We start from the raw sequence: 226,799 nt of genomic DNA on the forward strand, positions 1-226,799 counted from the left end.
TCGACAACAACGCGGCGGAGCGCGCGATAAAGCCGTTTGTAATCGGGCGCAAGGCATGGCTGTTCAGCGACACGCCCAAGGGTGCCACCGCCAGTGCGCAGATCTACAGTTTGGTCGAGACCGCCAAGGTCAACGGCCAGGAGCCTTATACGTGGCTGCGCCACGTACTGGAAAGACTACCGCAGGCACAATCGGTTGGGGACTACGAAGCCTTGCTGCCATGGAACTGCTCGCCAGAGATGCCACGGTAAACGACTGCCTCATCTTGAGGTAGGTGTAGTTCGTGGATCGGTTACGTTCCGGAGGGCGCGGATGATTACGAAAAAAGTCGGAACAAGGGGTTGTTGCCGACCCTGCGTGATTGGAGTCCCGGCGAGACGTTGGTGCACCGGCTTTTGAAGTTGGCGAATTAGGACAAAAGGGGACGGGTTTATTTAATTGACTTCACCGTTTTGTGGGGCGTTCATCAGTAAACAAATGCGCCTCCTTTTTGCAATTAAGAGGCAGAAACAGTGATTAAGGTCGCGGCTTTGTATTTGTTGCCCTCGTTTTTGCTGGCGTACGCTGGAGAGGATCTAATTGTTGAAAGCAATGGTTGTGTGATGAAGGTAAAAGATTTCGCTGGTTTCTCATCTGGGAAAACTAGTGAAGGCGAGACCCTTGTTAAATACAAATATAAAGACGGTAGGGTGCGGGATATCAAGGTCGGCTGCGAAGATATGACTCTGGCGGATGCAATAGCTGGCGATTATGTGCAAGAGAAAGTTGGATTGAAAGTTGGAACTGGATCGCATCCGCTATCAAAAGCAAGACTGTACTCTGGTAGCAATTGGTCTGGAGTAGAGGGCGTATATTTTTTAGGTGCCGTCTGTTTTACCACATCATTTGAGGCGGGCAAGAATCATGTTTTTTTTATAGAGACATGTGGCGAGGAAAAGGACACGAATGAGGTGAGGAGAAGCTTTCTGTCGTTGCTTAAACACGCTGAGACTTATTACGTTGAACCTGGTAATAAATAACAGTTAGACAGAGGGGTAAATTTGTTTTTGTAGTTGGGGATAAAATAAGTCTGTGGCCTTTGTTTCTGGAAATGCGGCACACCTGAATCAAACTGAAAAAATTGCAGGCGCAAGTCTTTTAAGAATGATCCGTTCGTGGATCAACAGGGAAGTAAATGGAAGTGGCCAGATTTTTTAGTTGTGTGTGCGTAGTTGTATCAATCATCGGTTTTTCGTCACAACCAGCGTTAGCCAAAGACCTGCAAACCATCGAGCAGATGCACCCGCCGGTGGTGGCTTCAGTGGGTGAGCAGAAGATCACGGTATTGTTCTTGAAGAACACACTTAAAGGCCAGACGAAAGGCGCGTACGTGCCCGATGGTGAGGTTTTCTACGCGACGATGAGTGCTACGAAGCCAAAACTCACTTATGTGGCGCCCGTCAATGGCGAACAGATAGCTTCGGTGTTCTTCTTCGAGCGAAAATTCCCTGAACGAGCGGGGAAGTCCTTGTATGTGCTGACGAAAAACAAAGAGTCGAACAGTGGCTTCGAAGGCTATTCCTATTCGACGCTTGAGTTGCCGCTCATCAAGGACGGCGATCAGTTGTCTTTGGGGTTCTTTCGCGGTGACCTGCCAGATCCTGAGATGCAGAACTGCCGCGATGGGCGAAATCTGGAAGCGGGCGTAGATGTTGAATGTGCTTACAAGGATGCGGCGAGTATTAAAAAGCGTCTGGCAGACTTGGATGCAAAGATTATTGCGGATTCAAAACTGGAACATAGCATCAGCCAGGAGACGCGCAAAACCGGTGGTGACGCGGCCAATGTTGCTTGTCCCTCGAACGAGTTTTCAGCGTTCCTCGCAGCCTTTTCCGAGCGCGTAGACGTGCAAAAAACGTTCGTTCAACAGCCACTTCAATTAGTCACGACCGTGGCGGGAGATCCCGAGCCTGAGATGGAAAAGCGCAACGTCAGCGGCGATCAGATCAAGTTTCCAATCATCCCGGATCGCGTGAAACGAGAGGCCGGCGGTCTTACGTTGACCGTCAAGGAAGAGCAGGGCAACAACGCCACGGCGATCTTGCAGAAGCCGGATACCGATTATGTCTTCGAGTATCAGTTTGTTCGTGGGCAATGTTGGCGGCTTGCAGAGGTCTCGGATTTTTCACTTTAGACATGCGGTAAGCGCTACTGAGAGCACGTCAACGTTCTCAAAAAAATGAGATCAGAGGGATTTGTGAAGAGGTTATTTTTAATGCTGTTGTTGGTATTGCCGCTGACGGCCCGCAGTGAGATCACAACACAGGTTTCTTGTTTCCGTTCGCTGGAAGGCAAAAACAATTTCGAATTCAGAACCTATTACGACTCGGCCACCAAATGGAGCGGCGCGGGGGTTAGGTATAGCAAGTCGAAGAAGGCCATTCCTCTTGTCTATCGGAACACTGAGGAAGAGGTCATGACGGAGGGCGGGCCTTATCAGTTCACGACGACTTGGGTGGAGGTTTCTGACGGTGTGGTGACGGGGGATTATGAAAGGGCGACTCAGGGGGCTCGGGTAAACTCGATGTACTACTCGAATTACAAATCCGGTAAGAAGTATTCGTTCGATCAAGATATCAGCATGGAGGCGTCACCAGAGACAGGCTGTCAGTGGTGAGTCGAGATCATCGAGAAAGGGGACTCAACGTCCCCTTTTTCTTTCTGTGGTTCCTTTATGCCTTCGCCCGATGCTCCGCCGGATTCGGCGAATCAATGTGATCCAGCGCTCGTTCCACTAACAGATGTACACCGTCCGCCATCCTGCTGAGTGCTAGGGCGACTGATCGGCGTGAGCCTTCCACACCGTCGGCCAGGTCAGCGGCGATGGCGCTGATAGATAGCAGGTCTTCCGAGGCGTTGGCCAGGAGGGTTTCGGTGTGGAGGTCGGGAGCGACGATGAAGAGGTAGCCTTTGCGACGTTTTTGTTTTTCGTCGGGAGGTGGCGCGAAGTGATGGTCGAGGGCGCGTTCGGCGGCTTCGTGGAGCTTTTTGGAATCGAAGGATTCGTAGGGGGATGTGTCTTCGTGTTCTGGAGGATTGGGTGTTGGCTTGATCATTGGTATGTCCCGATATGTGTTTTGGATGTGGCTGTCTCCTCTTCGCTTGCATTCGAATAAGGGTGGCAGCCGTGCGCAGGTGTGCAAGACCGGGCATATCGGACCCCGGCAGACCCCAAAGGGACCTCCCACGCACAGCCGCCATAAAGCATTTACAGCGAGCATGAAAACGCTCGATGTTCGGTTTGGCGATTGTGCGGCGATATGTACCGGACTTGCACGTCCGTGTCACCGTTTTTGCGGTAACGAACAAAGACTATCGGTGAAGCCTAAGGCTGCCTAGTTCACGAACAGCACCACGGGTTGAAGGAAATATCCGATGGATTCGAGCGTAGAAAGATCAAAATATCTTCGCTTTTAAACAGCTGGTTTCGTCAATGACTTGGTAGTCATCAGCGTCAAAAAGATCTGTATCTTCTTCTAACGCAACCAGATAGTGGCGTTCTTGCTTGAAGCCGCTACACTGCGCCGGCCGTTCATTTTCCTTTTGAGGCTGTGCGCATGAAATTTCGTTTTCTTCTGTGGATGCTGGGTTTGTTGATGGGTAAGGCCAGTCGGACTAATCCTGCATTTCAGCAGCAATTGAGTGACAAGGAATTGGTGTTTCAGCTACAGACCCTGGACGGGAAAGTGGCGCGGCATTTCTTTGTGAAGGATCAGCGCATCACCAGCAAGTCCGGCGTGTATGCCGAGCCGGCGTTTGCGATTGCCTTTAAAGATGCGGCGTATGGCTTTGCCACGATGCAGGCGAAGAACAAGCAGTTGGCGTTTATGACGGGGATTCAGGACAAGTCGATTCAGATCAAGGGCAACCCGGCGCTGGTGATGTGGTTCCAGGGGTTGACCAAGTATTTGAAGCCACGGAAGAAGCCTGCGACCGCTCGTTGATCAAATTGATGTCCGCTGACGTTAAGGCTTAAAGGGTCAGCGCTTTGGCCTGAAAAGACAATAGAACTGTCATTTCTTACAGGTGCTGAGCGTTGGGGTTAACTGCTCCAATGAAGTTCGAATCCGAAACGAATTCATCACTATCGACGGAGCAAGGCCATGACTCAGATTCAATCAGCGGCGCGACCAGGCACTCTTGACCCAAGCTTTGGCGAGAAGGGAGTGCTCAAGCTGTCAATCCCCGGTGCTTCCGGAAAACTTCCAAGTGCTGTCCTGGCGTTACCCGACAATAAGTTACTTGTGGTCATTCAGTCCCAGACGCCCAAGATTTTTGTCTCGGTGGCAAAGCTGAATGCAGATGGGACCCCTGATGATCAGTTTGGCGTTGGAGGGGTTGTTAACGTGATTTTGCCCGATCACGAAATGGAGATCCTGCGTGGCTTCACTCCATTGGCCGACGGCGGATGGCTGATCAGCGGTCAGTATCGGCAAGGCATGGTGGTCTTGCGTCAACGCAAAGATGGCAAACTGGCAGATAACTTCGGTGAGGGCGGCGTACTGCTTTTACCCAACAGACCTGGGAGCGATTCCGAGTGGTCGGATACCAAGGGTATTGAAGCTCATCGGCATGGCGAAAATAGCGCTGAGCAAGCCCCCAAGGCCATGATGAGTGGCGCAGTTGCTTCTTTGGCTGAGGATCCGGATGGAAAAATCATTCTGGCCAAATACCACTGGGATGCTTCGGGTAATTCTGGACAGGCTGTGCTTCGACTAAATGCCGATGGTTCTCCCGACAAGAGTTTTAATGGGACAGGCTTTGCGTACATCGATCTGGGAGGTATCACAACTAACTACATTACCATCGTTGCTGTCGCAGTTCAGGCGAACGGCCGAGTATTGGTGTGCGGCAATTTCCAAAGCGAAACCGATCCGCTGGTTGCCTTTGTGACGCGTTTTGACGCGCAGGGACGAGTCGATCCTGAGTTTAATCGCGGCCGGCCCTTGATTTTGTCTCCTGCCAATATGCTCTGGACTGAGCTTCGTGCAATTAAGGTCAATGAGAGCGATGGCAGAATTGTCGCAGTGGGCCGAGCAATCCGGGAGGATATGCAAAACACAGGACTGATTGTTGTTCTAAACGCTAGCGGCTCTTTCAACCGTGTCTTCAATGAAGGGCAGCCATTGTTCTCCAATATGTTGCCTCAGGGACTCAGTTGGGACAAATGCGCCTTGCAGGCGAATGGAGCATTCATCGTCAGCGGGAGTGGTGGTGACGGCCATGTGAGTAAAGATCTCTGTGCCGTGACTGCGCGATATCTTCCTGATGGTTCGCTGGATGCGGATTTTAACGACGGTGATGGCTATAGCGTTTTCCTGGAAGAGGGCTTGTTTACGGCGACTCAGGACATGACGGTCATGGGCGATGGTCGGATCGTATTGTGTGGCAACTACTGGGTGGATGCTGAACCTTGGCCCGACGTGATTGGCGGTTGGGTTTTGCGCTATCTTGCGTGAGTTATTCAGTTAGACCGAGCTGGATTCATCGCGAGCAGGCTCGCTCCCACAGGGATCACCTAAATCCTGTGGGAGCGAGCCTGCTCCCGAATGCTTTTACGCCTGGGTGAATTGCGAAGCCAGTTCGCGCAGCAGCACTTCAGCCTCAAGCACTTTGCTGACGACGTCGTTGGCTTTGTCGCGAGTCAGGCCAACACGCTCCAACAACGCATCCGGAATGTCTTCATCCGGACCAGAGCCAATCCCGCGACTACGCAGCAATCGCACAGCCAGGCACACGAGGTTTGGGTACTCGGCGTAATCGCCGTCGTAGCCCGGGTCGTGCTGGAAGCGCAGCGCGGTGGCCAGCTCTTCGGGCATGTCCCAGTAGCGCATCAGCCACGAGCCGATCTGTTCACGGCTGATGCCCAGCAAGTGTTGCTCGACGTAGCTGTGGCACAGGTGCGGGTTGACCTCCAGGTGGCGGCAGATCAGCGAGAAGTGCGGCGGGAACACATGGGCCAGCAGTAAGTAACCGAAGTTGTGCAGCAGGCCGGCGAGGTAGGTCAGGCCGGCTTCCGGGCGCTGGGCGCGCGGCATGGCGCGGGTCAGGCCTTCGATGACGGCGGCGGTGTAGATCGATTGCTGCCAGTACGGCGTGGTGTGTTGTGGGTGGTCTTTGGGCAGGCTCAGGGTTTTGCCCAGGGCCAGGCCCAGCGCCAGGTTGATCACCAGGTCGAAACCCAGGACCCGCACGATCGCGTCTTCTACTGAACGAATCTTGCCCGGCGAGGCGTAGTACGGCGACGCCGCCCAGCTCACGACTTGTGCGGCCAGGGCCGGGTCGGTTTCGACGACGCCGGTGATGTCGTCGATGGTGGCGTTGGGGTCGACGCGCAGTTTGATGATTTTCTGCGCGGTCTCGGCCAGCGGCGGAATTTCGATGGTCTCTTCCAGACGCTGCTGGATGCGCCGCGCGGTGAACGCTTGAACGGCCTGGGTGATTTCCTCGCGGTCATCGTGAGGGCGGTCGAGGTTTGGGCGAATGCTGGTCAGCGCTTCGCCGAAGTTGGCGGCGCTGGCCTTGGTCAGCATGGTCTTGAAGTCTTCACTGGTGACTTCCAGCAGCACGCCGGGCTCGCCCGAGTTGATCAGCAACTTCGGCTCGCGCAGCAGGCTCTCTTCATACAGGCACGGTGAACTGGTGAGCGCCGGCATACCGGGCAGCAGGCTCAGGTTGTGTTTACCGAGCATTTTTACCAGCCGTTCAGTCGACACGGCGGTGAGGCGGCGGCCCGTCAATTCGGCGAGGCTATTGAGGTCCAGCAATTGGCTCTGCGGGAACAGCACCATGAGCGTGCCCACGGCGTCATCGAGCAGAACAGCCTGCACTTTGCGTGCGGCGTTCAGGCCGTGATGGTCGAGGACTTCTTCGTACGCAATACCCAGTTTGCCCAGCATCAGCCGAATAACCGACGGAGCGTGCGGGGTGGCAGGTGCGAGGGCAACTTCGGTCATGGTCTGTATCCGTTTTAAAACAATGGCAGGAGTATAACCAGCTTGCTCAGAACGGTGGTTCAGAAACTGCGACGGTGCTCACACTTGGCCGTATTGCTGCCCATGACGTAGCCAGCGGTCGAGCAGCGGGCTGACGTGATCCGGCCAGCGTTCCAGCAGCGCCTGGGCGGCGTCGCGCACGGCGGGCAGCAGATCGGCGTCGCGCATCAGGTCGGCGACCTTGAATTGCAGCAGGCCGGTCTGGCGCGTACCGAGCATTTCGCCGGGGCCGCGCAGCTCAAGGTCTTTTTCGGCGATGACAAACCCGTCGTTGGTTTCGCGCATGATGCCCAAACGCTGACGACCGATCTGTGACAGCGGCGGATGGTAGAGCAGCACGCAATGGCTGGCCGCACTGCCTCGACCGACTCGACCGCGCAACTGGTGCAATTGCGCAAGCCCGAGGCGTTCGGGGTTTTCGATGATCATCAGGCTGGCGTTGGGCACGTCGACGCCGACTTCAATCACCGTGGTGGCGACCAGCAGTTGCAGGTTGCCGGCCTTGAATTCGGCCATGACCGCGGCTTTTTCGACGGGCTTCATGCGACCGTGGATCAGCCCGACCTTCAACTCGCCGAGTGCGGCGGTGAGGTCTTCGTAAGTGGTTTCGGCAGCCTGGCAAGTCAGCTCTTCCGACTCTTCGATCAGCGTGCACACCCAATAGGCCTGGCGCCCTTCAGCGCAGGCGCCGCGCACCCGTTCGATGACTTCGACGCGCCGGGTATCGGTGATCAGCACGGTGTTCACCGGGGTCCGGCCAGGCGGTAGTTCGTCGAGGATCGAGGTGTCGAGGTCGGCGTAGGCGCTCATGGCCAGCGTCCGGGGAATCGGTGTCGCGGTCATGATCAGCTGGTGCGGGCACATCCGCCCGCCGACACCTTTCTGCCGCAACGCCAGCCGCTGTTGCACGCCGAAGCGGTGCTGTTCGTCGATGATCGCCAGTGCGAGGTTTTTGAACTGCACTTCGTCCTGGAACAACGCGTGGGTGCCGACCACCATTGGTGTGCCACTGGCGATCTGCTCCAGTGCGGCCACACGGTTCTTGCCTTTGAGCTTGCCGGCCAGCCACGCCACTTCAATGCCCAGCGGTTCGAGCCAGCGTTTGAAGGTGATGAAGTGCTGCTCGGCGAGGATTTCGGTGGGCGCCATCAGCGCGACTTGATAACCGGCCTCCAAGGCCTGGAGTGCAGCGAGGGCAGCGACCACGGTTTTACCCGCGCCGACGTCGCCCTGAATCAACCGCAACATGGGCTCGTGCTGACTGAGGTCGTAGGCGATTTCGTTGCCGACCCGTTGCTGAGCGCCGGTCGGAGTGAAACCGAGGTTGGCTAGATACTGGGCCGGCAGCCGGGTGGCTTTCGGCATTGCCGGCGCGCGCAGGGAACGCATGCTCTCGCGCAGGCGCTGCTGGGATAGTTGATGGGTCAGCAGTTCTTCGAAGGCCAGGCGGTGCTGCGCCCAGTGATGACCGAGGGCGAGTTCGTCGACGTCGGCATCGGCCGGCGGGTGGTGCAGGTAGCGGATCGCATCGGCCAGCGGCGCCAGTTGATAGTCCCGCGCCAGTTCGGTCGGCAGCCAGTCGGGCAGGCTGGTAGGGCCGAGCATCGTCAGGGTTTGCATGCACAACTGGCGCAAGCGCTGTTGAGTCAGGCCTTCAGTGAGCGGGTAAACCGGGGTCAGGGTTTCGTCCACCGGCGGCGGCTCGTCGCCGGTGATTGCGCGGTATTCCGGGTGATAGATTTCCAGCCCCGACGCACCGGGCCGTGCTTCGCCGTAGCAGCGAATGCGCGTGCCGCGTTTGAGGCCTTCTTTCTGGGCGTTGCTGAAATGGTAGAAGCGCAGGCTGAGCCCGCCGGTGCCGTCCTGCAGGCGCACCACCAGGCTGCGGCGGCGACCCATGACCACATCGGCGCCGCTGACGGTGCCTTCGATAACGGCGTCTTGCCCCGGTCGCAAATGGCCGATCGGGACGACACGCGTGCGGTCCTGATAGCGCAGGGGCAGGTGGAACAGCACATCCTGGAGATTCTCCAGGCCGACCTTGGCCAACTTCTCGGCCATGGCTTCGCCGACACCCTTGAGTGCCGTCACCGACACTTGCGACAACTCGGTCATGGCAGCGACTTAGGCCGCAACCACCGGTGCTTGTGGCTTGGCCACCGAGCACAGGCGAATGGAGTCAGCGAGGATTTCAATCGCTTTCGGCCGCGGGAAGCTCGCGCGCCAGGCAATGGCCACGGTGCGGAACGGCACCGGAGGCGTCAGTGGGCGCACTTCGATCACGCCGGGAGCATAGTGATGACTGTCGACCGCCGACAGCGGCAGGATCGAGATGCCGAGGCCGGACGCAACCATGTGGCGGATGGTTTCCAGGGAACTGGATTCCACCGTGGTGTGCTTGGCGCCGTCGTTGCCTTTGGCCAGGGTCGGGCAGGCTTCCAGCACTTGATCACGGAAACAATGGCCTTCGCCGAGCAGCAGCAGGCTCTTGTCGTTGAGCAGCGCGGCGTCGATGGATTCTTTTTGGGTCCACGGGTGCTGGGCCGGCATCAGGACGTAGAACGGTTCGTCGTAGAGCTGGAGGGTCAGCACGTCGGCTTCGTTGAACGGCAGGGCAATGATGATCGCGTCGAGCTCGCCGTTGCGCAGTTTGTCGCGCAGCACGTGGGTGAAGTTTTCTTCGATGTACAACGGCATCTGCGGGGCGACCCGGTGCAGTTGTGGAATCAGGTGCGGAAACAGGTACGGGCCGACGGTGTAGATCGCGCCGACTTTCAGCGGCGCGGTCAGCTGGTTCTTGCCGGCCTGGGCCAGTTCGCGGATGCCTTGGGCCTGTTCCAGCACTTTCTGCGCCTGGGCGACAATGCCTTCACCGACCGGGGTCAGGCGCACGGCACTCTTGCTGCGCTCGAAAATCAGCACACCGAGTTCGTCTTCAAGCTTTTTCACGCCCACCGACAGGGTCGGCTGGCTGACATGGCAACGCTCGGCCGCGTGGCCGAAGTGCTGCTCTTGGGCGAGGGTAACGATGTAGCGTAATTCTGTAAGAGTCATAGCAAGCGTCCATGAAGTTGCGAGCCAAGCATACCGGCTGCAATCGATAGACGCACGTTATCAGACTGAGTGCGTTGAGTGACACAGGGCAAAGCAGGTTTGCCGCTGGCGGATATGCAAAAGGCACCTTTCGGGTGCCTTATCGCCGCTATTTCTGTCGCTGAGGATCCCCTGTGGGAGCGGGCTTGCTCGCGAAGACGCTGTGTCAGTCAAAGTTGATGTCGACTGTCACACCGCTTTCGCGAGCAAGCCCGCTCCCACATGGGGATCTGCTGTGTTTTAGCGCCGGCGTTTTTCCAGCGAGTAAACAAACGGCGCAACGATTTCGATGGCGCCATTGGTCAACATGTCGGCCGGTGGCTTTGGCAGCGGCTGGGCGCGGCGGATCATTTCCAGGGTGGCCCGGTCCAGATCGGTGTTACCGGAAGCGGTCACCAGTTCGAACGACAACACGTTACCTTCGGCATCTACCACGAAGCGCAGACGGTTCATGCCTTCCTTGTTCCGCGCCTGCGCACTGGCCGGGTACTTCTTGTACTTGGCCAAGTGAGCGAGCAGGGTGCCTTGCCAGCTGGCCTTGGCCGCTTGCTGCGCCGGTGATGGGCCCGGTGCCGGCTGAGCGGATTTCTCTGTTGGCGCCTGAGTCGGTTGCGCGTCGCTCGGTTTTTCCTCGGACGGCTTCTCTTTAGGCGGTTCCGGCTTTTTCTCCACAGGCTTGGGCGGTTGAGGCTTTGGCTTTGGTTTGACCGGTTTCGGCACGGCGATCTCGGCCTTTGGCGCTTCAGCCAGCTTCGGTATCGGCAGTTCTTCCACCGGAGCGGGTGGCTGTGGCGGCGTTATGACCTTCGGCGGTGCCGGCGGTGGCGGGGCCGGAACCGGCGCCAACTCGACCATCATCGCCTGTGGCGGCAGCTCGATCGGGGGGCGCGACGTCCAGTTCAGCACCAGCGCAATGGCCAGCGCATGGACGCCCAGCACCACGGCTAGGCTCCCGCTATAACGCGTCAGCTTTTGGCGCGTCGTGATCATTTCTTGACTGCCGTCTCGAGTCCGACCAGACCCACCTTCAGGTAACCGGCAGAGCGCAGGTTGTCCATCACGCTCATCAGGTCGCCGTAATCCACGCCTTTATCGGCCTGGAAGAAGATCGTCGTGTCTTTCTTGCCTTTGGTCTTGGCGTCGAGGGTGGCACCGAGTGCTTCGGCCTTCACTTCGTCTTCGCCAAGGAACAGGCGTTGATCAGCCTTGACGCTGAGGAACACCGGTTTCTCTGGCCGTGGCGCCGGTTTGGCGCTGGAGGCCGGCAGGTCGACCTTGATGTCCACGGTGGCGAGCGGGGCCGCCACCATGAAGATGATCAACAGCACCAGCATCACGTCGATGAACGGTGTGACGTTGATTTCGTGGTTCTCGGCCAGATCGTCATCTGCGCCTTCTTTCAAATGCAAGCCCATGGCTAATTACCCTACTTTGACCATGTGGGGTTGCGCGGATCGCTCGGTGGTCGGCAGGTGATCGAGGTCGCGGCTGACCAGCAGCAGGACTTCAGCCGAGGCATCGGATACTTGCGCCTTGTAACCGGCAATGGAGCGGGCAAAGACGTTGTAGATCACTACGGCTGGAATCGCTGCAACCAGGCCCAACGCGGTGGCCAGCAGGGCTTCGGCGATGCCGGGAGCCACGACGGCGAGGTTGGTGGTCTGGGTTTTGGCGATACCGATGAAGCTGTTCATGATGCCCCACACGGTACCGAACAGGCCGACGAACGGCGCGGTGGAGCCGATGGTGGCGAGCACGCCGGTGCCGCTGCTCATGTTGCGACCGCAGGCAGCGACCAGGCGCTCAAGACGGAAGGCGACGCGTTCCTTGATGCCTTCTTTCTCGCGGCTGTTGACCGACAAACGCATCTCTTCCAGGGCGTCATGCACCAGCAAATTGGCGAGGGTGCCTTGCTTGGTGGCTGTCGCACTGGCTTCTTTAAGGGTGGTGGCTTTTTTCAGGTGGACGATTTCGGTGCGCAGACGACGCTTGGCGCCCATCAGCTCGAAGCCTTTGGCGATCCAGATGGTCCAGGTGATGATCGAGGCGATGGCCAGACCAATCATCACGATTTTCACGATGATGTCGGCGTTCTGGTACATGCCCCATGGGGACAGGTCGTGGGCCATGCCCAGAGTGTTGTCGGCTTCGAGGACTTCCGGAACGTCTTCGGCGGTGGTGTCTACGGCTTGGGCCGGGTCGGTCGCAGCTGGGGTAACATGATCGGCTGGAGCTGGAGCTGGAGCTGGAGCTGGAGCAGCAGTGGCGGCAGCCGGAGTGGCTGGCACTTGTGCGTCAGCGAAAGCGGCGGTCGGCGCCAGCATCAGGCTGAGCAGCAGGGCGGCCACCGCGCTCCAGGCGCGAGGTCGTTTGGTTGGCGAAGCGGGGAATTGATTGGGTGTCATGCTGGCCGGACCTGAGAAAGAAAAACGGTAGTTGCTCTTCCAGGCCTCGTAAGGCCGAGAACAAAAGTGGCTGGCATTATTGCAATTAATTCTTGTTAACAAAAGTAATAGCGTCTCTTTTTTTCCTCCATTACTAGCCGCTCATCCATTTCGGGCGCTAGTCTGTACCTTTCTTGAGGGAGTTTTCTGATGTCCGCGCCTTCTGTTTTGATTGCCGGCTGCGGTGATATTGGCAGTCGTCTGGCTACGCAATTGGTCGCTTGCGGGTGGGAGGTTCATGGCCTGAGGCGTGACGTTTCACGCTTGCCCGAGGGCGTCATTAGCGTTGCCGGCGACTTGTTCAATGAAGACTGCCCGGCGACCTGGCCGGTCGGAGCGGTGGATTACCTGGTGTATTGCGCGGCTGCCACTGATCACGATGAGGCGGGTTACCGCGCCGCTTATGTTCAGGGTTTGCAGCACGTGCTGGAGTGGCTGGGCGACTACGGGCAAGAGCCCAATCGACTGCTGTTCGTTTCCAGTAGCAGCGTTTACGGCCAGCAGGACGGCGAGTGGGTCGACGAGACTTCGCCTGCTGTGGCCGCTGGCTATTCAGGGCGTGTGATGCTGGAAGCCGAGCAGATTGCCCTCAATAGCGGCATTCCGGCCAGCATTGTGCGTTTAACCGGTATCTATGGTCCGGGCCGTGAGTGGCTGTTGACCCAAGTTCGCCGCGGCTATCGCGTTGCGGTCGATCCACCGTTGTATGGCAACCGTATTCATGCAGACGACGCGGCGGGGCTGATGGCCTGCTTGCTTGAGGCGGACCGGCGCGGCGTGGCGCTGGATGACGTCTATATCGGCGTCGACGATGCGCCAGCACCACTGGCAGAAGTGGTGGGCTGGCTACGAGAGTATTTGGGCGTGACCGAATGGGATGACGATGCGAGCGTGCGGCGCACTGGCAGCAAGCGCTGCCGCAATGTGCGGGCCAAAGCCTTGGGCTGGACACCGAAGTACCCAAGTTACCGCGAAGGTTATGCCGCGATACTTGCCCAAGGGGCTTGAACTGATCGAGCCTCTAAACAACAGGCGCCTGCGGGCGCCTTTGTTTTTGGGTCATTGTTTTACCAGCAGCCACTGGCGTGGGCCGGGGGTGAAGTGGGGGATTTCGTCTGGCCGGGATTGATTGATTGCCTGGAACATCTCCAGTTGCTTGCCTTTGCGAACGAAAATCCATGTGTCACTCAGGTCACCCGTGCCCAGATACAAGGTGTCATTGCCTGCGCCTTGGCTGGCGCAATCACCGTCCAGGCATAACTCGTATCGATCGGTTCCCGGTAACCCTGAAACATGGCCATCTTCCGTAAACTCGACTATTTGGCCTGTTTCGTGACCGCCGATAATTTTCCACTGCCCGCCCAGGTAAGCGGCATTGAGGGCATTCCTGAAGGTGTTTCCCCACCTTGTCCCCGTTTTGGCGGTCTTGCTGGGGCGACTGAACACCTGCTGCGGGACGTGCTCCTTGGCCAGTTGGGTCAGTCGCTTGCCATCCAGGCGCAGCTCGTCAGTGCCGTAGCCGTTGTAGTCGACGGTCCAGGCATTGGGGGACTTTTGCAGCAGTTGGCCTCCACCCCTCTCAAAACCGCTGCTCACTTGCGCCTTGCCGGTGCGAGTGTTGATGTCCCATTCCAGATTCCGGCCATGGGTGTTTAAGGATTCATGTAAAGACTGGCCTTGGGCCGCTGCATCGATGGCCGCCTGATTGATCCAGATACCACTGATATCCGTTTCGGCGGGAATAGAGGTGCAGCCGCCGAGCAGCAAAAGGCTGAGGACAAGCAGTGGGCGCATGTTCAATCCTTGAGAGGGGTGAAGAATTTCACGGCGCAGGCTAAAGAAAAAGGAGCCCGTAGGCTCCTATATTCTGTATCACTGTTTTTCCAGCAACCACTTGCGATCACCCGGGGTGAACTGCGGCATTTCATCCGCCTGGGCGGTGTTCACTGCCTGGAGGATTTCCAGTTCCTTGCCCTTGCGCGCAAAGATCCAGGTGTTGCCCTGACCATTCGCCTGTAGCCACATGTTGTCATTGCCGCCGCTCATCGACGCGCAATCGCCCGCCAGACACAGGGCATAACGATCCGCCCCCGGCAGGCCGGCAACCTGGCCGTCAGCCTGGAATTGCACGGTATTGCCTTCACCGGGACCGCTGACGACTTTCCAGCTGCCGCCCATGTAGGCCGAATACAGTGCGCGTTCAAAACTGGCACCCATCGGTGCGCCATCCGGCACAGTAACCTGCGCGCGGTGGAAGACTTGCTCCGGCTCATTGTCGCTGGCGACTTGGCTCAGTTGCTTGCCGTCACGCTTCAGCTCGCTGGCGGAGCTGCCATAAAAGTCGACTTTCCAGGCGCCAGACTCTTCGCCCAGCAGCTTGCCGTCGACGTTTTCAAAACCATTGGTGTAGCGGGCCTGACCAGCCTTGGTGTTGACGTCCCATTCCAGGTTCGGGCCATAGGCCTGGAGCGCTTCGCGCAGGGGGCCGCCTTTGGCTGCAGCATCGATGGCCGCCTGATTGATCCAGGTGCCGCTGATGTCACGGTCGGCAGGGTTGCTGGCACAACCGCCCAAGAGGAGGGCGACCAGCGAGAGAGCTAGCGCTTGGCGCATGGTGGAATCCTTTCAGAACGAAGTCAGCGCAACCCTTTGAGGGTTGCGCCGTACGCATTTACTCGATGACCAGAATGGCATCCATCTCAACCTGCGAACCCTTTGGAAGGGCCGCTACGCCGATGGCGGCGCGGGCAGGGTAAGGCTGGTCAAAGTACTTGCCCATGATCTCGTTGACCTTGGCGAAGTGGCTCAGGTCGGTGAGGAAGATGTTCAGTTTGACGATGTCCTTGAACGAACCGCCAGCAGCTTCAGCCACGGCTTTGAGGTTCTCGAATACCTGGACGGTCTGGGCTTCGAAGCCTTCAACCAGTTCCATGGTTTTTGGGTCCAGAGGAATTTGACCCGACATGTAAACGGTGTTGCCAGCCTTGATCGCCTGGGAGTAAGTGCCGATGGCGGCCGGGGCCTTGTCGCTGGTGATAACTGTTTTGGTCATGAATGACTCCTTGTAATGAGTGGCTTACGCACGCATGCGAGTGATGCGAATCACCCCGGTCAGGGCGCGCAGTTTCTTGATCACGCGAGCCAGGTGCACGCGGTCGTGCACGCTGACCACCAGTTGGACCACGCTGATGCGACCATCGCGTTCGTCCATGCTGATTTTTTCGATATTGCCGTCGGCCGCGTTGACGCTGCTGGCCAGCAGAGCGATCAGGCCGCGCTGGTGTTCCAGCTCGACGCGCAGCTCGACATTGAATTCGCCGGTGACATCCTTGGCCCACGAGAGCTGGATGCATTTTTCCGGGTTGTGGCGGATTTCGCTGATGTTGCGGCAGTTGTCCAGGTGCACGACCATGCCTTTGCCCGCGGACAGGTGGCCGACAATCGGGTCGCCCGGGATCGGCGTGCAGCACTTGGCGTAACTGAGCACCAGGCCTTCGGTGCCGCGAATCGCCAGCGGGCCTTCCGCGCTCGGCAGCTGTTCGCCTTCACCAAGCAGTCGGCGGGCGACCACGTAAGCCATACGATTGCCTAGGCCGATGTCTTCGAGCAGGTCTTCGATCAGTTCCAGGCGGTACTCGGTGAGCATCGCCTTGACGCGCTCGGCTGCTACTTTCTCCAGCGAGCTGTCGAAACCGTTGAGGACCTTGTTCAGCAGGCGTTCGCCGAGGCTGATGGACTCGGAGCGGCGTTGCAGTTTCAGCGCATGGCGGATGTGAGTCCGTGCCTTGCCGGTGACCACGAAATTGAGCCACGCCGGATTCGGCCGTGCCCCCGGGGCGCTGACGATCTCGACCGTGGAGCCGCTTTGAAGCGGTTCGGACAGCGGTGCGAGACGTCGATTGATCCGACAGGCAATGCAGCTGTTACCCACGTCGGTATGCACCGCGTAAGCGAAGTCGACCGCCGTGGAGCCTTTTGGCAGCTCCATGATCCGACCTTTGGGCGTGAACACGTAGACCTCGTCCGGGAACAGGTCGATCTTCACGCTCTCGATGAATTCCAGCGAGTTGCCGGCCCGTTGCTGCATCTCCAGCACGCCTTTGACCCACTGCCGGGCGCGGGCATGAGTACCTTTTGGCTGCTCATCGCCACTGGATTTATAGAGCCAATGGGCGGCGATGCCGTTGTTGGCCATCTCTTCCATTTCACGGGTGCGGATCTGAATCTCGATCGGTACACCGTGCATGCCGAACAGCGTGGTGTGCAGCGACTGGTAGCCGTTGGCCTTGGGGATCGCGATGTAATCCTTGAAGCGTCCCGGCAACGGTTTGTACAAATTATGCACAGCACCCAACACGCGGTAGCAGGTATCGACCTTGTCGACGATGATCCGGAACGCATAGACGTCCATGATCTCGTTGAAGGCCCGACGCTTGCCGCGCATTTTCTTGTAGATGCCGTAGAGGTGTTTCTGACGACCGCTGACCTCGCCCTGAATGCCGTCGATGGCCAGGCAGTGGCTGAGGGATTCTTCGATCTTGTTGACGATTTCCTTGCGATTGCCCCGGGCGCGTTTGACCGCCTGGTTGATCCGTGCGGAACGCATCGGGTGCATCGCCTTGAAGCCGAGGTCTTCGAATTCTATGCGGATGGCGTGCATGCCCAGCCGGTTGGCGATGGGCGCATAAATTTCCAGGGTTTCCTTGGCGATCCGTCGGCGTTTTTCGCCGGACAGGACTTCCAGGGTCCGCATGTTGTGCAAGCGGTCGGCGAGTTTGACCAGGATCACGCGAATATCGCGGGCCATGGCCATGGCCATTTTCTGGAAGTTTTCAGCCTGGGCTTCGGCCTTGGTCTCGAAGTTCATCTGGGTCAGTTTGCTGACCCCGTCGACCAGTTCGGCCACGGTTTCGCCGAACTGCGCTTGCAGCGCTTCCTTGGCAATACCGGTGTCTTCGATTACGTCATGCAGCATCGCAGCCATCAGGCTCTGATGGTCCATGTGCATGTCGGCAAGAATATTCGCAACCGCGAGTGGGTGCGTGACGTACGCCTCGCCGCTACGGCGGCGCTGGCCATCGTGGGCTTGTTCGGCGTAGAAGTACGCTCGGCGGACCAGGTTGACCTGGTCCTTGCCGAGGTAGGTCGATAAGCGATCGGCGAGGGCGTCTATGCTCGGCATGATGAAACCTGCCGTTCGCTGTGACCCCGCGCCGTGCTACGTCGACCAGGCATGGCTTAGACTGCCTCGTTGGACTCGTCCTCGAACGCTGCGAACAGCGGTTCGTCTTCGACGATTTCAGCGTTGGCGATGAACTCGTAGCTCATCAGGCCTTCAGCGATTTCACGCAAGGCTACAACGGTAGGCTTGTCGTTTTCCCACTGAACCAGTGGCTCTTTGCCGCCGGTGGCCAGTTGACGGGCACGCTTGGTAGACAGCATGACCAGCTCAAAGCGGTTTTCCACGTGGTTTAGGCAATCTTCAACGGTTACGCGGGCCATGGTATTCCTCGGAGCGAATGCAATATGCGCGCTGCCCGGTTGGGCGAGCGGACTCAACAGTTTAAAAAATCACCAGCGATTAGGGAAGCGCTGATTTTTTGACCAAGCCCTTCAACGCGCTGCAAGTGCCAATGTAAAGCCCTTGCAACGGTTTTGGGAAGAGCTGTTTAGCCGAGCAATTCGGCCAAAAGTTTTCCGTTACGCTGCTGCTGACGCTTCTGATGCAGCTGATTGGCACGGAAAATCGCCTGCAAATCGCGCAGTGCGTGGGCGAAATCGTCGTTGATGATCAGGTAATCGTAGTCGACGTAGTGGCTCATTTCGCTGACGGCTTCGCGCATCCGGCCTTCGATGATCTCGTCGCTGTCCTGGCCACGATTGGTCAGGCGCTGGTGCAAGGCCTGCAGGGACGGCGGCAGAATGAAGATCGAACGGGCCTGAGGCATCAACTTGCGTACTTGCTCGGCGCCTTGCCAGTCGATTTCCAGAATCAGGTCGTGGCCTTCATCCAGGGTCTGCTGCAGGTGGCTTTGCGAAGTGCCGTAGAGATTGCCGAACACTTCGGCGCGCTCGAGGAAATCCCCATGCTCGATCATCTTCACGAACTCGCTGCGTTCGACGAAGTGATAGTTCACGCCATTCACTTCACCGGGGCGCATGGCGCGGGTGGTGTGGGAGACGGAGACGCGGATCTCCTGATCAGCGTCGGTCAGGGCCTTGACCAAGCTGCTCTTGCCCGCGCCCGAAGGTGCGGAAATGATGTACAGGGTGCCGGTGCTGTGGGTCATGTCAGGGTTGCCTTACTCAATATTCTGCACTTGTTCGCGCATCTGCTCGATCAACACTTTGAGGTTGACCGCCGCCTGGGTGCTGCGCGGGTCGAAGGCTTTGGAGCCCAGTGTGTTGGCTTCGCGGTTGAGCTCTTGCATCAGGAAATCCAGGCGCCGACCGGCAGCGCCACCGGATTTGAGCACCCGGCGAACTTCTATGATGTGAGTGCTCAGGCGATCCAGTTCTTCGGCGACGTCGCTCTTTTGCGCGAGCATGACCATTTCCTGCTCCAGCCGCTGCGGGTCCATCTCGGCCTTCATGTCGGCAAAGCGGTCGAGCACTTTCTGGCGCTGGGTGGCGAGCATCTGTGGGACCAGTTCACGCAGGGTCACCACGTCTTCTTCAATGGAGGTCAGGCGATCGTTGATCAACCGCGCCAACTCCGCGCCTTCGCGCTCGCGGCCGGCCTTGAGTTCTTTAAGGCCTTCATTGAACAGCGCCAGGGCTTCGGCATTCAAGGCTTGCGGGTCGGTCGCATCGCCCACCAGCACGCCGGGCCAGGCCAGGACTTCCAGTGGGTTCAGCGCGGCTGGATTCTTGATCAGGCCGGCGATGGTCTCGGCGGCAGCGACCAATTGCGCGGCGCGCTCGCGGTCCACTTGCAGTGGTTTGTCGGTATTTTCTTCGGTGAAGCGCAGGGTGCATTCCAGCTTGCCGCGCGAGATTCCCTGGCGCAGCGCTTCGCGGACCGCGCCTTCGAGGTCGCGAAAGGACTCCGGCAGACGCAGGTGCGGCTCCAGGTAGCGGCTGTTGACCGAGCGCAGTTCCCAGCTCAGGGTGCCTTGGGCGCCGGCTTTTTCGACGCGGGCAAAGGCGGTCATGCTGTGCACCATGGAGGTACCTCGCAATGCAGGTTCATGCGTTACCAAAGGTTTCGCAGGCCTGATCTATATGAATTTAAGCCCAGAGGCAGCAAAGGCGCAGGATTGTAGCGCAGTGGGGCGAATGCGCCCAAACACACGGTGTGACAAAGGGCTGCAGGTCGTCGGCAAAGCGCCGTTCAGGGCCTTCAGTCGTCGGGGGATTTTTTAGAAGTGCCCACTCGTGGCCCTGCGGCTCTATAATGCTCCGCAGTTTTCCGTCCCCCGTACAGGTATTCCCTATGAAACGTCCAAGTGGTCGCGCTGCCGATCAGCTCCGCTCGATCCGCATTACCCGCAACTACACCAAACACGCCGAGGGATCTGTACTGGTCGAGTTCGGTGATACCAAAGTCATCTGCACCGTCAGCGTCGAGAACGGCGTGCCGCGTTTCCTCAAAGGTCAGGGCCAAGGCTGGTTGACCGCTGAATACGGCATGCTGCCGCGCGCCACTGGCGAGCGTAACCAGCGTGAAGCGAGCCGCGGCAAGCAAGGCGGCCGTACCCTGGAAATCCAGCGTCTGATCGGCCGTTCCCTGCGCGCTTCGCTGGACATGTCCAAGCTGGGCGACGTCACCCTGTACGTCGACTGCGACGTGATCCAGGCTGACGGCGGCACCCGCACCGCGTCCATCACCGGCGCCATGGTTGCACTGGTCGATGCCTTGAAAGTGATCAAGAAGCGCGGCGGCCTGAAAGGCGGCGACCCGCTGAAGCAAATGATCGCTGCCGTTTCGGTGGGTATGTACCAGGGCGAGCCGGTACTCGACCTCGACTATCTGGAAGACTCCGCCGCCGAGACTGACCTGAACGTGGTGATGACCAGCACGGGTGGCTTCATCGAAGTCCAGGGCACTGCCGAAGGCGCACCGTTCCAGCCGGAAGAGCTGAACGCTATGCTGGAACTGGCGAAGAAAGGCATGACTGAAATCTTCGAGCTGCAAAAGGCTGCACTGGCCGACTGATCGGACTGCTCCGGGCAAGGAGGGCGTTATGAGTGACGAGCAACAGCTGCTTCCCACACCGAGCAAAGAGGTTCGGCAGTGGGCAATGTTTTGTCACCTGTCCGCCTTGCTGGGGATCTGGATTCCGTTCGGCACGCTGATCGGCCCGCTGATTCTCTGGCAGATGAAGCGCGAGATGGACCCGTTCATCGATGCGCAGGGCAAGGAGGCGCTGAACTTTCAGATCACCGTCGCCATTGCCTCCGCCATCTGCTTGCTGCTGATGGTGGTGATCGTCGGGTTCTTCCTGTTCGCTCCGTTGGCGATCGGTGCGCTGGTACTGACGATCATCGGTGGCGTGAAGGCCAATGAAGGGGTGCCGTATCGGTATCCGTTCACTTGGCGGTTGATCAAATAACGATCAGCGCTAGATTCCCTTGTGGGAGCGACAGCTGTGTGAAATGCAGTTCGCCACGCTTTAAAGCAAATGCCCTGACTTGTCGGGGCATTTTTTTTTGATTTGATTAACTTCCCCAACGTTGCCATTAGCAATATCCAGCGGCCGCAGGTATTGCTGCGCACTATCGCTCTTACACTTCTAGTCACAACTGCTTCGCCTCAACACCGCCTATGTGCTTGGCAATGAGACTTCGCGGTTGATAAAGTTGCCCCAAGTAATATTCCTTCAGAAATATTTCGATATATTCAGACCATTGAAGGTCCTTGAATTTAAAGCAAATCAGTGTTGATAAGATCAACCTGTTCAAGAGGCGTGTCCAGGTAAAAAGTTCGCCCCTGAATATATATAAAAGAATAATCCCAATGGTTCAGCTCGATTTCTATGGAACACTTGTGGCCGCCTCTTTAGTACTGTTGTTGGGGCGTGGACTTGTCACACGAATCGGTTTTTTACGCAGTTACAATATCCCTGAGCCTGTAGCAGGCGGCCTGGTGGTGGCTCTGCTTCTCCTGGCTTTGCGGGGATTTGATATTGACGTCCGATTTGACACCTCACTGCAGACGCCCTTGATGTTGGCGTTTTTTGCCACCATTGGCTTGAGTGCTGACTTCGCAAGCCTGAAGAAAGGCGGGCGCGTAGTGGGGGTCTTTCTACTGGCGGTCATCGGGCTTCTGGTGGTCCAGAATGCCATGGGCATCGGGCTCGCAAAGGCCTTGGGGCTCGATCCGTTGATGGGCTTGCTTACGGGCTCGATTACGTTGTCTGGCGGTCACGGTACAGGCGCTGCGTGGGGAGCGACGTTCAGCGAGAAGTTTGGCCTGGCGTCCGCCTCTGAACTCGCGATGGCCTCTGCGACGTTTGGCTTGGTGCTGGGTGGTTTGATTGGTGGTCCGGTCGCTCGCCTGCTCATCAAACGTGTCCAGACACCCGGTTGCGAGAAAGATAAGCCGCGTCCGCCGAAGGGCTTTGAGCAGCCAAACAAAGAGCGCTCGATCACGCCATTTTCGTTTATCGAGACGCTCGCCCTGATCGCCGTCAGTCTGATGGCAGGCTCCCTCTTGAATGGCCTGCTCCACGGAACTGCATTTGAGTTGCCGACGTTCGTATGTGTCTTGTTCGTGGGTGTGGTTTTACGCAACGGACTTTCCGCACTTGGCTTGTATCAGGTGTTTGAGCGTGAAGTTTCCGTGTTGGGGAATGTCAGCCTATCGCTGTTTCTGGCGATCGCTCTGATGTCGCTCAAACTGTGGGATCTGGCAGCGCTGGCGTTGCCGATCTTTATCATTCTGGCTGCGCAAGCGTTGGTCATGGCGCTGTTTGCGATTTTCGTGACATTCAGAATGATGGGCAGCAACTACGATGCGGCAGTTCTGGCGGCAGGGCACTGCGGTTTCGGACTGGGAGCAACGCCAACTGCCATCGCTAACATGCAAGCGGTGACACAACGTTACGGACCTTCGCAGATAGCGTTCCTGGTGGTGCCAATGGTGGGTGCTTTCTTCATCGACATCATTAATGTCATCGTGATCAAGTTGTACCTGGCGCTGCCGTTTTTCGCCGCTGCTTGAAGGGATAACGCATAAGAAAAATGCCCGTATCTTGCGATACGGGCATTTTCGTCAATCGGTCAGCAGGTTTTCGTGTCAGTGACCTAGATAGTCAGCGTCCAGTCGTAGTCCACGATCAGCGGCGCATGCTGCGAGAACCGTGGCTGACGTGGCAGGCGCGCACTGCGTACAAAGCGGCGCAAGCCCGGGGTCAGTATCTGGTAATCGAAACGCCAACCGAGGTTGAGCATTTCAGCCTGTTCGTTATCCGGCCACCAGCTGTACTGGTCACCTTCACGGCTGACTTCACGCAGGGCATCGACATAGCCCATGTTGCCGACAATCTCGTCCATCCAGGCACGTTCAGGTGCCAGGAAGCCCGGGGATTGCTGGCTGTCACGCCAGTTCTTGATATCCAGCTTCTGTTGCGCCACGTACAGCGAGCCACAGTAAATGTACTCGCGACGTTTGCGTCGCTGTTTATCCAGATAACGGGCGAAATCGTCCATTAGCTTGAACTTCTGGTTCAAGTCTTCATCGCCGTTCTGCCCCGAAGGGAGCAGTAAGGTCGCGATGCTGACCTTGTCGAAATCGGCTTGCAGGTAGCGCCCGTAGCGGTCGGCCGTCTCGAAGCCGAGACCGCTGATGACTGCCTTCGGTTGCAGCCGCGAATACAAAGCCACGCCACCTTGGGCGGGAACTTCGGCTTCGCAGGCATAAAGGAAGTAGCCATCCAGTTGGAAGGCTGGATCGTCCAGTTCAAAGGCGGAGGCGCGGGTGTCCTGCAGGCAGATGACGTCGGCATTCTGTGCTTGCAGCCAACTGAGCAACCCTCGCTCCACTGCAGCCTGAATACCATTGACGTTCACACTGATGATCCGCATAAATGGCCCCAAAAATCGCGTGCGTGTATGATACACGGCGTCAACCTAATTAGCTAAATCCGTGGTATTTGGGGTTTTTTTCATGCAAGCGTATCAGCGCGATTTCATTCGTTTTGCCATCGATCGCGGCGTTTTGCGCTTCGGCGAGTTCACCCTGAAGTCCGGGCGCACCAGTCCTTACTTCTTTAATGCCGGCCTGTTCAACTCGGGTTCGGCCCTTGCGCAGCTGGGTCGTTTCTACGCGGCAGCCATCGTCGAGAGCGGTATTTTGTTCGATGTATTGTTTGGCCCCGCGTACAAAGGCATCCCTTTGGCGGCGACCACTGCAGTGGCCTTGGCCGAACATCATGGTCGTGATCTGCCATGGTGCTTCAACCGCAAGGAAGCCAAGGCCCACGGCGAAGGCGGCAGCCTGGTCGGCGCACCGTTGACCGGTGATGTGCTGATCATCGACGACGTCATCACCGCTGGCACTGCTATCCGCGAAGTGATGCAGATCATCGCTTCCCAGGACGGCGCCAAGGCTGCGGGCGTGCTCATCGCCCTGAACCGTCAGGAGCGAGGCAACGGCGAGTTGTCGGCAATCCAGGAAGTGGAGCGTGACTTCGGCATTCCGGTGATCAGCATTGTTTCGCTGAACCAGGTGCTGGAATTCCTGGCGGACGATCCCCAGCTCAAGCAGCATTTGCCAGCGGTTGAAGCCTACCGCGCCCAATTCGGCGTCTGACACCGATCTATGTAGGAGCGAGGCTTGCCCGCGAAGAGGCCATCACGTTCAACATTTTCGTTGACTGATACACCGCCTTCGCGGGCAAGCCTCGCCCCTACAAAGGATCGCAGGCAGAAAAAGACCCCGCTCAGCCAGGCTGAGCGGGGTCTTTTTGTGTGCGCTATCGCTTAAGGACGCTTGCGATTGCTGATCAACGTACCCACACCGGTATCGGTGAAGATTTCCAGCAGAATCGCATTCGGAACCCGGCCATCGATGATCAACGAGCTGCCCACGCCACCTTGCACGGCTTCCAGCGCGCAACGGATCTTCGGCAGCATGCCACCATAGATGGTGCCGTCGGCGATCAGATCGTCGACCTGTTGAGTCGTCAGACCGGTCAGGACCGTGCCCGACTTGTCCATCAAGCCGGCGATGTTGGTCAGCAGCATCAGCTTTTCAGCTTTCAGCGCTTCGGCGACTTTACCGGCCACCAAGTCAGCGTTGATGTTGTACGACTCGCCGTTAGCACCGACGCCGATTGGCGCGATCACCGGAATGAAGTCGCCTTTGACCAGCAGGTTCAGCAAGTCGGTGTTGATCCCGACCACTTCGCCCACCTGGCCGATGTCGATGATTTCCGGTTGGGTCATCTCCGGCGTCTGGCGGGTCACGGTGAGCTTCTTCGCACGAATCAGCTCGGCATCTTTACCGGTCAGGCCGATGGCGCTGCCGCCATGACGGTTGATCAGGTTGACGATGTCCTTGTTGACCTGGCCGCCGAGGACCATTTCCACTACGTCCATGGTTTGCGCGTCAGTGACGCGCATGCCATCGATGAAGTGGCTCTCGATCGACAGACGCTTGAGCAGGTCGCCGATTTGCGGGCCGCCACCGTGAACCACCACCGGGTTAATGCCGACGGCTTTCATCAGCACGATGTCGCGGGCGAAGCCGGTTTTCAGCTCCTCGCTTTCCATCGCGTTGCCGCCGTATTTGATCACCAGCGTCTTGCCGACATAGCGGCGAATGTAAGGCAGCGCTTCGGACAGGACCTTGGCGGTGTTGGCGGCGGCTTCGCGTTCGAGGGTCATTCAGGGCTCCGGGTGCTTCAGAAGATCAAAACGGTAATTGGAGATCAGGTGCAACACGCTTCAACTGGACGTGGAAAACATCCTTGATGCGCTGCAATTCCGCCTCGTCATCGGCCTCGAAGCGCAGCACCAGCACCGGTGTGGTGTTGGACGCGCGCACCAGGCCCCAGCCTTTGGCGTAGTCGACTCGCACGCCGTCAATGGTGGTCAGGTCGGCGCCTTCGCCCCACTTCGCGTCGTGCAGTGCATCAATGATGCTGAATTTGCTCTCTTCGGTCACATGGATATTGATTTCCGGCGTAGAAATATCGTTCGGGAAGGTCGCAAACAGCTCTTCCGCGGTGGATTTTTCTTTGCTGAGGATCTCCAGCAGACGCGCAGCGCTGTAAATGCCGTCGTCGAAACCGAACCAGCGTTCCTTGAAGAAGATGTGCCCGCTCATTTCGCCGGCCAACAGGGCGCCGGTTTGTTTCATTTTCTTTTTGATCAACGAGTGACCGGTCTTCCACATGAGCGGACGGCCGCCGTATTCCTTGATCAGCGGCGTCAGGCGACGGGTGCATTTGACGTCGAAGATGATCTCCGCGTCAGCGTTGCGCGCCAGCACGTCACGGGCGAACAGCATCAGCAAGCGGTCCGGGTAAACGATGCTGCCGGTGTTGGTCACCACGCCGACGCGGTCGCCATCGCCGTCGAAGGCCAGGCCGAGGTCAGCGTTGGTTTCCTTGACCTTGGCAATCAGGTCCACAAGGTTTTCAGGCTTGCCCGGATCCGGATGGTGATTCGGGAAGTTGCCGTCGACGTCGCAGAACAGCGGGATGACTTCGCAGTTCAGGGCTTCAATCAGTTGCGGGGCAATCACGCCGGCCGCGCCGTTGCCGCAGTCGACCACGACTTTGAGGCGACGAGCCAGTTTGATGTCCTCGACGATTTCGGTGTTGTAGCGGTCGAGGATCTCGACCTTGGTGATGCTGCCCTTGCCGCTGCTCAGGTTGTTGGTCTTGAGGCGTTCGTGCAGGGCCTGGATCTGTTCGTTGGCCAAGGTGTCGCCAGCGATGACGATCTTGAAGCCGTTGTAGTTCGACGGGTTGTGGCTGCCGGTGAGCATCACGCCGGATTTGCCGGCCAGCACGTTGGCGGCGTAGTACAGCGCAGGCGTTGGCACCAGGCCGACGTCGCTGACGTGGCAGCCGCTGTCGGCGAGGCCTTTGATCAGTTGTTCGACCAGTTCTGGGCCGGACAGGCGACCGTCACGGCCGACGGAAACGTTCGGTTCGTCCTGGGCCAGGCTCTGGGAGCCGATGGCGCGACCGAGCCAATAAGCGGTTTCAGCGTTCAAGAATTCCGGGACGGTGCCGCGAATGTCGTAGGCGCGGAAGATGCTGTCGGGGAACTTGGGTGCGACTTGGGCTGGGCTGCTCATTACTGGAAATGCTCCATCTCGAAGGGTGGTTGGACCTGCTGCGAAGAACTCGTCGACAGGCTCAAACTGAAGGGTATGACGACGTTTTCCACTGAGAGTTCGTGGTGTGCAAAGGCCATGCCCCCAACATTAGCGAGCGATTGGCTGGCCAATGCCTTGATTTTGGGCGGTAAACCTTCCAGATGAGGCTAGTGCAATTTTCATCCTGAAGTGCAAAACCTTGGTGTCAGGCCGGGCAGGGAGCCCAGCCTGAGTTCCTGTGATCAATGGCTGCCGGAGTGCCCGAAACCGCCGGCACCGCGCTCGGTTTCAACGAACTCTTCGACCATCTCGAAGTGCGCTTGAACCACCGGCACCAAAACCAGCTGGGCCAAACGCTCGCCGACCGCGATGTTGAAGTCGGTCTGACCGCGGTTCCAGCACGACACCATCAGCGGGCCTTGATAATCAGAGTCGATCAGGCCGACAAGGTTGCCCAGCACGATGCCGTGCTTATGGCCCAGGCCCGAGCGCGGCAGAATCAGCGCCGCCAGGCCTGGATCGCCGATGTACACCGACAGGCCGGTAGGAATCAGCAAGGTTTCGCCCGGCTTGATGACGGTGTCTTTTTCCAGCATGGCGCGCAGGTCGAGGCCGGCGGAGCCTGGCGTGGCGTACTGCGGCAGCGGGAAATCGGTACCGATGCGAGGGTCGAGGATCTTGGCTTGCAAAGTGTGCATGTAAATTAAACCTGGTTCAGACGTTCGGCGATAAAAGTGATCAGCTGGCGAGCAATCTTGCTCTTGCTGGTCTGGGCGAAAAGTGTGGCGTGTAGCTGGCGGTCGATCACGCTGCAGGCGTTTTCTTCGCTGTTGAAGCCAATGCTCGGGTTTGCGACGTCGTTGGCGACGATCAAATCGAGGTTCTTGTCTTTCAACTTGCGGGCAGCGTAATCGAGCAGGTGTTCGGTTTCAGCGGCGAAACCGACACTGAACGGACGGTCAGGGCGGGTGGCGATGGTGGCCAGAATGTCCGGGTTACGCACCATCTGTAGCAACAAGCCGTCGCCGTTCGTAGGGTCTTTCTTGAGTTTCTGTGGGGCGACGACTTCCGGACGGTAGTCCGCGACCGCTGCCGAGGCGATGAACAGGTCGCAAGGGATCGCGGCTTCACAAGCGGCGAGCATGTCGCGGGCGCTGACCACGTCGATGCGGGTGACGCGATCCGGGGTCGGCAGGTGCACCGGGCCGGTTATCAGCGTTACGCGGGCGCCGGCTTCCACTGCGGCCTCGGCCAGGGCAAAGCCCATTTTTCCGGAGCTGTGGTTGGTGATGTAGCGCACCGGGTCGATGTTTTCCTGGGTCGGGCCGGCGGTGATCAGCACGTGTTTGCCGGTCAGCGCCTGACGCTGGAAGCAGTCCGCCGCACACTGAGCGAGGTCGGTGGCTTCGAGCATGCGGCCCATGCCGACATCGCCGCAGGCCTGGCTGCCGGAGGCCGGGCCGAAGGTTTTCAGGCCGCGGCTTTCGAGGGTTTGCAGGTTGGCCTGGGTGGCCGGGTCGCGCCACATGGCCTGGTTCATCGCCGGGGCAACGGCGACCACGGCGTCGGTGGCCAGCACCAGCGTGGTCAGCAGGTCGTCGGCAATGCCTTGGGCCAGGCGGGCAATGAGGTCCGCGGTGGCGGGGGCGATCAGCACCAGGTCGGCCCATTTGGCCAGCTCGATGTGGCCCATGGCAGCTTCGGCCGCCGGGTCGAGCAAATCGAGGTGGACTGGATGCCCGGACAAGGCCTGCATGGTCAGCGGTGTGATGAACTCGCTGCCGCCGCGGGTCATGACCACGCGCACTTCGGCGCCCTGGTCGATCAAGCGGCGAACCAGGTCGGCGCTCTTGTAGGCAGCGATACCGCCGCCGACGCCCAGAACGATGCGTTTCCGATACAGCCGCTGCATAGGTCTGCCTTTCATTTCGTTGATGACTGCGTGGCGATACCCCCTCCCCAGGAGTGAAATCGCTCGCAAAAAAGATGGGCTACGATATCACAGCGACCGCTACGGAACAGCGGCGCCCACAGAGCAGGGAGGTGCTATGAGTATTCGCGATTGGCCCGCGGCGGAACGGCCGCGGGAGAGGTTGCTGGAGTTGGGCTCGGGGAGCCTTTCAGACGCCGAATTGCTGGCGATTTTTTTACGAACCGGCGTGTCGGGTAAAAGCGCGGTAGATCTGGCGAGACACCTGTTGAATCAGTTTGGCAGCCTGCGCTCACTGCTCGAGGCCGATCAAGCAGCATTCAGCAGGCAGTTGGGGCTTGGGCCGGCGAAATTCGCTCAGTTGCAAGCGGTCCAGGAAATGGGCCGGCGGCATTTGGCCGAACGTGCGCGCCAAAAATCGGCGCTGGAAAATCCGCAGGCGGTTCGTGATTACCTGAAGTCAATGCTGCGCCATGAGCCTCACGAGGTGTTCGGCTGTCTGTTTTTGGATTCCAGGCATCAAGTGCTGACCTTTGAAGTGCTGTTTCGCGGATCCATCGACAGCACCAGTGTCTATCCGAGACAAGTGGTTAAACGCGCGTTGGCCCACAACGCCGCAGCGTTGATCCTCTGCCATAACCATCCGTCGGGTAATACCAACCCCAGTCAAGCAGACCGAACGCTGACCAAGCGCCTGCAAGAGGCGCTGGACCTGATCGATGTGCGGGTGCTCGACCATTTCATCATCGGTGACGGCGATCCGCTGTCCATGGCTGAGTATGGGTGGATGTAGCGGGAAGCCCGACAAACACAAATCCCCTGTGGGAGCGGGCTTGCTCGCGAAGGGGCCGTGTCAGGCAACATCACTGTTGAATGATCGACGGCTTTCGCGAGCAAGCCCGCTCCCACAGGGTTTGTGGCGACGCTGATTACTTGAGGATGACCTTCGAGTAATCCTGACGGCCGAATGGGCTGACGGCATACCCTTCGACGTCCTTGCGCGTCAGCGCGAAGGCGGTCGGGTGGGCCAGCGGCAGCCACAGCGCCTGTTGCTGGATCTGCGCCTGAGCCTGCTCGTAGAGCTTGGTGCGCACACCTTGCTCGCCGGTGGTCTTGCCGGCGCTGATCAGCTTGTCCAGGTCCTGGTTGCAGTAGCGGGCGAAGTTGGTGCCGGACTTGACCGCCGCGCAGGAAAACTGCGGCGTGAGGAAGTTGTCCGGGTCGCCGTTATCGCCAGCCCAGCCCATGAACAGCAGGTCATGCTCGCCAGCCTTGGCGCGGCGAATCAGTTCGCCCCATTCGATCACCCGAATCTCGGCCTGAATGCCGATTTCCGCGAGGTCCGATTGCAGCATTTGAGCGCTGAGGCTCGGGTTAGGATTGAGCAGGCTGCCTGAAGGTCGGGTCCAGATGGTGGTCTGGAAGCCGTTCTTGAGCCCGGCCTTCGCCATGAGTGCTTTGGCTTTTTCGACGTCATGCGGATAACCCGGCAGGCCTTTGGCATAGCTCCAGGTATTTGGCGGGTATGGACCGTTGGCAGGTTCGGCGGTGTCTTCGAACACGGCTTTGACGTAGTTGGCCTTGTCGAACGCGAGGTTGATCGCCTGGCGCACTTCGGGCTTGTTCAGCGGCGGATGCTGGCTGTTGATGCCAACGAACGCGGTCATGAAGGCGTCAGTCTTTTCCACTTTCAAGGTCGGTTCTTTCAGCGCTGCCTGTACGTCCAGAGGCTTGGGCGACAGGGCGATCTGGCACTCGTTGCGGCGCAATTTCTGCAAACGCACGTTGGCGTCAGGAGTGATGCTGAAAATCAGCGGATCCACCGAAGGCTTGCCGCGGAAGTAGTCCGGGTTGGCCTTGTAGCGGATCGAGGCATCTTTCTGGAAGCGCGTGAAGACGAACGGCCCGCTGCCGATCGGCTGGCTGTTGAGCTTTTCCGGGGTGCCGGCCTTCAACAGTTTGTCGGCATATTCGGCGGAGTAGATCGAGGCGAAGCCCATGCTCAGGGTGGCGAGGAAAGTCGAGTCCGGGTGATCGAGGGTGAAGCGCACAGTCAGTGTATCCAGCGCATCGATCTTCTTGATCAGTGCCGGCAACTGCATCGACTGGGCATGCGGGAAGCCGCTTTGGGCCACTTTGTGCCAAGGGTTTGCCGGGTCGAGCATGCGGTCGAAGCTGAACTTCACGTCTTCGGCGGTCATGTCGCGCGACGGGCTGAAGTACTCGGTACGGTGGAATTTCACCTGCGGGTGCAATTTGAAGACATAGGTCAGGCCGTCGGGCGTGACTTCCCAGCTGTCCGCGAGGCTCGCGACCACTTTGCCGCTAGCGGTATCGAAGTCCACCAGGCGGTTCATCAGCACGTCGGCCGAGGCGTTGGTGGTGGTCAGCGAGTTGTATTGCACCACGTCGAACCCTTCCGGGCTTGCCTCAGTGCAAACGCTCAGAGCGGCGGCATGGGCCAATGGGCTCAGCAGAAGAGGGGCGAGCAACAGCGGTAGGGCAGCGAGGCGCATGGTCGGATTCCTTTACAGATCGAAGGCCCATCTGCAAGTGCAGTCTGGAAAAGGCTTACCCTAGTGGGCTCTTTTGCAAATGACTATCCCCTTTTTCATTTTAAGGGGACTATGTGCGCTTGTTTTCGGTGCGTGCTGGCTGAGAAAAACTCTGAATCGGCGTGTTGGCTGATTCTCTGCGACGAGCGGTCTTTAGCGACGACAGCCTTTATCCAAGGCGCTCGAAGCCCGGAAAGCGGGGTTTTTATCAAGTCTGTTCACACGGAATGTTGTTGCTCTCCAGTCTTTCTGGTATAAAGCAGCGCTCTTTTCTAGGGGCCCGGTTCCTTCACTGTAGGTGTAGCCGGTAAGACCTCTAAAGAAACGCGGCGCCTGGCGCCAAATGACTGAGAGATTAAGCGGCCAACCCATGCCGGGTTGGGCATGTGGTTTTAGAGGGCTGAGGCATGTCGAGAGTATGTCAAGTTACCGGTAAGGGTCCGGTGACTGGGAATAACATTTCCCACGCAAACAACAAAACCCGTCGTCGTTTCCTGCCGAACCTGCAGCATCACCGCTTCTGGGTTGAAGAAGAGAAACGTTTCGTGCGTCTGCGCGTATCTGCCAAAGGCATGCGTATCATCGACAAGCGTGGCATCACTGTCGTGCTGGCCGAAATCCGCAAAGCTGGCAAGATCTAAGGGAGCTAATCATGCGTGAATTGATTCGTTTGATTTCGAGCGCCGGTACTGGTCACTTCTACACTACCGACAAGAACAAGCGCACTACTCCGGACAAAATCGAGATCAAGAAATTTGATCCGGTTGTTCGCAAGCACGTGATCTACAAAGAAGGCAAAATCAAGTAATTGATTTTTCCCTCTTACGAAAAAGGCCCGTATCGCGAGATACGGGCCTTTTTTGTTGCTTGGGGTTTTGTGTTGCTCTTCAGGGCCCCATCGTCGGAACGCCGCCCGGAGCAAGCNCGCTCCCGCAGGTTTTGTGATCGACACAACTCCCCTGTGGGAGCGAGCTTGCTCCGGGCGGCGTTCCGACGATGAGGCCGACTGGGGGACAACCCAAATCCTCAGGCTTTCTGTTCAAACACCACATAGATCTTGCGGCACGGCTCCAGCACTTCCCAGGTGCCTCTGAACCCGGCCGGTATCACGAAGCGATCGCCCACGCGCAGGGTCTTGCCGTTGCCTTCGTTGTCGCGCAGCACTGAAACCCCCTGAACGATCTCGCAGTATTCATGCTCGGTGTAGTTCACATGCCACTGGCCGACTTCGCCTTCCCACACGCCTGCGCTCATCTGGCCGCAAGGGCTGTTGTAGTGGTTGTACACTGCTTGTTCGGGGTCGCCCTTGAGGACTTTCGCCGGGTCTGGCCGATAGCGATCGGGCTGGGTGGTGGCCTGGCTGAAGTCGACGATGTCCTGGATGCTCATTCTTATAATCCCCCGTGATTGCGGTGCGATGGCTGGAAAGTCCAAAGTCTATGTTTATTAAAATGAACACCGCAAGGTCGTTTGCCGACCTTGTGTCAAATATATTGAAACAACCCCGACCACTGGTTTAGGGTGACGGTTGCCTTGGGCCGAAAAAAGCAGGCTGGCCGGGCAGAATTCCTGAGGACGCCCGCGAAGAACGCGGGGCGCTCGTATTCAACAAGAGGAGGACACTCGAATGACCACCCTGACTCGTGCCGATTGGGAACAACGGGCTCGCGATCTGAAGATCGAAGGCCGCGCCTACATCAATGGCGAATACACCGATGCTGTCTCCGCCGAGACCTTCGAGTGCATCAGCCCGGTCGATGGCCGTCTGCTGGGCAAGATTGCCAGCTGTGACGCCGCCGACGCCCAGCGCGCTGTTGAAAACGCCCGCGCCACTTTCAATTCCGGCGTCTGGTCGCGCCTGGCGCCGACCAAACGCAAAGCCACCATGATCCGTTTCGCCGGCCTGCTGAAACAGCACGCCGAAGAGCTGGCCCTGCTTGAAACCCTGGACATGGGCAAGCCAATCAGCGATTCCCTGTACATCGATGTTCCAGGCGCGGCGCAAGCCCTGAGCTGGAGCGGTGAAGCCATCGACAAGATCTACGACGAAGTTGCCGCCACTCCGCACGATCAGTTGGGTCTGGTGACCCGCGAGCCGGTCGGCGTCGTCGGTGCCATCGTGCCGTGGAACTTCCCGTTGATGATGGCCTGCTGGAAACTCGGCCCGGCACTGTCCACCGGTAACTCGGTGATCCTCAAGCCATCCGAAAAATCCCCGTTGACCGCCATCCGCATCGCTGCGCTGGCCGTTGAGGCCGGCATCCCGAAAGGTGTGTTGAACGTCCTGCCAGGTTACGGTCACACCGTCGGCAAGGCCCTGGCCCTGCACAATGATGTGGACACCCTGGTGTTCACCGGTTCGACCAAAATCGCCAAGCAACTGCTGATCTACTCCGGCGAATCGAACATGAAACGCGTCTGGCTCGAAGCCGGCGGCAAGAGCCCGAACATCGTGTTCGCTGATGCACCGGACCTGCAAGCTGCCGCTGAATCGGCTGCCGGCGCCATCGCCTTCAACCAGGGCGAAGTCTGCACCGCCGGCTCGCGCCTGCTGGTGGAGCGTTCGATCAAGGATAAATTCCTGCCGCTGGTGATCGAGGCCCTCAAAACCTGGAAACCGGGCAACCCACTGGACCCGGCAACCAACGTCGGCGCACTGGTGGATACCCAGCAGATGAACACCGTGCTGTCCTACATCGAATCCGGCCACACCGACGGCGCCAAACTGGTGGCGGGCGGCAAACGCATTCTTCAGGAAACCGGTGGCACCTACGTTGAGCCGACGATTTTCGACGGCGTCAGCAACGCGATGAAAATCGCTCAGGAAGAAATCTTCGGCCCAGTGCTGTCGGTGATCACTTTCGACACTGCCGAAGAAGCCATTGCGATTGCCAACGACACACCTTACGGCTTGGCCGCAGCGGTGTGGACCCAGGATATTTCCAAGGCCCATCTGACTGCCAAGGCACTGCGCGCTGGTAGCGTGTGGGTCAACCAGTATGACGGCGGCGACATGACGGCCCCGTTCGGTGGCTTCAAGCAGTCCGGCAACGGTCGCGACAAGTCGCTGCATGCGTTCGACAAGTACACCGAGCTCAAGGCGACCTGGATCAAGTTGTAAGCCAGTGAAGGAGCCCGATTGTCAGTCGGGCTCCTGAACGACGCAGATCCCTTGTGGGAGCGGGCTTGCTCGCGAAGGCGCCGTAACAGCCAACGATGATGTTGGATGTGATGGCCTCTTCGCGAGCAAGCCCGCTCCCACATTTGCTTTGTGCGCCGGTTAAAAAATAACAATCCACAGGAGCGTGGAAAATGCGTTGGGCGACTTATTTCGCCGTGTTGGCGTCTGTCTTGAGTGTCGGCCTGGCGCTGGGCGTCAGCATGCCGCTGGTGTCGTTTCGCCTGGAGGGCTGGGGTTACGGCTCGTTCGCCATCGGTGTGATGGCAGCGATGCCCGCCATTGGCGTACTGCTGGGGGCAAAGATCTCCAGCCATCTGGCCGCGCGTCTGGGCACGGCCAATCTGATGCGTTTGTGCCTGTGGGCCGGGGCGTTGTCCATCGGTTTGCTGGCGCTGTTGCCGAGCTATCCGATCTGGCTGGTATTGCGGCTGATGATCGGCGTGATCCTGACCCTCGTCTTCATCCTCGGCGAAAGCTGGATCAACCAACTGGTGATCGAACAATGGCGCGGGCGATTGGTGGCGCTGTATGGCAGCAGTTATGCGCTGAGTCAGCTGGCCGGGCCGTTGCTGCTTGGCGTACTGGGCACTGAGCACGATTACGGATTCTGGGTCGGCGTCGGTTTGCTGATGGCAGCACCGTTCCTGTTGCTGGGCCGCAGCGGCGCGCCGACCAGTGAAGCCTGCAGCGTGACCTTCAGCGACTTGCTGGGCTTCTGCCGTGGCCTGCCGGCGATTGCCTGGGCGGTGTCGCTGTTCGCAGCATTCGAAGCGATGATCCTGACTTTGTTGCCGGTTTATTGCCTGCGTCAGGGCTTTACGACGGAAATTGCGTTGGCGATGGTCAGCACGGTGGTGGTGGGTGATGCCTTGCTGCAATTGCCGATTGGCGCACTGGCTGATCGCTTGTCGCGACGTACGTTGTTCACCGGGTGTGCGGTGGTCCTGCTGATCTCGAGCCTGGCCATCCCGTTCCTGATCGACACGTTGCTGATCTGGCCGTTGTGGGTGTTGTTCGGTGCCAGTGCCGGCGGCTTATTCACCTTGTCACTGATCCTGATCGGCGAGCGCTATCGCGACGATGCGCTGGTGCGCGCCAATGCGCATATCGCGCAGCTGTGGGGTATCGGTTGCCTGATCGGACCGCTGGCGGCCGGTGCCGGCAGTCAGTGGATCAGCGGGCATGCGTTGCCACTGCTGATGGCGGCCGGTGCGCTGGGGTTGGTGATTCTGCTGTCACGGCAAGGCGCGTTTGGCACGGTGGCGGAGCCGGCTTAAACCTGTGGGAGCGAGCTTGCTCGCGATGCGGTTGATCAGTCACAGGGATGTTGAATGTGATGACGCAATCGCGAGCAAGCTCGCTCCCACAGGGTTACAACATCCGTTCCAGGCCGACGGTGGTGCTCATCCACGCATTGAAGCGACGCCACCAAGTCCCCGGCTCCTTGGTCAGGGTGTGCAGTTTGCCGTCATCTTCGGTGACCCAGACAATCTGGCCGTTTTCCAGCTTGGCCTGATAACTCAGGGCCGGCGCCATGCCTTGAAACGCCAGTTCACGCACGCGCGTGGCGAGTTCCGGGCTGTCCACCAGCACCCCGACTTCGGTGTTCCACAGCACTGAGCGTGGGTCGAAATTGAACGAGCCAATGAAAGACTTCTGCTGGTCGAAAATCATCGCCTTGCTGTGCAGGCTGGAGTCGGAGCCGCGGTAGGACTTGCTGTAGAACAGATGGGGTCCGCTGCCGCCGCCTTCGCCAGGCTGGCGACGCAATTCGAACAGCTGCACGCCATGCTCCAGCAGTGCCTTGCGATACGGCGCGTAGCCGCCATGCACCGCCGGGACGTCAGTGGCTTCCAGTGCGTTGGTCAGCAGGCTCACCGACACCCCGGCATTGGCGCGCCCGGTCAGGTACACCAGCCCCGGCTGGCCGGGTACGAAGTAGGCCGAAACCATGATCAGCTCTTTGCTGACGCCATTGAGCTCGGGCGCCAACTGCGTGGTCAGCAGCAACTGCGGGTCGGGCTCGCCGTCGGCCAGCACCTTGCTCGGCGCGTCCCACAGTGCCTGGTTCCAGGCCCAGATCAACTCCCGACGCCAGATTGCCAGGCGCGGGTGAGTGGTGTAGGTCGTCAACTGCTGGTAGAGCGCGTGATTCTGTTTGCGCGTTTCCTCAAGCGATTCTTCCAGTCGGGTCCGGGTGTTTTCCAGGTCTCTGGCCGTCGGTTTGCTCGAGAGGAACTCGTCGATCGGCTTGCTCAGCGCACTGTTCCAGTATTGGTCAAAACTGTGCCCCAGCTGTTCGGCGACCGGGCCGACGCCGAGCATGTCGATGTCAGTGAAATTCAGGTTGGGTTCGGCATCGAAGTACTCATCCCCCAGATTGCGTCCACCGACAATGGCCATGCTGTTGTCCGCCAACCAGAGCTTGTTGTGCATGCGCCGGTGTTGCTGCGACAGGTTGAACAACCGTCCCGCCGTTCGTGTCACGCCGGTACTGCGGCCAAGGTGCAATGGGTTGAACACACGGATCTGGATCTGCGGATGCGCCGCCAGCGTGGCGATGATCCGGTCCAGGCCATCGCTGGTGGTGTCGTCGAGCAGAATGCGTACGCGCACACCGCGGTCGGCAGCCTTGAGCAGTTCATCCACCAACATCCGTGTGCTGATGCCGTCGTGAACGATGTAGTACTGCAAATCCAGGCTGCTTTGGGCGTTGCGGATCAGCTCGGCGCGGGCCGTGAAGGCTTCGGTGCTGTCGGACAGCAGGCGAAAGCCCGAGCGGCCCTGATGAGGCGCAGCCTGGGCCTGGATCGAACGGCCGAACGCCGAATCGCTGGCGGGCAGCGCCTGGCTGGGAGTCCTGTGCGCATCAAGGGTGGCACAACCGCTCATTAATACACTGAGCAATATCACCAGAGCGATGGTTTGTCTGGAACTCAAGTTGGTTATCTCGAATCGCGGCAAAGCCGGAGTATGGCACGGCCTGCGAGGAGCAGGTGTGAGTGCTGCGCTGACGAGTGTTATATGGCAAACGGCGTGCAAGTTTTTACGCATTGAATAAAGTCGAAATAAGAATGCATTTAAAGGGTTTAAAGTAAGGGTTGTAACTTTAGATCATGAATTTCAGTTTGATGATTCTCATTGTGCTTTTGCTGTTTGATTTGTTTTGAATAAAAGTTTAATGCGTATTCGTGGCGCTGGAGAGGAGTGGTGCACGAAAAACAAACCGGAGCTCCAGTGTTGTCGGGTGTGGTTGGAAAGTCACACGGTTGGTGGTTGGAGTGCTACAAGTTTTTTCATTCAAAACTTTCAAGATAATTCTCGAAAAGCTACGCCAGCCTGAGCCTTATCCTATTAGTAGTAGAGATGCGTCCTACAGATAAATCCCACGTAAACGGCAATCATCGCCGGGCAAGTTAGGGGGAAATCAAACTTGTCTGTTTTTTGGAAGTTGTGGATTTCCAAAAGTTATATATCGATATTTAACAAGGATGGTAAAAATGGAAAATCTTTTTTTGATGGCCGCTATTGCAGTTGCAGCTTCCCCGATGTTGGCGTCGGCAGCAAGTACCAGTTTGACGGTGACCGGCGCTGTTACGCCAACTTCGTGTATCCCGACGTTTGCCGGTGGTACGACTGTGGACCTGGGTAAGTTGTCTGCAAAAGAACTGAATGTTGCTGCTCAAACCAATTTTCCCGAGAAGGACGTCACGCTGAAAATCGCGTGCACCGCGCCCGCCGCCGTGGAGTTCGCCGTGACGGATGGTCGTGGCGATACCAAGGCGCCAGGTTTGGTTTTTAGCCCTACCGGTTTTACCGGTGAAAATCTGTATTACGGTCTAGGTACCGTAAACGGCGTGGCGATTGGCGGTTTCGGCTTGCGAGTTGGCACCCCAAGTGCAGATCAGCAAGCACAGCAATTTCTGGTTCGTACCCCCGATAATCTTAACTGGCGTACCCCGCGCAGCCTGATGGTGTCGAATGCGCCTACCAGCTATTCCTGGGGCGAAGACGAGGTTAAAGGGCCGATTGCCGCCACTTTCCACTCCTTTCCCATGAAAGTGGCAGCGGCAATTCGCCCGGCCAGGGATCTTCCGGTCACCACCGATGAGTACAAGGTCGATGGGTTTGTGACCTTCGACGTTTACTACCTGTAACTCAAGTCCCCCGGGACGGCTACGGCCAAGCTCCCGGGCATATCTGGTATCTATCTGGCGACACGAAGGCGACTGCTCGCGCAGTCGTCCCGGATCACGTGTGCCTACCGTCAGGTCTCTTTGATAAAAGCTGCGCTTCAGCGCACGTGCTGCCTCGCGGTGCTGCGTTGGCACGCCTGGAAATCATTATGTTTTCATTAAAAAAGCAGGTCGCGCTGGGTGCGTTCATCGCTATCGGTATGGCCGTTTCCAGTACGAGCGCGTTCGCCGTTGGCATGGTGCCGGAGGTTCCGGTGCTGCTGGTGGATGAGGCCATCGGCGAAGCAACAATCAACGTTCGGAACACTGACGACCAGCCTGCGTTGTTGTACACCGTGATTGAGGATATTCCCCAGGACAGTGAGCATCTGCTGGTCGTCACCCAGCCGGTGGCGCGTGTCGAGGCGGGTGCAACCCAGCAGCTCAGGTTTATTCTACAAAGTGCCAAACCCCTCGAAACCGAACGCCTGAAGCGCGTCATCTTCGAGGGCATTCTGCCTGCCGAAACCGGAGGGCAGGCTCAAGTGAAACTGGGTGTGCGCCAGAATATTCCAGTGATCCTGCGCCCGGCCCATCTGCCGGTCGAACGTGAACCCTGGAAGCGTCTGAACTGGTCGTTACAGGGCGGTAAGGTTCAGGTCAAAAACGCCAGTCCGTATATAGTCCGGCTGGCAAAGTCGGTCAGCATCATGCCCCTCGGCATACCGCTGGATTTACCGCGTACTTACGTGCTGCCCGGCGAGGAGCTGGTACTTACGGGCGTTGTGGTGGTGGGTGCGACTGTGCGCTTGTCGCCTGCGAGCACTTACGGGTTCGCAGTGGGCAGCTACGATGCGCCCTTGGTCGTCAGGTAATGCGTGGCACCTGCGTATGGATAGCCGCAGGGATAAGAGGTGTGGTTGGCATCACTCTCATGGCGGCTACGCTCGGCAACGTTGTGGCTGATGAGGGCGTTGTCTTTGATGCCCAGGTTCTCAAGGCGCGCGGGATCGATCCACAACTCGCGCAGTACTTCCGCCTGGCGCCCCGGTTCGAGCAAGGCCTGCGGCGGGTGACCCTCGAGGTTAACGGCGTGGCGAAGGGGCGCATCCACGCAACGTTCAATGAACACGGTGAGCTGTGCGTGGACTCCTCGCTGCTGGCCAGTGCAGGCATTCACGCGCCCGAGCGCACACTGGAAGCTCAGGACATTGGCGCATGCCTGCCCTTTACCCAAGCGTTTCCCGAGGCCGTGGTGCGTCTCCTTCCCGGTAGGGAAGAAGTGGCCTTGCGGGTTCCAACCCATGCCTTGCTATCGCCGGTACCGATGCAACGCAGCTTCTCCAATGGCGGAAGCGCCGGACTGTTGAATTACGACGCATTGCTGGTCAGCCGGAAATTCAATGGCCAGTCCAGTCAGTACCGCAACTTCAACACCGAGGTCGGTCTGAATGGCGGGGACTGGCTTGTACGCAGCCGACAATCCTATAGCGCGTACGAGGGTGTCAGGCGCGCCGAACATCTGTATGCGTATGCCGAGCACACGTGGGAAAAACAACAGACCCGGATGCAGTTCGGGCAACTCACCTTGGCAGCGCCGCTCCTGGCGGGTGGCGCGTTTACCGGGGTTCAGTTACTGCCGGAAACCGCACTCAGCACCTTGACCAACGAGGGGATTGGCAGCAACACGGTTGTCGAAGGGGTGGCGTACTCGCCTGCTCGCGTCGAGGTGCGACAAAATGGTGTGGTGATTTACGCGACCCTGGTGCCGAGTGGGCCTTTTACCCTAAGTGGTTTACCGCTGCTGAGTCTCAACCTCGATCTGGACGTGACGGTGCACGAGGACGGTGGTTCACAGCACCAATTTATGGTGCCGTCGGCAACCTTGCGCCGCGGCAGCAACGCAGGACCTACCGGCTACACCTTGGCGGCAGGTCAGGTTCGCCGGTTCGGTAGCGATGATCGTGAAACACCCTTGTTTGCTGCCGCGACCCGCAGCTGGCAGTGGGGTGCAAGCACACATTTGAGTGCTGCTCTGATGGGGGCCGGTGAGTATCAGGCAGTCGGCTGGGGTCTCCAGCAGGCACTGACTGATCGCACCACGATCAGCGCTCAACATGTGTTCTCCAGCACTGCTGCGGTGCAATTGCGTGGCTCACAACTTCAAGCCTCAATTAGCACAGCCATCAACCGCCGCTTGTCCGCCGGCCTTACTGCTTCGCAGCAGACCGAGGGCTTCCGGACGCTGACCGATACGGCCTGGAACGAAAAACGCAAAGCCCCCGAATCACGTGCCAGCCAGCAGTTGAGCGCGTCGGTGAACGGTTCGCTGGATAAGCTGGGGACGTTGGGTGCCGTGGTCTCGCGCAACGCCACGGTCAACGGGCGAGCGCAATCTCGTTTGGGACTTTCCTGGTCGTCCAGCGCCTTCAAGGACACTCACTTTTCGCTGAGACTGGAAAAAAGTTTAGGTGCGTCGGTGCAACACAGTCCCGGAACCGCGGCGTTCGCTTCACTGAGTTTTACCTTGGGCCCGCGACGTAGCCTCAGTCATTACGCCCGCCACGACCGGGTAAATGGGCTGCGCACGGGGGCGCAATTGAGCGAACAGGTCGATGACACGCTGGGCTACACCATCGGTGTCGATCGAGCGGCAGAAGGACAATTCGATATGAATGGACGCCTCAGTCTGTTGCCGCGCTATACCAGCGTCGACCTCGGCTATTCCCATAGCGGTGCCGGAGCGACGGGGTATGACGCGGCCATGCGCGGTGGTTTGGCCATTCACTCCAATGGCATCACACCGTCGCCCTATCCGTTGCGCGACACGTTCGGGCTGGTGAAGATCGGTGAAGATGCCGGCATCAAACTGCGCACGCCGCAGGGGCCGGTGTGGACTGACAGTGCCGGTCGTGCGGTCGCGGCCAGTCTGCCGGCCTATCGCACGGGCCGGATCGAGATCGATACCGCCAGCCTGCCGCGCAGCATCGATGTGCTCAATGGCTATCAGGAAGTCGAGGCCGGGCGCGGCTCGGTTCAGGCGTTCGACTTTTCGGTCATCAGCGCCCGCCGCGTATTGTTAATGGCGCGCCGGGCGGATGGTCGGCCGGTGACTCAAGGCGTGGGCGTTTATGACGACGATCAGCGCTACCTGACGACGGTCGTCGACACAGGGAAAATCTTTCTTATCGACGCCCGTCCCGAGATGCAGCTGCGGTTGACGCTGCCGGACGGGGCATCGTGCAGGCTCAATGTCAGCCTCGCTCAAAAGTCTGAGTCTTCGGTGTTGTTCGAGACCGCCGAAAGCGTCTGCGAGGAGGCTTGAAGTATTCATTTTGATCAAGGGCTACCGATGAAAAATCCACCTGATATTTCGTTTGCTCCTCGCACGCTGCGAGCAATATTCGTCCGCTTGCTTTTCAGTGTTTTTCTGCCTGTTTGCGCTACTCCTGCGATGGCTGCGCAGCGCTGCACGTTAACCCTTGCGCCGTCCTCGATCGATTTTGGCTCGGCCACTCGCGGGGAGTTACTCGGGCGTTCGCCAGCCGGGGAGCCGTTGAACCTGGGCAAGCGACACACCCGGCTGCAGGTGCAATGTGATGCGCCAACGCCGATGAGTATCTGGCTGGACGGCGCAATGGTGGATACGCAGCACTACCCGTTTGGCGATGGAGTGTTGCAGGTCCGCGTACTGTCTGCCCGGCTGGATGGTGCTGCAATTGCGTGGCGGCGAGAAGGCGAGGAGAGCCCCGTTGATTCGGGTCTATTGCGTCCGGGTGAGCGGATCATGCCGTGGCATAACGGGGCCGCTGCGCTGGGCACACGTTGGGATCTGGAGTTGGAACTCGACGCCCGGATCAATGAGGAGGCGACCCGGGTGCGTGATATTAAAACCCTCGAAAGTCGAATCCGCATTGAGCTGGAGTAATCGCGCCAAGGCATAGCCTGTCAGTGATCAACCTCTGCCAGGAGTCTGATCGCTGCGGCACCGACCTTGCGCACCGCGTCTTCGATCTGCGGTGTTGGCTTGGCAGCGTAGTTCATCCGCAGGCAATTGCGGTATTTGCCGGAGGCGGAAAAGATACTGCCGACGGCAATTTGTACGCCTTGATCATGCAGCGCACGATTCAGTTTCAGAGTGTCGAAGCCTTCCGGTAGCTCAACCCACAACATGAAGCTGCCTTGTGGACGACTGGCGCGGGTGCCGACCGGGAAATAGCGGGTGACCCAATCGATCATCAAGTCGCGATTGCGCTGGTATTGCGTACGCATCCGTCGCAAATGCGGCTCGAAGTGCCCCGCCTTGAGGAATTCGGCGATGGCAATCTGCGGCTGCGGCGCCGTGGAGCCGGTGCTGATGTATTTCATGTGCAGCACACGTTCGAGATACCGTCCCGGCGCCACCCAACCGATACGCAGCCCCGGCGCCAGGGTCTTGGAAAAGGAACTGCACAGTAGGACCCGACCGTCTTCGTCGAAGGATTTGATCGTGCGCGGGCGCGGGTAGGTGTAGGCCAGTTCGCCATACACATCATCCTCGATGATCGCCACGTCGAAGCGCTGTGCGAGTGTCAACAACGCGCGTTTTCGCGACTCCGGCATGATGTAGCCCAGCGGATTGTTGCAGTTGGGCGTCAACTGTATGGCTTTGATCGGCCATTGTTCCAAGGCCAGTTCCAGCGCATCGAGACTGATCCCGGTGAGCGGGTCGGTGGGGATTTCCAGGGCTTTCATGCCCAGGCCCTTGAGTGTCTGCATGGCGCCGTGAAAGCTTGGCGAATCCACAGCGACAATGTCGCCCGGTTCGCAGATGGAGCGGATGCTGGTGGACAGCGCTTCGTGGCAACCGGTAGTGATCACCAGGTCGTGGGCCGTCAATTGGCAACCGGAATCCAGCATCAGACGGGCGATCTGTTCGCGCAGTTCGAGGGTGCCGTAGATGTTGTCGTAATACAGGCCGGGCATGTCCTGCCGACGGCTGATCCGCGCCAGGTTGCGCAGCAGCGGTTTCATGGTCGGCGTGGTGATGTCCGGCATGCCGCGACCCAGTTGCACGACGTCCTTGCGTGGCACGGCGCGAATCAACTCCAGTACCTGATCCCACTGGGAAATATCCACCGGACGCTGGGCCGGGCGACCAATGGCCGGCAGCTCCGGCAGCTCGCGACCCACCGGAACGAAGTAGCCGGATTTGGGTTTCGGTGTCGCCAATCCGCTGTCTTCCAGCACGCGATAGGCCTGCTGCACTGTGCTCAGGCTGACGCCGTGTTCAACACTTAACGCCCGCACCGACGGCAGCCGGTCGCCGGGGCGATAGAAGCCCTGTTCGATCCGCGTGCCGAGTAGTTCGGCGAGGTTGACGTAAAGGGTCATGGCGCAGTCTCGGTGTGGGTGGTTCGGTTAACCAGTACAGATGGGTCGAAAATATTGGATTCAGACGCTGAAATGCAAAATCTGTATGGAGTTAATACAGTCTCGTTGAATCTGTAATGCTTTTTGCCGTCGACGCATCATGAAAGCTCTGGCTACCCAAGTAAACAGGAGCAATCAAAATGAACGGCTTGAGCGATGTGCGGCTGACGTTACACAGTCAGGAACTGGCGGCAGGGCAAAACAACGGCGCACGCGAGGCGGTCATGCGCAACGCACCGTCCGGCCTGAGTCGCTGGGGCCTGTTCTGGCATCGTCTGCACACGCGCAAGGCGTTGCTGGAGCTCACGACTGAGCAGCTTAAGGACGTTGGGTTGAGTCGGGCGCAGGCGCGGGAGGAGGGGCTCAAGCCTTTCTGGCGTCTGTGAGATGAAATGCGATCCCTTGTAGCAGCTGACGAGCACCGCGAGGCAGCGTTCGGCGGCGAAGCAGTCGTAAATCAGACACCGCGGTTTGCCTGAAAGAGCGCGGTTGCAGGATTTGCGACGGCTTCGCCGCCGAACGCTGCCTCGCAGTGCTCGTCAGCTGCTACAAAGGCGGATATGTCGCTTAATCAGGTTCAGACCAACTCTTTAAGCCGATGCCACAACATCCCCAACGCCAACAACGGCGAGCGCAAATGCTTACCGCCAGGGAACGTGATATGCGGCACCTTGGCAAACAGATCAAACCCACCACCCTGCTGGCCACTGATAGCTTCAGCCAACAACTTCCCCGCGAGGTGCGTGGCATTCACGCCATGACCGGAATAAGCCTGGGCGTAATACACATTCGGCTGATCCTTGAGCCGGCCGATCTGCGGCAGACGGTTGGCGCCGATGCCGATCATCCCGCCCCATTGATAGTCGATCTTGACCCCGGCCAGTTGCGGGAAAACCTCCAGCATCTTCGGCCGCATGTAGGCGGCGATGTCCTTCGGGTCGCGACCTGAATAATGGCAGGCGCCGCCAAACAGCAAGCGGCGGTCCGCCGAGAGCCGGTAGTAATCCAGCGCCACCCGTTGATCGCAGACCGCCATGTTCTGCGGCAGTAGCGAGTGTGCCAGCGCTTCACTCAAGGGTTCGGTGGCGATGATGTAGCTGCCGGCGGGCAGCACCTTGCCGCCGAGTTCGGGATTGAGTTCATTGAGGTAGGCGTTGCAGCCCAGCACCAGCGTCTTGGCGCGAACCGAGCCCTGGGCGGTATGGACTTTGACCTCGGGGCCATAGTCGATGCGGGTGGCCGCCGATTGTTCGAACAGCTTCACCCCCAACTGCTGCGCGGCGGCCGCTTCGCCCAATGCCAGGTTCAGCGGATGCAGGTGCCCCGAGCCCATGTCGATCAAACCGCCGACGTAACGGTCGGAACCCACAACGGAATGCATTTCGCTGGCTTGCAGCAGCCGGGTTTCGTAACGGTAACCGAGGCTGCGCAGCTCTTCGGCGTCTTCGGCAAAACCTTCAAGGTCGCGAGGCTTGTTAGCGAGGTCGCAATAACCCCAGGTCAAGTCGCAAGGGATCTGAAAACGCTCGACGCGCTGTCGGACGATTTCCACCGCTTCCAGTCCCATAAGTTTCATCTGACGCACGCCGTCCGCACCGATCACGTTGGCGAACTGATCGAGGCCGTGGCCGACGCCCCGAATCAATTGCCCGCCATTGCGCCCGCTCGCGCCCCAGCCGATCTTGTGCGCTTCGAGCAGGACCACGCTGAAACCGCGTTCGGCCAGTTCGAGCGCCGTGTTCAACCCGGAGAACCCGCCACCGACCACGCACACGTCAGCCACCAGGTCGTCTGTGAGCACTGGATGATCGGGCTGCGGAAGGCTGCTGGCGGCGTAGTAAGAAGCAGGGTGCTGGTGGTTCGGGGCAGGTTGCTGAGCACCGGCATTCATGTGCGTGGTCCTGATTCGTGTGTTTAGAAAATTTGACGGAGCATAAGCCGGACCTTCGGACACCGGCAACACTGGTCGGTTGGTGCTGTCTGGATCAGGGCTTTTACGTCAGAATCGCGCTCTATTCCGCTTTTGGTTACCGCTTCGATGAGCTGCAACAGTCAGAAAATTCGCACGTTACGGCAGCAGATTCCCTCGTTCGAGTGCGTGCCCGGCTGCCATGACTGCTGTGGGCCGGTAACCACCTCACCGGAAGAAATGTCCCGCCTGCCGCGCAAGACCCGCGCCGAGCAGGATGCTGCGATGGACGAACTCAATTGCGTTCACCTCGGACCCGACGGCTGCACCGTGTATGACGAACGGCCGCTGATCTGTCGGCTGTTCGGCACCACAAAGACCTTACCGTGCCCGAATGGGCGGGGGCCGGTGGAGCTGATTCATCCGCGGGTTGAAAAGCAGATTCATGAGTACATGGCTTCGACGCGGCAGGTTCTGGTCTAAGGAAAGACCGAGTCGCCTGCATTCGCGAGCAAGTCGGATCGCCGCACCGCCGCTCCCACATGGATCTGTGCAAGACACAGAATTTGTGGCCAGTGAAGATCACTGTGGGAGCGGGCTTGCTCGCGAAGGCGGCCGACCAGTCACCACAAAGACTCAATCCGGAATCGGCAGGCACAAACTCTCTTTCACCTCTTCCATCACGATGTAGCTCTTGGATTCGCGCACATGCGGCAGCTTGAGCAGGATGTCGCCCAGCAACTTGCGGTACGAGGCCATCTCGGAAATCCGCGCCTTCACCAGATAGTCGAAATCCCCTGACACCAAATGGCACTCCAGCACGTGGGGAAGCTTCAGGACCGCGCGTCGGAACTCTTCGAAAGTATCGCCGGATTTGTAGTCGAGGCTGATCTCGACGAACACCAGAAGACTACCCTTGAGGTGCTGCGGATTGAGCCGGGCGTTGTAGCCCATGATGATCCCTTCGCGCTCCAGCCGCCGGACCCGCTCGGTACACGGCGTGGTCGAGAGCCCGACCTTTTCCCCCAGCTCGGTGAAGGAGATGCGTCCGTCCGCTTGCAGGATCCGCAGGATGTTGCGGTCGATCTTGTCCAGCTCACGTTTGGTCTGAGTGTTGGTACGCATAGGGGATGCGCCTCCGTGAAAAGCGTTTTTGCCGAGAATTCTCGCCAAATATAGGCACTTATATAGTGAAAAGCACTGCCTAATCTTTTTTACACTGCGCACATCAATGCTCGACAACTACGAACGTCAGCGGCAAGCCGCGATGAGGGATATGAAAATGCGCGTTATGGTCTTGGGTAGCGGCGTCATCGGTACCACCAGTGCTTACTATCTGGCGCGTGCCGGGTTTGAAGTGGTGGTCGTGGACCGTCAGCCGGCCGCTGCCATGGAGACCAGTTTCGCCAACGCCGGGCAGGTGTCGCCGGGTTATGCCTCGCCGTGGGCTGCGCCGGGTGTTCCGCTTAAAGCCATCAAGTGGCTGTTGCAGCGGCACGCACCGCTGGCGATCAAGGCCACCGCCGACATCGACCAATACCTGTGGATGGCGCAGATGCTGCGCAACTGCACCGCCAGCCGTTATGCGGTGAACAAGGAGCGCATGGTCCGTCTGTCCGAGTACAGCCGTGACTGCCTCGATGAATTGCGCGCCGAAACTGGCATTGCCTACGAAGGCCGCAGCCTCGGTACTACCCAATTGTTCCGCACCCAGGCTCAACTCGACGGCGCCTGGAAAGACATCGCCGTGCTGAAAGAGTCCGGCGTGCCGTTCGAATTGCTCGACCGCGCCGGCATTGCCCGCGTTGAGCCGGCGCTGGCCAGCGTCACCGACATCCTCGCCGGTGCCCTGCGCCTGCCGAACGACCAGACCGGCGACTGCCAGATGTTCACCACTCGCCTGGTCGAAATGGCTACCAAACTCGGTGTGGAATTCCGCTTCGACCAGGACATTCAACGTCTCGACTACGCCGGCGACCGCATCAATGGTGTCTGGATCGACGGCAAGCTGGAAACCGCGGATCGCTACGTGCTGGCCCTGGGCAGCTACTCGCCGCAACTGCTCAAGCCGCTGGGTATCAAGGCGCCGGTGTATCCGCTCAAGGGTTACTCCCTGACCGTGCCGATTACTAACCCGGCGATGGCCCCGACATCGACTATCCTCGATGAGACCTACAAGGTCGCGATCACTCGTTTCGACAACCGCATCCGCGTCGGCGGCATGGCTGAAATAGCCGGTTTTGACCTGTCGCTGAACCCGCGTCGGCGTGAAACCCTGGAGATGATCGTCAACGACCTCTATCCTCAGGGCGGCGATCTGGCCCAGGCGAGTTTCTGGACCGGTCTGCGTCCGACTACCCCGGACGGCACGCCGATCGTGGGTGCTACGCCGTTCAGCAATCTGTTTTTGAACACGGGTCACGGCACGCTTGGTTGGACCATGGCGTGCGGTTCCGGTCGCTTGCTGGCCGATCTGATGGCGAAGAAAACGCCGCAAATCAGCGCCGAAGGCCTCGATATTTCCCGTTACGGTAAAAAACTCCAGGAGTCTGCAAAACATGTCAATCCAGCGCCAGCTCACCAATGAGCGCATGAGCCAGATCGTAGTCCACAGCGGTACCGTGTATCTGGCAGGGCAGGTCGGCGACGATATGAACGCCGGGATTGAACAGCAGACCCGTGAAACTCTTGCCAACATCGAGCGTTTGCTGGATCTGGCCGGGACCGACAAGAGCCGTCTGCTGTCGGTGACGATTTACTTGAAAGACATTGATGCACACTTTGAAGGCATGAACGCGGTCTGGGACAAGTGGCTGCCAAAAGGCGTCGCACCGGCCCGTGCCACCGTTGAATCGAAGTTGTGCGAACCGCAAATCCTGGTTGAGCTGTCGGTTGTCGCCGCTCTGCCATAAGCCCGTCAGAAAGATCCCTCTCCCGGTGCTACTGGCGGTTCACGCCGTCAGCCAGCGCCGGTTTTTCTTCCCCAATGACCCGACCAGAAGTCTGCCGCCATGCGTCCTGCCCGTGCCCTGATCGACCTTCAAGCCCTGCGTCACAACTACCAAATCGCCCGTGAAGTCACGGGGGCCAAGGCCCTCGCGGTGATCAAGGCCGATGCCTACGGTCATGGCGCGGTGCGTTGCGCCCAGGCGCTGGAAGCCGAGGCAGACGGTTTTGCCGTGGCCTGTATCGAAGAAGCGTTGGAGCTGCGGGCCGCGGGCATTCGTGCGCCGGTGTTGTTGCTGGAAGGTTTTTTCGAAGCCGATGAGTTGTCACTGATCGTCGAGCATGACTTCTGGTGCGTGGTGCATTCGCTGTGGCAGCTCGAAGCCATCGAGAACGCTGCACTGAGTAAGCCGATCACGGTCTGGCTCAAACTCGATTCGGGCATGCATCGGGTGGGCTTGCATCCAAAGGATTATCAGGCGGCCTATCAACGGCTGCTGGCCAGCGGCAAGGTGGCGAAGATTGTACTGATGAGTCACTTCGCCCGGGCTGATGAGCTGCACAGTCAGGCCAGTGCCGAGCAGGTCGCGGTGTTCGAAGCTGCGCGCCAGGGCTTGTCGGCTGAGGTCAGCCTGCGTAACTCGCCGGCAGTGCTCGGTTGGCCGCAAATTCCGAGTGATTGGGTTCGCCCGGGCATCATGCTCTACGGCGCTACTCCGTTTGAAGAAGCCAATGCCGTGGCGTCCCGCCTGCAACCGGTGATGACCCTCGAATCGAAAGTGATTTGCGTGCGTGAACTGCCGGCCGGCGAGCCGATCGGTTACGGCGCTACATTCATCACCCAGAAACCGATGCGCGTGGGCGTGGTGGCCATGGGTTACGCCGACGGCTACCCACGTCAGGCACCGACCGGTACGCCCGTGATGGTCGCCGGGCAGCGCAGCCAGTTGATTGGCCGGGTGTCGATGGACATGCTCTGCATCGACCTGACCGATGTGCCGCAAGCCGGCCTCGGTTCGACCGTCGAGTTGTGGGGCAAAAACATTCTCGCCAGTGACGTGGCGGCGGCTGCGGGCACGATTCCTTACCAGATCTTCTGCAACCTGCGCCGGGTGCCAATGCTCTATTCCGGGGCTTAGGTCAAAGCGCCCCGACCGAAAGTCGCTTCACCGAACAGGATTCAGGTCCAAGTGTTGTAAATACTGAACGCTGTCGCCATGATAACGCTCAATATTCCAACAACCTGAATCCCTGGAGGCTCCAGCATTGGACGTCGGTGAACGACTGCAATCCATCCGTAAGCTCAAAGGACTTTCCCAGCGTGAACTCGCCAAACGCGCGGGCGTCACCAACAGCACCATTTCGATGATCGAGAAGAACAGCGTCAGCCCCTCGATCAGTTCGCTGAGGAAGGTACTGGGCGGGATTCCCATGTCCATGGTCGAGTTCTTTTCCGAAGAGATCCTGCAGGAAAAACCGACTCAGATCGTCTACAAAGCCAACGAGCTGATCGATATTTCCGATGGCGCAGTGACCATGAAACTGGTCGGCAGGGCTCATCCGAGCCGGGCCATCGCGTTCCTCAACGAAATCTACCCGCCAGGCGCCGACACCGGTGACGAGATGCTCACCCATGAGGGCGAGGAAACCGGGATTTTGCTCGAAGGTCGACTTGAACTGGTGGTGGGGCTTGAAACTTTTGTGCTCGAAGCCGGCGACAGCTACTACTTTGAAAGCACTAAACCGCACCGTTTCCGTAATCCGTTCGATGCGCCGGCGCGACTAATCAGCGCAGCTACTCCAGCGAATTTCTAAGAAAAGAGGCGTCCCGCCAGTATTGCGGAGGTGCCCGAGTTGTTTTTCCGCCACGCATAAGACCCCTTCGACTTTAGGGTTGTTTCAGTGTGGCGGGCTTACCGTTATACTTGCGCCCGCCTGCGAACCGTGGCCGTGGGCGTGACTAGCCACCATTGAGGGTGAACGCGTGAATCTAATTATGAAAATGCTGGCCGTACCAGCAACCGTATTGGCCCTTTGGGCAGTCAGCGCACAAGCTGCGACCAACGACGATATTGCTAAACGCCTTGAGCCAGTCGGCCAGGTTTGCGTTCAGGGTAAAGAGTGCAAGGGGATGGAAGTCGCTGCTGCTGCAGGCGGCGGTGGTGCCAAAACTCCTGACGAAGTGATTGCCAAACACTGCAACGCTTGCCACGGCACCGGCCTGTTGGGAGCGCCGAAAATCGGTGATGCCGCCGCTTGGGGCGAGCGCGCCAAGAAGGAAGGCGGTGTTGACGGTTTGCTCGCCAAGGCGATCTCCGGCCTCAACTCGATGCCGCCAAAAGGTACCTGCGCCGATTGCGCAGACGCCGAGCTTAAAGGCGCCATCCAGAAGATGTCCGGCCTGAAATAAGCCTTCATCTTCAGCAAAAAGCCGCTTTCGAGCGGCTTTTTTGTGCCTGCGATTTACGCCCGAGGCTATTCATTGCAGCAAAGACCCGGCAAGCTCGGTCCAACCCCAGTTCACGGAATGTAAGGGAGGATCAGATGGTGCAGCTGTGTTCTATCGAGCAAGCGGTCGATGATGTCTTGGCACGGTTGCCGGCGCATATCCACATGGGCCTGCCCCTCGGTCTGGGAAAACCCAACCACTTCGTCAACGCGCTGTTTCAACGCATCGCGCAGTTGCCCGAACGGCAGCTGACGATCTACACCGCGCTGTGCCTCGGTCGTCCTGCGTTGGGCGACGGCTTGCAAAAGCGCTTCCTCGAACCCTTCATTGAGCGGGTGTTTGGCGATTATCCGGAACTGGATTTCCTGGCCGACCTGCATCGCGACAGCCTGCCATCCAACATCCATGTTCAGCAATTCTTCATGCAGCCCGGCAGCCTGCTCCACAGCGCACAGGCCCAGCAGGATTACGTCAGCAGCAATTACAGCCACGCCGCTCGTGACATCAACGCCGCCGGATTGAACCTGGTGGCGCAATTGGTGGCCAGCCACAGCGAGCACCCCGACCGCCTGAGCCTGAGCTGCAACCCGGACATCACCCTCGACCTGTTCCCCATGATCGCCAAGCGTCGGGCGGCGGGGGAGACGATCCTGCTGGTGGGCCAGGTGCACAATGATTTGCCGTACATGCCCGGCGATGCCGAAATCGGTATCGACACGTTCGACTTGTTGATTGACGAGAAGGACAGCACCACGCTGTTCTCCACGCCGAACATGCCGGTGGGTTTCCAGGATCACTTCATCGGGCTGCACGCCAGCACGCTGGTGCGCGACGGCGGCACCCTGCAGATCGGCATCGGTGCCATGGGTGATGCGCTGACCGCTGCGTTGCTGGCGCGGCAGGCCGACAATGACGGATACAAGGCGTTGCTGGCGGACGTCAATCTCAGCCAGTGGGCGCAACTCATCGACCGCGAAGGCGGCGTCGAACCCTTCGCCAAGGGCCTTTACGGTTGCAGCGAAATGTTCGTCAACGGTTTGCTGGTGCTGGCCGACGCCGGGATTGTGCGGCGCAAGGTCTACCCCGATGTGCCGACCCAGCAACAGGCCAATGCCGGCACGCTGGACGAAGCCGCGCAGACTGACGGCATCTCGGTGCATGGCGGTTTCTTCCTTGGGCCGCGCAGTTTCTATGAGCGGTTGCGCGAGCTGCCGCACAGCAAGCGTCTCGAGTTCAACATGACCCGCATCAGCTACATCAACGAGCTCTACGGTCAGGAAGAACTCAAACGCTTGCAGCGCCTCGATGCGCGCTTCATCAACACCGTGTTCACCATGACGCTGCTCGGTGCCGGCGTTGCCGATCAGCTCGAAGACGGGCGGGTGCTCAGCGGTGTCGGTGGGCAATACAACTTCGTTGCGCAAGGACATGCGCTGGAAGGGGCGCGTTCGGTGTTGCTCCTGCGCAGCTGGCGCGAGTCGGGCGGTGAGGTCAGTTCGAACATCGTCTGGGAGTATGGCCACTGCACAATCCCGCGGCACCTGCGAGACATCGTGGTCACCGAGTACGGCATCGCCGATCTGCGAGGCAAGACCGATGCGGCAGTGATCGAGGCGTTGCTGAACATCAGCGATTCACGTTTCCAGTTGGGGCTGATCGAGCAGGCTCAGGCAGTCGGCAAGTTGCCGAAGCATTTCCGTATTGATCCACGGTTCGCCGACAACAGTCCGCAGCGCTTGCAGGCCATCCAGGCGCGGCATCCGCAGTTGTTTCCGGAGTATCCGTTGGGTTGTGATTTCACCGCTGAGGAGAAGGATCTGTTGCGGGCGCTGAACTGGTTGAAGAGCAAGTTCAAGCTCTCGGAGATTCTGGAACTGGGCAAGGCAGCGCTGGATGCGCCGGAGCCTTCATCGTTTCCCGAGCATCTGGAACGGATGCAGCTGACCAACCCGGAAGGGCTGAAAGAGGATTTGTTTCAGCGGCTATTGCTCACCGGCCTCAAAGCCACCGCTTTGTAACGACCAGCGGAGACCAAATGTGGGAGCGGGCTTGCTCGCGAATGCGGTGTGTCAGTCAAAGTTGATGTCGTCTGACACACCGCATTCGCGAGCAAGCCCGCTCCCACACTGGTTTTGCGGTGTGGCGGTTTATTCGATGAAGGTTACGACGCCATCCTTCAGCGACTGCACGCGCGCCAACGATTCAACGCGATAACCCTGCGCATCCAGTTCCGCACGGCCGCCCTGGAACGATTTCTCGATCACGATACCCAAACCAGCAACCGTAGCGCCGGCTTGTTTGATGATCGAGATCAGCGCTTGCGACGCCTTACCGTTGGCCAGAAAGTCATCGATGATCAACACGCGGTCGCTGCTGGTCAGGTGGCGCGGGGAGATCGCCACGGTGCTTTCGGTCTGCTTGGTGAACGAGTAAACGGTCGCCGACAGCAGGTTTTCGGTCAGGGTCAGGGACTGATGCTTGCGCGCAAAAATCACCGGTACGCCGAGGTTCAGGCCGGTCATGATCGCCGGCGCAATGCCCGAGGCTTCGATGGTGACGATCTTGGTGATGCCCGAATCCTTGAACAGCGTGGCGAATTCGTCGCCGATCAGCTTCATCAGGGCCGGGTCGATCTGGTGGTTCAGAAAGGCGTCGACTTTCAGGACCTGGTCGGAAAGCACGATGCCTTCTTCGCGAATTTTCTTGTGCAGTGCTTCCATGAAGCTTTCCTCTTCGGGCGGCTTGTGCGCCTAAGGCTGGTTAAAAAGTAGTCGATTCTAGCGCTTTAACATCGCGCGTATATCCGCCAATGCGGTATTGCCGCGAACGGCTTTGACTTCAACGGGTGTGTCGTCGGTGCCTTCCCAGGCCAGGTCATCCGGCGGCAGCTCATCAAGAAAGCGGCTCGGCGCGCAGTCGATGATCTCGCCGTATTGCTTACGCTTGGCGGCGAAGGTGAAGGCCAGCGTCTGACGCGCTCGGGTAATCCCGACGTAAGCCAAGCGACGTTCTTCTTCAATGGTGTCGGCTTCGATGCTGGAACGGTGCGGGAGGATTTCCTCTTCCATGCCCATGATGAACACGTAAGGGAATTCCAGACCTTTGGAGGCGTGCAAGGTCATCATCTGCACGCCTTCTGCGCCGTCTTCCTCTTCCTGCTGACGCTCCAGCATGTCGCGCAGGACGAGTTTGCCGATGGCGTCTTCGACGGTCATCTCGCCTTCTTCGTCTTTTTCGAGGGTGTTCTTCAACGCCTCGATCAAGAACCAGACGTTACCCATGCGGTAATCGGCGGCCTTGTCGCTGGAACTGTTGGTGCGCAGCCAGTTCTCGTAGTCGATGTCCATGACCATGCTGCGCAGCGCCGAGATCGGGTCTTCGCCGGCGCACTGCTCGCGGACCTTGTCCATGAAGCGCTTGAAGCGCGACAGTCGATCGGTGAAGCGCGTGTCCAGATGCTCGCCCAGACCGATTTCATCGGTGGCGGCGTACATCGAGATTTTGCGTTCGGTGGCGTAGTTGCCAAGCTTTTCCAGCGTGGTCGAACCGATCTCCCGGCGTGGGACGTTGATCACCCGCAGAAAGGCGTTGTCGTCGTCCGGGTTCACGATCAGGCGGAAGTAGGCCATCAGGTCTTTCACTTCCTGACGTCCGAAAAAGCTGTTGCCGCCGGACAGGCGATACGGAATCTGGTGGTGTTGCAGCTTCAGCTCGATCAGCTTGGCCTGGTAGTTACCGCGATACAGGATCGCGAAATCACTGTACGGTCGGTCGGTGCGCAAGTGCAGGGTCAGCAACTCGACGGCCACGCGTTCGGCTTCGGCGTCTTCGTTGCGGCAACGGATCACGCGGATCTCGTCGCCGTGGCCCATCTCACTCCACAGCTGCTTTTCGAATTCGTGCGGGTTGTTCGAGATCAGTACGTTGGCGCAGCGCAGGATGCGGCTGGTGGAGCGATAGTTTTGCTCCAGCATCACCACTTTCAGGGACGGGTAATCGTCCTTGAGCAACATCAGGTTTTCCGGCCGGGCGCCGCGCCAGGCGTAGATCGACTGGTCGTCGTCACCGACCACGGTGAACTGGTTGCGTATGCCGATGAGCAACTTCACCAGCAAATACTGGCTGGCGTTGGTGTCCTGGTATTCGTCTACCAGCAGGTAGCGGACTTTGTTCTGCCATTTTTCGAGGATGTCGGCGTGTTCCTGGAACAGCTTCACCGGCAGCAGGATCAGGTCGTCGAAGTCCACCGCGTTGAACGCCTTGAGCGTGCGCTGATAGTGGGTGTAGACGATGGCGGCGGTCTGTTCCTTGGGGTTGCGCGCGTTTTCCAGGGCTTCGGGCGGCAGGATCAGGTCGTTTTTCCATGAGCCGATCATGTTCTTGATCTCGTCGACGCCGTCGTCGCCCGAGTATTCCTTCTGCATGATGTCGGTCATCAGGGCTTTGACGTCGGTCTCGTCGAAGATCGAGAAACCCGGCTTGTAGCCCAGCCGCACGTGTTCCTTGCGGATGATGTTCAGGCCCAGATTGTGGAAGGTGCAGACCGTCAGGCCGCGGCCTTCGCCGCCCTTGAGCAAGGTGCCGACCCGTTCCTTCATCTCGCGCGCGGCCTTGTTGGTAAAGGTCATGGCGACGATGTACTGGGCGCGGATGCCACAGTTCTGGATCAGGTGGGCGATCTTGCGCGTGATCACGCTGGTCTTGCCGGAGCCTGCGCCGGCGAGCACCAAAAGAGGGCCGCCGACGTAGCTCACGGCTTCTTGCTGCCGGGGATTGAGTCGGGACATACGAAGTCAGGGAGTCGTTTGCGAAATGGGCCGGCATTTTAACAGGCTCAGCGAATTGTGCTGCTCTCTCCGACTTGTGACGCAGCACGCTATCTATATTTGCCGGTTTTGATACTTTCACGCAGGATGCGCGATAAATGTGCGTCTATTGTTCGTTATTCAAGATACAAAGCCGCGTTTGATAACCGAGGTCATTTGGTCATTGGTTACCGGCGCTGCATAATGCCCGCCGCCTACATCTTTGCAGAGTCTAGGGAGCTAGCTTGTCTACGCCTGTCGAACCCTTGCGTTTGCTGCTACTGGCCGAAGAGCCAGCGTGGGCAGCGTTGTTGCGTGAGTGTCTGGCTCCGATGGGGAGCTCGACCGTGCTGATCAGCGCGCCGAGCTGGGAGTCAGTCAGCAGTCTGTTCGATGACAACCGCGGTGCGGTGTTGTTGACGATTCCAGCGCTTCAACCTCTACCTGGCCGTTGCAGCCTGCCGACGGTATTGCTGCTCGAACATGAGCCGCTGTCGCCGCCCGATGGTGTGAGTGACTGGCTGGTGCGCGATTTGCTCGATCCCGGCATGTTGCGCCGTTGCCTGCGGCATGTGCGCGAGCGTGGCGTGCTGGAAAACACCCTGCAGCGCCTGGCCGAGCAAGACCCGCTGACCGGCATCGCCAATCGCCAGGGTTTCCAGACCTTACTGGCGGCACGCCTGGCGGAAAACGACGGCCGCGGCCTGGCCCTCGGTCACCTCGACCTCGACAACTTCCGCCATGCCAACGATGCCCTCGGCCACCAGGCCGGTGACCGGTTGATCCTGCAAGTGGTCGCGCGGCTGAAAAGCCAGCTTGAGGCCAGCGATCAATTGGCGCGGCTGGGCAGTGATGAGTTCGCCCTGCTGATCGACACCCGCCGCGCGCCTCAGCGCGCCGAATGGATGGCCGAGCGCATTACGGAAGCGCTGGCCGAACCTTACTGGGTCGATGGCGAAAGCCTGTTGATCGGTTCCAGCCTCGGTATTGCCCACGCCCGGGCTCAGGCCGGCGCCGACCCGCTGATGTGGCACGCACACATCGCCATGCAACAAGCCAAAAGTACGCAGGGCTGTACCTTTCACATCTTCAACGAACGCATCAACCGCAATGCCCGCAGCATGGCCGACCTCGAAAGCGAGCTGCGCCGGGCGTTGCGTCGTGACGAGCTGGAATTGCATTACCAGCCACGGCTGAACCTTGAGGACGGGCAGATCGTCGGCCTCGAAGCCTTGGTACGCTGGCGTCATGGCGAGCGCGGCTTGCTGCCTCCCAGCGAATTCGTGCCGCTGGCCGAGCAAAGCGGCTTGATCGTGCCGCTGGGTTACTGGGTGATTTCGCGGGCCCTGCGGGACATGCAGGCGTTGCGCGAGCGGGGTTTGCCGGCGTTGCACATGGCGATCAACCTGTCGTTCCGGCAGTTTCAGGACAGCCAGTTACTCTCGACACTGAGTCGGTTGATTGCCGAACGCGGCGTCGAGGCGCAATGGCTGGAGTTCGAACTGACTGAAACCGCGGTGATGCGCCGCAGCGATCTGGTCAAACAGACCATGGATGCCCTGGGGCGTCTGGGTGTGCGCTTCTCCCTCGACGACTTCGGCACCGGTTTCTCTTCGTTCGTGCACCTCAACAGCCTGCCGATTGCCTTATTGAAGATCGACAAGAGCTTTGTCGGCGGCATGGAACAGCGCGAAGAGAATCGAAAACTGGTCCACGCGATGATTAACCTGGCGCACAACCTCAATCTGGAAGTGGTGGCCGAAGGCGTAGAAACGCCGGAGCAACTGGATCTGTTGCGCGGGTTTGGCTGCGATCAGGTGCAAGGATATTTGATCAGCAAGCCGTTGCCGTTGGCTGAACTGGTGGAATACCTGACCTTCGGCAGCAGCCAACAGCCTGCACAGGAAGTCGTGAACTAACCACGGACAAATGTGGGAGCGGGCGTGCTCGCGAAAGCGGTATGTCAGTCAAAATGATGTCGACTGACACGCCCCCTTCGCGAGCAAGCCCGCTCCCACATTGATCTCATTCTGTCTGGACGGTCCCGAAGTTCTGTTCTGGCGCCGGTTCGCGCCTGATCATCCGTTTCATCTTCCACTCAAACGCCCACGTCAGGCTCACCGCCGCACACGCCAGCCCCAGCGCCAATCCCCACCAGACACCCGTCGGCCCCCAATTCAAATGGAAGGCCATCCACCAGGCGGCTGGCGCGCCAATCAGCCAATAGCACCCCAAGCCCACCAGGAACGTGGTCTTGGCATCCTTGAGCCCACGAATGCAACCCATGGCGATGGTTTGCGTACCGTCGAACAGCTCGAACCACGCGGCGACCGCCAACAGGCTCACGGCCAGGTTGATGACGTCGCGGAACGCCGGGTCATTGTGGTCCAGAAACAAACCGATCAACTGATTCGGCAGCAACCAGAAGACCATGGCGAAGGCAAGCATCGCCGCCGCGCCAAACGCGATCCCGACCCGTCCGGCCAGCCGTGCATTCAGCAGCTGCCCGGCGCCGTAGTGCTGCCCGATGCGCATGGTGATCGCATAGGAAATCCCCGCCGGAACCATGAACGCCACCGAGACGATTTGCAGGGCGATCTGGTGTGCGCCCATTTGCGTACTGCCCATGGTGCCCATGCACAGCGCGGCGAACGCAAACAGTCCGACTTCCACCGCGTAGGTGCCACCAATCGGCAGGCCCAGGCGCCACAGTTCCTTGAGGTATTGACGGTTAGGTCGCGACAAGCCCTGACGCAAGGGATAAGCGTCGTAGGCCGGATGCCGACGTATGTGCCAGGCCAGCGCCAGCGCCATGCAGTTGGCGACAATAGCGGTAACCAGCCCGATGCCCATCAACCCCAGTTTCGGCAGACCGAACATGCCGGTAATCAATGCGTAATTGAGCAGGAAGTTGGCCACGGTGCCGCCGAGGCTGATGACCATCACCGGTGTTGCCCGGCCGATGGCACTGGTGAAGCCTCGCAGGGCCATGAAGCTCAGGTAGCCGGGCAGGGCGAACGGCAGGATCAGCAGGAATTGCCCGGCCGCGTGGACGTTGGTTTCGGTCTGGCCGAACAGCAGCAACACCGGCTTGAGGTTCCACAGCAGCAGCCCGGCCACCAACGCCATCAACCACGCCAGCCATAACCCGGCCTGGGTCAGCCTGGCGGCGCCGACGATGTCGCCGGCACCCTGACGGATTGCCACGAGGGTGCCGACCGCGGCGATCACGCCAATGCAGAAGATCGACACGAACGAATAAGTTGCTGCGCCTAGACCGCCACCGGCCAGCGCCTCTGGACTCAGGCGCGCCATCATCAAGGTGTCGGTGAGGATCATCAGCATGTGCGCCAACTGCGAGGCAATCAACGGCCCCGCCAGCCGCAGGATGGCCCAGAGTTCGGTACGTGCTGGATGCTGCATGGTCATCACGCTCGATTATCAGAGAGGACAGGAAAGCGTCGATTCTCGGCGCTCTACGGGGTTTGCACAAAGGGATAAAAAGGATGGGTTGCATGATTCAAACTCATGCTGAAGAGTTTCTGCTAGGGTGACCGAATCCCGCTATAGGAGCTTTCCGAATGTCCCGTCGTCTTCCTCCCTTGTATGCCCTGCGCGCATTCGAAGCGGCGGCGCGGCACAGCTCGTTTACCCGTGCGGCCGAAGAGTTATCGATTACTCAAAGTGCGGTCAGTCGGCATATTCGTACGCTCGAAGAGCATTTTGCCTGTCGGCTGTTTCACCGCAGTGGGCGCAATCTGCAACTGACCGAGTCGGCGCGATTGATCCTGCCCGGTATTCGCGAAGGCTTCACCGCCCTGGAGCGGGCCTGCAATACCTTGCGCGCCGAAGATGACATCCTGCGCATGAAAGCGCCGTCGACCCTGACCATGCGTTGGCTGCTGGCACGGCTCAGCCGCTTTCGGCACCTGCAACCGGGCAACGAGGTGCAATTGACCAGCGCCTGGATGGACGTCGACTCGGTGGACTTCAACCATGAACCGTTCGACTGCGCCGTCATCCTCAGCAACGGGCATTTTCCGCCGGACTGGGAGGCGAGTTTCCTGTTCCCGGAAGAGCTGATTCCAGTCGGCGCGCCGAATCTTTTGCAGGATCAACCGTGGGATGTCGCACGGCTGGCCAATGCCGAACTGCTGCACCCGACACCGGATCGTCGCGACTGGCGCAGTTGGCTGGAACGCATGGGGCTGGCGGATCAGGTGTCGCTCAAGGGCGGGCAGGTGTTCGACACGCTGGAACTGGGCATGATCGCTGCCGCCCGAGGTTATGGCGTGTCCATGGGTGATCTGCTGATGGTAGCGGAAGATGTGGCTCAGGGACGTCTGAGTCTGCCGTGGCCGACGGCCGTCGCCAGCGGTGAGAAATATTACCTGGTCTGGCCGAAAACCCGCCCCGGAGGTGAACGTTTGCGCAGGCTCAGCGATTTCCTGCAAGGAGAAGCCCGAGCAATGGAATTGCCCGACGTTCAACACTTGGGCTGAATCGATAGAGCCGCCGCAATGGCGGCCTTGAGCCATATCCCGGCTAATTACTCAAGTATTCAGATTTTCCGCCGAAAATGCAGGTGGAACCTTCGTGCAGGTTCGACGCAATTCCCATTATTAGAATTTTGCTGAGTGTGCAGCCAGATCAAGGAGGATCCGGTCGCTCGGCCAGGAGCTGTCATGTCTCAACCTCGTGCCCGGATCGCCTCACAGCTTGGTCTTGCGCTTGCCGTGATACTGGCGATTGTCATCAGCGGCAGTACCGTGTTCGCCCTGCGTTCGCTGGACACCGCCAACCTTGCCACCCGCGAAGAACACCTGGCCAGTGAAGCCCGGTTGCTGGCCGATCAGTTGAGTACCTTTCACGGCACGTTGCGTGAAAGCACCCAGCGCCTGAGCGGTCTGTTCGAGAAGCGCTTCAGCGCCGGTTTGAGCGTGCACCCGGATGAACCGGTGGCGGTAGCGGGCGCGCAGACGCCGGGCCTGCACCTGGGCAGCGAAGTGCTGAACAACAATTTCAAGGAAGTGGATGAGTTCAAGCAAATGACCGCCGGCGTGGCGACGGTGTTTGTGCGCAGCGGCGAAGACTTCATCCGGGTCAGCACGTCCCTGAGCAAACAGGATGGCACCCGAGCCATCGGCACGCTGCTCGATCACGCGAACCCGGCCTATGCCCGCTTGATGGCGGGGCAGGCCTACGTCGGTCGCGCCTTGTTGTTCGAACGCTCCTACATGACTCAGTACACCCCCGTACGTGACAGCGGCGGTAAGGTGATTGCCGTTCTGTTCGTAGGATTCGACTACACCGACGCGCAGAACGCGCAGTTTGCCAACCTCAAGCGCTTCCGTATCGGCCAGACCGGTTCCCTGGCGCTGCTGGATGAACAGAGCAAATGGCTGGTGCCGATCGCGGGCGTACAAGCGCTGGATCAAGCGACTCCGACCATCGTTGGCTTGGCGAAAACGCCGGGCAAGGGCGAGTTCTGGAGCGACAAGTCCGAAGATTTCTACAGCATTGCCGTACCGTTTGAAGGCGGCCCATGGTCGGTGGTGGCGAGCATGCCGAAAACCGAAATTCGTGCCGTGACCTGGAGTGTCGGCATTCAATTGGCGATTGGCAGTCTGCTGGCGATGTTGATCGCTGTGGGGGCGGCGGTCTGGTTGCTGCGCAGCAAACTCGCGCCGCTGGGTGATCTGGTGCGTCAGGCCGAAGCCTTGGGCGCCGGTGATTTGAGCGTGCGGCTGAACGTATCGAGCAATGACGAAATCGGTCAGCTGGCCCGTGCGTTCAACCAGATGAGCCAGGCGCTGTCGACCATGGTCGAGCACATCCGCAAGGCCTCGCAAGAGGTCAACAGCCGCGCCCAGGCCTTGTCCGGTCTGTCCGGTGGCGCCTATGAAGGGATGGAGCAGCAGTCGGGCGAAATCACCAGCATGGCCGGCGCCGTGGAAGAGTTCAGCGCCACCTCCCTGAACATTGCCGACAACATGGGCAGCACTCAGCGTCTGGCTCAAGAAAACGCACAGCAAACCCAGATCGGTCGTACGTCGATGGACGAAGCGTCCTCGTCCCTGGAACAAATCGCCGGCGCGCTGAACAGCACGGCGACGGTGATCAATACCTTGGGCCAGCGCTCCCAGGAAATTGGTGGCATCGTCGGCGTGATTACTTCGATCGCCGATCAAACCAACCTGCTGGCCCTCAACGCCGCCATCGAAGCCGCTCGTGCCGGTGAGCAGGGGCGTGGTTTCGCCGTGGTAGCCGATGAGGTTCGTAACCTGGCTTCCCGTACCCGCCAGGCGACAGATGAAATTTCCGGCATGATCCAAAGCATCCAGCAGGAAACCGGCAACGCCATCAGCACCATGGAACAGGGCAATGTGTTGATGCAGGAAGGCCTGTCACGCAACGCCAACGTCGCCAGTGCCCTGGCACGGATCGATGAGCAAAGCCGCTCGGCCGGTCAGCAATTCGCGGCGATCACCACCGCCACTCAAGAACAGAGCAGTACCGCCACCTTGCTCAGCAGCAACCTGCAAAGCATTGCTCTGGCGAACAGTGAGCAGCGTGAAGTGGTGTCCAATCTGGCGATCACCGCCAAAGAGCTGGAGAAGCTGGCGGCGGATTTGCGGCATGAGGTTGATCGGTTTCGTTGAGGCTCCGCTGAAATAGCCATCGCGAGCAGGCTCGCTCCCACAGGGTTTTGTGTCGATCACAAATCCAGTGTGGGAGCTTGCTCGCGATGGGGTCACCTCAATTCAGGATCTGTTCCCAAGTCAGTTGCACTTGGCATTGCTGGACACTTCCTTGGTTGCCTGTTTCAGCTGGCTACCCAGCTCAGCCGCATTGGTGCTGCTGTAAACCCGGCCACCGGTGTTTTCAGCGATGCAACGTGACGGGCCACCGGCACCGATTTTCACCACGTTGACTCGCAGGCGCGGCTGTTCCCTGGCGATTCGGCGGGATACCGCGCAAGCGTCTTTCTGGCAACCGTCCTCACCGTCGACAAACATCACGATCACCGCATCGTTATTGCGCCCGTCGACCGTGCTCGCCGCATAGGCCAGGCTGTCGGCCAGCGGTGTGCCGTCATCGGGAACCAGACCGCGAATCCCGTTGATCAACCGCTGGCGGTCACCAAACTTGAACACGCCCTGGTCCGGTGTTCTTTCGCAGCCCGCGAAGGTGATCAGGCGCGTGTTGATCTTCGGGTCCAGCCCATTGATCATGCCGGCCAGCGAGTCCTTGGCGACGTCCATGCGGCTGGGTTTGGCGAAGATCCGCATGGTGCGGTTCGGGTCCAGGTACTTGTTCATCTCATTGCTGTAAAACCAGTCTTCGTCGGCTTTCACCGACTTGATGTTCAAGTCCATCGAGCCCGAGGTGTCGAGTACCACCACAAATTGCGGGGGCACGGCATCAGGCGCTTTTTTGCGGCATGCGTAGTTGTCCAGCGTCGGGGCTGGAGGTGGCGGCGGTGGTGGTGGTGGCGGCGCGGCCACGACCGGTTTTGGTGGTGGGACCGGCTTGGGTGGCGGCACGGGTGCTGGTTCGGGCACGGGCTCTGGTTCCGGAGCAGGTTCCGGTTCCACGACAGGCTCAACCGGTTTCTCGACGGGCGTCACCACGGGCGCAACCGGCGCAACCGGTGGAACCACGACAACCGGCTCACGGTGCAGTAACCACCAGAGCCACAGCGCCAGAAGCAGCAACAGCAATGCCAGCAAGGCCGCCGCGATCCACCAGCCACGGCGCGACGGCGGTACAACCGGCACCACCGGAACCACCGGCGGTACGATCGGTTTGGGCGGGCGCTGGTTCCAGCGCACCACCAATGGCTCACCGTTGAGGCTGTAGAGTTTGTCCAGCTCCGGTGTGCCGAGCAGGCTGCGCAGGTCTTCGGCTTCCGTCGGTTGACCGCGTCTTTGCAGTTCGTCCGCCAGCTGTCCAAGGGACGTCTGACGCACTTCATAGGTTTCCAGCAAACGTCGTTGCGCGTCCTCGTTGAGGTCGGCGTAGGGCGTGGGTTGGCCACCCAGTTCGGTCCACCACTCCAGCACGTCGCCGCTGCCCATCCGCGGGATGGCAAAAAGGCTGGCGACGGTCGGCGGAAAGTGTTTCTGGATGAGGGCGACTTTAGCTTGCAGCGCACTCATCCCCTCCGGTGTGGCTTGCGCATCCCTGATGACCCGCTGCATGACGACGATTCCTGAAAAGGGTGCAGGCCTCCATCGGGAGGCCTGCGGGGTGAAAAGTTATTCTTCGTAGCCGAGGCTGAATTGCAGCTGATTGACCTTCTTCTGCAACGCCTTCAGCTCTTCCTGCTTGGCCTTCAGCGTCGCTGGAGTGGCTTTGGTCGTTGGCGCAGCCTGCGAAGCCTTGAGTTGCTGCTCAAGCCCGGCAATCTGCTTCTGCACCTGGCTTTCATTGCCATGCCGTGCTTTGAGCGAGGTCAGCAATTGCCCCAGCGATTGATTCAGCGCCGCCTGGGATTTCTGCTGGCTGGCCAGGTCGGTTTTGGTGCTCAGCTGCTGGGCCTGAATGTTCTCGTACACCTGACGGAACATTGCGTTTTGCTGACGGGACTCGCTCAGGGCCAGTTCCTTCTGCTTGACCTGGTCGCTGTAGCCACCGGAGTAGTCGCAGTTCATCTTGGTCAGCATGCTGCTGTCGCGATTGGTCGCATCGCATTCGCCCGGCTTGGTCGCGCAACCGCTCAAGGCCAGGACGGCGGTGAGGACCGCCAGTTGTCGTAGCGTCATGTGCTTAGCCCAGGGTGATGGCGGAGCGTTGGCTGTACAGACCGTCGACTTCCTTCTGCAGGGCAGCGACTTTCTGGTTCATTTTCATAATGTTCATGTCCACCTGCTTGATCTCGGCGCCGGCGGCGCCTTGTGCACGCTCGGCGTCTGCCACTTTGGTGTACTCGGTGACTTTGATGCGCATGTTGCCGAGGTCTTTACGCAGGCGCGCGATGTTCGAATCGATATCGGCGATTTGCACCTGGGCCTTGGCCTTGTCGACTTTCTTGTTGGCGATGTCCTTTTTGATCTGGGCGATTTGCGCCTGGTCATCCTTGATCACTTGCTGAGCGGTCGCGGTACGGGCGATCACGTTCTGGGTGTCTTGTTCGACGTCGCTGTTCATTTTAGCCAAGCGGGTGGAGGTGTCGGCGTATTCGCTGCGACGCTGATCCAGATAGTAGTTCGCACCCATGGCCACGCCGCACGCGGTAATACCGGCGGCGACGGCGCACACGGCTTTGTTGTTGCTGTTGGACAGCGCGCAAGCGAGGATGCCGACACCGGCGCCCATGGCGCAGGCCTGATAGCCGGACTTGCTGAAGAACTCTGCGTCCTGACCCTGGGTCAGGCGCGGGTCTGTGCCGTCGCTTTCGCCGAGCATGGAGCTACCGGTGTTGGCGCAACCGGTCAGCAGCAGACTGCCGGCGACAACAAAAGCGATCTGTAGCTTGAAGCGAGTCCAAAGGCTGCGCGACATGGTGAAACTCCTAGGTGACGGTGTTGACGTGTTTTTATTGAGGTGAGTTATTGAGTAACGGTTTTGCAGCTGTTCAGCCAGGCTTCAGTGTCGATCTTCTGCTTTTGCAGGAACGCCTTCTGATTGGCCCAGTGGGTGCGCAAGTAGGGTTTGAGGTCTTGCAGCTGTTTGTTGCGGGTGATGATTTCTTCCATCACCGGGACCTGCGTTTCAAGCAATGGCTGGCCGTACAAGGTCGCCGATTCCACCAGGCTGCTGGCATAGTAGCGGCTGAGCTTGTGCAGGCGATCCTTCTGCTCGTCGAGCTTACCTTTGCGCATGTCGCAACTGGCGTCTTTGTCCGCGCTTTCGCAATTGAGCTTGTAGTTCTTTTGCAGGAAGTCCACGTACTGGCCGTCGTCGAGCATCTTGGTGCACAAGAATGCGCCCAGATTGAGGCTGGCGCGAATCGCCTGGTCGCGGGTTTCTTCCTGCTGCTGGTTACTGGCGCGCAGCTGGTTTTCCAGGGCCTGGAGTTTTTCCTTGAGCGCTTTGTCTTCGACGCCCGAGGCCAGGCTGTTCAGGGATTGCACGGTGCCTTTGTCGGCGGATTCGGTTTCCTTGCTGCCGGTGCCGAGTTTCTTCCAGCTGCTTTCGATGCTGGCGACACGCTCGCGAGAGGTGAGGGTCGGTGAGACCATGACCAGGCGCAGGCCGGTGGTTTTGTTTTTCACCTGGCCGTCGGCGTTGTAGTACGGCTGTTCCTTGCGCAACGCCGTGCGCAGGTCGGCCTGGGCGGTCAGGTAGTTGCCGCCACGGACCACATAGCCGCCGGCCTGACCGTGCTGGCGATCAAGTTTGTTCAGGCGAAACGGCTCGAACATCATTTCGTCGACGTTGCCAAGCATGTCGTGCAGGCCCAGAGGATTGGGCTTTTGCAGGCCGGACAACTGCACTTTGCCGTTGGACGATTGCGCCCCGGCGAACCACTCGTAGGCGTTTATGCCTTCCGGCATCGGGTAGTGTGTGTCGCGGAATTCAGCGGCACCGACTTCCAGCCCGCCGCGCGCGGCGAACTCCCACTCGACTTCGGTCGGCAGGCGCAGGAAACCTTGCGCGCCGTCTTCCTTGGGCAGCTTGCCGGCGGCGTTTTTGCGCAGCCACAGGTTGTACTTGTCGGCGGCTTCGATGGCTTGCACCCAGCTCACCGCCGTTTGCGGCAAGCGCATCTTGGTGGCTGCGGTGGGGCAGGTTGCTTCGGTCAGCGCGGCGTATTGCAGTTGACTCATCTCGTATTTGGCCATCAGGTAGTAGCGGGATTTGTCGTTCTTGGCCCCGGTAAAACTGCCGGCGATAAAGGTCGGGCGGGTCTGTTCGACGTAGCCATACTCCGCGCCGTCCTGACCAATACTGATCGGGTAATCGTCGAGCGGCCCGGCCACCGGAATAAACACCTTGCGAAATACCATGGAGCCTTCGCAAGGCATCGGCAGCACCACGTCGGCGGCGTCCGGCATCGGGTTATAAAATTTCTCTTCCCAGCCCGCCGCCGAGGCGTCGAGCATATAGCCGAGGCTCAGGGGCAACAGCAAGCCAAAACGTTTATAGCTCACGCAGACTCTCCGCAGGTTGGATGTTGATGGCTCGCAGGGCGCCGATCACGGCCACCAATGCAGCGACCAAAAAAGTCAGGAGCAGGGCGGCAACGCCATGCCAGACAGTGATGTGGCAAACGAAGGTACCGGTGGCCTGGCTGCTGCCGAGCAGGTAGTCGAACAGATGACTGCCGACGGCATAAAACCCCAGCCCGCCGACGTAGCCGGCCAGGCTCAGCACCAGCGCCTGCAGGACCACGAAACCGCCGACGGCCCGGCGCTTGAAACCCAGCAACCGCAGGACCGCCAGGCTTTTGCGTTTGCGGTCGATGTTGGCCAGGAATGCGCCGACCATCGACGCCACGCAGCCAATCAGCGCCGCCACGGCGATCACGCCGAAGATCAGCCCCAGTACATGATTGATGGCTTTGACGTTGTCGATGTCGGCCAGCCGGCTTGAGGTTTCGATGTGTTGTTCGTTGAGCCAGTGCTCCAGCGGTGCGACTTGATCGATGTCGCGCGCATACACGCGGGCGCGGGCGTACAGCGGTTGCAGATCACCCAGAGGCTTGCCAGTGACAACGCCGAACGCACTGACCTGATAACCGTCGCGAAAGCGCTCCAGATCCAGCAGCAGCGGCGGGGCGACAAACCCGGCCGCGCGGCCGAAGCGCGCACCGTCGAGCACCGCCAACACCGTCAGCGTCATCTCGCCGCGTTCATTGACACCTTCCAGACGACGCAACGCCCGCAGCTGCACGCTGTCGCCGACCTTGGCCTGCAAACGTTGCGCTGCACTGGCGCTGAGGATCACTTGATTGCCGACGGGGGTGAGCGACGCCAGGTTCAGTTGTGGGTCGCCCGGCTCGGTGGCGATGATTTCCGCACCTTCGACAAACCGTTGCATGCCGATCAGCAGGTCAGCCTGGGTATTGAGCGAGCGCGTCTGGCCGAGGGCAAAACCGGTTTCGGGGCGCAGGCGCAAACGCTCGATCCAGGCCGTGTCGTAGTTGCCGTTGCTGAGCATCTTCACTTCAAGGTTGCGCGGGTCGCGCAGCAGTTCGTCCTGCAACTGGCTGACCACTCCGTGCTTGAGCCCGAACAGCAGCAACAACGGCGCAATCACCGCCACCAGGGACGCGGCGATGCACAGCGAGACCTTGCGGTCGTGCCAGAGGTCTTGCAGCGCCAGGGAGCCCAGCAGGCGCAAGCGATCAGTCCATCGGTTCAAACAGTGTCTCTCCCTGACGGCTGATAGCGCCGAGTCGCGGCAAGCCGAAATCTTTCAGCAAGGCCCAGTCATGGGACACAACGAGCGCGCTCAAACCCATGTTCGACACCAGGCTCAGCAGCAACTCGAACAAGCGCCGGGCGCTATGGGGGTCGAGCGCGGCGGTCGGCTCGTCGGCCAACAGCAACAGCGGTTCATGGGCAATGGCGCGCACGCAGGCAACGCGCTGACGCTCGCCGATCGACAAGGCCTGGGGTTGTTTATCCAGCAACCCTTGCAGGCGCAACACGTCAACCGCATGGTCGATGTGCTCGCTCTTTGCCGGCATCCCGAGCAACCGGCGCGGCAGGCTGATGTTATCCCGCACGCTCAGGAACGGCAGCAAGCCGCCGCTCTGCAAAATGAATCCCAAGTGCCGTGAACGCACGGTTGCAAGCGCCGGCTGGTCGTCAGTGGCCAGCAGTTGGGCGATATCCTGAGCGTGCGCCGCGCCCAGGCGAAAGCGCTCGAGTTCAATCGGCGCGAGCAACAGGCCGATGGCTTCGAGCAACGTGCTTTTGCCGCTGCCGCTCTCGCCGGTGATGGCGAGGATTTCTCCGGCGCCGACCTGCAAGTGCGGCAGTCGCACGTGATGAGCCTGTGCGCCTTCACCACGGCGCACCAGCAGGTTCTTGATATCGAGCATCGGCGTCTCGTTAAGGCATCATTTCCAGTGGCACGGGGTACACGTTGTCCCGTGCATCACTGTCCTTGGCTAAAGCGACCCAACGGTCGACATCCGCGTTGTAACGCTGGTAATGCCGCAGTTTGGTGTTCAGCGTACGGATGAATTTCTCTTGCGCCAGACCGTCCCAGCTCTTCCAGGTCTCTTCATCCAGGTTCAGCACTTCACTCTGATAGGGCAGGTCTTCGAGGTACTCGCCGAGCACGCCCATGTCCGCCAGTTTGGCGTTGCTGTTCTGTTTGAGCTGATTGGGATCGGCGCCCATGGTCGCCGCCACCGAACGCAAGCGATCGAACATTTCCGTCGGTGAAATCAGGCCTTCGTTGGCCGCATCGAGAATCTGCTTCATCACGTCGCTCAAGTCGCTGAGCTGGGATTTGGTCAGCAGCACCCGCACATCGGTGGTCGGGATGTTCTGCTTGATCAGGTCGCGGTCGGTGATCCACGCCTTGAACACCGGCGGGGCCTTGCTGTTGGTCTTCTCGCCGAGGTAGGCGAGTTGCATGGCGTGGCCGATCAGCGCCGCGTCTTCGAGCATTTTCTTCTCGGCCGGGTCCTGCTTGGCGTTCGCTGCACTGCCGATGGCGTCCTCGCCCATGTAGGCGGCTTTCACTTGTGTAGTGATCGCGGCGGCCAGTGCGTCGACCTTGCGCCCGAATTCATGAATATCGCCAGCGTTGACCGGGTAATACAGCGAGGTGTTGGTGCCCGGGTAGGTCGACAGGTTCTGGTACTGCGCCTCGGCCTTGGCGTGGTCCTTGGCCCCGGCCGGGGTTTTCAAGTGCAGGGTGTAAATCGCCACGCCCGGATTGGCGGCTTCGATGCGCACCTGCGCGGCGCTCAAACCGGTCTTCGACAGTTTGTCGTCACCTTCGATGGCGCCCGCGTCGGTGATCAACACCACGTAGCGCGCGCCGAACTGGCTCCAGTCGACCTTGTCGATGCTCTCCATGACGCCGGCAAAGGCGTCCTCATCGAAGCTGCTGCTCGACACAGAGGCCTGTTTGAGGTCGGCGATCTTGGCGAAAAAGTCGGCGCTGTCTTTCACTTTGGTAGGGTCGGCGTACATCTTGGTGGTGTATTCCAGCCCCGGCACCGCCTGGGTGTTGGAGCGGAAAGCGACCATGCCGAACTTGACCTGCTTGCCGAGGTTCTGTGCTTCGATCCGCTGATAAACCTTGCGGATCGCCTCGCGGGTGCGGTCGATGTACGGGTCCATCGAGATCGTCGAGTCGATGACAAACACCACCGCCGCACTGAATTCCTTCAGTTGGTTGGCGTTTTTGTCCTCGGGCTCCTTGCCGCCGGCAGCGTTGTTGGCAGATCCGCCCTTGGCGTTCTTGTCATCTGGTTTGCTGACCGACGCGACATTGAGCAGGCGCGTGCGGAAACCGCCTTCGGTCATGACTTCTTCGCCGCTGAGCACCGGCAGCAGATAGAACTGCTTTTGCAGGTCGACGAAATATTCAGGCTCCTCAGCCAGCACCCCCGGTGCTTGCTGGCCCTTTTTCAACTTGGCCCGCAGCGGCGCAACTTTGCTCACCGGGTCCGGTGCATCAAGGATGGCTTCGACAGTGGTGCGGTCCTTGAAGAACAGCAAGCGGTCGCGGTTGGCCGGGTTGGTGAAGGCCAGCGTCAGCTGCATTTTCCAGTCGGTGGTGCAACCGGCGGGCAACCAGCCAATGGTTTTACCGTAACTGTCGGGGCCGACTTTCAGCCATTCGGCGTTGTTCGCTTGGGCACGTTCGTACACGTAAAAGCGGCTGAACACAGGCTGTTCGTCACCTGCGGCACCGCCCGCTGTCGGGCTGATCTTGCACCCTGGTGTGGTCAGCACGCGTTGGAACAGGGTCTTTTTACCGGCTTGGATCAGCGGTTTGTCATCGGCCTGGGACAGCGGGCTGATATACAGCGCCAACAACGCGGCGCCGCTCAACAGGAATCGACTCACGGGCGAACGCATCACTTCTGCAACTCCTCAAAACGCTGCTTGGCTTCGGCGTTGTTCGGGTCCTGGGTGAGGATGGTTTCGTACCAATAGGCCGCCGTGGCGTTGTCCGCGACCGGGAAGCACTCGCTGGCCTTCAGGTATTTAGGGTCGTATTCGCGGGCATAGGCGTTGGCGATCAGCGCGTCACCGGCCTGGGCACGGTTGGCGTACAGGCGCTGGGCGACACCGCAGTGTTTGCCGGCCTTGGCCTGGTTGATGATCTCCAGCAACTTGGCACTGTCGGGTGCGGCCTTGATGCAGGTCTGGACGAAGGTCAATTCGGGCAGGCTGTTCATGCTATCGAGGGTGCAGGCTTGAGCGTCGGCGCCGGCCGGTACGGCGGCAACGGCTGTGGCCACCGGGGCAGTCGCCGGGGTGCGTTTGTAGAACCAGAATCCGCCGCCCGCGGCCAGCAGCAACAACACGACAATCAACAGGCCGATCAGGCCTTTGTTGCTTTTCTTCACCGGTGCGGGAGGCGGTGTGTAGGCGCGCTCGGTGAGCACTGACTCTAATTCCACTTCCGGTTCGGCGGTAGACAGGATCAGTTCAGGCAGCTCCGGGATTTCCGGGATTTCCGGTGCCGGTGCACTCGGCGCCGTCAGTTCGGCGCCACCATACGTCGAGCGCGTCTGGCCGCCGGCCGTGGACGGCAACACGCCAACGCCTGGCCGAACTACGCCTTTGTCCGCGTGGCCTTGGCTCTGTTCACGCAGTTCGATCTGGAATTGCGAGTTGGCGCCGCCTTCCAGCAGCGGGTCGACCACGTCTGGGCCGACCTGTGCCTCCAGGCCTTCGCCGCTGGCCGTGACGTTGAAACGCGAGACCTTGAACCAGAATGGATTGTTGCTCCAGGCCTTGTGGTCCTGGAGGTAAAAACCGTCCTGGTTACGCTGAATGGAAAACTCCAGCTGTTCCTCGCCACCCTGCCATTTCTTCACAGTGAGGCGGGCCTGGCCAGGCACATTGGGCTCTAACGCGAGCAGGTCGACACGAATTGGCATTGCTTATCTCGCTGTGAAGGCTGTGAGCACTTGGCCCAGCCGTTCATTCTGTTCAGGGGTGATTTCACGTCCGGCGCCATGGCCGGCATTGTCCTGCGTGAGGTAGGCCAGGCCCGATAGCCAGTCGCCGAGATACCGCTGCGCCTGATTCGCCGGTTGCGCCGGTAGCACGGGCACTTGTCCCGGACTGATGTCGGTGTAGAACGAGAACAGCGGCGCCTTGGCACCGGCGCGGCTGTTCGGACGCTCGCTTACCGGCTTCTGCAGGTAGCCGAACCAGGACACGAAATCGCGCAGTACCCGTTGCACTTCCAGGACTTGGCGCTCGACCAGTTGATCGCGCCGTGCGCCGCTTTGTGCACGCTTGAGGACCGCACGGCTCAGTTGCCCCGGCAAGTCCTGGCGATAGCCGGCGGTGATCAGTTCGTCGACCACCGCTTCCAGCAATGCTTTTTCCAGACCGAGCAGGTTGAGCAGGCTTTGCCGGGTGGTCAGTTCACGCAGGTGCGCAATCCAGGCCTTGAATGCCGCTTTGGCGAATCGGTGTTCGTTGCTTTGCAGCTCGGGCGCCAGGGTGTCGGCGTTGCTGCTGACCGGAGCTTCAGGGCTTGTGTCGTCACCGAAATCGAAATCGAAACCGGCGTCGTTGCCATACAGGCTCTGGCTCGGTGTCGGTGCGACCGGCTCGTCGTCCACGGCCGGCTCGTCATCGGTTTCGTACACGCCGCTGAGGTACAGGTCGCGCACCTCTTCGCTCGGCATGTCGAGTTGATCGATCAACTCACCGAGCACCGCCGGGCGACGGCCCAGGCCCGTCAAAATCATTTGCGCTTTGGCTTTCTTGGCGGCTGCGGCACCATCGCCGTCGGCGTGGTACCAGGGGCTCAGGCCGTGAGTGGTCAGGCCTTCGAGGCACTCGCTCAATTGCTCGCGGATGCGCTGCAATTTGAATTCGATATTGGCCACGCCTTTGAAACTGCCGCTGAAGTGGTTGATGCCACCGTCATCGTTGCGCAGCATTTCTGCCCAGGCGTTGGCCGGGTTCCTGATGTGTTTGCACACCAGAGCGTTGCTGGCGAAGCTGGTGCCCAGCGCGCTGACACGTTCCTGATAGATGGCATTGAGGCCGGTTTCCGCACCGTTCGCGTCTTGCCCGATGAACGCCGCGTCCATACGAGGTTTGCGCACCAGGTAGGTGTTCTGGAACGGTGTGCCGGCCCAGTCGTTCATCCAGCTCAGGCTGCCGAAGCGCTCCAGCATGGTCAGCTTGACCATGCCGTTCCAGCTCTCGTCGTACTGATCCGGTGTCAGGCTGAGGGAGTTGGTAATGCGCAGGTCGAGCATGGTCAGCGCCCAGATCAGACCGGTGTCGCGCTTGCTGCGAGCGGCCGAATCGGCGCCCTGGGTCTTTTCGATCCAGCGGGTCAGCACCGGGCCCACGTCGTTGACGTCGCTCTGCTTGGTCGAGCCTGTGCAGACCACCAGCGCGTTCATTTCCTGGTTGTCGGTGTAGCGTTCGAACAGGTAGGCGACCTTGCCGCGCAGGATCAGCTGGGAAACGGAGTTGTCCTTGGCGGTGGATTGCGGGTCGTTGGAATCGGCGATCTCGTGCAGTTTCTGGCGCCCGCGATAACCGGGGAAATCCAGCAGGTCGACCTGATTGACGATGTCATCCACCGGCGCTTCGATCAGGCGGAAGGTCATTTCGGCGGTCAGTGCCGCCAGTTGCGCGACCGCAATCGCCTGACTGTTTTGCAGGCGATCGCCAACCAGCGGTCGAACTTCAATTGGCAAGTCCAGCGGGCTGCCGAAGCGTTCGAGGATGTCGACGTTCATGATGCTGTCGCGCTGGCTGTAGGTGTCGTTTTCGAAACTCACCAAGGCCTTCAACGGTGCGAACACGGTCTCGGGCAGGCCCAGCTTGTGCAGCGCTCCGGCCAGTTGCTGGTACGCGCGCGTCAACTCGCTTTGCTCACCCCAGAGAATTGAAAACAGCTCGGCCCGTTCCTGGAAATTCAGGCGTGGCGCCAGTTGCAACGCTTTGGGCCAGTACAGGTGCTCAAGCTTCTTCACCGAGTTACGGAAGTTGTCGCGCAGGTAATCCCACAGCGACACCAGATCGTCGGCATTGACCCCCGTTTGCAGAGGGCCGGTTTCGCGGCCCTCGAACGGTTTGAGCACGCGCTGGATACGCTCTTCGTCGATCTCGTAGGAAATCCGCTCAAGGTCGAAATCCTTGAACCAGGCGTTGGCGAGAATCTTCGCCAGCTCGATTTCCTTGAACAGCGTGAGTTCTACCGGGAAGTCATTGTCCTGACTTTCCGTCGCCCGACGGCTGAAGCGCGTTACCAGGCCGGTGGCTTCCTTGCCACCACCCACCGGGTTGATGTGCTTGATGAAATCCAGGCGATGGTCGCCGAACTCGGTTTCCAGCTTGCCGTTCTGACCGGCGGCGAGGGCCGAAATCAGGTAGGACTTGCCGGCCTGGGACAAGCCGAAAAAACCGATGGTCATCGGCGTGCAGGCCACGCGACCGAGGCTTTGAGCCAGATTGCGGGCGCGATGCAGGCGGATGTTCAGGTTGTCGGCTTCGCTGTCCAGGCGCGGCGCGTTGCCCCGCGTCTGGCCAATCCAGTCCAGCGCCTGACCGGCGCCTTCATAAACAGCGGCCCAACTGGCAGAGAGCTGAGTTTGATCGGGGGTCAGATCATTCATTTGCGTTTCACACTTCCACTGTCGAGCCAGTACTTGGTCTCGCTCAGGCCGGCGTCGAGCATGGTGTTGAGTTCCAGCTCGAGGTCGCTGCGCGGGTTGAAGTTGACGTTGTTACAGTTGGATTCGATGTCGCGAACCGAGAGGCGGTCGCTGACCAGATCCTGCTTGCGTGTGTACTTGTCCGCCGGCTTGACCTCGAACCGTACCTTGAGCAGCGGCGCGCTGCCGTTTTCACCGATCGCGCGGGAAAACTTCTCCCGACCGGCCTTGGTGAACCGCAAGGTATACAGCGGCGAGGCGGCCCAGCGGTCGGCGGCCAACTGACGAAAACCGAGGCGCAGATCGCCGCGCATTTCCAGTTGTTGCGTGTCGGCGGCATCGCCAACGCCGATTTCCGGCAGCTTGATTTTGTAGTCCTCGGACTGGATGTCGCGGTACAGCACGTCGGCATCCTTGATCACGTTGTTCAGGTCGATCACGCCGATGTGCTTGACGGTCGAATACGGCTTGAGCGCCGAAGCACGGAAGTAGAAGTTCGGCACGCTGTGGTTGGCGCACAACAGGCAGAGCATGGCGCCCACCGACGCGGTGCTTTTCGGGTCGTCGATCCGGCCGTTCTTGTGGAACGGATACCAGCCGCCAGTGCGGTAGTTTTGCAGCGCCAGAATGCGCCCCGGTGGCAGCGGCAGCACCTTGCGAATGAACGCCTGGATGCCAGGCAGGCGCGAAGGACGGCCGGTCAGCAGCAAGACATCGCACGGGTAATGCGCGACCACTTCACATAGCGCACCGAGAATCTTGGTGATGTTGATCTGGTCGTTGAGGAAAGCGGCGTGAAGCTTCTGCAGGTCGAAACTGATCGGCGCGTCATACAGGTCGAAACCGCTCTGGCCACCGACATCGCGGCGCACGGCGGCGTTGACGTAGTCGAGCACGGTCTTGCTGATCGCGTTGTCACCGAGCAATTGGCGGTAGCTTTGCGGGGTGACTTCTTGCGGAACCTGCGGATCGTAATGCTCGTACGCCTTGAGCAGCGCCAGGCCCAGCGGGGCGAATACCTGCAGGTTCAGTTGCTGGCGCAGGATCATGTCCTGGGCGCTGACCGATTCATCGCCACACAGCCGTGACATCAGCGAATCCGGGGCTTTCACGCCGGCGTTCTGCAAGGCTTTTTCGAAACTCGGCAGGATGAAGTCCTGAATCACGTCCAGCAGGATGTCGTCGCCGGCTACTTTGAAGCCATCGCGAAAACGCTGCTCGGGCACGATATGCACGTTGCTGCCGCTGCCGGTATTACCCGCGCGGTCGAGGCGATAGTCGGTGATCACCAGGTCGGTGGTGCCACCGCCGATGTCGATGGTCGCGAGGGTGATGCGTTGGCGGTCGGTCTTGTCCGGCCGGGCAATGGTGTCAAAAAACTCTTCCGGATGACCGGCGAAGTTCTCGTTGACCTCGGTGTACAAGTACACCAACTGGCCGCAGGACGCTTCGTCCCATTCCACGCGGATACTAGGGATCGGCGTGCGCGGGCTGACGGCCTGATCCTGATGTGGATCTTCCTCGCCGACATGCCAGCCGAGGCTTTTCCACACCAGGCCGATGGCTTGTAGCATGCGTTCGTTGAGGATGCTGCGCTCGGCCTGCGGCATGCCCGGCGGCACGGTCAGGGTGATGCTGTTGAGTTGGCGCGGTACGCGGGTGTGACCCTGGCGCGAACGCTGGGCCGGGCTGTTGATTTGCGACAGCGCCTGGGCCAGTACTTCGGCGAGCATGAAGGTCATCAGCGAGCTGCGTGAATAACGCGGCATGAACACTGGTAGACGATCGTCTTCTTCGAGGCTGTATAGCGCCTCGCCGGTTTCGTTGATCAGATGCGAGAACGGCGCGGCGGTGGCGTACGGTTCGTTGTCGGTCTTGATGTACGAGCAGTTGAAGCGCCAGCCGTGGCCGTAGGCGTTTTCGTCCCACAGATAACGTTTCGGGCTGGACAGGCCAGTGGAACCTTCGGTGCCGCGACGACGGCTGGCCAGACGGCTGGCCTCATTGCCGACGCGGGCAATCGTCGCCCATTGGAACGCATCGTGACGGCCGCTCTTGACCGAACAGTGGTCCTTGCCGAAGTACGCCTGGGCGAATTCCACACGGCTTTCGAACGGCAGATTGTAGGTGTGTTCCGGGGTGATCAGGTCGCGCAGTTCCAGCACGTAGTTCTGTTTCAACCCGGAACCGGCCTGACCGTGGTTTTCGATCAGGATGCCGCAGGTGCGCGAGTTGCCGACGTCCAGCACCAGGTCCACCGGAATCGGTTTGACCAGGCCATTGCTGTCGTTGGCGACTACTTTCAGCTCAGGGATTTCAACTTTCGCACGGGCCGTCGACTGCTGGGCGGCGGACGGCTTGCTCAATAGACTGAGCAAGTTGAGGTAGTGCGCCAAGTGATAGTTGGCGCGGATGTCGGTGTCCAGCTCTGCGCGCGAGCGGTGGGCATTGCCCTCGTTGAACACTTCCAACAGCCACTCGTTGACCCACGGTTGGGCCAGGAACCAGCGGGTTTCGCTGGCCTTCGTCGCCAGTTTGAAGGACACGCCGGAGCTGATGTCTTCTTCGTTTGGCGCCAGGTAAGCGGTGCCGTCACGCTTGGGCATCACGCGGCTGTCGAAGGCCATCGTCAGGCGGTGGGTGTTGCCGTCGATGTCGGGCGTCGCCAGCTTCACCAGACGCATGCGCGACCAGTTGGTCGGGCCTTCGTCGAAGCGATGCGGCGGCATGAAGCGGAAAAACGGGGTCGGCAGCCAGATACCGTCCAGCAACTCGAGGCTGCTTTTCATGTCGACGCTGAACGCAGGTTTGGCTTTCTCGACCTTTTCCGGTTCAGGTTCGTAGAAAAAGAAGTCTTTCTCTTCGTTGTACGACAGGCGGCAGATCAGCCCGCTGATCATCGGCGCGAATTCGCCGGTCGGTTCCTTGCGAGGATCCAGACGCAGTGCGAAATCCATGAACTGGATGCCGGTGTCGCTGACCAGCGTGACGGTGTCTTCGAATTGGGTGACTTCAGGCAACATGTCGGGTTATTCCGTTTTTATTCGGCCACGTGCCGCATGGACATGGGGAATTGTTCTTTGCCGTAACCGCCGGTGCAGTCTGCGACTGTGGTCGCCCCTTTGCGGCAGTTGACCTTGGGCATGTCGTAAGTGCTGCCATCGCCACACACGGCCTGGCCCTGACTGTCGATGGCCAGGCTGCCACCCTTCATAGTAGCGCTCACCGGCCCGCTGCATTTCGTGCCGTCGGCCTGGTGTACGGTGACTTCGCCTTTACCGTCCTTGAGCTGGTATTCCAGACGCAGGGGTTTGCCGGTTCGGCGATCCTGAATACCGGCACCGGCGCGGAACTGACCGTCGAGGAACTTGGCGGCACCATCGGCGGCGTCTGGCGGAATGCTCAGGGGAGGGCCGGGTTTTGCGGCGGCGGATTTTTCGGCCTCGGGCGATGTGATATCCGGCGGCGCAGTTTTGTTTTCGGGTGGCGCGGCTGGGGCTTCGGCTGCCGGGTCTTTGGCTGGGTCTTGGGTCACGCCGGCGGGTGCTGCGTCAGCCTCGTTGCCCTCGACCGCCGGCGCTTCCACGCCATGGGTTCCGGTCACAGCGGTGCCGGTTCCCGTGGTTGAGCCTACAACGGTGCCCGTCACAGGAACGCCATTGAGCGTCGTGGTATGGCCGGTCAGTTGTGGTTCTTCCAGTTGCCTTTCAACAGGCACGATGCCCTCGGGGAGCAGATTGACCGCCACCAGTGGAATCGGCACGCAACCGCGCAAGCCCAGTAATAGCCACAAAAGCAGCAGCAACAAAGGCAGCAGCAACAGCCACCACCAGCGCCGCCACCACGGACGAGCAATCACCGGCACGACGGGAGGCGCAACCACGGGCGCGGCTTCGACCACCGGTGGCAGCGTAAACGCGGGCGGAACCTGATAGAGGCAGTGCAGGGGATCGCGATTGCCGGTACCGGCATGCTCGAAGCCCCAAAAGGTCAGCACCGGTTTGCCTTGCACCAGGTAGACGAAGTTTTCGTCGGGGAAATGAATCACACGCTTGAGCAGCTTGCCGAACACGGCTTTGTCGCCTTGCTGCTGTTCGGCTGGATCAGTGCCCAGGAAACGCTGGCTCAATTCCTCGAGTGCGGTTTTCAGCGCTTCAAGTTGGCGGCGTGCAGGGGCGCGTTCTTCTTCGGTCGCGCTGCTCCACGGGATCACATCGCCGTCGAGGCCGCTGTACCAGTCGATCTGGTTACCGAGCTCATCGCTTTGAGGGATGGCCAGGTGATCGACCATTTCAGGGTTCTTGCGGCGAATGGCTTCGCGCAATTGCAGGGCCGCCCGGTAGACCGGTTGACCTGTCTCGCCCAGGGCAGTGAATGACCCGCTCTTACCGCTGCGTAATAGTGCCCCGCGCATTCAAACTCCATATGTTCCGCTGCGCAAAAATGACAGACAAAGGTGTCTGCTCTTGCTCCTGCAATTAGCTGGCGACCTTAATGTCATAATGATGTCGCCGTCAATCTGCCGGAGGTTCAAAACCGTATGAGACTAGCGTAAGCGTGCGGAGGTTGCATGAGGTCAATTTAAATTGGCTTGGGAAGGCTCGGGTGTACGCTTTTTAGGCTTGCTGAATCGTTTCATCAGCGCTATAAAAAACGCACAACTCCAAGAAAGGCTTCCCCATGACTCCGCTCAAATTCGTCGTTGCCTTTGGCGCGCTGTCCGCCTCCCACGCCATGGCCTGGGATTACGTCCTGCTCGACAGCGACAAGGCTGCCCAAAACTGGCAGGTCACCAGCCAGCAACTCGGTGTAAAAACCGACAAACCCTTCTCCGTGACCCTTCGTAACTTGCACGGCGGCCGGCAGGAGGGCGTCAGCATCGTCGACATCGATAACGGCACGATGAAACTCTCGGTGGTGCCGACCCGCGGGATGAACGTCCTGCAGGCGTCGGTCGGTAATGTGCGCATGGGTTGGGATTCGCCGGTCAAGGGCGTGGTCAATCCGTCCTTCATCGAACTCAACGGTCGCGGCGGGCTGGGCTGGCTCGAGGGCTTTAACGAACTGGTCGCCCGCTGCGGCTACGAGTGGGTTGGTCACCCCGGCATGGATAACGGGGAATTGCTGACCCTCCACGGCCGTGCCGCCAACATCCCGGCCAGCAAAGTCACTTTGCACATCGATGAAAAACCACCTTACGCGATCAGCCTGCGCGGTGAGCTCAAAGAGCAGGCGTTCAAGAAAGTCGACTTCTCGGTGATGACTGAACTGGTCACCGAACCTGGCAGCGCGGCGTTCTCCCTCAACGACACCCTCACCAACAACGGCGATTATCCAAAGGAATATCAGGCGCTGTATCACAGTAACTTCAGTACGCCGTTTCTGGAGCAGGGCGCTCGTTTTGCCGCACCGGTGAAGCAGGTGTCGCCGTTCAATGACAAGGCCAAAGGGGATTTGCCGGATTGGCAGACTTACCGCGCGCCGACCAAGGATTACGACGAGACGGTTTACAACGTAGTGCCTTATGGCGATGCCAAGGGTGACACGTTGACCGTGCTGCATAACAAGGCGGGGAGCCTTGGGGTATCGGTGGGTTTCAATACTCAGCAGTTGCCGGTGTTCTCCCTGTGGAAAAACACGGACACTCAAGGGCAGGGCTATGTCACGGGTCTTGAACCGGGGACGAGCTTTTCCTACAACCGTCGGTATCAGCGGCCACTGAATCTGGTGCCGACGATTGGGGTTAAAGAACAGAGACAGTTTCAGATCCGGTATAGCTTGCTGGTGGATAAAGGGGCTGTGGATAAGGCTTTGAAAACTGTGAGCGACATTCAGGGTGGTCGGGAGACTGAGGTGCGGCAGGCGCCGTTGGTGGATTTGAGCAAGGAGTAAACTCGCGTTAACTCCCTGTCCGTCGAGAGAACGAGATGAGCAGTAATGCCTGCGATAGGTGTTCACTGCTCGTTGAGGTGTCAAAAGGGAAGCTTCATTTTTGAAGCTTGTGCGGCATCAAACAAACGCCGTATGAAGTCGAAGTCGCTCCAGGTTTGATTGGTATAAAACCGGTATTCTTTGTCTTCGATATCATCGAAGTAATAGATGACGTACTCCGCATATTTTTCATCGGAGTTGAAGCTGTAACGTAATGAAAGAGAAAAGGCTTTTTCATTTAGCTTGACTAGCGAGTTGTTGTCGTCATAGCTCCAGGAGAATTCACCTTGCTCCGTTTTCGCTGTAAGCGTTTTGACAAAATCGAGAAATCTAGGCGGTAACATATTGTCGCCCTCTGGCCGGGTTAACCTTTTCAAGGTTCTCTTTGATGTTTTCAAGGTTGTGATGGATAAGAATTCTTGCTTTTTTCTCAAGCGGAGCGCTTGCCGATGTGAAAATCCCTTTCCTGACGGCGGTTTCAGTTTCTCCAAGGATATTGTCGATCCTCTCAAACTCCTCGCCTGTGCCGGGTATCTTGGCAAATAGAATCCTGAAATGCTGATAGCACTTCAGCGCCAATTGATAGTTTTCGGTATCCATATAACCTGCTGTTTCATTAAGCGTCGCGAGGCATTCGCTCACGGCTGAGGCACCCTCTACCGCTTTTGCTTCCTTGAGCACTTTTTTGGCTTCTGCACTGATGCTTCGTGAGTAACGAACGCTGTGCAGGACTTCGGATATTGAAATGATGAGCGCGACGATGGTTATCACCGTGCCAACGTAGGAGAAGTTATTCAGGGTTGTCGGAGAGCCGATAACGATTTCCTGCTTCAACAGCGCCGCCCACACGGTAACAGTGCTTATGAAGCAATAGACGAATCTAATCCAATGACTCTTTAGTAACTCCATGTCTTACTGGCGCTCTCTCTGGTATGTGATCTGCTGAAGGGCTTTGCGGTAATAACCATCAATTACGCTGAGGCTGGTCGATATTGCAATGCTTCCGCCAAGTGCTCGCGTGTAATTGCATTCACCTGTTCAAGGTCTGCCAATGTACGGGCTACCTTGAGCAGACGGTGGGCCGACCTGAGTGACAAGGTCAAACGCTCGCAAGCAGTTTCCAGCCACGCCTCGTCGGTTGTGGATAACTTGCAGTGTCGACGCAGCCCTGGCAAATCAAGGAATGCGTTGGCACAGCCCTGGCGTTTGTTTTGACGCTCCCGGGCGTCGGCGACCAGCACCGCAGCAGTGGCTGTGTCATCACCGGGTTTGAGCGCAGGGTTCAACGCCGTGGCTTCCCGAGCGACGGTCAGGTGCAGGTCGATCCGATCCAGTAGAGGCCCCGACAATTTGTTGCGATAACGCTGGACCATGTCCGGTGTACAACTGCATTTGCCGCTGGGCTCGCCAAGATATCCACAGGGGCACGGGTTCATTGCGGCCACCAATTGAAAGCGCGCCGGAAACCTCACACGATCCTTGGCGCGGGAAATCACGATGTGGCCGGACTCCAGCGGCTCCCTTAAAACCTCCACCTTGCGGTCGAACTCCGGGAGTTCATCGAGGAATAGAACGCCATGATGGGCTAGGGTGATTTCGCCGGGTTGTGGCTTCGAACCGCCGCCCACCAACGCCGGGCCGGAGGCCGAGTGATGGGGCTGGCGGAACGGTCGTTGCGGCCAGTGGCTCAAGGGCACGCAACTGGTGACGGATTGAATGGCAGCGACTTCCAGCGCTTCGTTTTCGGCTAACGGGGGAAGCAGCCCCGGCAACCGACTCGCTAACAACGTTTTTCCGGTCCCCGGCGGTCCGCTGAACAGCAGGTTATGAGCCCCAGCCGCCGCAATCAGCAATGCGCGCTTGGCCGAGATTTGCCCCTGCACTTCATTCAAGTCCGGATAGGGTTTACTTGCGTAGAGCAACCCGTTGGAAACGTAGGGTTCGACCGGCGTATGTCCATTGAAGTGCGCAACGGCTTCCAGCAGGTGATCCACGGCAAACACCTTCAGCCCCGACGCCAGGCACGCCTCCTCGGCGTTCGCCCGCGGCACCATCAGTGAGCGTCCGGCCTTGCGTGCGGCCAGCGCAGCCGGCAACACTCCTCTCACGGCACGTACCGCGCCTGACAGCGCCAATTCTCCCAAGCATTCAATGTCATCCAGCGTCAACGTCGGCACCTGTACGCTGGCGGACAGAATTCCCAGGGCAATCGCCAGATCGAACCGTCCGCCATCCTTTGGTAAGTCCGCAGGCGCGAGATTCAGCGTGATACGCCGCGCCGGAAATTGCAGACCCGAGTTGATGATTGCGCTGCGTACTCGATCCTTGCTCTCCTTCACGGCCGCCTCGGGTAAGCCGACCATCGTCAATGACGGCAGACCGTTGGCCAGATGGACTTCTACGGTAACGGCAGGCGCATCAACGCCGATCTGGGCGCGACTATGGACGATGGAGAGTGACATGGTCGTTCCTTGAGTTTTACGGGAACCGCTTCCTGCGGTTTTTTGAAGGGTAGTCGGGGGCGCGTAATGGCGCAGGCGCCAAATTTTCGCAGGATGTTGCGAGTGTCTTTCTGATGGGTGAAGCGTAAGGGAGTGGGGATTTGCGACGTAATCAGACGCGGGAGCCGCGTTCTGTAGGACCGTACTGAGATCATTGAAGGGCGTTAGATTAAAAGCTTTCAGATGTAGGAAATGGCAGCGTTAGCTGTGGGCTAATGCTGCCAGAAGACATACATATGCAGTTTGTGTAGTGCTATTGGTTGTTAAAGCGATTGCAACATCCGCGAAGCACGCTTCCACCACGGTGCATTGATCGAGCGCTGCGGCCGTTCACTATCCGCCAGCATGTGCGGAACATCCTGCAAGCGAATCCACGGTTGGTTATTCCAGTGCAGCAAACTCAACGACATCTCGGGCCAATTGAGCAGGCTCAGAATCGGGCGTTCGGTTGAGGTGGGGTGCAGGGCGTCTCTGAGGGTGGGGACCACGTCGTGGGTCAGCCATTCGCGCAGGCCTCGGTATTCGGGGCAGTAGTGGTAGACGAGCAGGGCGTAGACGCCGGATTCGCTGATTAGCAGGGTGTTTTCGATGGTGCCGTGGATGAGCATTCGTAAAGTTTGGTGTTGGTCGGGATCGAGTTTTCGGACGGCGCGTTCGTCGAGGTAGAGGCGTAGCAGGCGGCCCAGGTCGCGGGCGCTGAACCAGGGTTGGTTTTCCAGGAGGAGGGCGTGGAGGTGGAGTTTGTGGCGGGTGAAGGTGTGAGGAGTCAGATAGTTTTCGTCCATGGTGCAGTACCCAAATTCGCTTGATAGACGACTGCCACTTATCGTCGCCAAACAATAAGGGTGGCAGCTGCGTGCGGGTTGGCGAACCGGCCAAGCGAATACCGGCAGACCCGAAGGTCTCCCACACGCAGCCGCCATAATTCGAATTGGGAGAGATATCCATAATCGAATGAGGTTGCGTGCATAGCTTGGTTCCAGGTCGCCAAACCCAGTGCTGAATATTCAGCAGAAGGTGAGCTTAGGAACCGGGGCTTTGCGGCGCAATCGGACGGCGGTGGTTTTCTTGTAGGACGCTGCCGGGGTTCTTGAGGGCTTAAAGATCAAAAGATCGCAGCCTTCGGCTGCTCCTACAGGGGTGGTCTGTCTCGTGTGGGATGGCTGGTAGACCGAGGCGACTCCATTCGCGGGCAAGCCCGCTCCCACAGGGAATGTGGTGTTATTCGGAAGGTGGATTGAGCTTCGCTTCCAGCTCTGCCACCTTCGCCTCAAGACTTTCCAACCGCGCCCGGGTCCGTGCCAGCACGACCATCTGGCTATCAAACTCTTCCCGGCTCACCAGGTCCAGCTTGCTGAAGCCGCTCTGCAACAAAGCCTTGAACTGGCTTTCGATTTCGCTTTTCGGCAGTGGAGTGTCGCCGCTGAAGAGGCGGGAGGCGGTGCCGCTCAGGGCATCGAGGAAGTCTTTGGGCGCGAGCATGGGAAATGTCCTGTCAACAATGGCGGGCAGTGTATCACGCAGTGTCTATAGTCAATCTCGCAGTCAGGGGTGCACGCTTTTCGCGCATGGGGACGGACGGTTGTGCACTGTTGTTGTGCGTATCCGTCGGGCCATTTGCGCGAAGCCGCTTGCAGCAGCGGCCAAAGGCTTGAAATCAGTGGGTTTTGGCGAGATGGCAAGCTTTCTGCTTAGTCGGTAGTGACCCATGCACTGATGCAGTCGCTGTGACGAATGCAGTGCGCCAAGCGGAACGGGGGAAGTGTTTCGTGCGGAGTGGTTAGCAGGCGTCGGACGGGCAGGTAAGGCCGACGATGCGTTACAAAGCCAGGCACTGCGCTTAGACTTGAGTCGGGTTTGTTTTCCTGGGGCAAGTCCACCAATTCGGGAGAGAGTTTTCATGAAGCTAGTCACTGCCATCATCAAGCCGTTCAAACTGGACGACGTACGCGAGTCGCTGTCCGAGATCGGCGTGCAGGGCATTACCGTTACTGAAGTCAAAGGCTTCGGTCGGCAGAAGGGTCACACCGAGCTGTATCGCGGCGCGGAATACGTGGTCGATTTCCTGCCAAAGGTGAAGATCGACGTCGCCATTGACGACAAGGATCTTGACCGGGTTATCGAGGCGATAACCAAGGCTGCCAACACCGGCAAGATCGGTGACGGCAAGATCTTCGTGGTCAATCTGGAGCAGGCGATTCGCATCCGTACCGGCGAAACCGATACCGACGCAATCTAAGCCGCCACAAACCCAACGCCCCAGGAGAAAACAATATGACTCTGCGTAAATTCGCAGGGCTAGGAGCCCTGTTGTCCCTCGTAATGCCCGGCCTGGCCATGGCGGCAGACGAAGTGGCAGCCCCAGTCCTCAACTCCGGCGACACTGCCTGGATGATGACCTCGACAGCCCTCGTGCTGTTCATGACCATTCCCGGCCTCGCGCTGTTCTACGGCGGCATGGTTCGCTCCAAAAACATTCTTTCCGTGATGATGCAGTGCTTCGCCATTACCGGTCTGATCAGCATCCTGTGGGTCATTTATGGCTACAGCATCGCGTTCGACACCACCGGCATGGAACAGGGCGTCATCAACTTCAACTCGTTCTTCGGTGGCATGGGCAAGGCATTCCTCGCCGGTGTCACGCCAGCGAGCCTGACCGGGCCTGCGGCGCTGTTCCCTGAAGCGGTGTTCGTCACCTTCCAGATGACGTTCGCCATCATCACCCCTGCGCTGATCGTCGGTGCCTTCGCCGAGCGGATGAAGTTCTCCGCCATGCTGATCTTCATGGGCGTCTGGTTCACTCTGGTTTATGCACCCATCGCGCACATGGTCTGGTCCGGTAACGGCGGCCTGTTGTGGGACTGGGGCGTGCTGGACTTCGCCGGCGGCACCGTGGTGCACATCAACGCCGGTGTGGCCGGTCTGATCGCCTGCCTGGTACTGGGCAAACGTAAAGGCTTTCCGACCACCCCGATGGCGCCGCACAACCTCGGTTACACCCTGATGGGCGCTGCCATGCTGTGGGTTGGCTGGTTCGGCTTCAACGCCGGCTCCGCCGCAGCGGCCAACGGCACTGCTGGTATGGCGATGCTGGTGACCCAGATCGCAACCGCCGCCGCTGCACTGGGCTGGATGTTCGCCGAGTGGATCACTCACGGCAAACCAAGTGCCCTGGGTATCGCTTCGGGTGTTGTGGCCGGTCTGGTTGCAATCACCCCAGCCGCTGGCACCGTGGGCCCGATGGGCGCTCTGGTCATCGGTCTGGCTGCCGGCGTGGTGTGCTTCTTCTGCGCCACCACCCTGAAACGCAAACTCGGCTATGACGACTCCCTGGACGCCTTCGGCGTGCACGGTATCGGCGGTATCCTCGGCGCGATCCTGACCGGTGTCTTCGCTGCACCGTCGCTGGGTGGTTTCGGCACCGTCACCGACATCGCCGCACAAGTCTGGATTCAGTGCAAAGGCGTGGGCTTCACGGTGATCTACACCGCGATCGTCACCTTCATCATTCTCAAAGTGCTGGACGCCGTCATGGGTCTGCGTATCACTGAGGAAGAAGAGGCGGTCGGCATCGATCTGGCACTCCACAACGAACGCGGCTACAACTTGTAAGTACGCGCACAAAAAAACTTGCCCGGCTTGCCGGGCATTTTTTTGTCTGGAGTTTGTCAGTGAAGGAACTGCTGAAAGGTTTTTTCGTACACGTTTAGTGGCGTTTACGACAAGCGTTTTTCTGCGGCCAATGGCTTACATGATTGAAGGAATATTAGGGCCTTTGTTTTTTCCCAGAGCGCGCTAGAATGCGCCCCGAACGTGCGGAGAACTGTATGTGGCAACAGACTCTGATTACCCTGCGGGCGAGGCCCCGGGGCTTTCATCTGGTAACGGACGAGTTACTCGCCGGCCTGCCTGAACTCAAGGCATGTCGGGTCGGCCTGTTGCATTTGTGGCTGCAGCATACCTCGGCGTCGTTGACCATCAACGAGAACGCCGATCCGGCGGTACGTCGCGACTTCGAACGATTTTTCAATCGTCTGATCCCACAAGGAACAGACGGCTATGAGCATAACGACGAAGGCCTGGACGACCTCCCGGCGCACTTCAAGGCCAGCGTGCTTGGCTGTCAGCTCAGTTTGCCGATTTCGGCAGGCCGACTGGCGTTGGGGACCTGGCAAGGCGTTTATCTGGGCGAGCACCGTGATTTTGGCGGTGCCCGTAAAGTCCTCGCCACCGTGCACGGTGAAGAGGCATAAACCGCTGGTTGCCAGCGGTTGTAGAATTTTTTCCGGCGGCCTTCGACAGACGGCGAAGCTGGGCTATAACTAATCTGCTTTTCGCAAGTCATGAGGTAGAACATGAGCGACGATGATCTGGAAAACGACGACCTCGAAGTAGGCGACGACGACGAAACCGAAGAAGGTCTGGAAACAGCAGCGGAAGACGTTGCTGACGACGATGGCGGTGAAACGCCCGTTCCGACCGCCAAAGGCAAAGCCAAGGCAGCGGTATCGGTCGATGAGCTGCCGAGCGTCGAAGCAAAAAACAAGGAGCGTGACGCTCTGGCGCGGGCCATGGATGAGTTCCTGGCCAAGGGCGGCAAGGTGCAGGAAGTGGAGGCCAATGTGGTCGCCGATCCGCCCAAGAAGCCTGACAACAAGTACGGCAGCCGGCCTATCTGAGCCTGCTACTTGCTTGCTGAAAAAGCCCGCCGTCGCTGCGGGCTTTTTTATGGGCAGTGTAAAAATCTGGAATTTGCAGTGATCCCCTGTGGGAGCGGGCTTGCTCGCGAAGGGGCCGTGTCAGTCAGCATTGATGTCGACTGACACACCGCTTTCGCGAGCAAGCCCGCTCCCACATTTGATTTTGTACTAAACAGGATCAATGTTGGGCGTTCCAGAGGGCCAACAACGCCGGCAACTCGCTCAGGCTGCGTATCTCGGCATCTGGTGCCTTCTCGGCTTCCCAAACTTTGCCCGTCGGGTTAAACCAGATCGCGCGCAATCCCGCCTGCTGGGCGCCGGCAATGTCGTCACCCGGATGATCGCCGATATGCACGGCCGTCTCGGCCGTCGCACCACCCCGTTGCAACGCCTCATGAAACAGTCGCGCATCTGGCTTGCCGATGCCGATGTCTTCGGCGCACAAGGCAAACTTGAAGTAATCCGCCAGCCCTAGCCGACGCACATCGGCGTTGCCATTGGTGACCACGCCGAGGGCGTAGTGATTGGCCAGCGTCTCCAGGGTCGGTTGCACCTCAGGGAAGATTTCCAGCTGATGCCGCGCATGCAGAAATACTTCAAAACTCTGATCGGCCAGGTCTGAGGCCTGACCATGGCCGTAACCAGCCTCTTCCAGTGCGTGGAACAAGACTCGGCGGCGCAAGGCGCTGATGCGGTGCTTGAGGCCCGGTTCACTGCTCAGGATCCGTTCGCGAATCGCCCACAAATGCTCCACCGGCACGGCGCCCAGATTCGGTGCATGCTCGGTCAGCCATTCACGCAGTACGGCTTCGGCGCTGACGATCACCGGGGCGGTATCCCACAGGGTGTCGTCGAGGTCGAAGGTGATCAATTGAATTCTCATGACTCATCGCCTTTGATGCGTTTGGCCCTTGGATGGGCGCTGTCGTAAACCGTTGCCAGGTGCTGGAAGTCCAGGTGGGTGTAGATCTGGGTGGTCTTGATGTCCGAGTGGCCGAGCAGTTCCTGCACCGCTCGCAGGTCCTGGGAGGATTCCAGCAAATGGCTGGCGAAGGAGTGTCGCAGCATGTGCGGATGCAGGTTCTGTCCCAGTTCGCGCTCGCCAGCGGCCTTAACCCGCACCTGAATCGCCCGTGGGCCGAGACGCCGGCCTTGCTGGCTGACAAACACCGCGTCGTCCGCCGGGTTGGTCATGGCCCGTAGCGGCAGCCACAGCTCCAGCGCTTCGCGAGCTTTTTTGCCGACCGGCAGCAGTCGGGTCTTGCTGCCCTTGCCGAGCACTTGAACCATGCCGTCGGCCAGGTCCAGCTGATCCAGATTGAGTCCGGTCAGCTCCGACAGCCGTAAACCTGAGGAATAGAACAGTTCCAGAATCGCCTGATCCCGACGTGCCAGAAAATCATCCTCCACCGCGCCCTCAAGCAGTTGCAGTGCGCGGTCGGTGTCGAGGGTTTTTGGCAGCCGACGTTCGCCCTTCGGCGGCGCCAGGCCGTTGGCCGGGTCGTGGTCGCAAAGGCCTTCGCGGTTCAGATAGTGATAGAGCCCGCGCACCGCCGACAGCAGCCGCGCCAGGCTGCGCGACGATTGGCCCTGTGAGTGCAGGCGAGCGATCAGGCTGCGCAGGCGCTGGATGTCCAGGTCTGCCCAACTGCTGATGTTCTGTTTGACGCACCAGCCCAGCACTTTGTCGAGGTCGCGGCGGTAGGCGTACAGCGTGTGAGGCGACACCTGCCGCTCACTGCGCAGGTGTTCGCAGTAAGCGTCCAGTTGCCGTTCCACGATCAGCGTACCGAGCGCAGGGAGGTGTTGACCCGTGGCAGCACGCGGCCCATGACTTCGGCGATGTAGCTGAGGAACAGCGTGCCCACCGAACTCTTGTAGTGCTGCGGGTCGCGGCTGGCGATGGCCAGGACGCCGTGGATGCCTTGGTAGCTGATGGCGACGACGGCGGTGGAGCCGATCTGCTTGCGCTGTTCTTCGCCAAACAGGAAGTCCAGTTCGTGTTCACGCAGGCTGCCGCTGACGCTTTTGTCTTCCGAGAGCAAGCCGCCGATGGCCGTTTGCGCGTCGGCATGGGTCACCCAACGGCCCACCGGCATCGGGTTGTCACCCAGCAGAATCAGGCTGACGAAGGGCACCTGGAAGTCCTGGCGCAGGCTGTCTTCGACACTGATCACCACGTCTTCCAGGCTGGTGGCGTCCATCAGCGCGAGAATCAGGCGGCGGGTCTTGTCGAAGAGGCGGTCGTTGTCGCGGGCCACGTCCATCAAGTGCGAGAGGCGATGACGCAACTCGATATTGCGGTCGCGCAGGATAGTCATCTGGCGTTCGACCAGCGAAATGGTGTCGCCACGCTGGTGCGGAATGCGCAAGGTTGCGAGCAGTTCTTCGTGCTCGACGAAGAAATCCGGATGAGCCTCCAGGTACGCGGCAATAGCCGCCGCCTCAAGGCTTTCGGAAGGGGATTCGTCGGGCTGTAGGGCGGGAACCTGGGGCTTATCTTTCATGGATTCGACTCTCTCAAAGACGCACTTGTCCTTCATAAACGCGCACTGCCGGGCCGGTCATCATGACCGGTTGGCCAGGGCCTGCCCATTCAATGGACAAACGCCCGCCGGGCAGGTCGATCAAAAGCGGCGAATCCATCCACCCCTGGCTGATCGCGGCCACTGCGGCAGCGCAGGCGCCGGTTCCGCAAGCCTGAGTTTCCCCAGTCCCGCGTTCCCAGACGCGCAGCTGCGCGCGGCTCCGGTCGATGACCTGGAGAAAGCCGACATTGACCCGCGCCGGGAAGCGCGGATGGTTTTCGATTTTCGGCCCCAGTTCATGCACCGGTGCATTGTTGATGTCGCTGACCCGCAGCACGGCATGGGGGTTGCCCATGGACACGGCGGCCAGGTCGACCAGGGTGCCGTCGACGTCAACCTGATAGCTCGTGGCCTGCTCCGGCGCTTCAAATGGAATCTCGGCCGGCACCAGGCGCGGTGCGCCCATGTTGACACCGATCTGCCCGTCGCTGCGGATATCCAGTTCGATGATGCCGCTTTTTGTTTCGACGCGGATCTGCCGCTTCGCGGTCAGGCGCTTGTCGAGCACGAAGCGAGCGAAACAGCGCGCACCGTTGCCGCACTGTTCCACTTCGGAGCCATCGGCGTTGAAAATCCGATAGCGGAAATCCACGTCCGGGTTGCTTGGCGCTTCGACGATCAGCAACTGGTCGAAACCGATACCGGTATGCCGATCGCCCCATTGCTTGGCGTGTTTGGGCAGGATGTGCGCATGCTGGCTGACCAGGTCGAGGACCATGAAGTCATTGCCCAGGCCGTGCATCTTGGTAAAACGCAGCAGCATGGTTTTACTCCGGCAGCAGGCTTTCGCCAGCAAACAACTCGGCTACCGTCTCACGGCGACGCACTTCAAATGCCTGATCACCGTCCACCAACACTTCAGCGGCACGGCCGCGGGTGTTGTAGTTGGAACTCATGACAAACCCGTAGGCACCGGCCGAATGCACGGCCAGCAGATCGCCTTCTTCCAGGGCCAGCTGACGATCCTTGGCCAGGAAGTCGCCGGTCTCGCAGATCGGCCCGACGATGTCGTAGGCACGGGCAGCGGAGTTGCGCGGGCGCACGGCGGTGACGTCCATCCAGGCCTGGTACAGCGCCGGGCGGATCAGGTCGTTCATGGCCGCGTCGACGATGGCGAAGTCTTTGTGTTCGGTGTGCTTGAGGTACTCGACCTGGGTCAGCAGCACGCCGGCGTTGGCGACGATAAAGCGGCCCGGCTCGAACACCAGCGCCAAGTCACGACCGTCGAGACGCTCGCGCACGGCTTTGATGTAGTCGGCAGCCAACGGCGGCTCTTCATCGCGATAACGCACGCCCAAACCACCACCGAGATCAATGTGGCGCAGGTAAATACCGCAATCGCCGAGGCGGTCGACCAGGCCCAGCAGGCGGTCAAGGGCGTCGATGAAGGGCGGCAGGGTGGTCAGTTGCGAACCGATGTGGCAATCGACGCCGACCACTTCCAGGTTTGGCAGTTGGGCGGCGCGGATGTACACGTCTTCGGCGTCGGCGATAGCGATGCCGAACTTGTTCTCTTTAAGACCGGTGGAAATGTACGGGTGGGTGCCGGCGTCGACATCCGGGTTCACTCGCAGCGAGATCGGCGCGCGAACGCCCAGCTCGGCGGCGACCACTTGCAGACGTTCCAGCTCATCGGTGGATTCGACATTGAAGCAATGCACGCCGACTTCCAGGGCGCGACGCATGTCGTCACGGGTCTTGCCGACACCGGAGAAAACGATCTTGTCGGCGCTGCCGCCAGCGGCCAGTACGCGTTCCAGCTCGCCACGGGAGACGATGTCGAAACCGGCGCCCAAACGCGCCAGGACATTCAGTACACCCAGGTTGGAGTTGGCCTTGACCGCAAAGCAGACCAGGTGCGGCATGCCGACCAGCGCATCGGCGTAAGCCAGGTACTGGGCTTCGATGTGCGCACGGGAGTAGACGTAGGTCGGTGTGCCAAAGCGTTCGGCGATGGCGGACAGGGCAACACCTTCCGCGAACAGCTCGCCGTCACGGTAGTTAAAAGCGTCCATGGCGTTCCCTTATTGGTAGACGTCGTGCTTGTGTGCTTTCGACGCAGGCTGCTTTTGCGAGGACTTGGCTTGCTCGGCAGGGTCCTGGCTATCGTCAGGCAGGTACAGCGGGCCTTTTTGACCACAGGCCGATAATAAGCTGACAAAAGCGACGAGCGAAGCGAGCGCAGCAAGGGAAGAGATCAGGCGCTTCATGGCGAAATCCTTGAAAATGCATTAATTGCGCCGGAGTATACCGGCCACCCGGCAGCTTGCCTATGCGACGGGGCTCCCGTCCGGCGGGGCTTGGCATGATGTCGGCGAGTTATATGCAATAGATGTGGGAGCGGGCTTGCTCCGGGCGGCGTTCCGACGAATGCGGTGGTTCAGTCAACAAACATGTTGGATGTGTCGGCCTCTTCGCGAGCAAGTCGGGTCGCCGCATCGCCGCTCCCACAGGTACAGCGCTACCATATCGATATCGACGCTTGATCGTTATCCTTTGCAATCACCGGGGCTCGCCCGTATCTTGCGGCGCTTGAGCGTGAGTAGACACTTTTTGAGGTTCCCGCAATGAGTTTGACTGAAGCCCGTTTCCACGATCTGGTCGATGCCACCCAGCAAGCGCTGGAGGATATTTTTGACGAGTGTGACCTGGATATCGATCTGGAGAGCTCGGCCGGTGTGCTCACCGTCAAGTTCGAAAACGGCAGCCAGTTGATTTTCAGCCGTCAGGAACCCCTGCGGCAGCTGTGGCTGGCGGCCGTGTCCGGTGGTTTCCACTTCGATTACGACGAAGAGAGCGAGCGCTGGATGTGCGACAAGAGCGAAGAGCAACTGGGCGAAATGCTCGAGCGCATCGTCAAGCAGCAAGCTGACGCCGAGCTCGATTTCGAAGGCCTGTGAGATCGTGACTCAGCCTGCGCCCGTTCGACCGCCAAAACCGCTCTACAGCAATGTCAGCCCGGCGGTGGCTTCGCCATGCAGCGGTGTGTGTCGGCTGGATGAACAGAAGGTCTGCCTTGGGTGTTTTCGCCATGTCGAAGACATCCGCGAATGGCGCTCGGCCGATGACGATCGGCGGCGAGTGATTTGCGCGCAGGCCATCCAGCGCAAATCCTGCGCCTGACGCGCAACTTGTGGGAGCGGGCTTGCTCGCGAATGCGGTGTATCAGTCGATATCAATTTTGACTGTCACATCGCATTCGCGAGCAAGCCCGCTCCCACAGGGTCTACTCTGAGTGAGCTCACGATTTTCCCCTGTCAGGGCCGTGGTCACCCCTGACTTGTATATTTATTGAGCTGTGATAGTGTCGAGAAACGCCTCAACCCATCGAGGCTCGTGAAAACCCCGCCTTTTTCTGGCGGGGTTTTGCTTTTTCTGTGCAGAAGAAAGGAGTCTGCCCAAATCATGACCGCACCTTCAATCACCCTTACCCGTCTGGACGTGCAACGTCTGGAGCGCCTGATCGACAGCCTGGATGACACGCTGCCGGGCGTTATCGCGCTGCAAACCGAACTGGATCGCGCCGATACCCTGGTCGGTCACGATGAAGTGCCCGCCGATGTCGTAACCATGAATTCCCGTGTGCATTGCCGCGAAGAAGGCAGCGGCAAGGACTATCACTTGACGCTGGTTTATCCGAAGGATGCCAATGCCGACGAAGGCAAGATTTCCATTCTGGCGCCGGTCGGCAGCGCACTGCTCGGTCTCAAGGTTGGTCAGCACATCGACTGGCCGGCACCGGGTGGCAAGACACTGAAACTGACCCTGCTGGAAGTCGAATCGCAGCCGGCCGAGGGCGGCCACTTTCCGGAATAACCCCCTCAGACCTGCTCGAGCGCCTCGTTCAGTGCGCGCTCCAGGTCAGCCTTGTAGCGCAAATACAAAATGCTTGAACTCTGACCATCACCGAGCAGGCCCGACAGGTCCAGGTCGGTGATGTAGCAGCGATAGCGTTCGGTTTCACGGCGCTGCTCGACGATTTCCCGGGCGACCACGCTGAACAGTTGGTCGCCATGCTCCAGCTCTGAAAACTCCCGCTGATTGCAATACAACGTGACCTGCACCTGTCCCGGTGCGGCTTTACCGACAATCGCCTGCACGTCGTAGAACGGTTTGTTGACCGGGGTTTGCGGTGCTGGCCGAGCTTCGACCCGACGCGCCCGCACGGGGCCGGAGGGCAGCAGTTGGTAATACAAGATGTCCAGGCTCAGCGGCTGGGCGACGTCCATCGGCAGCAAGGCGTCGCGCCGGTACTGGATCGATTGCAGGAAACGTTGCAGCGGCACCAACAGGCTTTGCTCGTCGTGGTAGGGCAAGCGCTGCTGCCACAGGGCATTGAATTCATCCAGCACGTACAGGTCGGCGCGGTACTCGTTGATCCGGTAGAACACCTGAATGCAATTGGGCTGGCCCATCGGCAGAACCAGCGCCAGGTCGTGATCTTCCAGCGCCATCGGGTCCAGGTGCAGCGGGCTGTAGCTTGCCAGCTCTTCGCCCAGGTAATCGACCAGCGCCGGTAGCGTGGCGAGGGCGACATGATTGACCTGGCCGGGCACCAATTCCAGCACGTGGTAGTGCTGCTGGACCTGAATCAGGTAGCGATGATTGAGTTTGCTCAACAGCAGGTTCTGCGCGGTGTCGAGGATCTCTTCGACCCTCCGGGCGATGAACTGTGCGCGGTTGTGGCAGAAGCAACGAACCCGCAACGTGGGTTGTTGTAGCCCGCCGGGCAGGTTGTTGAGGTAATCGCGCACGCAGTCGAGCAGCGCGTGAGGGCCGTCGAAGCGGTTGACCAGCACTTCGTTCCAACTGTTGAGCGTGACCTGATCCAGGGTCAGCACCAGGTTTTCCCGGACGCCGGCGTAACTGAGGGAATCAGTGCGCTCGGTGGTCATCAGGATGTTCAGGTCGCGGTGGTGCTTGAGTGGATCGACGCCGACGTTCACCAGGATAAGCACTTCACTCGGCACGCTGGCGCGCAGTAACGGTTCTTCGGCGACGGTCGTCAGCGGCAGGGCGATGCTCTGTTGCAGGCTGCCGAGCAGGTTGAACAGTTCGAACTCGCTCAGGTCGCTGCTGCCGGGATGCAAGGCCAGGCGAGTGCTGCTGTCGATCACGCCATTGCGGTGACACCAGGTCAGCAGTTCCAGCAATTGGCGGCTGCGCTTGATCGGTGCGAAATGCTCCCATTCGAGGGCCGTCAGGCTACCGTTGTACAAACCCCACTGAGTTTGACCCGATTCTTTTTTGTTCGGCGCGTGCACCAGCGTGAGGGTATCTTCGGCCAGATCCGGGGCGATGCCAGGGTTGATGAACTCGACCTTGTCGGCCTTGCGCTCGAAGGCCGCGTACAACCGGCGACCCAGCACGTTGAGGTCGCGCTTGTTGATCAGGCTGACGGTCTGTTCGTTGCGGGCGAACTGGGTCAGGAAGCGATAGCTGTAATTGAGCTCGTTGACCAAGGCCCTGCGTTCAGAACCGACCTGACGGACTTTCCACTGGCTGCGGCTATCGAGCAGGGCCAGTTGACGATGATCCCACTGCCATTCGTGGGCCAGGCGTTTGAGCAACGAACGCTGCCAGCTCTGAGTGCGACTGTTGCTGCCGGTGAGTTTGCGATTGACCTTCAGATACAACGCCCGGCGTACCAGCTCCAGCCGTTCCGGCTCGCCACGGGCGGCCAGGTATTCCTCGATGCGCCGGTAGACCACGACGTACGGATCCAGCTCATCAAGGTCGAGCCGATTGGCAAACACCGCTTGCTTGAAGCGCAGGCTCAGGCAATGAACCTTGGGGTGTTCGCTGGCATAGACCTCGATCAGCAGCAGTTTGAGGACCGATTTGTACGGCGATTCGATGCCCTTGAACAACTGCCAGAGTCCGGCGCCGATGAACTCCCCCGGCGGGATATAGGCCAGATGCCCCAGGTCCAGGGTTTCATCGGCACGGATGAAGCGCTTGGACATCAGCGTGTGGGTGTAACGGTCGTAGCTCGCTTCTTCGTAGACCGGCACCAACCACCAGATGGGCGTGCGTCCGGCCAGCCAGATTGCGGTGCGGTAAAACTCGTCCAGCAGCAGATAGTGCTGGGTGGTGCCGCAGTCTTCCGAGCTCAGTTGCGTATCACGTTCGCCGCGTACGAAACGGGTCGGGTCGATCAGGAAGAAATGCGCCTCGGCGCCCTGGCTGGTAGCCCAGATTTCGAGGAGTTGGCATTTTTTGCGCAGTTCAGCGAGGTCGCTTTCGCTCAAGTCCGGCCCGTGACAAACCCACACGTCCATGTCGCTCTGATCGGCCTGGGCGAGGGTGCCGAGGCTGCCCATCAGGAACAGGCCGTGAATCGGTCGCGGCGGATTGCTGCCATGGCGGGGCTTATAGGAAAACGAGCGGGTCAGGCGTTGGGCTTCTGCGAGGGTGTTGGCGTCGGGTTCGTAATTCGACAGCCCGGCCGGCGTGCTGCCCGAAACGTACCCCGGCAACAGCGGATGATTGACGTGGAAAAACAGCGGCAACAGGGTCAGCACCGCTTGCTGGCGGGTCGACAACCCTTCCATGGCACGGGCCATACGGCCTTCGTTGAGCTTCAGAAAACGTGCGCGCAGCTGGCTGAGAACCTTGCGGTCGATTCCCTCGTCCAGATCGGGGCGGATTTCATGGGTGCGGGTCATGTCAGCTCAAACCGGCTCGCAGGGCTCAGACGTGGGTGTCTGCGGATGAGGGGCAGTTTAGCGCCTCGGCTCCAGGACTTTTAAGCTGATTTTGTTTTTCCGGCGTCAGATTTTTATCGCGGGGCGACGGCAGGCAACAGGGCCGGTAACGAAATGTGCCCGCGGAAATCCCGTAGCAGGGGTTTCCGTGGGCGCTACGGTAATGCTCAGGCAGTTTCCCGGACGTTGAGAATGGTCAGAACGGTTTGCACATTTTGCGCGGCGTCACGACCGAGGCTGGTCAGATAACCACCATCTGGCTGGGTGATCAGTTCTTTGTCGAACAGTCTTTGGGCGGCGGCAATGGCTTTCGGGGCAGCGGTCTGATGAATTTTCAAACCTTCCTGGGAACTGTCCAGGTTGAAGAGTGCGAGGATTTCCAGTTCGGCAACCAACTCAGGGGTAAGCGACATAAGGACTCCAGACTTTCTAGGAATTGGACGATAGCGCCCCTAAGGTGATCCCACTCGGGCGGCATGTCCAGTGCTCGCGACAGGGTTTTTTCGCCTTGGGAAGCATTCCCCGGTGGGTGGTGCGGCAGCGGGGTGGATTCAGTGTAGTCAGGGTCTGAGAAACGGTTGCCTGAATTGAAAAAGATCGCAGCCTTCGACAGGTGCGATCTTTTGATTTTATTTCTTTTCCGGCGGCAACTCTGGCAATGCACGCAACGCAGCTTCATACCATTCGGAGTTGAACGCGCGGTCTTCTTCGAGGATCGCGTCAATTTCCACTGCCAGAACGTGGGCCATCAGATTGAGAATTTCTTCACGCTCGTAACCCACCAATGTCAGCTTGTTGAAGGTCGCCTTGGCGGCCGGCGGGTTGTCGCTTTCGATCTGGTTTTCGATGGCTTCGACCAGGGTATTTTCGGCGAACTCTTCTTCGTCGATGTCGATATCAGTTGGCTCGCTCATGGCAGGCTCCTCAAGTTAAGGCGGCCAGTTTACCTGCATTCAGCGCTGTGATGCTGCTGGCAAGAAACGTCGCGACGTTCTATAAAAGGCACCTGCCAACCCTGCACGGCCTGGAGGCTATGTGATGCTCAAGCTTTATGGATTTTCCGTCAGCAACTACTACAACATGGTCAAGCTGGCGCTGCTGGAGAAGGGACTGCCGTTCGAAGAAGTATTGTTTTACCCGGGGCCGAGCCCCGAGGCATTAGCCATCAGCCCGCGCGGGAAGGTGCCGGTGCTGGGTGTCGAACAGGGTTTCGTCAACGAAACCAGCGTGATTCTCGAATACCTCGAACACAGCCAGAAAGGCACGCCGCTGTTGCCAAGCGATCCCTTTGAGCGTTCGCAGGTCCTGGCACTGGCCAAGGAAATCGAGCTGTACATCGAATTGCCGGGGCGTGCCTGCTACGGCGAAGCATTTTTCGGCATGACTGTGCCGGATGCGATCAAGGACAAGACCAAAGCCGAGTTGCTGCTGGGGTTTGCCTCACTGGGCAGGCACGGCAAGTTCGCCCCTTATGTGGCAGGCGACAGCCTGAGCATTGCGGATTTGTATTTCCTCTACAGCGTGCCGCTGGCCTGTGCGGTGGCGCAGAAGCTGTTTGACCTGGATTTGCTGGCTGAGATGCCGGCGGCCAAGGCGCTGCTGGAGCGTCTGGAGCAGAACCCGCATGTGCAGCGGATTGCAAAGGATAAGGAAGCGGCGATGCCAGCGTTTCTGGCGATGCTCGCGTCCAAGAAGTAGGTATTTTTAGCGTCTTCAAGACCGCATTCGCGAGCAGGCTCGCTCCCACATTGGATCTATGGTGTTCACAAGGTTTGTGTTCACCACCGATTTAATGTGGGAGCGAGCCTGCTCCGGGCGGCGTTCCGACGAAGCTTTTGACGGTTTAGCGGCTGGCGAGCAATGCCTGGCCGCGAGCCACAGCCTTCTTGACCTGTGCCGGCGCAGTCCCGCCGATATGGTCACGGGCATTCACCGAGCCTTCCAGGGTCAGCACGGCAAACACGTCCTGATCGATCTGGTCGCTGAACTTGCGCAGCTCTTCAAGGCTCATTTCCGCCAGGTCTTTACCGCTTTCCACGCCGTACTTCACGGCATGGCCAACGATTTCGTGGCAGTCACGGAACGGCAGGCCACGACGTACGAGGTAGTCGGCCAGGTCGGTGGCGGTGGAGAAGCCGCGCAGGGCTGCTTCACGCATCATCGTGTGCTTGGGTTTGATCGCCGGGATCATGTCGGCAAAGGCCCGCAGCGAGTCGCGCAACGTGTCGGCAGCGTCGAACAGTGGCTCTTTGTCTTCCTGGTTGTCCTTGTTGTAGGCCAGTGGCTGGCCTTTCATCAGGGTCAGCAGGCCCATCAGCGCGCCGAATACGCGACCGGTCTTGCCACGCACCAGCTCCGGAACGTCCGGGTTTTTCTTTTGCGGCATGATCGAGCTGCCGGTGCAGAAACGGTCCGGCAGATCGATGAACTGGAATTGCGCGCTGGTCCACAGCACCAGCTCTTCGGAGAAGCGCGACAAGTGCATCATCGCGATGCTCGCGGCCGAGCAGAACTCGATGGCGAAGTCACGATCGGACACGTTGTCCAGCGAGTTACCGCCGACGGCGTCGAAGCCCAGCAGTTGGGCGGTGAATTCGCGGTCGATCGGGTAGGTGGTACCGGCCAGTGCTGCGCTGCCCAGTGGCATGCGATTGGTACGCTTGCGGCAGTCGATCAGACGCTCGTAGTCGCGGCTGAGCATCTCGAACCAGGCCAGCATGTGGTGCCCGAAGGTTACCGGCTGTGCGGTTTGCAGGTGGGTGAAGCCCGGCATGATGCTGCCGGCTTCGCGCTCGGCCTGCTCCAGCAAGCCTTTTTGCAGGCGGGTGATTTCGCTCAGGATCAGGTCGATCTCGTCACGCAGCCACAGGCGGATGTCGGTGGCGACCTGGTCGTTACGGCTGCGGCCGGTGTGCAGCTTTTTACCGGTGACGCCGATGCGGTCGGTCAGACGCGCCTCGATATTCATGTGCACGTCTTCGAGGTCGATGCGCCAGTCGAACTGGCCGGCCTCGATTTCACCCTGGATGGTCTTCAGGCCATCAGTGATGCTGTCGCGCTCGGCATCGGTCAGCACGCCGACCTTGGCCAGCATCGTGGCGTGAGCGATCGAGCCCATGATGTCGTGGCGATACAGGCGCTGGTCGAAAGTGACGGAGGCGGTGAAGCGGGCGACGAAGGCGTCGACGGGTTCACTGAAGCGGCCGCCCCAGGACTGATTGGTCTTGTCAGTGCTCATGAATTCGCTCGTGTCGGCTGAAGAAAGATGGCGTAGAAAGCTGTCGCGGATAATAACAGGGTTGCCAATCCTGTCGCTGACACTGGTCGATACGTTTTTTTCTCATGCTGCGGTCCATACTCGAGTCAGCGCCTTGGGGAATTGCGCAACGATATTTTTCAATTGAGCAATATCGTGCCGGCAACCGTCTACAGTTGGACAATAGGATCAGCGCCGTTCCAGACGCTGCAGCTGACTATAAGAAGAGGGGGTGTTCATATTGTGTATCAACAAACCCTACGGCGATGCCTCGCCAACGCGGGCCTGGGCCGCCAAACGCACGACAGATGAAAATTTAGCCGTCGGTCGGGCGGCACTTTTTGGCCCTCGCGCTAGTCTTAGCGTGGATCGCGGTGACGGACGTCACTTCACCTGTCTACGCTATCCTTGTGCGAGACTCACGCAGGAATCCAGCGCAATATGAATGTCCTGATCGTTGATGACGAACCCCTTGCCCGCGAGCGCCTGAGCCGAATGGTTGGCGAACTCGAGGGATACAGTGTCCTGGAGCCTAGCGCCACGAACGGCGATGAGGCGTTGGCTCTGATCGACAGCCACAAACCCGATATCGTGCTGCTCGATATCGGCATGCCGGGCCTCGATGGCCTGCAAGTGGCTGCACGATTGTGCGAACGCGAAACCCCGCCCGCCGTGGTGTTTTGCACAGGGTCCGATGAATTTGCCGTGGAAGCCTTACAGGCCAGCGCCGTAGGCTATCTGGTGAAACCTGTGCGTACAGAACAATTGCATGAAGCGTTGAAAAAAGCCGAGCGGCCCAATCGCGTCCAGCTCGCGGCCCTGACCCGTCCCGCCGCCGAAAGTGGCAGCGGTCCGCGCAGCCACATCAGCGCCCGTACCCGTAAAGGTATCGAACTGATCCCGTTGGGTCAGGTGGTCTACTTCATTGCGGATCACAAATACGTGACCTTGCGCCACGAAGGCGGCGAAGTGCTGCTGGATGAGCCGCTCAAGGCCCTTGAAGATGAATTTGGCGACCGCTTCGTGCGAATCCACCGCAACGCGCTGGTCGCCCGCGAACGCATCGAACGCCTGCAACGCACGCCTCTGGGGCATTTTCAGCTGTTCCTCAAAGGCTTGAACGGCGACGCCCTGATCGTCAGCCGACGGCATGTGGCCGGCGTGCGCAAGATGATGCAACAGCTTTAATCTGCCATTTACGGGCGGGTTTCATCCCGATTGCTGGATGTCTGAGGCCAGGGAGGCCACGCGGTTTCTGATACAAGTCAAAGTGGATTTGGCTGAGCTGTTATTATCCGCCGTATCTATTCAGTACGGATTGATCCATGTCCTCTCGCGAAATCCGCATCGCCACCCGTAAAAGTGCACTCGCCCTGTGGCAGGCCGAATACGTCAAAGCTCGTCTGGAAGAGGCCCATCCGGGTCTGCTCGTGACGTTGGTGCCCATGGTCAGTCGCGGTGACAAATTGCTCGACTCGCCACTGTCGAAAATCGGCGGCAAGGGCCTGTTCGTCAAAGAACTGGAAACCGCGCTGCTGGAAAACGAAGCCGACATCGCCGTGCACTCGATGAAGGACGTGCCGATGGACTTCCCCGAAGGCCTCGGTCTGTTCTGCATCTGCGAGCGAGAAGACCCGCGTGATGCCTTCGTTTCCAATACCTACGCCAGCCTGGACGAATTGCCGCAAGGCAGCATCGTTGGCACCTCCAGCCTGCGCCGTCAGGCCCAGTTGCTGACCCGTCGTCCGGACCTGGAAATTCGCTTCCTTCGCGGCAACGTCAACACTCGGCTGGCCAAGCTCGATGCCGGCGAATACGACGCCATTATCCTCGCTGCTGCCGGCCTGATTCGTCTCGGCTTTGAAGATCGGATTACCTCGGCCATCAGCGTCGACGACAGTCTGCCGGCCGGTGGCCAAGGCGCGGTGGGTATCGAATGCCGCAGCGTCGACAGCGAAATTCACGCGCTGTTGGCACCGCTGCACCATCAGGACACCGCCACCCGCGTGACCGCCGAACGTGCTCTCAACAAACATTTGAATGGCGGCTGCCAAGTGCCGATCGCCTGCTATGCCGTGCTTGAAGGCGAGCAGATCTGGTTGCGTGGTCTTGTCGGTGATCCGAACGGCGGTCTGCTGCTCAGCGCCGAGGCTCGTGCGCCACGTAGCGAAGCCGAAGCCTTGGGCGTGCAAGTGGCTGAAGACCTGCTGAGTCAAGGCGCCAACGACATCCTGAAAGCAGTTTACGGCGAGGCAGGTCACGAGTGACGGGCTGGCGCCTGCTGCTGACGCGTCCCGCGGATGAGTCGGCGGCGCTGAGCATTCTTTTGGCCGAAAAGGGGATTTTCAGCAGCAGTTTGCCGCTTTTGGAGATCGAGCCGATTCCTGCCTCTGACACAATGCGCGAGGTGATGCAGGGTCTGGATCGCTATTGCGCGGTGATCGTGGTCAGTAAACCAGCCGCCAGAATTGCTGTGGAACTGCTCGACAGGTATCGGCCGCAACCCCCTCGTTTGAAGTGGTTCAGCGTGGGCGCAGCCACCGCGCAGATCCTCGAGGATCACGGGTTGGACATCAGCTTTCCGGTGGATGGCGATGACAGTGAGGCCTTGCTTGAACTTCCTCAGTTGCGCGAGGCAATCGCGCGGCCCGGTCCACGCGTGCTGATCATGCGCGGGGAGGGCGGGCGCGAGTTGCTGGCTGAGCGTTTGCGCGAGCTTGGTGCTAGTGTCGAGTATCTGGAATTGTACCGCCGCGACCTGCCGTACTACCCGCCGGCGGCGCTGCCTGACCTGATCGAAGCGGAACGCTTGAACGGGCTGGTGGTCAGCAGTGGACAGGGTTTTGAGCACCTGCATCGATTGGCCGGCGATGCCTGGCCGAAATTGGCGCGGTTGCCGTTGTTTGTTCCAAGCCCCAGGGTCGCCGAGCTGGCATGTGCCGCCGGGGCCCAAACAGTTGTGGATTGTCGTGGCGCCAGTGCCGCGGCTTTGCTGGCGGCGTTACGGGAGCATCCCGGACCCGTTTTCTAATGCAAAGGATGGATACGTGAGCGAAACAGCCTTGCCTAAAGATGACGTCCAGCCAGTGCTTGATGCACCGGTTGAAGCACCGGTTGAAGCCGGACCACCTGCCGCAGTGCAGCGCCGAGGCAATGGGCTGGCAATCGTCGCGCTGCTGCTGGGCGCTGCCGGTGTCGCCGTGGGCGGTTGGGGAGTCTGGCAGGTGCGTCACCTGCAAGCCAATACTCAGCAACAGTTGAGTCAGGTCCAGGCATTGAACGATCAGGCACAGGACCTGAAGCTCAATGAACAACGCCTGACTGCTCGCCTGGAACAAATGCCTGCCGCCGCCGAGCTCGACGCGCGCAGTCGTTTGGTCACTCAACTTCAAGGTGATCAGCAACGCTTGAATCAACGTCTGGAAACGGTTCTCGGCGCCAGCCGCAAGGATTGGCGTCTGGCCGAGGCCGAGCACCTGCTGCGTCTGGCCAGCCTGCGTCTTTCCGCGTTGCAGGACATCAGTAGTGCCCAGGCTTTGGTGCAGGGCGCCGATGAAATTCTGCGAGAACAGAACGACCCGGGCTCCTTTGCCGCTCGCGAGCAAGTGGCCAAAACCCTGGTGGCATTGCGTAGGACCCAACAGCCGGATCGCACCGGTCTGTTCCTGCGGCTGGGGGCGCTGCGCGATCAGGTAATCAGCCTCACCGAGCTGGCACCCGAGTACAAGGACCGTGGCGAATCCCTGTTGGGTCTCACCGCCGATGGCGACGGCGCCAGTCGCTGGGCGCAATGGTGGGATCAGGTCTCGCGCTACATCCGCATCGACTTCAACGCCGACAAGAATGTGCGTCCGTTGCTGGCCGGGCAGAGCCTGAGCCAGGTGCGCCTGGCCCTGAGCCTGGCGCTGGAGCAGGCGCAATGGGCCGCGCTCAATGGCCAGGCCACGGTTTATACCCAGGCGCTGGCCGAAGCGCGGGACGTGCTCAAGGGCAACTTCAACCCGGACAACCCTCAGAGCAAAGTGATGCTTGAGCAGGTTGGCGAGTTGAGCAAGCAACCGGTCACCGTCATCACGCCAGACCTGACCGGCACGCTGAGTGCGGTTCAGGGGTATCTGGCGCGGCGTAATGTCAACGCCGAGGACTCGATCAAACCGATGGCCAAACCTGCCGCGGACACCGCTCAGGAGGCGACGCCATGAAACGCCTCTATGTGATCGTCTTCCTGGTGATCGCCGCGGCTGCCGCGCTGGGGCTGGCGATTGCCGAGCATTCCGGTTACGTGCTGATCGCCTACAAAAGCTTTCGTTATGAATCGAGCCTGTGGGCAACCCTGGCGTTGGTCGCCGTGCTCTGGCTGGTGTTCTGGGGCATCAAGGCGTTGATCGAATTGGTGACGACCTCCAGCGGCGTGGTCAATCCCTGGTCGCGGCGCAATCGCAGTCGCCGTGTGCAGGTGGCAATTGAACACGGTCAGCTGGATCTGGCCGAAGGTCGCTGGGCCAGTGCGCAGCGTCATCTGCATCGGGCAGCGGAAGCCGAGCGCCAGCCTTTGCTTTACTACCTCGGCGCTGCCCGGGCAGCGAACGAACAAGGTCAATACGAGGAAAGCGACAACCTGCTCGAGCGCGCTCTAGAGCGACAGCCCCAGGCAGAGTTGGCAATTGCCCTGAGCCACGCACAATTGCAGACCGACCGCGGCGATACCGAAGGCGCCCTGGTGACCCTGCAAGCCATGCACGAGCTTCATCCTCATAACGTCCAGACCTTGCGCCAGTTGCAGCGCTTGCACCAACAGCGGGGCGACTGGTCTGCCGTGATTCGCCTGCTGCCGGAGCTACGAAAGGACAAGGTCCTGCCACCGGCCGAGCTGGCCGAACTGGAACGCCGGGCCTGGGGTGAGAACCTGTCCCTGGCGGCGCATCAGGAAGAAGACGGGACGGTCGGCTTGCAAGCGCTCAATCGCGCCTGGCAGCAGTTGACCTCAGCTCAGCGTCAGGAGCCGCAACTGGTGCTCGCTTATGCCGAGCAACTACGGCAACTGGGTGCTCAGGTCGAAGCCGAAGAGATTCTGCGAACGGCGCTCAAGCGCAACTACGACAGTCATCTGGCGCGCCTCTACGGACTCGTTCGCGGCAGTGATCCGGCACGTCAACTGCACACCGCCGAAGGCTGGCTCAAGGAACATCCGGCCGACCCAAGCCTGTTGCTGACCCTGGGGCGCTTGTGTCTGCAAAGCAGCCTTTGGGGCAAGGCCCGGGACTATCTGGAAAGCAGCCTGCGAGTGCAGCGCAACCCGGAAGCCTGCGCGGAACTGGCGCGGCTGCTGGCGCAGCTGGGTGACACAGAACGCAGCAATCAGTTGTTCCAGGAGGGGTTGGGCTTGTTGGACGAGCGCTTGCTGGCGGCACCGTTGCCGGTTCCTATACACGCTTGAAGAGTGGAAGACGGGTCGCTCGAAGGAGCGATCCAGTCGCCTGCAAACTGTCGGGATTTTACCTTTGTAGTCCATCATCGGCAAAGTCCTACAGAGGGCTACACCTAATCCTCTCGTTCCTGTCGGGATTTCCCTACACTTCTGTTGAAGTGTCCCCGCTGGCCTGCCTTGAAAGGCTGCAGCGCTTTCCTCTACCGTAACCGCCTGTCTCTACTGTTACGGAAATGCCATGTCTTTGGCCTGCTCACGCTCCTTGTTTTTCATGGCTTTCATTGCCGGTGCCCTGGCCCTGGGCGTGTCCTATTACCTGGAATATGCGGTCGGCCTCAAGCCTTGCGGGTTGTGCCTGTTGCAGCGCTTTTGCCTCGCGTTGCTCACGGGTATCTGCCTGGTGGCTTCGGTGCATGGGCCGGGCCGCTTCGGGTCTTTCCTGTATTGGATGCTCGGGCTGTTTTGCAGTCTGGCGGGTACGGTCACGGCGTGGCGACAGGTGTTGCTGCAGAGCGATCCAATGCATCAGCTGTTGACGTGCTCGCCCAATCTGGCAGTTCAGTACGAGGACATGCCTTGGTTGTGTCAGGCCACGCAGATGTTTAAAGGGGAGGCGGAGTGCGCGGAGATTTCCTGGACACTGTTCGACCTGAGCATTCCTGAATGGAGTCTGCTGTTCTTCATGGCGATGACAATTCTGGGAATTTATCAGCTGCTGCGCGTTGTCTGGAAAGCCTGTCTGCGACCGCTCAGCGGCGGTTCGTCGCACCGGGCGCTGGCGGGTGATTAAACACTTGTATGAACTTTATCTCCTGCGTACCTTGAAGCCATTGTCGCGCGGGCATAATCTGGCCCGCACGTGTCATTGGAATTATGTTGCTCGAATGACGCTCTGCCTGGCCGATACTTGACCTTCAAGTGTGGCGACGGGTGTAGGGCAGCATGACCCACAAGGGAAGAGAGATCACCATGCTCGAAAGTTGTCAGAATGCTCAGGAACGTTGGGGTGGAGTGCATCTGCTGATCGATCGCTGGTTGCAGGAGCGTCACGAACTGGTTCGGGCCTATGATGCTCTCGGCGCCAAGCCTGAGGCACTGGGTGAGAACCGTAAGCCGTTGCAGGAATTCTGCGGCGTACTGGTCGATTACGTGTCTGCCGGGCACTTCGAGATCTACGAACAGCTGACCGGCGAAGCCAAAGCGTTTGGTGATACTCGCGGGCTCGAGCTGGCCGAGACCATCTACCCTCGCATCGACGTCATCACCGAGAAGCTGCTCGCGTTCAACGACCTGTGTGATGCAGGTCAATGCGTGGCGGAGAAATTCAAAGAGCTGGGTGGCCTGTTGCACGAGCGCTTCGAACTGGAAGACTGCTTGATCGAAGTGCTGCACACCGCTCACAAGGAAGAGGACTCGGTTCAGGCCTGAACCCCCTTCCTGCAAGACCTCCAAAAACGGTGCGCTATGCGCGCCGTTTTTCGTTTCCGGTATTCAGCTTGTAGCACCGCGCAATTCGACTTCGAATACCAGCGGTGTGAACGGTGCAATCAGGTCGCCGGCACCCTCGGCGCCATAGGCTTCGGCCGATGGAATCACCAGACGCCATTTTGCCCCGACCGGCATTTGCTGCAGCGCACTGCGCCATCCGCTGATCACACTGTCGAGACTGAACCACTGCGGCTGACTGTTCTGATCGAACACTGTGCCGTCGGGAAGGCGACCGATATACAGCACCTGGACTTTGCCGTTGGGGCCAGCTTTGACGCCAGTGCCTGGCACCAACTCCGTTAGCAATATTCCATCTGCCAGTTCACGAACGCCCGGTCTGGCTTTTTCCTCGGCGAGAAAGGCCCGCTCTTTTTCGAGGGCGATTTCACTTTGCGGCGTGCTCGGTTGCAAGGCGGCCTGGGCTTCGTGCTCGGCAAGTATCTGTTCGATCTGCTCATCTTTCAGCGCCAGGGGTTTGCCTTGATAGGCTTGTTGCAAACCTTCGATCAGCGCCTGAAGTTGCAGATCGGGAACCTCCTGGCGCAGGCGTTCGCCGAGACTTGCGCCCAGGCTGTAAGAGAGATCATGAGTGTCATTTTCTTTGGTTTTTTCGGCGGCCTGGGCCACGGAAAAAAACACGCACAGTGATAAAAAAAGGTAGCGCGACATGGGCACTCTCCGACCTGAGATGCGGGGGATTATGCCAGTGTGAATGTGCTCTACGGTGAACTGGTTTTGCGCAAGCGCAGAAGAATTTCAATCCGTTGCAACGCAGCGCTTTGGATACTGTCAACATGCCCTAGCGGCGGTAGCAGCAGAGGTCTAGTATGAGCCGCACCCACGTCAGCCAGGAGGTAAACCATGTCGGCCACCAAGAAGCCTGTAAATACTCCGTTGCACTTACTCCAACAACTCTCGGGCAGCTTGCTCGAGCACCTGGAAAACGCTTGTTCCCAAGCCTTGGCTGATGCTGAAAAACTGCTCGCCAAACTGGAAAAGCAACGCGGAAAAGCGCAAGAAAAACTGCACAAATCCCGTACCAAATTGCAGGACGCTGCGGCGGCCGGCAAGGCCAAGGCACAAGCCAAAGCCAAGGGCGCGTTGAAGGAGCTTGAGGACTTGCTCGATGCCCTCAAGGATCGTCAATCCGAAACTCGCAGCTACATTCTGCAACTCAAGCGCGATGCTCAAGAAAGCCTGAAACTGGCCCAGGGCATCGGTCGTGTAAAAGAGGCTGTCGGCAAGGCGTTGTCCCTGCGTTCGGCCAAGCCTGCTGCGGCTCCTGCCAAGAAAGCCGCTGCCAAACCGGCTGCTGCAAAAGCACCGGCCAAGTCTGCTGCCAAACCGGCCGCCAAAGCACCGGTGAAAGCCGCAGCAAAACCTGCCGCTAAACCTGCGGCGAAAAAACCAGTCGCTGCCAGCGCTGCAAAACCGGCTGCTAAAACAGCCGCTGCCAAACCTGCCGCCAAGCCCGCCGCTGCCAAAACAGCTGCCGCTAAACCGGCTGCAAGAACCGCTGCTGCTAAACCCGCGGTGGCGAAAACTGCAGCGGCGAAAGCAGCTGCCAAACCGGCCGCAAAACCAGCTGCAAAACCAGCCGCTGCGAAACCTGCTGCCAAGCCTGCCGCGAAATCAGTCGCGACTAAAACTGCTGCCAAGCCAGCTGCAAAACCAGCTGCAAAACCAGCTGCAAAAGCTGCAGCCAAACCGGCTGCCAAAACTGCTGCTGCAAAACCTGCCGCAGCCAAGCCAGCCACTGCTGCAAAACCTGCTGCAAAACCTGCTGCAGCGAAACCAGCAGCCAAACCTGCCGCTGCCAAACCAGCGGTGAAAAAACCGGTTGCCGCCAAGCAGGCCGCCGCGCCAGTTGCCAAGCCGGCCGCCGCGCCAGTTGCCAAGCCAGCCAACCCGGCTCCGGTAGCAACGTCTGCTTTAGCAGCAGCCACCTCGACAGCCACGCCAGCGCCAACGCCGGCCGCCGCATCGATCGCAGCAACCACCCCAACCAGCGCTTCCTAAGTGCTGCTTACCGCGACGCGCAGCTGATGCAGCGCGTCGCGGTCCAGGTGGGCGGCGCCTGCCGTTACACCTTCCAGCCAGGCCGATAGATCGGTCGCCTCACCTTGCGGCCAACTCTGCGCCGATCGTTCCAGTCGCAACAACAGATGTCGCTCGGCTTCCAGTTCGAGTGCCTTCACTTGCTCGCGCAAAGCATTCAGTTCGCCATCGTCGGCGGCGACGACTTTCCAATTCACCCGCAAGGCTCGCAGCGGACGCACCACGTCTGCGTCCCACGGCTCGGCCACGCTACGCAGTTGCTGCAATCGGTGTTCGTTACAGGCGACGCCACGTTCTCCCAGCCACAGCCCGCAGAGCAGCAAGCACACATTGATGCCCGCCGACTGCAATTGCAGGCATGCGGGTTCAACGCCGGGACGGGCGTAAGTACTAAGGGAAAAGCTCCACAGGTCAGAGGACATAGTGCTACTCGCGCCAGTTGCGAGCGAAGCTGGTAGACTCCGCCGCCATTATGATTCGACTTCAGAACCTGACTTTACAGCGTGGCCCTCAACGTCTGCTAGAAGACGCCGAGCTGACCCTGCACGCCGGCCACAAAGCCGGCCTCATCGGTGCCAACGGCGCCGGCAAATCGAGCCTGTTCGCCTTGCTTCTGGGTGACCTGCACCCGGACTCGGGTGATTGCTTCCTGCCGGCGGACTGGCGCATCGCCCACATGCGCCAGGAGATCGACACCCTCGATCGCGTGGCGGTCGACTATGTGCTTGATGGCGACCTGCGCCTGCGCGAGGTGCAACGCGACCTCGCGGCAGCCGAATCGGCCCATGACGGTACCGCTCAGGCCCGCCTGCACTCGGAACTCGACAGCGCCGACGGTTACACCGCCGATGCCCGGGCCCGAAAGCTGCTGGCCGGCCTTGGGTTTACCAATGAACAGATGGATCGCCAGGTAGGAGATTTCTCTGGAGGTTGGCGGATGCGTCTGAACCTGGCGCAGGCTTTGATGTGTCCCTCGGACTTGTTGTTGCTCGACGAACCGACCAACCACTTGGACCTCGACGCCATCATCTGGCTCGAAGAATGGCTGAAAAGCTATCCCGGCACCTTGATGCTGATTTCCCACGACCGGGACTTCCTCGATGCCGTGGTCGATCACGTGGCCCACGTCGATCAGCGCAAGATCACCCTGTATCGCGGTGGTTATAGCGCCTTCGAACGCGCTCGCGCCGAACGTCTGGCCCAGCAACAGCAGGCCTACGAGAAGCAACAGGCGCAACGTGCGCACATGGAAAGCTACATCGCCCGCTTCAAGGCCCAGGCCACCAAGGCCCGTCAGGCCCAGAGCCGGATCAAGGCGCTGGAGCGGATGGAAGAGCTGTCCGCCGCTCACGTTGATTCGCCATTCGATTTCGTTTTCCGCGAATCAGTGAAAATCTCCAGCCCGTTAATCGACCTCTCCGACGCCCGACTGGGTTACGGCGAGCGAGCCGTGCTGGAGAAGGTCAAGCTGCAACTGACCCCCGGTGCGCGGATCGGTTTGCTCGGCCCGAACGGTGCCGGTAAATCGACCCTGATCAAAAACCTTGCCGGTGAACTCGAACCGTTGTCCGGCCGACTGACCCGCGGCGAGAACACCGTCGTTGGCTACTTCGCCCAGCATCAGCTGGACTCACTCGACTCCAAGGCCAGCCCGTTGCTGCACATGCAGCGCCTGGCGCCGACCGAGCGCGAGCAGACGCTGCGCGACTTCCTCGGTGGTTTCGACTTCCGCGGCGCGCGGATCGATGAGCCGGTGCTGAACTTCTCCGGTGGCGAAAAGGCGCGCCTGGCGCTGGCGTTGATCGCTTGGGGCCGGCCGAACCTGCTGCTGCTCGACGAACCGACCAACCACCTGGACCTGGAAATGCGCCTGGCGTTGACCATGGCCCTACAGGAATTCAGTGGCGCGGTACTGGTGGTCTCCCACGATCGCCATTTGCTCAAAAGCACCACCGACAATTTCTATCTGGTGGCGGACGGCAAGGTCGAGGAGTTCGACGGCGACCTGGAAGACTACACCCGTTGGCTGGTGGACTACCGCCAGCGCAACGCCCCGGTCAGCAATACGCCGGTCAATCCGGACAAGACCGACAAGAAGGCCCAGCGTCAGGCCGCCGCTGCGTTGCGTCAGCAACTGGCGCCGCACAAGCGCGAGGCTGACAAGCTCGAAGCCGAGCTGGGCAAGCTGCACGAGAAACTGGCGAAGATCGATACCAGCCTCGGCGACAGCGACATTTACGAGCCGGCGCGCAAGAACGACTTGCGTGATCTGCTGGCCGAACAGGCCAAGCTGAAGGTCCGTGAAGCGGAGCTGGAAGAAGCCTGGATGGAAGCGCTGGAACTGCTCGAAAGCATGCAGGCGGAGCTGGAGGCGCTGTCCTGATGGAAGCCTTCAAGCTGCCATTGCCTGCTGTGTGGATCGAGCCGATCTGGCTCTTCGTGCAAATCCTGCTGATCCTGTTGGCGGGATATGTTGCCCAGCGTTGCGTCGCCAAGTGCCTGACTCGCCTGGGTGAGCGTTATCCGTTGCCGCCGCAATTGCTGATGCCGCTGCGCGGTGGCCTGCGCTGGCTGATCATGGGCAGCGCGCTGATTTTCGTGCTGGAGCGCCTCGGGGTGTCGGCAACGGTGCTCTGGACCGCGTTGTCCGGGTTTGTCGCGGTAGCGGCAGTGGCGTTCTTCGCCATGTGGAGCGTGCTCTCCAATCTGCTTTGCGCAATCCTGATCTTCACCGTCGGCCCGTTTCGCCTCGGCGACGTGGTCGAGTTGGTGGACACCACCGACAAGCCAGGCGTCAAAGGCCGGGTGGTGGCGATCAATCTGCTCTACACCACGCTGATCGAAGCCGAAGAACTCGGCACCGGCAGCGCCATGGTCCAAGTGCCCAACAGCCTGTTCTTCCAGCGCTCGGTTCGACGCTGGCGCGGCAGCGATGTATTCCCTTCCAACGGTTTTGAAAAGTAAGACTTCTGTTGCCTGATAGACCGCTTTCGCGAGCAAGCCCGCTCCCACATGGGATCTGCGGCGTACACAAATCAAATGTGGGAGCGAGCTTGCTCGCGATAGGGCCGGCAGCCATAAACGCTGGTCGGCAGTCCGCCCTGTCCTGTAAAAGAAAATCGGTAGTCATCGGCCCAAAGCCGCATTAGCTTAGACGTCTGTCACGAGTCTGAGTCGAGGTGTGCGATGGTGCTTCAAACATGGCTGGCGTTTTTTGCCGCCTGCTGGGTGATCAGTCTGTCTCCCGGTGCCGGCGCCATTGCGTCGATGTCCAGTGGTCTGCGATACGGTTTCTGGCGCGGTTATTGGAACGCCCTGGGCCTGCAACTGGGTCTGGCGTTACAGATTGCAATTGTCGCCGCCGGCGTCGGTGCAATCCTCGCGGCGTCGGCCACCGCTTTCTACGCGATCAAATGGTTTGGCGTGGCCTATCTGGTTTACCTGGCGGTCAAGCAATGGCGCGCGCTGCCCCATGACATGAGCGACGACGCGGCCGTCCGGCAAATCGGCAAGCCGATGGCGCTGGTGTTCCGGGGTTTCCTGGTGAACGTCAGCAACCCCAAGGCGTTGGTGTTCATGCTCGCGGTGTTGCCGCAATTCATTGATCCGCATGCACCACTGGTGGCGCAGTACCTGATCCTCGGTGTGACCATGATCTGCGTCGACCTGATTGTCATGGCCGGTTACACCGGGCTGGCTTCCAAGGTGTTGCGCCTGTTGCGCACGCCCAAGCAGCAAAAACGCATGAACCGCACCTTTGCCGGGCTGTTCATCGGTGCGGCGGCGTTCATGGCGACCCTTCGCAAAGCGGTGGTGTAAAGCCGCCAGGCACAAAAAAGGCGACCCTTGGGGTCGCCTTTTTAGTTTCAGGGTTCAGCGAGACACGGATGTCCCGATGGTTCATTAGCTTGGTGTCCTGACCTTCGTCCATCCACTCGGCCAGATCAACGTCAATCAATTGCGGGCTGAATTTGTAGAAGACGTCCTAGTAGTCGCTAATGCGCTTGACGATCGAGCTGATCGAACCTTCGATACGGTATTTGGCGGCGATCATGTTGCCAGTCTTGGCCATCGTGTTCTTCTTGATGTTGGCCTCCTGCCAATTCCTCAAAACAAGAGGAACCGCACAACAAAGCTTGAGTGAAAGGCATTGGAAGTGAACAATGTGTTACTTCGTATTTCCAATTGAGATTCATTCATGACTGCCCCGTCCCGTTTCCTGGCCTGGCTGGTATTGCCGCTGTTTGCCCTGTGCAGTTTCAACCTGCTGGCCGACACCGTGGAAGGCGCGCCGCAAGCGCTGCATTTGCTCGATTACATCGGCGCGGATTACCCGGAAACGGTGCAAGCGGGCAAGGTCATTAATGAGTCCGAGTACCAAGAGCAGTTGGCATCCATCAAGGCGCTGCAAGGCTTGATCGCCGCGATGCCGGCCAAACCGGAAAAAGCCGGGCTGGAGCAGGGCGTCAGCACGCTGCGCAACGCGATCACTGCGCGTCAGGACGGCGCGGATGTCGGCCGTCAGGCACGGCAACTCGGCGCCAAGTTGGCCGTGACCTATGAAGTCAGCCAGGCACCGATCATTACGCCGGATCCGACCCGTGGTGCGCCGCTGTACGCTCAGCATTGTTCGGTTTGCCACGGCGACGCGGGTGCCGGGGATGGTCCGGCGGGTGTCGGTCTGACGCCGCCGCCGTCCAATCTGCGTGATGCGGCGCGGCTGGATCACCTGAGCCTCTACGCGATCTACAGCACCTTGGGCCTCGGCGTCGAAGGCACCGACATGCCAGCCTTCGCCGATCAGCTGGACGATCGTCAGCGTTGGGACCTGGCGACCTACATCGCCAGCTTCAGCGCCGATCCGGCTGCTGCAAAATCCGAAAAGACCTACAACATCGCCGACCTGGCCCGTCAGACTCCCGCAGAAGTGCAGGTTGCCGAGGGGCCGCAAGCTGCGGCGACCTTCCGTGAGCAGCGGGCGCAACCGCCGCAGGTCAAGCGTGGCCCGGCGCAGTTGCTCGACTACACCGCCGCAACGCTGGACAAGAGCATCGCTGCTTATCGTACGGGTGATCACGATCAGGCCTATGACCTGTCGGTGGCGGCTTATCTGGAAGGTTTCGAACTGGTCGAAAGTTCTCTGGATAATGTCGATGCCAACGTGCGCAAAGACACTGAAAAATCGCTGATGGCTTACCGTCAGTCGTTGCAGGACGGTTTGCCGGTGGCTCAGGTTCAGCAGCGTCTGGACGCGGCCAAGGCCAAGTTGAAGACGTCTGCCGGCCTGCTGGGCAGCGATGGCTTGAGCTGGTCTTTGAGCTACATCTCCGGTTTGTTGATTCTGTTGCGTGAAGGTCTGGAAGCGATTCTGGTGCTGGCGGCAGTTCTCGCGTTCCTGCGAAACACCGGCCAGCAATCGGCGGTACGCAGCGTCAACGTCGGCTGGGGTCTGGCGCTGCTGGCCGGTCTCGGGACTTGGGCGTTGGCGGCGTATGTGATCGATGTCAGCGGCTCGCAACGCGAATTGCTGGAAGGTGCGACGGCGTTGTTTGCCAGCGTCATGGTGCTTTGGCTCGGCGTGTGGATGCATGACCGTCGTCACGCGGCGGCCTGGCAGGATTACATCAAGAGCAGCCTGGTGGGTGGCGGTGGGCGTTTCGGGTTTGCGACGTTGGCGTTCTTCTCGGTGTATCGCGAGCTGTTTGAAGTGATTTTGTTCTACGAGACCTTGTGGCTGCAGGCAGGTCCAGCGGGCCATAACGCGGTACTGGCAGGTGGTGCGACGGCGTTGGTGTTGCTGGTCGGTCTGGCTTGGGTGATTCTGCGTGGCTCGGCGAAGCTGCCGCTGTCGCTGTTTTTCAGTATCAACGCCGGCCTGCTGTGTGCGTTGTCGGTGGTGTTTGCCGGGCATGGCGTGAAGGCGTTGCAGGAAGCCGGGATTTTCGGCACCCGGCCTGTGCCGTTCTTTGACTTCGACTGGCTGGGGATCCACGCTGATGCGTATTCGCTGAGTGCGCAGGCGGTGGCGATTATCGCGATCATCGTGCTGTATAGCCGTAGTCGGCTGGCTGAGAAGCGTCGGGTGCAGGTTTCTTAAAAGCATTCGCTGCGCTCACAATCGCGAGCAAGCTCGCTCCCACAGGTTTAGCGCTAACCTTGTGGGAGCGGCGGTGCGGCGATCCGACTTGCCCGCGATGCTTTTCAACAGAGGAAAACACAATGCGTGTGTGGATCGATGCCGACGCCTGCCCGCGGGCGGCCAAGGATCTGGTGGTGAAGTTCGCCCTCAAGCGCCAGTTCGAAGTGGTGTTGGTGGCCGGACAGCCGCAGATCAAGCCGGGTTTGGCCCTTGTGAAGCTGATCGTGGTGCCGAGTGGTCCGGATGCCGCAGACGACTATCTGGTGGAATACGCGGTCCCCGGCGAATTGGTGATCTGCAGCGATGTGCCGCTGGCCGATCGCCTGGTGAAAAAGGGCGTTGCGGCGCTGGATCCACGGGGCAAAGAGTTCGATGCGCAGAACATGGGCGATCGGTTGGCGGTGCGTAACCTGTTCACCGATTTGCGTGAACAGGGGCAGATGAGCGGCGGGCCGGCGCCGTTTGGTGAGCGTGAGAAGCAGGCGTTTGCCAATGCGCTGGACCGGATCCTCACGCGACTTTCCCGAAAAGCCTGAGCCTTGCCCAGTTCAATGTGGGAGCGGCGGTGCGACGATTCGACTTGCTCGCGAATGCGGTGTGTCATTCAGCATTGATGTCGACTGATACACCGCATTCGCGAGCAAGCCCGCTCCCACACTGGGACAGTGTCAGGCGTCGTTTTCGTGGGTCAGTTCGAGTACCCGGTCGACCAGTTTGTTGATGCCCGAAGCCGCTTCACTGATGCTCTGCGCCAGCATGTACGCCGGGGTGCTGACCAGTTTGCGTGCTTTGTCTTCAACGATGTCAGTTACCGCGCAGTCTGCGTGTGTAGCGCCCATCTTGTTCATGGCGGCAGCAGTATCGGCGTCGTTGCCGATGGTGCAGGTCACGCCCGGTCCATAGATCTTCGCCGCGAGCGCCGGTGAGATGCAGATCAGCCCGACCGGTTTGCCGGCCTCGGCAAAGGCTTCAGCCAGCGCCAGGACTTCCGGTTGCACGGTGCAGCCGGCGCCTTCGACGGCGAAGTTCGACAGGTTCTTGGCCGCCCCGAAACCACCGGGCACGATCAACGCGTCGAAGTCTTCCACGTCCGCTTCGCGGATATCCTTGATGTTGCCTCGGGCGATCCGCGCCGATTCCACCAGTACGTTGCGCGACTCGGGCATTTCTTCGCCGGTCAGGTGATTGATCACATGTAGCTGCGCGATGTTAGGTGCGAAACACTGCACCTGAGCCCCCCGCTGGTCCAGGCGCAGCAGGGTGATCACGCTTTCGTGGATCTCGGCGCCGTCGTACACGCCACAGCCGGATAGGATCACTGCAATTTTTTTGCTCATGGGCTTTTCTCCAGATTCATGGCGTTAAATGTCCACTAATTTGTCACTCGTTGCCATAGGGTTAATTCGCGGCTACACCTAGGATCTGTCCTCAAGATTCCGATCAGGGCGCGTCATGGACTTCATTCTGTATGCGGTGCCGTTTTTCTTTGTGCTGATTGCCGTCGAACTGCTGGCCGACCGTTGGCGCGGAGTGAGCAATTATCGTGTGGCTGACGCGATCAACAGCATGAGCACCGGCGTGCTGTCGACCACCACCGGCCTGTTGACCAAAGGCGTCGGCCTGGTGACGTATGCATTTGCCCTCAAGCACCTGGCGCTGTTTGAACTCTCCGCCGACAGCGTTTGGGTCTGGATTTTCGCCTTTGTCCTCTACGACTTCTGCTACTACTGGCTGCATCGCATGGGCCACGAACGCAACATTCTCTGGGCAGCGCACTCGGTGCATCACCAGAGCGAGGATTACAACCTGTCCACGGCGCTGCGCCAGACCAGTACCGGCTTCCTGTTGAGCTGGATCTTCTACCTGCCGATGGCCGTGCTCGGCGTGCCGCTGCTGGTGTTCATCAGCGTCGCCTCGCTGAACTTGCTGTACCAATTCTGGGTGCATACCAAACACATTCCCAAGCTCGGCTGGTTCGAGTGGTTCTTCGTCACGCCGTCCAATCATCGGGCTCACCATGCACAGAACGCTCTCTACATGGATCGTAACTACGGCGGGGTGTTCATTATTTGGGACCGTCTATTCGGCTCGTTCCAGGAAGAGGACGATAACGAACCGGTGATTTTCGGTGTCACTACGCCGCTCGCGAGCTGGAATCCGGTGTGGGCGAACGTGCAGTTCTACGCGCAGCTGTGGGATGACGCGCGGCGTGCGCAAAGCAAATGGGACAAGCTGCGCATCTGGTTCATGCGCACCGGTTGGCGGCCGGCGGACGTGGCGGCCAGGTACCCGATGAACAAGCCAGACCTGAGTCAGTTCCGTAAATTCGAAGTGCCGCTGGACGGGCGTCAGCAGTTGTATGTCGTGTTGCAGTTCTGCGTCTACATCGCGCTGGGTAGCTATTTGATGAACCTGGAGCACAGTTTGCCAACCGCCGCGCTGGTGCTCGGCTGGAGTGCCGTGGCGTTGGGTTTGTTTACGTTGGGCGTGGCCCTGGAGAATCGTCCGTGGGCGCTGAAGCTGGAGCTGCTGCGCCTGGCGTCGAATGTGCCGCTGGTGTGGCTGGCGCCGGTCGTTGGGCTGTGGCCTGCCAGCGCGGCAGGCTGGGTCGGCCTGCTGAGTTACAGCCTGCTCAGCGGAATCGGTCTCTACTGTTGCAGAAACCGTTTCACTCGCCTGGCGTCTTAGTCTCGGCAGATTTGGCCAGTTCAGCCTGCTCGTCGGCGTAGATCTTCTTCGCCAGACGGGCGTTCTTGAAGCGTCGGCGCAACCACAGGAAAAAACCAAGTATCAGTAGGGCGCCGAGCACCCACAGCTCGTACTTCTTGACGCTGCCAAGCAGGCCTTCGAGCACCGCGCCGAAGTGATAGGCGGCGGCAGCCAGCGCGGCGGCCCAGATCGCGGCACCAATCCCGTTGAGCAGCAGATAACGTCCTGGCGGATAGCCCGACAGGCCGATCGCCACCGGCATCACCGTGCGCAGGCCATAGACAAATCGGAAGCTCAGCACCCAGATGTCCGGGTGCTTGCGGATGTGTTCCAGTGCCCGATCACCCATCATTTGCCAGCGCGGTTTGCGCGCCAGCAACTTGCGGCCGTGCTTGCGCCCCAGGAAATACCAGAGCTGATCACCGGCATAACTGCCGAGGAACGCCACGATCATGACCACTTTGAGGTCCATGTATCCGCGGAACGCGAGGAAGCCTGCGAGTACCAGAATGGTTTCGCCTTCGAAAAACGTGCCGAGAAAGAGGGCGAAGTAGCCGAATTCCTGAAGAAATTGTTGGAGCATTGTCTGGATGCTGGCGAAATGAACGCGCAGCCTAACCCTTCGGGAACATTCATGAAAGTGTCCAAATGTGTCTCGACGTGAACATTTCCTACAAGGACAATGGAATGCGGCTGCGTGTCACAGGGCTAAGCACAACTGTCATCTGTTCGTCATAATGCCCGCTTATAACTGTCACGCTCGCCCGCCAGTGCGGGCTCAGGAGTCTGCCGTGAGCTTTACCCCCGCCAACCGTTTGTTTCCTGCAACCCGCCTGCGTCGCAATCGCCGTGATGATTTTTCGCGTCGACTGGTCCGTGAAAACGTTCTGACCGTCGACGATCTGATCCTGCCGGTGTTCGTGCTGGACGGTGAAAACCGTCGCGAAGCGGTGGCGTCGATGCCAGGCGTCGAGCGCCTGACCATCGATCTGTTGCTTGAAGAGGCGGCCAAGTGGGTCGAGCTGGGGATTCCGGCCTTGGCGTTGTTCCCGGTGACGCCGCCGGAGCTCAAGTCCCTGGACGCCGCCGAAGCCTGGAACCCGAACGGGATTGCCCAGCGCGCCACGCGTGCATTGCGGGCGCAATTCCCTGAACTGGGTGTGATCACCGACGTTGCCCTTGATCCGTTCACCACCCACGGCCAGGACGGTATCCTCGACGAAGAAGGCTACGTGCAGAACGACATCACCGTCGACGCACTGGTCAAGCAGGCGCTGTCCCACGCCGAAGCCGGCGCTCAGGTGGTGGCCCCGTCGGACATGATGGACGGTCGCATCCAGGCGATCCGCGAAGCGCTTGAACTGGCCGATCACGTCAACGTGCGGATCATGGCCTACTCGGCGAAGTACGCCAGCGCCTATTACGGCCCGTTCCGCGATGCGGTCGGTTCGGCGCTGAACCTGGGCAAGGCCAACAAGGCCTCCTATCAGATGGACCCGGCCAACAGCAACGAAGCCCTGCACGAAGTGGCGGCGGACTTGTCAGAAGGCGCGGACATGGTCATGGTCAAGCCAGGCATGCCGTATCTGGATATCCTCTACCGGGTCAAAGAAGAATTTAAAGTGCCGACCTTTGTTTATCAGGTCAGCGGTGAATATGCCATGCACATGGCGGCGATCCAGAATGGCTGGTTGAGCGAAGGGGTTATCCTCGAATCCCTGACCGCTTTTAAACGTGCAGGCGCTGATGGCATCCTGACTTACTTTGCCGTCCGTGCTGCTCAATTGTTACGAGAGCAAAAATAGCCCTCCCAGGAACATTCGATGAATACCGAAGGACTCACTGAAGTTGCCGTAAAAGATGCTCAACCTGTGGTGGAGCAAATCGCCGAAACCCCGCCGGAACTGGAGCCTGCTCCATCCGCGGTGGTGGCCGAGACCGCAATAGCGGCGCCAGCGATTGCCATTCCCGGTCTGGATGACAGCAGCCTGTACATCCATCGCGAGCTCTCGCAACTGCAGTTCAACATCCGCGTGCTGGAGCAGGCGCTGGATGAGTCCTACCCGCTGCTGGAGCGGCTGAAGTTTCTGCTGATCTTCTCCAGCAACCTGGACGAGTTCTTCGAAATTCGTGTGGCCGGCCTGAAGAAGCAGATCACCTTCGCCCGTGAACAGGCTGGCGCCGATGGCCTGCAACCGCACCAGGCCCTGGCTCGCATCAGCGAACTGGTGCACGGTCACGTCGACCGCCAGTACGCGATCCTCAATGACATTCTGTTGCCGGAACTGGAAAAGCATCAGGTCCGCTTCATCCGCCGGCGTCACTGGACCACCAAGATCAAAACCTGGGTGCGCCGCTATTTCCGCGACGAGATCGCGCCGATCATTACCCCGATTGGCCTCGACCCGACGCACCCGTTCCCGTTGCTGGTCAACAAGAGCTTGAACTTCATCGTCGAGCTCGAAGGTATCGATGCCTTTGGCCGCGATTCCGGTCTGGCGATCATCCCGGCGCCACGTTTGCTGCCGCGCGTCATCAAGCTGCCGGAAGAAGTGGGCGGCTCGGGCGACAACTACGTGTTCCTGTCGTCGATGATCCACGCTCACGCCGATGACCTGTTCCAGGGCATGAAGGTCAAGGGCTGCTACCAGTTCCGTCTGACCCGAAACGCCGACCTCGCCGTCGACACCGAAGATGTAGAAGACCTGGCCCGCGCCCTGCGCGGCGAGTTGTTCTCGCGTCGCTACGGTGACGCGGTGCGTCTGGAAGTCGCTGACACCTGCCCGAAACACCTGTCCGACTACTTGCTCAAGCAGTTCAACCTGCACGAGACCGAGCTGTATCAGGTCAACGGTCCGGTCAACCTGACCCGCCTGTTCAGCATCACCGGTCTGGACAGTCAGCGAGCGCTGCAATACACGCCGTTCACCCCACAGATCCCGAAACTGCTGCAGAACAGCGAGAACATCTTCAGCGTGATCAGCAAGCAGGACATCCTGTTGCTGCACCCGTTCGAGTCATTCACCCCGGTGGTCGACCTGCTGCGCCAGGCTGCCAAGGACCCGCATGTATTGGCGGTCCGTCAGACCCTGTACCGCTCCGGCGCCAACTCGGAAATCGTCGATGCGCTGGTCGATGCGGCGCGTAACGGCAAGGAAGTCACTGCGGTGATCGAGTTGCGTGCGCGGTTCGACGAAGAGTCCAACCTGCAACTGGCCAGCCGTCTGCAAGCGGCTGGTGCGGTGGTAATTTACGGCGTGGTCGGTTTCAAGACCCACGCCAAGATGATGCTGATCTTGCGTCGTGAGGCTGGCGAGATTGTCCGTTACGCCCACTTGGGTACCGGCAACTACCACGCGGCCAACGCCCGTCTGTACACCGACTACAGCTTGCTGACCTCGGATGACGCCTTGTGTGAAGACGTTGGCAAACTGTTCAGTCAACTGATCGGCATGGGTAAAACCCTGCGCATGAAGAAGCTGCTGCACGCGCCGTTCACGTTGAAAAAGGGCATGCTCGACATGATTGCCCGGGAGACCCAGTTCGCCCTCGACGGCAAACCGGCGCACATCATCGCCAAGTTCAACTCGCTGACCGATCCGAAGATCATCCGCGCGCTGTACAAGGCCAGTCAGTCCGGGGTGCGTATCGATCTAGTGGTGCGCGGCATGTGCTGCCTGCGTCCGGGCATCGCCGGGGTTTCGCACAACATCCACGTGCGCTCGATCATCGGGCGTTTCCTGGAGCACACCCGGGTGTTCTACTTCCTCAATGGCGGCGAAGAGCAGATGTTCCTGTCCAGCGCCGACTGGATGGAACGTAACCTCGACAAGCGCGTCGAGACTTGCTTCCCGGTCGAGGGCAAGAAGCTGATCATGCGGGTCAAGAAAGAGCTGGAGCTTTATCTCACCGATAATACTCACAGCTGGAGCCTGCAGGCGGACGGCCGTTACATCCGCAACACGCCGACCGGCAACCAGAACCCGCGCAGCGCGCAGGCAACACTGCTGGAACGTTTGGGCAGCCCGATTCTGACCGTGCGTTAATACGCAAAACCTGTGGGAGCGGGCTTGCGTCGTCTGCTGAATTGCGGGCACAAAAAAGGCCTTCCGAAGAAGGCCTTTTTCAATTTCAGCGAACGTTAAGCACAAAGCCCACCCGGGTCAGCCACTCCGCTTCCAGGCCGAAGTCGGCCTGAGTCAGCTGGTTTTCGTCCAGCCAGTTTTCCGGGAACAACACATCCAGGCTGTCGCCATTGGCCTGTAGGACGACCTGGGGCATTTCCTGGGTGCCGCGGATGTGATGGAACAGAATCGCAAAGCGCAGCAGCACGCACAGGCGAATCAGCTTGATGCCTTCATCTCCGAAGTCGGCAAACTTGTCCCGGGGGATATTGCGTCGGTGGCCACGCACCAGTAGCGCGAGCATCAGTTGATCTTCGCGGGAGAACCCGGCCAGGTCCGAGTGCTCGATCAGGTAGGCGCCGTGCTTGTGGTAGTGATAGTGAGCGATGTCCAGGCCCACTTCATGGACCTTGGCTGCCCAGCCGAGCAATTCGCGCCAGACGCCGTCATCCAGCTCCCAATCCTCAGCCACTTGATCGAAAGCATGCAACGCCTTGCGCTCAACGCGCACCGCTTGTTCCAGATCGACGTGATAGCGCTCCATCAACGAGCTGAGGGTGCGCTCACGGACGTCTTCGTGATGATGACGGCCCAACAGGTCATAGAGCACGCCTTCGCGCAGGGCGCCTTCACAGTGGTCCATGCGTTGCAGCTCGAGCGCGTCGAAGATCGCTTCGAGAATCGCCAGGCCGGCAGGGAAGATCGCCCGGCGGTCGGGCTTGATGCCTTCGAAATCGATCTTCTCGACGTCGCCGAGTTTGAACAGCTTGCGTTTGAGCCAGGCCAGGCCTTCGGCATTGACCTCGCCGGTGCCGTGTCCGCCCGCTTTGAGCGCTAGACCGATGGCGCGAATGGTGCCCGAGGAGCCAATGGCTTCATCCCAGGTCAGGCGGTGAAGGGCGTGTTCGATGCTCATGATCTCCAGCCGCGCCGCGGTGTACGCCTGGGCGTAGCGGGCCGGGGTGATCTTGCCGTCCTTGAAATAGCGCTGGGTGTAGCTGACGCAGCCCATTTGCAGGCTTTCGCGCAGCAGCGGTTCGAAGCGCTGGCCGATGATGAATTCGGTACTGCCGCCGCCGATGTCGGCCACCAGGCGTTTGCCCGGGGTGTCGGCGAGGGTGTGGGAAACGCCGAGGTAAATCAGGCGGGCTTCTTCACGACCGGAGATGACTTCCACCGGGTGGCCAAGGATTTCTTCAGCGCGGCGGATAAATTCGCCACGGTTACGGGCTTCACGCAGGGCGTTGGTGCCGACGATCCGCACGGCGCCGGGCGGCATACCGTTGATCAGTTGGGCAAAACGCTTAAGGCAATCGAGCCCGCGTTGCATGGATTCTTCACTGAGCTGGCGCTCATCGTCGATGCCTGCGGCCAGCTGAACCTTCTCCCCGAGACGCTCGAGAATACGGATTTCGCCGTTCTGGGCCTTGGCCACGACCATGTGAAAGCTGTTGGAGCCCAGGTCGATTGCGGCGATCAGGGACAGATTCTTGGCTTGGGATTGCGGCATGGTCAGGGGGTCTCGGTCGATAACCTCGACATCGTGCCACGATCAAACGCTGCCGCCAACGCGTAGGAGCTGCCGAAGGCTGCGATCTTTTACCGCGGGAATATTTGCGGTGTTGCTGATGGCCCCTTCGCGAGCAAGCCCGCTCCCATATTCAACCGAGTACCTCAGTAAGAACGCGGTCAACTGTGGGAGCGGGCTTGCTCGCGAAAGCTGCCTCGCAGGCGCCGAAGATCGATCAGCTCGCCGCCTCAACCGTCCCGATAAAATTCGCCAGCTCCGCCGTCTGCGGATTCGCGAACAGAATCTTCGGATTCCCGACCTCATGCACCTTGCCCTGATGCATGAACACCAACTTATCCCCAACCTCCCGGGCAAAACGCATTTCGTGGGTGACCATAATCAACGTCATCCCTTCCTTGGCCAGTTGCCGGACCACGCTCAGCACTTCATTGACCAATTCCGGGTCCAGCGCCGAGGTAATCTCATCGCACAGCAAGACCTTCGGCGACATCGCCAGCGCCCGGGCAATCGCCACCCGCTGTTGCTGCCCGCCAGACAACCGATCCGGGAAGGCATCGAATTTCTCCCCCAGCCCGACCCGCTCCAACATCTCCCGCGCCAGTTCGGCCGCTTTGGCTTTCGGCACTTTCTGCACCACTTGCGGTGCGAGCATCACGTTCTCGCCGACCGTCAGGTGCGGGAACAGGTTGAACTGCTGAAACACCATCCCGACTTTCTGTCGCAAGCTGCGCAGATCCGCACGAGCGGCGTCGAGGTAGTCGCCGTCGACTTCAATCACGCCGTCGTTGATCGATTCCAGGCCATTGAGCGTGCGCAGCAATGTGGATTTTCCCGAGCCGCTGCGGCCGATGATCGCCACCACCTGGCCTTCCTCGACGCTCAGGTCGATGCCTTTGAGTACATGGTGATCGCCGTAATATTTATGCAAAGCGGAAATTCTAAGCAGAGGCATGCAGTCTCCTTTCCAGGTAGCGGGCACTGAGGGACAAGGGGTAGCAGAGCAGGAAGTAACCGAGGGCCACGAGGCCGTAGACCATGAACGGTTCGAAGGTTGCGTTGGCGAGCATGCCGCCGGTCTTGGTCAGTTCGGTGAAGCCGATGATCGAGGTGACGGCGGTGCCTTTGACCACTTGCACGGAGAAGCCCACGGTCGGTGCTACAGCGATGCGCAGCGCTTGCGGCAGGATCACGTAGCGCAGTTGCTCCAGAGGATTGAGCGCCAGGCTCGACGAGGCTTCCCACTGGCCGTTGGGGATCGATTCGACGCAACCACGCCAGATCTCCGCCAGGTAGGCGCTGGTGAACAGCGTCAGGGCAATCGCCGCGGCCATCCACGGCGAAATCTCCACCCCGGCCAACGCCACACCGAAGAACACCAGAAACAGCTGCATCAACAGCGGCGTGCCCTGGAACAGCTCGATGTAGGTGCGTGCGAAGCTGCGCGGCAGGGATTTCTTCGAGATGCGCATGACCATGATCAACAAGCCGATCAGTCCGCCACCGATAAACGCCACCAGCGACAGCGCCAGGGTCCATTGCAGGCCGGTGAGCAGGTTGCGTACGACGTCCCAGAATGTGAAATCGCTCATTGGCTGCTCCGGGCTATGTAGCGGCGACCAATCCAGTTCAGCAATTGGCGGATCATTAGCGCCATGCACAGGTAGACCAGCGTGGTCAGCGCATAGGTTTCAAAGGCGCGGAAGTTGCGCGACTGAATGAAGTTGGCGGCGAAGCTCAGCTCTTCGGTGGCGATCTGCGAGCAGACCGCCGAACCCAGCATCACGATGATGATCTGGCTGCTCAATGCCGGCCAAACCTTGCCCAGCGCCGGCAGCAGCACCACGTGGCGAAAGGCTTCGAAGCGCGTCATTGCCAGCGCTGCAGCGGCTTCAAGCTGTCCTCGAGGAATTGCCTGGATGCCGGCGCGGATGATCTCGGTGGAATAGGCGCCGAGGTTGATCACCATCGCCAGCACCGCCGCCTGCCATTCCGAAATCTGCACACCCAGTGACGGCAGGCCGAAGAAGATGAAAAACAACTGCACCAGAAATGGCGTGTTGCGGATCAACTCGACGTAGACCCCAAAAATGCCGGCGAACGGGCGGATGTTCCACGCCCGCACCAGCGCCCCGACGGTGCCCAGACCCACCCCGAGCACCGCGCCGATGGCCGTCAGTTCAAGGGTGAACAGCGCACCGCGCAGCAGCAGGTCGGTGTTTTGCACCACCGGAATGAAATCGAACTGATAAGCCATGTTTAGGCTCCTTGTTTAAACGGCGTCGCACGACAGTCAGAGATCGGCCGGTAGCGGCTCTTTGAGCCAGGTCCTGGAGTTCTTCTCCAGCGCGCCGTCGGTCTTGGCGGTGGCGAGGATCTGGTTGACCTTGTCCAGCAGCGCCGGCTCGTTTTTGTTCACGCCGACATAGACCGGCGAATCCTTGAGCTTCACTTTCAGCGCCGGAATGCGTTTCGGGTTGCGCTCGCTGATGGTCACCATCACCACGTTGCCGCTGGCGATCAGATCGACTTGCCCGGCGAGGTAAGCGGCGATGGTCGAGTTGTTGTCTTCGAAGCGCTTGATGTTCACGCCTTCGGGCGCGACTTTGGTCAACTCGATGTCTTCGATGGCACCCCGGGTGACGCTGATGGTTTTGCCCTTGAGGTCGTCCAGGCTTTTGATGCTGGCGTCTGGCGGACCGAAAACGGCAAGGTAGAACGGCGCGTAGGCACGGGAGAAATCGATGACCTTCTCGCGCTCGGGGTTCTTGCCGAGGCTGGAGATCACCAGATCGACCTTGCCGGTGGTCAGGAACGGAATGCGGTTGGTGCTGTTGACCGGCGTCAGCTCGAGTTTGACCTTGAGTTGGTCGGCCAGCAGTTTTGCCGTATCGATGTCCAGGCCGCGCGGTTTCATGTCCGGGCCGACCGAGCCGAAGGGCGGGAAGTCCTGAGGCACGGCAACCTTGAGGACGCCGCGCTTGACCACATCCTCCAGACCGTCGGCGTGGGCGGGCGCCTGGCTCAGCATCAGGCTGGCAAACAGGGCTGCGAGGAGGGCGCTGTAACGCTGGGTCATGGCAAATCTCCGAATCGGCGAGGAATGAATTCTGCGGATCGACAGAGCACGGGCTATGCCAACATCGGGTTTTGGGGGCGCAAGGCCACGGTTTTGCTGGTGTTACTCGGTCTTACTGGTCTGAACAGTCGTGCGCGGTTTCGCACCCCGATAGCGCATCGCGGGAATTCGCCGAACCCCCATGGGGCACGACTTGCCGGGCGTCGCGAATAGCTTTACAACTAGCCGCTCATTAGCCCGGTTTCTCTGAAAAACCATGAACTCGATCTCCCGAGCCGTACCTGAAGTGGCGCTGCAAGCCATCCGCAAACTGATCACCGAGCAAGGTTTCGGGCCGGGCGATGCCTTGCCCTCGCAAAGGGATTTGGCGGTGCAATTAGGGGTCAGTCGGGCGTCGCTGAGAGAGGCGTTGTCGTCGCTGAGTGCGCTGGGCGTGATCAGCATCCAGCCGGGCAAAGGCGTGTTCGTGCAGTCACCGGTTGAATTGCCGCGAGGCGATGCGGGGCTGAGTTGGCCGTTCGCGGCCCAGGCCTCGCCGCTGGACATCTTCCAGTTGCGCTATGCCCTGGAAGGCTTCGCTGCCGGTTTGGCCGCGGTGACCCTGAGTACTCACGAGCTCGATGCACTGGAAGATAACGTCGCCGCCATGCGCATCGAATTGAAGGCCGGCGACTTCGAGGCCGCGGCGCGACTGGATTTCGAGTTTCACCGGCGCATCCTGCTAGCGAGCGGCAATCAGGCGATGCTGAGCATTCTGACGGCCAGCGCCGACATTTTTCTAGAGAGCCAGAAACTACCGTTCATCCGGGCAGAGCGCGCCATGGAAACCTGGCAGGAACACCGCAAAATCCTTCGCGCACTGGCCCGGCGGGCGTCCGGCGCAGCGCAGAAGGCCATGCACGAACATGTGCGTAACGCGGCACTGCGAACAGGAATTGCCTTCGTCGCTCCCGCCACCTCGTGACTTGGGCTATACCCAAACTCATGCGGCACCATAGCGAGACTCAATCATCTGCACCTTCCTGAACGAGGGAAGGGCGGCTATGATGGGCCACGTTTTTTTGCTTACAACCTGGAGACTTCCATGAGCAGCGATCTTATTAAACACGTCACCGACGCTAGCTTCGACGTCGACGTCCTCAAGGCCGAAGGCGCTGTACTGGTCGACTACTGGGCTGAATGGTGCGGCCCTTGCAAAATGATCGCTCCTGTTCTGGACGAAATTGCTGAAACCTACAAAGGCAAGCTGACCGTTGCCAAACTGAACATCGACGAAAACCAGGAAACTCCGGCCAAGCATGGCGTGCGTGGTATCCCGACTCTGATGCTGTTCAAGAACGGCAACGTTGAAGCGACCAAGGTTGGCGCGCTGTCGAAGTCGCAACTGGCTGCCTTCCTCGACGCCAACATCTAAGCGTCGTTTAAAGCGTCATCAAAAAGGCCCCGCACATCGCGGGGCCTTTTCGTTATTGAGGGCTAGACGCTCCGAAATTCAGGTGGTACATTCGGCCCCGCACTGGTTTCTCCACTGCCCCCTGCTAGCCGTCGCCGACGCACTCCTTTTCGAATAAGTACGCGATCCTGTCGCCTTCTCTGCGGCGCGGCCTCATTAAGCCAAAAGCTTAATTTCCCCCCCTCCATAAATGATTACGTCATTCCTATATGAATCTGACTGAACTCAAGCAAAAGCCGATTACCGAACTGCTCGAATTGGCCGAACAGATGGGCATAGAAAATATGGCCCGTTCGCGCAAGCAGGACGTGATTTTCTCCCTGCTCAAAAAGCACGCTAAAAGCGGCGAGGAAATCTCCGGTGATGGCGTGCTGGAGATTCTCCAGGACGGCTTCGGCTTCCTTCGCTCCGCTGACGCTTCCTATCTCGCCGGCCCAGACGATATCTACGTCTCGCCGAGTCAGATCCGTCGCTTCAACTTGCGCACCGGTGACACCATCGTTGGCAAGATCCGTCCCCCAAAGGAAGGCGAGCGTTATTTCGCGCTGCTCAAGGTCGACACGATCAACTACGATCGTCCCGAGAACGCGAAAAACAAGATTCTCTTCGAGAACCTGACCCCGCTGTTCCCGACCGTGCGCATGAAGATGGAAGCCGGCAACGGTTCCACCGAAGACTTGACCGGTCGTGTCATCGACCTGTGCGCCCCGATCGGCAAAGGCCAGCGCGGTCTGATCGTTGCACCGCCGAAAGCCGGTAAAACCATCATGCTGCAGAACATCGCAGCCAACATCGCGCGTAACAATCCTGAAGTTCATCTGATCGTATTGCTGATCGACGAACGTCCGGAAGAAGTAACCGAAATGCAGCGCACCGTGCGCGGCGAAGTGGTTGCCTCGACGTTCGATGAACCGCCAACCCGCCACGTGCAGGTTGCCGAAATGGTGATCGAGAAGGCCAAGCGCCTGGTCGAACACAAGAAGGACGTGGTGATCCTGCTCGACTCCATCACCCGTCTGGCTCGCGCCTACAACACCGTGATCCCGAGCTCCGGCAAAGTACTCACCGGTGGTGTCGATGCCCACGCCCTGGAGAAACCGAAACGTTTCTTCGGCGCCGCGCGGAACATCGAAGAAGGCGGTTCGCTGACCATCATCGCCACCGCGCTGGTTGAAACCGGCTCGAAGATGGACGAAGTGATCTACGAAGAATTCAAAGGCACGGGCAACATGGAACTGCCGCTGGATCGTCGTATCGCCGAAAAACGCGTCTTCCCGGCCATCAACATCAACCGTTCCGGCACCCGCCGCGAAGAGTTGCTGACTGCCGACGACGAGTTGCAACGCATGTGGATCCTTCGCAAGCTGCTGCACCCGATGGACGAAATCGCTGCCATCGAATTCCTGGTCGACAAGCTGAAAACGACCAAGACCAACGATGAGTTCTTCCTGTCGATGAAGCGTAAGTAACACGAAGTACTGTCTAGTCCTGAAGCAGGTTAAACCCATTCAGGACGGGACATACGCTTCAAAAAAGGGCGCCCCGAAAAGGGCGCTCTTTTTTTTCGCAGGATATTTTGTATCTGGATTGATACTTACTGTGGTGTAAACTGGCGCCCATTCAATGGGTGCCGCCGCCCGCTAACAGCTGATCTATCGCCGTTGCATTCAATCTTGCCGGCGATTGAATCAAGTGTTCTGACGGGTCTTTCCCCACGTTGACCTTCGTCGAATATTCGCAGTCGCGCTAACGGTGAGTCCCTTTTTCAATCGGTTTTGTATCTGAAACGACAAGGGACGTTATGCACACATTTGGCAATCGCCGTGATATTGACGGATTGCGGGCTCTGGCCGTTATTCCAGTCGTGATGTTTCATTTTGGCTTCAGCACTTTCAGCGGTGGCTTTGTCGGTGTTGATGTCTTCTTTGTCATTTCCGGATTCCTGATTACCAGCATCCTGTTCCGCGAGATCGCCGCGCAGCGTTTCAGCTTCGTCGATTTCTGGGCTCGCCGTGCACGACGGATCATTCCGGCCTTGAGCGTGGTGCTGCTGGCGACGCTGGTTCTGGGCTGGTTGTTGCTGACGGCCAAGGACTTCTCCGAGTTGGGAAGGACGGTTCGTTATCAGTCGCTGTTTATTTCAAACATTCTGTTCATGCGCGAAGACGGTTACTTCCAGCCCGCGTCGGATTTGAAACCGTTGCTTCATACCTGGTCCCTGGCCGTTGAAGAGCAGTACTACATCTTCTTTCCGCTGTTGATGGTGTTGTTGATGCGCCATGTTCGCCATTGGCGCTGGATGCTGTTTGTCGTGCTGCTGGTGTCTCTCGGGCTCAATATCGCTTATATCGACCGCAAGCCCGACGTCGCTTTCTTTTCGCTGCCGACACGCGCCTGGGAGTTGTTGTGCGGTGCGATGCTCGCGGTCTTGCCGGCGTCAAAACAGGCCGTACGGCCCTGGCTCTATCAGTCTGTGGGAGTGGCCGGGTTAATGGCGGTCCTGGTGGCAGTTTTCACCTTTGACAAGGCTACGGTGTTCCCAGGCTGGGCGGCTTTGCTGCCCGTGCTCGGTGCAACCGCGCTGATCTGGTCAGGCGGGCACGGTTCTACATGGGCCGGTCAGGTGTTGAGTGCTCGCGCGCTGGTATGGATCGGCTTGCTCTCCTATTCCTTGTATTTGTGGCACTGGCCGGTCTATGTCTATGCCAATGCCATCTCGATCGACGGCATTCAGCCCTTGGAGGCTACGGGCTGGATACTATTGGCGCTCGGCCTTGCATGGTTGAGCTGGCGCTTCGTCGAACTTCCATTTCGTGAACGCCGCCTGCTTGCCGGACGCAAACCCGTGTTGTTGGGGGGCTTGCTGGCCATGGCCGCTCTGGCGGTCACAGGTTCGATGGTGCGATCGGCGGACGGTTTTCCTCAACGCCTTACTGGCAAAGCGCTGGAATATGCGCAGTCTCGGGATTGGCGGGCCGGGCAGATGAAATGCATGTTGGTAACCTCGGACAAAAAACTGGACAAGGCGTGTCTGGTGGGTGGTAACGAAGAGGTTCCGGCGACGCAAATGTTCTGGGGCGATAGCCATGCTGCCGCGCTGTTGCCTGCGATCGAAAGTAGCGCAAAGCGCGACAGTCGCCCGGTGTGGCTTTACAGCATGAGTGCCTGTCCGCCGATTCAGAGCAATGACTTGCGTCAGCGTTGCAAGGACTTCAACGAACAGACAATGGAGCGGGTTCGTAGCCTGCAGATTAAGGATGTGGTGCTGGCATCCAATTGGAGTCTTTACGTTTACGGTCGCGAAGACGGCGATAAAAAGGTTCTGCTCAATCAGCATGACAATACGGCTCGGGCCGAGGAGCGCATGGCCACAGCGCTCAAGGCACGGGTGACGGCATTAAGGGCGGCGGGCGCGCAAGTCTGGTTGTTCAAGGAAGTGCCGCTGCAGCGCAAGGGCGCCATCGATCGACTGACGAGTCTGGCCCGGGTCGGTCGTTCGGCCGAGGGGCTGGGCCGACCACTCGAAGAGCACCTGGCACGCCAGCATTTTCTCAGTACCTTGTTCAACTCGATGAGCGCCGCCGACCCAGGCGTACATGTTATCGATCCTACGCCGTTGATGTGTGCGGAGCAGGTTTGCAGTATCGAGGTCAATGGCCATTCGCAGTTCAAAGACGAGGATCATCTGTCAGACACAGGCAGTGCCCGGTTGAGCCCATTGTTTGCTCCGGTGCTGCTGGGTGCAAATCACAATTGATTGCTGGCTATGCACTGACAGGCTGCTGTTTGGTCGGCAGAGCAGGTAGGATGTACGCCTATTTTAGGGGTGCCATCGTCAATGAAATTCAAGGATCTTCGGGATTTCGTGCAGCAGCTTGAGCAGCGCGGAGAGTTGAAACGCATCCAGATCCCCGTCTCTCCAGTGCTGGAGATGACCGAAGTCTGTGATCGCACGTTGCGCGCCAAAGGGCCGGCGCTGCTGTTCGAAAAACCCACCGGTTATGACATCCCGGTGCTCGGCAATCTGTTTGGCACCCCTGAGCGCGTGGCGCTGGGCATGGGCGCAGAGGCGGTCAGCGAATTGCGCGAGATCGGCAAGCTGCTGGCGTTCCTCAAGGAGCCCGAGCCACCGAAAGGCCTGAAAGATGCCTGGTCCAAGCTGCCGATCTTCCGCAAGATCATCGCCATGGCTCCGAAGGTGGTCAAAGATGCGGTCTGCCAGGAAGTGGTCATCGAAGGCGACGACGTCGACCTCGCGATGCTGCCGGTGCAGACCTGCTGGCCGGGCGACGTCGGCCCGCTGATCACCTGGGGCCTGACCGTCACCAAAGGTCCGAACAAGGATCGCCAGAATCTCGGTATCTACCGTCAGCAAGTGATTGGCCGCAACAAGGTCATCATGCGCTGGCTGAGCCATCGTGGCGGCGCGCTGGATTACCGCGAGTGGTGCGAGAAGCATCCTGGTCAACCGTTCCCGGTGTCCGTGGCGCTCGGCGCCGACCCGGCGACCATTCTTGGCGCTGTAACGCCTGTGCCGGACAGCCTTTCCGAATATGCTTTCGCTGGTTTATTGCGTGGCAATCGCACCGAGCTGGTGAAGTGCCGTGGCAACGACCTGCAAGTGCCGGCGACCGCCGAGATCATCCTTGAAGGCGTGATCCATCCGGGCGAGATGGCCGACGAAGGTCCGTACGGCGACCACACCGGTTACTACAACGAAGTCGATAGCTTCCCGGTGTTCACTGTCGAGCGCATCACCCACCGCATCAAACCGATCTACCACAGCACCTACACCGGCCGTCCGCCGGATGAGCCGGCGATTCTCGGCGTGGCGCTGAACGAAGTGTTCGTGCCGATCCTGCAGAAGCAGTTCCCCGAGATCACCGACTTCTACCTGCCGCCCGAAGGCTGCTCGTACCGCATGGCCATCGTGACCATGAAGAAGTCGTATCCCGGCCATGCCAAGCGGGTAATGCTCGGTGTCTGGTCGTTTTTGCGACAGTTCATGTACACCAAGTTCGTTATCGTCACTGACGACGATATCAACGCACGCGACTGGAACGACGTGATCTGGGCCATCACCACGCGCATGGACCCCAAGCGCGACACGGTGATGATCGACAACACGCCGATCGATTACCTGGACTTCGCCTCGCCGGTTTCCGGCCTGGGTTCGAAGATGGGGCTCGATGCCACGCATAAATGGCCGGGCGAAACCACTCGCGAGTGGGGCCGGGTGATCGTCAAGGACGAAGCCGTTACCCAGCGGATCGATGCCATCTGGAATCAGTTAGGAATAGATTGATGCGTGTAACCTTGCAGCCCTCCGGAGCAGTGCTACAGATTCTGCCCGGCGAGTGGATTCTCGATGGCGCGCGGCGTCTGGGTTACGAATGCCCGCAAAGCTGTCGAAACGGCAATTGCCACGTGTGCGCCGCACTGCTGGTGGAAGGGCGGGTCGAACAGGAAGGCGGTGTGCGCGACCATGGCGAGTTCTACACTTGCATAGCAGAGCCGCTGGAAGACTGCATCGTGCTGTGGGATGGCGTGCTCGCGCTGGGAGAATTGCCGGTGCGCAGCTTGTCGTGTCAGGTCATTGAATGCAGGGACGTCGGCGGCGATACCTGGCGTGTGCGACTGCGAGCGCCGGCCGGCAAGTCGCCGCGTTATCACGCCGGTCAGTACTTGATGATCGAGCGCGAGAGCGGCGAGAAATCCGCGTTCTCCCTGGCCTCGGCACCGCATGGCGGGCGTGATCTGGAAATCCATGTACTGGCGCGCGAAAGCAGTGCGCTGAGCTTGATCGACCAGTTGCAACGCAACCCGATGGTGCGGATCGAAATGCCGTTCGGCGACACCCATCTGGCGGAACTGCCGGACGGTCCACTGGTGCTGATTGCCGCGGGCACCGGCATGGGCCAGATCCATAGCCTGATCGAACATTGCCGTGCCACGGGCTTCAAACATCCGGTGCATCTGTATTGGGGCGTGCGTCGTCCTGAAGACTTTTACGAGATCGAACATTGGGATGAATGGCTGAAACTGCCCAATCTATTCCTGCATAAAGTCGTCAGCGATCAATGCGGCTGGCAGGGGCGTTGCGGGATGTTGCATGAGGCGGTGTGTGAGGACTTCCCGGATCTGAAATTCTTGCATGTCTACGCCAGCGGCTCTCCGGCCATGGTCTACGGCACACTGGATGCTTTGGTCGAAGCTGGGATGGACGCTCATCAAATGCGCGCCGATGTATTTGCTTACGCCCCGCGATCGTAGGTGGGCGAACCGTTCTAGAAGCGCACCCCGGTCGTCACCATGACGGCATTGAAGCCGAGCAACACCAGCTCGGCTGCCAACGGTCCGTAGTGTGCACCTATTGAAGGAATGATCACCGGCGCGACGCCGAAGTGATTCAGGGGGATCTTGTCCTTAGACTTGCCGCTGTAACCTTGTAGCAAGCCACCACTCAGTTTGAAGTACACGGGATAGTCGGCGCTCTCGTAGCGTTTGCCCGCATACGCATAATTTGAACGCTGGCTGAACGAGTTGCGAAAAGTTGCGCCACCAAACAACCAACCGGACGCTTGCTCACGCTCAAGGCCGATGAGCTCCTGATTGTTATTGTGATCGGAGTCGTCGGAGTAGTGTTTGGTAAAGACACTGGCCTGCAAATACCAGGAGCCCGTGTCTTTCTCGGAGGTATCTTCTGCCCGCGACTGCTGCGCCATAAGCACCAGAAGTAATCCGTAAATCCATGGTTTTTTCATTGTTCAGGCCTGTAAGGCAGTTTGGCTTGCGCCTGTGGGTGGCCGTTATACGCCATACATACTGCAACGGACAGGCGGGAAAACTGAAGGATGTGTAGGAAGTTTCTCCTAAGTGGGCTTTATCCTAGACGCGCTAATGCTTATGTATATTTCATTCCGGTATTTAAGAATTTTTCTAAATGATATTAGGGTATATGGGCAGGCCTTCAGCTTTGGCATTTGATTGCTTATGGCTGCTCCGGAAGGTCGACCGTCTCTTAGCACTTTTCGTTTTAGTGTTACTGCTATATGTTCTATGACGTGAATGTTGCTTATATTTTGTAATGATTGCAGGGCCGAAATTTCATCGCCATGAGTGCCATTGAATCTGCTTTTTTGAATCTGGCTTACCCTCCGCGGCTCGATCTGGGGCCGCAGCTCACGCACGAACAATTACTCAGCTCGATGCAGTCGACGATGGCGCGCCACAAGGGCGGGCCGGTGTGGCTGTTCGCTTACGGCTCGCTGATCTGGCGTCCCGAATGCGCAGCAGTGGAGCGAGTGCGCGGTCGTGTGCATGGCTACCATCGCGGTTTGTATTTGTGGTCCCACGAACATCGCGGCACGCCCGAAGTGCCTGGGCTGGTATTTGGCCTGGATCGCGGTGGTTCTTGCAGCGGCTTCGCCTATCGCTTGCCTGAAGAACAACTTGAAGCGTCTCTTTACGCACTTTGGCAGCGCGAAATGCCATTCCCGTCCTACCGTCCACACTGGCTCAACTGCCGTCTTGAAGACGGAAGTCAGGTTCAGGCGTTGGGGTTTGTATTGGAGCGGCATCTGCCCAGCTATGCGGGCAACTTGCCGGATCACGTGCTGAGCCACGTGTTCGAAAACGCTTGCGGGCGTTACGGCACGACTCGCGATTATGTCGAGCAGACCGCCCACGCCCTGCGTAGCCACGCCATGCCAGACCGGAATCTGGAGGCGCGGCTCAAGCGCTGCAAATCAAAGGCCGATCAGGCGATTGCTTCGCGACTCTGACTGGCGACTTGTTTGTGCCACAGCGTCGGCGCAAGGAAGGCCATCGCCAGTAAGCATGCGCCGATCAGCAGCACGAAACCGCCGTCCCAGCCGAAGTGGTCCACGGTGTAGCCCATCGCTGCACTGGCCGCGACCGAACCACCCAGATAACCGAACAGGCCCGTGAAGCCCGCTGCCGTACCGGCGGCTTTCTTCGGTGCCAATTCCAGCGCTTGCAAGCCGATCAGCATCACCGGGCCGTAAATCAGGAAGCCGATCGAGACGAGCGCGATCATGTCGACTGTCGGGTTGCCCGCCGGGTTGAGCCAGTACACCAGGGTCGCAACAGTCACCAATGCCATGAACACCATGCCGGTCAGGCCACGGTTGCCACGGAAGATCTTGTCCGACATCCAGCCGCACAACAGCGTGCCCGGAATACCTGCCCATTCGTAGAAGAAGTAGGCCCACGAGGTTTTATCCACGTTGAAGCCCTTGGCTTCCTTGAGGTAGGTCGGTGCCCAGTCCAGCACGCCGTAGCGCAACAGGTAGACGAAGACGTTGGCCAGGGCGATGTACCAGAGCATTTTGTTGCGTAGCACGTATTTGACGAAGATTTCCTTGGCGCTGAATTCTTCTTCGTGGCTGGCGTCGTAGCCTTCCGGGTAGTCGTTCTTGTACTTCTCGATGGGCGGCAGGCCCACCGACTGCGGGGTGTCGCGCATGGTGACGAAGGCAAACACCGCCACCGCCATGGCGACTGCCGCCGGCACGTAAAACGCTGCGTGCCAGTCATTGAACAGGCCCATGCCGAGCAGGAACAGCGGGCCGATCAGGCCGCCACCGACGTTATGCGCCACGTTCCACAAGGACACTACGCCACCGCGTTCCTTCTGCGACCACCAGTGCACCATCGTCCGCCCACTCGGTGGCCAGCCCATGCCCTGGGCCCAGCCATTGATAAAGAGCAGGATGAACATGATGGTCACGCTGGACGTTGCCCAGGGCGCGAAACCGAAAATGAACATCACACCGGCCGATACCAACAGGCCGAAGGGCAGGAAGAAACGCGGATTGGAGCGGTCGGACACGATGCCCATCAGGAACTTGGACAGGCCGTAAGCAATGGCGATGGCCGACAGCGCCAGGCCCAGCTCACCGCGGGTATAGCCCTCTTCGATCAGATAGGGCATGGCCAGGGAGAAGTTTTTGCGCAGCAGGTAATAACCGGCGTAGCCGATAAAAATACCGGCGAAGATCTGCCAGCGAAGGCGTCGGTAGGTGTTGTCTATTTTTTCTTCAGGCAATGGAGCCTGATGTGCGGCAGGACGAAAGAAAGCAAACATTCAAGAGCTCCAGATTTCTTGTTTTGACTGCGGATGCGAATGTTACAGTTTCGTTACCGAAAATAGCACCGGTTCGCATCGGCCAAATAGCGGAAATGCTGGAGATTTCATGTTCTTTTATGAACATGTCGCTCAGGTGTAAATGTAGGGCGTTGTGGGAAACGTTACTTGCAGGTCTACGTGCCGCATTTTGGTCCAGGGTAGGACGAGGCTTTGGGAAATGTCCTTCGATTGAATGGGAAGTCATGACGTTCTGTTGCAGATCACCGAGCTTTAACCTTTGTGCAGATGCCGGGTCTGGCAATCGGTCGTGAAGGGGAGGGGTTATGCGGTGGTTTGCGTGTGTGCTTTTGTTGGTTGTGTCGGTTGGTGTTCGGGCCGAGGAAGTGTTTCTGGTCCCGGAAAACAATCCCAAACCGGTTTACCCCAGGGCGCTTTTCAGGGCCGGGATAACAGGTGAAGTTCGAGTCAGGTTCACTGCCAATGCCGATGGCTCGGTCAGCAATGTGAGCATTTTGCAAAGCGATCATGCTGATCTGGCCGAAGCGACGCGGAAGGCGCTAGCGCAGTGGCGCTTCAAACCATGGACGGTAGAAGGCGACATGCCCGCCGAGCAGGAAGTGATTGCGCCGATGGTTTTCAGACTGGATCTGGACACGCCCATTCATACCAACCAGTGGCTCAAACAACTGAGATGTCGTGACCTCAATGAGGCGCTGGTCGATTTTCCGGAGTTCGCGTGGGTTGATTCAAAAGTGTTTGATTACACTCGCGCCTATCTGTCGAACGTGATTTATACGACACAGTTGCAGAACGAGCAGCGTCTGGCCTTGATTGCCAAATTGAATAAGCGGGTACCGAGAATCGTCAGGGATTGCCGGGCGAGCCCAGCCCGCAAATACATGAGTTTGCTGCCGGAGGATATTCGGAAGTTGTTTTAGTCCCGGACAATAAAAAACGGCCTGAACAACTTCATTTGAAGTCCAGACTGCTTCTTTGGGCTCAGCGAACCTGAACCACCACTTTCCCAACCGCTTTGCGCTGGCCAAGATCATTGATCGCCTGCGCCGCTTTGCTCAGTGGATATACCTGCGACACCAACGGCTTCAACTTGCCCTCGGCAAACCAGCCAAACAATTGCTGGAAGTTCGCCGCGTTGTCTTGAGGCTGGCGCTGGGCAAACGAGCCCCAGAACACGCCGACCACCGCTGCGCCTTTGAGCAGCGCGAGGTTCACGGGGAGTTCGGGGATGCGACCGCTGGCAAAGCCGACCACCAGCAGGCGCCCGTTCCAGGCAATGGCGCGGATGGCCTGGTCGAACAGGTCGCCGCCCACCGGATCGTAGATCACGTCGGCGCCCTGGCCATCGGTCAGGCGCTTGATTTCGTCCTTGAGACTGGTTTCGCTGTAGTTGATCAGCTCATCGGCACCGGCAGATTTGGCCACCGCGAGTTTTTCGGCGCTGCTGGCGGCGGCGATCACGCGGGCGCCCATGGCTTTGCCGATTTCCACGGCGGCCAGACCGACACCGCCGGAAGCGCCGAGAACCAGCAGGGTTTCACCCGGTTGCAGGTTGCCCCGTTGCTTGAGCGCGTGCATCGAAGTGCCGTAGGTCATGCTGAACGCGGCGGCGGTGTTGAAGTCCATCGATGGCGGGATGGGCAGCACGTTATAGCCCGGCACCGCGACCTGTTCGGCGAAACTGCCCCAGCCGGTCAGCGCCATGACCCGGTCGCCGACCTTGAGGTGGCTGACCTTTTCGCCTACTTCGCTGACCACGCCAGCCGCTTCGCCGCCCGGAGAAAACGGGAAGGGCGGCTTGAACTGATATTTGCCCTCGATGATCAACGTGTCCGGGAAATTCACCCCGGCGGCGTGCACGTCCAGCAGGATTTCATTCTTCTTCGCGACAGGACTGGCGACGTCTTCCAGCACCAGCGATTCGGCAGGGCCGAAGGCTTTGCACAGCACGGCTTTCATCAGGGCTATTCCTTTGGGAGTGATGGCCGATAAGTGTAGGTGTGTGAGTCGATGGGTCAACGAGCATGCCCGGCCCTGATAGTCAGCCATAAGCTTGTGCTTGAGCGGCGGGTCGTTATGCTAGGCCGCAAACCGGATAAGGAGCGAATTGTGAAAGCGTGGATCATGTTGTTGCTGGCCCTGTCTCTGCCTGTGGCAGCGATGGCCGAAGAAGCCAAAGAAGGTGCAGCTCCGAAGGTCAATTACATCACCCTGAGCCCGCCGTTCGTGGGCAACTACGGGCTGGACGGGACGCCGAAGCTCAAGGTCTACAAGGCCGATGTGGCATTGCGAGTGACCGGTGATGAGGCGACCAAACTGGTGAAAGCCAATGAGCCGTTGATTCGTAATCAGCTGGTGGCGTTGTTTGCCCAGCAGACAACTGAAGCGATGAACAACGTCGAGGCCAAGGAAAAGCTGCGTCAGGAAGCCCTGAAGCAGACCCAGCAAATCATGAACGACGAAACCGGCAAGCCTGTGGTTGAGGATCTGTTGTTCAACAACCTCATTATCCAGTGAGTCTTGGTTTGTCTGAATGATTGCCAAGATCGCAGCCTTCGGCAGCTCCTACAGGGAACCGCGCTCGGAGTAGGAGCTGCCGAAGGCTGCGATCTTTTGGCGTCCGTCAGCGCAATGCAATCACCGCCGCCCACTGCTCGGCCGTCACTGGCATCACCGACAGTCGCGAGCCTTTCTGCACCAGCGGCATCTCGGCCAGCGCCGCCTGCTGTTTCAGATAATCCAGCTTAAGCACTTTGGGAAACGTCTCGACATGCGCGACATCGATCGCGCTCCAGGCGTTTTTCTCTGGCGTGGCCTTCTGATCGTAGTAATGACTCTCCGGCTCCAGCGCCGTCGGGTCTGGATACGCGGCTTCGACGATCTTTCCGATCCCGGCGATCCCCGGTTCGGGGCAGCTGGAGTGATAGAAGAAAAACTCTTCGCCCACCGCCATGGCCCGCAGAAAATTACGCGCCTGGTAGTTGCGAACCCCGTCCCAGCGCGCTTTGCCAAGCGTCTCCAGGCCCTTGATCGAGAGCTCGTCGGGCTCGGATTTCATCAGCCAATAAGCCATGGTTTTTGCTCCTTGCGAAGTGGGTGGGCAAGTTGTCGGGGAATTTTATGACAAACCGACGGTCGGTTGACGCCAGCGTTTGCGTGTCGGTTCACGTTGTCGCAAAATGCCGGCCTTCTAAGCTTGACGCTGCTGCACGGCCTACACCTACAACGGAAACCGCTGCTGTCATCGTGTTGATGTGCCTTTGGGGGGCAATCGATGAAACGCAAACCGGATTTACTATGGATTTTGGTTATTTTGTTCGGCCTCGGCGTCGTGACCACCGGCTATGCCCAAAGCCTGTGGAGCAACAAGACCGACGCTCCGATCGAAATCGCGCAGCAACAACAGCCGTCGGCCTTCAAACGCTGAAACTGTCTTCGGACGCCGCTGATTCCAGTGGCGTCTAGCCGGCGAAATACCGCGCCTTGTCTGTCACCGTTCCCTGTAACGGCACATCCCAGCTCGCTTGAGCCAATCGTTCGACCTTCTGACATTCATGGGCCAGCCCCAATAGCGTTGGCTTGCGCCAGTTTTTACGTCGTGCCAGGTACGCCAGGCTTCGATCATAGAAACCACCGCCCATGCCCAGGCGTCCGCCGACATCGTCAAACCCCACCAATGGCAACAGCACCAGATCGAGCGCCCAGACTTTGCGTTGCCGGGCGAGGTTGTGCCGGGGTTCGAGAATACGAAAGCGGTTGGGTTTGAGTTTTTCACCGGGGCGAATTCGCTGGAACACCATTTTGGTTCGTGGCCAGGCGCTGAGCACCGGCAGATACGTTGCCTTGCCTCGACGTTGAGCGGCACGCAGCAAAACACGCGGATCGATTTCACCGTCGGTGGGTAGATAAAGGGAGATGTGTTTTGCGCGGCGAAACAGCGGGTGCTGAGCCAATTGCGTGTACAGCCCGCGAGCGGCCTGGCGCTGCTGACTGGGTGTCAGTGCGCGGCGGGCCTTGCGCAGCATGCGTCGAAGTTGCGGGCGGGGCAGCAGCGCAGGTTCGGTCATGAATTCGGGCTTCGGCAGTGCGGGTACATAAAGCGTACCCGTAAAAAAGCCGATGCCGGTATTTAAACCGGCATCGGACTGGAATCAGGCTCCCCGGATGTACCGCTGTCGACTTAGCCCTTGAACCCGAAAGTTCAAGGTGGAAGATGCAGTAGGCTTTAAGGCTTTCCGTCTAGCGGACATGCACACCAGCCCAACGTGCAACCTCCAGGGTATAGCAAATCGGCTCAGGGACATCGCCAACTGGCAAGCACCCCAGGGAGTGATGCGAGTATACCCCAAGCGGTTTCGCGTTTCAGCCCTTGGTGACGTCCGGATCGGTTGCGAGCACCAGATCGACGCGATCCAGCAGGTCGCGAACCTGCTCGCGGGTCGAGCCGCTGGCCTGCACATCCGGGCGTTCTTCCTTGTGCAGAAGGTCGTGCGTGATGTTCAGGGCGGCCATCACGGCGATGCGATCGGCGCCGATGACTTTGCCGCTGCTGCGGATTTCGCGCATTTTGCCGTCCAGGTAACGGGCGGCGCTCACCAGATTGCTGCGCTCTTCCTGGGGGCAGATGATCGAATATTCTTTATCGAGGATCTGCACGGTAACGCTATTGCTTGAACTCATGAGTCTTGCTCCAGGGCCTTGAGGCGCGAAATCATTGATTCGACCTTACGCCGGGCGATTTCGTTCTTTTCAATGAGGTGAGCGCGTTCCTCGCGCCAGGTCTTTTCCTGAGCTAATAGGAGTCCGTTTTGACTCTTTAGTTGCTCGACGCGGGTAATTAGCAGTTCGAGTCTGGCCATTAGCGCTTGCAGGTCGGTGTCTTCCATTGGGTCCACTGAAATTGTGTCAGATGGGTGATAGCTGGCGGACAGCCTTTAATAGTCTTGGCGAGTCTGTCGATGTAGGATACAAGGCCTTCATTCTAGACATAGCGCCGTCTGGCGCCTAGCTGCCCATGCCCATTCAGAATTCCCCGTACCAAGCCTTCGCCAAACTGCTGACTTCCAGCGGTCATAATGCCTCGCCTGCCGAACTGCATGGCCTGCTGCTCGGCCGCAGTTGCGCCGGTGCCGGTTTCGATGCCGAAGGTTGGCTGATTGATGCCGCCGAGCTGCTCGAAAGCGAGCCGCAGGATAATGTCCGCAACGCCTTGATTGGCTTGCAGGAGATGGTCAAGGGCGAGCTCACTGGCGACGACGTGACCGTCGTTCTGCTGCTGCCGACCGATGACGAGCCGCTGGCCGACCGCGCCGCCGCACTGGGCCAATGGTGCCAGGGCTTCCTCAGCGGTTTCGGCCTGAACTGCCGTGACAGCAGCATGCTGAGCACCGAGGCCACCGAAGTACTTCAGGATCTGGCGGCTATTTCACAGGTGCAAGACGCCCTGGAAGAGTCCGACGACGGCGAAAGCGATTACATGGAAGTGATGGAGTACCTGCGCGTCGCGCCGCTGCTGCTGTTCACCGAAACCAAAAAGCCGGACGCGCCCGCTGCCGCCAAACCGTCGTTGCATTAATCGCGTGCCAGGGAAAGCCATCTGCCCATGATTCATATCCCGAAATCGGAATACAGCCGTCGCCGCAAGGCCCTGATGGCGCAGATGGAACCCAATAGCATCGCCATCCTGCCCGCCGCCGCCGTTGCGATCCGCAACCGCGACGTCGAGCACGTCTACCGTCAAGACAGCGACTTCCAGTACCTCAGCGGTTTTCCCGAGCCTCAGGCGGTCATCGTTTTGATGCCTGGGCGTTCACATGGCGAATACATATTGTTCTGCCGTGAACGCAATGCCGAACGGGAGTTGTGGGACGGCTTGCGCGCCGGGCAGGAAGGCGCGATTCGCGACTTTGGCGCCGACGACGCCTTCCCCATCACCGACATCGACGACATCCTGCCGGGCCTGATCGAAGGTCGCGACCGGGTGTATTCAGCCATGGGCAGCAACCCGGAATTCGACCGGCACCTGATGGACTGGATCAACGTGATCCGCTCTAAAGCGCACCTCGGCGCCCAGCCGCCGAACGAATTCGTTGCTCTGGATCACCTGCTTCACGACATGCGCCTGTATAAATCGGCGGCAGAAGTGAAAGTGATGCGCGAAGCCGCACGGATTTCCGCCCAGGCACACATCCGCGCGATGCAGGCCAGCCGAGTCGGGCTGCATGAGTTCAGCCTCGAAGCCGAGCTCGACTACGAGTTCCGCAAGGGCGGGGCGAAAATGCCGGCCTACGGTTCGATCGTCGCCGCTGGGCGCAACAGCTGCATCCTGCATTACCAGCAGAATGACGCAGTGCTCAAGGACGGCGATCTGGTGTTGATCGATGCCGGTTGCGAGATCGATTGCTACGCCAGCGACATCACCCGCACCTGGCCGGTCAACGGCAAGTATTCAGCGGAACAGAAGGCGATCTACGAGTTGGTGCTGGCGTCGCAAGAAGCTGCGTTTGCGGAAATCGCCCCGGACAAACACTGGAATCAAGCCCACGAAGCCACGGTCCGGGTGATTACTGCCGGGTTGGTGAAGTTGGGCCTGTTGCAGGGCGACGTCGACGAGTTGATCGCCAGCGAAGCCTATAAAGCGTTTTACATGCACCGCGCCGGCCACTGGCTGGGCATGGATGTGCATGATGTCGGCGAATACAAGGTCGGCGGTGAATGGCGCGTGCTGGAAGTCGGCATGGCGCTGACCGTGGAACCGGGCATCTACATTGCCCCGGGCAACCAGAACGTAGCGAAGAAATGGCGCGGCATTGGCGTGCGCATCGAGGACGACGTAGTGGTCACCAAAAGCGGCTGTGAAATCCTGACCAAAGGCGTACCGAAAACGGTCGCCGAGATCGAGGCCTTGATGGCCGCCGCGCGGGCACAAGCGGCATGAGTCGAGTCAATCTGGCAATCATCGGTGGCGGTCTGGTCGGCGCCAGCCTGGCGTTGGCACTTCAGGCCGGAGCCAAGGCTCGTGGCTGGAAGATCGTGCTGATCGAACCGTTCGCTCCCGGCGATACTTATCAACCGAGCTACGACGCCCGTTCTTCGGCGTTGTCCTACGGTGCCAAGCAAATTTATCAACGGTTGGACGTGTGGCAGGAAATCTCCCGCCGCGCCGAGCCGATCAAACAGATTCATGTCTCCGACCGTGGACGCTTCTCCACCGCGCGATTGTCGGCGATGGAAGAGGGCGTTCCGGCGCTGGGTTATGTGGTGGAAAACGCCTGGCTCGGCCAATGCCTCTGGCAGGGGCTGGACAAGGACGTGATCAGCTGGCGTTGCCCAGCGGAAGTCACGCGCATGGAGCCGCTGATCGATGGCTATCGCCTGACCCTCAACGACGAAACCACTCTGGAATGCGATCTTGCGGTGCTGGCTGATGGCGGCCGTTCCGGCCTGCGCGAGCAACTGGGGATCGGCATCAAAAAGCGCCCGTACAACCAGAGCGCGTTGATTGCCAACATCACACCGAGTGAAGCGCACAACGGCATGGCCTTCGAGCGTTTCACCGATGACGGGCCGATGGCCTTGTTGCCGTTGCCGGAAAACCGCTGCGCACTGGTCTGGACTCGATTGGGAATGGACGCGCAACGGCTCGCGGCCCTCGATGAAAAGAGCTTCCTCAGCGAGTTGCAAGGCGTGTTCGGTTATCGCCTCGGCACTTTGAAGCAGGTTGGTGCGCGGCATTTGTACCCGCTGACATTGATCGAGGCCGAAGAGCAGGTGCGTCCGCATCTGGCGATTCTCGGCAATGCTGCCCACAGCCTGCACCCGATTGCAGGGCAAGGTTTCAACCTGTCTTTGCGTGATGCTCAAGCGCTGGCCGATGCGTTGCTGGCCAGCGAAACATCTCCCGGAGACTTTGCGACCTTGCAGGCCTACCGCGAGCGTCAGCGTCTGGATCAGAACCTGACCGTGGGTTTCTCCGATCAGGTCACCCGTTTGTTCGGCAGCACTCAACCGCTGGTTTCCCTGGGCCGCAACATCGGTCTGCTCGGTCTCGATCTGCTGCCGCCGGCCAAACGCTGGTTCGCGCGGCAGGCCATGGGTTTGGGTACGCGTCCCGATGCTTAAGTGGCGGTCGGAAAATCCCTTTATATGCGGCTCAAGCCGCAAGCGAGACAGGCTTAAAGCATGGAAATGCGCGCAGATCTGCTGATTGTCGGGGCCGGAATGGTCGGCAGTGCCCTGGCGCTGGCGTTGCAGGACAGCGGGCTGGAAGTCCTGCTGCTGGACGGTAGCCCGATGAGCGTCAAACCCTTCGATGCCCAGGCTTCGTTCGAGCCGCGAGTGAGCGCCTTATCGACTGCCAGCCAGCGGATTCTCGAACGTCTGGGCGTCTGGGACGGCATCGACAATCGGCGCAGCAGCCCTTACACCGACATGCACGTTTGGGACGGCAGCGGCACCGGGCAAATCCATTTTTCGGCGGCCAGTGTGCATGCCGACGTGCTGGGCCATATCGTCGAGAACCGCGTGGTTCAGGACGCCTTGCTCGACCGTTTGCACGACTGCGACCTCGGAATGCTGGCCAACGCGCGCCTGGAGCAAATGCGTCGCTCCGGCGACGACTGGCTGCTGACCCTGGCCGATGGCCGCACCTTGCGCGCACCTTTGGTGATCGCAGCGGATGGCGCTAATTCCGCCGTTCGGCGTCTGACCGGTATGGCGACGCGCGAGTGGGACTACATGCATCACGCGATCGTCACCAGCGTGCGCAGCGCCAAGCCTCATCAAATGACTGCCTGGCAGCGTTTCACCGACAACGGTCCGCTGGCGTTTCTGCCGCTGGAGCGTGACGGTCAGCAGGATTGGTGTTCGATCGTCTGGTCGACCACCCCGAGCGAAGCCGAACGCCTGATGGCGCTGGATGACGAAGGTTTCTGCAAAGAGCTGGAGCGGGCCTTCGAAGGCCGACTGGGCTCGGTGCTGAGCGCCGACCCGCGTCTGTGCGTGCCGTTGCGGCAGCGTCATGCCAAGCGTTATGTGGCTGAAGGATTGGCGTTGATCGGTGATGCGGCCCACACCATTCACCCATTGGCCGGGCAGGGCGTGAACCTTGGTTTTCTCGATGCCGCCGTGCTGGCCGAAGTGCTGTTGCAGGCGGCCACGCGTGGCGAGCGTCTGGCGGATGTGAAAGTGCTCAGCCGTTACGAACGTCGGCGCATGCCTCACAACCTGGCGTTGATGGCGGCGATGGAGGGTTTCGAACGTCTGTTCCAGGCTGATCCGTTGCCGGTGCGCTGGTTGCGCAATGCCGGGTTGAAGATGGTCGACCAGATGCCCGAAGCCAAGGCGCTGTTCGTGCGTGAAGCGCTGGGATTGATCGGGGATCTACCGGCACTCGCCAAGGCCTGAGATTTTCATTGCGGCAGATGGCCTCTTCGCGAGCAAGCCCGCTCCCACATGGGAATGCATTTCAACTGTGGGAGCGGGCTTGCTCGCGAAGACGTCGGTACATCCACCACACATTCCAACTTGTGCAACATCTGGTAACTCCTCCGCGAACTGTTCGATTGAGAAGCTAAATTTGAGTCCATATCATTTGGCTTCAATTTTTCAATCGAGAGATCGCTCCCATGTTGGTACCGAAGCGTCTACTGACCGCACTCGCCTTGACCGTGATTGGCAGCACCGCAGCCCAGGCCGCTGACGAGGTGGTGGTTTACTCCTCGCGTATCGACGAGCTGATCAAACCGGTCTTCGATGCCTACACCGCGAAAACCGGCGTGCAGGTGAAGTTCATCACCGACAAGGAAGCGCCGCTGATGCAGCGGATCAAGGCCGAGGGCGAGAACGCCACCGCGGATCTGCTGCTGACCGTCGATGCCGGCAACCTCTGGCAGGCCGAGCAAATGGGCATCCTGCAACCGTTCACTTCCAAGGTGATCGACGCCAACATCCCGCTGCAATACCGCTCATCCGCCCATGCCTGGACTGGCTTGAGCCTGCGGGCGAGGACCATCGCTTACTCCACCGATCGGGTGAAACCCGGTGAGTTGACCACCTACGAAGGTCTGGCCGACAAGAACTGGGAAGGTCGCCTGTGCCTGCGCACAGCGAAGAAGGTCTACAACCAGTCACTGACTGCCACCATGATCGAAGTTCATGGCGCCGACAAAACCGAGAAGATTCTCAAGGGCTGGGTGAGTAACCTGTCCACCGACGTATTCTCGGATGACATCGCGGTGCTGGAGGCCATCAACGCGGGTCAATGCGACGTCGGTATCGTCAACACGTACTACTACGGCCGTCTGCACAAGCAGAAGCCTGACCTGGCGGTGAAGTTGTTCTGGCCGAACCAGAGCGACCGTGGCGTGCACGTGAACCTGTCGGGTATCGGCCTGACCAAACATGCTCCGCACCCGGAAGCGGCCAAGGCCTTGGTGGAATGGATGACCACACCTGAAGCGCAGAAGATCTTTGCTGACGTGAACCAGGAATTCCCGGCCAACCCGGCGGTTCAGCCTTCTGCAGAAGTGGCGAGCTGGGGCAAGTTTGTCGCCGATACCTTGCCTGTGGAAATTGCCGGCAAGCGTCAGGCTGAAGCGATTCGCATGATGGATCGGGCGGGCTGGAATTGAGTCCAGCGCGTTAAAGATCAAAAGATCGCAGCCTCGTTTCACTCGACAGCTCCTACATGGGTACGCCATCCCAATGTAGGAGCTGTCGAGTGAAACGAGGCTGCGATCTTTTTGCGTTCCTAAATTCCACGATTTATCCGCGAGAGACCTTCCTTGGCCCACCCCGCCCAACGCCGCTGGTATCCCCTGGTCTTCGCCATCGCTGCGCTGGTCCTGCTGCCACTCAGCGTTTTGCTGTTGTCCTGGCAAACCATCGATCATCAGATCTGGTCCCACCTCTGGGATACCCAGATGCCGCGCCTGCTGGGCAATACCCTGACCCTGGTACTCGGTGTCGGTATCGGCGTGACGCTTTTGGGCGTGAGCCTCGCCTGGCTCACCAGCCTCTGCGAATTCCCCGGTCGGCGTTGGCTGGACTGGGCGCTCATGCTGCCATTCGCCATTCCCGCCTACGTGCTGGCATTCGTCTTCGTCGGCCTGTTGGATTTCGCAGGCCCCGTGCAAACCCTGTTGCGTGAATGGTTCGGCTCGGGCTTGAGGCTGCCGCGCGTGCGCTCCACTGGCGGCGTGGTTCTGGTGCTGGTGCTGGTCTTCTATCCCTATGTTTATCTGTTGGCGCGAACTGCGTTCCTGGCGCAGGGCAAAGGCTTGATGGAAGCGGCGCGAGTCTTGGGGCAATCCCCGTGGCAAGCGTTCTGGCGAGTCGCTTTGCCCATGGCGCGCCCGGCCATCGGCGCTGGCGTGGCGCTGGCGCTGATGGAAACGCTGGCGGATTTCGGTGCGGTGTCGGTGTTCAACTTCGACACGTTCACGACCGCCATCTACAAGACCTGGTACGGATTTTTCAGCCTCTCCACCGCCGCGCAACTGGCCAGCCTGTTGCTGCTGGTGGTGATGGTTGTGCTGTACGGCGAGCGCCGTGCTCGCGGGGCCAACCGGGCGAGCAACGAACGGCCACGGGTCAAGGCGCTGTATCACCTGCACGGTTTCAAAGCGCTGGCGGCCATGAGTTGGTGCGGTTTGGTGTTCGCCTGCGCTTTCGTCATTCCAGTGCTTCAACTGGTGGTGTGGTTCTGGCAGCGCGGGCGTTTCGATCTGGATGAACGTTACGCGGGGCTAATCGTCCATACCTTGTACCTGGGCGGCATGGCGGCGCTAATCACCGTCAGTGTTGCTTTAGTGCTGGCGTTTGCCCGGCGTCTGGCTCCGACCCGAGCGATCCGCACCGGCATCAGCCTGGCCAACCTCGGCTACGCCTTGCCAGGTTCGGTGCTGGCGGTGTCGATCATGCTGGCGTTCAGTTACCTGGACCGCGAACTGGTAATCCCGTTGTCGGGTTGGCTGGGGGGCGCCGGCAAGCCATTGTTGCTGGGCAGCCTCTCGGCGTTGTTGCTGGCGTATCTGGTGCGCTTCATCGCGGTGGCTTATGGGCCGCTGGAAAGCAGTCTGGCGCGAATACGGCCATCTTTGCCCGAAGCGGCACGTAGCCTTGGCGTCAGTGGGCCACGACTGTTTTTCAAAGTGTATCTGCCGTTATTGCTGCCAGGAACGTTGAGCGCTGCGTTGCTGGTGTTCGTCGATGTACTCAAGGAAATGCCCGCGACCCTTCTGATGCGCCCGTTTGGCTGGGACACGCTGGCGGTGCGCATCTTCGAAATGACCAGCGAAGGCGAGTGGGCGAGGGCCTCTTTGCCGGCCTTGACTCTGGTTTTGGTCGGCCTGCTACCGGTCATCGGATTGATTCGACGTTCAGGGCATCGAAACGCCTAGGTGTCAGTCCTACACCTTGAGGCTACAATGCGCGGCATTCGGTGCGGTCCGTCCTACAGACCTGGTAGCTGAAATCGGCTGAAAGCCTTCTGTTTCAAGGCTTTCACCCCGTGCAGCACCGGCCCGCACCTTCGCCACGCCCGGAAGGAGAAACCCATGGGACTGCGCACGCCTCTGTATGACCTTCATCTCGCCCTCGGCGCGAAGATGGTCGATTTTGGCGGTTGGGATATGCCTTTGCATTACGGCTCGCAGGTCGAGGAACACCATCAGGTGCGCCGCGATTGCGGGGTTTTCGATGTATCCCATATGACCGTGATCGATGTCAGCGGCCCTCAGGCCAAGGCCTGGCTCCAGCATTTGCTGGCCAATGATGTCGAACGTCTGCACAGCCCTGGCCGTGCCTTGTACAGCACCATGCTCAACGAGCGCGGCGGCATCGTCGACGACATGATCGTCTACCGTCTCGACGACGGATATCGTTTGGTGGTTAACGCCTCCACCCGTAATCAGGACCTCGCCTGGATGCAGGCTCACCTCGATGGTTTCAAGGTGCAGCTCAACGAACGCTCCGAGTTGGCGATGCTTGCCATTCAAGGTCCTCAGGCCCGGCACAAAATCTCCGAACTGGTGACCCAGTCCCGCGGCAACCTGATTCAGATGCTCAAGCCTTTTGAAGGCCAGCCCGACGGTGACTGGTTTATCGCGCGCACGGGTTACACCGGCGAAGACGGCCTGGAAATCGTTCTGCCAGCCAATCAAGCGCCAGGATTCTTCAACGATCTGGTGGGCGCGGGCATCTCGCCGATCGGCCTCGGGGCGCGCGATACTTTGCGGGTCGAAGCCGGCATGAACCTCTACGGTCAGGACATTCATCAAGACGTTTCACCACTGGCTTCCAACATGGCCTGGAGCATTGCGTGGGAACCGGCCACTCGCCAGTTCATCGGTCGCAGCGCTCTTGAAGCCGAGCGGGCGGGTGGCGTGCAGCACAAACTGGTCGGTCTGGTCCTTGAGGAGCGTGGAGTTTTGCGCGCTCATCAAGTGGTCCGCATCGCCAATGTTGGCGAAGGGGAGATCACCAGTGGTAGTTTCTCTCCTACGCTTAGCAAGTCGATAGCACTGGCGCGCGTGCCGATGGCGACAGCCGACCGCGCAGAAGTGGAAATCCGTGGCAAGTGGTACCCGGTCCGAGTGGTCAAACCGACCTTCGTACGCCATGGCAAAACCTTGATCTAACCTTTTCTGGCGGGCAACGACCGCTGACAATTCTCTTGAGGACACAGAACATGAGCGATATTCCTGCCGGCCTGCGTTTTGCCGAAAGTCACGAGTGGGCCCGTCTAGAAGCCGATGGCACCGTCACCGTGGGCATCAGCGATCACGCTCAGGAAGCCTTGGGCGATGTGGTGTTCGTTGAATTGACCGAAGTCGGCAACGTGTTTGCTGCCGAAGATCAAGCCGGCGTGGTGGAGTCGGTTAAAGCTGCTTCGGACATCTACTCCCCGATTGCCGGTGAAGTGATTGCCATCAACGAAGAACTGAGCGCTAACCCTGAGTTGCTCAACTCCGACCCGTACGGCGCCTGGATCTTCAAGCTCAAGCCAAGCAACGGGGCTGACCTGGACAAGCTGCTCGACGCAGCAGGCTACAAAGCCGCTATCGGCGAGTAATCTTCGTCCTGCGAAATCCATGTGGGAGCGGCGGTGCGACGATTCGACTTGCTCGCGAAGGCGGTGTATCAGTCAACATTCATTTCGACTGATACACCGCCTTCGCGAGCAAGCCCGCTCCCACAGGTTTTATGGCTTTAGAACGGCTTTCACCGCCGCCACCGAACGCTCAACATCCGCTTTAGTCATGGCGGTAAACATCGGCAGTGAAACAATCAGGCGACCGACCCGTTCGGCCACCGGAAACATTCCTTCCTTGAATCCGCGCTCGCGATAAAGACTCAGCAGGTGGATCGGCGGGTAGTGATAGCCGATACCAACCCCCAGTGCCTGCATCTGCTCCATGAAGGTAGCCCGCGCCGGTTGGCCATCCTTACGCTCTGGCAGCACCAACTGAAACAAATGCCAGTTGCTGTTCTCGAAATCCGCCGGGGGTAGTTGAGCCCCATACAACACTTCGAAATCCTCGCCAAAACAAGCGAAATAGTGCCTGGCCAGTTCACGGCGATGAGCAGTGATTGCTTCGATGTGAGCAAATTGCCCAAGGCCGATGGCCGCCGCAACATCGGTCATGTTGAACTTGCCGCCCAGCACATCGACATCCAGACCATCGAAGCCGCTACGGGTGACGCCCTGTAAACGGTACTTTTGCCCCAGTCGCACTTCCTCGGCATTGTTCAATACAAGGCAACCGCCCTCTGACGAGGTGACGTTTTTGTTCGCCTGGAAACTGAAGGACACGAAATCGCCGGTCGAGCCAATGCGCTGGCCGTTCCAGCTCGAACCCAAGGCTTGCGCGGCGTCTTCGACAATCCGCAACCCGTGTTTTTTGGCGATCGCATACAACCGGCTCATGTCCACCGGCAAACCGGCGAGGTACACCGGAATGATCGCTTTGGTGCGCGGGGTGATTGCCGCTTCCAGCTGATCCAGGTTGATGTTGCGGGTAATCGGGTCGATGTCGGCAAACACCGGCGTGGCGCCGACTTCCAGAATGACGTTGGCGGTGGCCACCCAGGAAATCGGCGTGGTGATCACTTCATCGCCCGGTCCGACCCCGGCAATGCGCAGGGCGATTTCCATGGTGCAGGTGCCGGAATTGAAAGTGAGTACCGGGCGCCCGCCAAAAAACTCCGAGAGTTGTTGTTCAAAGGCCTGGACCTTGGGGCCGCTGGTAATCCAGCCCGAGCGCAACACGTCGCCAACAGCGGCAATCGTGGCTTCGTCGATGGTGGGTTTGGAGAACGGCAGGAAAGGCAGTTGGCTCATAAATACAGTTACCTGATCAGCGGACATTGGGCACATGCCGAGCATGATGATCCGCAATGGCCGTTGGCGCCAGGTATCGACTGCTATGCTGGTTTGACCGTGTTGCATCGACGTTGAGCGCCAGTCAAGAGAGAGCCCGTCATGTCCCAGTTGCCGTCCTTGAGCCAGTTACGCGACTCCAATGCCTTCCTTCGCCGCCACCTCGGGCCCGATGCCGCCGAGCAACAGGCGATGCTCGACAGCCTCGGCCTCGGCAGCCGGGTCGAGTTGATCGAGCAGACGGTGCCGCCAGGAATCCGCCTGAACAGGCCGCTCGACCTGCCACCCGCGCTCGACGAAGAAGCCGCACTGGCCAAACTGCGCGGTTACGCCGAGCAAAACCAGGTCTGGACCAGCCTGATCGGCATGGGTTACCACGGCACCCTCACACCGACCGTCATTGTGCGCAACGTGCTGGAAAATCCCGGTTGGTACACCGCGTACACGCCGTATCAACCAGAGATCGCCCAAGGGCGGCTCGAAGCGCTGCTGAACTTCCAGCAATTGACCATCGACCTCACCGGCCTGGAACTGGCCAACGCCTCGCTGCTGGACGAAGCGACGGCGGCGGCAGAAGCCATGGCACTGGCCAAGCGTGTCGCCAAGTCCAGAAGCAATCTGTTCTTCGTCGACGAAAACTGTCATCCGCAGACCATTTCCGTGGTACAGACCCGAGCAGAAGGATTCGGCTTCGAGCTCATCATCGACACTGTGGATAACTTGAAACAGCACCAGGTGTTCGGCGCGCTCCTGCAATATCCCGATACCCACGGCGAGATCCGCGATCTTCGTCCCTTGATCGATCATCTGCATGCTCAGCAAGCCTTGGCGTGTGTCGCAACCGACCTGCTGAGTCTGCTGTTACTGATGCCGCCAGGGGAGTTGGGCGCCGACGTAGTGTTCGGTTCATCCCAGCGTTTCGGCGTGCCCATGGGTTACGGTGGGCCTCACGCGGCGTTTTTTGCCAGTCGCGATGAGTACAAACGGGCGATTCCCGGGCGAATTATCGGCGTGTCGAAGGACGCTCGCGGCAACGTCGCCCTGCGCATGGCCCTGCAAACCCGCGAGCAACATATTCGCCGGGAGAAAGCCAACTCGAACATTTGCACCGCTCAGGTGCTGCTGGCCAACATTGCCAGTTTCTATGCGGTTTACCACGGTCCGGAAGGGCTCAAACGCATTGCCCAACGCGTCCATCGGCTGACCAGCATCCTCGCCGCTGGTCTGGAGCGCCACGGAATCACCCGCCTCAACACACACTTTTTCGACACGCTGACGCTCGAGGTCGGAGGCACTCAGACGGCAATCATCGAAAGTGCCAAGGCTGCACAGATCAACCTGCGCATTCTCGGGCGCGGGCAGTTGGGGCTGAGCCTCGACGAAACCTCTGACGAATCCACCGTCGCGAAGTTGTTTGATGTGTTCCTCGGTTCTGATCATGGGCTCAACGTCGACGAACTGGACGCTGAAACCCTTGCTTGCGGCATTCCCGCAGGTCTGCTGCGTACCTCGCCTTATCTGCGTCACCCGGTGTTCAGCGCCCATCACAGCGAAACCGAGATGCTGCGCTACCTCAAGCAATTGGAGAACAAGGACCTGGCGCTCAATCAATCGATGATCCCGCTGGGCTCCTGCACCATGAAACTCAATGCCACCAGCGAGATGATCCCGATCACGTGGCCGCAGTTCGCCAACCTGCACCCGTTTGTGCCGAAAGAGCAGGCGGTGGGTTATTCGCTGATGATCGAAGAACTGGAGCGCTGGCTCTGCGCTATCACCGGTTTCGACGCGATCTGTATGCAGCCCAACTCCGGGGCCCAAGGCGAGTACGCCGGGTTGCTGGCGATTCGTAAATATCACGAGAGTCGTGATGAGGGCGCGCGGGATATCTGCCTGATCCCGTCCTCGGCCCACGGCACCAACCCGGCTTCGGCGCAGATGGCCGGGATGCGCGTGGTGATCGTCGAATGCGACGAGGCGGGCAACGTTGATCTGGATGACCTCAAGGGCAAGGCCGCAGAAGCCGGAGACAAACTCGCCTGCCTGATGGCGACGTATCCTTCGACCCATGGCGTGTACGAGGAAGGCATCAGCGAAATCTGCGAAGTTATCCACAGCCACGGCGGCCAGGTGTACATGGATGGCGCCAACCTCAACGCTCAGGTCGGACTGGCGCGCCCGGCGGACATCGGCGCCGACGTGTCCCACATGAACCTGCACAAAACTTTCTGCATTCCACATGGTGGCGGCGGGCCGGGCATGGGGCCGATTGGTGTGCGGGCGCATCTAGCGCCGTTCGTGGCCAACCATCCGGTGGTGCCGATCGACGGACCGCTGGCGCAGAACGGCGCAGTCAGCGCGGCGCCTTGGGGCAGTGCGAGCATCCTGCCGATCAGCTGGATGTACATCGCAATGATGGGGCCACAACTGGCGGATGCCAGTGAGGTGGCGATCCTCGCCGCGAATTACCTGGCGCAGCACTTGTCCGGTGCGTTTGCGGTGCTTTACACCGGGCGCAACGAGCGTGTGGCTCACGAATGCATTCTTGACCTGCGGCCACTCAAGGCGCTGACCGGGATCAGCGAGGAGGACGTCGCCAAGCGGCTGATGGACTATGGCTTCCATGCACCGACCATGTCGTTTCCGGTGCCGGGGACATTGATGGTTGAACCGACCGAAAGTGAATCGAAGGCAGAGCTGGACCGGTTTATCGGGGCGATGCTGAGTATTCGCGCGGAAATCACCGAGGTGCAGAACGGCAACTGGCCAGCCGATGACAACCCGCTGAAACGTTCACCGCATACCCTGGCGGACATCACCGGGGTTTGGGAGCGGTCCTACAGCATCGAGCAGGCGGTGACGCCGGACGCTCACACCAAGGCGCACAAGTACTGGCCGGTGGTGAACCGGGTGGACAATGTCTATGGTGACCGCAATCTGTTTTGCGCTTGCGTGCCGGTGGATGATTACCGCTGACACACCGTTTTGTATTCGGGCAAAAAAAATGCCGCTCATTGAGAGCGGCATTTTTTTGAGTCATGAATCAGAACGACATCCGCGCTTCAACGTAAAGATTCTGTTCTCGAAGCTTGCCCTTTAGTTGTTCGTCCCGCGCATTGATGCGGTTGGTGAAGGTGTTATAGCCGGTTTCAACCTTACCCATGTCGACATAGCGGTAGCCGGTGCCGACGGTAATTTGCCGGGTCAGTTTGAGGTCTGCACCGACGCCCAAGTTGTAGGCGAAATTGTTTTGGGTATTGTTGGCAAATCGACGTGAAGGGTTGGACTGGTAGCCTTCGGAATTGATATGGGCCACGCCTGCGCCGGCCATGGCGTACAGCGATAGGCTTTGGGTCAAGGGGAAGTCCTTATAGGCATTGAACATCAGGCGCTTGGATGAGACCTGCATGTTGTTAACGTTGGCGTTGAATGGCGCCCAGTAACTCTTGAACTCCGAGTCCTGCTTGATGGTGTACTCGCTTTCCAGGCGCCAGCCACCTATGAACTCATAGCCGAGCGCAACGGAACCGCCGACATCTTTGTTGCGCTCCGGACTGACGATACGGTTGTTCACCCTGGGACTTGTGAGCAGGGTGTCGGCAAGTTCTTGCTGGACGCTCTGGATTTTTATCGAGCCGTACAGGCCTTCGGCTTGGGAAACGTGACTGTAGGCGGCCAGCAGAAGTAAAGATAAGACTGGTTTTTTCATGTGAGTCGATTCGCTTGTGGGGGTAATCCGAATCGACAAAGTTTGAGTTCGTACGTCTGGCGCTCATATCAGAGCTTTCATCAGTAGGTCGGTGAAAACTCGACTGCATGTCAGCGTTTTGGCGTTAGCCTACGTAGGAAATAGCTGTGCAATTTCTCTGGTTCAAAAAAATGCCGCTCATTGAGAGCGGCATTTTTTATTCAGCAACAACGCTTATTCCGAAGCCACGGCATTCTTCGCCAGGATCGCGTTCGCCAGTTCCATGTCCGTGGCCTGCAGGCCAGGGTTGTCAGCGCGGACTTTCTGCATCGCGGCCTCCAGGTATGGACCGCGAATGCCGCCGTCACTGGCGACAAAGCTGCCGGCATCGTCTTGGGCGGCAACGATCAGCTTGTGATCCTTGAAGGTCAGGTAGGTCGAACCGGTAGTCGCACCGGACGAGATGACGTTACGCCAAAAGCTATCGGCCATCGCCGAACCGACAGGAAGGGACAACAAGGCGATGGTAGCGACAGCAAGTTTGAGACGCATATTGGGTGACTCCACTGGGTTAACTACGGCGTTTGATTGCCAATCCCCCAATCGAGTTCCATGACGACCGCGCCTACTTTTGCTCGCTCTGCGGCGTTACTCGTAGCACCTCCTCAATCGTCGTCAAACCCGCCGCCACTTTTTGCGCCCCCGACAACCGCAAACTGCGCATGCCTTCCTTGAAGGCCTGACGCCGCACGGCCAGCAAATCGGTGTCGGGATTGATCAGTGCTTTGACGCCGTCCGTCAGCTGCATGATTTCATAGACCCCGGCGCGGCCGCGGTAACCGGTATCGCGGCATTCCAGGCAACCGATGGCGCGGTGTGCGTTGTTCGGCAACGGTGCCTGCCAGGGCCGGGTCAAGGTTTGCCAGTCTTCTTCATCCAGCGTCAGCGGCGCCTTGCAATGCGGGCATAAGGTGCGGACCAGGCGCTGGGCCATGACGCCGAGTACCGTGGCTTTGATCAGGTAATGTGGCACACCCAGTTCCAGCAAGCGGCTGATCGCGCTCGGCGCATCGTTGGTGTGCAGCGTCGACAGCACCAAGTGGCCAGTGAGCGCGGCCTGGATCGCCATTTCAGCGGTTTCCAGATCACGGATCTCACCGATCATGATGATGTCCGGGTCCTGTCGCATCAGCGCGCGCACACCGGCGGCGAAGGTCAGGTCGATGTTGTGCTGAACTTGCATCTGGTTGAACGCCGGCTCGACCATTTCGATCGGGTCTTCGATGGTGCAGAGGTTGACCTCCGGCGTCGCCAGTTTCTTCAGGGTGGTGTAGAGCGTGGTGGTCTTGCCGGAACCGGTCGGGCCGGTGACCAGAATGATGCCGTTGGGCTGGCTCGTCATGTCTTGCCAGCGGCGCAGGTCTTCGGCGGAGAAGCCCAGCTGATCAAAGTCCTTGAGCAGTACCTCCGGGTCGAAGATCCGCATGACCATTTTTTCACCGAATGCGGTAGGCAATGTCGACAGCCGCAGCTCGACTTCGCCACCGTCCGGGGTTTTGGTCTTGACCCGGCCGTCCTGGGGTTTGCGTTTTTCCGCGACGTTCATCCGCCCGAGGCTTTTCAGGCGGCTGACGATGGCCATGGTCACTTGCGGTGGGAATTGATAGACGTTGTGCAGCACGCCGTCGATGCGAAAGCGCACCGTGCCTTGTTCGCGCCGGGGTTCGATGTGGATATCGCTGGCCCGTTGCTGGAACGCGTACTGGAACAACCAGTCGACGATGTTGACGATGTGCGCGTCGTTGGCGTCCGGCTCCTGGTCGCTGGCGCCGAGGTTGAGCAGCTGCTCGAAATTGCCCAGGGTGTTCACCTGCTGATCGGCGTTGGTCGCGCCGCTGACCGATTTGGCCAGGCGGAAAAACTCCACGCTGAAGCGCTGGATGTCGACCGGGTTGGCGACCACACGCTTGATCGGCAGTTTCAGCACATGGGTCAGGTCGGCTTCCCAGCCGGTGACGTAGGGCTGGGCGCTGGCCACGGTGACGGCGTCGCGGTCGATAGACACCGCAAGAATCTTGTGGCGCTGGGCGAAGGCGTAGGACATCAGCGGCGTAATCGCTGCAACGTTGATTTTCAGCGGGTCGATACGCAGATAAGGCTGACCGGCCTGCTGTGACAGCCACAGGGTCAGGCTTTCCAGGTCGAGGTGTTTACCGGGACGGCTAAGGTCGTCCAGGTGTTGGCTGGCGATGAATTCCAGCGGGTGCATCTGGCTATTGGCAGCGTGACGGCGTCGGGCATTGAGCGCGTGCTCGGCCGAGTCCTGGCTGATAAAGCCTTGGGCGACCAGTTCACGCAGCAAATCATTGAGATCCAGCCAGCGGTCCTGAATGGCAAGTTGAACGGACATGCGGGCTCCTCATGAACAACAGTTCGCAAAGGATAGTCGCGGAGCCGCAGACCGTTGGGCCACTACCCGACGAAGCCGTGTCGAGTTTTTTCAGCCCGCCGCCTGAGCCGGTTCATTCCATACGCAATCAACCGCTTGCAGATCAACCGAACAGACGCTGATCAGGTTACGAAATTTTTCCGCGATCACTTGGGCACGGTGCCAGCTCAGGCCGTCTATCACGATGTCGATCGACAGCAGATCGTCCATCCGCTGCACGTTGACCTGTTGCGGCGTCAGAAACTGCAAAGCGAACAGGTTGAGCGCCCGGCACAGCAGGTCCGGTTCGGCCTCGGCCAACAGTTGGTAATGAACACGGCAGTGGGCGTTGCTGACGTTCCAGACATCGGCGCGGGTGTGCGGGGTGTTCACGGCTTCTAGATGCGGCATGGTCGGTCTCCAAAATCACTGGAGGAATTTTTACATTCGGTGCCGGGCATTTCTTATCTATGATTGGGCTTATTGGCGATTGTTTGAATTGCTTGATTCGGTAAGTTATCAATTAAAGGTTTTTTTATGCATAGCGAGCTGGATGGCTACGACCGCAAGATTCTGGCGTTGCTGCAAGAGGACGCTTCGCTCTCCAGCGCGCAGATCGCCGAGCAGGTGGGGCTGTCGCAATCGCCGTGCTGGCGGCGGATACAGCGGATGAAGGAGGAGGGGATTATTCGGGGGCAGGTGACGCTGCTTGATAGGAAAAAAATCGGGCTTAACACGCAGATCTTCGCCGAAATCAAACTCAACGCTCACGGGCGTTCGAACTTCACCGAATTCACCGAGGCGATTCGCGGTTTTCCCGAAGTGCTGGAGTGTTATGTGCTGATGGGGTCGGTGGATTTCTTGCTGAGGATTGTTACGGCGGACATTGAGGCGTATGAGCGGTTTTTCTTCGAGAAATTGTCGATGGTGCCGGGGATTCAGGAGGTGAACTCGATCGTGGCGTTATCGGAAATCAAATCCACGACGAGTTTGCCGGTCTGATGTTTTTGCGGTGGATGTGCAGGCCTCATCGCGAGCAAGCTCGCTCCCACAGTTAACCGAGTTGTCTGAATGGACGCGGTCTAATGTGGGAGCGAGCTTGCTCGCGATGGCGGTATTACATACGCAGCAGCATCTTCCACGCACGATTCTGATACACCGCAATCGCCTGCTGCTTGCGCGCATCCAGCGATTCGTCGGTGATCGGCTCGTTGGCCAATTGCGCCAGCTGTTTCAGCTCACCGTACAAGCGATCCATTTCCGGGATGTCCAGCACGCTGCGGGCGTGGTGCAGCCAAGCCTGGATGCGCTCGATGCGCGGCAGTTGCTCGGCCAGGTCTTCCGGTTGTTGCTGGTAACGCTGCAGTTGCAGGGAAGTCGCTTCTTCACCCAGCAAACGCGGCAGCCAGCTACCCAATTGCGCAGCGCCCTGGCGATTGCCGCGGACGTTGCGATCGGCAGCCCAGGTGCGGGCCAGCAACCAGCGCGAAGTGTTCAGCGAGAACAGGCCCCAACGCGGGTCTTCCAGTTCTTCGAGGAACTGCTCCGGCGCGGCTTTGCGTACGTCTTCGTCGTCGACACCGGCTTGCACCAGCGGACGCCAGTCTTCGAGCAAGGCATCCAGCGCGACGCGCAGATCGTGCGTCGACTGACGCGGTGCGGCTTGACCCAGGCTGCTCAGCAGCGCGCGCAACTCAGCCAGGTTTTCGACCCAGTCCAGCAACAGGCGCCAGTGACCATTGAAGCGATACTGCTCGGCGAGACGCTGGCTGCTGCTCAGCAAGTGCCAGCTCAGCGCGGCAAAAGCGTCGTCCAGCGGGGTTTCGGCGGTGATCTGTGGCGCCGGCAGGCTCAACGAGTAGCTGTTGGCGTCGTACAGGCGATAACCGCGCTCGGCCTTGCTGATGTCACATGGCATCAGGGCCAGGGTCGCGGCCAGTTCGGCGGCCAGTTCCAGCAGGGCGGCCGGCTCGCCTTCGCGCAGTTCAAGTTCCAGCTCGCAGATTTCTTCTTTCTGCTTGCCCACGATCACGTGACCCAGATCCAGTGCGGCTTCGATGACCACTTTGGTCTTGCCACGGCCCCAGGCGATTTCAGCGCGTTCGCGGACGAAATCGGTGGTGAAGATCGGCTTCAGGGTTTTCTTGTCCAGCTCGGCCAACTCTTCAGGCCAGCATTCGCCGTCGAGTTTCTTCACGTCGAGCTTGGCTTTGGGCAGGTTCCAGTCGTATTCGTTACGCTCGGACAAACCGGCGACGCTCTGGCCGCGGGTCTTGAGGGTCTGAATCACTTCTTCACCATCGCGGCGCAGGCGCAGGGCAACCTTGGCGCGGGCCAGGTCGCGCTCAGGCGTGTCGAAGTACTGGTTCATCAACTCACGGCGTTCCCAGCCACTTTTGTTGCGTTTTTTCAGGAGCGGGTGCTCGCGCAGGGCAGCGAGGGTTTCTCGGCTGACGCGGAGTTTGATTTCGGTTTCTTTCTGCATGGCCGGAAAATCCAGGATCGGGAGCGCAGCCGGGGGGAATGTGTGGCTGCCAAGGTCGTGCAGTGTACAGCACTGACCAAACCTACGCGCCGCGGCGGTTTATTCCTGTCGCCAGATGGTTCTATGATGGGGTTCAAGTCGGGAGTTGGAGTCAGCGATGCTTTTGCCGTCCATGAAAGATCAATTCGCTGCGCTGATCGCTGCGCCGTCCGTCAGCTGTACGCAGGCCAGCCTCGATCAATCCAACCGTCCAGTGATTGACCTGTTGGCAACGTGGCTCGGTGATTTGGGTTTTGCCTGTGATATCCAGCAGGTCAGCCCCGGCAAATTCAACCTGCTGGCCAGTTTTGGTTCCGGCCCCGGTGGCTTGGTGCTGGCCGGTCACAGCGACACGGTGCCGTTCGATGGCGCGTTGTGGCAAACCGATCCGCTGAAGCTGACCGAAGTCGACGGCCGCTGGGTCGGGCTGGGCAGTTGCGACATGAAGGGATTTTTCGCGCTGGCCATCGAAGCCGTCATACCTCTGCTCGATCAGCCGTTCAAGCAACCGTTGTTGATCCTTGCTACCTGTGATGAAGAAAGCTCAATGTCCGGTGCTCGCGCCTTGGCCGAAGCCGGGCGGCCGCTGGGTCGTGCGGCGGTGATCGGCGAGCCGACCGGGCTCAAGCCGATCCGCATGCACAAAGGCATCATGATGGAGCGCATCGACATCCTCGGTCAGAGCGGCCACTCCTCGGATCCACGCCTCGGCCACAGCGCCCTCGAAGCCATGCACGACGCCATCGGTGAACTGCGCGGTTTGCGACTGTTGTGGCAGCGCAAATTTCGTAATCCGCAGTTCGGTGTACCGACGCCGACCCTGAATTTCGGCTGCATCCATGGTGGCGATAACCCCAACCGCATTTGTGGCCAGTGTTCGCTGGAGTTCGACCTGCGGCCTCTGCCGGGCATGGACCCCAAAGCCCTGCGCGCGGAGATTTTGCAGAGGCTTAACCCGGTTGCCGAACGGCATCAGGTGAAGATCGATTACGCGCCGCTGTTCCCCGAAGTGCCGCCGTTCGAACAGGCCGAGGATGCAGAATTGGTCCGGGTCGCGGAAAAGCTCACCGGCCATCGTGCCGAAGCAGTGGCGTTCGGTACCGAAGCGCCTTATCTTCAGCGTCTTGGCTGCGAAACATTGGTGCTCGGCCCTGGCGACATCGCCTGTGCGCACCAACCGGGGGAATACCTCGAAATGTCACGTTTGCAGCCTACGGTGCATCTATTACGTCAACTGATTGAATATTACTGCCTGACACCGGCCAAAAAGCCAATGCCAGTCAATTGAGCACAAATCCATGTGGGAGCGGGCTTGCTCGCGAAGGCGGTGTGTCAGACACATCAGATGCGACTGACACACCGCCTTCGCGAGCAAGCCCGCTCCCACAGGGTCTGTGCTATGACAGACATGTCGGTTAAATTGCCAATGTCCCAACCCGTATTCATGAGGAGAGCGCGCGTGTCGCCAAGCCTGTTCCGACGATAACCATCAGCCCGCTGTGCGTTTTCTGTTTCGCCCATTTTTTGGCTGCTATTTATTACAGGCCCAGGTTCATGCCCGAATACGTTAATTGGCTTCGTCATGCTTCGCCTTACATCAACGCCCACCGCGATTGCACCTTCGTCGTCATGCTGCCCGGCGACGGCGTGGAGCACCCGAATTTCGGCAATATCGTCCACGACCTGGTGCTGTTGCACAGCCTGGGCGTGCGACTGGTGCTGGTTCACGGTTCCCGTCCGCAAATTGAAACCCGCCTCGCTGCGCGCGGCCTGACCCCGCATTACCACCACGGGATGCGCATCACCGATGCCGCGACGCTGGAGTGTGTGATCGATGCGGTTGGCCAGCTGCGTATCGCCATCGAAGCGCGGCTGTCCATGGATATGGCTTCATCGCCGATGCAGGGCTCGCGTCTGCGGGTGGCTAGCGGCAACCTGGTAACCGCGCGGCCGATTGGCGTGCTGGAAGGCGTCGACTATCACCACACCGGCGAAGTGCGTCGGGTTGACCGCAAGGGCATCAATCGCCTGCTGGATGAGCGTTCCATCGTGCTGTTGTCGCCACTGGGTTACTCGCCGACCGGTGAGATTTTCAACCTCGCCTGCGAAGACGTCGCTACCCGCGCGGCCATCGATCTGGGGGCGGACAAACTGCTGTTGTTCGGCGCCGACCTGGGTCTGATCGATGAAAACGGTCGTCTGGTTCGTGAGTTGCGTCCGCAACAAGTGCCGGCGCATCTGCAGCGCCTGGGCAGCAACTATCAGGCTGAGCTGTTGGATGCGGCTGCTGAGGCCTGCCGCGGCGGTGTGGCTCGCAGTCATATCGTCAGCTACGCCGAAGACGGCGCGCTGCTGACCGAACTGTTCACCCGTGACGGTGGCGGTACTCTGGTGGCCCAGGAGCAGTTCGAGGTTGTGCGCGAAGCGGCGATCGAAGACGTCGGTGGTTTGCTGGATTTGATCAGCCCACTGGAAGAGCAGGGCATTCTGGTGCGGCGTTCCCGCGAGGTGCTGGAGCGTGAGATCGAGCAGTTCAGTGTGGTCGAGCGCGAAGGCATGATCATCGCGTGTGCGGCGCTGTATCAGATTGCTGATTCGGATGCGGGGGAGTTGGCGTGTCTGGCGGTGAACCCGGAATACCGCCATGGCGGTCGTGGTGACGAGCTGCTGGAGCGCATCGAAACCCGCGCCCGGGCGCAGGGGCTGAAAACCTTGTTCGTACTGACGACCCGGACCGCTCACTGGTTTCGCGAGCGTGGGTTTGTGCCGAGCAGCGTAGAGCGTCTGCCGTCGGCGCGGGCGTCGCTGTACAACTATCAGCGTAATTCGAAGATCTTCGAAAAAACCTTGTAACCGCAGGGCCCCCATCGCGAGCAAGCTCGCTCCCACAGTGGTTTTGTAAACGCCAAAGATCCCTGTGGGAGCGAGCTTGCTCGCGATCGGCTGCGCAGCAGCCGTCAGCAATCATTGGGTGACAAACTTCGCACTGACATACGGCGAATAATCCGGCAGCACCGTCTCGACCTTCCCTTGTTCCTTCAAGAACTTCGCCGTCTCGCCAATCGCCTTGGCCGTGCCGCCGTCCAGCAGCGCGGTGGTCTGTTGAGCTTTAGCATCCGGGAACGTGGATCCGGCCAGCAACTCCGGCACATCGACGGCGTTGGCACCGGTCAGTTTGGCGATTTTCTGCACCGGTACCGAGTCAGCGGTCCAGCTGTCTTTATGCGCGGCATAGTCGGCGAACGAGTCCAGCGTGACCTTGGCGAATTTGGCCACAACCTCTGGGTGCTTCTCGGCGTAATCCTTGCGCGCGACCAAGACTTCGATGCCGCTGCCGTTGCGTACCACGAGGGCTTCAGCGGCGTTGATCTGGGCTGAAACGATGAACGCGACAACGCGGCAGATTGCGCGAAGCAGCCGCCGCCAGCGGACTGGAGCCGAGGTTGCCAATCTGCACGTCACCGGAAGCAATGGCCGTAACCACTTCCGGGCCGCTATTGAAACGACGTCAGTCAATTTTCTGGCCTATGGTCTTCTCGTACAGTCCATCTGCCTGGGGGACTTTGCTGGGGTCGATACCGGTTTGATAACCGACCGTGAGGTTCGCCGCGTGTGCGCTCAAAGAAACTACTAGCAATACACAAACTGTAACAATTAAGCTGGATAGTGCGCGTTTGGTCGTCATGGCGCTGCCTTTCGATAGGGATTGATTGCGAGTTGCGTCAAAGCTAATCGATCTAAAAAAAGCTAAAAAATACCATTTAGGAATTAGCTTAGGAGCCGGTGCAGCGTCCCGGTTCAATGGGAAAGTACAGAGCTAAATTCCTAAACGGTATGAAAAAGAATTGGATAATTCTTTTTGGGTTTATGGCCCGGCAAGGAATGAATTTACTGGGGATTAGACTATGGTCGTAGACACACAAAGTTACGATTGACTTGTGAGTCACGGTCTGGCGCTAATCGCGCATCTTAGGAACCCGGGCATACGACCCAGGACCAGGAACACAAGAATTAGAAACGAGAGGAGCGAAACAATGAACAAGTCCACCTTGGCTCTGGCCGTGGCCGTTGGGGTTTTGGCGCAGCAGGCAGGCGCCGCGGGTTTCATCGAAGACAGCAAGGCTTCCGTTAGTTCTCGGACCATGTATTACGACGCTGATACGCGTAATACCCCGAGTGGCACTAGTCCTGCTAATGCCAAGTACAGACAGCGTGAAACCGCTGAGGGGCTAAAGTTCGATTACCTGTCTGGCTTCACCCAGGGTACCGTTGGTTTCGGTATCGATGCCCAGGCGTTGGTCGGTTTCCATCTGGATGGTGGCAAGGGTCATCACCCGACCGGTAATGACAACTCATTCTTCCCTAGTGATGGTAAGGAATCGGCCGACGAGTGGAGCCGTCTGGATGCCAACGTCAAGGCGCGTTTCTCGAAGACCGAGGCCCACTTGGGTGGCGCTCTGGCACCTAACCTGCCGATCCTGATCGCGAACGACAGCCGTCTGCTGCCGCAGACCTTTGAAGGTGGCACCATCACCTCCAAAGAAATCGACAACGTGACCTTCAACCTGGGTCAACTGGAGCACGCTTCAGGTCGTGCCTCCTCCAATGACACTGGCCTGGCAGTGGCTGGCGGTACTCAGGACAGCAACAAGTTCCGTTACGCCGGTGCTGACTGGAAGGTCACCAAAGACCTCATGCTGCAGTACTACTATGCGAACCTGGAAGACTACTACAAGCAGAACTTCCTCGGCTTGGTACACGTCTACCCAATCGCTCCGAACCAGTCGTTCAAGACCGATCTTCGTTATTTCGACAGCAGCTCCGACGGCAAGAACGGCGACGCCGGCTATCAATTCAGCAATAACAATGGCTACTTCAAGAAAAAGGGCGTGGTCGATAACAAGACCTGGAACGGCACGTTCACCTATACCCTGGGTGGCAGCGCGTTTCTGCTCGGGCATCAGCGTGTCAGCGATGACGGCGGCTTCGTTTTCTTGAACCAAGGCAGTCTTGTCGATGGCGGTCGTCCAGAAGGTGCCGGCGGCTCCAGTTTCTACTCGTTCACCGACGCCACCGTGGGCAGCTTTATCCGTGCCGGTGAAAACACCACTTACGGTCAGTACTCCTATGACTTCGCTTCACTGGGCGTGCCAGGTTTGAAAGCGTCGATTGGTTACTTGAATGGCCAAGACATCAAGGCTACCAACGGTACTGGTAAAGACCTGAGTGAGCACGAGACCGACGCGCGTATTGACTACGTGATTCAAACGGGTGCACTTAAAGGGTTTGGTACAACGCTGCGTCACGGTACCTACCGTGGCAACACCAGCACTCCTGATCAAGACCAGACCCGTCTGATCTTCAACTACACCTACAGCTTCTTGTAATAGCCGTCAGAAAAAGCCTCGCCCGCCGGCGAGGTTTTTTTTGTGCTTTTTTCAATATTCCAAATTGAGCTTATGTAGTAATTTTTTATTCTTTTTAGCTTTTAAGTCAAACGCCTAAAGTGGGTGGCTTATGAGCCGATACCTTGTGTCCCGACTCAGAGTAATAGCGCGAAGCTATATTCCTGAATGGCATGAAAAATGATGAAATAATTCTTTTTGTGTTTATTATGCGGGCCAAAATCACAGGGGGCAGGCCATCGTCGTAGTCACACGGTCTGGCACTGACCGAGCATTTCAGGATCCAGGGCATTCGACCCAGGACCTCAAGAATTAGAAACGATAGGAGCGAAACAAATGAACAAGTCCACCTTGGCCCTGGCTGTGGCCGTAGGGGTTTTGGCGCAGCAGGCAGGCGCCGCCGGTTTCATCGAAGACAGCAAAGCTACATTGGGGCTGCGTAACTTCTACATCAATAACGATAACCGTGACAGTGCTGCTGGCACTCCTGCCAACAAGGCTGCCGGTGTTCAGAGCAAAGCTGAAGAATGGGGCCAAGGCTTCGACCTGCGCTTCATCTCCGGCTACACCCAAGGCACCGTCGGCTTCGGTATCGATGCTATCGGCCTGTTGGGCGTGCGTCTGGATTCCGGCGGTGGCACTAATGGTGCGAGCCCTGCAACTGCCACGAACTATGGTTCTTATGGCGGTACTGTTTTTCCAAGCAAGTCCAACGGCGAAGCAGTTGATAACTTCTCCAGCCTGGGCCTTACTGCTAAAGCCAAGATTTCCCAGACCGAATTGAAATTGGGCACCCTGCAGCCAAAACTGCCGGTGATCGTGACCAACGACGGTCGTCTGCTGCCGCAAACCTTCCAGGGCGGTCAGATCACTTCGAACGAGATCAAGGACCTGACACTGGTCGGTGGTCAGATCGAGCACGTCAAGGGTCGTAACTCCAGCAACAACGAAGAGTTGTCGATCGCTGGTGCAAACGGTCGTACTGCATCCGGCCGTGACAGCAACAAGTTCATCTACGGTGGTGGCGACTACAAAATCACCAAAGACCTGACTGCTCAGTACTACTACGGCAACCTGGAAGATTTCTACAAGCAACACTTCCTGGGTCTGGTTCACAACTGGTCGATCGGTCCTGGTGTGCTGAAGTCTGACTTGCGTTACTTCAACAGCTCTGACGATGGTGCCAACGGCCACGACTCGACTTACTACAGCTCCGGTAACTATCAGGGCTTCCGCGCTGGTCGGGGCAAAGTTGACAACAACCTTTACAGCGGCCTGTTCCTGTACTCCGTTGCCGGTCACACCTTCGGTGGTGGTTATCAGGTCAGCAACGGCAGCAGCGATTTCCCTTGGTTGAACCAGGGTGATGGCTCGTCGGCTTACATCATTACCGACTCGCAGATTGCCAAGTTCGCCCGTGCCGGCGAACGCACCTGGCAAGCTCGCTACTCGTATGATTTCGCCAAGGTTGGCTTGCCAGGCGCCACTGCCGGCATCGTTTACCTGCGCGGTGACAACATCGACACCATCAGCAGCTCCAGCACCGCAGTGGCCGGTTCCGGCCGTTCCGAATGGGAACGCGATCTGACCCTGGCTTACGTAGTCCAGGAAGGCCCACTGAAAAACCTGGGCCTCACGTGGAAAAACGCCATGTGGCGCAACGACGTCCCAGGCCAGCGCGACCAGGACGAAAACCGTCTGATCGTCAGCTACTCGATCCCGCTGTTGTAATAGCACTCGCGTAACTGAAGTAAAAAAAAGCCCCGCCCGGCATCTCGCCGGGCGGGGCTTTTGCGTTTTCAAGTCAGGCTCACCCCCGTAAACCCTCCTCGAAGTTTCCCTCTTTGTGCAGCAACTCAAGGCCTTCTCGAACCTTGTGGGCGATAGTCGTACTGACCGCTGTCGAGGTCCAGTGAACACATTTTTAATATTCATTTAAGATCTAAACAAATCGATATTTATTCTTTTTAATGAATAAGAAATGCAGGCACAGTTGACCTCAACAAGCACTCACCAGGAGCAGCACCATGAGCCTCAGACTGGGCGATATCGCCCCCGACTTTGAACAGGATTCCAGCGCCGGCACCCTCCGTTTCCACGAATGGCTGGGCGATAGCTGGGGCGTGCTGTTTTCCCATCCGGCGGACTTCACCCCGGTATGCACCACCGAGTTGGGCTTCACTGCCAAGCTCAAGGACGAGTTTGCGCAGCGCGGTGTGAAAGCCATTGCCCTGTCCGTGGACCCGGTGGACTCGCACCACAAGTGGATCGAGGACATCAACGAAACACAGAACACCCTCGTCAACTTCCCGATACTTGCCGACGCCGACCGCAAGGTGTCGGACCTTTACGACCTGATCCACCCGAACGCCAACGACACCCTGACCGTGCGTTCGCTGTTCGTGATCGACCCAAACAAAAAGGTTCGGCTGACCATCACCTACCCAGCGAGCACCGGCCGTAACTTCCACGAAATTCTGCGAGTGATCGACTCGCTGCAACTCACCGACAACTACAAGGTGGCCACCCCGGCCAACTGGCAGGACGGTGATGAAGTAGTGATCGTGCCGTCGCTCAAGGACGAAGACGAAATCAAGAAACGCTTTCCCAAGGGCTATCGCGCGGTGAAGCCGTACCTGCGTCTGACGCCACAACCCAACAGATAAACCATCAATTGCGGTGTGGCTGAAGCCGCCTTCGCGAGCAAGCCCGCTCCCACATTGGAATGCGGTCAACTGTGGGAGCGGGCTTGCTCGCGAAGACGGCCGGCCAGGCACCGCAGAATCCAGATTGAACCGTATCCACAAAGCAGGGGATATTCAGGCCGTTTCTACGGCCTATTTTTTTGTCTGGAAAAAGTCATTCCGCATAGTTCTTTAAAGAATAACCAAATGAATAAATATGATTTATGGATATAAAAATCACCTGTTAAGGTCACTTCCATCAAAGCGAGATCGCAAACCGCGAATCGCTAACACCGTTCAAGGAATCGTCTGAATGCTGGTCGTCTCACTCGGTGGCAGTCCCAGCCAACGCTCCCGTTCCGGGGTGCTGCTGGAGCGCTCCCAACGCTGGTTGCAGGAGCAAGGTGTGGAAGTGGTGAGTTACCAGGTACGGGACTTCCCGGCCGAAGACTTGCTGCATGCGCGCTTCGACAGCCCGAAGGTGATCGACCTGCTGCAACAGATTGAAAACGCCGATGGCCTGCTGATCGCCACGCCGATCTACAAAGCGTCGTTCTCCGGCGCATTGAAAACCGTGCTGGACCTGCTGCCCGAGCGCGCCCAGGCCCACAAGGTGGTGTTGCCAATGGCCACCGGCGGCAGCATCGCCCACATGCTGGCGGTGGATTACGCGCTCAAGCCGGTGCTGTCGGCGTTGAAAGCCCAGGAAATGCTCCACGGGATTTTCGTCGTAGACAGCCAGATTGCTTACGGCGAAGGCAGCGTCCAGGCGCAGTTGGCACCGGAGCTGGAAGAAAGACTGAATGAATCGCTGGAGCTGTTTTTCAGCGCCATGGCCCGACGGCCCAAGCCGATCGATCCGAACCTGTTGAATGAACGTTTGTTGAGTGCTCGCTGGAGCATTTAAGCCAGCACTCAAGCCACACCTGAATTTGATCCACTCACCTTACTCAGCCGCTAACGGCCAAGCAGGTGCAGCCAAAACCCAACTGCAAAAAGGAGAGCGCTATGCGCACTGTCATTTTGCGTCGTGGTCTGGTCGCTCTGTTTGCTGCGGCTGTGTCCTTCGGCGTTATTTCTCAAGCTCAAGCCGAGACGCTAAGAATCGGTTATCAAAAGTACGGCACCCTGGTGCTGCTCAAAGCCAAAGGCACTTTGGAAAAACGCCTCGCCGCCCAAGGTGTGGACGTGCAATGGACTGAATTCCCCGGCGGCCCGCAACTGCTCGAAGGCCTGAACGTCGGCTCCATCGACTTCGGCGTTACAGGCGAAACTCCTCCCGTATTCGCTCAAGCAGCCGGCGCCGATCTGCTCTATGTCGCCTACGAACCACCCGCGCCGCACAGCGAAGCGATCCTGGTGCCGAAGGACTCGGCGATTAAATCGGTGCAGGACCTCAAGGGCAAGAAAGTCGTCCTGAACAAAGGCTCCAACGTTCACTATCTGCTGGTCCGCGCACTGGAAGATGCCGGCCTCAAATACACCGACATCCAGACCGTATTCCTGCCGCCGGCCGATGCCCGCGCTGCGTTCGAACGTGGCAGCGTCGATGCCTGGGTGATCTGGGACCCGTACCAGGCCGCCGCCGAACAACAGTTGCAGGCACGTACCCTGCGTGATGGCCAAGGCATCGTCGACAACCATCAGTTCTACCTCGCGACCAAGCCTTATGCGCAGAAAAATCCTGAGGTGATCAAGACCCTGGTGGAAGAAGTGCGCGCCGTCGGCGAATGGTCCAAGGCCAATCCCGAGGACGTGACTAAACAAGTCTCGCCACTGCTCGGTCTGCCGGCAGATATCACCCTGACGTCGGTGAAACGCCAAGGCTACGGCGCGTTGTTCCTCACGCCTGAAGTGGTCGCCGCGCAACAGAAAATCGCCGACAGCTTCTACCAGCTCAAGCTGATTCCAAAGCCGCTGAGCATCAAAGACGTGATCTGGACGCCTCCGGCGGCCGTTGCCAAAGCTCAGTAATTCGAATCCCTAAGGAGACCACTCCATGAGCCTCAATATCTTCTGGTTCCTGCCTACCCACGGCGACGGCCATTACCTTGGCACCGCCGAAGGCGCTCGCGCCGTCGACCACGGTTATCTGCAACAAGTCGCGCAAGCGGCGGATCGTCTGGGCTTCGGCGGGGTGCTGATCCCTACCGGTCGCTCTTGCGAAGATTCGTGGCTGGTGGCCGCGTCGCTGATCCCGGTGACCCAGCGTTTGAAATTCCTCGTCGCCCTGCGCCCCGGGATCATTTCCCCGACGGTGGCAGCGCGTCAGGCCGCGACGCTGGATCGCCTGTCCGGCGGCCGTGCGTTGTTCAACCTGGTAACCGGCGGTGATCCGGAAGAATTGGCCGGCGACGGTTTGTTCCTGACTCACGAAGAGCGCTATCAAGCCTCGGTGGAATTCACCCGCATCTGGCGCCGCGTGCTGGAAGGCGAAACCGTCGATTACGACGGTCAGCACATCAGCGTGAAGGGCGCCAAATTGCTCTACCCGCCGATCCAGCAACCGCGTCCGCCGCTGTACTTCGGCGGTTCTTCGGAAGCGGCGCAAGACCTCGCGGCAGAGCAGGTCGAAATGGTCCTGACCTGGGGCGAACCACCGGCCGCCGTTGCCGAGAAGATCGAACAAGTACGCGCTAAAGCCGCAAAGCTCGGTCGTACCGTTCGCTTCGGCATTCGTTTGCATGTGATCGTTCGTGAAACCAATGCCGAAGCCTGGCAAGCGGCGGATCGGTTGATCTCTCATCTGGACGACGAAACCATCTCCCGTGCCCAAGCCTCGCTGGCGCGCTTCGATTCCGTTGGTCAGCAACGCATGGCCGCGCTGCATGGCGGCAGCCGTGACAACCTGGAAGTCAGCCCCAACCTGTGGGCCGGTGTAGGTCTGGTGCGCGGCGGTGCCGGCACAGCGTTGGTGGGCGATGGTCCGACCGTGGCCGCCCGCGTGAAGGAATATGCGGACCTGGGCATCGACACGTTCATCTTCTCCGGTTACCCACACCTGGAAGAGTCGTACCGCGTCGCCGAATTACTGTTCCCGCACCTGGACATCGAACGTCCGGAATTGCCGAAAAGCGCCGGTTACGTCAGCCCGTTTGGTGAGATGGTCGCCAACGACATTCTTCCCAAAGCCGCGTCGCAGAACTGAGGCGCGCCATGAAGAAACTTATCCATAGCCTCGCGCCTTGGGCGTTGCCGGTGTTGCTGCTGGCGGTGTGGCAGTTGTCGGTGTCGGCGGGCTGGTTGTCGACACGGATTCTGCCGGCGCCAATCGCCGTCATCGAAGCCGGCGTCAGCCTGGTGCGCAGCGGTGAAATCTGGACTCACCTGGCGATCAGCGGCTGGCGTGCGGCGCTGGGCTTCGCCATCGGTGGCAGCATCGGTCTGACCCTGGGCTTCATCACCGGCCTGTCGAAATGGGGCGAGCACCTGCTCGACAGTTCGGTGCAGATGATCCGCAACGTGCCGCACCTGGCGCTGATTCCACTGGTGATCCTGTGGTTCGGCATCGATGAGTCGGCGAAGATTTTCCTGGTGGCATTGGGCACGTTGTTCCCGATCTACCTCAACACCTATCACGGCATCCGCAACGTTGATCCGGCGCTGGTGGAAATGTCCCGCAGTTATGGTTTGTCCGGTTTCAGCCTGTTCCGTCAGGTGATTCTGCCGGGGGCGCTGCCTTCGATTCTGGTCGGCGTGCGGTTCGCGCTGGGCTTCATGTGGCTGACGTTGATCGTCGCGGAAACCATTTCCGCCAGCTCCGGCATCGGCTACCTGGCGATGAATGCCCGGGAGTTCCTGCAAACCGACGTGGTGGTACTGGCGATTCTTTTGTACGCCGTGCTCGGCAAACTCGCCGACCTCGCGGCCCGTGGACTTGAACGCGTGTGGTTGCGCTGGCACCCGGCCTATCAGGTTGTTAAAGGAGGTGCGGCATGACGGCTCAACAACCTCCACGCCTGCTGCGCGGGATTCCGCTGGTGGTGCGCAAACTGCAAAAAACCTTTGGCTCGCGGCAAGTGCTGCGCGAGATAGATCTGCACATCCCGGCCGGTCAGTTTGTCGCCGTGGTCGGTCGTAGCGGTTGCGGCAAAAGTACCTTGCTGCGCTTGCTCGCCGGTCTCGACAAACCCACGGGCGGTGAATTGCTGGCCGGTTCCGCACCGCTGAGTGAGGCGCGGGAAGACACTCGATTGATGTTCCAGGAAGCACGTTTGCTGCCCTGGAAAAAGGTCATCGACAACGTCGGCCTCGGGCTCAAGGGCAACTGGCGTCCGCAAGCGCTGGAAGCGTTGGAGTCGGTCGGTCTGGCCGACCGCGCCAATGAATGGCCGGCCGCCTTGTCCGGTGGCCAGAAGCAACGTGTGGCCCTGGCCCGCGCGCTGATCCATCAACCGCGGTTGCTGTTGCTGGACGAACCGCTGGGCGCGCTGGATGCACTGACCCGAATTGAAATGCAGCAGCTGATCGAACGGCTCTGGCAGAAGCACGGTTTCACCGTGTTGCTGGTCACCCACGATGTCAGTGAAGCGGTGGCGATTGCCGATCGGGTGATCCTGATCGAAGAGGGCGAAGTCGGCCTCGACCTGCACGTTGAGCTGCCGCGCCCTCGGGTTCGCGGCTCCCATCGGCTGGCGGCGCTGGAAACCGAAGTCCTCAATCGCGTGCTGGCGTTGCCCGGCGAACCGCCGGCACCGGAACCTGTTTCACCATTGCCCACGCAATTGCGTTGGGCTCAATAACTCAAGCCTTATCCAACGACGGGAATCAACATCATGACAATCAAAGCCATCAACGTTCGCAACCAGTTCAAAGGCTCCATCAAGGAAATCGTACTCGGCGACGTGCTGTCCGAAATCGACGTACAGACCGCTTCCGGCATCGTCACCTCGGTGATCACCACTCGCTCGGTGAAAGAGCTGGAACTGGTGGTCGGCAGCGAAGTGATCGCGTTTGTGAAATCCACCGAGGTGTCGATCGCCAAGTTGTAAGCGCGTGCATTGCGCTCAACCCCGAAGGGTGTGAACCCTTCGGGGTTTTTTATGCGCGGGTGTTCAGGGCTCGGGTGCGCAGCGCCAACCGGCGGCGGGCGCGTAGGAGCCGAGTGAAGACAATAGGCGTGGGTCGCTGAATAGCTCGCTTGCGTTTGGATCGATGTCTGCCGGCAACAGTGGCTGGCCGGTCAGCATGGGCAGTGTGGAATAGTCGATGTGCCACGGGGTTTGCCCGGCGTGGTGACGGCCGAAAGAGAGTTCGCAGGCAAGCTGCGGCTGAGCGGTGGCCGAGTCGATGTGTTCGCGCAAATGACCACCGGGTTCCAGCGCGACAACCCGGCTGGCGGCGAACAGAAAGTAGTCACCGGCCAGCACCAGGCAGGCAAATCGCGCCGGATCATCGACCGCCTGCAACCACTGACCGCGACAGGTGCCGCGAGAGTCCGGCAGCCGCTCCCAGATCTCGTAGTAGCTGTCGTCCAGGGCGGTTTCGACCAGGCGCTCGCTGGTTTCGAAATGCATGCGCCCGATGTCTTCTTCGGTGCTGACCGGCTGGTAGTCGAGTTTGCGGTGCCACTGGCAGATGTCGCCATTGACCTCGGTTACGCCGGCGAAGCCTTTTTGCTCGCTCAGGGTCAGCAAGTCAGCGTGACTCAGTTGCTCCAGCGGCAGCGCCGCAAGCGTTGCCGGCGGGATGCGCAGGTCGGCAAACAAACGCGGGGTTTGCAGCCAGTACACGGCTGTTTCGCTGTCGACGCGCCCCGACTGGAATTTGATCAGGCGTCGTTGCCACACGCCAAGGTAGTTGTCTGGAACGTGTGCCATGAACACCTCGTTGCGTTATGCGTCGCGCTTGGACAGGTAGGGCGGCAAATACAGACCCAGATAGGCGTCGAATACCCGCATGCCTTCTTCGGCCATGCGTGGGGTGATCTGTCCGTGTTGTTGCACCGAGCGCGCATAGACGCGGTCGCCGAGTTCCATGGCCAGGGCAAACACATCAACGTCCGTCGGCAATCTCGGCAGCTCGAAGTGGTGGTCGAAGAGTTTGTGCATCAGGTCGCCGAGTTCGATGTCGTGCTGGCGGTCGGCCTGGGTGACTTCGGTCAGCCCGTGCTGGGCAAGAATGAGCTGTCGGGCGGCGGCGTCTTCGCTGTAGATCGCGAGCATGCGTTGTTCCACCATTCGCGACAGATCGCGCCAGCCGTTGAGGGCGTCATGGTCGATGGGCGCTTGCAGGCAGGCACGGAACGCAGCATGGACGTCGGCCGTCAGGGCTTCGAGCAGCGCCGGGACGCTGGCAAAGAAGTGGTAGACGGAGGAGGGCGGGATCTCCGCGCGTTCGGCGACGCTATAGATCGACAGACTGGCCACGCCCTCGGCAGCCAGCAGTGTGCGGGCGGCATCGAGTATCGAATCGATCCGGGCCTGGCTGCGGGCGCGGGGTTTGCGAATGGTGGCGGTGCGCGTCATTGAAGTCTCCTGCGGGGCAGCGGGCATTGTACGAGCAGGGTTTGATGTTGTCTGCCCGGACGCCTTCGCGAGCAAGCCCGCTCCCACATTTGATCTCCAGTGAACATAGTGTTTGTGTACGGCAGAGATCAAATGTGGGAGCGGGCTTGCTCGCGAAGCAGGCGCCTCGGTCCCGTTGAAAAAAAGCCATAAAAAAACGCCGCAGGCCTTTTCAGCCGGCGGCGTTGTTTTTACTGCAACCGCTTAAACGGTATGCAGGTACCAGTTGTACTCGAGGTCGGAGATGGAGTGTTCGAACTCCTCCAGCTCGCTTTCCTTACAGGCCACGAAGATATCGATGTATTTCGGATCGATGTACTTGGCCATGACTTCGCTGTCGTCCAGCTCACGCAATGCATCGCGCAGGTTGTTCGGCAGGCTTTGCTCGTTCTGCTCGTAGGAGTTGCCTTCCACGGGTGCGCCCGGTTCGATCTTGTTGGTCAGGCCGTGGTGCACGCCTGCCAGGACCGAAGCCATCAGCAGGTACGGGTTGGCATCGGCGCCGGCAACGCGGTGTTCCAGACGGACCGCATCGGCGGAACCAGTCGGCACACGCACTGCAACAGTACGGTTGTCCAGACCCCAGCACGGTGCGTTCGGCACGTAGAACTGTGCGCCGAAACGACGGTAGGAGTTGACGTTCGGGCAGAGGAAAGCCATCTGCGCCGGTAGGGTCTCGAGCACACCGCCGATCGCGTGACGCAGTGCGGCGTTCTGCTCGGGATCCTCACTGGCAAAAATGTTTTTGCCGTCTCTATCAAGAATCGAGATATGTACGTGCAGACCGTTGCCCGCCTGGCCCGGATAAGGCTTGGCCATGAAGGTGGTGTCCATTTCATGGTCGTAGGCGATGTTTTTGATCAAACGCTTGAGCAGGACCGCGTAGTCGCAGGCCTTGATCGGGTCGGCCACGTGGTGCAGGTTCACTTCGAACTGCGCCGGGGCACTTTCCTTGACGATCGCGTCGGCAGGGATGCCTTGCTCTTTCGCACCTTCCAGAATGTCCTGGAGGCAGTCGACGTATTCGTCGAGGTCGTCGATCAGGTAAACCTGTGTCGAATGCGGGCGTTTGCCGGAGATTGGCGAGCGAGGTGGTTGTGGGCGACCGTTCACGTTCTCCTGGTCGATCAAGTAGAACTCCAGTTCGAACGCGGCGCAGATGGTCAGACCCATCTCGTCGAACTTGGCAACGACTTGACGCAGGACTTCACGGGGATCCGCGAAGAAAGGTTCACCTTCGAGTTCGTGCATGGTCATTAACAGTTGCGCGGTAGGGCGCTTCTGCCAAGGCTCGTTGCACAGGGTGTCAGGGATTGGATAGCAGATTCGGTCAGCATCGCCGATGTCCAGGCCCAAGCCGGTGCTTTCCACCGTCGAGCCATTGATATCCAGAGCAAATAGAGAGGCCGGCAGGTTGATGCCTTTCTCGTAAACCTTGTGGAGGCTGGTGCGTTCAATGCGCTTGCCGCGCACCACACCATTCATATCCGCAATCAGAAGGTCAACGTACAGAACCTCAGGATGTTCCTTAAGGAACGCGTTCGCTTCGTTAAGCTGAACGGCACGCGGGGGTACCGACATGATGCAACACCTTTGTTGTTAAAAATATCAATCATTGATCTCTTCGGGTTTCAGTCAACCCGAACGGCATGCCGAAGTCAAGCGAGGCCTTTTTTGCCCTAAAAAAGCACCCGTGGGGCTTTTTTGAGGCACTTTGGGGCGTTTTTATGCCTTTGAGCGCTTTAGCGTCTGCGGGCTTGAGCGGGCCGTGTTGTATTTTTTACGGGGGTGTTGTGTAAAAAAATGAACAAGGCTAAGCTCGATTCAAACCCATAACACCAATAATACCGGGGTGCTTCATGTCTCGCCTGCCGTTAATCGGCGTGACCGCCTGCTCTAAGCAGATCGGTCTGCATGCTTATCACATCAGTGGCGACAAGTACGTCCGCGCCGTGGCCTCAGCGGCCAAGGGGCTGCCGGTGATTCTTCCGTCCCTGGCTGATTTGCTGGCACCGTCCGATATTCTGGACGGTCTGGATGGCATCCTCTTTACAGGCTCTCCTTCCAATATAGAACCGTTTCACTATAGCGGCCCAGCCAGCGCACCGGGCACTGCTCATGATTCTGCACGCGATGCCACCACCCTCCCGTTGATCCGCGCTGCAGTCGAGGCCGGTATTCCCGTACTCGGTATTTGCCGCGGCTTCCAGGAAATGAATGTGGCGTTCGGCGGCAGCCTGCATCAAAAAGTCCACGAAGCCGGTCCATTCATGGATCACCGTGAAGACGATAGCCTACCGCTTGAAGGACAGTATGCGCCAAGTCACCCGGTGCACATTCAACCGGGTGGTGTGCTCGCAGGTCTGGGCCTGGCGAGCGAGATACACGTCAATTCGATTCATGGTCAGGGCGTTGAACGTCTGGCGCCGGGTCTTTGCGTCGAGGCCTTGGCTCCCGACGGGTTGATCGAGGCAGTCTCGGTCCCGCAGGGCGAGGGTTTTGCTTTGGGAGTGCAATGGCATCCCGAATGGCAGGTAAGCTCAAACCCGGATTACCTTGCGATCTTTCAGGCATTTGGCGATGCCTGTCGTAAGCGCGCATTACAACGCGACGCCGATGCGTCAAACAACGCCTGACTTATAAGAGTCAGGAAACTCAGCCTAGAGGCATTTATGAGTAACAACCTCGACCAGCTCACCGATTGGTTGAAAGACCACAAGATCACAGAAGTCGAATGCATGATCGCCGACTTGACCGGGATCACCCGGGGCAAGATTTCGCCGACCAACAAGTTCATTGCCGAAAAAGGCATGCGCCTGCCCGAGAGCGTTCTGTTGCAGACCGTGACCGGCGACTATGTCGAAGACGACATCTATTACGAACTGCTCGACCCGGCCGACATCGACATGATCTGCCGCCCCGACCAGAACGCGGTATTCCTGGTGCCCTGGGCCATCGAGCCCACCGCTCAGGTGATCCACGACACCTACGACAAGCAAGGCAACCCGATCGAGCTGTCGCCGCGCAACGTGCTCAAAAAGGTGCTGAAACTCTATTCCGACAAGGGCTGGCAGCCGATCGTGGCGCCAGAAATGGAGTTCTACCTGACCAAGCGCTGCGAAGACCCGGACTTCCCGCTGCAACCGCCGGTTGGCCGATCCGGTCGCCCGGAAACCGGTCGCCAGTCCTTCTCGATTGAAGCGGCAAACGAATTCGATCCATTGTTCGAAGACGTCTACGACTGGTGCGAATTGCAGGAGCTGGACCTCGACACGCTGATCCACGAGGACGGCACGGCGCAGATGGAAATCAACTTCCGTCACGGCGATGCCCTGTCCCTGGCCGACCAGATCCTGGTGTTCAAACGCACCATGCGCGAAGCCGCGCTCAAGCACAACGTGGCAGCCACTTTCATGGCCAAACCCATGACCGGCGAGCCGGGCAGTGCGATGCACTTGCACCAGAGCATCATCGACATCGAGACCGGCAAGAACGTCTTCTCCAATGAAGACGGGACCATGAGCCAGCTGTTCCTGAACCACATCGGTGGTTTGCAGAAACTGATCCCCGAGTTGTTGCCGCTGTTCGCGCCGAACGTGAACTCGTTCCGCCGCTTCCTGCCGGACACCTCGGCACCGGTGAACGTGGAGTGGGGCGAGGAGAACCGCACCGTGGGCCTGCGGGTTCCGGATGCCGGGCCGCAAAACCGTCGGGTGGAAAACCGCCTGCCGGGCGCCGACGCCAACCCGTACCTGGCGATTGCCGCGAGCCTGCTCTGCGGTTACATCGGCATGGTCGAAGGCTTGAACCCGAGTGCGCCGGTGGTGGGCCGTGGCTATGAACGCCGCAACCTGCGCCTGCCACTGACCATCGAAGACGCGCTGGAACGTATGGAACACAGCGCGACTATCGAGAAGTACCTGGGCAAGAAATTCATCACTGGCTACGTCGCGGTCAAGCGGGCCGAGCATGAAAACTTCAAGCGCGTGATCAGTTCGTGGGAGCGGGAATTCCTGCTCTTCGCCGTCTGATGCGCCGGGCTCGGCCGGAAATCGCCGCGCCTTTCACTGAAATCTTAGGAGAATTCGCATGACCAGCAACAACCCGCAAACCCGTGAATGGCAAACCCTGAGCAACGATCACCACCTGGCCCCGTTCAGCGATTTCAAGCAGCTGAAAGAGAAAGGCCCACGGATCATCACCAACGCCAAGGGCGTTTACCTCTGGGACAGCGAAGGCAACAAGATCCTCGACGGTATGGCCGGACTGTGGTGCGTAGCCATCGGCTACGGTCGCGATGAACTGGCCGATGCCGCCAGTAAACAAATGCGCGAACTGCCTTACTACAACCTGTTTTTCCAGACGGCTCACCCGCCGGTGCTGGAACTGGCCAAGGCCATCTCCGACATCGCGCCACAAGGCATGAACCATGTGTTCTTCACCGGTTCCGGCTCTGAAGGCAACGACACCATGCTGCGTATGGTTCGTCACTACTGGGCGATCAAGGGCCAGCCGAAGAAGAAAGTCATCATCAGCCGCAAGAACGGTTATCACGGTTCCACCGTGGCCGGCGCGAGTCTGGGTGGCATGACGTACATGCACGAACAAGGCGACTTGCCGATTCCGGGCATCGTCCACATCGCGCAGCCGTACTGGTTCGCTGAAGGCGGCGAGATGACACCGGAAGAGTTCGGTATCTGGGCGGCCAATCAGCTGGAAGAGAAAATTCTGGAAGTCGGCGTGGACAACGTCGGTGCCTTTATTGCCGAGCCGATCCAGGGTGCCGGCGGCGTGATCATTCCGCCAGACACCTACTGGCCGCGCATCAAGGAAATCCTCGCCAAGTACGACATCCTGTTCGTGGCTGACGAAGTGATCTGTGGTTTCGGCCGTACCGGTGAGTGGTTCGGTAGCGATTTCTACGACCTCAAACCCGACATGATGACCATCGCCAAAGGCCTGACGTCCGGCTACATCCCTATGGGTGGCCTGATCGTGCGTGACGAAGTGGTTGCGGTGCTCAATGAAGGTGGCGATTTCAACCACGGTTTCACCTATTCCGGGCACCCGGTGGCTGCTGCGGTGGCACTGGAGAACATCCGCATCTTGCGCGAAGAAAAAATTATCGAGCGCGTTCATGCAGAAACGGCACCCTATTTGCAAAAGCGTCTAAGGGAACTGAACGATCACCCGCTGGTGGGGGAAGTGCGTGGGGTGGGTTTGCTGGGGGCGATCGAGCTGGTGCAGGACAAAGCCACTCGCAAGCGTTACGAAGGTAAGGGCGCCGGCATGATTTGCCGCACGTTCTGCTTCGAAAACGGCCTGATCATGCGCGCCGTCGGCGACACCATGATCATCGCTCCGCCACTGGTGATTACACCGGCTGAAATCGATGAGTTGGTGACCAAGGCACGCAAGTGTCTGGACCTGACCCTCAGTGCATTGCAGGGCTAAGTGCTAGGCTCTGAGCGGGGTGTGAAGTTCGCATTTCGCTCAGAGCAAACGAAGGATAGGTCTTTCCTTGAAAGCCTGCCTTGGATCTTGCCAGACTACCGGTTGTTTTAGTTGCCCAGGAATAGGCCGCTGGCTCTTGGTTAACAAGAACGTGGTTAAAAAGAAAAATTGGAGCATTACGCATGAAGGCATTAGGTATGAAGATAGCTGGCAAGACCCTCCTCGCCATGTCCCTGATGGGCGTGATGGCGGGCGCAGTTCAGGCGGACGACAAGGTTCTTCACGTGTACAACTGGTCCGATTACATCGCACCGGATACCGTCAAGAAGTTCGAAGCCGAGTCGGGGATCAAGGTTGTTTACGACGTATTCGACAGTAACGAAACCCTGGAAGCCAAGTTGCTGGCAGGCAAGTCCGGCTACGACATCGTCGTACCGTCGAACAACTTCCTGGCCAAGCAGATCAAGGCCGGCGTTTACCAGAAGCTGGACAAGTCCAAGCTGCCTAACTGGAAAAACCTGAACCCTGACCTGCTCAAAGCGGTATCGGTGAGTGACCCGGGCAACGAACACGCTTTCCCGTACATGTGGGGTTCGATCGGTATCGGCTTCAACGCCGAGAAGGTCAAGGCAGCACTGGGTGCCGATGCGCCAACCAATTCCTGGGATCTGATCTTCAAACCTGAAAACGCCGCCAAGTTGAAGTCGTGCGGTATCAGTGTCCTGGACTCGCCAACCGAGATGATTCCGGTGGCGTTGCACTACCTGGGCTATCCAACCGACAGCCAGGACAAAAAACAACTGGCTGAAGCCGAAGCGCTGTTCCTGAAAGTCCGCCCTTCGATCGCCTACTTCCACTCGTCCAAGTACATCTCCGACCTGGCCAACGGCAACATCTGCGTAGCCGTGGGTTATTCGGGCGACATCTACCAGGCCAAGACCCGCGCGGCTGAAGCCGGTGACAAGGTGAAAGTCAGCTACAACATTCCGAAAGAAGGTGCGGGCAGCTTCTACGACATGGTCGCCATCCCTAAAGATGCCGAAAACGTCGAAGGCGCCTACAAGTTCATGACCTTCCTGCAGAAGCCGGAAATCATGGCTGAAATCACCAACGCCGTACGCTTCCCGAACGGTAACGCGGCAGCCACCGCATTGGTCGATAAAGACATCACCGCCGACCCAGGCATCTACCCGCCGGCAGACGTGCTGGCCAAGCTGTACGCGATTGCCGACTTGCCGGCCGCGACCCAGCGGATCCTGACTCGCAGCTGGACCAAGATCAAATCCGGTAAGTAAGTAAAACCCTGTAGCAGCTGCCGAAGGCTGCGTTGAGGTCCGAAGGACCTCCGCTTTTCGACAGCACAACTGCTTCGCAGTTGAACGCAGCCTGCGGCAGCTGCTACAGGTATCTGTATAAAAGTTTTGCTGGAACGGTTTTTCGAGGGTAAGTTGCGCGCCGGTTTTGTTGCCAGGCAGCCATGGCTGTCATGTAACGCTGGGCAACTTGGGCCCAAGTAATTTTAGAGGACCTCCACGTGCCAATTTTTTCTTTGTTGCGCAATGCGCTGCTCATCGGTGCCGGGCTGACGCTTGCCGTTAGTGTCCAGGCCGCTGGCACTGTGCATATTTATAACTGGTCGGACTACATCGGTTCGACGACCCTGGCAGACTTCCAGAAAGAGACCGGCATCAAACCGGTTTATGACGTTTTCGATTCTAACGAAACCCTGGAAGGCAAGTTGCTGGCCGGGCGTACCGGTTATGACGTGGTCGTGCCGTCCAACCACTTCCTTGGCAAGCAGATCAAGGCGGGCGCTTTCCAGAAGCTCGACAAGTCCAAGCTCACCAACTATGCCAACCTCGACCCGGTGCTGCTCAAGCGCCTGGAGCAAAACGATCCGGGTAACCAGTACGCCGTTCCCTACCTATGGGGTACCAACGGCATCGGTTACAACGTTGACAAGGTCAAGGCTGTACTGGGGCTCGACAAGATCGATTCCTGGGATGTGGTGTTCGAGCCGGAAAACATCAAGAAACTGCACAGCTGCGGCGTGGCGTTCCTCGACTCCGCCGATGAAATGATGCCCACGGTCCTCAACTACATGGGCCTGAACGCCAACAGCACCAACCCCGAAGACTACAAAAAGGCCGAAGCCAAGTTGCTGGCGGTGCGGCCTTATGTGACCTATTTCCACTCGTCCAAATACATCGCGGACCTGGCCAACGGCGATATCTGCGTCGCGATCGGCTTTTCCGGCGACATGTTCCAGGCCAAGGCCCGCGCGGCTGAAGCCGGCAAAGGCATGAACATCGCCTACTCGATTCCGAAAGAGGGCGGCGCGCTCTGGTTCGACATGTTGGCGATCCCCAAAGATGCGGCCAACGTCAAGGAAGCCCATGCCTTCATCAACTATTTGCTGAAACCTGAGGTGATCGCCCAGGTCAGTGATTACGTGGGTTACGCCAACCCTAACCCAGGGTCGGACAAGCTGATGGAACAATCCATTCGCACCGACAAATCGGTTTATCCACCGCAAGCCGTCCTCGACAAGACTTACGTGTCTATCGAGTTACCACCAAACATTCAACGTTTGATGACCCGCAGCTGGACCAAGGTCAAGTCGGGTAAATAGCTACAAGGCTCAAACTATCCAAAGTTCGCTCGCCTCGGGCGAACTGCAAATTTTGTTGGGAGTTTCGTAAATGGCAGTTGCCTCCGGCGCCTATAAGAAAGCCCTCGAGGGCGACCAGTCACCTAAACAGGTGTTGGTCAAAATCGACCGGGTCACGAAGAAGTTCGACGAGACGATTGCCGTGGACGATGTGTCCCTGGAAATCAAGAAAGGCGAGATTTTCGCCCTGCTCGGCGGTTCGGGATCGGGTAAATCCACGTTGCTGCGCATGCTCGCAGGCTTCGAACGGCCCACGGAGGGGCGCATTTTCCTCGATGGCGAAGACATCACCGACATGCCGCCGTACGAGCGGCCGATCAACATGATGTTCCAGTCCTACGCCTTGTTCCCGCACATGACCGTGGCGCAGAACATCGCCTTCGGCCTCAAGCAGGACAAGATTCCCGCCGCTGAAGTCGATGCGCGCGTGGCCGACATGCTCAAGCTGGTACAGATGAGCCAGTACGCCAAACGCAAGCCGCATCAGTTGTCCGGTGGCCAGCGTCAGCGTGTGGCCCTGGCGCGTTCGTTGGCCAAGCGACCGAAGCTGTTGCTGCTCGACGAACCGATGGGTGCTCTGGACAAGAAGCTGCGTTCGCAAATGCAGCTTGAGCTTGTCGAGATCATCGAGCGGGTCGGTGTAACCTGCGTCATGGTGACCCACGACCAGGAAGAGGCCATGACCATGGCCGAGCGCATCGCGATCATGCACCTGGGCTGGATCGCCCAGATCGGCAGCCCGATCGACATCTACGAAACCCCGACCAGCCGTCTGGTCTGCGAGTTCATCGGCAACGTCAACATCTTCGACGGTGAAGTGATCGACGACGCCGAAGGCCACGCGACCATCACCTGCAAGGACCTGGACCGCCAGATTTACGTGGGCCACGGCATCAGCACGTCGGTGCAGGACAAATCCGTGACCTACGCGATCCGTCCGGAAAAACTGCTGGTGACGCCGACCATGCCGACCTGCGAATACAACTGGTCCAGCGGCAAGGTGCACGACATCGCCTACCTCGGTGGCCACTCGGTGTTCTACGTCGAACTGCCGAGCGGCAAGATCGTCCAGTCTTTCGTCGCCAACGCCGAGCGCCGTGGCCAGCGCCCAACCTGGGGTGACCAGGTGTACGTGTACTGGGAAGACGACAGCGGCGTGGTACTTCGCTCATGAACATGCGCAAACTCAAACGCCGCCTCAATCGAATAATTCCCGGTGGCCGTCAGCTGGTCATCGGGGTTCCGTTCATTTGGCTGTTCATGTTCTTCATGTTGCCGTTCTTCATCGTTCTGAAGATCAGCTTCGCCGAAGCCGACGTGGCCATTCCGCCGTACACCGAGATCTACAGCTACCTCGACCAAAAAGTGCAGTTGCTGCTTAACCTGAGCAACTACGCGATGCTGGCCGGCGACGAGTTGTACATCGCCGCCTACCTCGGCTCATTGAAGATGGCGCTGATCAGCACCGTCCTCTGTTTGCTGATCGGCTACCCGATGGCCTACGCCATTGCCAGTGCCCGCAAAGAGATGCAAACGGTGCTGGTGCTGCTGATCATGATGCCGACCTGGACCGCGATCCTGATCCGCGTTTACGCGTGGATGGGCATCCTCAGCAACAACGGTCTGTTGAACGGCTTTTTGATGAGCATGGGCTGGATCAGCGAGCCGCTGCAGATCCTCAACACCAACCTGGCCGTGTACATCGGCGTGGTGTATTCGTACCTGCCGTTCATGATCCTGCCGCTCTATGCCAACCTGGTGAAGCACGATGCCAGTTTGCTGGAAGCCGCATCGGACCTGGGTTCGAGCACCTTCAACAGTTTCTGGAAAATCACCATTCCACTGTCCAAGAACGGCATCGTCGCGGGCTGCATGCTGGTGTTCATTCCGGTGGTGGGCGAGTTCGTGATCCCGGAACTGCTCGGCGGTCCGGAAACCCTGATGATCGGTAAAGTGCTCTGGCAAGAGTTCTTCAACAACCGTGACTGGCCGGTGGCGTCCGCCCTGGCGGTGGTGATGCTGGCGATCCTGATTGTGCCGATCATCCTGTTCAACCGTAGTCAGGCCAAAGAAATGGAGGGTAAAGAATGAAGCGCTTCCGTTTCTCAAGTTTGATGCTGGTGCTGGGTTTGCTGTTCATCTACGCGCCGATGCTGATCCTGGTGATCTACTCGTTCAACGCCTCCAAACTGGTGACGGTGTGGGGTGGCTGGTCGATCAAGTGGTACGTCGGCTTGATGGACAACACTCAACTGATGGGCTCGGTGGTGCGCTCGCTGGAAATCGCCTGCTACACGGCGGTGGCGGCGGTGGCGCTGGGTACATTGGCCGCGTTCGTCCTGACCCGTATCACTCGCTTCAAAGGTCGCACGCTGTTCGGTGGCCTGGTCACCGCGCCGCTGGTGATGCCCGAAGTGATCACCGGTCTGTCGCTGTTGCTGCTGTTCGTGGCCATGGCGCAGATGATCGGTTGGCCGCAGGAGCGCGGCATCATCACCATCTGGATCGCCCACACTACGTTCTGTGCGGCGTATGTGGCGGTGGTGGTGTCGGCGCGTTTGCGTGAGCTGGACCTGTCCATCGAAGAAGCGGCCATGGACCTCGGTGCGCGGCCGTGGAAGGTGTTCTTCCTGATCACCATCCCGATGATCGCGCCATCGTTGGGGGCCGGCGGCATGATGTCGTTTGCCCTGTCGCTGGATGACCTGGTGTTGGCGAGCTTCGTGTCCGGTCCGGGTTCCACGACCTTGCCGATGGAAGTGTTCTCGGCGGTGCGTCTGGGCGTGAAACCCGAGATCAACGCCGTGGCCAGTCTGATTTTGCTGGCGGTATCGCTGATGACGTTCCTGGTCTGGTTCTTCAGCCGTCGTGCCGAAGAAAGTCGCAAACGTGCGATTCAGCAGGCGATCGAAGAAGGCGCTGCCGACTCCTGGAAACAACCGGACGTACGTCGCGCCCAGGCTCCGGAAGCGGCTTAAAGCGTTGGCCACAATTACGTGGTCAACCCCGATCAAAATGTGGGAGCGGGCTTGCTCGCGAAAGCGGTGTGTCAGTCGACATCTCTATCGACTGAAACGGCCTCTTCGCGAGCAAGCCCGCTCCCACATTTGGTTTAGGACATCCAGAGGGATTTGCGGATGATCTCGACGAAGTTCATCGGTTTGAAACCCGGCTCGCTGTCGACCAACACATCCGCGTTTACAGTGCCGAACGTGGTGTCCGGTTTGTGCTTGAAGCCATTGGCAAACGCACACAGGATGCACTCCTTGAACCCTTCGCCACGCGGGTGGGCATGCACGACTTCTTCGCGTTGCGCGCTGGGGAACGCTGCGTAGTCGATACCCAACACATCCATTTCAACGCCAGCAGTCACCATCGCCACGTTAGGCCGCAGGTGTTGCGGCACCCCCGGTGTGGTGTGCAGAGCAATCGACAACCAGACCTGTTCGATATCATCGTCGGACAAACCGTAAGGCTTGAGGAATGCTTTGGCAGCGTTGGCGCTATCAACTTCGAAGCGCTCGTCGTCAGTGCGATGACCTTCCACCAGACCCAAGTCATGGAACATAGCGCCGACGTACAACAGTTCGGGGTTGTAGGCCAGTTGCTTGCGTTCACCGCTCAATGCGCCGAACAGAAACACGCGACGCGAGTGGTGATACAGCAGGTCTGATTCGACGTCGCGAATGTATTCCGTGGTGGCCTTGGCCAACGCGCTGTCGGGGATTTTGATACCGGCAATGGTGCTGCTCATGGTGCTGTCCTCGTGGGGAACGCGGTGGCGGCGCTGATGGGTTCAGTCTGTCCGCGCACCCGAAACCGGACAATCGATCCATGGCTGCGATCCCGGCCAATGAGCATGCATATCGCGCCAACCTCGCTTGTTGGGCGAGGATTGGCTAGGGTTGATAGTGATCAGCCAGAAAAGATCGCAGCCTTCGGCAGCTCCTACATGGAAACGGCGCGCACCTGTAGGAGCTGCCGAAGGCTGCGATCTTTTTCACATTCAAGGTGATTTCCTGTCATGCAGAAAACCGTTGCCATCGTGGTCTTCGCCGGCGTTCAGTCCCTGGACGTCACCGGTCCCATGGATGTGTTTTGCGAAGCCAATCGTTTCCTTGAGCCGCCAGATCACTATCGACTGGAGGTGATCGGCGTCGAGCGCGGGGTGATGCCGTGTTCCAACGGTTTGGCACTCAATGCCCATCGGCATTTCAGCGAAGCGCTGGAGGCCTATGACTTGCTGCTGGTGGCCGGTGGGCCGCAGTTACCGTTCATGGATTTCGGTGCGGCATTCGATGCCTGGCTGCGCGATGCCTGCGCGCTGGCGCAACGCTTTGGCTCGATCTGCAACGGCGCGTTCATGCTCGCCCGGGCCGGATTGCTGGAAGGGCGAACGGTCACCACCCACTGGGGCGACGCCGCGGCGCTGGCGCAGTTGTGCCCGTCGACTCAGGTCGAGGCGGATCGCCTTTACGTGGAGGACGGCGAGCTCTACACCTCGGCGGGTGTCACGGCGGGGATTGATCTGTCGCTGTACTTGCTGGCCAGGGATCACGGGCCGGAAGTAGCGCTGAGTGTGGCAAAGCGGCTGGTGGTGTTCACTCAACGCTCCGGCGGGCAGTCACAGTTCAGCCCATTCCTCACGCCTCACGCCGAACCCACTTCTGCCGTGGCACTGGTGCAGCTCTACGTGTTGGCCAACCTGACGGGCGACCTGACGATTTCCGACCTGGCCAACGCCGCCAACATGAGTGCCCGCAACTTTTCCAGGGTGTTTACCAAAGTGGCAAAAATCACCCCGGCGGAATTCGTCGAACGGGCCAGGGTCGATGCGGCGCGGGTGCTGCTTGAAAGCACTCAATCGCCGCTGAAGACCGTGGCTTATCAGTGCGGATTTCGCGATGCCCAGCACATGCGCAGTGTGTTTAATCGCAGGCTGGGCGTGACGCCGCAGCAGTTCAGGCTGAACTTTGCGGCGATGGTTTGAGCAGACATTGTTGTTGCCTTTCAGGGCCTCTTCGCGAGCAAGCTCGCTCCCACATTAGACCGAGTCTGTCTGGACAACTCAGTCAACTGTGGGAGCGAGCTTGCTCGCGATGGCGGCGGAACAGCCAATAATTTTTCGGCCTATTGCACAGCCCGCGCTGGCAATAGCTTCAACGTACTACGCGTGTTGGCCGTGACTTCTTCATCATTGAGATGCGCCTGGTAGTAAATCCCTTCGATATACGCCTCAGCCTGATCGTCATAGTGGCTGTCGAACGGTACGCCACTCTGGCCAACCGGGTTGACGGTCAGGCTGTGGGTCGGGTCGGCGAAGTCGATCAGGCGGCGGGTCGAAGGACCATAAGTTACTGGCCACGGCGCCGGGCCGATTTTGGCCGAGAGGTTGTTCGGCACTTCGTGAGTGCCGGGTGCCGCGAACGGGCCGACATTGAAGATCCGGTCCAGCGGCTTTTGCTGCCCCAGCGGATGGCCATGGGTCAGCGTGTGCGCCTTGCCCCACTGCCATTGCGCGAAATCGCCGCCGAGGGTGGTTTTGAGATGAGCAATGCTCGCCTGCCACGCAACCTTGACCGTATCGGCGCGGGTTTCCATGCCGAGGGTGTTGCGGTTGTCCCACCACGGCGAATCGGCAGTCTCGGCCAGTCGTGGCAGTGCAGAATCGATCACCCGCGTCGACAGCAAAGTCTCGAAGAAGTCATTGCCCAGTTCATCGTGCATCGTCGCGTCAGCCAGGTTGAACAGGAACTGGTTGAACAGCGTGGCGCTGGTGGAATCGAGCGGGTAGTCGCCTTTCCACTGGGCCAATTGCTCAACCAGTTTGAGTTCGGCGGGATCGCTCACCACTTCACGCAGTACGGGCAACAACGGCGCGAGCAAGCGCGGGCCGTAAGCGGTGGTGGTGCCCAGTTGCAGCTTCTGGCTGGCGTCGAGATCCCACTTGATAGTCTTGTCGCTGAGCTGGCGATTGAGCTGCTGACCTCGATCGGCCAGGTTGTAGTAACCGGGAATCTCCATGCCGGTCGGCGACACCGGCTGGAAGTTGGCCGAGACGATGTAACCGCGTGCCGGGTTCTCTTCCTGTGGGTTGGCGCTGAACGGGTAAAAACCTTCCTTGTCCGCGTCGGCGGTGCTGCCATCGAGGATGAACCCCGGACGCACACCCGCCGGACGTTTTGGCAGTTGCGCCGCTGCCCACCAGCCGATGTCGCCCTTGGCGTTGGCCCAGACGATGTTCAGGCCCGGCGCCTGGATCTTTGCGCAGGCACTGCGCGCCTTGGCCAGGGTGTCGGCGCGGTTGAGCTGGTAGAAGCCCTCAAGGATCGGATTCTGGCTTTCGAGAAAACCCCACCACATGGCGATCGGCGTTTTACCGACGCCGCTGCCCAGCGCATCGTTGACGATCGGACCGTGGGGCGACTGGCGCAGCACCAGTGTCACCGGTGCCTGGCCCTTGACCGCGATCTGCTGTTCGCTGGTCACCATGTCCACCCACTTGCCGCGATACCAGACCTGATTGGGATTGTCCGGGTTGACCTTCTCAGTGATCAGATCGAGGTCGTCGTTCTGGAACATGGTGATGCTCCAGCCGAAGTCGCGGTTCATCCCGAGAGAGGCGAACGGCATCAATGCCTGATAGTGGCCGTAGAGCTCGAAGCCCGGCGCCGAGAGCTGCGCTTCATACCACACCGACGGCGCGGAAAAACGGATATGCGGGTCGCCGGCCAACAGCGGTTTGCCGCTTTTGGTCCGACTGCCGGAGACAGCCCAGGCGTTGCTGCCCTCGAACTGCGGCAAGCCGTTGTCGGCCAGTGCCTGTTCGCTGAGGCGGGCGAGGGCGTTGAGGTCTTTCCAGTCGGTACTGGCGAGGGGCGGCATGGCACCGCTGCGGTTTTTCGCCAGCACGCCCTTGGGCTGCCAGTCGAGATCGAAGACGTTCAGGTAGTTGGCGCCCAACTGATCGCGCACGTAGGTCAGCAACGGTTCGGTGCGAAACGCTGCGGCAAAACTGTAGGCCATGTAACCGGTGATGCTGATGGTGTCCTGGGCGGTGAAGGGCCGTTTGGGAATGCCCAGTACATCAAACTCCGCAGGTTTTGGATGGCTGTCCTGATACTGGTTGATGCCATCCAGATAGGCTTGCATGGCGATAAAGGCCGGCGACTGTTTGTCCATGTTCGCCAGGTAGGTGTCGGCGCGTTCGCGAATGCGCAGGCTGCGCATCAGCTTATCGGTGTTGAGAAGTTTCGGGCCCAGTACCTCGGCCAGCTCGCCACGGGCGAGGCGACGCAGGGCTTCCATCTGAAACAGCCGATCCTGGGCGTGGATGTAGCCGAGGGCGCGGTACAGGTCGGTTTCGTTCTCGGCGCGAATGTGCGGGATGCCGCGCTCGTCGTAACGCACAGTGACCGAACCTTGCAGGTGTTGCAGCTCCACCATGCCCTGACGTGTCGGCTGCTTGCTGTAGACGTACCAGCCTGCACCTGCGGCGAGCGCAACAATCAGCAGGGCGAGAACGGTCAGGCTACGTTTCATGGTGATTCCTTGTTGTTATCAGTGGCAGCAGTTCCCTGGCGCCACTGTTTAACACGGCTTGCCGACATGGCCATCGCACTTAGGAGGGATTCGCGTCTCCTGTCAGCCTTACTTCGCGGCGTCGACAGGCCACGGGCAGTAACAACCCACGGCCAGTGTGTGCGTGGCATTCACCGCGCGGCCTTCGTTCAACGCTTGCAGAATCGGTTCGATAAAGCTGTTACTCGAATTGCAGGTCAGGCCTTCGCTGTACGGGCCGAAATACGCCAGTTTGCCGCTGCGATCCCAGATCGCCACGGCCGGGCTGGCGGGGATCTGTTCGGAGCCTGGCAGGACGGCGATGCTTTTCAGGCTGCTTATGGTGCTCGGTAACTGACCGTGGCTGCCAGGCTTTTGTACCGCATAAAACTCCACGCCTTGCGGTACATAATGCTCAACCAGTTCGCTCAGGTGTTGTTGATTACCAACGTTGCACGGGCAGGCCGGGTCCCAGAAGTGCACGAGGCGGATGGCGCCGGGGCCGGCGAGGTTGTCGGGCAGGCGCAGCGGGTCGCCGGAGAACACCGCGGTGTGCTCGCTGAACGCTCGCAGGTAGCGTCCCTGAAACCAGTCGTAAGCAGCCCACAGCACGCCGGCACACACGAGGGCGAGCAGGCTGGCAAGCAGTGTGGCGCGGTAGGGCGAGCGCATGGATTTCAGTCCTCGAAGGTGCGCTAGCTTGCCATGCTTGCCCCAACAGATGAATATCGCAGGCCCATAAAGTCCGTTTCGCGTTCTGGAATTGCTCATGTCTGCCACTTTCGACTCCGATCATCTGCGTGCCAGGCTGCGGCCGCTGGCCGACTGGCAGCCGCTGTCGGTAGAAGCGCTGGCTTACCAGCGCTTCTACGGGCTGGACTTTGCGGGGCGTAACCTGCGCAGTGGCCTTGGTCGTTTCGACGTCGATGGTTATGAAGTGGTCAGCCAGGTCTGGTGGCCCGAGCAGGCGAAGGCGACGCTGTTTTTGTTCCACGGTTTTTACGATCACACCGGGCTTTACCGGCATGTGATCGAATGGGCGCTGGATCAGAATTTTGCGGTGATTGCCTGCGACCTGCCGGGACACGGGCTGTCCAGTGGCGAACGGGCCAGCATCAAGGATTTCACTGAGTATCAGGACACGCTGCAAGGATTGTTCACCGAAGCACAATCCCTCGATCTGCCGCAGCCGTGGCACCTGTGCGGGCAAAGCACTGGCGGCGCGATCGTGATCGATCATGTACTCAATCAGGGCGCCAGCAGTCCGGCCCAGGGCCAGGTCATTCTGCTGTCGCCGTTGGTAAGGCCGCGGGCCTGGGGTTGGTCGCAACTCAGCTATTACCTGCTCAAGCCTTTCGTCAAAGCCATCGCCCGGCGCTTCAGCGAGAACTCCAACGACCCGGATTTTCTACCCTTCCTGCAAGCGGACCCGTTGCAGCCGCTCCGTTTGCCGACCGCCTGGGTCGGTGCGCTGGCGCGCTGGATCAAACGCATCGAAGCCGCACCGGACAGCAAGCGGCGACCGCTGATTGTGCAGGGGCAGGCGGACATGACCGTGGATTGGGAGCATAACCTTGAAGTGTTGCGGGGCAAGTTCGATCGGCCGCAGGTGCTGATGTTGCCTGAGGCGCGGCATCACCTGGCGAATGAGACGCTGGCGTTGCGGCGGGAGTATTTCGGGTTTTTGACGAAGCGGATCAAGGGTCGGAATCTTTAGCGTCTGTCATGGCCTCATCGCGAGCAAGCTCGCTCCCACATTAGACCGAGTACGTCTGAACAACTCGGTCACTGTGGGAGCGAGCTTGCTCGCGATAGCGATTTATCAGGCGCTAAAAATTACTGGCGAAGCGTTGAAGTATCCTGCCCCACCGCCAACCCCGCGCGAATCGCCGCCAATGCTGCCTGGTAATAAGCCTTGCCCTCGGTGGACTCGGCGAAGGTCGCGAACTCTTCCAGTTCTTCATCCGACAGGTCGCGATAGACATACAACAGCGTGTTGTTCAGGTCGTTGCCGATCTGGTCCATCAAGCGCTGACGCTGACCATTCAACATGCCTTGAGCCTGACCACCGCCGAGCAGGCCGGGGATCATCGAGCTGAGGCTGTCGGCCGCGACGCCGGCAATCGCCAGGCTGACTTCCGCGCCAGCCTCTCGGGCGGGCAGGGCCTGGGCCAGATGGCCGATGATCAGCATGCGGCTGTCGCTGGCCTGGATCTTGGGTAAACCCTTGGCGTTTTTTGCCAACTGATCGCGACGGGTCGCGAGCAATTCGGCGGCCACGATTTTCTTGCCCAAGGGTGACTGAAAGAACGTCAGCGCAGGTTTCGGATCGGCGAGGGTCTTGCGCAATTGCGCTTCGGCGCGCTGGTCGACGGCCTGGGGGGCAAAGCGCTGATTGCTGTTATTCACCAGCGCCTGGAACACTGCCGGCGGCAGACTGTTCTGGTACCGCTGCTGAGCCGCCGAGAGAGCGTCGTTGAAATGCGCGCGTTGTTCTGGCCAACCGGCGACCTTGTACAACTGGTCGTGGCCGTCTGCCCAAGCGGGCAATACACAGAACATCAACAGTGAAAAAAGCAAACGGCGCATAGGGACTCCTGTCAGCAGGCGACTATTCTCCGTGTGGCATTCGTCCTTGTCGAGAATTCGTATCAACCCGCTGCGCGGCTCTGTCGGATTTTCAGGCACAGGAATACTATGCGCGGCATGCGAATACCCTCTGATCACCCGCTGCTGTTACGTATCGTCGACGACCTGGCTGAGCACGGCTGGTCGCAGCAGAATATTTTCCTTCCTCTGGGTCTGACCCGGGAACTGGCGGCCGAGTGCCGTAAACGTGCTGCCGAGGGCGAATTGGCCCCGGCCGCCGTGGGGCGCGGGTCGACATCCGAGATTCGCGAGGGGATTCGCGGCGACCATATCCAGTGGATCGAGCCCGGCCAGGCGTTGGCGTGCGACAGCTATCTGGATTTGATGGACAGCCTGCGCGAAGCGATGAATCGTGGTTTGTTTCTGGGCCTGGAAGATTTCGAAAGCCATTTCGCGCTGTACCCGCCCGGTGCTTTTTACCTCAAGCATGTCGACCGTTTTCGTGATGACGACCGGCGCATGGTGTCGGCGGTGGTCTATCTCAACGACGCCTGGCTGCCTGAGCACGGCGGTCAGTTGCGCATGTCCCTGGATGAAAGCGTCGAACATGATGTGGTGCCCACAGGTGGATGCCTGGTGGTGTTCCTGTCGGGTGAAGTGCCCCACGAAGTCCTGCCCGCGACCCGCGATCGTCTGTCGTTGACCGGCTGGTTCCGGCGTCGTGGTAACGAGCCGTTCTGATCATGCAAAAAATTCTGGTAAGCCGCTGTCTGCTGGGCCACCGCGTACGTTATGACGGCGGGGCGAGTGGGCCGTTCGATCAGCTTCAACAGTGGCTTGATGAAGGTCGGGTGGTGCCGTTGTGTCCAGAGGTTGCCGGTGGCTTGCCGACGCCACGGGCGGCGGCGGAAATTCCGGGTGGGCAGGGTGGTGAAGTGCTTGATGGCCACGCATCAGTGATCACCACCGAGGGCGAGGACGTCAGCGCCGAGTTTCTCTCGGGGGCTTATCAGGCGTTGGAACTGGTGCAAAAGCACGGCATCCGCATTGCCGTACTCAAGGCCAACAGCCCGTCTTGCGGGAATCTGTTGACCTATGACGGGACGTTCAGTGGAGTGAAGGTCAGTGGTGAAGGCGTGACTGCGGCGTTGCTCAGGCGCCATGGCGTGCAAGTCTTCAGTGAGCTGGAGTTGCCGCAAGCGGCGGCAGTCCTGGCAACCCTGACCTAACGCCCTACACAAAACCACTGTGGGAGCGGGCTTGCTCGCGAAAGCGTTGAATCAGACAACATTCATTTGACTGACACACCGCTTTCGCGAGCAAGCCCGCTCTCACATTGGATCTCCATGAATTGATCTATTTCCAGAACATCAGGGTTTCGGCGCCACACTCGTATCCGTCCCGAACCACTTCTGCGACAACGTCTCCAATCGCCCATCCGCCTTGATCCGCTGCAGCGCGTTTTCCAGGCTGGCATGAAACGCCGGGTTACCTTTCTGAAACGGAATCGCCAGGCTCACTGCCGGGCCAGCCTTCGGCTTCTCTTCCGTCAGCGACTGCACCAGCAGCATCGAGCGCGGTTGCTCTTCCTTCTGCGCGATCAATTGCGCATCGGTGTGAATGTAAGGTTCGCTGAAGTCGAAACGATCCTTGAGGTCCGGGGTCACTGCTATGTGGTTGATGGCGACGTCGTACTTGCCGGTTTCAACACCTTGCAGCAGATCGCTGGAATCGGTAATGACGAAGTCGGCCCGTACATCCAGTTCGTTGGCCAGCAGTTGGCCCAATTCGACCTCGAAGCCCGTTAGATTGCCATCGTCCTTGAAATTGAACGGCGGTGTATTAGCCTCAAGAGCGATGCGCAATTCGCCACGGTCGTTTACATCGTCAATCAGTTCGGCATGAGCCAAAGGGCTCAGAAGGGGTAGCAGGCAGATCAGGCCAGGCAAAAAACGCATGGTCACTCCTTTGAATTCATTATCGCGATGCTCTGGTTCAGGCTCGCTTTGCTATGGTTGTCGAGAGCCTTCGACAACGAATGGCCGTGAAGTTGTCATGGCCACGCGGATTTTACGAAAAAACTGGAGAAGAGAATGAAAACCTTTATGTCACGAGCAGCATTGGCTGGCCTGTTGATGGGTGCTTCGATGCTGGCAACGGCTGCGACTCCGGCCCCCAAGGGTGCAGAAGTGTCCATCGTTTCTCCTGCGGACGGAGCTACGGTTCCGCAAACCGTCGTCGTCAAGTTCGCTGTCGAGAACATGGCGCTGGCGCCTGCGGGCGATGTCACCAAGAACACCGGCCATCACCACTTGCTGATCGATGTCGATAAACTGCCGGCCGCCGGTGCGCCGATTCCTAACGATGCCAACCACCTGCATTTCGGCAAGGCGCAGACCCAGGCTGAAGTAAAGCTGACGCCGGGCAAACACACCTTGCAGCTGGAGCTGGGAGATAGCGGCCACATGCCGTTCGATCCGCCGATCGTGTCGGAGAAAATCACCGTCAACGTTAAGTAACCTGCTCGGAATAAAGAACCGCGCCCATGAAAAAGGAGCCCCCAAGGGCTCCTTTTTTTGTCACTCAAGTCACTATCAGAACAACACGCGGCAACGAATGGTGCCGTTGATGTGCTGCAGCTTCTCTTGCGCCATTTCCGAGTACTCGGCGTCGACGTCGATCACGACGTAGCCGACTTTCTCGTTGGTCTGCAGGAACTGACCGGAAATGTTGATGCCGTTTTCGGCGAAGACCTTGTTGATCTCGCTCATCACACCCGGAATGTTCTCGTGGATGTGCAGCAGGCGATGCTTGCCAGGGTGAGCCGGCAGGGCCACTTCCGGGAAGTTGACCGAGGACACCGACGTACCGTTGTCGCTGTACTTGACCAGTTTTTCTGCCACTTCCAGACCGATGTTGGCTTGCGCTTCAGCGGTAGAACCGCCGATGTGCGGGGTCAGGATCACGTTGTCCAGGCCACGCAGCGGGCTTTCGAACTCTTCGTCGTTGGAGCGAGGCTCCACCGGGAAGACGTCGATGGCCGCGCCGATCAGGTGCTTGTCCTTGATCGCGTCCGCCAGCGCTTGCAGTTCAACTACAGTGCCGCGCGCCGCGTTGATCAGAATGCCGCCCTTCTTGATCGCACGGATTTCTTTCTCGCCGATCATCCACTGGGTCGCAGCGGTTTCCGGAACGTGCAGGGTGACGATGTCGGACATGCCCAGCAGCTCGGTCAGGTTGCCGACTTGAGTCGCGTTGCCCAATGGCAGCTTGGTCACGGTGTCGTAGAAGTACACCTGCATGCCCAGGCCTTCAGCCAGAACCGACAATTGCGTACCGATCGAGCCGTAACCGACGATACCGAGCTTCTTGCCACGGATTTCGAAGGAGTTGGCTGCGCTCTTGATCCAGCCGCCACGGTGGCAGGAAGCGTTCTTCTCAGGGATGCCGCGCAGCAACAGGATCGCTTCGGCCAGCACCAGTTCCGCGACGGAGCGAGTGTTGGAGTACGGAGCGTTGAACACTGCGATGCCGCGTTCGCGGGCAGCATTAAGGTCAACCTGGTTGGTGCCGATGCAGAAACAGCCGACAGCGACCAGTTTCTTCGCGTGATCGAAGATCTCTTCGGTCAGTTGAGTGCGGGAGCGAATGCCGATGAAGTGAGCATCAGCGATCTTTTCCTTCAGTTGGGCTTCCGGCAGAGAACCTGTGAGGTACTCGATGCTGGTGTAGCCCGCCGACTTGAGGACGTCGACAGCCGATTGGTGGACGCCTTCGAGAAGAAGGAACTTGATCTTGCTCTTATCGAGAGAAGTCTTGCTCATCTGCGTAAACCTGTATCCCGGAGAAAAATGGCAGGAAATGGTCAACAGATGCTGACCCGGACGGCAAAAAAGCCGTCGCCGCAGAACAGCCGTTGGGCACTATCCTGCGGGGTCGGTATGCTAGCATATGCACCCCGCTAAACACTCATTCCTGCGACGTGAAGCGTTCTCAGGATGACCATGAATTGTTCGAGAGTTCTGTCGATGACCAATCCTGCCCTGATTGAAGAGCTGAAGACCCTGGTTGAGCCTGGCAAGGTGCTGACCGATGCCGACTCCCTGAATGCTTACGGTAAGGATTGGACCAAGCATTTCGCCCCGGCCCCGACCGCCATCGTGTTCCCCAAGACCACCGAGCAGGTTCAGGCCATTGTCCGTTGGGCCAATGAGCACAAAATTGCGCTGGTGCCGTCCGGCGGTCGTACCGGGTTGTCCGCCGCGGCCGTGGCCGCCAATGGCGAAGTCGTCGTGTCCTTCGACTACATGAACCAGATCCTCGACGTGAACATGACCGACCGCACTGCGGTCTGCCAGCCGGGCGTGGTCACCGAGCACCTGCAGAACGTCGCCGAAGAAAAAGGCCTGTACTACCCGGTGGATTTCGCTTCGGCAGGTTCGAGCCAGATTGGCGGCAATATCGGCACCAATGCCGGCGGGATCAAGGTCATTCGCTACGGCATGACCCGCAACTGGGTGGCCGGCATGAAAGTCGTCACCGGCAAAGGCGATCTACTGGAACTGAACAAAGACTTGATCAAGAACGCCACCGGCTACGACTTGCGTCAGCTGTTCATCGGCGCTGAAGGCACCCTCGGTTTCGTGGTCGAGGCCACCATGCGCCTGGACCGTGCGCCGAAAAACCTCACCGCCATGGTCCTCGGCACTGCCGATTTCGACTCGATCATGCCGGTGTTGCACGCGTTCCAGAGCAAGCTCGACCTGACCGCCTTCGAATTTTTCTCCGACAAAGCGTTGGCCAAGGTGATGGCCCGCGGCGACGTGCCGGCACCTTTCGAGTCCGATTGCCCGTTCTACGCGCTGCTGGAATTCGAAGCGACCACCGAAGAAGTGGCCAACCACGCCCTGGAAACCTTCGAGCACTGCGTTGAGCAGGGCTGGGTACTGGACGGCGTGATGAGCCAGAGCGAAACCCAGCTGCAGAACCTCTGGAAGCTTCGCGAATACATCTCCGAGACCATTTCCCACTGGACGCCGTACAAGAACGACATTTCGGTCACTGTGTCGAAAGTCCCGGCCTTTCTGAAGGAAATCGACGCGATCGTCGGCGAACACTACCCGGATTTCGAAATCGTCTGGTTCGGCCACATCGGCGACGGCAACCTGCACTTGAACATCCTCAAGCCGGAAAACCTGAGCAAGGACGAGTTCTTCGCCAAGTGCGCGACCGTCAACAAGTGGGTGTTCGAAACCGTCGAGAAGTACAACGGCTCGATTTCCGCCGAACATGGCGTGGGCATGACCAAGCGTGACTACTTGACCTACAGCCGCTCGCCGGTCGAGATCGAGTACATGAAAGCCGTCAAAGCGGTGTTCGACCCGAACGGCATCATGAACCCGGGCAAAATTTTCGCTGTTTGACTTTTGAATTTAAGAGCTACGAAACAGGAGTCGGTAAATGAGCTATCAGCACCAGTATGTCGACGGTACGCGTATTCATTTCCCGCTGGGGAAAGTGGTGTGCATCGGCCGTAACTACGCCGAACACGCCAAGGAACTGGACAACCCGGTGCCTACAGAACCGCTGCTGTTCATCAAGCCGGGCAGTTGCGTCGTGCCGCTGGAAGGTGGTTTCAGCATTCCGACCGACCGTGGTTCGGTGCATTACGAAGCGGAAATCGCGGTGTTGATTGGCAAGCCTTTGTCGACCAAACCGAGCCGTGAAGAAGTGCTCGATGCTATCTCCGGCTTCGCTCCAGCCCTGGACCTGACCCTGCGCGACAAGCAGGCCGAGCTGAAAGCCAAGGGCCTGCCTTGGGAAATCGCCAAGTCCTTCGACGGTGCGGCGGTGATTGCGCCATTCGTGTCCGGCAGCACCTTCGCTGACCTGACCGACATCGGCATCCGCCTGACCATCAACGGCGAAGTGCGCCAGGATGGTAACAGCAGCGCAATGCTCAACCCGATCGTGCCGATGATCCAGCACATGGCCGGCTGTTTCTCGCTGCAGGCCGGTGACGTGATCTTGACGGGTACGCCGGTGGGTGTTGGCCCGCTGAATGTCGGTGATGAACTGGTGATCGAGTTGCCAGGCGCCAGCAGCTTCACCACCAGCGTCCGCTAAAAAAGCAAAAGATCGCAGCCTGCGGCAGCTCCTACACCAATCTCTGTAGGAGCTGCCGCAGGCTGCGATCTTTTGATCTTGGTTGCCCGCACAGGGCTTTCCCGCCATTTCCCGTTTTTTTCACATCTTCTCCGGATAATTCCGGGACTTGCGGCGTCTGAGCCGGTCCCAATTATGCTATTACCCATAGCCTGAATTTCTGGAACTCATCCCTCGATGGTCACCCAACAACCACTGCCCAAGCTTAAAACTGCCCGCCGCTCGCGCTTTTTCATGCGTTGGTATTTCTGGCTTTTGCTGGTGGCCGCCGCCTATGGCCTCGCGTTTGCGATGCATTGGGATGACCGCGGTGTGCTTTGGGTGCTGGAACGTTTCGAAAGTCCCGCCGAACGTCAGCAGAGTGTCTGGCTGCCGGATTACCGGGCAGTGATCGACGCCAAGCTGCTGCCGGGCATGGAAAAGGACGAAGCGTCCGACCTGGCCTACAACCCTCAAACCAAAACCCTGTTCTCGGTCATGGGCAAGAACCCGTTCCTCGTCGAATTGACCCTGCAGGGCGACGTGCTGCGCAAAATGCCGCTGGTGGGCTGGAGCAACCCGGAAGGCGTGACTATGATGGGCAACGGTCTGCTGGCCATCGTCGATGAACGTGACCACATGCTCTCCATCGTCAAGGTTGACGCTGACACCCGCGAGCTGAACATCGCCAACTTCCCGAAATACGACCTCGGCCCCTCGAAAGACCAGAACAAGGCCTTCGAAGCAGTCGTCTGGGATTCGCGCAATCAGCAGATGTTGCTGGGTGAAGAGCGTCCACCGGCGTTGTTCACCTGGAAAAGCAACGATGGCCAGACACTCACCGGTGACAAGCAAAAACTCGCCAGTGACCAACTGGACATCCGCAACCTCTCGGCGCTGGCCATCGACCCGCGCACTGGCCACACCCTGGTGCTGTCTGCCGACTCCCACTTGTTGCTGGAGCTGGACGAAAAGGGCGAGCAGGTCAGCTTCATGACCTTGCTGGGCGGCTTCAATGGTTTGAAGAAGACCATTCCTCGCGCCGAAGGCGTGACGATGGACGAGGCGGGGACGCTTTACATGGTGAGCGAGCCGAACCTGTTCTATCGCTTCGAAAAGCAGAAATAAGGCCTGAATGCGTCGACTTGCCCGCCCCAAGCCTCTGCTTTTGATCCTGTCGGTCATTGCGTTGATCGCGCTGGTTGCGGCCGGCCAGTACCTGCGCCTGTTCGAGCGCGCCTGGTTCAACCTGCACACGCTATGGCAACCGGAGAATGGTCAGTCCATCGCTCTGGATCAATACCAGGTGACGCTCGAAGCCCGAATTATCGAAGGCCTGGCCGACGATGTGTCGGCGCTGACCTTCGATCCGGTGCGCAAAAGCCTGTTCACCGTCACCAACAAAAACTCAGAGCTGATCGAACTGTCGCTGGACGGCCAGATTATTCGACGCATTGCGCTGGTCGGGTTTGGCGATCCGGAAGCGGTTGAGTTCATCAGCGCCGACACTTACGTAATCACTGACGAGCGTCAGCAGCGGCTGATCAAGATTCATCTGGAGAACGACACAACGTTCCTCGACGCAGCGGATGCCGAGCAGATGACCCTTGGCGTGCACATGAGCGGCAACAAGGGCTTCGAAGGCCTGGCTTACGACTCGGTGGGCAAGCGGTTGTTTGTCGCCAAGGAGCGCGACCCGATGCTGATCTACGAAGTGCAGGGCTTTCCCCATTACAACCCGGAAAAATCCTACGCGGTGCACGTAGTGAACAACCCCAAGCGCGATGCCGGGATGTTCGTGACGGACCTGTCGAGCCTGCAATACGACGAGCGTAGCGGCCATTTGCTTGCGTTGTCGGATGAATCGCGGCTGATTCTGGAACTCGATGTCGACGGGCGACCGCTGAGCACCCTGTCACTGAGCAAGGGGCGTCAAGGGTTGCAGAAGACGGTGCCACAAGCGGAAGGGATCGCCATGGATGACGACGGTACGATGTACCTGGTGAGCGAGCCGAACCTGTTCTACGTCTTCAAAAAACCAGTACAACCCTAACCAACACCTTAAAACCAATGTGGGAGCGGGCTTGCTCGCGAAAGCGGTCTGTCAGTCGACATCTCTATCGACTGACACGGCCTCTTCGCGAGCAAGCCCGCTCCCACAGGTTTTGCTATGTGTTCGGCTTACTTTGCGCGCAGTGTTTTTACACCTTCGCTGGTGCCCAGCAGCAGCAAATCCGCTGGACGTGCCGCGAACAAACCGTTGGTGACCACGCCGACGATGGCGTTGATCTGCGTCTCCAGCTCCACCGGGTTGGTGATCTGCATGTTGAACACGTCGAGGATGATGTTGCCGTTGTCGGTCAACACGCCTTCACGGTAAACCGGGTCGCCGCCAAGCTTCACCAGCTCGCGGGCCACGTGGCTGCGGGCCATCGGGATCACTTCAACCGGCAGCGGGAACGCACCGAGCACCGGCACCAGTTTGCTGGCGTCGGCGATGCAGATGAAAGTCTTGGCCACGGCCGCCACAATCTTCTCGCGGGTCAGGGCTGCGCCGCCGCCTTTGATCAGGTTCAGGTGTTCGTCGCTTTCATCGGCGCCGTCGACGTAGAACTCCAGGTCGCTGACCGTATTCAACTCATACACCGGAATGCCGTGGCCCTTGAGGCGGGCAGCGGTGGCTTCGGAACTGGCGACCGCGCCGTCGAACGCGCCTTTGTGCTTGGCCAGTGCATTGATGAAGCAGTTGGCGGTGGAGCCGGTGCCGACCCCGACGATGCTCTTGTCGTCGAGTTTCGGGAGGATGAAGTCGACGGCGGCCTGAGCCACTGCCTGTTTGAGTTGATCCTGGGTCATGCGGGCTCCGAAGCGGGCAAGGGGGGAACGGAAAGGCCGGCATTATAGCCCCATGCCGGGTTAAAACCTCTTGATTCGTGTGGTCGCCCGCCCGAAAGCCGGGTTAGACTCGTTGGCCCTGCCCAACCCGCTCAGTGATGCTTTCCGATGCTCGAACAGTACGTCAAAAAGATCCTCACCTCGCGCGTTTATGACGTTGCCGTAGAAACCCCATTGCAGACTGCCCGCCAGCTCTCCGAGCGGCTGGGCAACAGTATTTTGCTCAAGCGCGAAGACTTGCAGCCGGTGTTCTCGTTCAAGATTCGTGGCGCCTATAACAAGCTCACGCAGCTTTCCGAAGAAGAGCGCGCTCGCGGTGTAGTCACTGCTTCGGCAGGCAACCACGCGCAAGGCCTGGCCTTGGCGGCGAAAGTGTTGGGCGTGAAAGCGACCATCGTGATGCCCAAGACCACCCCGGAGATCAAAGTCGAAGGCGTACGTTCGCGTGGCGGCAAAGTGGTGCTGCACGGGGATTCGTTCCCGGAAGCCCTAGCCTACTCGCTGAAACTGGTCGATGAAAAAGGCTACGTCTACATCCACCCTTACGACGATCCCCACACCATTGCCGGGCAGGGCACGGTGGCGATGGAGATTCTGCGCCAGCACCCTGGCCGTCTCGACGCGATCTTCGTCCCGGTGGGCGGTGGCGGATTGATCGCCGGGATCGCGGCGTACGTGAAGTACTTGCGACCTGAAATCAAAATCATCGGCGTCGAGCCGGACGATTCCAACTGCCTGCAAGCGGCCATGGCCGCTGGCGAGCGCGTGATCCTGCCGACCGTGGGCCTCTTCGCCGATGGCGTTGCTGTGGCGCAGATTGGTCAGCACACCTTCGATATCTGCAAAGATTATGTCGATGAAGTGATCACCGTCAGCACCGATGAAATCTGCGCGGCGATCAAGGACATCTACGACGATACCCGCTCGATCACTGAACCTGCCGGCGCATTGGGCGTGGCCGGGATCAAGAAATACGTCGAGCAACGCGGCGTCACCGGTCACACCTTCGTGGCCATCGACTCCGGCGCCAACGTCAACTTCGACCGTCTGCGCCACGTCGCCGAGCGCGCTGAACTGGGCGAGGGCCGCGAAGCGATTATCGCCGTGACCATCCCCGAGAAACCGGGCAGCTTCAAGGCGTTCTGCGAAGCCATCGGCAAGCGCCAGATCACCGAATTCAACTACCGCTACAACACCGGCAGCGAAGCGCACATCTTCGTTGGCGTGCAGACGCATCCGGAAAGTGATCCGCGCAGTGCGCTGATTGCCAGCCTGACCGAGCAGGGTTTCCCGGTGCTGGACCTGACCGACAACGAACTGGCCAAGTTGCACATCCGCCACATGGTCGGCGGCCGTGCGGCTCATGTGGTTGATGAAGTGATTCTGCGTTTCGAATTCCCGGAGCGTCCGGGCGCGCTGTTCAACTTCCTCAACAAGCTCGGCGGGCGCTGGAACATCTCGATGTTCCACTACCGCAACCATGGCGCGGCGGATGGCCGGGTGGTCGCAGGTCTGCAAGTGCCTCACGATGAACGCCATCTGGTGCCCGCTGCGCTGGCAGAAATCGGCTACCCGTACTGGGATGAAAGCGACAATCCGGCCTATCTGCTGTTTCTCGGCTGAGCGGCTACGCTGATGGGCAAGCCATAAGGAGATCGAACAATGGAAACGTTAACCGCCCTGAAAGTCGCTCACATCGTGGCGACGGTGTTGCTGCTGGTCAGCGCGCTGGGTCTGGCGATCTGGGTCTGGCGTACGCGCCGTAACGGTGACGCGACGGCTCACGCGCGCACGTTGCAACGGCCACGACTGTTTATCTGGCTGGTGATGGGGCTGGCGCTGCTGAGCATGCCGTTTACCGGCTGGTGGATGGTGCATCTGGTGGGCTGGCCGTTGGGGCAGACCTGGTTGTTGGCTTCCAGTATGCTTTACACCGTCGCGGCGTTGGGCTGGTTCTGGTTGCTGGTGCGGCTTAACAAGTTGCGCAAGGCACCGGCAGCGGGCAATGGGAAATTTACCTTTGCCTTGGCGTTGTTCAGTTTTGTCTGCTTTATCGCGATTGCGGGGTTGATGGGCGCCAAACCGGTTTAAGGCTTGGGACCGCGGCGGCCCCTTCGCGAGCAAGCCCGCTCCCACACTAGATCTTCAGCGAACACAGATTTTGTGTACGACGCAGATCAAATGTGGGAGCGGGCTTGCTCGCGAAAGCGGTATCAGCCGCGCAGAGTAATCACCGGCCAGCCACGCTTCTCGGCTTCAGCACGCAGATTCGGGTCCGGATCGACAGCGATCGGATGCGTCACCTGCTCCAGCAGCGGAAAATCATTCATCGAGTCGCTGTAGAAGTAACTGTCTTCCAACGAATATCCGGTCTCTTCCAGCCAGCGATTCAATCGCGTCACCTTGCCTTCACGGAAGCACGGGACGTCGGTGCTGCGCCCGGTGTAGCGGCCATCAACCATCTCGCATTCCGTGGCGATCAGGGTTTCGACGCCCAGACGCTGGGCAATCGGCCCGGTAACAAAACGGTTGGTCGCGGTGATGATCACCAGTTTGTCACCCGCCTCGCGGTGCTTGGCCAGTAGTTCGAGACCCTTGGGTAACACAATCGGCTCAATGCAATCGCGCATGTAATCCAGATGCCATTGATCCAGTGTGGCCATCTCGGTGCGGCCGAGCACTTCCAGGCAGAAGTTCAGGTAGGCATCGTTATCCAGTTTGCCGGCCAGGTAATCCTGATAAAACTCGTCGTTGCGTGCCTTGTAGGCGACGGCGTCGAGGAAGCCGCGTTCGCACAGGTAATCGCCCCAAGCGTGGTCACTGTCACCGCCCAAGAGCGTGTTGTCCAAGTCGAATAAAGCCAGCCGCATTGCAGTTACTCGCTGAAAAGTCTGTAGAAAGGCGTCCAGAATACGGACTTTTCACAAGAGTGCACATAAGGTAGACCGGCTCGTTGCTGCTATCACAACCTTTGTGGAACAATGCGGCGACATGCGTTTGCGAGGTTGTTGCCGTGATCGACCCCGATGGTTTCCGCCCCAATGTCGGGATCATTCTCACGAATGATGCCGGACAGGTGCTATGGGCTCGCCGTATCAATCAAGATGCCTGGCAGTTTCCACAGGGCGGGATCAACCCCCAGGAGACGCCGGAAGACGCCTTGTACCGCGAGTTGAACGAAGAAGTGGGTCTTGAGCGCGAAGATGTTGAAATTCTCGCCTGCACCCGGGGCTGGTTGCGCTATCGTTTGCCGCAACGTCTGGTCCGCACGCACAGCCAACCGCTGTGCATTGGCCAGAAACAGAAATGGTTTCTCCTGCGCCTGGTCTCCAACGAGCAGCGGGTGCGGATGGATTTGACCGGTAAACCGGAATTCGATGGCTGGCGCTGGGTCAGCTATTGGTATCCGTTGGGCCAGGTGGTGACATTCAAGCGCGAAGTGTATCGACGCGCTCTCAAAGAGCTTGCCCCGCGCCTTTTATCGCGCGACTGACGACGGAGTTCGACCCCGAGCCATGCTCAATACGCTGCGCAAGATCGTCCAGGAAGTTAACTCCGCCAAGGATCTCAAGGCGGCGTTGGGGATTATTGTGTTGCGCGTCAAAGAGGCCATGGGCAGCCAGGTCTGCTCGGTCTACCTGCTTGACCCTGAGACCAACCGCTTCGTGCTGATGGCCACCGAGGGCTTGAACAAGCGCTCGATCGGCAAAGTCAGCATGGCACCCAACGAAGGTCTGGTTGGCCTGGTCGGCACGCGTGAAGAACCCCTGAACCTCGAAAACGCCGCGGATCACCCGCGTTACCGCTACTTCGCCGAGACCGGTGAAGAGCGCTACGCCTCATTCCTCGGGGCACCGATCATTCACCACCGCCGCGTCGTCGGCGTGTTGGTCATTCAGCAAAAAGAACGTCGCCAGTTCGATGAAGGTGAAGAAGCCTTCCTCGTGACCATGAGCGCGCAGCTCGCCGGCGTTATCGCCCACGCCGAGGCCACTGGTTCGATCCGGGGTCTGGGTCGTCAGGGCAAAGGCATTCAGGAAGCCAAGTTCATCGGCGTACCGGGTTCGCCGGGTGCGGCGGTCGGTACCGCGGTGGTCATGTTGCCGCCGGCCGATCTGGACGTGGTGCCCGACAAGACCATTACCGACATCGCCGCCGAACTCGGGCTGTTCAAGACTGCCATCGAAGGCGTGCGCGCCGACATGCGTGCCTTGTCCGCCAAGCTCGCGAACCAGTTGCGGCCTGAAGAACGCGCGCTGTTCGATGTCTACTTGATGATGCTCGACGATGCGTCGTTGGGCAGCGAAATCACCACCGTGATCAAGACCGGTCAGTGGGCCCAGGGCGCGTTGCGTCAGGTGGTCACCGAACACGTCAACCGTTTCGAATTGATGGACGATGCCTACCTGCGTGAGCGCGCGTCGGACGTCAAAGACCTTGGTCGCCGCTTGCTGGCTTACTTGCAGGAAGAACGTCAACAGACCCTGGTCTACCCCGACAACACCATCCTGATCAGCGAAGAACTGACGCCGGCAATGCTCGGCGAGGTGCCGGAAGGCAAGCTGGTCGGTCTGGTGTCGGTACTCGGTTCCGGCAACTCCCACGTGGCGATCCTGGCGCGCGCCATGGGTATCCCGACGGTGATGGGCCTGGTCGACCTGCCGTATTCGAAAGTCGACGGCATCCAGATGATCGTCGACGGCTACCACGGCGAGGTCTACACCAACCCCAGCGAAGTGTTGCGCAAGCAGTTCGCCGAAGTGGTCGAGGAAGAGAAACAACTGGCCCTCGGGCTGGATGCACTGCGGGACTTGCCGTGCGTGACCCTCGATGGCCACCGCATGCCGCTGTGGGTCAACACCGGCCTGCTGGCGGACGTGGCGCGGGCGCAGAAGCGTGGCGCTGAAGGCGTCGGTCTGTACCGCACCGAAGTGCCGTTCATGATCAACCAGCGCTTCCCGAGTGAAAAAGAGCAACTGGCGATTTATCGCGAGCAGCTCGCCGCGTTCCACCCGCAACCGGTGACGATGCGCAGCCTGGACATCGGTGGCGACAAATCGCTGTCGTACTTCCCGATCAAGGAAGACAACCCGTTCCTCGGCTGGCGCGGCATTCGCGTCACGCTCGATCACCCGGAAATTTTCCTGGTGCAGACCCGCGCCATGCTCAAGGCCAGCGAAGGCTTGAACAACCTGCGGATTCTGCTGCCGATGATCTCCGGCACTCACGAACTGGAAGAAGCCCTGCACCTGATTCACCGGGCCTGGGGCGAAGTCCGCGACGAAGGCTGCGACGTGCCTATGCCGCCGATCGGCGTGATGATCGAAATTCCGGCGGCGGTTTATCAGACCAAGGAACTGGCGCGGCAAGTGGACTTCCTGTCGGTCGGCTCCAACGACCTGACCCAGTACCTGTTGGCGGTGGACCGAAACAACCCGCGTGTAGCCGACCTCTACGACTACCTGCACCCAGCGGTGCTGCAAGCCCTTCAGAGCGTAGTGCGTGACGCTCATGCCGAAGGTAAGCCAGTGAGTATCTGCGGTGAGATGGCTGGCGATCCGGCGGCGGCGGTGCTGTTGATGGCGATGGGCTTCGACAGCCTGTCGATGAACGCCACCAACTTGCCGAAAGTGAAGTGGATGTTGCGTCAGATCAACCTGAGCAAGGCCAAGGAGTTGCTCGCGGAGCTGATGACCATCGACAACCCGCAAGTTATCCACAGCTCGCTGCAATTGGCGCTGAAGAACCTTGGGTTGGCGCGGATGATTAATCCGGCTTCGGCCAAGACCCTCTAAACGCTGATGGCCCCATCGCGAGCAAGCTCGCTCCCACATTGGATTTGTGATCGACGCAAATCCCCTGTGGGAGCGAGCTTGCTCGCGATGGGGCCAGCCCTGACAACACCAATCTAAACCCTGATCTCCACTTCCCCCAAATGCCCCCCATACGGCCCAAAACTCCGTTCAACCATCCACCGCGTCCCATCCGCCTGAACAATCAACGCCGTACTCGCTCGCGTCCCATAAGTCGGACTGGCAATAAACACACTCGACAGCAATGTCTCGGTGGCCAACCCGACCCCGGTATCCGGCAGTTCGGCAAACGGTGCCGTCTGCGGATCATTCAGCAACGCCAATAAAGCCTGAGGTTGCGGATCGCCCAGCACTTCCTCCAGCGCTGCCCGCGCCTTGAGCAGTTTCGGCCACGGCGTATCCAGCCAGGCGTTCGACAGCCCATAAACACCAGGCTGCAGCATCACCGCCTCAGTCTCCCGGGCATTGAAGTGCCACAGTTCGTTGGCATTACCGATCAGCAGGTTAAACCCGGCATATTCCAGCGAACGTCCGACAACGTCCGCAAAGTAGTCATCTATCGACATGTCGCCGGTCAGGAATCGCGCCACCAGTTCGCCTCGCGACTTGCGCGCGGGCGGCTGATGCGGATCGCGGATATTGGTCAGCGCGGCGAAGCGTCCATGGGCGCCAACACCGAGCCAGGTGCCGCCGGCCTCCAGATCGCGACCGGCATGCACGTGTGGTGCTTCGGGCCATTGCGCCAAGGGCAGGCTGGGCCGGGCATAGAATTCGTCGCGGTTGGCCGCCACGATCAGCGGCTGGGCGTGACCTGGTCGCCAAGCGAAAACAATCAGGCACATAAGGTAGTCCTTGTGTGTTTTCTGCCCACTCTACTCAGTCATCGTGTGGGTATCCATCGCCATCCAGTGGAGCTTGAGGCCATGCATCCGTTACCATGCCGCTCTCATTTGGGGATGCGCATGGAATTTCTGCTCTATCTGGCGCTCGGCGCCTGTGCAGGTGTACTGGCCGGGCTGTTCGGGGTCGGCGGCGGGATCATTATCGTTCCGGTGCTGGTCTACAGTTTCAAGCTGCAAGGGTTCGATCCGTCGATTCTCACGCACCTGGCGGTCGGCACGTCCCTGGCGACAATCATATTTACCTCGGTCAATGCGATCCGCGAACATCATCGCCGCGGTGCCGTGCGTTGGCCGATTTTTGCCTGGATGACCCTCGGTATTCTCATCGGCGCCGGTTTTGGGGCGCTGACGGCGGAGGCGATTTCCGGGCCCAACCTGCAGAAAATCATTGGTGTCTTCGCCTTGGTCATCGCCGCGCAACTGGCACTGGATTTCAAACCCAAGGCTTCTCGAACGGTGCCGGGTAAAGTCGGTCTGACCGTGGCCGGCAGTGTGATTGGCTGGGCCTCGGCGATTTTCGGGATTGGCGGCGGTTCGCTGACGGTGCCGTTCCTGACCTGGCGCAGCGTACCGATGCAGCAAGCGGTGGCGACTTCTTCCGCCTGCGGCCTGCCGATTGCCTTGTCCAGTGCATTATTTTTCATGATTCTGGGCTGGCACGATCCATTGCTGCCGGCCCATAGTCTCGGTTTTGTTTATTTGCCGGCGTTGCTGGGGATCGCCCTGACCAGCATGTTCTTCGCCCGCCTCGGCGCACGACTGGCCCACAGCCTGTCGCCGAAGTTGCTGAAAAGACTGTTCGCCGCTTTGCTGTTCTGCGTGGGCCTGAATTTCCTGCTCTGACGCAGCGCAATCCTGACTTAATCCTGGCGTGACAGCGTCGCCCGGGAATTTTAAAGGTTTCAACTCTAACGAGGAGTCGCAATGCTGCCTTACCCGCAGATCGACCCGGTGGCATTGGCCATCGGTCCGCTGAAAATCCACTGGTACGGCTTGATGTACCTGATCGGCATCGGCGGCGCCTGGCTGCTGGCGTCGCGCCGGTTGAACCGCTTCGACCCGACCTGGAGTAAAGAGAAACTCTCCGACATGGTGTTCTGGATGTCGATGGGGGTCATTGTCGGCGGCCGCTTGGGCTATGTGCTGTTTTACGATCTGAGTGCTTACATCGCCAACCCGTTGTTGATCTTTGAAGTGTGGAAGGGCGGCATGTCGTTCCACGGCGGGTTCATCGGCGTGATGTTGGCCGCGTTGTGGTTTGGTAAAAAGAACGGCAAGTCGTTCTTCCAGCTGATGGACTTCGTCGCACCGATGGTGCCGATCGGTCTGGGCGCCGGACGTATTGGCAACTTCATCAACGCCGAGTTGTGGGGCAAGGCAACCGATGTGCCGTGGGCGATGATCTTCCCGACCGATCCGGCGCAACTGGCGCGTCACCCGTCGCAGCTGTACCAGTTCGCGCTCGAAGGCGTGGCGCTGTTCGCCATTCTCTGGTTGTTCTCGCGCAAGCCGCGGCCGACCATGGCGGTGTCCGGGATGTTCGCGCTGTTCTATGGCATCTTCCGTTTCATCGTCGAATTCGTCCGCGTACCGGACGCGCAACTGGGCTATCTGGCCTGGAACTGGCTGACCATGGGTCAGGTACTGTGCGTACCGATGATCGTCGGCGGTCTGTTCCTGATCTGGCTGGCGTATCACCGTGCACCGGCGGCTCCAGCGGCGGCTGTATAAATTCGAACCCCGGGGCGACGGTCCCGGGTTCAAGGACACAGGTAACTCATGAAGCAATATCTCGAACTGGTCGCCCACGTCATCAAGAACGGCACCAAACAGGCCAACCGCACCGGCGTGAACACCATCAGCTTCCCTGGCGCGATGCTGCGTTATGACCTGAAGGAAGGTTTCCCGGCGATCACCACGCGCAAGATGGCCTTCAAATCGGCCATCGGCGAGATGTGTGGTTTTCTGCGCGGGGTGAACAACGCCGCCGAATTCCGTGCGCTGGGTTGCAAGGTCTGGGATCAGAACGCCAACGAAAACGCCCAGTGGCTGGCCAACCCGTTCCGTCAGGGCGAAGACGACCTCGGCGAGATCTACGGCGTGCAATGGCGCAAATGGCCGGCGTACAAGCAGATTCCGGTCAGCAACCAGGCCGCCATCGAACAGACCCTGAGTCAGGGCTACCGCCAAATCGCCGAAGGTGAAGAAGACGGTCAAGCCTACGTGGTGCTGTACAAGGCGATCGACCAGATCCGCCAGTGCGTCGACACCATCATCAAAGACCCGGGCAGCCGCCGCATCCTGTTCCACGGCTGGAACGTCGCCCAGCTCGATGAAATGGCCCTGCCGCCGTGCCACTTGCTGTACCAGTTCCACCCGAATGTGGAGACCAAAGAAATCTCTTTGACTCTGTACATCCGCTCCAACGACCTGGGCCTGGGCACGCCGTTCAACCTCACCGAAGGCGCCGCGCTGCTGAGCCTGATCGGTCACCTGACCGGCTACACGCCGCGCTGGTTCACCTATTTCATCGGTGATGCCCACGTCTACGAAAACCATTTGGACATGCTGAATGAACAGCTCAAGCGCGAGCCGTTCCCGATGCCGAAACTGGTGATTAGTGATCGTGTGCCGGAGTTTGCCAAGACGGGTGTTTATCAGCCGGAGTGGCTGGAGTTGATCGAGCCGAGCGATTTCTCGCTGGAAGGCTACGAGCACCACGCGCCGATGACCGCGCCGATGGCGGTTTAAGCCTTAACACCGACCAAATGTGGGAGCGGGCTTGCTCGCGAAAGCGGTATGCCAGTCGACATCATCGTTGACTGACACGACGCATTCGCGAGCAAGCCCGCTCCCACATTTGATTTTCGGTGTTTTTAGTGGCCGTGACTGCGGCCAACATGGGAATGCTCCACCTCCGTCGCCACAACCCCGCCGTTCACTTCAAGCCGCTGCAAAATCCCGCACTGATCAATATCCGGCCCCTCGCCACAACGTTGGCGCAGGTCGAGTAGTTGTGTCTGCAACGCCATCAACCCATCGATCCGCGCCTTCACGTGATGAATGTGCTCGTCAATCAACGCATTCACGCTTTCGCACTGATCCTGCGGACTGTCACGCAGGGCCAGCAGGCTGCGGATTTCCTCAAGCGTCATGTCGAGGGTGCGGCAGTTGCGGATGAAGGTCAGGCGCTCGGCGTGGGCCTGGGTGTAGACGCGGTAGTTGCCGTCGCTACGGGCCGGCTCCGGCAGCAGATTTTCGCGCTCGTAGTAGCGAATGGTTTCCACGGCGCAGTCGGTGAGTTTGGCCAGTTCTCCGATCTTCATGACGGCAATCTCCAAAAGGGTGCTTGACCCTATAGTGGCTACAGGGTCTTTACTTGGCAACAGGCACCTTTCCGGACGCGACCCAATGAGCGATTCCCTTCACACGCACAAACCCGAGGCTGATCACGATCACGATCACGATCACGATCACGATCACGATCACAGCCACAAGCTGCAGCCTGTACAGAAGCATGACCATGGCAGCCACGAGGATTCCTGCTGTTCGTCCAAAGTGGCGGCACCGTCGCTGATCAAACTCAGCGAAACGCCGACAGCCGGTGCGCGACTGAGCAGCTTCCGCATCGATGCCATGGATTGCCCGACCGAGCAGACACTGATCGAGAACAAACTCGGCAAACTCGTGGGCGTGCAGCAACTGGAGTTCAACCTGATCAACCGCGTGTTGGGCGTCACCCATGACCTGCCGAGCACTGCTCCGATCATCGACGCCATCAAGTCCCTCGGCATGCAGGCCGAGCCGATAGAGCAGGGCGCTGAACCGTCAGCACCGGCTCCCGAGAAAAAGCCCTGGTGGCCCTTGGCGCTGTCGGGTATTGGTGCGCTGGCCGCCGAAGTGATCCACTTCACCAACGCTGCGCCGAACTGGGTTGTGGCGGTCATCGCGCTGATCTCGATCCTCAGCGGCGGCCTCGGCACCTATAAAAAGGGCTGGATCGCGCTTAAAAACCTCAACCTGAACATCAACGCGCTGATGAGCATCGCGGTGACCGGCGCGATCCTGATCGGTCAGTGGCCGGAAGCGGCGATGGTGATGTTCCTGTTCACCGTGGCCGAGTTGATCGAAGCCAAGTCTCTGGACCGGGCACGCAACGCCATCGGCGGTCTGATGCAGATGACCCCGGAACAAGCCACGGTGCAGCAGGTCGACGGCAGTTGGATTGAGCGGGATGTTAAAACCATCGAGTTGGGTGCGCGGGTGCGGGTGCGTCCCGGTGAGCGAATCGGCCTGGACGGTGAAGTGGTTTCGGGCAGTTCGACCATCGATCAGGCGCCGATCACCGGTGAAAGCCTGCCGGTGGAGAAGACCATCGGCGATAAAGTCTTCGCCGGCACCATCAACCAGGCCGGTTCCCTGGAGTACTCAGTAACCGCAGCGGCCAACAACTCGACACTGGCACGAATCATCCACGCCGTGGAACAGGCCCAAGGCGCGCGGGCACCGACCCAGCGTTTCGTCGACAGCTTCTCGAAAATCTACACCCCGGCGGTGTTCATCCTGGCCCTCGCCGTCGCTGTGATTCCGCCACTGTTCATGGGCGCCGTATGGTTCGACTGGATCTACCGGGCGTTGGTGTTGCTGGTGGTTGCCTGCCCATGTGCGCTGGTGATTTCCACCCCGGTGACCATCGTCAGCGGCCTCGCGGCGGCGGCGCGCAAAGGGATTCTGGTGAAGGGCGGCGTTTATCTGGAGGGCGGTTACAAGCTCGATTACCTGGCGTTGGACAAGACCGGCACGATCACGCACGGCAAACCGGTGCAGACCGATTACCTGTCGCTTGATCCAACCGCTGACGCATCAGCCCCGGCGATTGCTGCTGCGCTGGCCAGTCGCTCCGATCACCCAGTGTCCTTGGCCATTGCCAACGCGGCTGTGGATAAACAACTCGCACCGCTGATTGTGGATAACTTTGCGGCGCTGGCCGGTCGCGGTGTACGCGGCGAAATCAATGGTCAGGTTTACCACTTGGGTAATCACCGTTTAGTGGAAGAACTGAACCTGTGCTCGCCTGCACTGGAGGAAAAGCTGTTCGCGCTGGAGAAACAGGGCAAGTCCGTGGTGCTGCTGCTCGACAAATCCGGCCCATTGGCGCTGTTTGCCGTGGCCGACACCGTGAAAGAGTCCAGCCGCGAGGCGATCCAGCAACTGCACGACTTGGGCATCAAAACCCTGATGCTGACCGGCGACAACGTCCACACCGCTCAGGCGATTGCCGCGCAAGTCGGCATCGACGAGGCCAAGGGCGATCTGCTGCCGACCGACAAGCTGCAAGCCATCGAAGCCCTTTATGCACAGGGCCATATCGTCGGCATGGTCGGTGACGGTATTAACGACGCCCCGGCACTGGCGCGGGCCGAGATCGGTTTTGCCATGGCGGCGGCGGGCACCGATACTGCCATCGAGACCGCCGATGTCGCCCTGATGGACGACGATCTGCGCAAGATCCCGACCTTCATCCGGCTGTCACGACAAACCTCAAGCATCCTCAAACAGAACATTGCCCTGGCATTGGTCATCAAAGCGATCTTTCTTGGGGTAACCTTCGCCGGGATCGCCACCATGTGGATGGCGGTGTTCGCCGACATGGGCGTGAGCCTGTTGGTGGTGTTTAACGGTTTGCGCTTATTGCGCAAATAGACGATGAGGAAAGGGTGTGCTGAGTGCCGAGCTGAAGGCGTTTTACATGGTTGCCCGCTTGGGCAGCATTACCCTGGCGGCGAAAAAACTCGGCCTGAGCCAACCCACGGTGACCACGCAGATTCGCAATCTGGAAAGCCAGTACTCGGTTGAGCTGTTCTACCGTGGCGGCCGCCGCCTCAGCGTCAGCGATGAAGGTGCGCGGCTGTTGCCGATGGTCAAGGCGCTGTTGCAGCAGGAAGCCGACATCGAGTTTTTCCTGCGTAATAGCGGACAGGTCCAAGGCACGTTGCGTATCGCCGCGACCGCGCCGTATTACATCCTCGATCTGGTGAAGACCTTTCGCGAGCGCTTGCCGCAAGTTGAAGTGTCGGTGGAAATCGGCAACTCCCAGCAGGTGCTTGAAGCGCTGGAGGATTACCGGGTGGATGTCGCGGCGTCGTCGCAGTTGCTCGACGATGCGCGGCTGATTCGCCGGGTGCTCGGCAGCGATCCGCTGGTGCTGGCGGTGCATCGCAATCATCCGTTGGCGGTCCACGACCATGTGCCGCTCAGTGCGTTGGCCGGGCATACGTTATTGATGCGCGAATCGGGTTCGACCACTCGACGTCTGACCGAGGAATTGCTGGCCAGCGCCGGGGTGAGTTCCGGGCCGCTCCTGGAAATTGGCAGCCGTGAGTCGATCCGTGAGGCGGTGTTGCGCAATATCGGCATCAGCATCATTGCCCGACAGGAAGTGCCGCATGATCCACAACTGCGCGTGCTGACCATCGAGAATGCGCCGCAGATTCCCGAGTATTTGTACTGCCTCAAAGAGCGAAAAGGCGCGCGGCTGCCGGCGGCGTTTCTGGGGTTGGCGCAGGAAATGGCTCCGGTCTGAGAGTTGCGCTGACTGTGCGGGCCTCTTCGCGAGCAAGCCCGCTCCCACAGGGGGAACGCATTCCAAAATGTGGGAGCGGGCTTGCTCGCGAAGGCGCCAGACCAGACAACCCATAACTCCAACCCAAATCCTTGAATACCACTATCAGCCATTTTTGCCTCACTGCCACATGTCGGACGCATTACAAATCTAGGATGGCCTTCATCTGCTTGATGAGGCCTGTCCATGAACCACTCGATCGCAACTGCCCTGACCAACCCCGGCGCGCCGATGAAAGTGCGCGGGGTGCAGAAACGCTTCGGCGCCTTCACCGCGCTGGATAACGTTTCCCTTGACGTGGCGGCCGGTGAACTGGTGTGCCTGCTCGGTCCGTCGGGTTGTGGCAAAACCACCTTGCTGCGTTGCATCGCCGGTCTGGAGAAACAAGACAGTGGCGAGTTGTACCTCGGCAATCGCGACGTTTCCCACCTGGCGCCCCAGGCTCGGGACTACGGCATTCTGTTTCAGTCCTACGCGCTGTTCCCCAATCTTACCGTCGAAGCGAACATCGCCTACGGCCTCGCCGGCAGTGGTCGCGATGAAGTGCGCAAGCGTGTCGGTCAGATGCTGGAGCTGGTCGGCCTGATCGGCAGTGAGAAAAAGTACCCCGGCCAATTGTCCGGCGGCCAACAGCAACGTGTCGCACTGGCTCGGGCCTTGGCGCCGGCACCTTCGTTGCTGCTGCTGGACGAACCGATGTCGGCCCTCGACGCCCGGGTCCGCGAGCATCTGTGCACCGAACTGCGCCAAATGCAGCGCAACCTCGGCATCACCACCCTGATGGTCACCCACAATCAGGACGAAGCCATGCTGATGGCCGACCGCATCGCCGTGATGAACAACGGCAAGGTCGAGCAATACGCCACGCCGCAGGAAATCTACGACCGCCCGGCGACGCCGTTTGTGGCGGAGTTCGTCGGCCAGGGCAACTGGCTGCCATTCCAGCGCAGCAGCGACAGCCACGCCCAGGTCGGCGGGATGAACATGCGCCTGGCCGACGGCAGCGCCAAAACCGCGTCCGGACGTTTGTTCTGCCGCCCGGAAGCGATCAGCGTCAACCCGCCCGTACATGAAGAAAACCTGTTCTCGGCCAAGGTTCGCGAAATCACCTTCCTCGGCAACCGCTGCCGCATGAGCTTCGAACTCGATCAATTACCGGGTCATGCGCTGCTGGCGGAACTGGCGCCGGAAGCCATGCCGCGCCTCGGCGCGCAACAGATCATGGTCGCCTTGCCACCGCGCAGCCTGCAGGTGTTTGCCTGATGAGCGCGAACCTCGCGCTGCCGATACCGCACAAGCAGGTTCGGCAGACCTCCCGTGCCGAGATTGGCGACCGGGTGTTTGTGGTCGGGGGCAAGGCCCTGTTGTTGGTGTTGCTCGGCGTTGCGGTACTGATGCCGTTGCTGGCGATCTTCTGGCGCGGTTTCAGCTCTGAAGCCGGGCAGGGCGGCGGTCTGGTGGCCGCCCGTGAATTGGTGACCAGTGCCAATTTTCACTGGTTGCTCGGCAATAGCCTGAAAGTTTCCCTCAGCGTTGCGGCGATTGTCGTACCGCTGGCCTACCTGTTTGCCTACGCCCTGCAACGCACATTGATACCGGGCAAAGGCATCTGGCGTGGGATGTCGCTGTTGCCACTGATGGCGCCGTCGATGTTGCCGGGCATTGCGCTGGTTTATCTGTTCGGCAACCAGGGCATGTTGCGCGGTTTGCTCTCGGACAACATTTACGGCTTCTGGGGCATTGTTCTGGGTGAGGTCATCTACACCTTCCCACACGCGCTGATGATTCTGCTGTCGGCCCTGTCGCTGGCGGATGCGCGACTCTTCGATGCCGCCTCCAGCATGGGCGCCAGTCCGGCGAAAGCCTTTCGCAGCATCACTTGGCCGGCAACCCGTCAGGCCGTGTTCGCGGCGTTCTGCCTGGTGTTCACCCTGACCATCACCGATTTCGGCGTGCCCGTAGTGGTCGGTGGCGATTATCAGGTGCTGGCGCTGGAAGCCTACAAAGCCGTGGTCGGCCAACAACAGTTCGGTCGCGGCGCGTTGATCGGCATGGTCCTGCTGCTGCCGGCGCTGTTCAGTTTTGGGGTCGACGCCTGGCTGCGTCGGCGTCACGGCGATTCCATGAGCGGTCGGGCGCAGGTCTTTCAACCGGCGCCGTCGAAACTGCGGGACGGCTGCTACCTGGCCATCGTGCTGCTGATCTGCGCGGTGTTGCTGCTGGTGTTCGGCATGGCGGTGTATTCGTCACTGGTGAAATTCTGGCCGTACAACCTGTCGCTGTCGCTCAACCATTACCAGTTCAACGACACGGCGGGTGGCGGCTGGCTGGCCTACGGCAACAGCGTGAAGATGGCGTTGTGCACGGCGTTGATCGGTAGCGTGCTGATCTTTACCGGCGCTTATCTGATGGAAAAAACCAAGGGCCAGCGCGGGCTGAATCTGACACTGCGCATGCTCAGTTTCGTACCGATGGCGGTACCGGGTCTGGTGCTGGGCCTGGGTTACGTCTTTTTCTTCAACCTCAGCGGCAACCCGCTGCATGTGCTCTACGGGACCATGACCCTGCTGGTGGTGTGCACCATTGCTCACTATTTGACCACCGCGCAAATGACCGCGACCACGGCGCTGCGCCAACTCGACGCCGAGTTCGAAGCCGCCGCGCTGTCGCTCAAGGCGCCGCTGTATCGGCATTACCTGCGCGTCACCGTGCCGATCTGCCTGCCGGCGCTGCTGGACATCGTGCGTTACCTGTTCGTCTCGGCCATGACCACTGTCTCGGCGGCGATCTTCCTCTACAGCCCCGACACCATCCTCGCGGCGGTGGCGGTGCTGAACATGGATGACGCCGGCAACGTCGGCGGCGCGGCGGCGATGTCGACTTTGATTCTGTTCACCTCGGCGGGCGTGTCCCTGTTGCTGGCCTGGGCCTCGCGCGGTTTGTTGCGCCGCTCCCAGGCCTGGCGGCAGACCGCGCCTGGTCATTGATTCAACCCCTCAACTCAAACAGGAAAAGATCATGTTCAAGCCTATGGCCCTGGCCGCTGCTGTCCTCACCGCTTTCAGCCTGAACGCCTTCGCGGCGAAAACCGAGTTGACGGTGTACACCGCCCTCGAAGCCGAACAACTGAAGACCTACAAAGAAGCCTTCGAAAAGGCCAACCCGGACGTCGAGATCAAGTGGGTACGCGACTCCACCGGCATCATCACCGCCAAACTGCTGGCCGAAAAAGCCCGCCCGCAGGCTGATGCGGTGTGGGGCCTGGCCGCTTCGAGCCTGGCGATCCTCGACCAGCAAGGCATGCTGCAAAGTTACGCGCCGAAGGACCTGGGCAAGATCGGCGGCAACTACCGCGACGCCGCCAACCCGCCGGCCTGGGTCGGCATGGACGTCTGGGCTGCGACCATTTGCTTCAACACTGTCGAAGCCGAAAAGCAGGGCCTGAGCAAACCCGTGAGCTGGCAGGACCTGACCAAGCCTGAGTACAAAGGCAAAATCGTCATGCCCAACCCGGCGTCGTCCGGCACCGGTTTCCTCGACGTCAGCGCCTGGCTGCAAACCTTCGGCGAGAAGCAGGGCTGGCAGTACATGGACGACCTGCACCAGAACATCGGCCAGTACGTTCACTCCGGTTCCAAGCCGTGCAAACTGGCGGCGGCGGGTGAATTCCCGATCGGCATTTCCTTTGAATACCCGGCTGTTCAGTTGAAGCGCCAAGGCGCGCCGCTGGACATCATCCTGCCGAAAGAAGGTCTGGGCTGGGAGATCGAAGCCACCGCCGTGATCAAGGGCACACCGCACGAGGATGCCGCAAAGAAACTGGCTGACTTCTCTGCCAGCCCGGCGGCGATGGAGCTTTATAAAGAGAACTTCGCCGTCCTCGCGCAACCGGGTATCGCCAAGCCGCAAACCGAATTGCCGGCGGATTATGAGCAGCGTTTGATCAAGAACGACTTTGCCTGGGCGTCGAAGAATCGCGATGAAATCCTGACCGAATGGCGCAAGCGCTATGACGGCAAGTCCGAGAAAGTGGCTGCCAAGTAAGATCTTCATCGGCTGACAGGGCCCCTTCGCGAGCAAGCCCGCTCCCACATTTGGAATGCGTTCCCCTGTGGGAGCGGGCTTGCTCGCGAAGGCGGCTTCGAACTTTGGACACCTCTTCATGACACAACACAACGACATGCTGATCGTCGGCGCCGGTATCCTCGGCCTGTCCCACGCCTACGCCGCCGCCAAGCGCGGTCTGAAAGTCACCGTTTTCGAACGCAGCGAAACGCCTTTGGGTGCCTCGGTACGAAACTTCGGTCAGGCACTGGTCACCGGCCAACCACCGGGCCTGATGCTCGAACTGGCCAAAGCCAGCCGCGAGATCTGGGGCCAATGGGCCCAACTCGCCGGTCTGCAACTCAAGCGCAACGGCTCGTACCTGTTTGCCCGCACCGAAGCCGAAGAACACCTGCTGGAAGCCTTCTGCGCCGGTCGCGCTGTGGAGCACGGTTACCGCGTCGACCTGTTGCGCGGCGCTGCATTGCGTGACGTATACGGCGGCCAGTTCAGCCATCATCGCGCCGCATTGCACGGAATGGACGATCAGCAACTGTATTCGCGCGAAGCGATTCCGGCGTTGATCGACTACCTGCACCGCGAACTTGGCGTCGCGTTTCACTTCTCCACCCTGGTGCGCGACATCGAGCCCGGCCGCTTGCACAGCACCGCCGGATCCTTCAGTGCCGAACAGATCATCGTCTGTTCCGGCCACGATTATCAGACGCTGCTGGCCGAGCTAATCGCCGAGCTCAACCCGCAAATCTGCCGCCTGCAAATGCTCCGCGCTCGACCGCAAATCAACCTCAACCTGCAACACGCGTTGCTCACCGGTCTGAGCTGCGTGCACTACGGCGCCTTCGCCGATCTGCCGGAAGCAGCGGCGGTGCAGGCGCAGATTCTGCGAGAGGAACCGCATCTGCATGAAAACGGCATTCACCTGCTGATCAGCCCGACGCCGTATGGTGAATTGATCATCGGCGACTCCCACCATTACGGCAGCGACCCGTCGCCGTTCAACGCCGAGCAGGTGGACAACTGGATGATTGAACTGGCCGAGCAGACGTTGGGTTGCAAGGTGCAAGTGGTGGAACGCTGGCAGGGTGTCTATGGTTCGCGGGGACCGGGGCCATTCTCGTTTCTGCGTCCGATGCCGGGTGTGAGCGTGGCACTGATGCACACCGGTGTCGGCATGAGCGTCGGGCCGGCGATGGCTGAACGCAACGTAGCGACGTTGTTGGGAGAGCGTTGATGGACCGCAATGAGCAAGTGATCGCCGAGGTGTTCGCGTTATACGAGCGCTTTGGCGACAGCGATTACATTGGCGAGCCGGTGTCGCAGATCGAGCACATGTCACAGGCCGCCGAACTGGCCATGGCCGAGGGCTTCGATGACGAAGTGGTGCTGGCCGCGTTCTTCCACGACATCGGGCATATCTGCGCCGAGAGCGCCGAGACCATGGGCGGCTTCGGCGTGGTCAGTCACGAACGGTTGGGCGCGGATTACTTACGTCGCGCAGGTTTCAGCGAGCGCTTGGCGCGGCTTGTGGAATACCACGTTCAGGCCAAGCGTTATCTGACGCTGAAAGAGCCTGGGTATTACGAGAGATTGAGCGAAGCCAGTCGCTGCACTCTGGAATATCAGGGCGGAGTGATGACCGCTGAAGAGGCTGAAGCTTTCGAGCAGGATCCGTTATGTGCGGTGAGTTTGCGGATGCGTCAGTGGGATGAGCAGGCCAAGGAAATGGCGGTGCCGGTGATTGATCTTCGTCTCTTGAAAGAAAAGGCGTTGCGCCTATTGGTGGCTTAATGCAAATGAACCGAGGTGCGGCCTTCGCGAGCAAGCCCGCTCCCACATTAGATCCGTGTCATACACAAATATTGGGTCACTGAAAATCAAATGTGGGAGCGGGCTTGCTCGCGAAGGGGCCGCCCCAACACCCCAGACCTAAAGCTGCTGCGCCAATACCTCAACCTGCTCTTGCCTTTCCGCCTGATTCAACTTCGGATGCGGATCAAGCGACGACCACTGCGGATGCGCCCGCGCCTTGTTCAGTGCCTCGGGCAGTTTGCCTTCGCGCCAGGATTTGTCCTGGGGCGTGGCGACCTGAATGCTGTCCATCGCCGCATGCCCTCGCGCATTAAGCGCTAGCAGCAGTTGCCGCTGACGCAACGCCAATAGCCGCAGCACGCCGTCATCGACGGTCAGCTCTCGCTGGCCTTTGATCTTGCCCATTAACCGGCTGCCATAACTGCGCGCGGTTTGCAGGGCGCCGCCGGCAATTGCGCCGGCGAGTGCCGCTGCGCCAAGGGTCAACCCGCCCACCAACAAGTCGACCCCGGCCCCGGCTGCCGCGCCGGCCGCGATACCGCCACCGACTCGCACGCCGAGCTGTTTCAGGGTTTCCGGGTTGAACAGGTCGTCACCCCAGCGGCCATCGAGCAATGGCAGATCACTGGTCGCCGCGTCCTGTGGGCGGAAGGCATAGAGCTTGAGCAGCGCTTCGACGCAGCGTTGTTCCCGTTGTCGAACCGCTTTGCGCAGTTCGTTGATGGCCTGCTGTTCTTGCTCGGCTTCGCTGACCACGCTGCGTCGGCACGCGGCGCAGTCGATCAATAATTCGGCAATCAGCCGCGCCGCACTCTGTTGCCGGGCCTGGCGTTGGGCTTGCTGATCGGCGATCAGGCGTTCCAGTTGCGGGCGGGCGTTTTCCAGCAGCAGTGCGAGGCTTTCATACAGTCGACGTTCGCCATCCTCCGGCGGTGCGACGCTGTCGAAACGCACCAAGGCGTGCAAGCCCAGACGTGCCAACGCTTCGCGCCAATCCGGCTCGCGGTGGTTGGCGCTGCTGACAAAGTTCAGCACCGGCAGCAGCGGTTTGCCGCAGCTGGCCAACACTTCCAGTTCGTCGCGGTACTTGGCCAACACCGGTTCCCGGGCGTCGATCACGTAGAGACCGGCGTCGCAGGTCAGCAGTTGCCGCAGCACCTTGGCTTCCTGTTCGAAGCGCTGCCGGGCTTCGCTGCCTTCAAGGAATCGCGCCAGTCGTGCCGGGCCGTCGAGGCGTTCGCCGGGGCGTTCCAGACGCTCGAGGTAGTCGAGCAGGGCGATGGCGTCTTCCAGACCGGGGGTGTCGTAGAGGTCGAGCAAGGGCTCGCCGTCTACCGACAACCGTGCACCTTCCACGTGCCGAGTGGTGCTGGGGCGATGAGAGACTTCGCCGAAGCCGACATCTCGGGTCAGCGTTCGCAGCAATGAGGTTTTGCCGACGTTGGTGTGGCCGACCACGGCGAGCTTCAAGGGCGGTTTCCAGGGGTTAGTCATGACCGCTCTCCAGCCAGTTCAACGGCGCGCAATCGGCGAACGGCAAGTCCAGCTGTTGCAGCGCCACGTGCCAGTCGCCCAGCCTTTCGGCGTCCAGCGCTTCGCCTGGCGGTGCTTGCAGCAACCAGACACGGGTAGCGCTGGCGCTGCGGGCCAGTTCGGCGATCAGTGCCAGACTGCCGCGGTCCGGCGACCGTCGTGGATCGCAGGCAATGGCCAATCGGGCCGGGGGGAAGCGGCTCAGCTGTTCGAGAAGTTTGTTGCGCGATTCGCGACTGTCGAGAATCCCGGCGTTGCCCACGGTTTTGGGTAATTGCGGCGGCCATGGACGTTGATCGTCCAGCTCGATGGCGACCAACAACGCGCCATCGCTTTGCAGGTCGCTCACGTCGCTTTCAATACGGTGCAGTTGCTCTGGCGCCGCGTCGCTGATGCCCAGGCGTTCACTGGTGGGCATCAGCCGTTCGCGCAGTTGGGCATAACCGGGCAGGTTCAAATCCAGACGCAATGCCGCTTGCCCGGTTTTCCAGCGCCACAGGCAGAACAGCGCCAGCAACAGTCGCGGCAAAACACCGTAGACCACCAGTACACCGACCAGCCATGTTGCCCAGGCCTGACGGGCGCTTTCGATGTTGAGCGCGGCATCGCCGCTGGCGCGGATCATTTCCACGGTCGGAACGTTGAAACCAAGCATGGCCGGCAGGGCGCCGAGGGCTTGAGTCATGGCGACGAAGGTGTCGCCGCCGAGGAGCGTGGTTTCCCAGACGAAGCCGTAACGCCGGGTCGCCATCAGCAACAACAGCATCACCAGCGCGCTGAGCATCGCCAGCAACCACAAGCCGTTGACCAGTACGCCGACCGCCCAGCGATTGAGTTTCTGTCGTTGCAGCAAGAGCAGCAGGGCCGGGGCCAGTTGCGCCGCTTTGGCATCGCGAGCGAGTTTTTCGCTGAGCCATAACCATATGCGGCCGAGGGTGGCCCCGTGTTCGCCAGCGAAGGCCAGGCCCAACGCCCAGCTCAGCAAAAGAATCAGGTTCAGTCCGAGCAAACTGCCCAAGGCCCAGAACACATTGACCGGGGGTTGTCCGTCGCCCAGCGCGGCAATCGCCAGGCCGGCGCCGCTGGCGACGGCGAGAACAGCCAGCACCAACAGTGCCAGCCGCGAACCTTGCAGCCAATGTTTGAGGGCGCTGGTCAGTCCATCGCGCTCGGCCAGCCACAGAGCACGGCGTTGAATGCGTGTCGGCAGATCGCCGCCCGCGCTGCGGGCCATTCGGTTGGCTTCCAGATCATCCAGGGGACCGGCGTGTTCTTCGCGCAGGCGCACCGTCTCGGTCAGCCAGAGGTTTTGCAGTGGAGTCAGTTCAGTCACGCGGCATCCCGTCGCTCAATTGAACGGTGAGCATAACCGCTGTGGCGCTTATCGGGGTACGGGAGGCTCTGGTATCCTCGCCGGCATGACTAAATCACTCCCCCTCAGCCTGATCGCAGCCCTCGGTGAAAACCGTGTGATCGGCGTCGACAACAGCATGCCCTGGCACTTGCCGGGGGACTTCAAATACTTCAAGGCCACCACCCTCGGCAAGCCGATCATCATGGGGCGCAAGACCTGGGATTCCCTCGGTCGTCCGTTGCCGGGCCGGTTGAACATCGTGGTCAGCCGTCAGGTGGATCTGCAGCTCGAAGGCGCGGAGGTTTATCCGTCGCTTGCGGCTGCCGTTGTTCGCGCTGAAGAGTGGGCTCGGGAACAGGGCGTCGATGAGCTGATGCTGATTGGTGGGGCGCAGTTGTACGCGCAAGGGTTGGCTCAGGCTGATCGGCTGTATTTGACGCGCGTGGCGCTGAGCCCGGAAGGAGATGCGTGGTTTCCGGCGTTTGATTTGGGGCAGTGGAAGCTGGTGTCCAATGTTCCGAATGCGGCGGAAGGCGACAAGCCAGCGTACAACTTTGAGGTGTGGGAAAAGGCCTAAAAGCTTCGCGAGCAAGCCCGCTCCCACACTTGATCTGCGTCGTGCACAAATCCAATGTGTGGAGCGGGCTTGCTCGCGAAAGCGGTCTCTCAGTCGCCGATTAAGCCTGAGCCAACTCCGAATGCTCATCCGCCTCCAGCAGCTCTTTATCGGTCTGCCGCATGATCTGGCTGGTGATCGCACCGGCGGTAATCGAACCACTCACGTTCAACGCCGTACGGCCCATGTCGATCAGCGGCTCAACCGAAATCAGCAACGCCACCAGTGACACCGGCAAGCCCATCGCCGGCAACACGATCAACGCGGCAAACGTCGCGCCACCGCCCACACCCGCCACACCGGCCGAGCTCAGCGTCACGATCGCCACCAACGTCGCGATCCAC

The 226,799-nt window shown here is 59.5% G+C and carries 211 protein-coding genes, 1 other RNA gene and 4 pseudogenes (1 of these 216 running past the window's edge); 121 read left to right on the forward strand and 95 right to left on the reverse strand.

Translation table 11 applies throughout. The annotated features are described in order from the left end of the window. The 4 genes from CUN63_RS31695 to CUN63_RS13120 form a co-directional block, all read left to right on the forward strand. A partial coding sequence (locus CUN63_RS31695) for a transposase domain-containing protein (RefSeq protein ID WP_165353222.1) occupies positions 1–251 on the forward strand: 251 nt, incomplete at its 5' end. A 261-nt stretch (positions 252–512) separates the two neighbouring features. Beyond that, entirely contained in the window at positions 513–1,019 is a 507-nt protein-coding gene (locus CUN63_RS13110; protein ID WP_129439966.1) for a hypothetical protein, read from the forward strand. Between the two features lie 155 nt (positions 1,020–1,174). After that, positions 1,175–2,173, forward strand: coding sequence for a hypothetical protein (locus tag CUN63_RS13115; RefSeq protein ID WP_165353252.1), 999 nt, complete (start codon positions 1,175–1,177; stop codon positions 2,171–2,173). An 81-nt stretch (positions 2,174–2,254) separates the two neighbouring features. Continuing rightward, entirely contained in the window at positions 2,255–2,656 is a 402-nt protein-coding gene (locus tag CUN63_RS13120; RefSeq protein ID WP_129439968.1) for a hypothetical protein, read from the forward strand. A gap of 55 nt (positions 2,657–2,711) precedes the next feature. On the opposite strand, the gene CUN63_RS13125 is transcribed toward CUN63_RS13120, so the two are convergent. Beyond that, a complete protein-coding gene (locus tag CUN63_RS13125) occupies positions 2,712–3,095 on the reverse strand; it encodes a DUF6124 family protein (protein WP_129439970.1) in 384 nt (127 codons plus the stop codon). Between the two features lie 501 nt (positions 3,096–3,596). Here CUN63_RS13125 and CUN63_RS13130 point away from each other — a divergent pair. Together CUN63_RS13130 and CUN63_RS13135 are read left to right on the forward strand one after the other, a co-directional pair. Next, the gene (locus tag CUN63_RS13130) at positions 3,597–3,983 is read left to right on the forward strand and encodes an SCP2 sterol-binding domain-containing protein (RefSeq protein ID WP_129439972.1); all 387 of its coding nucleotides are present in this window, start codon (positions 3,597–3,599) and stop codon (positions 3,981–3,983) included. Between the two features lie 159 nt (positions 3,984–4,142). Beyond that, on the forward strand, positions 4,143–5,498 hold the full coding sequence (locus tag CUN63_RS13135; RefSeq protein ID WP_129439974.1) for a hypothetical protein: 1,356 nt from the start codon (positions 4,143–4,145) through the stop codon (positions 5,496–5,498). A gap of 96 nt (positions 5,499–5,594) precedes the next feature. On the opposite strand, the gene CUN63_RS13140 is transcribed toward CUN63_RS13135, so the two are convergent. From CUN63_RS13140 to exbB, 6 genes are all read right to left on the reverse strand, one after another. Continuing rightward, positions 5,595–6,995, reverse strand: coding sequence for an aminoacyl-tRNA deacylase and HDOD domain-containing protein (locus CUN63_RS13140; RefSeq protein ID WP_008150120.1), 1,401 nt, complete (start codon positions 6,993–6,995; stop codon positions 5,595–5,597). A gap of 78 nt (positions 6,996–7,073) precedes the next feature. Beyond that, entirely contained in the window at positions 7,074–9,149 is a 2,076-nt protein-coding gene (gene recG / locus CUN63_RS13145; protein WP_129439976.1) for an ATP-dependent DNA helicase RecG, read from the reverse strand. A gap of 9 nt (positions 9,150–9,158) precedes the next feature. After that, entirely contained in the window at positions 9,159–10,088 is a 930-nt protein-coding gene (locus tag CUN63_RS13150) for a hydrogen peroxide-inducible genes activator (RefSeq protein WP_008150125.1), read from the reverse strand. Between the two features lie 279 nt (positions 10,089–10,367). Continuing rightward, complete coding sequence (locus CUN63_RS13155) at positions 10,368–11,117, reverse strand: energy transducer TonB (RefSeq protein WP_129439978.1); 750 nt, start codon at positions 11,115–11,117, stop codon at positions 10,368–10,370. Next, the gene (gene exbD / locus CUN63_RS13160; RefSeq protein ID WP_129439980.1) at positions 11,114–11,542 is read right to left on the reverse strand and encodes a TonB system transport protein ExbD; all 429 of its coding nucleotides are present in this window, start codon (positions 11,540–11,542) and stop codon (positions 11,114–11,116) included. Before exbD ends, CUN63_RS13155 begins: the two co-directional genes overlap by 4 nt. A gap of 6 nt (positions 11,543–11,548) precedes the next feature. Further along, positions 11,549–12,532, reverse strand: a complete 984-nt coding sequence (exbB, locus tag CUN63_RS13165; protein ID WP_129439981.1) for a tonB-system energizer ExbB — start codon at positions 12,530–12,532, stop codon at positions 11,549–11,551. Between the two features lie 189 nt (positions 12,533–12,721). Between exbB and CUN63_RS13170 the strand changes: the two genes are divergently transcribed. Then, positions 12,722–13,579, forward strand: a complete 858-nt coding sequence (locus CUN63_RS13170; RefSeq protein ID WP_129439983.1) for an SDR family oxidoreductase — start codon at positions 12,722–12,724, stop codon at positions 13,577–13,579. A gap of 51 nt (positions 13,580–13,630) precedes the next feature. Here CUN63_RS13170 and CUN63_RS13175 read toward each other — a convergent pair whose 3' ends face one another. From CUN63_RS13175 to CUN63_RS13205, 7 genes are all read right to left on the reverse strand, one after another. Continuing rightward, positions 13,631–14,365, reverse strand: coding sequence for a hypothetical protein (locus CUN63_RS13175; protein WP_129439985.1), 735 nt, complete (start codon positions 14,363–14,365; stop codon positions 13,631–13,633). Positions 14,366–14,443: 78 nt separating this feature from the next. Further along, entirely contained in the window at positions 14,444–15,184 is a 741-nt protein-coding gene (locus tag CUN63_RS13180) for a hypothetical protein (protein WP_129439987.1), read from the reverse strand. A 58-nt stretch (positions 15,185–15,242) separates the two neighbouring features. Then, complete coding sequence (locus CUN63_RS13185) at positions 15,243–15,623, reverse strand: RidA family protein (RefSeq protein WP_003229509.1); 381 nt, start codon at positions 15,621–15,623, stop codon at positions 15,243–15,245. Between the two features lie 24 nt (positions 15,624–15,647). After that, complete coding sequence (spoT, locus tag CUN63_RS13190) at positions 15,648–17,753, reverse strand: bifunctional GTP diphosphokinase/guanosine-3',5'-bis pyrophosphate 3'-pyrophosphohydrolase (protein WP_033059343.1); 2,106 nt, start codon at positions 17,751–17,753, stop codon at positions 15,648–15,650. A gap of 56 nt (positions 17,754–17,809) precedes the next feature. Then, on the reverse strand, positions 17,810–18,073 hold the full coding sequence (gene rpoZ / locus CUN63_RS13195; RefSeq protein ID WP_007894670.1) for a DNA-directed RNA polymerase subunit omega: 264 nt from the start codon (positions 18,071–18,073) through the stop codon (positions 17,810–17,812). Between the two features lie 167 nt (positions 18,074–18,240). Further along, positions 18,241–18,861, reverse strand: a complete 621-nt coding sequence (gene gmk, locus CUN63_RS13200) for a guanylate kinase (protein WP_046045040.1) — start codon at positions 18,859–18,861, stop codon at positions 18,241–18,243. Between the two features lie 12 nt (positions 18,862–18,873). Then, on the reverse strand, positions 18,874–19,737 hold the full coding sequence (locus CUN63_RS13205; protein ID WP_008150145.1) for a YicC/YloC family endoribonuclease: 864 nt from the start codon (positions 19,735–19,737) through the stop codon (positions 18,874–18,876). A gap of 269 nt (positions 19,738–20,006) precedes the next feature. On the opposite strand from CUN63_RS13205, the gene rph reads away from it, so the two are divergent. From rph to gltS, 3 genes are all read left to right on the forward strand, one after another. Continuing rightward, positions 20,007–20,729, forward strand: a complete 723-nt coding sequence (rph, locus tag CUN63_RS13210; RefSeq protein WP_010465211.1) for a ribonuclease PH — start codon at positions 20,007–20,009, stop codon at positions 20,727–20,729. Between the two features lie 28 nt (positions 20,730–20,757). Then, positions 20,758–21,126: a DUF4870 domain-containing protein gene (locus CUN63_RS13215; RefSeq protein WP_129439989.1), complete on the forward strand. Its 369-nt coding sequence runs from the start codon at positions 20,758–20,760 to the stop codon at positions 21,124–21,126. A gap of 404 nt (positions 21,127–21,530) precedes the next feature. Next, positions 21,531–22,736, forward strand: coding sequence for a sodium/glutamate symporter (gene gltS, locus CUN63_RS13220; protein WP_129445095.1), 1,206 nt, complete (start codon positions 21,531–21,533; stop codon positions 22,734–22,736). An 83-nt stretch (positions 22,737–22,819) separates the two neighbouring features. Here gltS and CUN63_RS13225 read toward each other — a convergent pair whose 3' ends face one another. After that, complete coding sequence (locus CUN63_RS13225; RefSeq protein WP_008030595.1) at positions 22,820–23,599, reverse strand: exodeoxyribonuclease III; 780 nt, start codon at positions 23,597–23,599, stop codon at positions 22,820–22,822. An 82-nt stretch (positions 23,600–23,681) separates the two neighbouring features. On the opposite strand from CUN63_RS13225, the gene pyrE reads away from it, so the two are divergent. Continuing rightward, positions 23,682–24,326: an orotate phosphoribosyltransferase gene (gene pyrE / locus CUN63_RS13230; protein ID WP_129439991.1), complete on the forward strand. Its 645-nt coding sequence runs from the start codon at positions 23,682–23,684 to the stop codon at positions 24,324–24,326. A gap of 170 nt (positions 24,327–24,496) precedes the next feature. Here pyrE and argB read toward each other — a convergent pair whose 3' ends face one another. From argB to coaBC, 4 genes and pseudogenes are all read right to left on the reverse strand, one after another. Next, positions 24,497–25,402, reverse strand: coding sequence for an acetylglutamate kinase (gene argB, locus CUN63_RS13235; protein ID WP_109626724.1), 906 nt, complete (start codon positions 25,400–25,402; stop codon positions 24,497–24,499). A gap of 25 nt (positions 25,403–25,427) precedes the next feature. After that, a pseudogene (locus CUN63_RS13240) lies at positions 25,428–26,831 on the reverse strand (phosphomannomutase/phosphoglucomutase); the annotation flags it as partial. Between the two features lie 257 nt (positions 26,832–27,088). Beyond that, positions 27,089–27,544 (reverse strand): dUTP diphosphatase, encoded by a 456-nt coding sequence (dut, locus tag CUN63_RS13250; RefSeq protein WP_129439995.1) that lies wholly within the window; start codon positions 27,542–27,544, stop codon positions 27,089–27,091. A 5-nt stretch (positions 27,545–27,549) separates the two neighbouring features. Then, on the reverse strand, positions 27,550–28,758 hold the full coding sequence (gene coaBC, locus CUN63_RS13255; RefSeq protein ID WP_008150165.1) for a bifunctional phosphopantothenoylcysteine decarboxylase/phosphopantothenate--cysteine ligase CoaBC: 1,209 nt from the start codon (positions 28,756–28,758) through the stop codon (positions 27,550–27,552). A gap of 136 nt (positions 28,759–28,894) precedes the next feature. Here coaBC and radC point away from each other — a divergent pair, with 136 nt between their 5' ends. Further along, the gene (gene radC, locus CUN63_RS13260) at positions 28,895–29,569 is read left to right on the forward strand and encodes a DNA repair protein RadC (protein ID WP_129439997.1); all 675 of its coding nucleotides are present in this window, start codon (positions 28,895–28,897) and stop codon (positions 29,567–29,569) included. 136 nt (positions 29,570–29,705) lie between these two features. Here radC and CUN63_RS13265 read toward each other — a convergent pair whose 3' ends face one another. After that, positions 29,706–31,292 (reverse strand): ABC transporter substrate-binding protein, encoded by a 1,587-nt coding sequence (locus CUN63_RS13265; RefSeq protein WP_129439999.1) that lies wholly within the window; start codon positions 31,290–31,292, stop codon positions 29,706–29,708. A gap of 446 nt (positions 31,293–31,738) precedes the next feature. Between CUN63_RS13265 and rpmB the strand changes: the two genes are divergently transcribed. After that, positions 31,739–31,972 (forward strand): 50S ribosomal protein L28, encoded by a 234-nt coding sequence (gene rpmB, locus CUN63_RS13270; protein ID WP_007894701.1) that lies wholly within the window; start codon positions 31,739–31,741, stop codon positions 31,970–31,972. A gap of 11 nt (positions 31,973–31,983) precedes the next feature. Continuing rightward, positions 31,984–32,139 (forward strand): 50S ribosomal protein L33, encoded by a 156-nt coding sequence (gene rpmG, locus CUN63_RS13275; protein ID WP_007894709.1) that lies wholly within the window; start codon positions 31,984–31,986, stop codon positions 32,137–32,139. 218 nt (positions 32,140–32,357) lie between these two features. On the opposite strand, the gene CUN63_RS13280 is transcribed toward rpmG, so the two are convergent. Next, complete coding sequence (locus tag CUN63_RS13280) at positions 32,358–32,720, reverse strand: cupin domain-containing protein (RefSeq protein WP_095126919.1); 363 nt, start codon at positions 32,718–32,720, stop codon at positions 32,358–32,360. Positions 32,721–32,958: 238 nt separating this feature from the next. Here CUN63_RS13280 and CUN63_RS13285 point away from each other — a divergent pair, with 238 nt between their 5' ends. Both CUN63_RS13285 and CUN63_RS13290 read left to right on the forward strand, forming a co-directional pair. Then, complete coding sequence (locus tag CUN63_RS13285; RefSeq protein WP_046045050.1) at positions 32,959–34,452, forward strand: aldehyde dehydrogenase; 1,494 nt, start codon at positions 32,959–32,961, stop codon at positions 34,450–34,452. Positions 34,453–34,643: 191 nt separating this feature from the next. Next, on the forward strand, positions 34,644–35,789 hold the full coding sequence (locus CUN63_RS13290) for an MFS transporter (protein ID WP_129440001.1): 1,146 nt from the start codon (positions 34,644–34,646) through the stop codon (positions 35,787–35,789). A gap of 94 nt (positions 35,790–35,883) precedes the next feature. Here CUN63_RS13290 and CUN63_RS13295 read toward each other — a convergent pair whose 3' ends face one another. Continuing rightward, positions 35,884–37,404 (reverse strand): phospholipase D family protein, encoded by a 1,521-nt coding sequence (locus CUN63_RS13295; RefSeq protein ID WP_371928233.1) that lies wholly within the window; start codon positions 37,402–37,404, stop codon positions 35,884–35,886. A 608-nt stretch (positions 37,405–38,012) separates the two neighbouring features. Here CUN63_RS13295 and CUN63_RS13300 point away from each other — a divergent pair. The 4 genes from CUN63_RS13300 (at position 38,013) to CUN63_RS13315 (ending at position 42,615) form a co-directional block, all read left to right on the forward strand. Beyond that, entirely contained in the window at positions 38,013–38,669 is a 657-nt protein-coding gene (locus CUN63_RS13300) for a DUF1120 domain-containing protein (protein ID WP_129440005.1), read from the forward strand. A 167-nt stretch (positions 38,670–38,836) separates the two neighbouring features. Then, entirely contained in the window at positions 38,837–39,562 is a 726-nt protein-coding gene (locus tag CUN63_RS13305) for a fimbria/pilus chaperone family protein (protein WP_256657725.1), read from the forward strand. Between the two features lie 41 nt (positions 39,563–39,603). After that, the gene (locus CUN63_RS13310; protein WP_256657727.1) at positions 39,604–42,012 is read left to right on the forward strand and encodes a fimbria/pilus outer membrane usher protein; all 2,409 of its coding nucleotides are present in this window, start codon (positions 39,604–39,606) and stop codon (positions 42,010–42,012) included. A gap of 27 nt (positions 42,013–42,039) precedes the next feature. After that, a complete protein-coding gene (locus CUN63_RS13315) occupies positions 42,040–42,615 on the forward strand; it encodes a hypothetical protein (RefSeq protein ID WP_129440009.1) in 576 nt (191 codons plus the stop codon). A gap of 20 nt (positions 42,616–42,635) precedes the next feature. Here CUN63_RS13315 and CUN63_RS13320 read toward each other — a convergent pair whose 3' ends face one another. Then, entirely contained in the window at positions 42,636–44,060 is a 1,425-nt protein-coding gene (locus CUN63_RS13320) for a PLP-dependent aminotransferase family protein (protein WP_129440011.1), read from the reverse strand. Positions 44,061–44,239: 179 nt separating this feature from the next. Between CUN63_RS13320 and CUN63_RS13325 the strand changes: the two genes are divergently transcribed. After that, positions 44,240–44,485, forward strand: coding sequence for a DUF1127 domain-containing protein (locus CUN63_RS13325; RefSeq protein WP_129440013.1), 246 nt, complete (start codon positions 44,240–44,242; stop codon positions 44,483–44,485). A gap of 191 nt (positions 44,486–44,676) precedes the next feature. Here the strand turns inward: CUN63_RS13325 and CUN63_RS13330 are convergent, their stop codons facing one another. Next, positions 44,677–45,990, reverse strand: a complete 1,314-nt coding sequence (locus CUN63_RS13330; RefSeq protein ID WP_129440015.1) for an FAD-binding oxidoreductase — start codon at positions 45,988–45,990, stop codon at positions 44,677–44,679. A gap of 147 nt (positions 45,991–46,137) precedes the next feature. On the opposite strand from CUN63_RS13330, the gene CUN63_RS13335 reads away from it, so the two are divergent. Then, positions 46,138–46,491, forward strand: a complete 354-nt coding sequence (locus CUN63_RS13335; protein WP_064680422.1) for a YkgJ family cysteine cluster protein — start codon at positions 46,138–46,140, stop codon at positions 46,489–46,491. 153 nt (positions 46,492–46,644) lie between these two features. Here CUN63_RS13335 and CUN63_RS13340 read toward each other — a convergent pair whose 3' ends face one another. Next, complete coding sequence (locus CUN63_RS13340; protein WP_010465173.1) at positions 46,645–47,133, reverse strand: Lrp/AsnC ligand binding domain-containing protein; 489 nt, start codon at positions 47,131–47,133, stop codon at positions 46,645–46,647. A 157-nt stretch (positions 47,134–47,290) separates the two neighbouring features. Here CUN63_RS13340 and dadA point away from each other — a divergent pair, with 157 nt between their 5' ends. From dadA to CUN63_RS13370, 6 genes are all read left to right on the forward strand, one after another. After that, positions 47,291–48,595 (forward strand): D-amino acid dehydrogenase, encoded by a 1,305-nt coding sequence (dadA, locus tag CUN63_RS13345; RefSeq protein ID WP_074880408.1) that lies wholly within the window; start codon positions 47,291–47,293, stop codon positions 48,593–48,595. Further along, the gene (locus CUN63_RS13350) at positions 48,567–48,920 is read left to right on the forward strand and encodes a RidA family protein (RefSeq protein WP_076029299.1); all 354 of its coding nucleotides are present in this window, start codon (positions 48,567–48,569) and stop codon (positions 48,918–48,920) included. The genes dadA and CUN63_RS13350 overlap by 29 nt, the downstream gene beginning before the upstream one ends. 99 nt (positions 48,921–49,019) lie before the next feature. After that, on the forward strand, positions 49,020–50,093 hold the full coding sequence (gene alr, locus CUN63_RS13355; protein WP_129440017.1) for an alanine racemase: 1,074 nt from the start codon (positions 49,020–49,022) through the stop codon (positions 50,091–50,093). A gap of 127 nt (positions 50,094–50,220) precedes the next feature. Beyond that, a complete protein-coding gene (locus tag CUN63_RS13360; RefSeq protein ID WP_008150195.1) occupies positions 50,221–50,769 on the forward strand; it encodes a cupin domain-containing protein in 549 nt (182 codons plus the stop codon). Positions 50,770–50,938: 169 nt separating this feature from the next. Further along, a complete protein-coding gene (locus tag CUN63_RS13365; protein WP_129440019.1) occupies positions 50,939–51,364 on the forward strand; it encodes a cytochrome c5 family protein in 426 nt (141 codons plus the stop codon). Positions 51,365–51,498: 134 nt separating this feature from the next. Next, positions 51,499–53,421, forward strand: a complete 1,923-nt coding sequence (locus CUN63_RS13370) for an acetyl-CoA hydrolase/transferase C-terminal domain-containing protein (RefSeq protein WP_129440021.1) — start codon at positions 51,499–51,501, stop codon at positions 53,419–53,421. A 129-nt stretch (positions 53,422–53,550) separates the two neighbouring features. On the opposite strand, the gene CUN63_RS13375 is transcribed toward CUN63_RS13370, so the two are convergent. Both CUN63_RS13375 and rep read right to left on the reverse strand, forming a co-directional pair. Continuing rightward, positions 53,551–54,123: a xanthine phosphoribosyltransferase gene (locus tag CUN63_RS13375; protein ID WP_007934646.1), complete on the reverse strand. Its 573-nt coding sequence runs from the start codon at positions 54,121–54,123 to the stop codon at positions 53,551–53,553. Between the two features lie 57 nt (positions 54,124–54,180). Further along, positions 54,181–56,190 carry a DNA helicase Rep gene (gene rep / locus CUN63_RS13380; RefSeq protein WP_008150203.1) on the reverse strand — a complete coding sequence of 670 codons (2,010 nt, stop codon included), beginning with the start codon at positions 56,188–56,190 and terminating at the stop codon, positions 54,181–54,183. 263 nt (positions 56,191–56,453) lie between these two features. On the opposite strand from rep, the gene CUN63_RS13385 reads away from it, so the two are divergent. After that, a complete protein-coding gene (locus CUN63_RS13385; RefSeq protein WP_129440023.1) occupies positions 56,454–58,127 on the forward strand; it encodes a bifunctional diguanylate cyclase/phosphodiesterase in 1,674 nt (557 codons plus the stop codon). 106 nt (positions 58,128–58,233) lie between these two features. Here the strand turns inward: CUN63_RS13385 and CUN63_RS13390 are convergent, their stop codons facing one another. Then, entirely contained in the window at positions 58,234–59,631 is a 1,398-nt protein-coding gene (locus tag CUN63_RS13390; RefSeq protein WP_129440025.1) for a NorM family multidrug efflux MATE transporter, read from the reverse strand. Between the two features lie 158 nt (positions 59,632–59,789). Here CUN63_RS13390 and CUN63_RS13395 point away from each other — a divergent pair, with 158 nt between their 5' ends. Both CUN63_RS13395 and CUN63_RS13405 read left to right on the forward strand, forming a co-directional pair. After that, a complete protein-coding gene (locus tag CUN63_RS13395; protein ID WP_046053830.1) occupies positions 59,790–60,710 on the forward strand; it encodes a LysR substrate-binding domain-containing protein in 921 nt (306 codons plus the stop codon). 183 nt (positions 60,711–60,893) lie between these two features. Then, the gene (locus tag CUN63_RS13405; RefSeq protein ID WP_129440027.1) at positions 60,894–62,870 is read left to right on the forward strand and encodes a methyl-accepting chemotaxis protein; all 1,977 of its coding nucleotides are present in this window, start codon (positions 60,894–60,896) and stop codon (positions 62,868–62,870) included. A 120-nt stretch (positions 62,871–62,990) separates the two neighbouring features. On the opposite strand, the gene CUN63_RS13410 is transcribed toward CUN63_RS13405, so the two are convergent. From CUN63_RS13410 to CUN63_RS13460, 11 genes are read right to left on the reverse strand one after another with little or no spacing between them, the layout of a single operon-like run. After that, the gene (locus tag CUN63_RS13410) at positions 62,991–64,412 is read right to left on the reverse strand and encodes a VWA domain-containing protein (RefSeq protein WP_129440029.1); all 1,422 of its coding nucleotides are present in this window, start codon (positions 64,410–64,412) and stop codon (positions 62,991–62,993) included. Between the two features lie 57 nt (positions 64,413–64,469). Then, positions 64,470–64,976 (reverse strand): hypothetical protein, encoded by a 507-nt coding sequence (locus tag CUN63_RS13415; protein WP_129440031.1) that lies wholly within the window; start codon positions 64,974–64,976, stop codon positions 64,470–64,472. Between the two features lie 4 nt (positions 64,977–64,980). After that, positions 64,981–65,715 carry a hypothetical protein gene (locus tag CUN63_RS13420; protein WP_129440033.1) on the reverse strand — a complete coding sequence of 245 codons (735 nt, stop codon included), beginning with the start codon at positions 65,713–65,715 and terminating at the stop codon, positions 64,981–64,983. Positions 65,716–65,762: 47 nt separating this feature from the next. Further along, the gene (locus tag CUN63_RS13425) at positions 65,763–67,307 is read right to left on the reverse strand and encodes an SUMF1/EgtB/PvdO family nonheme iron enzyme (RefSeq protein WP_129440035.1); all 1,545 of its coding nucleotides are present in this window, start codon (positions 67,305–67,307) and stop codon (positions 65,763–65,765) included. After that, positions 67,297–68,520 carry an ABC transporter permease gene (locus CUN63_RS13430; RefSeq protein ID WP_129440036.1) on the reverse strand — a complete coding sequence of 408 codons (1,224 nt, stop codon included), beginning with the start codon at positions 68,518–68,520 and terminating at the stop codon, positions 67,297–67,299. The genes CUN63_RS13425 and CUN63_RS13430 overlap by 11 nt, the downstream gene beginning before the upstream one ends. Continuing rightward, positions 68,504–69,205, reverse strand: coding sequence for an ABC transporter ATP-binding protein (locus tag CUN63_RS13435; protein ID WP_129440038.1), 702 nt, complete (start codon positions 69,203–69,205; stop codon positions 68,504–68,506). The genes CUN63_RS13430 and CUN63_RS13435 overlap by 17 nt, the downstream gene beginning before the upstream one ends. Before the next feature lie 10 nt (positions 69,206–69,215). Beyond that, entirely contained in the window at positions 69,216–71,207 is a 1,992-nt protein-coding gene (locus CUN63_RS13440; protein WP_165353317.1) for a vWA domain-containing protein, read from the reverse strand. Continuing rightward, positions 71,207–72,238, reverse strand: coding sequence for a hypothetical protein (locus CUN63_RS13445; protein ID WP_129440040.1), 1,032 nt, complete (start codon positions 72,236–72,238; stop codon positions 71,207–71,209). The genes CUN63_RS13440 and CUN63_RS13445 overlap by 1 nt, the downstream gene beginning before the upstream one ends. 3 nt (positions 72,239–72,241) lie before the next feature. Beyond that, a complete protein-coding gene (locus tag CUN63_RS13450; protein WP_129440042.1) occupies positions 72,242–74,953 on the reverse strand; it encodes a putative virulence factor in 2,712 nt (903 codons plus the stop codon). Next, on the reverse strand, positions 74,950–78,015 hold the full coding sequence (locus CUN63_RS13455) for a virulence factor SrfB (RefSeq protein ID WP_129440044.1): 3,066 nt from the start codon (positions 78,013–78,015) through the stop codon (positions 74,950–74,952). The genes CUN63_RS13450 and CUN63_RS13455 overlap by 4 nt, the downstream gene beginning before the upstream one ends. A gap of 17 nt (positions 78,016–78,032) precedes the next feature. After that, positions 78,033–79,406 (reverse strand): SrfA family protein, encoded by a 1,374-nt coding sequence (locus CUN63_RS13460; RefSeq protein WP_129440046.1) that lies wholly within the window; start codon positions 79,404–79,406, stop codon positions 78,033–78,035. A 266-nt stretch (positions 79,407–79,672) separates the two neighbouring features. Here CUN63_RS13460 and CUN63_RS13465 point away from each other — a divergent pair, with 266 nt between their 5' ends. After that, a complete protein-coding gene (locus tag CUN63_RS13465; protein ID WP_129440048.1) occupies positions 79,673–80,884 on the forward strand; it encodes an aldose 1-epimerase family protein in 1,212 nt (403 codons plus the stop codon). Between the two features lie 80 nt (positions 80,885–80,964). Here CUN63_RS13465 and CUN63_RS13470 read toward each other — a convergent pair whose 3' ends face one another. The 5 genes from CUN63_RS13470 to CUN63_RS13490 form a co-directional block, all read right to left on the reverse strand. Beyond that, entirely contained in the window at positions 80,965–81,267 is a 303-nt protein-coding gene (locus tag CUN63_RS13470) for a hypothetical protein (protein ID WP_129445098.1), read from the reverse strand. Beyond that, positions 81,254–81,757: a hypothetical protein gene (locus CUN63_RS13475; protein WP_129440050.1), complete on the reverse strand. Its 504-nt coding sequence runs from the start codon at positions 81,755–81,757 to the stop codon at positions 81,254–81,256. The genes CUN63_RS13470 and CUN63_RS13475 overlap by 14 nt, the downstream gene beginning before the upstream one ends. Positions 81,758–81,894: 137 nt before the next feature. Then, the gene (locus CUN63_RS13480; protein ID WP_129440052.1) at positions 81,895–83,385 is read right to left on the reverse strand and encodes a YifB family Mg chelatase-like AAA ATPase; all 1,491 of its coding nucleotides are present in this window, start codon (positions 83,383–83,385) and stop codon (positions 81,895–81,897) included. Between the two features lie 302 nt (positions 83,386–83,687). Beyond that, positions 83,688–84,209, reverse strand: a complete 522-nt coding sequence (locus CUN63_RS13485; protein WP_129440054.1) for a Bro-N domain-containing protein — start codon at positions 84,207–84,209, stop codon at positions 83,688–83,690. A 436-nt stretch (positions 84,210–84,645) separates the two neighbouring features. Beyond that, entirely contained in the window at positions 84,646–84,906 is a 261-nt protein-coding gene (locus CUN63_RS13490; RefSeq protein ID WP_123365066.1) for an accessory factor UbiK family protein, read from the reverse strand. Positions 84,907–85,324: 418 nt separating this feature from the next. On the opposite strand from CUN63_RS13490, the gene glnK reads away from it, so the two are divergent. The 4 genes from glnK (at position 85,325) to sutA (ending at position 88,103) form a co-directional block, all read left to right on the forward strand. Then, positions 85,325–85,663: a P-II family nitrogen regulator gene (gene glnK / locus CUN63_RS13495; RefSeq protein WP_002555808.1), complete on the forward strand. Its 339-nt coding sequence runs from the start codon at positions 85,325–85,327 to the stop codon at positions 85,661–85,663. A 35-nt stretch (positions 85,664–85,698) separates the two neighbouring features. After that, positions 85,699–87,036, forward strand: a complete 1,338-nt coding sequence (locus tag CUN63_RS13500; RefSeq protein ID WP_033060693.1) for an ammonium transporter — start codon at positions 85,699–85,701, stop codon at positions 87,034–87,036. Positions 87,037–87,251: 215 nt separating this feature from the next. Then, complete coding sequence (locus tag CUN63_RS13505; protein ID WP_008030499.1) at positions 87,252–87,677, forward strand: secondary thiamine-phosphate synthase enzyme YjbQ; 426 nt, start codon at positions 87,252–87,254, stop codon at positions 87,675–87,677. Between the two features lie 102 nt (positions 87,678–87,779). Next, positions 87,780–88,103, forward strand: a complete 324-nt coding sequence (gene sutA, locus CUN63_RS13510) for a transcriptional regulator SutA (protein ID WP_129440056.1) — start codon at positions 87,780–87,782, stop codon at positions 88,101–88,103. Between the two features lie 199 nt (positions 88,104–88,302). Here the strand turns inward: sutA and CUN63_RS13515 are convergent, their stop codons facing one another. Genes CUN63_RS13515 through CUN63_RS13540 form a run of 6 tightly spaced genes read right to left on the reverse strand, consistent with a single transcriptional unit; the run spans position 88,303 to position 92,922 of the window. After that, positions 88,303–89,007 (reverse strand): HAD family hydrolase, encoded by a 705-nt coding sequence (locus CUN63_RS13515; protein WP_129440058.1) that lies wholly within the window; start codon positions 89,005–89,007, stop codon positions 88,303–88,305. Beyond that, positions 89,004–89,903, reverse strand: a complete 900-nt coding sequence (gene xerC, locus CUN63_RS13520) for a tyrosine recombinase XerC (RefSeq protein ID WP_129440060.1) — start codon at positions 89,901–89,903, stop codon at positions 89,004–89,006. The genes CUN63_RS13515 and xerC overlap by 4 nt, the downstream gene beginning before the upstream one ends. Before the next feature lie 2 nt (positions 89,904–89,905). After that, the gene (locus CUN63_RS13525; protein WP_129440062.1) at positions 89,906–90,631 is read right to left on the reverse strand and encodes a DUF484 family protein; all 726 of its coding nucleotides are present in this window, start codon (positions 90,629–90,631) and stop codon (positions 89,906–89,908) included. A gap of 13 nt (positions 90,632–90,644) precedes the next feature. After that, entirely contained in the window at positions 90,645–91,475 is an 831-nt protein-coding gene (gene dapF / locus CUN63_RS13530; protein WP_046045083.1) for a diaminopimelate epimerase, read from the reverse strand. Positions 91,476–91,479: 4 nt separating this feature from the next. Continuing rightward, positions 91,480–92,727 (reverse strand): diaminopimelate decarboxylase, encoded by a 1,248-nt coding sequence (gene lysA / locus CUN63_RS13535; protein ID WP_129440064.1) that lies wholly within the window; start codon positions 92,725–92,727, stop codon positions 91,480–91,482. Positions 92,728–92,736: 9 nt separating this feature from the next. Then, the gene (locus CUN63_RS13540; RefSeq protein ID WP_129440066.1) at positions 92,737–92,922 is read right to left on the reverse strand and encodes a lipoprotein; all 186 of its coding nucleotides are present in this window, start codon (positions 92,920–92,922) and stop codon (positions 92,737–92,739) included. A 357-nt stretch (positions 92,923–93,279) separates the two neighbouring features. On the opposite strand from CUN63_RS13540, the gene cyaY reads away from it, so the two are divergent. From cyaY to rnk, 3 genes are all read left to right on the forward strand, one after another. After that, complete coding sequence (gene cyaY / locus CUN63_RS13550) at positions 93,280–93,612, forward strand: iron donor protein CyaY (RefSeq protein WP_129440070.1); 333 nt, start codon at positions 93,280–93,282, stop codon at positions 93,610–93,612. A gap of 4 nt (positions 93,613–93,616) precedes the next feature. Further along, positions 93,617–93,835, forward strand: a complete 219-nt coding sequence (locus tag CUN63_RS13555) for a DUF1289 domain-containing protein (protein ID WP_129440072.1) — start codon at positions 93,617–93,619, stop codon at positions 93,833–93,835. Between the two features lie 282 nt (positions 93,836–94,117). Next, positions 94,118–94,528: a nucleoside diphosphate kinase regulator gene (gene rnk / locus CUN63_RS13560; RefSeq protein WP_046045088.1), complete on the forward strand. Its 411-nt coding sequence runs from the start codon at positions 94,118–94,120 to the stop codon at positions 94,526–94,528. A 5-nt stretch (positions 94,529–94,533) separates the two neighbouring features. Here rnk and CUN63_RS13565 read toward each other — a convergent pair whose 3' ends face one another. The 3 genes from CUN63_RS13565 to CUN63_RS13575 all read right to left on the reverse strand — a co-directional run bounded on the left by CUN63_RS13565 (position 94,534) and on the right by CUN63_RS13575 (position 98,333). Further along, positions 94,534–97,380 (reverse strand): class I adenylate cyclase, encoded by a 2,847-nt coding sequence (locus CUN63_RS13565; RefSeq protein ID WP_129440074.1) that lies wholly within the window; start codon positions 97,378–97,380, stop codon positions 94,534–94,536. A gap of 206 nt (positions 97,381–97,586) precedes the next feature. Continuing rightward, a complete protein-coding gene (locus tag CUN63_RS13570) occupies positions 97,587–97,832 on the reverse strand; it encodes a TIGR02647 family protein (protein WP_008150272.1) in 246 nt (81 codons plus the stop codon). 216 nt (positions 97,833–98,048) lie between these two features. Beyond that, a complete protein-coding gene (locus CUN63_RS13575) occupies positions 98,049–98,333 on the reverse strand; it encodes a hypothetical protein (protein ID WP_129440076.1) in 285 nt (94 codons plus the stop codon). A 124-nt stretch (positions 98,334–98,457) separates the two neighbouring features. Here CUN63_RS13575 and CUN63_RS13580 point away from each other — a divergent pair, with 124 nt between their 5' ends. Then, on the forward strand, positions 98,458–99,117 hold the full coding sequence (locus tag CUN63_RS13580) for a glutathione S-transferase family protein (RefSeq protein ID WP_129440078.1): 660 nt from the start codon (positions 98,458–98,460) through the stop codon (positions 99,115–99,117). Between the two features lie 145 nt (positions 99,118–99,262). On the opposite strand, the gene argH is transcribed toward CUN63_RS13580, so the two are convergent. After that, complete coding sequence (argH, locus tag CUN63_RS13585) at positions 99,263–100,657, reverse strand: argininosuccinate lyase (protein ID WP_129440080.1); 1,395 nt, start codon at positions 100,655–100,657, stop codon at positions 99,263–99,265. A gap of 143 nt (positions 100,658–100,800) precedes the next feature. Between argH and CUN63_RS32740 the strand changes: the two are divergent. The 8 genes and pseudogenes from CUN63_RS32740 to CUN63_RS13620 form a co-directional block, all read left to right on the forward strand. After that, a pseudogene (locus CUN63_RS32740) lies at positions 100,801–101,120 on the forward strand (sensor histidine kinase); the annotation flags it as partial. Further along, positions 101,117–101,863 (forward strand): LytTR family DNA-binding domain-containing protein, encoded by a 747-nt coding sequence (locus tag CUN63_RS13590; RefSeq protein ID WP_129440082.1) that lies wholly within the window; start codon positions 101,117–101,119, stop codon positions 101,861–101,863. The pseudogene CUN63_RS32740 and the gene CUN63_RS13590, both read left to right, overlap by 4 nt. A gap of 137 nt (positions 101,864–102,000) precedes the next feature. After that, a complete protein-coding gene (hemC, locus tag CUN63_RS13595) occupies positions 102,001–102,942 on the forward strand; it encodes a hydroxymethylbilane synthase (protein ID WP_129440084.1) in 942 nt (313 codons plus the stop codon). Continuing rightward, positions 102,939–103,706 carry a uroporphyrinogen-III synthase gene (locus tag CUN63_RS13600; RefSeq protein WP_129440086.1) on the forward strand — a complete coding sequence of 256 codons (768 nt, stop codon included), beginning with the start codon at positions 102,939–102,941 and terminating at the stop codon, positions 103,704–103,706. The genes hemC and CUN63_RS13600 overlap by 4 nt, the downstream gene beginning before the upstream one ends. A gap of 16 nt (positions 103,707–103,722) precedes the next feature. Further along, positions 103,723–104,877 carry a uroporphyrinogen-III C-methyltransferase gene (locus CUN63_RS13605; RefSeq protein ID WP_129440088.1) on the forward strand — a complete coding sequence of 385 codons (1,155 nt, stop codon included), beginning with the start codon at positions 103,723–103,725 and terminating at the stop codon, positions 104,875–104,877. Next, a complete protein-coding gene (locus tag CUN63_RS13610) occupies positions 104,874–106,112 on the forward strand; it encodes a heme biosynthesis protein HemY (RefSeq protein WP_129440090.1) in 1,239 nt (412 codons plus the stop codon). The genes CUN63_RS13605 and CUN63_RS13610 overlap by 4 nt, the downstream gene beginning before the upstream one ends. Positions 106,113–106,341: 229 nt before the next feature. After that, positions 106,342–106,893, forward strand: a complete 552-nt coding sequence (locus CUN63_RS13615; RefSeq protein WP_129440092.1) for a disulfide bond formation protein B — start codon at positions 106,342–106,344, stop codon at positions 106,891–106,893. Between the two features lie 179 nt (positions 106,894–107,072). Then, positions 107,073–107,531 (forward strand): Rsd/AlgQ family anti-sigma factor, encoded by a 459-nt coding sequence (locus tag CUN63_RS13620; RefSeq protein WP_046045098.1) that lies wholly within the window; start codon positions 107,073–107,075, stop codon positions 107,529–107,531. Between the two features lie 63 nt (positions 107,532–107,594). Here CUN63_RS13620 and CUN63_RS13625 read toward each other — a convergent pair whose 3' ends face one another. Then, entirely contained in the window at positions 107,595–108,260 is a 666-nt protein-coding gene (locus CUN63_RS13625; protein ID WP_129440094.1) for an FKBP-type peptidyl-prolyl cis-trans isomerase, read from the reverse strand. 192 nt (positions 108,261–108,452) lie between these two features. Here CUN63_RS13625 and CUN63_RS13630 point away from each other — a divergent pair, with 192 nt between their 5' ends. Beyond that, entirely contained in the window at positions 108,453–109,610 is a 1,158-nt protein-coding gene (locus CUN63_RS13630; protein WP_129440096.1) for an AlgP family protein, read from the forward strand. Here CUN63_RS13630 and CUN63_RS13635 read toward each other — a convergent pair. Beyond that, positions 109,607–110,071 carry a TIGR02444 family protein gene (locus tag CUN63_RS13635; protein ID WP_129440098.1) on the reverse strand — a complete coding sequence of 155 codons (465 nt, stop codon included), beginning with the start codon at positions 110,069–110,071 and terminating at the stop codon, positions 109,607–109,609. The genes CUN63_RS13630 and CUN63_RS13635 overlap by 4 nt on opposite strands. Positions 110,072–110,121: 50 nt before the next feature. On the opposite strand from CUN63_RS13635, the gene CUN63_RS13640 reads away from it, so the two are divergent. The 3 genes from CUN63_RS13640 to CUN63_RS13650 all read left to right on the forward strand — a co-directional run bounded on the left by CUN63_RS13640 (position 110,122) and on the right by CUN63_RS13650 (position 113,468). Continuing rightward, positions 110,122–112,032, forward strand: coding sequence for an ATP-binding cassette domain-containing protein (locus CUN63_RS13640; protein WP_129440100.1), 1,911 nt, complete (start codon positions 110,122–110,124; stop codon positions 112,030–112,032). Beyond that, complete coding sequence (locus tag CUN63_RS13645) at positions 112,032–112,613, forward strand: mechanosensitive ion channel family protein (protein WP_129440102.1); 582 nt, start codon at positions 112,032–112,034, stop codon at positions 112,611–112,613. The genes CUN63_RS13640 and CUN63_RS13645 overlap by 1 nt, the downstream gene beginning before the upstream one ends. A gap of 222 nt (positions 112,614–112,835) precedes the next feature. Beyond that, positions 112,836–113,468, forward strand: coding sequence for a LysE family transporter (locus CUN63_RS13650; RefSeq protein WP_129440104.1), 633 nt, complete (start codon positions 112,836–112,838; stop codon positions 113,466–113,468). A gap of 88 nt (positions 113,469–113,556) precedes the next feature. On the opposite strand, the pseudogene CUN63_RS32175 reads toward CUN63_RS13650, so the two are convergent. Then, positions 113,557–113,766: pseudogene (locus tag CUN63_RS32175) on the reverse strand (penicillin-binding protein activator LpoB); the annotation flags it as partial. Positions 113,767–113,847: 81 nt separating this feature from the next. On the opposite strand from CUN63_RS32175, the gene CUN63_RS13660 reads away from it, so the two are divergent. Together CUN63_RS13660 and CUN63_RS13665 are read left to right on the forward strand one after the other, a co-directional pair. After that, on the forward strand, positions 113,848–115,746 hold the full coding sequence (locus CUN63_RS13660; RefSeq protein ID WP_129440105.1) for a cytochrome c/FTR1 family iron permease: 1,899 nt from the start codon (positions 113,848–113,850) through the stop codon (positions 115,744–115,746). A 122-nt stretch (positions 115,747–115,868) separates the two neighbouring features. Next, entirely contained in the window at positions 115,869–116,324 is a 456-nt protein-coding gene (locus tag CUN63_RS13665) for a YaiI/YqxD family protein (RefSeq protein ID WP_033060654.1), read from the forward strand. 132 nt (positions 116,325–116,456) lie between these two features. On the opposite strand, the gene elbB is transcribed toward CUN63_RS13665, so the two are convergent. After that, complete coding sequence (elbB, locus tag CUN63_RS13675) at positions 116,457–117,125, reverse strand: isoprenoid biosynthesis glyoxalase ElbB (RefSeq protein WP_033060653.1); 669 nt, start codon at positions 117,123–117,125, stop codon at positions 116,457–116,459. A 115-nt stretch (positions 117,126–117,240) separates the two neighbouring features. On the opposite strand from elbB, the gene CUN63_RS13680 reads away from it, so the two are divergent. Further along, on the forward strand, positions 117,241–118,476 hold the full coding sequence (locus tag CUN63_RS13680; protein WP_129440107.1) for a sterol desaturase family protein: 1,236 nt from the start codon (positions 117,241–117,243) through the stop codon (positions 118,474–118,476). Here the strand turns inward: CUN63_RS13680 and CUN63_RS13685 are convergent. After that, positions 118,457–119,080 (reverse strand): DedA family protein, encoded by a 624-nt coding sequence (locus CUN63_RS13685; protein WP_129440109.1) that lies wholly within the window; start codon positions 119,078–119,080, stop codon positions 118,457–118,459. The two genes, CUN63_RS13680 and CUN63_RS13685, sit on opposite strands and share 20 nt — an antisense overlap. A gap of 208 nt (positions 119,081–119,288) precedes the next feature. Between CUN63_RS13685 and hemB the strand changes: the two genes are divergently transcribed. Then, a complete protein-coding gene (gene hemB / locus CUN63_RS13690; protein ID WP_008150323.1) occupies positions 119,289–120,302 on the forward strand; it encodes a porphobilinogen synthase in 1,014 nt (337 codons plus the stop codon). Positions 120,303–120,320: 18 nt separating this feature from the next. Next, positions 120,321–122,543, forward strand: a complete 2,223-nt coding sequence (gene ppk1, locus CUN63_RS13695) for a polyphosphate kinase 1 (RefSeq protein WP_129440111.1) — start codon at positions 120,321–120,323, stop codon at positions 122,541–122,543. An 85-nt stretch (positions 122,544–122,628) separates the two neighbouring features. Here ppk1 and ppx read toward each other — a convergent pair whose 3' ends face one another. From ppx to CUN63_RS13720, 5 genes are all read right to left on the reverse strand, one after another. Further along, positions 122,629–124,131 carry an exopolyphosphatase gene (ppx, locus tag CUN63_RS13700; protein ID WP_129440113.1) on the reverse strand — a complete coding sequence of 501 codons (1,503 nt, stop codon included), beginning with the start codon at positions 124,129–124,131 and terminating at the stop codon, positions 122,629–122,631. Between the two features lie 235 nt (positions 124,132–124,366). Further along, positions 124,367–125,104, reverse strand: coding sequence for an amino acid ABC transporter ATP-binding protein (locus CUN63_RS13705; RefSeq protein WP_129440115.1), 738 nt, complete (start codon positions 125,102–125,104; stop codon positions 124,367–124,369). Beyond that, positions 125,091–125,741: an amino acid ABC transporter permease gene (locus CUN63_RS13710; RefSeq protein ID WP_033060645.1), complete on the reverse strand. Its 651-nt coding sequence runs from the start codon at positions 125,739–125,741 to the stop codon at positions 125,091–125,093. Before CUN63_RS13710 ends, CUN63_RS13705 begins: the two co-directional genes overlap by 14 nt. Next, positions 125,738–126,406 (reverse strand): amino acid ABC transporter permease, encoded by a 669-nt coding sequence (locus tag CUN63_RS13715; RefSeq protein ID WP_129440117.1) that lies wholly within the window; start codon positions 126,404–126,406, stop codon positions 125,738–125,740. Before CUN63_RS13715 ends, CUN63_RS13710 begins: the two co-directional genes overlap by 4 nt. 36 nt (positions 126,407–126,442) lie before the next feature. Further along, positions 126,443–127,228, reverse strand: a complete 786-nt coding sequence (locus CUN63_RS13720; RefSeq protein WP_129440119.1) for a transporter substrate-binding domain-containing protein — start codon at positions 127,226–127,228, stop codon at positions 126,443–126,445. Between the two features lie 256 nt (positions 127,229–127,484). On the opposite strand from CUN63_RS13720, the gene CUN63_RS13730 reads away from it, so the two are divergent. The 6 genes from CUN63_RS13730 (at position 127,485) to CUN63_RS13755 (ending at position 134,954) form a co-directional block, all read left to right on the forward strand. Then, positions 127,485–128,192, forward strand: a complete 708-nt coding sequence (locus CUN63_RS13730) for a FadR/GntR family transcriptional regulator (protein WP_129440123.1) — start codon at positions 127,485–127,487, stop codon at positions 128,190–128,192. A gap of 120 nt (positions 128,193–128,312) precedes the next feature. Continuing rightward, a complete protein-coding gene (trxA, locus tag CUN63_RS13735) occupies positions 128,313–128,642 on the forward strand; it encodes a thioredoxin TrxA (protein WP_008150340.1) in 330 nt (109 codons plus the stop codon). Positions 128,643–128,890: 248 nt separating this feature from the next. Continuing rightward, positions 128,891–130,150, forward strand: a complete 1,260-nt coding sequence (gene rho / locus CUN63_RS13740; RefSeq protein WP_007942421.1) for a transcription termination factor Rho — start codon at positions 128,891–128,893, stop codon at positions 130,148–130,150. Between the two features lie 332 nt (positions 130,151–130,482). After that, positions 130,483–132,438, forward strand: a complete 1,956-nt coding sequence (locus tag CUN63_RS13745) for an acyltransferase family protein (RefSeq protein WP_129440125.1) — start codon at positions 130,483–130,485, stop codon at positions 132,436–132,438. A gap of 81 nt (positions 132,439–132,519) precedes the next feature. Further along, positions 132,520–133,986: a 4-hydroxy-3-polyprenylbenzoate decarboxylase gene (gene ubiD / locus CUN63_RS13750; protein ID WP_129440127.1), complete on the forward strand. Its 1,467-nt coding sequence runs from the start codon at positions 132,520–132,522 to the stop codon at positions 133,984–133,986. Continuing rightward, positions 133,986–134,954: a CDP-6-deoxy-delta-3,4-glucoseen reductase gene (locus CUN63_RS13755; protein WP_129440129.1), complete on the forward strand. Its 969-nt coding sequence runs from the start codon at positions 133,986–133,988 to the stop codon at positions 134,952–134,954. Before ubiD ends, CUN63_RS13755 begins: the two co-directional genes overlap by 1 nt. A gap of 14 nt (positions 134,955–134,968) precedes the next feature. Here the strand turns inward: CUN63_RS13755 and CUN63_RS13760 are convergent, their stop codons facing one another. Further along, entirely contained in the window at positions 134,969–135,445 is a 477-nt protein-coding gene (locus CUN63_RS13760) for a sn-glycerol-3-phosphate transporter (RefSeq protein WP_165353253.1), read from the reverse strand. A 351-nt stretch (positions 135,446–135,796) separates the two neighbouring features. Here CUN63_RS13760 and CUN63_RS13765 point away from each other — a divergent pair, with 351 nt between their 5' ends. Continuing rightward, a complete protein-coding gene (locus tag CUN63_RS13765) occupies positions 135,797–136,465 on the forward strand; it encodes a gamma-glutamylcyclotransferase (protein WP_129440131.1) in 669 nt (222 codons plus the stop codon). Here the strand turns inward: CUN63_RS13765 and glpT are convergent. After that, on the reverse strand, positions 136,441–137,790 hold the full coding sequence (gene glpT, locus CUN63_RS13770; protein ID WP_129440133.1) for a glycerol-3-phosphate transporter: 1,350 nt from the start codon (positions 137,788–137,790) through the stop codon (positions 136,441–136,443). The two genes, CUN63_RS13765 and glpT, sit on opposite strands and share 25 nt — an antisense overlap. 326 nt (positions 137,791–138,116) lie before the next feature. On the opposite strand from glpT, the gene CUN63_RS13775 reads away from it, so the two are divergent. Further along, entirely contained in the window at positions 138,117–138,731 is a 615-nt protein-coding gene (locus tag CUN63_RS13775) for an energy transducer TonB (RefSeq protein ID WP_129440135.1), read from the forward strand. 61 nt (positions 138,732–138,792) lie between these two features. Here CUN63_RS13775 and CUN63_RS13780 read toward each other — a convergent pair whose 3' ends face one another. Continuing rightward, the gene (locus tag CUN63_RS13780) at positions 138,793–139,770 is read right to left on the reverse strand and encodes an NADPH:quinone oxidoreductase family protein (protein ID WP_129440137.1); all 978 of its coding nucleotides are present in this window, start codon (positions 139,768–139,770) and stop codon (positions 138,793–138,795) included. Between the two features lie 150 nt (positions 139,771–139,920). Here CUN63_RS13780 and CUN63_RS13785 point away from each other — a divergent pair, with 150 nt between their 5' ends. Continuing rightward, positions 139,921–140,328, forward strand: a complete 408-nt coding sequence (locus CUN63_RS13785) for a flagellar basal body-associated protein FliL (protein ID WP_033060630.1) — start codon at positions 139,921–139,923, stop codon at positions 140,326–140,328. 106 nt (positions 140,329–140,434) lie between these two features. Here the strand turns inward: CUN63_RS13785 and CUN63_RS13790 are convergent, their stop codons facing one another. Next, entirely contained in the window at positions 140,435–140,884 is a 450-nt protein-coding gene (locus tag CUN63_RS13790; protein WP_129440139.1) for an EVE domain-containing protein, read from the reverse strand. 201 nt (positions 140,885–141,085) lie between these two features. Between CUN63_RS13790 and CUN63_RS13795 the strand changes: the two genes are divergently transcribed. Further along, complete coding sequence (locus CUN63_RS13795) at positions 141,086–141,238, forward strand: hypothetical protein (protein ID WP_008024268.1); 153 nt, start codon at positions 141,086–141,088, stop codon at positions 141,236–141,238. Positions 141,239–141,272: 34 nt separating this feature from the next. On the opposite strand, the gene CUN63_RS13800 is transcribed toward CUN63_RS13795, so the two are convergent. From CUN63_RS13800 to CUN63_RS13815, 4 genes are all read right to left on the reverse strand, one after another. Continuing rightward, on the reverse strand, positions 141,273–141,878 hold the full coding sequence (locus CUN63_RS13800; protein ID WP_129440141.1) for a 5-formyltetrahydrofolate cyclo-ligase: 606 nt from the start codon (positions 141,876–141,878) through the stop codon (positions 141,273–141,275). An 86-nt stretch (positions 141,879–141,964) separates the two neighbouring features. Continuing rightward, positions 141,965–142,143: non-coding RNA, 6S RNA (gene ssrS, locus CUN63_RS13805), on the reverse strand. 30 nt (positions 142,144–142,173) lie between these two features. After that, the gene (locus tag CUN63_RS13810; protein WP_007942435.1) at positions 142,174–142,491 is read right to left on the reverse strand and encodes a cell division protein ZapA; all 318 of its coding nucleotides are present in this window, start codon (positions 142,489–142,491) and stop codon (positions 142,174–142,176) included. Further along, positions 142,488–142,697 (reverse strand): TIGR02449 family protein, encoded by a 210-nt coding sequence (locus CUN63_RS13815; protein ID WP_007982902.1) that lies wholly within the window; start codon positions 142,695–142,697, stop codon positions 142,488–142,490. Before CUN63_RS13815 ends, CUN63_RS13810 begins: the two co-directional genes overlap by 4 nt. A gap of 128 nt (positions 142,698–142,825) precedes the next feature. Between CUN63_RS13815 and CUN63_RS13820 the strand changes: the two genes are divergently transcribed. From CUN63_RS13820 to gcvH, 8 genes are all read left to right on the forward strand, one after another. Next, positions 142,826–143,386 carry a YecA family protein gene (locus CUN63_RS13820; protein WP_129440143.1) on the forward strand — a complete coding sequence of 187 codons (561 nt, stop codon included), beginning with the start codon at positions 142,826–142,828 and terminating at the stop codon, positions 143,384–143,386. 27 nt (positions 143,387–143,413) lie between these two features. Continuing rightward, the gene (gene pepP, locus CUN63_RS13825) at positions 143,414–144,748 is read left to right on the forward strand and encodes a Xaa-Pro aminopeptidase (protein ID WP_129440145.1); all 1,335 of its coding nucleotides are present in this window, start codon (positions 143,414–143,416) and stop codon (positions 144,746–144,748) included. Beyond that, positions 144,745–145,932: a 2-octaprenyl-6-methoxyphenyl hydroxylase gene (gene ubiH, locus CUN63_RS13830; protein ID WP_129440147.1), complete on the forward strand. Its 1,188-nt coding sequence runs from the start codon at positions 144,745–144,747 to the stop codon at positions 145,930–145,932. The genes pepP and ubiH overlap by 4 nt, the downstream gene beginning before the upstream one ends. 66 nt (positions 145,933–145,998) lie before the next feature. Continuing rightward, the gene (locus CUN63_RS13835) at positions 145,999–147,216 is read left to right on the forward strand and encodes a 2-octaprenyl-3-methyl-6-methoxy-1,4-benzoquinol hydroxylase (RefSeq protein WP_165353318.1); all 1,218 of its coding nucleotides are present in this window, start codon (positions 145,999–146,001) and stop codon (positions 147,214–147,216) included. A gap of 221 nt (positions 147,217–147,437) precedes the next feature. Beyond that, the gene (locus CUN63_RS13840) at positions 147,438–148,442 is read left to right on the forward strand and encodes an extracellular solute-binding protein (protein WP_129440151.1); all 1,005 of its coding nucleotides are present in this window, start codon (positions 147,438–147,440) and stop codon (positions 148,440–148,442) included. 153 nt (positions 148,443–148,595) lie between these two features. Then, the gene (locus tag CUN63_RS13845) at positions 148,596–150,212 is read left to right on the forward strand and encodes an iron ABC transporter permease (protein ID WP_129440152.1); all 1,617 of its coding nucleotides are present in this window, start codon (positions 148,596–148,598) and stop codon (positions 150,210–150,212) included. Positions 150,213–150,368: 156 nt separating this feature from the next. Next, on the forward strand, positions 150,369–151,451 hold the full coding sequence (gene gcvT, locus CUN63_RS13850; RefSeq protein WP_129440154.1) for a glycine cleavage system aminomethyltransferase GcvT: 1,083 nt from the start codon (positions 150,369–150,371) through the stop codon (positions 151,449–151,451). A 50-nt stretch (positions 151,452–151,501) separates the two neighbouring features. Continuing rightward, positions 151,502–151,885 (forward strand): glycine cleavage system protein GcvH, encoded by a 384-nt coding sequence (gcvH, locus tag CUN63_RS13855; protein WP_129440156.1) that lies wholly within the window; start codon positions 151,502–151,504, stop codon positions 151,883–151,885. 129 nt (positions 151,886–152,014) lie between these two features. On the opposite strand, the gene CUN63_RS13860 is transcribed toward gcvH, so the two are convergent. Next, a complete protein-coding gene (locus CUN63_RS13860) occupies positions 152,015–153,154 on the reverse strand; it encodes a DegT/DnrJ/EryC1/StrS aminotransferase family protein (protein WP_129440158.1) in 1,140 nt (379 codons plus the stop codon). Between CUN63_RS13860 and CUN63_RS32180 the strand changes: the two genes are divergently transcribed. Beyond that, positions 153,146–153,271 (forward strand): hypothetical protein, encoded by a 126-nt coding sequence (locus CUN63_RS32180; RefSeq protein ID WP_256657735.1) that lies wholly within the window; start codon positions 153,146–153,148, stop codon positions 153,269–153,271. The genes CUN63_RS13860 and CUN63_RS32180 overlap by 9 nt on opposite strands. A 24-nt stretch (positions 153,272–153,295) precedes the next feature. Then, entirely contained in the window at positions 153,296–156,169 is a 2,874-nt protein-coding gene (gene gcvP, locus CUN63_RS13865) for an aminomethyl-transferring glycine dehydrogenase (RefSeq protein ID WP_129440160.1), read from the forward strand. A 67-nt stretch (positions 156,170–156,236) separates the two neighbouring features. Here gcvP and CUN63_RS13870 read toward each other — a convergent pair whose 3' ends face one another. From CUN63_RS13870 to CUN63_RS13885, 4 genes are all read right to left on the reverse strand, one after another. After that, on the reverse strand, positions 156,237–156,902 hold the full coding sequence (locus CUN63_RS13870; RefSeq protein WP_129440162.1) for an outer membrane protein: 666 nt from the start codon (positions 156,900–156,902) through the stop codon (positions 156,237–156,239). A gap of 213 nt (positions 156,903–157,115) precedes the next feature. Continuing rightward, positions 157,116–157,433 (reverse strand): DUF2388 domain-containing protein, encoded by a 318-nt coding sequence (locus CUN63_RS13875; protein WP_010466645.1) that lies wholly within the window; start codon positions 157,431–157,433, stop codon positions 157,116–157,118. 73 nt (positions 157,434–157,506) lie between these two features. Next, positions 157,507–159,291 (reverse strand): GspE/PulE family protein, encoded by a 1,785-nt coding sequence (locus CUN63_RS13880; protein ID WP_129440164.1) that lies wholly within the window; start codon positions 159,289–159,291, stop codon positions 157,507–157,509. 90 nt (positions 159,292–159,381) lie between these two features. Beyond that, the gene (locus CUN63_RS13885; protein WP_129440166.1) at positions 159,382–159,720 is read right to left on the reverse strand and encodes a hypothetical protein; all 339 of its coding nucleotides are present in this window, start codon (positions 159,718–159,720) and stop codon (positions 159,382–159,384) included. A 126-nt stretch (positions 159,721–159,846) separates the two neighbouring features. Here CUN63_RS13885 and CUN63_RS13890 point away from each other — a divergent pair, with 126 nt between their 5' ends. Beyond that, positions 159,847–160,311, forward strand: a complete 465-nt coding sequence (locus CUN63_RS13890) for an Lrp/AsnC family transcriptional regulator (RefSeq protein ID WP_046045137.1) — start codon at positions 159,847–159,849, stop codon at positions 160,309–160,311. Between the two features lie 115 nt (positions 160,312–160,426). Here the strand turns inward: CUN63_RS13890 and CUN63_RS13895 are convergent, their stop codons facing one another. Continuing rightward, a complete protein-coding gene (locus tag CUN63_RS13895) occupies positions 160,427–161,794 on the reverse strand; it encodes an inorganic triphosphatase (protein WP_129440168.1) in 1,368 nt (455 codons plus the stop codon). Between the two features lie 157 nt (positions 161,795–161,951). Between CUN63_RS13895 and argE the strand changes: the two genes are divergently transcribed. Further along, the gene (gene argE / locus CUN63_RS13900) at positions 161,952–163,121 is read left to right on the forward strand and encodes an acetylornithine deacetylase (protein WP_129440170.1); all 1,170 of its coding nucleotides are present in this window, start codon (positions 161,952–161,954) and stop codon (positions 163,119–163,121) included. A 266-nt stretch (positions 163,122–163,387) separates the two neighbouring features. Beyond that, positions 163,388–164,686 (forward strand): amino-acid N-acetyltransferase, encoded by a 1,299-nt coding sequence (gene argA, locus CUN63_RS13905; protein ID WP_008026003.1) that lies wholly within the window; start codon positions 163,388–163,390, stop codon positions 164,684–164,686. A 111-nt stretch (positions 164,687–164,797) separates the two neighbouring features. Here argA and CUN63_RS13910 read toward each other — a convergent pair. Continuing rightward, positions 164,798–165,518 (reverse strand): annotated as a pseudogene (locus CUN63_RS13910) (hypothetical protein). A 349-nt stretch (positions 165,519–165,867) separates the two neighbouring features. On the opposite strand from CUN63_RS13910, the gene CUN63_RS13915 reads away from it, so the two are divergent. The 9 genes from CUN63_RS13915 to CUN63_RS13960 all read left to right on the forward strand — a co-directional run bounded on the left by CUN63_RS13915 (position 165,868) and on the right by CUN63_RS13960 (position 174,913). Next, a complete protein-coding gene (locus CUN63_RS13915) occupies positions 165,868–167,220 on the forward strand; it encodes an OprD family outer membrane porin (RefSeq protein ID WP_129440172.1) in 1,353 nt (450 codons plus the stop codon). 354 nt (positions 167,221–167,574) lie between these two features. Then, on the forward strand, positions 167,575–168,969 hold the full coding sequence (locus tag CUN63_RS13920) for an OprD family porin (protein WP_129440174.1): 1,395 nt from the start codon (positions 167,575–167,577) through the stop codon (positions 168,967–168,969). A 296-nt stretch (positions 168,970–169,265) separates the two neighbouring features. After that, entirely contained in the window at positions 169,266–169,904 is a 639-nt protein-coding gene (locus tag CUN63_RS13925; protein WP_129440176.1) for a peroxiredoxin, read from the forward strand. Between the two features lie 331 nt (positions 169,905–170,235). Beyond that, positions 170,236–170,829: an NADPH-dependent FMN reductase gene (gene ssuE / locus CUN63_RS13935; protein ID WP_129440180.1), complete on the forward strand. Its 594-nt coding sequence runs from the start codon at positions 170,236–170,238 to the stop codon at positions 170,827–170,829. 101 nt (positions 170,830–170,930) lie between these two features. Continuing rightward, positions 170,931–171,896, forward strand: coding sequence for a sulfonate ABC transporter substrate-binding protein (locus CUN63_RS13940; protein ID WP_129440182.1), 966 nt, complete (start codon positions 170,931–170,933; stop codon positions 171,894–171,896). A 25-nt stretch (positions 171,897–171,921) separates the two neighbouring features. Beyond that, positions 171,922–173,070: an FMNH2-dependent alkanesulfonate monooxygenase gene (ssuD, locus tag CUN63_RS13945; RefSeq protein WP_129440184.1), complete on the forward strand. Its 1,149-nt coding sequence runs from the start codon at positions 171,922–171,924 to the stop codon at positions 173,068–173,070. An 8-nt stretch (positions 173,071–173,078) separates the two neighbouring features. Next, positions 173,079–173,861, forward strand: a complete 783-nt coding sequence (ssuC, locus tag CUN63_RS13950) for an aliphatic sulfonate ABC transporter permease SsuC (protein WP_129440186.1) — start codon at positions 173,079–173,081, stop codon at positions 173,859–173,861. Beyond that, positions 173,858–174,664: an aliphatic sulfonates ABC transporter ATP-binding protein gene (gene ssuB, locus CUN63_RS13955; protein WP_129440195.1), complete on the forward strand. Its 807-nt coding sequence runs from the start codon at positions 173,858–173,860 to the stop codon at positions 174,662–174,664. The genes ssuC and ssuB overlap by 4 nt, the downstream gene beginning before the upstream one ends. A gap of 33 nt (positions 174,665–174,697) precedes the next feature. Further along, positions 174,698–174,913 (forward strand): molybdopterin-binding protein, encoded by a 216-nt coding sequence (locus tag CUN63_RS13960; RefSeq protein WP_003229256.1) that lies wholly within the window; start codon positions 174,698–174,700, stop codon positions 174,911–174,913. 63 nt (positions 174,914–174,976) lie between these two features. Here CUN63_RS13960 and CUN63_RS13965 read toward each other — a convergent pair whose 3' ends face one another. The 3 genes from CUN63_RS13965 to CUN63_RS13975 form a co-directional block, all read right to left on the reverse strand. Beyond that, positions 174,977–175,741 (reverse strand): hypothetical protein, encoded by a 765-nt coding sequence (locus tag CUN63_RS13965; RefSeq protein WP_129440197.1) that lies wholly within the window; start codon positions 175,739–175,741, stop codon positions 174,977–174,979. A gap of 15 nt (positions 175,742–175,756) precedes the next feature. Beyond that, a complete protein-coding gene (locus CUN63_RS13970; RefSeq protein ID WP_129440199.1) occupies positions 175,757–176,389 on the reverse strand; it encodes a TetR/AcrR family transcriptional regulator in 633 nt (210 codons plus the stop codon). Positions 176,390–176,632: 243 nt separating this feature from the next. Then, a complete protein-coding gene (locus tag CUN63_RS13975) occupies positions 176,633–178,009 on the reverse strand; it encodes a glutamine synthetase family protein (RefSeq protein WP_129440201.1) in 1,377 nt (458 codons plus the stop codon). Between the two features lie 278 nt (positions 178,010–178,287). Here CUN63_RS13975 and CUN63_RS13980 point away from each other — a divergent pair, with 278 nt between their 5' ends. The 8 genes from CUN63_RS13980 to CUN63_RS14015 all read left to right on the forward strand — a co-directional run bounded on the left by CUN63_RS13980 (position 178,288) and on the right by CUN63_RS14015 (position 187,531). Beyond that, entirely contained in the window at positions 178,288–179,064 is a 777-nt protein-coding gene (locus CUN63_RS13980) for a gamma-glutamyl-gamma-aminobutyrate hydrolase family protein (RefSeq protein WP_129440203.1), read from the forward strand. A 36-nt stretch (positions 179,065–179,100) separates the two neighbouring features. Further along, positions 179,101–180,459: a glutamine synthetase family protein gene (locus CUN63_RS13985; protein WP_046045152.1), complete on the forward strand. Its 1,359-nt coding sequence runs from the start codon at positions 179,101–179,103 to the stop codon at positions 180,457–180,459. Between the two features lie 58 nt (positions 180,460–180,517). Further along, the gene (locus tag CUN63_RS13990) at positions 180,518–181,882 is read left to right on the forward strand and encodes an aspartate aminotransferase family protein (protein WP_129440206.1); all 1,365 of its coding nucleotides are present in this window, start codon (positions 180,518–180,520) and stop codon (positions 181,880–181,882) included. Between the two features lie 197 nt (positions 181,883–182,079). Then, positions 182,080–183,177, forward strand: coding sequence for a polyamine ABC transporter substrate-binding protein (locus CUN63_RS13995; protein ID WP_129445100.1), 1,098 nt, complete (start codon positions 182,080–182,082; stop codon positions 183,175–183,177). 239 nt (positions 183,178–183,416) lie between these two features. Beyond that, positions 183,417–184,514: a polyamine ABC transporter substrate-binding protein gene (locus CUN63_RS14000; RefSeq protein WP_129440208.1), complete on the forward strand. Its 1,098-nt coding sequence runs from the start codon at positions 183,417–183,419 to the stop codon at positions 184,512–184,514. A 70-nt stretch (positions 184,515–184,584) separates the two neighbouring features. Beyond that, entirely contained in the window at positions 184,585–185,727 is a 1,143-nt protein-coding gene (locus tag CUN63_RS14005; protein ID WP_129440210.1) for an ABC transporter ATP-binding protein, read from the forward strand. Continuing rightward, positions 185,724–186,644, forward strand: a complete 921-nt coding sequence (locus tag CUN63_RS14010) for an ABC transporter permease subunit (RefSeq protein WP_129440212.1) — start codon at positions 185,724–185,726, stop codon at positions 186,642–186,644. Before CUN63_RS14005 ends, CUN63_RS14010 begins: the two co-directional genes overlap by 4 nt. Beyond that, complete coding sequence (locus CUN63_RS14015) at positions 186,641–187,531, forward strand: ABC transporter permease subunit (RefSeq protein WP_046045158.1); 891 nt, start codon at positions 186,641–186,643, stop codon at positions 187,529–187,531. The genes CUN63_RS14010 and CUN63_RS14015 overlap by 4 nt, the downstream gene beginning before the upstream one ends. A gap of 134 nt (positions 187,532–187,665) precedes the next feature. Here CUN63_RS14015 and CUN63_RS14025 read toward each other — a convergent pair whose 3' ends face one another. Next, a complete protein-coding gene (locus CUN63_RS14025) occupies positions 187,666–188,307 on the reverse strand; it encodes an HD domain-containing protein (RefSeq protein ID WP_129440214.1) in 642 nt (213 codons plus the stop codon). Positions 188,308–188,577: 270 nt separating this feature from the next. On the opposite strand from CUN63_RS14025, the gene CUN63_RS14030 reads away from it, so the two are divergent. Continuing rightward, positions 188,578–189,543, forward strand: coding sequence for a GlxA family transcriptional regulator (locus CUN63_RS14030; protein ID WP_129440216.1), 966 nt, complete (start codon positions 188,578–188,580; stop codon positions 189,541–189,543). Between the two features lie 140 nt (positions 189,544–189,683). Here the strand turns inward: CUN63_RS14030 and CUN63_RS14035 are convergent, their stop codons facing one another. Further along, entirely contained in the window at positions 189,684–192,095 is a 2,412-nt protein-coding gene (locus CUN63_RS14035; RefSeq protein WP_129440226.1) for a penicillin acylase family protein, read from the reverse strand. A 108-nt stretch (positions 192,096–192,203) separates the two neighbouring features. Beyond that, positions 192,204–192,785 carry a DUF6436 domain-containing protein gene (locus CUN63_RS14040; RefSeq protein ID WP_129440228.1) on the reverse strand — a complete coding sequence of 194 codons (582 nt, stop codon included), beginning with the start codon at positions 192,783–192,785 and terminating at the stop codon, positions 192,204–192,206. 97 nt (positions 192,786–192,882) lie between these two features. Between CUN63_RS14040 and CUN63_RS14045 the strand changes: the two genes are divergently transcribed. Continuing rightward, positions 192,883–193,830: an alpha/beta hydrolase gene (locus CUN63_RS14045; RefSeq protein ID WP_129440230.1), complete on the forward strand. Its 948-nt coding sequence runs from the start codon at positions 192,883–192,885 to the stop codon at positions 193,828–193,830. A 119-nt stretch (positions 193,831–193,949) separates the two neighbouring features. Here CUN63_RS14045 and CUN63_RS14050 read toward each other — a convergent pair whose 3' ends face one another. Next, the gene (locus CUN63_RS14050; protein WP_033060564.1) at positions 193,950–194,702 is read right to left on the reverse strand and encodes a DUF2059 domain-containing protein; all 753 of its coding nucleotides are present in this window, start codon (positions 194,700–194,702) and stop codon (positions 193,950–193,952) included. A gap of 108 nt (positions 194,703–194,810) precedes the next feature. Here CUN63_RS14050 and CUN63_RS14055 point away from each other — a divergent pair, with 108 nt between their 5' ends. Both CUN63_RS14055 and CUN63_RS14060 read left to right on the forward strand, forming a co-directional pair. Further along, complete coding sequence (locus CUN63_RS14055; protein ID WP_129440232.1) at positions 194,811–195,443, forward strand: 2OG-Fe(II) oxygenase; 633 nt, start codon at positions 194,811–194,813, stop codon at positions 195,441–195,443. 2 nt (positions 195,444–195,445) lie between these two features. Then, positions 195,446–195,931: a DUF523 domain-containing protein gene (locus tag CUN63_RS14060; RefSeq protein ID WP_129440234.1), complete on the forward strand. Its 486-nt coding sequence runs from the start codon at positions 195,446–195,448 to the stop codon at positions 195,929–195,931. Positions 195,932–196,072: 141 nt separating this feature from the next. Here the strand turns inward: CUN63_RS14060 and CUN63_RS14065 are convergent, their stop codons facing one another. Further along, complete coding sequence (locus CUN63_RS14065) at positions 196,073–196,660, reverse strand: transporter substrate-binding domain-containing protein (protein WP_129440236.1); 588 nt, start codon at positions 196,658–196,660, stop codon at positions 196,073–196,075. 135 nt (positions 196,661–196,795) lie between these two features. On the opposite strand from CUN63_RS14065, the gene CUN63_RS14070 reads away from it, so the two are divergent. Further along, positions 196,796–197,221, forward strand: a complete 426-nt coding sequence (locus tag CUN63_RS14070) for a DUF4399 domain-containing protein (protein ID WP_129440238.1) — start codon at positions 196,796–196,798, stop codon at positions 197,219–197,221. 75 nt (positions 197,222–197,296) lie between these two features. On the opposite strand, the gene serA is transcribed toward CUN63_RS14070, so the two are convergent. Continuing rightward, on the reverse strand, positions 197,297–198,526 hold the full coding sequence (gene serA, locus CUN63_RS14075) for a phosphoglycerate dehydrogenase (RefSeq protein ID WP_129440240.1): 1,230 nt from the start codon (positions 198,524–198,526) through the stop codon (positions 197,297–197,299). A 204-nt stretch (positions 198,527–198,730) separates the two neighbouring features. On the opposite strand from serA, the gene CUN63_RS14085 reads away from it, so the two are divergent. The 4 genes from CUN63_RS14085 (at position 198,731) to CUN63_RS14100 (ending at position 202,899) form a co-directional block, all read left to right on the forward strand. After that, positions 198,731–200,125: an FAD-binding oxidoreductase gene (locus tag CUN63_RS14085; protein ID WP_129440242.1), complete on the forward strand. Its 1,395-nt coding sequence runs from the start codon at positions 198,731–198,733 to the stop codon at positions 200,123–200,125. A gap of 37 nt (positions 200,126–200,162) precedes the next feature. Next, positions 200,163–200,828, forward strand: coding sequence for a fumarylacetoacetate hydrolase family protein (locus CUN63_RS14090; RefSeq protein WP_129440244.1), 666 nt, complete (start codon positions 200,163–200,165; stop codon positions 200,826–200,828). Between the two features lie 216 nt (positions 200,829–201,044). Beyond that, positions 201,045–201,974, forward strand: coding sequence for an SdiA-regulated domain-containing protein (locus CUN63_RS14095; RefSeq protein ID WP_129440246.1), 930 nt, complete (start codon positions 201,045–201,047; stop codon positions 201,972–201,974). 7 nt (positions 201,975–201,981) lie between these two features. Then, positions 201,982–202,899, forward strand: a complete 918-nt coding sequence (locus CUN63_RS14100) for an SdiA-regulated domain-containing protein (protein ID WP_129440248.1) — start codon at positions 201,982–201,984, stop codon at positions 202,897–202,899. Between the two features lie 128 nt (positions 202,900–203,027). Here the strand turns inward: CUN63_RS14100 and rpiA are convergent, their stop codons facing one another. Beyond that, positions 203,028–203,702, reverse strand: a complete 675-nt coding sequence (gene rpiA / locus CUN63_RS14110; protein WP_129440250.1) for a ribose-5-phosphate isomerase RpiA — start codon at positions 203,700–203,702, stop codon at positions 203,028–203,030. 147 nt (positions 203,703–203,849) lie between these two features. On the opposite strand from rpiA, the gene ilvA reads away from it, so the two are divergent. Further along, positions 203,850–205,364, forward strand: coding sequence for a threonine ammonia-lyase, biosynthetic (gene ilvA, locus CUN63_RS14115; protein WP_129440252.1), 1,515 nt, complete (start codon positions 203,850–203,852; stop codon positions 205,362–205,364). Positions 205,365–205,403: 39 nt separating this feature from the next. After that, positions 205,404–205,832 (forward strand): DUF2269 domain-containing protein, encoded by a 429-nt coding sequence (locus CUN63_RS14120; protein WP_129440253.1) that lies wholly within the window; start codon positions 205,404–205,406, stop codon positions 205,830–205,832. Positions 205,833–205,954: 122 nt separating this feature from the next. Here the strand turns inward: CUN63_RS14120 and CUN63_RS14125 are convergent, their stop codons facing one another. Continuing rightward, complete coding sequence (locus tag CUN63_RS14125) at positions 205,955–206,611, reverse strand: HAD family phosphatase (protein WP_129440255.1); 657 nt, start codon at positions 206,609–206,611, stop codon at positions 205,955–205,957. A gap of 143 nt (positions 206,612–206,754) precedes the next feature. Between CUN63_RS14125 and CUN63_RS14130 the strand changes: the two genes are divergently transcribed. Together CUN63_RS14130 and ptsP are read left to right on the forward strand one after the other, a co-directional pair. Next, positions 206,755–207,234, forward strand: coding sequence for an RNA pyrophosphohydrolase (locus tag CUN63_RS14130; RefSeq protein ID WP_008150514.1), 480 nt, complete (start codon positions 206,755–206,757; stop codon positions 207,232–207,234). Positions 207,235–207,256: 22 nt separating this feature from the next. Further along, positions 207,257–209,536, forward strand: coding sequence for a phosphoenolpyruvate--protein phosphotransferase (gene ptsP, locus CUN63_RS14135; RefSeq protein WP_033060547.1), 2,280 nt, complete (start codon positions 207,257–207,259; stop codon positions 209,534–209,536). Positions 209,537–209,649: 113 nt separating this feature from the next. Here the strand turns inward: ptsP and CUN63_RS14140 are convergent, their stop codons facing one another. Continuing rightward, on the reverse strand, positions 209,650–210,396 hold the full coding sequence (locus tag CUN63_RS14140; RefSeq protein ID WP_129440257.1) for an NRDE family protein: 747 nt from the start codon (positions 210,394–210,396) through the stop codon (positions 209,650–209,652). Positions 210,397–210,516: 120 nt separating this feature from the next. On the opposite strand from CUN63_RS14140, the gene CUN63_RS14145 reads away from it, so the two are divergent. The 3 genes from CUN63_RS14145 (at position 210,517) to CUN63_RS14155 (ending at position 213,207) form a co-directional block, all read left to right on the forward strand. Beyond that, the gene (locus tag CUN63_RS14145; protein WP_033060544.1) at positions 210,517–211,299 is read left to right on the forward strand and encodes a sulfite exporter TauE/SafE family protein; all 783 of its coding nucleotides are present in this window, start codon (positions 210,517–210,519) and stop codon (positions 211,297–211,299) included. Between the two features lie 81 nt (positions 211,300–211,380). Next, a complete protein-coding gene (gene lgt / locus CUN63_RS14150; protein ID WP_129440258.1) occupies positions 211,381–212,187 on the forward strand; it encodes a prolipoprotein diacylglyceryl transferase in 807 nt (268 codons plus the stop codon). A 48-nt stretch (positions 212,188–212,235) separates the two neighbouring features. Beyond that, positions 212,236–213,207, forward strand: coding sequence for a thymidylate synthase (locus CUN63_RS14155; RefSeq protein WP_129440260.1), 972 nt, complete (start codon positions 212,236–212,238; stop codon positions 213,205–213,207). Positions 213,208–213,332: 125 nt separating this feature from the next. On the opposite strand, the gene cadR is transcribed toward CUN63_RS14155, so the two are convergent. After that, entirely contained in the window at positions 213,333–213,782 is a 450-nt protein-coding gene (cadR, locus tag CUN63_RS14165; RefSeq protein ID WP_129440262.1) for a Cd(II)/Pb(II)-responsive transcriptional regulator, read from the reverse strand. A gap of 85 nt (positions 213,783–213,867) precedes the next feature. On the opposite strand from cadR, the gene CUN63_RS14170 reads away from it, so the two are divergent. From CUN63_RS14170 to CUN63_RS14200, 7 genes are all read left to right on the forward strand, one after another. Continuing rightward, a complete protein-coding gene (locus tag CUN63_RS14170) occupies positions 213,868–216,159 on the forward strand; it encodes a heavy metal translocating P-type ATPase (RefSeq protein WP_129440264.1) in 2,292 nt (763 codons plus the stop codon). Between the two features lie 16 nt (positions 216,160–216,175). Continuing rightward, positions 216,176–217,039 (forward strand): LysR family transcriptional regulator, encoded by an 864-nt coding sequence (locus tag CUN63_RS14175; protein WP_129440266.1) that lies wholly within the window; start codon positions 216,176–216,178, stop codon positions 217,037–217,039. 225 nt (positions 217,040–217,264) lie between these two features. Further along, on the forward strand, positions 217,265–218,341 hold the full coding sequence (locus CUN63_RS14180) for a putative 2-aminoethylphosphonate ABC transporter ATP-binding protein (protein ID WP_129440268.1): 1,077 nt from the start codon (positions 217,265–217,267) through the stop codon (positions 218,339–218,341). Next, positions 218,341–220,065 carry a putative 2-aminoethylphosphonate ABC transporter permease subunit gene (locus CUN63_RS14185; protein WP_129440270.1) on the forward strand — a complete coding sequence of 575 codons (1,725 nt, stop codon included), beginning with the start codon at positions 218,341–218,343 and terminating at the stop codon, positions 220,063–220,065. The genes CUN63_RS14180 and CUN63_RS14185 overlap by 1 nt, the downstream gene beginning before the upstream one ends. 31 nt (positions 220,066–220,096) lie before the next feature. Next, the gene (locus CUN63_RS14190; RefSeq protein ID WP_129440272.1) at positions 220,097–221,122 is read left to right on the forward strand and encodes a putative 2-aminoethylphosphonate ABC transporter substrate-binding protein; all 1,026 of its coding nucleotides are present in this window, start codon (positions 220,097–220,099) and stop codon (positions 221,120–221,122) included. A 118-nt stretch (positions 221,123–221,240) separates the two neighbouring features. Next, entirely contained in the window at positions 221,241–222,374 is a 1,134-nt protein-coding gene (locus tag CUN63_RS14195) for a TIGR03364 family FAD-dependent oxidoreductase (RefSeq protein ID WP_129440274.1), read from the forward strand. Continuing rightward, positions 222,374–222,931, forward strand: coding sequence for a phosphonate degradation HD-domain oxygenase (locus tag CUN63_RS14200; RefSeq protein ID WP_129440276.1), 558 nt, complete (start codon positions 222,374–222,376; stop codon positions 222,929–222,931). Before CUN63_RS14195 ends, CUN63_RS14200 begins: the two co-directional genes overlap by 1 nt. A gap of 138 nt (positions 222,932–223,069) precedes the next feature. Here CUN63_RS14200 and CUN63_RS14205 read toward each other — a convergent pair whose 3' ends face one another. Further along, complete coding sequence (locus tag CUN63_RS14205) at positions 223,070–224,446, reverse strand: GTPase/DUF3482 domain-containing protein (protein ID WP_129440278.1); 1,377 nt, start codon at positions 224,444–224,446, stop codon at positions 223,070–223,072. Continuing rightward, positions 224,439–225,818: a DUF2868 domain-containing protein gene (locus CUN63_RS14210; RefSeq protein ID WP_129440280.1), complete on the reverse strand. Its 1,380-nt coding sequence runs from the start codon at positions 225,816–225,818 to the stop codon at positions 224,439–224,441. Before CUN63_RS14210 ends, CUN63_RS14205 begins: the two co-directional genes overlap by 8 nt. Before the next feature lie 85 nt (positions 225,819–225,903). On the opposite strand from CUN63_RS14210, the gene CUN63_RS14215 reads away from it, so the two are divergent. Beyond that, complete coding sequence (locus tag CUN63_RS14215) at positions 225,904–226,416, forward strand: dihydrofolate reductase (protein ID WP_129440282.1); 513 nt, start codon at positions 225,904–225,906, stop codon at positions 226,414–226,416. A gap of 100 nt (positions 226,417–226,516) precedes the next feature. On the opposite strand, the gene CUN63_RS14220 is transcribed toward CUN63_RS14215, so the two are convergent. Further along, positions 226,517–226,799: the end of an L-cystine transporter gene (locus CUN63_RS14220; RefSeq protein WP_129440283.1), read on the reverse strand. Its footprint extends 1,109 nt past the window's final position; only the last 283 of its 1,392 coding nucleotides appear in the window; its start codon lies off the right edge, out of view — the gene reads right to left on this strand; the stop codon is at positions 226,517–226,519.

Source organism: Pseudomonas sp. ACM7 (assembly GCF_004136015.1).
Classification (GTDB): Bacteria; Pseudomonadota; Gammaproteobacteria; order Pseudomonadales; family Pseudomonadaceae; genus Aquipseudomonas; species Aquipseudomonas frigoris.

What these genes read in the sequence shown, in the direction of transcription:
- CUN63_RS13115 (WP_165353252.1), top strand. Translation starts at nt 1,175, where the DNA reads ATGGAAGTGGCCAGATTTTTTAGTTGTGTGTGCGTAGTTGTATCAATC.
- CUN63_RS13120 (WP_129439968.1), top strand. Translation starts at nt 2,255, where the DNA reads ATGCTGTTGTTGGTATTGCCGCTGACGGCCCGCAGTGAGATCACAACA.
- CUN63_RS13125 (WP_129439970.1), bottom strand. Translation starts at nt 3,095, where the DNA reads ATGATCAAGCCAACACCCAATCCTCCAGAACACGAAGACACATCCCCC.
- CUN63_RS13130 (WP_129439972.1), top strand. Translation starts at nt 3,597, where the DNA reads ATGAAATTTCGTTTTCTTCTGTGGATGCTGGGTTTGTTGATGGGTAAG.
- CUN63_RS13135 (WP_129439974.1), top strand. Translation starts at nt 4,143, where the DNA reads ATGACTCAGATTCAATCAGCGGCGCGACCAGGCACTCTTGACCCAAGC.
- CUN63_RS13140 (WP_008150120.1), bottom strand. Translation starts at nt 6,995, where the DNA reads ATGACCGAAGTTGCCCTCGCACCTGCCACCCCGCACGCTCCGTCGGTT.
- recG (WP_129439976.1), bottom strand. Translation starts at nt 9,149, where the DNA reads ATGACCGAGTTGTCGCAAGTGTCGGTGACGGCACTCAAGGGTGTCGGC.
- CUN63_RS13150 (WP_008150125.1), bottom strand. Translation starts at nt 10,088, where the DNA reads ATGACTCTTACAGAATTACGCTACATCGTTACCCTCGCCCAAGAGCAG.
- CUN63_RS13155 (WP_129439978.1), bottom strand. Translation starts at nt 11,117, where the DNA reads ATGATCACGACGCGCCAAAAGCTGACGCGTTATAGCGGGAGCCTAGCC.
- exbD (WP_129439980.1), bottom strand. Translation starts at nt 11,542, where the DNA reads ATGGGCTTGCATTTGAAAGAAGGCGCAGATGACGATCTGGCCGAGAAC.
- exbB (WP_129439981.1), bottom strand. Translation starts at nt 12,532, where the DNA reads ATGACACCCAATCAATTCCCCGCTTCGCCAACCAAACGACCTCGCGCC.
- CUN63_RS13170 (WP_129439983.1), top strand. Translation starts at nt 12,722, where the DNA reads ATGTCCGCGCCTTCTGTTTTGATTGCCGGCTGCGGTGATATTGGCAGT.
- CUN63_RS13175 (WP_129439985.1), bottom strand. Translation starts at nt 14,365, where the DNA reads ATGCGCCCACTGCTTGTCCTCAGCCTTTTGCTGCTCGGCGGCTGCACC.
- CUN63_RS13180 (WP_129439987.1), bottom strand. Translation starts at nt 15,184, where the DNA reads ATGCGCCAAGCGCTAGCTCTCTCGCTGGTCGCCCTCCTCTTGGGCGGT.
- CUN63_RS13185 (WP_003229509.1), bottom strand. Translation starts at nt 15,623, where the DNA reads ATGACCAAAACAGTTATCACCAGCGACAAGGCCCCGGCCGCCATCGGC.
- spoT (WP_033059343.1), bottom strand. Translation starts at nt 17,753, where the DNA reads ATGCCGAGCATAGACGCCCTCGCCGATCGCTTATCGACCTACCTCGGC.
- rpoZ (WP_007894670.1), bottom strand. Translation starts at nt 18,073, where the DNA reads ATGGCCCGCGTAACCGTTGAAGATTGCCTAAACCACGTGGAAAACCGC.
- gmk (WP_046045040.1), bottom strand. Translation starts at nt 18,861, where the DNA reads ATGACCCACAGCACCGGCACCCTGTACATCATTTCCGCACCTTCGGGC.
- CUN63_RS13205 (WP_008150145.1), bottom strand. Translation starts at nt 19,737, where the DNA reads ATGGTGCACAGCATGACCGCCTTTGCCCGCGTCGAAAAAGCCGGCGCC.
- rph (WP_010465211.1), top strand. Translation starts at nt 20,007, where the DNA reads ATGAAACGTCCAAGTGGTCGCGCTGCCGATCAGCTCCGCTCGATCCGC.
- CUN63_RS13215 (WP_129439989.1), top strand. Translation starts at nt 20,758, where the DNA reads ATGAGTGACGAGCAACAGCTGCTTCCCACACCGAGCAAAGAGGTTCGG.
- gltS (WP_129445095.1), top strand. Translation starts at nt 21,531, where the DNA reads ATGGTTCAGCTCGATTTCTATGGAACACTTGTGGCCGCCTCTTTAGTA.
- CUN63_RS13225 (WP_008030595.1), bottom strand. Translation starts at nt 23,599, where the DNA reads ATGCGGATCATCAGTGTGAACGTCAATGGTATTCAGGCTGCAGTGGAG.
- pyrE (WP_129439991.1), top strand. Translation starts at nt 23,682, where the DNA reads ATGCAAGCGTATCAGCGCGATTTCATTCGTTTTGCCATCGATCGCGGC.
- argB (WP_109626724.1), bottom strand. Translation starts at nt 25,402, where the DNA reads ATGACCCTCGAACGCGAAGCCGCCGCCAACACCGCCAAGGTCCTGTCC.
- dut (WP_129439995.1), bottom strand. Translation starts at nt 27,544, where the DNA reads ATGCACACTTTGCAAGCCAAGATCCTCGACCCTCGCATCGGTACCGAT.
- coaBC (WP_008150165.1), bottom strand. Translation starts at nt 28,758, where the DNA reads ATGCAGCGGCTGTATCGGAAACGCATCGTTCTGGGCGTCGGCGGCGGT.
- radC (WP_129439997.1), top strand. Translation starts at nt 28,895, where the DNA reads ATGAGTATTCGCGATTGGCCCGCGGCGGAACGGCCGCGGGAGAGGTTG.
- CUN63_RS13265 (WP_129439999.1), bottom strand. Translation starts at nt 31,292, where the DNA reads ATGCGCCTCGCTGCCCTACCGCTGTTGCTCGCCCCTCTTCTGCTGAGC.
- rpmB (WP_007894701.1), top strand. Translation starts at nt 31,739, where the DNA reads ATGTCGAGAGTATGTCAAGTTACCGGTAAGGGTCCGGTGACTGGGAAT.
- rpmG (WP_007894709.1), top strand. Translation starts at nt 31,984, where the DNA reads ATGCGTGAATTGATTCGTTTGATTTCGAGCGCCGGTACTGGTCACTTC.
- CUN63_RS13280 (WP_095126919.1), bottom strand. Translation starts at nt 32,720, where the DNA reads ATGAGCATCCAGGACATCGTCGACTTCAGCCAGGCCACCACCCAGCCC.
- CUN63_RS13285 (WP_046045050.1), top strand. Translation starts at nt 32,959, where the DNA reads ATGACCACCCTGACTCGTGCCGATTGGGAACAACGGGCTCGCGATCTG.
- CUN63_RS13290 (WP_129440001.1), top strand. Translation starts at nt 34,644, where the DNA reads ATGCGTTGGGCGACTTATTTCGCCGTGTTGGCGTCTGTCTTGAGTGTC.
- CUN63_RS13295 (WP_371928233.1), bottom strand. Translation starts at nt 37,404, where the DNA reads ATGAGCGGTTGTGCCACCCTTGATGCGCACAGGACTCCCAGCCAGGCG.
- CUN63_RS13300 (WP_129440005.1), top strand. Translation starts at nt 38,013, where the DNA reads ATGGAAAATCTTTTTTTGATGGCCGCTATTGCAGTTGCAGCTTCCCCG.
- CUN63_RS13315 (WP_129440009.1), top strand. Translation starts at nt 42,040, where the DNA reads ATGAAAAATCCACCTGATATTTCGTTTGCTCCTCGCACGCTGCGAGCA.
- CUN63_RS13320 (WP_129440011.1), bottom strand. Translation starts at nt 44,060, where the DNA reads ATGACCCTTTACGTCAACCTCGCCGAACTACTCGGCACGCGGATCGAA.
- CUN63_RS13325 (WP_129440013.1), top strand. Translation starts at nt 44,240, where the DNA reads ATGAACGGCTTGAGCGATGTGCGGCTGACGTTACACAGTCAGGAACTG.
- CUN63_RS13330 (WP_129440015.1), bottom strand. Translation starts at nt 45,990, where the DNA reads ATGAATGCCGGTGCTCAGCAACCTGCCCCGAACCACCAGCACCCTGCT.
- CUN63_RS13335 (WP_064680422.1), top strand. Translation starts at nt 46,138, where the DNA reads ATGAGCTGCAACAGTCAGAAAATTCGCACGTTACGGCAGCAGATTCCC.
- CUN63_RS13340 (WP_010465173.1), bottom strand. Translation starts at nt 47,133, where the DNA reads ATGCGTACCAACACTCAGACCAAACGTGAGCTGGACAAGATCGACCGC.
- dadA (WP_074880408.1), top strand. Translation starts at nt 47,291, where the DNA reads ATGCGCGTTATGGTCTTGGGTAGCGGCGTCATCGGTACCACCAGTGCT.
- CUN63_RS13350 (WP_076029299.1), top strand. Translation starts at nt 48,567, where the DNA reads ATGTCAATCCAGCGCCAGCTCACCAATGAGCGCATGAGCCAGATCGTA.
- alr (WP_129440017.1), top strand. Translation starts at nt 49,020, where the DNA reads ATGCGTCCTGCCCGTGCCCTGATCGACCTTCAAGCCCTGCGTCACAAC.
- CUN63_RS13370 (WP_129440021.1), top strand. Translation starts at nt 51,499, where the DNA reads ATGGTGCAGCTGTGTTCTATCGAGCAAGCGGTCGATGATGTCTTGGCA.
- CUN63_RS13375 (WP_007934646.1), bottom strand. Translation starts at nt 54,123, where the DNA reads ATGGAAGCACTGCACAAGAAAATTCGCGAAGAAGGCATCGTGCTTTCC.
- rep (WP_008150203.1), bottom strand. Translation starts at nt 56,190, where the DNA reads ATGTCCCGACTCAATCCCCGGCAGCAAGAAGCCGTGAGCTACGTCGGC.
- CUN63_RS13390 (WP_129440025.1), bottom strand. Translation starts at nt 59,631, where the DNA reads ATGCAGCATCCAGCACGTACCGAACTCTGGGCCATCCTGCGGCTGGCG.
- CUN63_RS13395 (WP_046053830.1), top strand. Translation starts at nt 59,790, where the DNA reads ATGTCCCGTCGTCTTCCTCCCTTGTATGCCCTGCGCGCATTCGAAGCG.
- CUN63_RS13405 (WP_129440027.1), top strand. Translation starts at nt 60,894, where the DNA reads ATGTCTCAACCTCGTGCCCGGATCGCCTCACAGCTTGGTCTTGCGCTT.
- CUN63_RS13410 (WP_129440029.1), bottom strand. Translation starts at nt 64,412, where the DNA reads ATGCAGCGGGTCATCAGGGATGCGCAAGCCACACCGGAGGGGATGAGT.
- CUN63_RS13415 (WP_129440031.1), bottom strand. Translation starts at nt 64,976, where the DNA reads ATGACGCTACGACAACTGGCGGTCCTCACCGCCGTCCTGGCCTTGAGC.
- CUN63_RS13420 (WP_129440033.1), bottom strand. Translation starts at nt 65,715, where the DNA reads ATGTCGCGCAGCCTTTGGACTCGCTTCAAGCTACAGATCGCTTTTGTT.
- CUN63_RS13435 (WP_129440038.1), bottom strand. Translation starts at nt 69,205, where the DNA reads ATGCTCGATATCAAGAACCTGCTGGTGCGCCGTGGTGAAGGCGCACAG.
- CUN63_RS13440 (WP_165353317.1), bottom strand. Translation starts at nt 71,207, where the DNA reads ATGCGTTCGCCCGTGAGTCGATTCCTGTTGAGCGGCGCCGCGTTGTTG.
- CUN63_RS13445 (WP_129440040.1), bottom strand. Translation starts at nt 72,238, where the DNA reads ATGCCAATTCGTGTCGACCTGCTCGCGTTAGAGCCCAATGTGCCTGGC.
- CUN63_RS13450 (WP_129440042.1), bottom strand. Translation starts at nt 74,953, where the DNA reads ATGAATGATCTGACCCCCGATCAAACTCAGCTCTCTGCCAGTTGGGCC.
- CUN63_RS13455 (WP_129440044.1), bottom strand. Translation starts at nt 78,015, where the DNA reads ATGTTGCCTGAAGTCACCCAATTCGAAGACACCGTCACGCTGGTCAGC.
- CUN63_RS13460 (WP_129440046.1), bottom strand. Translation starts at nt 79,406, where the DNA reads ATGCGCGGGGCACTATTACGCAGCGGTAAGAGCGGGTCATTCACTGCC.
- CUN63_RS13465 (WP_129440048.1), top strand. Translation starts at nt 79,673, where the DNA reads ATGACTCCGCTCAAATTCGTCGTTGCCTTTGGCGCGCTGTCCGCCTCC.
- CUN63_RS13470 (WP_129445098.1), bottom strand. Translation starts at nt 81,267, where the DNA reads ATGTTACCGCCTAGATTTCTCGATTTTGTCAAAACGCTTACAGCGAAA.
- CUN63_RS13480 (WP_129440052.1), bottom strand. Translation starts at nt 83,385, where the DNA reads ATGTCACTCTCCATCGTCCATAGTCGCGCCCAGATCGGCGTTGATGCG.
- CUN63_RS13485 (WP_129440054.1), bottom strand. Translation starts at nt 84,209, where the DNA reads ATGGACGAAAACTATCTGACTCCTCACACCTTCACCCGCCACAAACTC.
- CUN63_RS13490 (WP_123365066.1), bottom strand. Translation starts at nt 84,906, where the DNA reads ATGCTCGCGCCCAAAGACTTCCTCGATGCCCTGAGCGGCACCGCCTCC.
- glnK (WP_002555808.1), top strand. Translation starts at nt 85,325, where the DNA reads ATGAAGCTAGTCACTGCCATCATCAAGCCGTTCAAACTGGACGACGTA.
- CUN63_RS13500 (WP_033060693.1), top strand. Translation starts at nt 85,699, where the DNA reads ATGACTCTGCGTAAATTCGCAGGGCTAGGAGCCCTGTTGTCCCTCGTA.
- CUN63_RS13505 (WP_008030499.1), top strand. Translation starts at nt 87,252, where the DNA reads ATGTGGCAACAGACTCTGATTACCCTGCGGGCGAGGCCCCGGGGCTTT.
- sutA (WP_129440056.1), top strand. Translation starts at nt 87,780, where the DNA reads ATGAGCGACGATGATCTGGAAAACGACGACCTCGAAGTAGGCGACGAC.
- CUN63_RS13515 (WP_129440058.1), bottom strand. Translation starts at nt 89,007, where the DNA reads ATGAGAATTCAATTGATCACCTTCGACCTCGACGACACCCTGTGGGAT.
- CUN63_RS13525 (WP_129440062.1), bottom strand. Translation starts at nt 90,631, where the DNA reads ATGAAAGATAAGCCCCAGGTTCCCGCCCTACAGCCCGACGAATCCCCT.
- dapF (WP_046045083.1), bottom strand. Translation starts at nt 91,475, where the DNA reads ATGCTGCTGCGTTTTACCAAGATGCACGGCCTGGGCAATGACTTCATG.
- lysA (WP_129440064.1), bottom strand. Translation starts at nt 92,727, where the DNA reads ATGGACGCTTTTAACTACCGTGACGGCGAGCTGTTCGCGGAAGGTGTT.
- CUN63_RS13540 (WP_129440066.1), bottom strand. Translation starts at nt 92,922, where the DNA reads ATGAAGCGCCTGATCTCTTCCCTTGCTGCGCTCGCTTCGCTCGTCGCT.
- cyaY (WP_129440070.1), top strand. Translation starts at nt 93,280, where the DNA reads ATGAGTTTGACTGAAGCCCGTTTCCACGATCTGGTCGATGCCACCCAG.
- rnk (WP_046045088.1), top strand. Translation starts at nt 94,118, where the DNA reads ATGACCGCACCTTCAATCACCCTTACCCGTCTGGACGTGCAACGTCTG.
- CUN63_RS13565 (WP_129440074.1), bottom strand. Translation starts at nt 97,380, where the DNA reads ATGACCCGCACCCATGAAATCCGCCCCGATCTGGACGAGGGAATCGAC.
- CUN63_RS13570 (WP_008150272.1), bottom strand. Translation starts at nt 97,832, where the DNA reads ATGTCGCTTACCCCTGAGTTGGTTGCCGAACTGGAAATCCTCGCACTC.
- CUN63_RS13575 (WP_129440076.1), bottom strand. Translation starts at nt 98,333, where the DNA reads ATGAGCGAGCCAACTGATATCGACATCGACGAAGAAGAGTTCGCCGAA.
- CUN63_RS13580 (WP_129440078.1), top strand. Translation starts at nt 98,458, where the DNA reads ATGCTCAAGCTTTATGGATTTTCCGTCAGCAACTACTACAACATGGTC.
- argH (WP_129440080.1), bottom strand. Translation starts at nt 100,657, where the DNA reads ATGAGCACTGACAAGACCAATCAGTCCTGGGGCGGCCGCTTCAGTGAA.
- CUN63_RS13590 (WP_129440082.1), top strand. Translation starts at nt 101,117, where the DNA reads ATGAATGTCCTGATCGTTGATGACGAACCCCTTGCCCGCGAGCGCCTG.
- hemC (WP_129440084.1), top strand. Translation starts at nt 102,001, where the DNA reads ATGTCCTCTCGCGAAATCCGCATCGCCACCCGTAAAAGTGCACTCGCC.
- CUN63_RS13610 (WP_129440090.1), top strand. Translation starts at nt 104,874, where the DNA reads ATGAAACGCCTCTATGTGATCGTCTTCCTGGTGATCGCCGCGGCTGCC.
- CUN63_RS13615 (WP_129440092.1), top strand. Translation starts at nt 106,342, where the DNA reads ATGTCTTTGGCCTGCTCACGCTCCTTGTTTTTCATGGCTTTCATTGCC.
- CUN63_RS13620 (WP_046045098.1), top strand. Translation starts at nt 107,073, where the DNA reads ATGCTCGAAAGTTGTCAGAATGCTCAGGAACGTTGGGGTGGAGTGCAT.
- CUN63_RS13625 (WP_129440094.1), bottom strand. Translation starts at nt 108,260, where the DNA reads ATGTCGCGCTACCTTTTTTTATCACTGTGCGTGTTTTTTTCCGTGGCC.
- CUN63_RS13630 (WP_129440096.1), top strand. Translation starts at nt 108,453, where the DNA reads ATGTCGGCCACCAAGAAGCCTGTAAATACTCCGTTGCACTTACTCCAA.
- CUN63_RS13635 (WP_129440098.1), bottom strand. Translation starts at nt 110,071, where the DNA reads ATGTCCTCTGACCTGTGGAGCTTTTCCCTTAGTACTTACGCCCGTCCC.
- CUN63_RS13640 (WP_129440100.1), top strand. Translation starts at nt 110,122, where the DNA reads ATGATTCGACTTCAGAACCTGACTTTACAGCGTGGCCCTCAACGTCTG.
- CUN63_RS13645 (WP_129440102.1), top strand. Translation starts at nt 112,032, where the DNA reads ATGGAAGCCTTCAAGCTGCCATTGCCTGCTGTGTGGATCGAGCCGATC.
- CUN63_RS13650 (WP_129440104.1), top strand. Translation starts at nt 112,836, where the DNA reads ATGGTGCTTCAAACATGGCTGGCGTTTTTTGCCGCCTGCTGGGTGATC.
- CUN63_RS13660 (WP_129440105.1), top strand. Translation starts at nt 113,848, where the DNA reads ATGACTGCCCCGTCCCGTTTCCTGGCCTGGCTGGTATTGCCGCTGTTT.
- CUN63_RS13665 (WP_033060654.1), top strand. Translation starts at nt 115,869, where the DNA reads ATGCGTGTGTGGATCGATGCCGACGCCTGCCCGCGGGCGGCCAAGGAT.
- elbB (WP_033060653.1), bottom strand. Translation starts at nt 117,125, where the DNA reads ATGAGCAAAAAAATTGCAGTGATCCTATCCGGCTGTGGCGTGTACGAC.
- CUN63_RS13680 (WP_129440107.1), top strand. Translation starts at nt 117,241, where the DNA reads ATGGACTTCATTCTGTATGCGGTGCCGTTTTTCTTTGTGCTGATTGCC.
- CUN63_RS13685 (WP_129440109.1), bottom strand. Translation starts at nt 119,080, where the DNA reads ATGCTCCAACAATTTCTTCAGGAATTCGGCTACTTCGCCCTCTTTCTC.
- ppk1 (WP_129440111.1), top strand. Translation starts at nt 120,321, where the DNA reads ATGAATACCGAAGGACTCACTGAAGTTGCCGTAAAAGATGCTCAACCT.
- ppx (WP_129440113.1), bottom strand. Translation starts at nt 124,131, where the DNA reads ATGCCGCAATCCCAAGCCAAGAATCTGTCCCTGATCGCCGCAATCGAC.
- CUN63_RS13705 (WP_129440115.1), bottom strand. Translation starts at nt 125,104, where the DNA reads ATGCCTCTGCTTAGAATTTCCGCTTTGCATAAATATTACGGCGATCAC.
- CUN63_RS13710 (WP_033060645.1), bottom strand. Translation starts at nt 125,741, where the DNA reads ATGAGCGATTTCACATTCTGGGACGTCGTACGCAACCTGCTCACCGGC.
- CUN63_RS13715 (WP_129440117.1), bottom strand. Translation starts at nt 126,406, where the DNA reads ATGGCTTATCAGTTCGATTTCATTCCGGTGGTGCAAAACACCGACCTG.
- CUN63_RS13720 (WP_129440119.1), bottom strand. Translation starts at nt 127,228, where the DNA reads ATGACCCAGCGTTACAGCGCCCTCCTCGCAGCCCTGTTTGCCAGCCTG.
- CUN63_RS13730 (WP_129440123.1), top strand. Translation starts at nt 127,485, where the DNA reads ATGAACTCGATCTCCCGAGCCGTACCTGAAGTGGCGCTGCAAGCCATC.
- trxA (WP_008150340.1), top strand. Translation starts at nt 128,313, where the DNA reads ATGAGCAGCGATCTTATTAAACACGTCACCGACGCTAGCTTCGACGTC.
- rho (WP_007942421.1), top strand. Translation starts at nt 128,891, where the DNA reads ATGAATCTGACTGAACTCAAGCAAAAGCCGATTACCGAACTGCTCGAA.
- CUN63_RS13745 (WP_129440125.1), top strand. Translation starts at nt 130,483, where the DNA reads ATGCACACATTTGGCAATCGCCGTGATATTGACGGATTGCGGGCTCTG.
- ubiD (WP_129440127.1), top strand. Translation starts at nt 132,520, where the DNA reads ATGAAATTCAAGGATCTTCGGGATTTCGTGCAGCAGCTTGAGCAGCGC.
- CUN63_RS13755 (WP_129440129.1), top strand. Translation starts at nt 133,986, where the DNA reads ATGCGTGTAACCTTGCAGCCCTCCGGAGCAGTGCTACAGATTCTGCCC.
- CUN63_RS13760 (WP_165353253.1), bottom strand. Translation starts at nt 135,445, where the DNA reads ATGAAAAAACCATGGATTTACGGATTACTTCTGGTGCTTATGGCGCAG.
- CUN63_RS13765 (WP_129440131.1), top strand. Translation starts at nt 135,797, where the DNA reads ATGAGTGCCATTGAATCTGCTTTTTTGAATCTGGCTTACCCTCCGCGG.
- glpT (WP_129440133.1), bottom strand. Translation starts at nt 137,790, where the DNA reads ATGTTTGCTTTCTTTCGTCCTGCCGCACATCAGGCTCCATTGCCTGAA.
- CUN63_RS13775 (WP_129440135.1), top strand. Translation starts at nt 138,117, where the DNA reads ATGCGGTGGTTTGCGTGTGTGCTTTTGTTGGTTGTGTCGGTTGGTGTT.
- CUN63_RS13780 (WP_129440137.1), bottom strand. Translation starts at nt 139,770, where the DNA reads ATGAAAGCCGTGCTGTGCAAAGCCTTCGGCCCTGCCGAATCGCTGGTG.
- CUN63_RS13790 (WP_129440139.1), bottom strand. Translation starts at nt 140,884, where the DNA reads ATGGCTTATTGGCTGATGAAATCCGAGCCCGACGAGCTCTCGATCAAG.
- CUN63_RS13795 (WP_008024268.1), top strand. Translation starts at nt 141,086, where the DNA reads ATGAAACGCAAACCGGATTTACTATGGATTTTGGTTATTTTGTTCGGC.
- CUN63_RS13800 (WP_129440141.1), bottom strand. Translation starts at nt 141,878, where the DNA reads ATGACCGAACCTGCGCTGCTGCCCCGCCCGCAACTTCGACGCATGCTG.
- CUN63_RS13810 (WP_007942435.1), bottom strand. Translation starts at nt 142,491, where the DNA reads ATGAGTTCAAGCAATAGCGTTACCGTGCAGATCCTCGATAAAGAATAT.
- CUN63_RS13815 (WP_007982902.1), bottom strand. Translation starts at nt 142,697, where the DNA reads ATGGAAGACACCGACCTGCAAGCGCTAATGGCCAGACTCGAACTGCTA.
- CUN63_RS13820 (WP_129440143.1), top strand. Translation starts at nt 142,826, where the DNA reads ATGCCCATTCAGAATTCCCCGTACCAAGCCTTCGCCAAACTGCTGACT.
- pepP (WP_129440145.1), top strand. Translation starts at nt 143,414, where the DNA reads ATGATTCATATCCCGAAATCGGAATACAGCCGTCGCCGCAAGGCCCTG.
- ubiH (WP_129440147.1), top strand. Translation starts at nt 144,745, where the DNA reads ATGAGTCGAGTCAATCTGGCAATCATCGGTGGCGGTCTGGTCGGCGCC.
- CUN63_RS13835 (WP_165353318.1), top strand. Translation starts at nt 145,999, where the DNA reads ATGCGCGCAGATCTGCTGATTGTCGGGGCCGGAATGGTCGGCAGTGCC.
- CUN63_RS13840 (WP_129440151.1), top strand. Translation starts at nt 147,438, where the DNA reads ATGTTGGTACCGAAGCGTCTACTGACCGCACTCGCCTTGACCGTGATT.
- gcvT (WP_129440154.1), top strand. Translation starts at nt 150,369, where the DNA reads ATGGGACTGCGCACGCCTCTGTATGACCTTCATCTCGCCCTCGGCGCG.
- gcvH (WP_129440156.1), top strand. Translation starts at nt 151,502, where the DNA reads ATGAGCGATATTCCTGCCGGCCTGCGTTTTGCCGAAAGTCACGAGTGG.
- CUN63_RS13860 (WP_129440158.1), bottom strand. Translation starts at nt 153,154, where the DNA reads ATGAGCCAACTGCCTTTCCTGCCGTTCTCCAAACCCACCATCGACGAA.
- gcvP (WP_129440160.1), top strand. Translation starts at nt 153,296, where the DNA reads ATGTCCCAGTTGCCGTCCTTGAGCCAGTTACGCGACTCCAATGCCTTC.
- CUN63_RS13870 (WP_129440162.1), bottom strand. Translation starts at nt 156,902, where the DNA reads ATGAAAAAACCAGTCTTATCTTTACTTCTGCTGGCCGCCTACAGTCAC.
- CUN63_RS13875 (WP_010466645.1), bottom strand. Translation starts at nt 157,433, where the DNA reads ATGCGTCTCAAACTTGCTGTCGCTACCATCGCCTTGTTGTCCCTTCCT.
- CUN63_RS13880 (WP_129440164.1), bottom strand. Translation starts at nt 159,291, where the DNA reads ATGTCCGTTCAACTTGCCATTCAGGACCGCTGGCTGGATCTCAATGAT.
- CUN63_RS13885 (WP_129440166.1), bottom strand. Translation starts at nt 159,720, where the DNA reads ATGCCGCATCTAGAAGCCGTGAACACCCCGCACACCCGCGCCGATGTC.
- CUN63_RS13890 (WP_046045137.1), top strand. Translation starts at nt 159,847, where the DNA reads ATGCATAGCGAGCTGGATGGCTACGACCGCAAGATTCTGGCGTTGCTG.
- CUN63_RS13895 (WP_129440168.1), bottom strand. Translation starts at nt 161,794, where the DNA reads ATGCAGAAAGAAACCGAAATCAAACTCCGCGTCAGCCGAGAAACCCTC.
- argE (WP_129440170.1), top strand. Translation starts at nt 161,952, where the DNA reads ATGCTTTTGCCGTCCATGAAAGATCAATTCGCTGCGCTGATCGCTGCG.
- argA (WP_008026003.1), top strand. Translation starts at nt 163,388, where the DNA reads ATGCCCGAATACGTTAATTGGCTTCGTCATGCTTCGCCTTACATCAAC.
- CUN63_RS13915 (WP_129440172.1), top strand. Translation starts at nt 165,868, where the DNA reads ATGAACAAGTCCACCTTGGCTCTGGCCGTGGCCGTTGGGGTTTTGGCG.
- CUN63_RS13920 (WP_129440174.1), top strand. Translation starts at nt 167,575, where the DNA reads ATGAACAAGTCCACCTTGGCCCTGGCTGTGGCCGTAGGGGTTTTGGCG.
- CUN63_RS13925 (WP_129440176.1), top strand. Translation starts at nt 169,266, where the DNA reads ATGAGCCTCAGACTGGGCGATATCGCCCCCGACTTTGAACAGGATTCC.
- ssuE (WP_129440180.1), top strand. Translation starts at nt 170,236, where the DNA reads ATGCTGGTCGTCTCACTCGGTGGCAGTCCCAGCCAACGCTCCCGTTCC.
- CUN63_RS13940 (WP_129440182.1), top strand. Translation starts at nt 170,931, where the DNA reads ATGCGCACTGTCATTTTGCGTCGTGGTCTGGTCGCTCTGTTTGCTGCG.
- ssuD (WP_129440184.1), top strand. Translation starts at nt 171,922, where the DNA reads ATGAGCCTCAATATCTTCTGGTTCCTGCCTACCCACGGCGACGGCCAT.
- ssuC (WP_129440186.1), top strand. Translation starts at nt 173,079, where the DNA reads ATGAAGAAACTTATCCATAGCCTCGCGCCTTGGGCGTTGCCGGTGTTG.
- ssuB (WP_129440195.1), top strand. Translation starts at nt 173,858, where the DNA reads ATGACGGCTCAACAACCTCCACGCCTGCTGCGCGGGATTCCGCTGGTG.
- CUN63_RS13960 (WP_003229256.1), top strand. Translation starts at nt 174,698, where the DNA reads ATGACAATCAAAGCCATCAACGTTCGCAACCAGTTCAAAGGCTCCATC.
- CUN63_RS13965 (WP_129440197.1), bottom strand. Translation starts at nt 175,741, where the DNA reads ATGGCACACGTTCCAGACAACTACCTTGGCGTGTGGCAACGACGCCTG.
- CUN63_RS13970 (WP_129440199.1), bottom strand. Translation starts at nt 176,389, where the DNA reads ATGACGCGCACCGCCACCATTCGCAAACCCCGCGCCCGCAGCCAGGCC.
- CUN63_RS13975 (WP_129440201.1), bottom strand. Translation starts at nt 178,009, where the DNA reads ATGTCGGTACCCCCGCGTGCCGTTCAGCTTAACGAAGCGAACGCGTTC.
- CUN63_RS13980 (WP_129440203.1), top strand. Translation starts at nt 178,288, where the DNA reads ATGTCTCGCCTGCCGTTAATCGGCGTGACCGCCTGCTCTAAGCAGATC.
- CUN63_RS13985 (WP_046045152.1), top strand. Translation starts at nt 179,101, where the DNA reads ATGAGTAACAACCTCGACCAGCTCACCGATTGGTTGAAAGACCACAAG.
- CUN63_RS13990 (WP_129440206.1), top strand. Translation starts at nt 180,518, where the DNA reads ATGACCAGCAACAACCCGCAAACCCGTGAATGGCAAACCCTGAGCAAC.
- CUN63_RS13995 (WP_129445100.1), top strand. Translation starts at nt 182,080, where the DNA reads ATGAAGATAGCTGGCAAGACCCTCCTCGCCATGTCCCTGATGGGCGTG.
- CUN63_RS14005 (WP_129440210.1), top strand. Translation starts at nt 184,585, where the DNA reads ATGGCAGTTGCCTCCGGCGCCTATAAGAAAGCCCTCGAGGGCGACCAG.
- CUN63_RS14010 (WP_129440212.1), top strand. Translation starts at nt 185,724, where the DNA reads ATGAACATGCGCAAACTCAAACGCCGCCTCAATCGAATAATTCCCGGT.
- CUN63_RS14015 (WP_046045158.1), top strand. Translation starts at nt 186,641, where the DNA reads ATGAAGCGCTTCCGTTTCTCAAGTTTGATGCTGGTGCTGGGTTTGCTG.
- CUN63_RS14025 (WP_129440214.1), bottom strand. Translation starts at nt 188,307, where the DNA reads ATGAGCAGCACCATTGCCGGTATCAAAATCCCCGACAGCGCGTTGGCC.
- CUN63_RS14030 (WP_129440216.1), top strand. Translation starts at nt 188,578, where the DNA reads ATGCAGAAAACCGTTGCCATCGTGGTCTTCGCCGGCGTTCAGTCCCTG.
- CUN63_RS14035 (WP_129440226.1), bottom strand. Translation starts at nt 192,095, where the DNA reads ATGAAACGTAGCCTGACCGTTCTCGCCCTGCTGATTGTTGCGCTCGCC.
- CUN63_RS14040 (WP_129440228.1), bottom strand. Translation starts at nt 192,785, where the DNA reads ATGCGCTCGCCCTACCGCGCCACACTGCTTGCCAGCCTGCTCGCCCTC.
- CUN63_RS14045 (WP_129440230.1), top strand. Translation starts at nt 192,883, where the DNA reads ATGTCTGCCACTTTCGACTCCGATCATCTGCGTGCCAGGCTGCGGCCG.
- CUN63_RS14050 (WP_033060564.1), bottom strand. Translation starts at nt 194,702, where the DNA reads ATGCGCCGTTTGCTTTTTTCACTGTTGATGTTCTGTGTATTGCCCGCT.
- CUN63_RS14055 (WP_129440232.1), top strand. Translation starts at nt 194,811, where the DNA reads ATGCGCGGCATGCGAATACCCTCTGATCACCCGCTGCTGTTACGTATC.
- CUN63_RS14060 (WP_129440234.1), top strand. Translation starts at nt 195,446, where the DNA reads ATGCAAAAAATTCTGGTAAGCCGCTGTCTGCTGGGCCACCGCGTACGT.
- CUN63_RS14065 (WP_129440236.1), bottom strand. Translation starts at nt 196,660, where the DNA reads ATGCGTTTTTTGCCTGGCCTGATCTGCCTGCTACCCCTTCTGAGCCCT.
- CUN63_RS14070 (WP_129440238.1), top strand. Translation starts at nt 196,796, where the DNA reads ATGAAAACCTTTATGTCACGAGCAGCATTGGCTGGCCTGTTGATGGGT.
- serA (WP_129440240.1), bottom strand. Translation starts at nt 198,526, where the DNA reads ATGAGCAAGACTTCTCTCGATAAGAGCAAGATCAAGTTCCTTCTTCTC.
- CUN63_RS14085 (WP_129440242.1), top strand. Translation starts at nt 198,731, where the DNA reads ATGACCAATCCTGCCCTGATTGAAGAGCTGAAGACCCTGGTTGAGCCT.
- CUN63_RS14090 (WP_129440244.1), top strand. Translation starts at nt 200,163, where the DNA reads ATGAGCTATCAGCACCAGTATGTCGACGGTACGCGTATTCATTTCCCG.
- CUN63_RS14095 (WP_129440246.1), top strand. Translation starts at nt 201,045, where the DNA reads ATGGTCACCCAACAACCACTGCCCAAGCTTAAAACTGCCCGCCGCTCG.
- CUN63_RS14100 (WP_129440248.1), top strand. Translation starts at nt 201,982, where the DNA reads ATGCGTCGACTTGCCCGCCCCAAGCCTCTGCTTTTGATCCTGTCGGTC.
- rpiA (WP_129440250.1), bottom strand. Translation starts at nt 203,702, where the DNA reads ATGACCCAGGATCAACTCAAACAGGCAGTGGCTCAGGCCGCCGTCGAC.
- ilvA (WP_129440252.1), top strand. Translation starts at nt 203,850, where the DNA reads ATGCTCGAACAGTACGTCAAAAAGATCCTCACCTCGCGCGTTTATGAC.
- CUN63_RS14120 (WP_129440253.1), top strand. Translation starts at nt 205,404, where the DNA reads ATGGAAACGTTAACCGCCCTGAAAGTCGCTCACATCGTGGCGACGGTG.
- CUN63_RS14125 (WP_129440255.1), bottom strand. Translation starts at nt 206,611, where the DNA reads ATGCGGCTGGCTTTATTCGACTTGGACAACACGCTCTTGGGCGGTGAC.
- ptsP (WP_033060547.1), top strand. Translation starts at nt 207,257, where the DNA reads ATGCTCAATACGCTGCGCAAGATCGTCCAGGAAGTTAACTCCGCCAAG.
- CUN63_RS14140 (WP_129440257.1), bottom strand. Translation starts at nt 210,396, where the DNA reads ATGTGCCTGATTGTTTTCGCTTGGCGACCAGGTCACGCCCAGCCGCTG.
- CUN63_RS14145 (WP_033060544.1), top strand. Translation starts at nt 210,517, where the DNA reads ATGGAATTTCTGCTCTATCTGGCGCTCGGCGCCTGTGCAGGTGTACTG.
- lgt (WP_129440258.1), top strand. Translation starts at nt 211,381, where the DNA reads ATGCTGCCTTACCCGCAGATCGACCCGGTGGCATTGGCCATCGGTCCG.
- CUN63_RS14155 (WP_129440260.1), top strand. Translation starts at nt 212,236, where the DNA reads ATGAAGCAATATCTCGAACTGGTCGCCCACGTCATCAAGAACGGCACC.
- cadR (WP_129440262.1), bottom strand. Translation starts at nt 213,782, where the DNA reads ATGAAGATCGGAGAACTGGCCAAACTCACCGACTGCGCCGTGGAAACC.
- CUN63_RS14170 (WP_129440264.1), top strand. Translation starts at nt 213,868, where the DNA reads ATGAGCGATTCCCTTCACACGCACAAACCCGAGGCTGATCACGATCAC.
- CUN63_RS14180 (WP_129440268.1), top strand. Translation starts at nt 217,265, where the DNA reads ATGAACCACTCGATCGCAACTGCCCTGACCAACCCCGGCGCGCCGATG.
- CUN63_RS14185 (WP_129440270.1), top strand. Translation starts at nt 218,341, where the DNA reads ATGAGCGCGAACCTCGCGCTGCCGATACCGCACAAGCAGGTTCGGCAG.
- CUN63_RS14190 (WP_129440272.1), top strand. Translation starts at nt 220,097, where the DNA reads ATGTTCAAGCCTATGGCCCTGGCCGCTGCTGTCCTCACCGCTTTCAGC.
- CUN63_RS14195 (WP_129440274.1), top strand. Translation starts at nt 221,241, where the DNA reads ATGACACAACACAACGACATGCTGATCGTCGGCGCCGGTATCCTCGGC.
- CUN63_RS14200 (WP_129440276.1), top strand. Translation starts at nt 222,374, where the DNA reads ATGGACCGCAATGAGCAAGTGATCGCCGAGGTGTTCGCGTTATACGAG.
- CUN63_RS14205 (WP_129440278.1), bottom strand. Translation starts at nt 224,446, where the DNA reads ATGACTAACCCCTGGAAACCGCCCTTGAAGCTCGCCGTGGTCGGCCAC.
- CUN63_RS14215 (WP_129440282.1), top strand. Translation starts at nt 225,904, where the DNA reads ATGACTAAATCACTCCCCCTCAGCCTGATCGCAGCCCTCGGTGAAAAC.